This window comes from Streptomyces sp. NPDC048481, assembly GCF_043200075.1.
GTDB lineage: Bacteria > Actinomycetota > Actinomycetes > Streptomycetales > Streptomycetaceae > Streptomyces.
This window is the reverse complement of the sequence record NZ_JBICXC010000002.1, coordinates 512,953-740,567: the sequence shown is the minus strand read 5'-3', so window position 1 is coordinate 740,567 and position 227,615 is coordinate 512,953. Positions and strand designations below refer to the sequence as shown.

The 227,615-nt window shown below is 73.3% G+C and carries 194 protein-coding genes (2 of these 194 only partly in view); 112 read left to right on the top strand and 82 right to left on the bottom strand.

From position 1 onward, the window contains the following. From ACGFSH_RS09420 to ACGFSH_RS09405, 4 genes are all read left to right on the top strand, one after another. Positions 1 to 881: the 3' portion of a LacI family DNA-binding transcriptional regulator gene (locus ACGFSH_RS09420; RefSeq protein ID WP_393346568.1), read on the top strand. 178 nt of this gene lie to the left of the window's left edge; only the last 881 of its 1,059 coding nucleotides appear in the window; its start codon lies off the left edge, out of view; it ends in the stop codon at positions 879 to 881. Positions 882 to 1,301: 420 nt separating this feature from the next. Then, positions 1,302 to 1,658 carry a YciI family protein gene (locus ACGFSH_RS09415; RefSeq protein ID WP_393346566.1) on the top strand — a complete coding sequence of 119 codons (357 nt, stop codon included), beginning with the start codon at positions 1,302 to 1,304 and terminating at the stop codon, positions 1,656 to 1,658. A gap of 44 nt (positions 1,659 to 1,702) precedes the next feature. Continuing rightward, positions 1,703 to 3,046, top strand: coding sequence for an RNA polymerase sigma factor (locus ACGFSH_RS09410; protein ID WP_393346565.1), 1,344 nt, complete (start codon positions 1,703 to 1,705; stop codon positions 3,044 to 3,046). A 259-nt stretch (positions 3,047 to 3,305) separates the two neighbouring features. Next, entirely contained in the window at positions 3,306 to 5,333 is a 2,028-nt protein-coding gene (locus tag ACGFSH_RS09405; protein WP_393346563.1) for a cell wall-binding repeat-containing protein, read from the top strand. Here ACGFSH_RS09405 and ACGFSH_RS09400 read toward each other — a convergent pair. Next, positions 5,311 to 6,510 carry a methyltransferase domain-containing protein gene (locus ACGFSH_RS09400; protein WP_393346561.1) on the bottom strand — a complete coding sequence of 400 codons (1,200 nt, stop codon included), beginning with the start codon at positions 6,508 to 6,510 and terminating at the stop codon, positions 5,311 to 5,313. The genes ACGFSH_RS09405 and ACGFSH_RS09400 overlap by 23 nt on opposite strands. Before the next feature lie 158 nt (positions 6,511 to 6,668). Here ACGFSH_RS09400 and ACGFSH_RS09395 point away from each other — a divergent pair, with 158 nt between their 5' ends. The 4 genes from ACGFSH_RS09395 (at position 6,669) to groL (ending at position 10,746) form a co-directional block, all read left to right on the top strand. Next, positions 6,669 to 7,664 carry a polysaccharide deacetylase family protein gene (locus ACGFSH_RS09395; protein ID WP_393346559.1) on the top strand — a complete coding sequence of 332 codons (996 nt, stop codon included), beginning with the start codon at positions 6,669 to 6,671 and terminating at the stop codon, positions 7,662 to 7,664. Further along, positions 7,661 to 8,458 carry a polysaccharide deacetylase family protein gene (locus ACGFSH_RS09390; protein WP_393346557.1) on the top strand — a complete coding sequence of 266 codons (798 nt, stop codon included), beginning with the start codon at positions 7,661 to 7,663 and terminating at the stop codon, positions 8,456 to 8,458. The genes ACGFSH_RS09395 and ACGFSH_RS09390 overlap by 4 nt, the downstream gene beginning before the upstream one ends. Positions 8,459 to 8,699: 241 nt before the next feature. Next, positions 8,700 to 9,008: a co-chaperone GroES gene (gene groES / locus ACGFSH_RS09385; protein WP_020132158.1), complete on the top strand. Its 309-nt coding sequence runs from the start codon at positions 8,700 to 8,702 to the stop codon at positions 9,006 to 9,008. Positions 9,009 to 9,120: 112 nt separating this feature from the next. Then, positions 9,121 to 10,746, top strand: a complete 1,626-nt coding sequence (gene groL, locus ACGFSH_RS09380) for a chaperonin GroEL (protein ID WP_393346555.1) — start codon at positions 9,121 to 9,123, stop codon at positions 10,744 to 10,746. 402 nt (positions 10,747 to 11,148) lie between these two features. On the opposite strand, the gene ACGFSH_RS09375 is transcribed toward groL, so the two are convergent. The 3 genes from ACGFSH_RS09375 to ACGFSH_RS09365 all read right to left on the bottom strand — a co-directional run bounded on the left by ACGFSH_RS09375 (position 11,149) and on the right by ACGFSH_RS09365 (position 13,483). Further along, on the bottom strand, positions 11,149 to 11,856 hold the full coding sequence (locus ACGFSH_RS09375) for an ester cyclase (protein WP_393346554.1): 708 nt from the start codon (positions 11,854 to 11,856) through the stop codon (positions 11,149 to 11,151). 88 nt (positions 11,857 to 11,944) lie between these two features. Further along, positions 11,945 to 12,718, bottom strand: coding sequence for an SDR family NAD(P)-dependent oxidoreductase (locus ACGFSH_RS09370; protein WP_393346552.1), 774 nt, complete (start codon positions 12,716 to 12,718; stop codon positions 11,945 to 11,947). 96 nt (positions 12,719 to 12,814) lie between these two features. Continuing rightward, positions 12,815 to 13,483: an MOSC domain-containing protein gene (locus tag ACGFSH_RS09365; RefSeq protein WP_393346550.1), complete on the bottom strand. Its 669-nt coding sequence runs from the start codon at positions 13,481 to 13,483 to the stop codon at positions 12,815 to 12,817. An 80-nt stretch (positions 13,484 to 13,563) separates the two neighbouring features. On the opposite strand from ACGFSH_RS09365, the gene ACGFSH_RS09360 reads away from it, so the two are divergent. Beyond that, positions 13,564 to 14,484, top strand: coding sequence for a LysR family transcriptional regulator (locus tag ACGFSH_RS09360; protein WP_393346548.1), 921 nt, complete (start codon positions 13,564 to 13,566; stop codon positions 14,482 to 14,484). A 180-nt stretch (positions 14,485 to 14,664) separates the two neighbouring features. On the opposite strand, the gene ACGFSH_RS09355 is transcribed toward ACGFSH_RS09360, so the two are convergent. Then, a complete protein-coding gene (locus tag ACGFSH_RS09355; protein ID WP_200727482.1) occupies positions 14,665 to 14,994 on the bottom strand; it encodes a WhiB family transcriptional regulator in 330 nt (109 codons plus the stop codon). A gap of 380 nt (positions 14,995 to 15,374) precedes the next feature. Here ACGFSH_RS09355 and ACGFSH_RS09350 point away from each other — a divergent pair, with 380 nt between their 5' ends. From ACGFSH_RS09350 to ACGFSH_RS09335, 4 genes are all read left to right on the top strand, one after another. After that, a complete protein-coding gene (locus ACGFSH_RS09350; RefSeq protein WP_003948568.1) occupies positions 15,375 to 15,986 on the top strand; it encodes a response regulator transcription factor in 612 nt (203 codons plus the stop codon). A 415-nt stretch (positions 15,987 to 16,401) separates the two neighbouring features. Continuing rightward, positions 16,402 to 16,989 carry a sigma-70 family RNA polymerase sigma factor gene (locus ACGFSH_RS09345; protein ID WP_329412790.1) on the top strand — a complete coding sequence of 196 codons (588 nt, stop codon included), beginning with the start codon at positions 16,402 to 16,404 and terminating at the stop codon, positions 16,987 to 16,989. Positions 16,990 to 17,154: 165 nt separating this feature from the next. Next, positions 17,155 to 18,657 (top strand): IMP dehydrogenase, encoded by a 1,503-nt coding sequence (guaB, locus tag ACGFSH_RS09340; protein ID WP_393346546.1) that lies wholly within the window; start codon positions 17,155 to 17,157, stop codon positions 18,655 to 18,657. A 116-nt stretch (positions 18,658 to 18,773) separates the two neighbouring features. Then, the gene (locus ACGFSH_RS09335; protein WP_351351761.1) at positions 18,774 to 19,898 is read left to right on the top strand and encodes a GuaB3 family IMP dehydrogenase-related protein; all 1,125 of its coding nucleotides are present in this window, start codon (positions 18,774 to 18,776) and stop codon (positions 19,896 to 19,898) included. A gap of 161 nt (positions 19,899 to 20,059) precedes the next feature. Here ACGFSH_RS09335 and ACGFSH_RS09330 read toward each other — a convergent pair whose 3' ends face one another. Continuing rightward, positions 20,060 to 21,268, bottom strand: coding sequence for a nucleotide sugar dehydrogenase (locus ACGFSH_RS09330; protein ID WP_393346544.1), 1,209 nt, complete (start codon positions 21,266 to 21,268; stop codon positions 20,060 to 20,062). 417 nt (positions 21,269 to 21,685) lie between these two features. On the opposite strand from ACGFSH_RS09330, the gene ACGFSH_RS09325 reads away from it, so the two are divergent. The 9 genes from ACGFSH_RS09325 (at position 21,686) to ACGFSH_RS09285 (ending at position 39,235) form a co-directional block, all read left to right on the top strand. After that, positions 21,686 to 23,392, top strand: coding sequence for a glycerol-3-phosphate dehydrogenase/oxidase (locus tag ACGFSH_RS09325; RefSeq protein ID WP_393346542.1), 1,707 nt, complete (start codon positions 21,686 to 21,688; stop codon positions 23,390 to 23,392). Between the two features lie 489 nt (positions 23,393 to 23,881). After that, positions 23,882 to 25,999, top strand: a complete 2,118-nt coding sequence (locus ACGFSH_RS09320; protein WP_393346540.1) for a serine/threonine-protein kinase — start codon at positions 23,882 to 23,884, stop codon at positions 25,997 to 25,999. 189 nt (positions 26,000 to 26,188) lie between these two features. Beyond that, positions 26,189 to 28,987, top strand: coding sequence for a protein kinase (locus ACGFSH_RS09315; protein ID WP_393346539.1), 2,799 nt, complete (start codon positions 26,189 to 26,191; stop codon positions 28,985 to 28,987). Positions 28,988 to 29,145: 158 nt separating this feature from the next. After that, entirely contained in the window at positions 29,146 to 30,897 is a 1,752-nt protein-coding gene (locus ACGFSH_RS09310) for a serine/threonine-protein kinase (protein ID WP_393346537.1), read from the top strand. Between the two features lie 75 nt (positions 30,898 to 30,972). Next, the gene (locus ACGFSH_RS09305; protein ID WP_393346535.1) at positions 30,973 to 32,607 is read left to right on the top strand and encodes a protein kinase; all 1,635 of its coding nucleotides are present in this window, start codon (positions 30,973 to 30,975) and stop codon (positions 32,605 to 32,607) included. Positions 32,608 to 32,740: 133 nt separating this feature from the next. Continuing rightward, complete coding sequence (locus ACGFSH_RS09300; protein WP_393346533.1) at positions 32,741 to 34,462, top strand: serine/threonine-protein kinase; 1,722 nt, start codon at positions 32,741 to 32,743, stop codon at positions 34,460 to 34,462. Positions 34,463 to 34,529: 67 nt separating this feature from the next. Further along, positions 34,530 to 35,495 (top strand): serine/threonine-protein kinase, encoded by a 966-nt coding sequence (locus ACGFSH_RS09295; RefSeq protein WP_393346531.1) that lies wholly within the window; start codon positions 34,530 to 34,532, stop codon positions 35,493 to 35,495. Positions 35,496 to 35,742: 247 nt separating this feature from the next. Next, entirely contained in the window at positions 35,743 to 37,368 is a 1,626-nt protein-coding gene (locus ACGFSH_RS09290; RefSeq protein WP_393346529.1) for a succinic semialdehyde dehydrogenase, read from the top strand. Positions 37,369 to 37,450: 82 nt separating this feature from the next. Further along, positions 37,451 to 39,235, top strand: a complete 1,785-nt coding sequence (locus ACGFSH_RS09285; RefSeq protein WP_393346527.1) for a GMC oxidoreductase — start codon at positions 37,451 to 37,453, stop codon at positions 39,233 to 39,235. Between the two features lie 122 nt (positions 39,236 to 39,357). Here ACGFSH_RS09285 and ACGFSH_RS09280 read toward each other — a convergent pair whose 3' ends face one another. Continuing rightward, on the bottom strand, positions 39,358 to 40,401 hold the full coding sequence (locus ACGFSH_RS09280; RefSeq protein ID WP_393346525.1) for an LPXTG cell wall anchor domain-containing protein: 1,044 nt from the start codon (positions 40,399 to 40,401) through the stop codon (positions 39,358 to 39,360). A gap of 732 nt (positions 40,402 to 41,133) precedes the next feature. After that, complete coding sequence (locus ACGFSH_RS09275; protein WP_190150673.1) at positions 41,134 to 41,415, bottom strand: chorismate mutase; 282 nt, start codon at positions 41,413 to 41,415, stop codon at positions 41,134 to 41,136. 348 nt (positions 41,416 to 41,763) lie between these two features. On the opposite strand from ACGFSH_RS09275, the gene guaA reads away from it, so the two are divergent. Beyond that, positions 41,764 to 43,344: a glutamine-hydrolyzing GMP synthase gene (gene guaA, locus ACGFSH_RS09270; protein ID WP_393346523.1), complete on the top strand. Its 1,581-nt coding sequence runs from the start codon at positions 41,764 to 41,766 to the stop codon at positions 43,342 to 43,344. 39 nt (positions 43,345 to 43,383) lie between these two features. On the opposite strand, the gene ACGFSH_RS09265 is transcribed toward guaA, so the two are convergent. Together ACGFSH_RS09265 and ACGFSH_RS09260 are read right to left on the bottom strand one after the other, a co-directional pair. Beyond that, positions 43,384 to 43,881 carry a pyridoxamine 5'-phosphate oxidase family protein gene (locus ACGFSH_RS09265; RefSeq protein ID WP_393346521.1) on the bottom strand — a complete coding sequence of 166 codons (498 nt, stop codon included), beginning with the start codon at positions 43,879 to 43,881 and terminating at the stop codon, positions 43,384 to 43,386. A gap of 82 nt (positions 43,882 to 43,963) precedes the next feature. Then, on the bottom strand, positions 43,964 to 44,647 hold the full coding sequence (locus ACGFSH_RS09260; RefSeq protein ID WP_393346519.1) for a hypothetical protein: 684 nt from the start codon (positions 44,645 to 44,647) through the stop codon (positions 43,964 to 43,966). A 110-nt stretch (positions 44,648 to 44,757) separates the two neighbouring features. Between ACGFSH_RS09260 and ACGFSH_RS09255 the strand changes: the two genes are divergently transcribed. Next, entirely contained in the window at positions 44,758 to 45,552 is a 795-nt protein-coding gene (locus tag ACGFSH_RS09255) for a class II aldolase/adducin family protein (protein WP_393346517.1), read from the top strand. A gap of 106 nt (positions 45,553 to 45,658) precedes the next feature. On the opposite strand, the gene ACGFSH_RS09250 is transcribed toward ACGFSH_RS09255, so the two are convergent. Then, positions 45,659 to 46,819, bottom strand: a complete 1,161-nt coding sequence (locus ACGFSH_RS09250; RefSeq protein WP_393346515.1) for a DUF4429 domain-containing protein — start codon at positions 46,817 to 46,819, stop codon at positions 45,659 to 45,661. 200 nt (positions 46,820 to 47,019) lie between these two features. On the opposite strand from ACGFSH_RS09250, the gene ACGFSH_RS09245 reads away from it, so the two are divergent. Both ACGFSH_RS09245 and ACGFSH_RS09240 read left to right on the top strand, forming a co-directional pair. Beyond that, on the top strand, positions 47,020 to 48,309 hold the full coding sequence (locus tag ACGFSH_RS09245; RefSeq protein WP_393346513.1) for a hypothetical protein: 1,290 nt from the start codon (positions 47,020 to 47,022) through the stop codon (positions 48,307 to 48,309). A 259-nt stretch (positions 48,310 to 48,568) separates the two neighbouring features. After that, the gene (locus tag ACGFSH_RS09240; protein ID WP_393346511.1) at positions 48,569 to 49,105 is read left to right on the top strand and encodes a DoxX family protein; all 537 of its coding nucleotides are present in this window, start codon (positions 48,569 to 48,571) and stop codon (positions 49,103 to 49,105) included. A 409-nt stretch (positions 49,106 to 49,514) separates the two neighbouring features. Here ACGFSH_RS09240 and ACGFSH_RS09235 read toward each other — a convergent pair whose 3' ends face one another. Next, positions 49,515 to 49,760, bottom strand: coding sequence for a hypothetical protein (locus tag ACGFSH_RS09235; RefSeq protein ID WP_393346509.1), 246 nt, complete (start codon positions 49,758 to 49,760; stop codon positions 49,515 to 49,517). Then, on the bottom strand, positions 49,747 to 51,147 hold the full coding sequence (locus ACGFSH_RS09230; protein ID WP_393346978.1) for a PspC domain-containing protein: 1,401 nt from the start codon (positions 51,145 to 51,147) through the stop codon (positions 49,747 to 49,749). Before ACGFSH_RS09230 ends, ACGFSH_RS09235 begins: the two co-directional genes overlap by 14 nt. A 482-nt stretch (positions 51,148 to 51,629) precedes the next feature. On the opposite strand from ACGFSH_RS09230, the gene ACGFSH_RS09225 reads away from it, so the two are divergent. Continuing rightward, positions 51,630 to 52,922 (top strand): PspC domain-containing protein, encoded by a 1,293-nt coding sequence (locus ACGFSH_RS09225; RefSeq protein WP_393346507.1) that lies wholly within the window; start codon positions 51,630 to 51,632, stop codon positions 52,920 to 52,922. Next, positions 52,919 to 53,674: a LuxR C-terminal-related transcriptional regulator gene (locus tag ACGFSH_RS09220; RefSeq protein WP_393346505.1), complete on the top strand. Its 756-nt coding sequence runs from the start codon at positions 52,919 to 52,921 to the stop codon at positions 53,672 to 53,674. The genes ACGFSH_RS09225 and ACGFSH_RS09220 overlap by 4 nt, the downstream gene beginning before the upstream one ends. Positions 53,675 to 53,760: 86 nt before the next feature. On the opposite strand, the gene ACGFSH_RS09215 is transcribed toward ACGFSH_RS09220, so the two are convergent. Further along, complete coding sequence (locus ACGFSH_RS09215) at positions 53,761 to 54,843, bottom strand: NlpC/P60 family protein (protein WP_393346504.1); 1,083 nt, start codon at positions 54,841 to 54,843, stop codon at positions 53,761 to 53,763. Positions 54,844 to 55,370: 527 nt separating this feature from the next. Here ACGFSH_RS09215 and ACGFSH_RS09210 point away from each other — a divergent pair. Further along, a complete protein-coding gene (locus tag ACGFSH_RS09210; RefSeq protein ID WP_393346502.1) occupies positions 55,371 to 55,724 on the top strand; it encodes a hypothetical protein in 354 nt (117 codons plus the stop codon). On the opposite strand, the gene ACGFSH_RS09205 is transcribed toward ACGFSH_RS09210, so the two are convergent. Together ACGFSH_RS09205 and ACGFSH_RS09200 are read right to left on the bottom strand one after the other, a co-directional pair. Further along, entirely contained in the window at positions 55,702 to 56,715 is a 1,014-nt protein-coding gene (locus tag ACGFSH_RS09205; protein ID WP_393346500.1) for a tellurite resistance/C4-dicarboxylate transporter family protein, read from the bottom strand. The genes ACGFSH_RS09210 and ACGFSH_RS09205 overlap by 23 nt on opposite strands. 113 nt (positions 56,716 to 56,828) lie before the next feature. Next, positions 56,829 to 58,124 carry an NlpC/P60 family protein gene (locus ACGFSH_RS09200; RefSeq protein WP_393346498.1) on the bottom strand — a complete coding sequence of 432 codons (1,296 nt, stop codon included), beginning with the start codon at positions 58,122 to 58,124 and terminating at the stop codon, positions 56,829 to 56,831. Positions 58,125 to 58,582: 458 nt separating this feature from the next. Between ACGFSH_RS09200 and pcrA the strand changes: the two genes are divergently transcribed. Further along, the gene (pcrA, locus tag ACGFSH_RS09195; protein ID WP_393346496.1) at positions 58,583 to 61,084 is read left to right on the top strand and encodes a DNA helicase PcrA; all 2,502 of its coding nucleotides are present in this window, start codon (positions 58,583 to 58,585) and stop codon (positions 61,082 to 61,084) included. 167 nt (positions 61,085 to 61,251) lie between these two features. Here pcrA and ACGFSH_RS09190 read toward each other — a convergent pair whose 3' ends face one another. Together ACGFSH_RS09190 and ACGFSH_RS09185 are read right to left on the bottom strand one after the other, a co-directional pair. Continuing rightward, positions 61,252 to 62,766 carry a peptidoglycan DD-metalloendopeptidase family protein gene (locus ACGFSH_RS09190; RefSeq protein ID WP_393346494.1) on the bottom strand — a complete coding sequence of 505 codons (1,515 nt, stop codon included), beginning with the start codon at positions 62,764 to 62,766 and terminating at the stop codon, positions 61,252 to 61,254. 383 nt (positions 62,767 to 63,149) lie between these two features. Then, entirely contained in the window at positions 63,150 to 64,151 is a 1,002-nt protein-coding gene (locus ACGFSH_RS09185) for an esterase/lipase family protein (protein ID WP_393346492.1), read from the bottom strand. 504 nt (positions 64,152 to 64,655) lie between these two features. Here ACGFSH_RS09185 and ACGFSH_RS09180 point away from each other — a divergent pair. Continuing rightward, the gene (locus ACGFSH_RS09180; RefSeq protein WP_393346491.1) at positions 64,656 to 65,072 is read left to right on the top strand and encodes a cobalamin B12-binding domain-containing protein; all 417 of its coding nucleotides are present in this window, start codon (positions 64,656 to 64,658) and stop codon (positions 65,070 to 65,072) included. 72 nt (positions 65,073 to 65,144) lie between these two features. On the opposite strand, the gene ACGFSH_RS09175 is transcribed toward ACGFSH_RS09180, so the two are convergent. After that, complete coding sequence (locus tag ACGFSH_RS09175; RefSeq protein WP_393346489.1) at positions 65,145 to 66,761, bottom strand: DUF5691 domain-containing protein; 1,617 nt, start codon at positions 66,759 to 66,761, stop codon at positions 65,145 to 65,147. A gap of 92 nt (positions 66,762 to 66,853) precedes the next feature. Next, on the bottom strand, positions 66,854 to 68,218 hold the full coding sequence (locus ACGFSH_RS09170; RefSeq protein WP_393346487.1) for an SWIM zinc finger family protein: 1,365 nt from the start codon (positions 68,216 to 68,218) through the stop codon (positions 66,854 to 66,856). A gap of 155 nt (positions 68,219 to 68,373) precedes the next feature. Between ACGFSH_RS09170 and ACGFSH_RS09165 the strand changes: the two genes are divergently transcribed. The 5 genes from ACGFSH_RS09165 (at position 68,374) to sucD (ending at position 77,219) form a co-directional block, all read left to right on the top strand. Then, a complete protein-coding gene (locus ACGFSH_RS09165) occupies positions 68,374 to 69,504 on the top strand; it encodes an AAA family ATPase (RefSeq protein ID WP_393346485.1) in 1,131 nt (376 codons plus the stop codon). A 79-nt stretch (positions 69,505 to 69,583) separates the two neighbouring features. Beyond that, on the top strand, positions 69,584 to 72,133 hold the full coding sequence (locus ACGFSH_RS09160; RefSeq protein ID WP_393346483.1) for a DUF5682 family protein: 2,550 nt from the start codon (positions 69,584 to 69,586) through the stop codon (positions 72,131 to 72,133). Further along, positions 72,130 to 73,302 carry a VWA domain-containing protein gene (locus tag ACGFSH_RS09155; protein WP_393346481.1) on the top strand — a complete coding sequence of 391 codons (1,173 nt, stop codon included), beginning with the start codon at positions 72,130 to 72,132 and terminating at the stop codon, positions 73,300 to 73,302. The genes ACGFSH_RS09160 and ACGFSH_RS09155 overlap by 4 nt, the downstream gene beginning before the upstream one ends. Before the next feature lie 1,829 nt (positions 73,303 to 75,131). Beyond that, positions 75,132 to 76,310, top strand: a complete 1,179-nt coding sequence (gene sucC / locus ACGFSH_RS09150; protein ID WP_393346479.1) for an ADP-forming succinate--CoA ligase subunit beta — start codon at positions 75,132 to 75,134, stop codon at positions 76,308 to 76,310. Positions 76,311 to 76,331: 21 nt separating this feature from the next. Then, positions 76,332 to 77,219 (top strand): succinate--CoA ligase subunit alpha, encoded by an 888-nt coding sequence (gene sucD, locus ACGFSH_RS09145; protein ID WP_393346477.1) that lies wholly within the window; start codon positions 76,332 to 76,334, stop codon positions 77,217 to 77,219. A gap of 83 nt (positions 77,220 to 77,302) precedes the next feature. Here the strand turns inward: sucD and ACGFSH_RS09140 are convergent, their stop codons facing one another. Continuing rightward, a complete protein-coding gene (locus ACGFSH_RS09140; protein ID WP_393346475.1) occupies positions 77,303 to 78,271 on the bottom strand; it encodes an RNA polymerase subunit sigma-70 in 969 nt (322 codons plus the stop codon). 210 nt (positions 78,272 to 78,481) lie between these two features. Between ACGFSH_RS09140 and ACGFSH_RS09135 the strand changes: the two genes are divergently transcribed. Beyond that, entirely contained in the window at positions 78,482 to 80,404 is a 1,923-nt protein-coding gene (locus ACGFSH_RS09135) for a DUF6350 family protein (protein WP_393346473.1), read from the top strand. Between the two features lie 109 nt (positions 80,405 to 80,513). Here the strand turns inward: ACGFSH_RS09135 and ACGFSH_RS09130 are convergent, their stop codons facing one another. Beyond that, positions 80,514 to 81,269, bottom strand: a complete 756-nt coding sequence (locus ACGFSH_RS09130; protein WP_393346471.1) for a hypothetical protein — start codon at positions 81,267 to 81,269, stop codon at positions 80,514 to 80,516. A 311-nt stretch (positions 81,270 to 81,580) separates the two neighbouring features. Between ACGFSH_RS09130 and purN the strand changes: the two genes are divergently transcribed. After that, a complete protein-coding gene (gene purN / locus ACGFSH_RS09125; RefSeq protein WP_329412863.1) occupies positions 81,581 to 82,210 on the top strand; it encodes a phosphoribosylglycinamide formyltransferase in 630 nt (209 codons plus the stop codon). After that, a complete protein-coding gene (gene purH / locus ACGFSH_RS09120; RefSeq protein ID WP_393346469.1) occupies positions 82,207 to 83,787 on the top strand; it encodes a bifunctional phosphoribosylaminoimidazolecarboxamide formyltransferase/IMP cyclohydrolase in 1,581 nt (526 codons plus the stop codon). Before purN ends, purH begins: the two co-directional genes overlap by 4 nt. A gap of 154 nt (positions 83,788 to 83,941) precedes the next feature. Here purH and ACGFSH_RS09115 read toward each other — a convergent pair whose 3' ends face one another. Then, a complete protein-coding gene (locus ACGFSH_RS09115) occupies positions 83,942 to 84,544 on the bottom strand; it encodes a hypothetical protein (protein ID WP_393346467.1) in 603 nt (200 codons plus the stop codon). 280 nt (positions 84,545 to 84,824) lie between these two features. On the opposite strand from ACGFSH_RS09115, the gene ACGFSH_RS09110 reads away from it, so the two are divergent. The 5 genes from ACGFSH_RS09110 (at position 84,825) to ACGFSH_RS09090 (ending at position 89,275) form a co-directional block, all read left to right on the top strand. After that, the gene (locus ACGFSH_RS09110) at positions 84,825 to 85,679 is read left to right on the top strand and encodes a bifunctional methylenetetrahydrofolate dehydrogenase/methenyltetrahydrofolate cyclohydrolase (protein ID WP_393346465.1); all 855 of its coding nucleotides are present in this window, start codon (positions 84,825 to 84,827) and stop codon (positions 85,677 to 85,679) included. Between the two features lie 31 nt (positions 85,680 to 85,710). Then, entirely contained in the window at positions 85,711 to 86,175 is a 465-nt protein-coding gene (locus tag ACGFSH_RS09105; RefSeq protein WP_393346463.1) for a DUF3017 domain-containing protein, read from the top strand. Between the two features lie 229 nt (positions 86,176 to 86,404). Beyond that, positions 86,405 to 86,866 (top strand): helix-turn-helix domain-containing protein, encoded by a 462-nt coding sequence (locus ACGFSH_RS09100; RefSeq protein ID WP_393346461.1) that lies wholly within the window; start codon positions 86,405 to 86,407, stop codon positions 86,864 to 86,866. Between the two features lie 128 nt (positions 86,867 to 86,994). Further along, positions 86,995 to 87,894, top strand: a complete 900-nt coding sequence (locus ACGFSH_RS09095) for a DUF2690 domain-containing protein (RefSeq protein WP_393346459.1) — start codon at positions 86,995 to 86,997, stop codon at positions 87,892 to 87,894. A 391-nt stretch (positions 87,895 to 88,285) separates the two neighbouring features. Further along, entirely contained in the window at positions 88,286 to 89,275 is a 990-nt protein-coding gene (locus tag ACGFSH_RS09090; RefSeq protein ID WP_393346457.1) for a malate dehydrogenase, read from the top strand. Between the two features lie 62 nt (positions 89,276 to 89,337). Here ACGFSH_RS09090 and ACGFSH_RS09085 read toward each other — a convergent pair whose 3' ends face one another. From ACGFSH_RS09085 to ACGFSH_RS09075, 3 genes are read right to left on the bottom strand one after another with little or no spacing between them, the layout of a single operon-like run. Continuing rightward, positions 89,338 to 89,511, bottom strand: a complete 174-nt coding sequence (locus ACGFSH_RS09085) for a DUF397 domain-containing protein (RefSeq protein ID WP_393346455.1) — start codon at positions 89,509 to 89,511, stop codon at positions 89,338 to 89,340. 5 nt (positions 89,512 to 89,516) lie between these two features. Further along, positions 89,517 to 90,359 carry a helix-turn-helix domain-containing protein gene (locus tag ACGFSH_RS09080; RefSeq protein ID WP_393346453.1) on the bottom strand — a complete coding sequence of 281 codons (843 nt, stop codon included), beginning with the start codon at positions 90,357 to 90,359 and terminating at the stop codon, positions 89,517 to 89,519. A gap of 50 nt (positions 90,360 to 90,409) precedes the next feature. Next, positions 90,410 to 91,798 carry an MFS transporter gene (locus tag ACGFSH_RS09075; RefSeq protein WP_393346451.1) on the bottom strand — a complete coding sequence of 463 codons (1,389 nt, stop codon included), beginning with the start codon at positions 91,796 to 91,798 and terminating at the stop codon, positions 90,410 to 90,412. A 92-nt stretch (positions 91,799 to 91,890) separates the two neighbouring features. On the opposite strand from ACGFSH_RS09075, the gene ACGFSH_RS09070 reads away from it, so the two are divergent. From ACGFSH_RS09070 to ACGFSH_RS09045, 6 genes are all read left to right on the top strand, one after another. After that, positions 91,891 to 92,844, top strand: a complete 954-nt coding sequence (locus ACGFSH_RS09070; protein ID WP_393346449.1) for a LysR family transcriptional regulator — start codon at positions 91,891 to 91,893, stop codon at positions 92,842 to 92,844. Positions 92,845 to 93,058: 214 nt separating this feature from the next. Further along, a complete protein-coding gene (locus ACGFSH_RS09065; RefSeq protein ID WP_393346447.1) occupies positions 93,059 to 94,588 on the top strand; it encodes an aldehyde dehydrogenase family protein in 1,530 nt (509 codons plus the stop codon). Positions 94,589 to 94,665: 77 nt separating this feature from the next. Further along, on the top strand, positions 94,666 to 96,195 hold the full coding sequence (locus tag ACGFSH_RS09060) for a GMC family oxidoreductase (protein WP_393346445.1): 1,530 nt from the start codon (positions 94,666 to 94,668) through the stop codon (positions 96,193 to 96,195). Beyond that, complete coding sequence (locus ACGFSH_RS09055; RefSeq protein ID WP_393346443.1) at positions 96,195 to 97,286, top strand: glycine betaine/L-proline ABC transporter ATP-binding protein; 1,092 nt, start codon at positions 96,195 to 96,197, stop codon at positions 97,284 to 97,286. The genes ACGFSH_RS09060 and ACGFSH_RS09055 overlap by 1 nt, the downstream gene beginning before the upstream one ends. A gap of 1 nt (position 97,287) precedes the next feature. Beyond that, a complete protein-coding gene (locus ACGFSH_RS09050) occupies positions 97,288 to 99,246 on the top strand; it encodes an ABC transporter permease (RefSeq protein WP_393346441.1) in 1,959 nt (652 codons plus the stop codon). Between the two features lies 1 nt (position 99,247). Then, positions 99,248 to 100,204, top strand: a complete 957-nt coding sequence (locus tag ACGFSH_RS09045; RefSeq protein ID WP_393346439.1) for an ABC transporter substrate-binding protein — start codon at positions 99,248 to 99,250, stop codon at positions 100,202 to 100,204. A gap of 93 nt (positions 100,205 to 100,297) precedes the next feature. Here ACGFSH_RS09045 and ACGFSH_RS09040 read toward each other — a convergent pair whose 3' ends face one another. Then, positions 100,298 to 100,741, bottom strand: coding sequence for a carboxymuconolactone decarboxylase family protein (locus ACGFSH_RS09040; protein WP_393346437.1), 444 nt, complete (start codon positions 100,739 to 100,741; stop codon positions 100,298 to 100,300). Continuing rightward, on the bottom strand, positions 100,738 to 101,316 hold the full coding sequence (locus tag ACGFSH_RS09035; RefSeq protein ID WP_393346435.1) for a carboxymuconolactone decarboxylase family protein: 579 nt from the start codon (positions 101,314 to 101,316) through the stop codon (positions 100,738 to 100,740). Before ACGFSH_RS09035 ends, ACGFSH_RS09040 begins: the two co-directional genes overlap by 4 nt. A 46-nt stretch (positions 101,317 to 101,362) precedes the next feature. Here ACGFSH_RS09035 and ACGFSH_RS09030 point away from each other — a divergent pair, with 46 nt between their 5' ends. Further along, positions 101,363 to 102,787, top strand: a complete 1,425-nt coding sequence (locus tag ACGFSH_RS09030; protein ID WP_393346433.1) for a PLP-dependent aminotransferase family protein — start codon at positions 101,363 to 101,365, stop codon at positions 102,785 to 102,787. 405 nt (positions 102,788 to 103,192) lie between these two features. Here ACGFSH_RS09030 and ACGFSH_RS09025 read toward each other — a convergent pair whose 3' ends face one another. Further along, positions 103,193 to 104,041, bottom strand: coding sequence for a hypothetical protein (locus ACGFSH_RS09025; protein ID WP_393346976.1), 849 nt, complete (start codon positions 104,039 to 104,041; stop codon positions 103,193 to 103,195). Positions 104,042 to 104,171: 130 nt separating this feature from the next. Between ACGFSH_RS09025 and ACGFSH_RS09020 the strand changes: the two genes are divergently transcribed. The 5 genes from ACGFSH_RS09020 (at position 104,172) to ACGFSH_RS09000 (ending at position 109,379) form a co-directional block, all read left to right on the top strand. Continuing rightward, positions 104,172 to 104,522: a hypothetical protein gene (locus ACGFSH_RS09020; RefSeq protein ID WP_393346431.1), complete on the top strand. Its 351-nt coding sequence runs from the start codon at positions 104,172 to 104,174 to the stop codon at positions 104,520 to 104,522. 41 nt (positions 104,523 to 104,563) lie between these two features. Continuing rightward, complete coding sequence (locus tag ACGFSH_RS09015; RefSeq protein WP_393346429.1) at positions 104,564 to 105,751, top strand: glutathionylspermidine synthase family protein; 1,188 nt, start codon at positions 104,564 to 104,566, stop codon at positions 105,749 to 105,751. 318 nt (positions 105,752 to 106,069) lie between these two features. Continuing rightward, positions 106,070 to 107,524, top strand: coding sequence for a glycine hydroxymethyltransferase (locus tag ACGFSH_RS09010; protein WP_393346427.1), 1,455 nt, complete (start codon positions 106,070 to 106,072; stop codon positions 107,522 to 107,524). A gap of 78 nt (positions 107,525 to 107,602) precedes the next feature. After that, positions 107,603 to 108,616, top strand: a complete 1,014-nt coding sequence (trpS, locus tag ACGFSH_RS09005) for a tryptophan--tRNA ligase (RefSeq protein WP_393346425.1) — start codon at positions 107,603 to 107,605, stop codon at positions 108,614 to 108,616. Positions 108,617 to 108,800: 184 nt separating this feature from the next. Next, positions 108,801 to 109,379 carry a 2'-5' RNA ligase family protein gene (locus ACGFSH_RS09000; RefSeq protein WP_393346423.1) on the top strand — a complete coding sequence of 193 codons (579 nt, stop codon included), beginning with the start codon at positions 108,801 to 108,803 and terminating at the stop codon, positions 109,377 to 109,379. A 13-nt stretch (positions 109,380 to 109,392) separates the two neighbouring features. On the opposite strand, the gene ACGFSH_RS08995 is transcribed toward ACGFSH_RS09000, so the two are convergent. Together ACGFSH_RS08995 and ACGFSH_RS08990 are read right to left on the bottom strand one after the other, a co-directional pair. Further along, positions 109,393 to 110,148, bottom strand: a complete 756-nt coding sequence (locus ACGFSH_RS08995) for a decaprenylphospho-beta-D-erythro-pentofuranosid-2-ulose 2-reductase (protein WP_393346421.1) — start codon at positions 110,146 to 110,148, stop codon at positions 109,393 to 109,395. Next, a complete protein-coding gene (locus ACGFSH_RS08990; protein ID WP_393346419.1) occupies positions 110,145 to 111,518 on the bottom strand; it encodes an FAD-binding protein in 1,374 nt (457 codons plus the stop codon). Before ACGFSH_RS08990 ends, ACGFSH_RS08995 begins: the two co-directional genes overlap by 4 nt. A gap of 169 nt (positions 111,519 to 111,687) precedes the next feature. On the opposite strand from ACGFSH_RS08990, the gene ACGFSH_RS08985 reads away from it, so the two are divergent. From ACGFSH_RS08985 to ACGFSH_RS08975, 3 genes are all read left to right on the top strand, one after another. Further along, positions 111,688 to 112,218, top strand: coding sequence for a phosphatase PAP2 family protein (locus tag ACGFSH_RS08985; protein ID WP_393346417.1), 531 nt, complete (start codon positions 111,688 to 111,690; stop codon positions 112,216 to 112,218). Next, on the top strand, positions 112,211 to 113,161 hold the full coding sequence (locus ACGFSH_RS08980) for a decaprenyl-phosphate phosphoribosyltransferase (protein ID WP_393346415.1): 951 nt from the start codon (positions 112,211 to 112,213) through the stop codon (positions 113,159 to 113,161). The genes ACGFSH_RS08985 and ACGFSH_RS08980 overlap by 8 nt, the downstream gene beginning before the upstream one ends. 98 nt (positions 113,162 to 113,259) lie before the next feature. Continuing rightward, positions 113,260 to 114,177 carry a YihY/virulence factor BrkB family protein gene (locus ACGFSH_RS08975; protein WP_393346413.1) on the top strand — a complete coding sequence of 306 codons (918 nt, stop codon included), beginning with the start codon at positions 113,260 to 113,262 and terminating at the stop codon, positions 114,175 to 114,177. Here the strand turns inward: ACGFSH_RS08975 and ACGFSH_RS08970 are convergent. Then, positions 114,131 to 115,480, bottom strand: coding sequence for a D-alanyl-D-alanine carboxypeptidase (locus ACGFSH_RS08970; protein ID WP_393346411.1), 1,350 nt, complete (start codon positions 115,478 to 115,480; stop codon positions 114,131 to 114,133). The two genes, ACGFSH_RS08975 and ACGFSH_RS08970, sit on opposite strands and share 47 nt — an antisense overlap. Before the next feature lie 91 nt (positions 115,481 to 115,571). Here ACGFSH_RS08970 and ACGFSH_RS08965 point away from each other — a divergent pair, with 91 nt between their 5' ends. The 3 genes from ACGFSH_RS08965 (at position 115,572) to ACGFSH_RS08955 (ending at position 118,818) form a co-directional block, all read left to right on the top strand. Next, complete coding sequence (locus ACGFSH_RS08965; protein ID WP_393346409.1) at positions 115,572 to 115,811, top strand: SCO4848 family membrane protein; 240 nt, start codon at positions 115,572 to 115,574, stop codon at positions 115,809 to 115,811. 2 nt (positions 115,812 to 115,813) lie between these two features. Then, the gene (locus tag ACGFSH_RS08960; protein WP_393346407.1) at positions 115,814 to 117,079 is read left to right on the top strand and encodes a metallophosphoesterase; all 1,266 of its coding nucleotides are present in this window, start codon (positions 115,814 to 115,816) and stop codon (positions 117,077 to 117,079) included. Positions 117,080 to 117,279: 200 nt separating this feature from the next. Then, positions 117,280 to 118,818: an ABC transporter substrate-binding protein gene (locus ACGFSH_RS08955; RefSeq protein WP_393346406.1), complete on the top strand. Its 1,539-nt coding sequence runs from the start codon at positions 117,280 to 117,282 to the stop codon at positions 118,816 to 118,818. Between the two features lie 84 nt (positions 118,819 to 118,902). Here ACGFSH_RS08955 and ACGFSH_RS08950 read toward each other — a convergent pair whose 3' ends face one another. Continuing rightward, positions 118,903 to 120,348: a sensor histidine kinase gene (locus ACGFSH_RS08950; protein ID WP_393346403.1), complete on the bottom strand. Its 1,446-nt coding sequence runs from the start codon at positions 120,346 to 120,348 to the stop codon at positions 118,903 to 118,905. Further along, positions 120,345 to 121,034: a response regulator transcription factor gene (locus ACGFSH_RS08945; protein WP_393346402.1), complete on the bottom strand. Its 690-nt coding sequence runs from the start codon at positions 121,032 to 121,034 to the stop codon at positions 120,345 to 120,347. Before ACGFSH_RS08945 ends, ACGFSH_RS08950 begins: the two co-directional genes overlap by 4 nt. 164 nt (positions 121,035 to 121,198) lie before the next feature. On the opposite strand from ACGFSH_RS08945, the gene ACGFSH_RS08940 reads away from it, so the two are divergent. Then, positions 121,199 to 123,607 carry an MMPL family transporter gene (locus tag ACGFSH_RS08940; protein WP_393346974.1) on the top strand — a complete coding sequence of 803 codons (2,409 nt, stop codon included), beginning with the start codon at positions 121,199 to 121,201 and terminating at the stop codon, positions 123,605 to 123,607. Between the two features lie 19 nt (positions 123,608 to 123,626). Here the strand turns inward: ACGFSH_RS08940 and ACGFSH_RS08935 are convergent, their stop codons facing one another. From ACGFSH_RS08935 to ACGFSH_RS08920, 4 genes are all read right to left on the bottom strand, one after another. After that, positions 123,627 to 124,478, bottom strand: coding sequence for a TetR family transcriptional regulator (locus tag ACGFSH_RS08935; RefSeq protein ID WP_393346400.1), 852 nt, complete (start codon positions 124,476 to 124,478; stop codon positions 123,627 to 123,629). A 10-nt stretch (positions 124,479 to 124,488) separates the two neighbouring features. After that, positions 124,489 to 125,004, bottom strand: coding sequence for a thiol-disulfide oxidoreductase DCC family protein (locus ACGFSH_RS08930; RefSeq protein ID WP_393346972.1), 516 nt, complete (start codon positions 125,002 to 125,004; stop codon positions 124,489 to 124,491). Between the two features lie 5 nt (positions 125,005 to 125,009). Then, positions 125,010 to 125,426, bottom strand: a complete 417-nt coding sequence (locus ACGFSH_RS08925) for a hypothetical protein (protein WP_393346398.1) — start codon at positions 125,424 to 125,426, stop codon at positions 125,010 to 125,012. A 100-nt stretch (positions 125,427 to 125,526) separates the two neighbouring features. Beyond that, positions 125,527 to 125,934, bottom strand: a complete 408-nt coding sequence (locus ACGFSH_RS08920; RefSeq protein WP_393346396.1) for a VOC family protein — start codon at positions 125,932 to 125,934, stop codon at positions 125,527 to 125,529. A 173-nt stretch (positions 125,935 to 126,107) separates the two neighbouring features. Here ACGFSH_RS08920 and ACGFSH_RS08915 point away from each other — a divergent pair, with 173 nt between their 5' ends. Continuing rightward, positions 126,108 to 126,545 (top strand): SMI1/KNR4 family protein, encoded by a 438-nt coding sequence (locus ACGFSH_RS08915; RefSeq protein ID WP_393346394.1) that lies wholly within the window; start codon positions 126,108 to 126,110, stop codon positions 126,543 to 126,545. Between the two features lie 7 nt (positions 126,546 to 126,552). On the opposite strand, the gene ACGFSH_RS08910 is transcribed toward ACGFSH_RS08915, so the two are convergent. The 6 genes from ACGFSH_RS08910 to ACGFSH_RS08885 all read right to left on the bottom strand — a co-directional run bounded on the left by ACGFSH_RS08910 (position 126,553) and on the right by ACGFSH_RS08885 (position 131,586). Beyond that, positions 126,553 to 127,170, bottom strand: coding sequence for a Uma2 family endonuclease (locus ACGFSH_RS08910; protein ID WP_393346392.1), 618 nt, complete (start codon positions 127,168 to 127,170; stop codon positions 126,553 to 126,555). A 168-nt stretch (positions 127,171 to 127,338) separates the two neighbouring features. Further along, positions 127,339 to 128,118 (bottom strand): succinate dehydrogenase iron-sulfur subunit, encoded by a 780-nt coding sequence (locus ACGFSH_RS08905; protein WP_393346390.1) that lies wholly within the window; start codon positions 128,116 to 128,118, stop codon positions 127,339 to 127,341. Continuing rightward, positions 128,118 to 129,872 (bottom strand): succinate dehydrogenase flavoprotein subunit, encoded by a 1,755-nt coding sequence (sdhA, locus tag ACGFSH_RS08900; protein WP_256917348.1) that lies wholly within the window; start codon positions 129,870 to 129,872, stop codon positions 128,118 to 128,120. Before sdhA ends, ACGFSH_RS08905 begins: the two co-directional genes overlap by 1 nt. A 19-nt stretch (positions 129,873 to 129,891) precedes the next feature. Next, positions 129,892 to 130,374, bottom strand: a complete 483-nt coding sequence (locus tag ACGFSH_RS08895) for a succinate dehydrogenase hydrophobic membrane anchor subunit (RefSeq protein WP_256917347.1) — start codon at positions 130,372 to 130,374, stop codon at positions 129,892 to 129,894. Between the two features lie 5 nt (positions 130,375 to 130,379). Beyond that, entirely contained in the window at positions 130,380 to 130,760 is a 381-nt protein-coding gene (sdhC, locus tag ACGFSH_RS08890; RefSeq protein WP_393346387.1) for a succinate dehydrogenase, cytochrome b556 subunit, read from the bottom strand. 271 nt (positions 130,761 to 131,031) lie between these two features. Continuing rightward, the gene (locus ACGFSH_RS08885; RefSeq protein ID WP_393346385.1) at positions 131,032 to 131,586 is read right to left on the bottom strand and encodes a 2-oxo-4-hydroxy-4-carboxy-5-ureidoimidazoline decarboxylase; all 555 of its coding nucleotides are present in this window, start codon (positions 131,584 to 131,586) and stop codon (positions 131,032 to 131,034) included. Positions 131,587 to 131,859: 273 nt separating this feature from the next. Here ACGFSH_RS08885 and ACGFSH_RS08880 point away from each other — a divergent pair, with 273 nt between their 5' ends. The 8 genes from ACGFSH_RS08880 (at position 131,860) to ACGFSH_RS08845 (ending at position 140,953) form a co-directional block, all read left to right on the top strand. Then, on the top strand, positions 131,860 to 133,464 hold the full coding sequence (locus ACGFSH_RS08880) for a glycoside hydrolase family 20 protein (RefSeq protein WP_393346970.1): 1,605 nt from the start codon (positions 131,860 to 131,862) through the stop codon (positions 133,462 to 133,464). A 133-nt stretch (positions 133,465 to 133,597) separates the two neighbouring features. After that, complete coding sequence (locus ACGFSH_RS08875) at positions 133,598 to 134,152, top strand: hypothetical protein (protein WP_393346383.1); 555 nt, start codon at positions 133,598 to 133,600, stop codon at positions 134,150 to 134,152. A gap of 239 nt (positions 134,153 to 134,391) precedes the next feature. After that, the gene (locus ACGFSH_RS08870) at positions 134,392 to 134,841 is read left to right on the top strand and encodes a hypothetical protein (RefSeq protein ID WP_393346968.1); all 450 of its coding nucleotides are present in this window, start codon (positions 134,392 to 134,394) and stop codon (positions 134,839 to 134,841) included. A gap of 155 nt (positions 134,842 to 134,996) precedes the next feature. Next, complete coding sequence (locus tag ACGFSH_RS08865; protein ID WP_393346381.1) at positions 134,997 to 135,650, top strand: RNA polymerase sigma factor; 654 nt, start codon at positions 134,997 to 134,999, stop codon at positions 135,648 to 135,650. A 123-nt stretch (positions 135,651 to 135,773) separates the two neighbouring features. Further along, positions 135,774 to 136,724 carry a hypothetical protein gene (locus ACGFSH_RS08860; RefSeq protein WP_393346379.1) on the top strand — a complete coding sequence of 317 codons (951 nt, stop codon included), beginning with the start codon at positions 135,774 to 135,776 and terminating at the stop codon, positions 136,722 to 136,724. Between the two features lie 383 nt (positions 136,725 to 137,107). Then, complete coding sequence (locus ACGFSH_RS08855) at positions 137,108 to 137,764, top strand: RNA polymerase sigma factor (RefSeq protein ID WP_393346377.1); 657 nt, start codon at positions 137,108 to 137,110, stop codon at positions 137,762 to 137,764. Beyond that, the gene (locus ACGFSH_RS08850; protein WP_393346375.1) at positions 137,764 to 139,023 is read left to right on the top strand and encodes a hypothetical protein; all 1,260 of its coding nucleotides are present in this window, start codon (positions 137,764 to 137,766) and stop codon (positions 139,021 to 139,023) included. Before ACGFSH_RS08855 ends, ACGFSH_RS08850 begins: the two co-directional genes overlap by 1 nt. A 349-nt stretch (positions 139,024 to 139,372) precedes the next feature. After that, positions 139,373 to 140,953 (top strand): methylmalonyl-CoA mutase, encoded by a 1,581-nt coding sequence (locus ACGFSH_RS08845; protein WP_393346373.1) that lies wholly within the window; start codon positions 139,373 to 139,375, stop codon positions 140,951 to 140,953. A 22-nt stretch (positions 140,954 to 140,975) separates the two neighbouring features. Here the strand turns inward: ACGFSH_RS08845 and ACGFSH_RS08840 are convergent, their stop codons facing one another. After that, on the bottom strand, positions 140,976 to 142,415 hold the full coding sequence (locus ACGFSH_RS08840; protein ID WP_393346372.1) for an FAD-dependent monooxygenase: 1,440 nt from the start codon (positions 142,413 to 142,415) through the stop codon (positions 140,976 to 140,978). 71 nt (positions 142,416 to 142,486) lie between these two features. Between ACGFSH_RS08840 and ACGFSH_RS08835 the strand changes: the two genes are divergently transcribed. From ACGFSH_RS08835 to ACGFSH_RS08785, 11 genes are all read left to right on the top strand, one after another. Beyond that, entirely contained in the window at positions 142,487 to 143,179 is a 693-nt protein-coding gene (locus ACGFSH_RS08835) for a TetR/AcrR family transcriptional regulator C-terminal domain-containing protein (protein WP_393346370.1), read from the top strand. 238 nt (positions 143,180 to 143,417) lie between these two features. Further along, a complete protein-coding gene (locus ACGFSH_RS08830; protein ID WP_393346966.1) occupies positions 143,418 to 144,644 on the top strand; it encodes a M20 family metallopeptidase in 1,227 nt (408 codons plus the stop codon). A 1,343-nt stretch (positions 144,645 to 145,987) separates the two neighbouring features. Beyond that, the gene (locus tag ACGFSH_RS08825) at positions 145,988 to 147,019 is read left to right on the top strand and encodes a BMP family protein (RefSeq protein ID WP_393346964.1); all 1,032 of its coding nucleotides are present in this window, start codon (positions 145,988 to 145,990) and stop codon (positions 147,017 to 147,019) included. Between the two features lie 232 nt (positions 147,020 to 147,251). Further along, complete coding sequence (locus tag ACGFSH_RS08820; protein WP_393346368.1) at positions 147,252 to 148,304, top strand: BMP family protein; 1,053 nt, start codon at positions 147,252 to 147,254, stop codon at positions 148,302 to 148,304. A gap of 86 nt (positions 148,305 to 148,390) precedes the next feature. Continuing rightward, positions 148,391 to 150,247 carry an ABC transporter ATP-binding protein gene (locus ACGFSH_RS08815; protein WP_393346366.1) on the top strand — a complete coding sequence of 619 codons (1,857 nt, stop codon included), beginning with the start codon at positions 148,391 to 148,393 and terminating at the stop codon, positions 150,245 to 150,247. After that, positions 150,244 to 151,365, top strand: a complete 1,122-nt coding sequence (locus tag ACGFSH_RS08810) for an ABC transporter permease (RefSeq protein ID WP_393346364.1) — start codon at positions 150,244 to 150,246, stop codon at positions 151,363 to 151,365. Before ACGFSH_RS08815 ends, ACGFSH_RS08810 begins: the two co-directional genes overlap by 4 nt. Continuing rightward, positions 151,365 to 152,624, top strand: coding sequence for an ABC transporter permease (locus ACGFSH_RS08805; RefSeq protein WP_393346362.1), 1,260 nt, complete (start codon positions 151,365 to 151,367; stop codon positions 152,622 to 152,624). Before ACGFSH_RS08810 ends, ACGFSH_RS08805 begins: the two co-directional genes overlap by 1 nt. Then, on the top strand, positions 152,621 to 153,031 hold the full coding sequence (locus ACGFSH_RS08800) for a cytidine deaminase (protein WP_393346360.1): 411 nt from the start codon (positions 152,621 to 152,623) through the stop codon (positions 153,029 to 153,031). The genes ACGFSH_RS08805 and ACGFSH_RS08800 overlap by 4 nt, the downstream gene beginning before the upstream one ends. Positions 153,032 to 153,116: 85 nt before the next feature. Beyond that, on the top strand, positions 153,117 to 154,400 hold the full coding sequence (locus ACGFSH_RS08795; protein WP_393346358.1) for a thymidine phosphorylase: 1,284 nt from the start codon (positions 153,117 to 153,119) through the stop codon (positions 154,398 to 154,400). 132 nt (positions 154,401 to 154,532) lie between these two features. Further along, positions 154,533 to 155,117 carry a Uma2 family endonuclease gene (locus tag ACGFSH_RS08790; RefSeq protein ID WP_393346356.1) on the top strand — a complete coding sequence of 195 codons (585 nt, stop codon included), beginning with the start codon at positions 154,533 to 154,535 and terminating at the stop codon, positions 155,115 to 155,117. A gap of 53 nt (positions 155,118 to 155,170) precedes the next feature. Beyond that, positions 155,171 to 155,524, top strand: coding sequence for an STAS domain-containing protein (locus ACGFSH_RS08785; RefSeq protein ID WP_393346354.1), 354 nt, complete (start codon positions 155,171 to 155,173; stop codon positions 155,522 to 155,524). Here the strand turns inward: ACGFSH_RS08785 and ACGFSH_RS08780 are convergent. Both ACGFSH_RS08780 and ACGFSH_RS08775 read right to left on the bottom strand, forming a co-directional pair. Next, the gene (locus ACGFSH_RS08780) at positions 155,408 to 156,424 is read right to left on the bottom strand and encodes a sigma-70 family RNA polymerase sigma factor (protein WP_393346962.1); all 1,017 of its coding nucleotides are present in this window, start codon (positions 156,422 to 156,424) and stop codon (positions 155,408 to 155,410) included. The two genes, ACGFSH_RS08785 and ACGFSH_RS08780, sit on opposite strands and share 117 nt — an antisense overlap. A 168-nt stretch (positions 156,425 to 156,592) precedes the next feature. Further along, the gene (locus tag ACGFSH_RS08775; protein WP_393346352.1) at positions 156,593 to 157,921 is read right to left on the bottom strand and encodes an MFS transporter; all 1,329 of its coding nucleotides are present in this window, start codon (positions 157,919 to 157,921) and stop codon (positions 156,593 to 156,595) included. Positions 157,922 to 157,984: 63 nt separating this feature from the next. Here ACGFSH_RS08775 and ACGFSH_RS08770 point away from each other — a divergent pair, with 63 nt between their 5' ends. Continuing rightward, a complete protein-coding gene (locus ACGFSH_RS08770; protein ID WP_393346350.1) occupies positions 157,985 to 158,947 on the top strand; it encodes a LysR substrate-binding domain-containing protein in 963 nt (320 codons plus the stop codon). 21 nt (positions 158,948 to 158,968) lie between these two features. Here ACGFSH_RS08770 and ACGFSH_RS08765 read toward each other — a convergent pair whose 3' ends face one another. After that, positions 158,969 to 159,730: an alpha/beta hydrolase gene (locus ACGFSH_RS08765; protein WP_393346348.1), complete on the bottom strand. Its 762-nt coding sequence runs from the start codon at positions 159,728 to 159,730 to the stop codon at positions 158,969 to 158,971. Between the two features lie 113 nt (positions 159,731 to 159,843). On the opposite strand from ACGFSH_RS08765, the gene ACGFSH_RS08760 reads away from it, so the two are divergent. Together ACGFSH_RS08760 and ACGFSH_RS08755 are read left to right on the top strand one after the other, a co-directional pair. Further along, a complete protein-coding gene (locus ACGFSH_RS08760; RefSeq protein ID WP_393346346.1) occupies positions 159,844 to 161,007 on the top strand; it encodes an adenosine deaminase in 1,164 nt (387 codons plus the stop codon). A gap of 139 nt (positions 161,008 to 161,146) precedes the next feature. After that, the gene (locus tag ACGFSH_RS08755; RefSeq protein WP_393346344.1) at positions 161,147 to 161,500 is read left to right on the top strand and encodes an ATP-binding protein; all 354 of its coding nucleotides are present in this window, start codon (positions 161,147 to 161,149) and stop codon (positions 161,498 to 161,500) included. Positions 161,501 to 161,587: 87 nt separating this feature from the next. Here ACGFSH_RS08755 and ACGFSH_RS08750 read toward each other — a convergent pair whose 3' ends face one another. The 5 genes from ACGFSH_RS08750 to afsQ1 form a co-directional block, all read right to left on the bottom strand. Continuing rightward, positions 161,588 to 161,791 carry a PspC domain-containing protein gene (locus ACGFSH_RS08750; RefSeq protein ID WP_109002954.1) on the bottom strand — a complete coding sequence of 68 codons (204 nt, stop codon included), beginning with the start codon at positions 161,789 to 161,791 and terminating at the stop codon, positions 161,588 to 161,590. Between the two features lie 93 nt (positions 161,792 to 161,884). Beyond that, positions 161,885 to 162,436 carry a VanZ family protein gene (locus ACGFSH_RS08745; protein WP_393346342.1) on the bottom strand — a complete coding sequence of 184 codons (552 nt, stop codon included), beginning with the start codon at positions 162,434 to 162,436 and terminating at the stop codon, positions 161,885 to 161,887. A 182-nt stretch (positions 162,437 to 162,618) separates the two neighbouring features. Further along, a complete protein-coding gene (locus ACGFSH_RS08740; protein WP_393346340.1) occupies positions 162,619 to 163,254 on the bottom strand; it encodes a hypothetical protein in 636 nt (211 codons plus the stop codon). Next, positions 163,251 to 164,846, bottom strand: a complete 1,596-nt coding sequence (locus ACGFSH_RS08735; RefSeq protein WP_393346338.1) for an ATP-binding protein — start codon at positions 164,844 to 164,846, stop codon at positions 163,251 to 163,253. Before ACGFSH_RS08735 ends, ACGFSH_RS08740 begins: the two co-directional genes overlap by 4 nt. Next, positions 164,843 to 165,520 (bottom strand): two-component system response regulator AfsQ1, encoded by a 678-nt coding sequence (gene afsQ1, locus ACGFSH_RS08730; protein WP_057584528.1) that lies wholly within the window; start codon positions 165,518 to 165,520, stop codon positions 164,843 to 164,845. Before afsQ1 ends, ACGFSH_RS08735 begins: the two co-directional genes overlap by 4 nt. A gap of 536 nt (positions 165,521 to 166,056) precedes the next feature. Here afsQ1 and ACGFSH_RS08725 point away from each other — a divergent pair. Continuing rightward, positions 166,057 to 166,800, top strand: coding sequence for a SigE family RNA polymerase sigma factor (locus ACGFSH_RS08725; protein WP_393346336.1), 744 nt, complete (start codon positions 166,057 to 166,059; stop codon positions 166,798 to 166,800). A gap of 196 nt (positions 166,801 to 166,996) precedes the next feature. On the opposite strand, the gene ACGFSH_RS08720 is transcribed toward ACGFSH_RS08725, so the two are convergent. Beyond that, positions 166,997 to 167,704: a uridine kinase gene (locus ACGFSH_RS08720; protein ID WP_393346334.1), complete on the bottom strand. Its 708-nt coding sequence runs from the start codon at positions 167,702 to 167,704 to the stop codon at positions 166,997 to 166,999. Positions 167,705 to 167,763: 59 nt separating this feature from the next. On the opposite strand from ACGFSH_RS08720, the gene ACGFSH_RS08715 reads away from it, so the two are divergent. Beyond that, on the top strand, positions 167,764 to 168,168 hold the full coding sequence (locus tag ACGFSH_RS08715; RefSeq protein ID WP_393346332.1) for a hypothetical protein: 405 nt from the start codon (positions 167,764 to 167,766) through the stop codon (positions 168,166 to 168,168). Between the two features lie 127 nt (positions 168,169 to 168,295). On the opposite strand, the gene ACGFSH_RS08710 is transcribed toward ACGFSH_RS08715, so the two are convergent. From ACGFSH_RS08710 to deoC, 3 genes are read right to left on the bottom strand one after another with little or no spacing between them, the layout of a single operon-like run. Then, a complete protein-coding gene (locus ACGFSH_RS08710) occupies positions 168,296 to 169,183 on the bottom strand; it encodes an aldehyde dehydrogenase family protein (protein WP_393346330.1) in 888 nt (295 codons plus the stop codon). Further along, entirely contained in the window at positions 169,176 to 170,624 is a 1,449-nt protein-coding gene (locus tag ACGFSH_RS08705) for an aldehyde dehydrogenase family protein (RefSeq protein WP_393346328.1), read from the bottom strand. Before ACGFSH_RS08705 ends, ACGFSH_RS08710 begins: the two co-directional genes overlap by 8 nt. Positions 170,625 to 170,629: 5 nt before the next feature. Beyond that, positions 170,630 to 171,589, bottom strand: coding sequence for a deoxyribose-phosphate aldolase (gene deoC, locus ACGFSH_RS08700; RefSeq protein WP_393346960.1), 960 nt, complete (start codon positions 171,587 to 171,589; stop codon positions 170,630 to 170,632). Between the two features lie 123 nt (positions 171,590 to 171,712). Between deoC and ACGFSH_RS08695 the strand changes: the two genes are divergently transcribed. Then, on the top strand, positions 171,713 to 172,426 hold the full coding sequence (locus ACGFSH_RS08695; RefSeq protein ID WP_393346326.1) for a PH domain-containing protein: 714 nt from the start codon (positions 171,713 to 171,715) through the stop codon (positions 172,424 to 172,426). A 451-nt stretch (positions 172,427 to 172,877) separates the two neighbouring features. After that, positions 172,878 to 174,617, top strand: coding sequence for a hypothetical protein (locus tag ACGFSH_RS08690; protein WP_393346324.1), 1,740 nt, complete (start codon positions 172,878 to 172,880; stop codon positions 174,615 to 174,617). Positions 174,618 to 174,646: 29 nt separating this feature from the next. On the opposite strand, the gene ACGFSH_RS08685 is transcribed toward ACGFSH_RS08690, so the two are convergent. The 4 genes from ACGFSH_RS08685 to ACGFSH_RS08670 form a co-directional block, all read right to left on the bottom strand. Further along, on the bottom strand, positions 174,647 to 175,447 hold the full coding sequence (locus ACGFSH_RS08685; protein ID WP_393346322.1) for a DUF899 family protein: 801 nt from the start codon (positions 175,445 to 175,447) through the stop codon (positions 174,647 to 174,649). A 343-nt stretch (positions 175,448 to 175,790) separates the two neighbouring features. Next, the gene (locus ACGFSH_RS08680; RefSeq protein ID WP_393346320.1) at positions 175,791 to 177,422 is read right to left on the bottom strand and encodes a phospho-sugar mutase; all 1,632 of its coding nucleotides are present in this window, start codon (positions 177,420 to 177,422) and stop codon (positions 175,791 to 175,793) included. A 332-nt stretch (positions 177,423 to 177,754) separates the two neighbouring features. After that, positions 177,755 to 178,579, bottom strand: a complete 825-nt coding sequence (locus ACGFSH_RS08675) for a purine-nucleoside phosphorylase (protein ID WP_393346318.1) — start codon at positions 178,577 to 178,579, stop codon at positions 177,755 to 177,757. Positions 178,580 to 178,830: 251 nt separating this feature from the next. Further along, a complete protein-coding gene (locus ACGFSH_RS08670; RefSeq protein WP_393346317.1) occupies positions 178,831 to 179,268 on the bottom strand; it encodes a gamma-glutamylcyclotransferase in 438 nt (145 codons plus the stop codon). 96 nt (positions 179,269 to 179,364) lie between these two features. Here ACGFSH_RS08670 and ACGFSH_RS08665 point away from each other — a divergent pair, with 96 nt between their 5' ends. Beyond that, the gene (locus tag ACGFSH_RS08665; protein WP_393346316.1) at positions 179,365 to 180,813 is read left to right on the top strand and encodes an NAD(P)H-quinone dehydrogenase; all 1,449 of its coding nucleotides are present in this window, start codon (positions 179,365 to 179,367) and stop codon (positions 180,811 to 180,813) included. 200 nt (positions 180,814 to 181,013) lie between these two features. Continuing rightward, a complete protein-coding gene (locus ACGFSH_RS08660; protein WP_393346314.1) occupies positions 181,014 to 181,982 on the top strand; it encodes a DeoR/GlpR family DNA-binding transcription regulator in 969 nt (322 codons plus the stop codon). Between the two features lie 474 nt (positions 181,983 to 182,456). Here ACGFSH_RS08660 and ACGFSH_RS08655 read toward each other — a convergent pair whose 3' ends face one another. Then, complete coding sequence (locus ACGFSH_RS08655; protein ID WP_393346312.1) at positions 182,457 to 184,229, bottom strand: acetyl/propionyl/methylcrotonyl-CoA carboxylase subunit alpha; 1,773 nt, start codon at positions 184,227 to 184,229, stop codon at positions 182,457 to 182,459. Between the two features lie 384 nt (positions 184,230 to 184,613). On the opposite strand from ACGFSH_RS08655, the gene ACGFSH_RS08650 reads away from it, so the two are divergent. Next, a complete protein-coding gene (locus ACGFSH_RS08650; protein WP_393346310.1) occupies positions 184,614 to 185,168 on the top strand; it encodes a hypothetical protein in 555 nt (184 codons plus the stop codon). On the opposite strand, the gene ACGFSH_RS08645 is transcribed toward ACGFSH_RS08650, so the two are convergent. From ACGFSH_RS08645 to ACGFSH_RS08630, 4 genes are all read right to left on the bottom strand, one after another. Then, the gene (locus ACGFSH_RS08645) at positions 185,137 to 185,742 is read right to left on the bottom strand and encodes a Maf family protein (protein WP_393346308.1); all 606 of its coding nucleotides are present in this window, start codon (positions 185,740 to 185,742) and stop codon (positions 185,137 to 185,139) included. The two genes, ACGFSH_RS08650 and ACGFSH_RS08645, sit on opposite strands and share 32 nt — an antisense overlap. A gap of 39 nt (positions 185,743 to 185,781) precedes the next feature. Beyond that, on the bottom strand, positions 185,782 to 185,910 hold the full coding sequence (mmpB, locus tag ACGFSH_RS08640; protein WP_329413014.1) for a morphogenic membrane protein MmpB: 129 nt from the start codon (positions 185,908 to 185,910) through the stop codon (positions 185,782 to 185,784). Positions 185,911 to 186,019: 109 nt separating this feature from the next. Further along, entirely contained in the window at positions 186,020 to 186,229 is a 210-nt protein-coding gene (locus ACGFSH_RS08635) for an acyl-CoA carboxylase epsilon subunit (RefSeq protein WP_393346306.1), read from the bottom strand. Between the two features lie 9 nt (positions 186,230 to 186,238). Beyond that, a complete protein-coding gene (locus tag ACGFSH_RS08630) occupies positions 186,239 to 187,861 on the bottom strand; it encodes an acyl-CoA carboxylase subunit beta (protein WP_393346304.1) in 1,623 nt (540 codons plus the stop codon). A gap of 111 nt (positions 187,862 to 187,972) precedes the next feature. On the opposite strand from ACGFSH_RS08630, the gene ACGFSH_RS08625 reads away from it, so the two are divergent. Together ACGFSH_RS08625 and ACGFSH_RS08620 are read left to right on the top strand one after the other, a co-directional pair. Beyond that, complete coding sequence (locus ACGFSH_RS08625; RefSeq protein WP_393346302.1) at positions 187,973 to 188,842, top strand: biotin--[acetyl-CoA-carboxylase] ligase; 870 nt, start codon at positions 187,973 to 187,975, stop codon at positions 188,840 to 188,842. Positions 188,843 to 189,011: 169 nt separating this feature from the next. After that, a complete protein-coding gene (locus ACGFSH_RS08620; protein ID WP_393346300.1) occupies positions 189,012 to 190,163 on the top strand; it encodes an adenylate/guanylate cyclase domain-containing protein in 1,152 nt (383 codons plus the stop codon). A 41-nt stretch (positions 190,164 to 190,204) separates the two neighbouring features. Here the strand turns inward: ACGFSH_RS08620 and ACGFSH_RS08615 are convergent, their stop codons facing one another. Further along, positions 190,205 to 190,987: a hypothetical protein gene (locus ACGFSH_RS08615; protein WP_393346298.1), complete on the bottom strand. Its 783-nt coding sequence runs from the start codon at positions 190,985 to 190,987 to the stop codon at positions 190,205 to 190,207. 166 nt (positions 190,988 to 191,153) lie between these two features. Between ACGFSH_RS08615 and ACGFSH_RS08610 the strand changes: the two genes are divergently transcribed. The 3 genes from ACGFSH_RS08610 to hutH all read left to right on the top strand — a co-directional run bounded on the left by ACGFSH_RS08610 (position 191,154) and on the right by hutH (position 194,927). Beyond that, positions 191,154 to 192,023 carry an enoyl-CoA hydratase/isomerase family protein gene (locus tag ACGFSH_RS08610; protein WP_393346296.1) on the top strand — a complete coding sequence of 290 codons (870 nt, stop codon included), beginning with the start codon at positions 191,154 to 191,156 and terminating at the stop codon, positions 192,021 to 192,023. 102 nt (positions 192,024 to 192,125) lie between these two features. Next, positions 192,126 to 193,274: a diguanylate cyclase domain-containing protein gene (locus tag ACGFSH_RS08605; protein WP_393346958.1), complete on the top strand. Its 1,149-nt coding sequence runs from the start codon at positions 192,126 to 192,128 to the stop codon at positions 193,272 to 193,274. 84 nt (positions 193,275 to 193,358) lie between these two features. Next, a complete protein-coding gene (hutH, locus tag ACGFSH_RS08600; RefSeq protein WP_393346956.1) occupies positions 193,359 to 194,927 on the top strand; it encodes a histidine ammonia-lyase in 1,569 nt (522 codons plus the stop codon). Between the two features lie 70 nt (positions 194,928 to 194,997). Here the strand turns inward: hutH and ACGFSH_RS08595 are convergent, their stop codons facing one another. Further along, entirely contained in the window at positions 194,998 to 195,798 is an 801-nt protein-coding gene (locus ACGFSH_RS08595) for a hypothetical protein (RefSeq protein ID WP_393346294.1), read from the bottom strand. Between the two features lie 42 nt (positions 195,799 to 195,840). Further along, a complete protein-coding gene (locus ACGFSH_RS08590; protein WP_393346292.1) occupies positions 195,841 to 196,230 on the bottom strand; it encodes an LAETG motif-containing sortase-dependent surface protein in 390 nt (129 codons plus the stop codon). A gap of 109 nt (positions 196,231 to 196,339) precedes the next feature. On the opposite strand from ACGFSH_RS08590, the gene ACGFSH_RS08585 reads away from it, so the two are divergent. The 5 genes from ACGFSH_RS08585 to ACGFSH_RS08565 all read left to right on the top strand — a co-directional run bounded on the left by ACGFSH_RS08585 (position 196,340) and on the right by ACGFSH_RS08565 (position 201,471). Continuing rightward, positions 196,340 to 196,708 (top strand): hypothetical protein, encoded by a 369-nt coding sequence (locus tag ACGFSH_RS08585; RefSeq protein WP_393346290.1) that lies wholly within the window; start codon positions 196,340 to 196,342, stop codon positions 196,706 to 196,708. Between the two features lie 220 nt (positions 196,709 to 196,928). After that, positions 196,929 to 198,176: an Ig-like domain-containing protein gene (locus tag ACGFSH_RS08580; protein WP_393346288.1), complete on the top strand. Its 1,248-nt coding sequence runs from the start codon at positions 196,929 to 196,931 to the stop codon at positions 198,174 to 198,176. Positions 198,177 to 198,352: 176 nt separating this feature from the next. Then, positions 198,353 to 199,810 carry an ABC transporter permease gene (locus ACGFSH_RS08575; RefSeq protein ID WP_393346286.1) on the top strand — a complete coding sequence of 486 codons (1,458 nt, stop codon included), beginning with the start codon at positions 198,353 to 198,355 and terminating at the stop codon, positions 199,808 to 199,810. A gap of 44 nt (positions 199,811 to 199,854) precedes the next feature. After that, positions 199,855 to 200,541 (top strand): ABC transporter ATP-binding protein, encoded by a 687-nt coding sequence (locus ACGFSH_RS08570; protein WP_393346284.1) that lies wholly within the window; start codon positions 199,855 to 199,857, stop codon positions 200,539 to 200,541. 129 nt (positions 200,542 to 200,670) lie between these two features. After that, the gene (locus tag ACGFSH_RS08565) at positions 200,671 to 201,471 is read left to right on the top strand and encodes a group II truncated hemoglobin (protein WP_393346282.1); all 801 of its coding nucleotides are present in this window, start codon (positions 200,671 to 200,673) and stop codon (positions 201,469 to 201,471) included. Positions 201,472 to 201,579: 108 nt separating this feature from the next. Here ACGFSH_RS08565 and ACGFSH_RS08560 read toward each other — a convergent pair whose 3' ends face one another. After that, complete coding sequence (locus tag ACGFSH_RS08560) at positions 201,580 to 202,482, bottom strand: helix-turn-helix domain-containing protein (RefSeq protein WP_393346280.1); 903 nt, start codon at positions 202,480 to 202,482, stop codon at positions 201,580 to 201,582. A 176-nt stretch (positions 202,483 to 202,658) separates the two neighbouring features. On the opposite strand from ACGFSH_RS08560, the gene ACGFSH_RS08555 reads away from it, so the two are divergent. Next, positions 202,659 to 203,702 (top strand): NAD(P)-dependent alcohol dehydrogenase, encoded by a 1,044-nt coding sequence (locus ACGFSH_RS08555; protein WP_393346278.1) that lies wholly within the window; start codon positions 202,659 to 202,661, stop codon positions 203,700 to 203,702. Between the two features lie 297 nt (positions 203,703 to 203,999). On the opposite strand, the gene ACGFSH_RS08550 is transcribed toward ACGFSH_RS08555, so the two are convergent. The 4 genes from ACGFSH_RS08550 to ACGFSH_RS08535 all read right to left on the bottom strand — a co-directional run bounded on the left by ACGFSH_RS08550 (position 204,000) and on the right by ACGFSH_RS08535 (position 207,786). Then, the gene (locus ACGFSH_RS08550) at positions 204,000 to 204,773 is read right to left on the bottom strand and encodes a hypothetical protein (protein ID WP_393346276.1); all 774 of its coding nucleotides are present in this window, start codon (positions 204,771 to 204,773) and stop codon (positions 204,000 to 204,002) included. Further along, complete coding sequence (locus ACGFSH_RS08545; RefSeq protein WP_393346274.1) at positions 204,770 to 205,930, bottom strand: serine hydrolase domain-containing protein; 1,161 nt, start codon at positions 205,928 to 205,930, stop codon at positions 204,770 to 204,772. The genes ACGFSH_RS08550 and ACGFSH_RS08545 overlap by 4 nt, the downstream gene beginning before the upstream one ends. An 82-nt stretch (positions 205,931 to 206,012) precedes the next feature. Then, the gene (locus tag ACGFSH_RS08540; protein ID WP_393346272.1) at positions 206,013 to 206,933 is read right to left on the bottom strand and encodes a DUF5829 family protein; all 921 of its coding nucleotides are present in this window, start codon (positions 206,931 to 206,933) and stop codon (positions 206,013 to 206,015) included. Positions 206,934 to 207,117: 184 nt separating this feature from the next. Further along, positions 207,118 to 207,786 carry a hypothetical protein gene (locus ACGFSH_RS08535; protein ID WP_393346270.1) on the bottom strand — a complete coding sequence of 223 codons (669 nt, stop codon included), beginning with the start codon at positions 207,784 to 207,786 and terminating at the stop codon, positions 207,118 to 207,120. Positions 207,787 to 207,902: 116 nt separating this feature from the next. Here ACGFSH_RS08535 and ACGFSH_RS08530 point away from each other — a divergent pair, with 116 nt between their 5' ends. Continuing rightward, on the top strand, positions 207,903 to 208,496 hold the full coding sequence (locus ACGFSH_RS08530) for a DUF4291 domain-containing protein (protein ID WP_393346268.1): 594 nt from the start codon (positions 207,903 to 207,905) through the stop codon (positions 208,494 to 208,496). A gap of 84 nt (positions 208,497 to 208,580) precedes the next feature. Here the strand turns inward: ACGFSH_RS08530 and ACGFSH_RS08525 are convergent, their stop codons facing one another. Further along, a complete protein-coding gene (locus ACGFSH_RS08525) occupies positions 208,581 to 209,699 on the bottom strand; it encodes a hypothetical protein (protein ID WP_393346266.1) in 1,119 nt (372 codons plus the stop codon). A gap of 141 nt (positions 209,700 to 209,840) precedes the next feature. On the opposite strand from ACGFSH_RS08525, the gene ACGFSH_RS08520 reads away from it, so the two are divergent. Then, positions 209,841 to 210,995 (top strand): cystathionine gamma-synthase, encoded by a 1,155-nt coding sequence (locus ACGFSH_RS08520; protein ID WP_393346264.1) that lies wholly within the window; start codon positions 209,841 to 209,843, stop codon positions 210,993 to 210,995. 114 nt (positions 210,996 to 211,109) lie between these two features. Here the strand turns inward: ACGFSH_RS08520 and ACGFSH_RS08515 are convergent, their stop codons facing one another. From ACGFSH_RS08515 to ACGFSH_RS08505, 3 genes are all read right to left on the bottom strand, one after another. Further along, on the bottom strand, positions 211,110 to 211,361 hold the full coding sequence (locus tag ACGFSH_RS08515; RefSeq protein ID WP_393346262.1) for a hypothetical protein: 252 nt from the start codon (positions 211,359 to 211,361) through the stop codon (positions 211,110 to 211,112). Next, the gene (locus ACGFSH_RS08510; RefSeq protein ID WP_393346260.1) at positions 211,358 to 211,936 is read right to left on the bottom strand and encodes a sigma factor-like helix-turn-helix DNA-binding protein; all 579 of its coding nucleotides are present in this window, start codon (positions 211,934 to 211,936) and stop codon (positions 211,358 to 211,360) included. Before ACGFSH_RS08510 ends, ACGFSH_RS08515 begins: the two co-directional genes overlap by 4 nt. A 130-nt stretch (positions 211,937 to 212,066) precedes the next feature. After that, on the bottom strand, positions 212,067 to 212,576 hold the full coding sequence (locus ACGFSH_RS08505; RefSeq protein ID WP_393346954.1) for a MarR family winged helix-turn-helix transcriptional regulator: 510 nt from the start codon (positions 212,574 to 212,576) through the stop codon (positions 212,067 to 212,069). Between the two features lie 163 nt (positions 212,577 to 212,739). On the opposite strand from ACGFSH_RS08505, the gene ilvA reads away from it, so the two are divergent. The 3 genes from ilvA (at position 212,740) to ACGFSH_RS08490 (ending at position 215,974) form a co-directional block, all read left to right on the top strand. Continuing rightward, positions 212,740 to 213,969: a threonine ammonia-lyase gene (gene ilvA / locus ACGFSH_RS08500; RefSeq protein WP_393346258.1), complete on the top strand. Its 1,230-nt coding sequence runs from the start codon at positions 212,740 to 212,742 to the stop codon at positions 213,967 to 213,969. A gap of 206 nt (positions 213,970 to 214,175) precedes the next feature. After that, a complete protein-coding gene (locus ACGFSH_RS08495; RefSeq protein ID WP_393346256.1) occupies positions 214,176 to 215,171 on the top strand; it encodes an ATP-binding cassette domain-containing protein in 996 nt (331 codons plus the stop codon). Next, the gene (locus ACGFSH_RS08490) at positions 215,168 to 215,974 is read left to right on the top strand and encodes an ABC transporter permease (protein ID WP_393346254.1); all 807 of its coding nucleotides are present in this window, start codon (positions 215,168 to 215,170) and stop codon (positions 215,972 to 215,974) included. The genes ACGFSH_RS08495 and ACGFSH_RS08490 overlap by 4 nt, the downstream gene beginning before the upstream one ends. A gap of 132 nt (positions 215,975 to 216,106) precedes the next feature. Here ACGFSH_RS08490 and greA read toward each other — a convergent pair whose 3' ends face one another. Continuing rightward, a complete protein-coding gene (gene greA, locus ACGFSH_RS08485; RefSeq protein ID WP_393346252.1) occupies positions 216,107 to 216,607 on the bottom strand; it encodes a transcription elongation factor GreA in 501 nt (166 codons plus the stop codon). A gap of 199 nt (positions 216,608 to 216,806) precedes the next feature. Beyond that, on the bottom strand, positions 216,807 to 217,208 hold the full coding sequence (locus ACGFSH_RS08480; protein ID WP_393346250.1) for a DUF4307 domain-containing protein: 402 nt from the start codon (positions 217,206 to 217,208) through the stop codon (positions 216,807 to 216,809). Positions 217,209 to 217,312: 104 nt separating this feature from the next. On the opposite strand from ACGFSH_RS08480, the gene mca reads away from it, so the two are divergent. Further along, entirely contained in the window at positions 217,313 to 218,194 is an 882-nt protein-coding gene (gene mca, locus ACGFSH_RS08475) for a mycothiol conjugate amidase Mca (protein WP_393346248.1), read from the top strand. Further along, positions 218,187 to 218,486, top strand: a complete 300-nt coding sequence (locus ACGFSH_RS08470; RefSeq protein WP_393346246.1) for a hypothetical protein — start codon at positions 218,187 to 218,189, stop codon at positions 218,484 to 218,486. Before mca ends, ACGFSH_RS08470 begins: the two co-directional genes overlap by 8 nt. An 89-nt stretch (positions 218,487 to 218,575) precedes the next feature. Here ACGFSH_RS08470 and ACGFSH_RS08465 read toward each other — a convergent pair whose 3' ends face one another. Together ACGFSH_RS08465 and ACGFSH_RS08460 are read right to left on the bottom strand one after the other, a co-directional pair. Next, positions 218,576 to 221,821 (bottom strand): tetratricopeptide repeat protein, encoded by a 3,246-nt coding sequence (locus ACGFSH_RS08465; protein ID WP_393346244.1) that lies wholly within the window; start codon positions 221,819 to 221,821, stop codon positions 218,576 to 218,578. Between the two features lie 91 nt (positions 221,822 to 221,912). Next, positions 221,913 to 222,839, bottom strand: a complete 927-nt coding sequence (locus tag ACGFSH_RS08460) for an ornithine carbamoyltransferase (protein WP_393346242.1) — start codon at positions 222,837 to 222,839, stop codon at positions 221,913 to 221,915. Positions 222,840 to 223,033: 194 nt separating this feature from the next. Here ACGFSH_RS08460 and ACGFSH_RS08455 point away from each other — a divergent pair, with 194 nt between their 5' ends. Continuing rightward, positions 223,034 to 227,615, top strand: the 5' end (the start) of a protein-coding gene (locus tag ACGFSH_RS08455) for a non-ribosomal peptide synthase/polyketide synthase (RefSeq protein WP_393346240.1). It continues 17,723 nt past the right edge of the window; the window shows 4,582 of its 22,305 coding nt (coding positions 1-4,582); its start codon is at positions 223,034 to 223,036; its stop codon lies off the right edge, out of view.

Here is a 227,615-nt window from a genome sequence, read left to right as displayed (position 1 = left end):
ACGGCTACCGGCGCCGCCGGGCCGAGGCGACCCGCTCGCCCCTGATCGACGTGGTCTTCCACGAACTCGAGAGCGCCTGGGCGATGGAGGTCATCCGGGGCGTGGAGAACGTGGCGCGGGACGCCGGGCTGAGCGTGGTGCTGAGCGAGAGCGCTGGACGGCTCACGCCCGGGCGGACCTGGGCCGACCAGGTCGCCGCCCGCCGCCCCTACGGCGTCGTGCTGGTGCTGTCCGGGCTGGACGAGTCCCAGCGGGCGCTGCTGACCAGCCGGTCCATCCCGTTCGTGGTGATGGACCCGGCGGGCGACCCGGGGGCCGACGTGCCGTCCATCGGGGCGACGAACTGGCAGGGCGGTCTCGCCGCCACCCGCCACCTGGTCGAGCTGGGGCACCGGCGGATCGGAGCGATCACCGGACCGTCGCAGATGATGTGCAGCCGGGCCCGCATCGACGGCTACCGGGCCGCCCTGGAGACGGCCGGGCTGCCGGTGGACCAGGCGCTGATCAAGACCGGCGACTTCCATCACGAAACCGGCTACCGCCTCGGCCGCGAGCTCCTCGACCGCCCCGACCGGCCCACCGCCGTCTTCGCGGGCAACGACCTCCAGGCCCTCGGCTTCTACGAGGCCGCGCGTGAGCTGGGGCTGCGCATCCCGGAGGACGTCAGCGTGGTCGGCTTCGACGATCTGCCGGTGGCCCGCTGGGTGGGCCCGCCGCTGACGACCGTGCGCCAGCCCCTGACGGAGATGGCCGAGGCGGCCGCCCGGCTGGTCCTCGAACTGGCCCGGTCGACGTCGCGGGAGGCGCCGGCGGCGACCCGGGTGGAGCTGGCGACCAGCCTGGTGGTGCGCACCAGCACCGGCGCGCCGCCGGCCGGGTAGACCGGGGGCCGGGCGAGGGCGTCGGGGACGCAGGGCCGGGCCCCGGGAGGGCCGGACCGGGGCGGAGTGCGCGCGGAGGAGGGCCGACTGAGGGCCGAGCGTGGGGTGCGGCCGGAACTGCACGTATCGAACGGGTGTGGCGCCCACCCCCACCCTCCTCCGCAGTCAATCGGTTGACCGACCGAAACTTTCGGAAGCACCCGCAGAAGATCCTCTGGTGGACCGCACTCGGCCGGAGCCTGAAAGGGCTGTCGCCCGGGCCCGTGAGCCGGCCCCGAGCGCATCGGGGAAGTCTCGGGGAAGTCGTCGCCGAACCCGTCGGAAAAAGGATCCGGGACGGGTGTCGATCCGGCCCGCTTCCGTTCGACGCAGGGGTGAGAGGCCGGGAAGGACCCGGCCCACCGGACCCGAGGAGTCACCATGCCCCGCTACCTGTCGCTCGTGCGGATCGACGAGAACAGCGCGCCCGCGGAGGGCCCCAGCCCCGAGCTGATGCAGCGCATGGGCGAGCTGATCGAGGAGATCACCAAGGCCGGCGTGATGCTGGAGACCGCCGGGCTGACCCCGACCGAGCAGGGCGTCCGCGTGCGCTACGAGGGAGGCAGGATCTCCGTCACCGACGGACCCTTCACGGAGACCAAGGAGGCCGTCGGCGGCTACGCGATCATGCAGTGCAAGGACCGGGCCGAGGCCGTCGAGTGGACCAAGCGCTTCCTCAAGGTCCACGAGGACTTCTGGACCGTGACCTGCGAGGTGCGGGAGATCGCCGAGGGCTGAGCCTTCCTTGGCCCGGACGCCCGGCGGGTGTTCGATGGGGGGCTGTGGACCCACAGCCCTCCTCGAACCCCCCGCCCGCCCCGGACCGCAGCGCGCCCCAGGGACCTCGGACCGCCCCGCACCACGCCCCCGCCCCCGACCCCCGGGGCGCCATCGAGACCGTGTTCCGTCTGGAGTATCCGCGCGTGGTCGCGGCCGTCGCCCGCGTCGTGCGGGACGTGGGGATCGCCGAGGAGCTGGCCCAGGACGCGCTGGTGGCGGCACTGGAGCAGTGGCCGCGCGACGGTGTGCCGGACAAGCCCGGGGCCTGGCTCACGGCGGCCGCCCGCCACCGCGCCGTCGACCTGGTCCGCCGCCGCGAGAACTACGCCCGCAAGCTCCAGGAGATCGGCCGCGACCTGCCCGCCGCGACCGCCCTGCCCGAGGAGCCCGCGGATCCCGACGACATCGACGACGACCTGCTCAGGCTCGTCTTCACCGCCTGCCACCCGGTGCTGTCCGCAGAGGCCCGCACCGCCCTCACGCTGCGACTGCTCGGCGGCCTGAGCACGCCCGAGATCGCCCGCGCCTTCCTGGTCCCCGAGCCGACCGTGGCCCAGCGCATCGTCCGCGCGAAGAAGACCCTGGCCACCAGGAACGTCGCCTTCGAGGTGCCGTACGGCCCCGACCGCGAGGCCCGGCTCGGCTCGGTCCTGGACGTGATCTACCTGATCTTCAACGAGGGGTACGCGGCCACCGCCGGCGACGACTGGCTGCGCCCGGCGCTGTGCGAGGACGCGCTGCGGCTGGCCCGGCAGCTGGCGGCCCTGATGCCGAAGGAGCCCGAGGTCCACGCGCTGGCCGCGCTCCTGGAGTTCCAGGCGTCCCGCGCCCCCGCACGTACGGCCCCCGACGGCTCGCCCGTCCTGCTGCGGGACCAGGACCGCCGCCGCTGGGACAGGAGGCTCCTCGCCCGGGGCGTCGCCGCCCTGGAACGGGCCGGCGCCGCGCAGTCCGGCCGGGCCCCCGGCCCCTACGCTCTCCAGGCCGCCGTGGCCGCCTGTCACGCGCACGCCCCGGCCTACGAGGACACCGACTGGGCGGCCATCGCCACCCTGTACGGCCTGCTGGCCGCCCGCGCCCCGTCCCCGGTCGTCGAGCTCAACCGTGCCGTGGCCGTGTCGATGGCCGACGGACCGGCGCCCGCACTGGAGATCGTCGACGGCCTCGCCGGCGAGCCGTCCCTGAGCGGGTACCACCTCCTGCCCAGCGTCCGCGGCGACCTGCTGCTGCGTCTGGGCCGCCCGGCGGAGGCCGCGGCCGAGTTCGAGCGCGCGGCGGGGCTGACGGCCAACGAACGCGAGCGGGACCTGCTGCTGACGCGGGCGGCGGACTGCCGGGGCCGGTAGCGGCGGACCGCCCGGGGAAGGGGCAGTGACTTCCCGGGGCGGGAGCGGGGAACGGCCCGGGGCGGGAACGGCGCTTGACCATCCGTTCACTCGTAACTCTGTTCTCTCTCAGGGCAGTTGAGCGCTACTGTGGCGAGGCCGCTGTGAGAGGGCTGTGCGGTCGGCCCCGGACCGGGGGACTTTCCGGGACGCCGGCCCCGCCCGCTCGCGCGCGCTTCTGACGACATGTGACCGGGGGGTCCACAACTTGAGATCGTTCATGCGCCGCCGTGCCGCGGCGCTCGCCACCGCTGCGGTGCTCGCCGCGATGGGGTCGCTGGCCACCGCGCCGGGCGCCGCCGCAGACGACGCCGGGCCGTGGCCCGGAACCGAGGGAGCCGTCCTGACCGACGGCGGCACCCTGACCAATCCGACCACCGGCACGGTGCTCCACGTCCCGAACGTGGGAGCCCACGCCGCCTGGGCGCCGGACGGCAGCCGCATCGTCTCCGCCTGGCGCAGCGTCCGCCCCGACGGCTCCGACAAGCTCGCGCTGCCACCGGCGCAGGGCATGCGCACGACCCCGTCCTACCAGGACCTGACGTTCTGGTGGGGCGGCCGCTACATCGTCTTCTCCAGCGGCGGCCAGCTCGCCTACGGCCTCTCCGACGGCTCGGGGGCGCCCGGCCCGCTGCTGCCGGAGAGCCTGGAGCCGGCCGGCGTCTGCGACACCGACCCGACGGTGAACCCGCAGGGCCAGGTCGCGTTCGAGCGCGGCGCCCAGGGCTGCCGCGACCACGGGGGCGTCTTCGTCTACGACCCGGCGGCCAGGACCGTCCAGCGCGTCCTGACCGACGCCGGACAGCCCGCCTACTCGCCCGACGGCACCCGACTGGCCTTCGTGCGCAAGGTCGACGGCGCGCCGCAGATCTTCACCGCGAACGCCGACGGCACCGACGTCCGGCAGCGCACCAGCGGGCCCCGGCGGTTCGCCAACCCGTCCTGGTCGCCGACCGGCGCCCGCATCGTCTTCGACGCCCACACCTCGACGCAGGCCGACGACGTGCACACCACGGAGTACGTCGACCTGTCCACCGGCGAGCTGACCAGGGTCGGGGACCGGGCGGCGGGCAGCAACCCCAGCTGGCAGCCGCTGCGCAAGAACGGCGTCGGCCGCGTCTGGGGCGCCGACGCCTACTCCACCAACATCGCGTCCTCCCGCTGGACCTGGAACACCGTGGGCCAGAACGTGCCGGGCCTGATGAACGCCAAGTCCGCGGTGCTCGTCAACCGGGACGACCCGGCGTACGCCCTCACCGCGCCCGCCCTGGCCGGCAAGAAGCGGGGGCCGGTGCTGATGACCCCGAAGACCGGGCTGTCCGCGCCCGTCAGGCGGGAGCTGAAGCGGGCGGTGCGGCCAGGTTCGACCGTGTACCTGGTGGGCGGCACCGCCGTCCTCAACGGTCCGGTCGCCACCCAGCTGAAGACGCTCGGCTACGCGGTGAAGCGGCTGTCCGGCGCGGACCGCTACGCGACCTCGGTGGCCGTGGCGAAGGCCATCGCCCCGAGCCCGAAGTACGTGTTCCTGGCCGGCGGTTCCGAGTACCGGGCGGCCCTGTCGGCGGCCTCGGCGGCCGGCGCGGACGGCGCGAACGCCGCCGGCGGCGTCGTGCTCACCAACGGCAAGACCCTCACCGCGCCGGTGAAGGCGTACCTCAACAGCTTGAACCCGGACCGGACCGCGATCATCACGGTGGGTGCGGCGGCCGAGTACGCGCTTCTCCACGGGAGTTATTCGCGGTGGCCGTCGACGTACTCGTACTACCCGATCACGGGCGGCACGGACGCGGCGATCTCGGTGGCCATCGCGAAGTTCTGGTGGGCGGCGCCCGGTCAGACGGCCCTCGCCCACACCGGCGCCTGGCGCGACGGGGTCTCCGCGGCAGCGGCGATGAACGTGTTCGGGCCCCTGCTGTGGACGGCCCGGCCCGCCCTGTCGAGCGAGATCGGAGGCTACCTGCGGCGGGAGGCGGCGAGCGTGGACTTCACGGCGGCCTTCGGCCCGACCGGCGGGGTCACGGGAACGGAGCTGAACACGGTGGGCGCCGCGATCAGCGCGGGCGGCAGGTACTTCGAGTACAGCCCGTACTACGACGGCGTCATCCCGCCGCGCGCGGGGCAGAGCGCCCTCGCGCAGGCGGTCGACGGCGGCCGGGCCGCCGGGGGACCCGCCGCTGCGGCGCCGCGCCCAGGGCCGGCCGGCGCGCGGCCGGACCTGGCGTCGCTCAGGACGCTCCACCGGCAGTAGCGGCCGGCCCGGCGGGGGCGCCGACGAGCATCGTCGGCGCCCCCGCCACGCGGGTCAGGAAGACCGTCGCCGAGTGCGGCCCGCGGTCCTTGGAGAGCACCTTGCGGCGCAGCTCCTCCGGCTCGACCGCCGAGCCCCGCTTCTTCACGGTCAGGATCCCGACCCCGCGCTCCCGCAGCAGAGCCTTCAGCTTCTTGACGTTGAAGGGAAGCCGGTCGGTGATCTCGTAGGCGGTGGCGTACGGGGTGGGGAGCAGGGCGTCGGCGGTGACGTAGGCGATGGTCTCGTCGATCAGCCCGCCGCCGACCTCCCGGGCCACGTCGGCGACCAGATGGGCGCGGACCACCGCGCCGTCGGGCTCGTACAGGTACCTGCCGACCGGCCGCACGCGCGGGTCGGGCAGACCGCCGCCGAGCAGCGTGCGCGGCCCCGGCAGCAGGGTGGCCCGTACGGCTCCGGGCTCGCCGGCGCCGAACCACAGCACCGCCTCCTTCACGTCTCCGCCGTCCGAGATCCACTCGGCCTCGGCCTCGGCCGGGATCGCCTCGTGCGGTACGCCGGGCGCGATCTTCAGGGCGGCGCGGGGCGCGGCGAGGGCGGCTCCGACCGCCCAGGACAGCGGCGGCGAGTAGGCCTCGGGGTCGAAGACGCGTCCGCGTCCGCCCCGGCGCGCGGGGTCGACGAACACGGCGTCACAGCCGCCGGTGTCCACCTCGGTGACGTCCGCCTCGCGCACCTCGATCAGCTCGCCCAGCCCCAGCGCCTCGGCGTTGAACCGCGCCGCCTGGGCGGTGACCGGGTCCCGGTCCACGGCCAGCACCCGGATCCCGGCGCGGGCGAACGCGATCGCGTCGCCGCCGATCCCGCAGCACAGGTCGGCGACGCTGGCCACGCCGAGCGCCCGCATCCGCGCGGCCCGGTAGCCGGCGACGGAGGCCCGCGTCGACTGCTCCACGCCGTTCGCCGTGAAGAACATGCGGTCCGCGTCCTCGGCCCCGAACTTCACGGCCGCCCGCCGGCGCAGCCCGGCCTGGCCGATGGCCGCCGACACCAGGGCGGCGGGGTGCTCGCGGCGCAGCCGGGTGGCGACGGCGAGTTCGTCGGCGGGCGCGATGCCGCGCACCGCGTCGAGGAGGGCCTGGCCTTCGGCGGTGAGCAGCGGAGCGAGGTCGTTCACCCCGCCATTGTCGGCCAAGGGCCCGCCCCGCCGGTCACGGGGTTCAGGCGCCGGGCGGGGCACGGCCGGCGGCCCCTGTGGGCCAGTCGGTGGACGGTGGGCGTCGTGCGGCGGTGTCGGTCCGGGTTCCCGGACGGCGACTGCGAGGATCCGGCGCCATGGGACCTGTCGTACAAGATGATGACAACCGCGGTTGTTCTCAGAGGCCGCGCCGGTGTGGACGTACGGGAGTCCGGCGGGAGCGCGGCCGTACCGGAATCCGGGGCGCGCTCCTCGTCCTCGCGCTGTCCGCTCTGGCGTCCGGCTGCACGGGCGGGGGCGCCGGCGGCGCGATCCGCCCCGCCCCCGGCCAGCAGGCCCGGAAGGCCGCGCCGCCGCAGGCGCCGCCCGCCCGCGCCCTGCACGCGTACGCCGGCCGGCTCCGCGCCGCCCAGCGGGCCAGGGTCGCCGCGGCGCGGCACTGGGGGCTGCGCAAGGTCCCGCTGACGCCCCCGCCGCCGCCCGCCCGCAAGCCGGAGATCACCACCCGCAAGGGCTTCGAGGTCGACGACCACGAGGAGCTCGGCCTGCCGCCGGTCTTCACCTCGATCCCGACCGACGACAAGGTCGTCTTCCTCACCGTCGACGACGGCGCCGAGAAGGACCCGGCGTTCCTGCGCATGATGAACGAGCTGAAGGTCCCGTACACCGCCTTCCTCAGCGACTACCTGATCAAGGACGACTACGGCTACTTCAAGAAGATGCGCGACCTGGGGGTGAGCCTGAACAACCACACCCTCCACCACCTCTACCTGCCCGGCCTCTCCTACGCCCGCCAGAAGCACGAGATCTGCGGCATGCAGGAGGTGATGCGCAGGCAGTACGGCGAGCGCCCCGCGTACCTCAGGCCGCCGTACGGCGACTACAACCGGGACACCCTGCGGGCGGCGAAGTCCTGCGGCGTGCGCTACGCCCCGCTGTGGGACGAGGAGGTCTTCGTCGACCACTGGGAGTACCGCGAGGAGGACCAGGACCTGCACCCCGGCGACATCGTCCTCACCCACTTCCGCGGCCGCGGCGACTGGAAGGGCACGATGCCCGACATGGTCCGCCGCTTCCTGGACAAGGTCACGGCGAAGGGCTACGCGGTGGCCCGGCTGGAGGACTACCTGTGAGGGCGCGCGCGCTGACGGCCGTCGCGCTGATCCTGGCGGCCCTGACCGGCTGCGCCCAGTCCGTCGACCCGATCGAGCGACTGGGCAGAAAGGCCGCCGGCCGGGTGCACGAGCCCGCCCCGGCCCCCTACCGCAGCTGGGGCCTGACGGCTCCGCCGGCCGCCGCGCCGGCCCACCCCGCCCGCGCCCTGCCCGGCAGCCCGGGAACGGCCCTGCCGCCGGTCCTCGACCACGTCCCCACCCCCGACCGGGTCGTCTTCCTGACCTACGACGACGGCGCCGAGCGCGACCCGCGCTTCGTCGACATGGTCCGCGAACTGCGCCTGCCGGTGAGCATGTTCCTCACCGACAGCGTGGTCGGCCCGGGGTACGCGCACTTCGCCCGGCTCCAGTCGGTCGGCGCGAGCATCCAGAACCACACGCTCGACCACCCGGCCCTGCGCGGTCTGCCGTACTCCGGCCAGCGCGCCGAGATCTGCGGCCAGCAGGACAAGCTGCGTGCCCGGTTCGGCCTGCGCCCGCGCCTCCTCCGTCCGCCCTACGGCGCCTACGACGCCACCACCCGGCGCGCCGCCGCCGACTGCGGCATCGCCGCGCTCGTCCTGTGGCGGGCCGCCATGGGCCCCACGGGTCTCTCCTACTCCCACGGCCCCCACCGCCTCGGCCCCGGCGACGTCATCGCCGTCGCCCCGGACGAGTCGCCGGGACCGTCCCTGCGCGACCGCACGACCCGGCTCCTGCGTCAGGTCCAGGAGCAGGACCTGACGGTGGCCCGCCTGGAGGACTACCTCTGAGCGCGCCCCCGTCACCGGCCGGCGACGACCTCACGCCCGACCGAAATCCCGCCGACGCGCCGCCACCATTGGCACTCCGCTTGACCGAGTGCTAATCGCGGTCATAGTCTCGGCTCTGGCACTCACCACTGGAGAGTGCCAACACAGCGACGGGCAGGTCCGGCACCCGCGACGACGGATCCACCTGGTCGCCACCTCAGACAGTTAACCCCGTGAGATCTCCGAAGGGGGAGGTCGGATCGTGACGACCACCAGCTCCAAGGTTGCCATCAAGCCGCTCGAGGACCGCATCGTGGTCCAGCCGCTCGACGCCGAGCAGACCACCGCCTCTGGCCTGGTCATCCCGGACACCGCGAAGGAGAAGCCCCAGGAGGGCGCCGTCCTCGCGGTCGGTCCGGGTCGCTTCGAGAACGGCGAGCGCCTGCCGCTCGACGTCAAGGTCGGCGACGTCGTCCTGTACAGCAAGTACGGCGGCACCGAGGTGAAGTACAACGGCGAGGAGTACCTCGTCCTCTCGGCTCGCGACGTCCTCGCGATCATCGAGAAGTAATTCACCCAGTTTTGCAGTGAACTGCGCCCCTGGCCCCCGCTACTCCATGCAGCCGGGCGCTGGGGGCGCAGTTCGTTTCTCCCACGCTTTCCGAGAGGGCTGAACCGCTCCCATGGCGAAGATCCTGAAGTTCGACGAGGACGCCCGTCGCGCCCTTGAGCGCGGCGTCAACAAGCTTGCCGACACCGTCAAGGTGACGATCGGCCCCAAGGGCCGCAACGTCGTCATCGACAAGAAGTTCGGCGCACCGACCATCACCAACGACGGCGTCACCATCGCCCGTGAGGTGGAGATCGAGGACCCGTACGAGAACCTCGGCGCCCAGCTGGTGAAGGAGGTGGCGACCAAGACCAACGACATCGCGGGCGACGGTACGACCACCGCCACCGTGCTCGCGCAGGCGCTCGTGCGCGAGGGCCTCAGGAACGTCGCCGCCGGCGCATCCCCGGCCGCCCTGAAGAAGGGCATCGACGCCGCCGTCAAGGCGATCTCCGAGGACCTCCTGGCCACCGCCCGGCCGATCGACGAGAAGTCCGACATCGCCGCCGTCGCCGCGCTGTCCGCCCAGGACCAGCAGGTCGGCGAGCTGATCGCCGAGGCCATGGACAAGGTCGGCAAGGACGGCGTCATCACCGTCGAGGAGTCCAACACCTTCGGTCTGGAGCTGGACTTCACCGAGGGCATGGCCTTCGACAAGGGCTACCTGTCGCCGTACTTCGTGACGGACCAGGAGCGCATGGAGGCCGTCCTCGAGGACCCCTACATCCTCATCAACCAGGGCAAGATCTCCTCGATCGCCGACCTGCTGCCGCTGCTGGAAAAGGTCATCCAGACCAACTCCTCCAAGCCGCTGCTGATCATCGCCGAGGACCTGGAGGGCGAGGCGCTCTCCACCCTCGTCGTCAACAAGATCCGCGGCACCTTCAACGCGGTCGCGGTCAAGGCCCCCGGCTTCGGCGACCGTCGCAAGGCGATGCTCCAGGACATGGCCGTCCTCACCGGCGCCACCGTCATCTCCGAAGAGGTCGGCCTCAAGCTCGACCAGGTCGGCATCGACGTGCTCGGCTCCGCGCGCCGCGTCACCGTCACCAAGGACGACACCACCATCGTCGACGGCGGCGGCAACTCCGAGGACGTCGTGGGCCGCATCGCCCAGATCAAGGCGGAGATCGAGAACACCGACTCCGACTGGGACCGCGAGAAGCTCCAGGAGCGCCTCGCGAAGCTGGCCGGCGGCGTGTGCGTGATCAAGGTCGGCGCCGCCACCGAGGTGGAGCTGAAGGAGAAGAAGCACCGCCTGGAGGACGCCATCTCCGCGACCCGCGCCGCGGTCGAGGAGGGCATCGTCTCCGGTGGCGGTTCCGCTCTCGTCCACGCCGCCAAGGTGCTGGAGGGCGGCCTGGGCAAGACCGGCGACGAGGCGACCGGTGTCGCCGTCGTCCGCCGCGCCGTCGTCGAGCCGCTGCGCTGGATCGCCGAGAACGCGGGCCTCGAGGGCTACGTCATCACCGCCAAGGTGGCCGAGCTGGACAAGGGCCAGGGCTTCAACGCCGCCACCGGCGAGTACGGCGACCTCGTCAAGGCCGGCGTCATCGACCCGGTCAAGGTGACCCGCTCCGCCCTGGAGAACGCCGCCTCCATCGCCTCCCTCCTCCTGACGACCGAGACCCTCGTCGTCGAGAAGAAGGAAGAGGAGGAGCCGGCCGCCGGCGGCCACTCCCACGGCCACTCCCACTGACCCAGGTCAGCCCCCGGCACCAACCGAAGCCCGGCCCCCCGTTCGACGGGGCGCCGGGCTTCGGCGTGTGGGGGGCGAGTGGGCCGAGCCCGTCCCTCGCCGTTGTCAGCGCGGGACGACCCATTGCCCCGTGTTGTTCGCGAATCCGCTGTTCATGGTGAACTGAACCTTGGCGGCCTCCGAAGCCGTCGGAATCTCGAAGGTCACGAGGGCCCGCGCAGAAGCCGCCCGACCGGTACGCCGCGGTCTCACCGTCGTCGGCGGCGAGCAGTCAGGAGCCGTCGTCCTTCGGCGTGCGGGATCTGCCGCTGACACGGGGGGTGCTCGTGCCCGAAGAAGTCCCCGTTCCCTTGACGGAACGGGGACTTCCTCCTTCGCGGGCGGTCTCGGCGGACCTGGGTCTCAGGTCTCCAGCGCGTCCAGTGCACCCAGCTGGTCCATCAGGCCGAGCCGGTCGTACTGCCACCAGCCCTCGACGATCTTTCCGTCCTCACGGCAGCGGAAGACCGTCGTCCCGGTCATCGTGACGTCCCTGCCGGTGGCCGGGATCCCCATGAAGTCGCCCTTGTGGCGGCCGCGCCAGGTCCAGCGGTTGCACACCCGGTCGTCCTGGGCGATCTGGTCGTCGAGCACGAAGGCGAAGTCGAAGCCGGTGCGCCACCCTTCGATCTCCCGCCGCATCGCGTCCATCCCCATGGTGTCCTGCGGGTTGGCGGGATCGTGGTCGTGGTACTCCTCGGCGATCAGCCCGTCGAGCGGGGGCAACCCGCCCCGCGTGCCGATCGTCTCGAAGAACAGCCGTGCCGTCCGCGCGTACAGCTGCTCGTCCCGCACGACGTCGAGATCCGTGAACGTCGGCATCTCGTCGCACAGGGCGACCAGCTCCTGGAAGACCTTTCCCGTCTCGGGGAGGTTGGAGTTGCGCATCGCCTCCTCGTACGACGGGAACTCCACGATCTCGATGAAGTGCGACTCGTCGGAACGGTCCTTGGCGACGACCGCGTGCGTCGCGGTCCGCTTCCCCCGGGTCTGTTCGACCCACATGTCCATCAGCCGGTCCATCTCGTCGAACCGGCTGGTCCTGCAGTCGATGAGCTGTACGAACGTCATGACGCCGCCTCCGGCCCCCCTGGGTCCGGTCCCGTCCCGCCCATTTTCCCACCGGAGCGACCACGTCACCCGTCGACCGCCGCGGGCGTCACTGCGGGCCGTACTTGCGGCCCGTCCTCGAGCTGATCCCGCCCAGCAGGGACCGCGGGGCCACCTTCGCCAGACCCATCAGCACCTTGTAGCGCGGGTCAGGGATCGACAGGGACTTCCCGCGCGCGAGGTCGTCCAGCGCCGCCGCGACCAGCTTGTCCGCGTCCAGCCACATCCAGCCCGGGATGTTGTCCGTGCCCATCCCGGCCCGCTCGTGGAACTCCGTGCGCACGAAACCCGGGCACAGCGCCATCAGCCGCACCCCGCTGCCCGCGAGGTCCTTCGCCACGCCCTGCGTGAACTGCACGACCCACGCCTTGGACGCCCCGTACGTCCCGCGCGGCACGAAGGCCGCCACGGACGCCACGTTGACCACCCCGCCGCGCCCGCGCTCGCGCATCGCCGCCGTCGCCGCGGACGTCAGCCGCAGCACGGCCTCGCAGTGCACCTTGAGCATCTTCAGCTCGTCGGCCATGGACACATCGAGGTAGCGCCCCTTGTTGCCGAAGCCGGCGTTGTTGACCAGCAGGTCGACAGGCTTCCTGCGCTCCCCGAGGCGGGCGGCCACCGCCTCGATGCCCTGGTCCGTGGCGAGGTCGGCGGTCAGCACCTCCGCCTCGACGCCGTGCCGGTCGTGCAACTCGGTCGCCTGCTCGCGCAGCCGCTTGGTGTCCCGCGCCACGAGGACGAGATCATGCCCGTCCGCCGCCAGTCTGCGGGCGAACGCGGCGCCGATGCCCGCGGTCGAACCCGTGATGAGAGCCGTTGTCATGGCGCAAGGTTAGTGACCCGCGGGCCCGGCCCCCGCCCTCTGCACGCGGCCTCCCGAAGGTGAAGACCGCGTGTGCGCCCAACCTGTGAGGGCGGCTCAGCCGCCGTGCTCGGCCGCGTACTTCCGCGCCGCGGCCAGCGACTCCGGATGCAGGGCCGCGCCGGCCGCGAGCAGCCGGGGCAGCAACTCCCGGTGCGTGGTGACGGCCTGGAACTGCATCCGGGCCGTCACGTCGTGGTCCGGCAGGTGGACGATCTCCACCGCGTCCCCGGCGCGGATCTCACCCGGCGCGATCACCCGCAGGTATGCCCCCGTCGCCGCCTTGCGCGTGAACCGCTTCACCCATTGCCTCTCGCCCAGGTGGCCCTGGAAGGTGAGGCACGGTATCCGCCCGGCGCTGACCTCCAGCACGACGTCGGAGCCGATCCGCCAGCGCTCGCCGATCCTCGCGCCCGACACGTCGAGCCCGCGCGTGGTGAGGTTCTCGCCGAACGCGCCGTTGCCCAGCGTGCGCCCCAGCTCGCGCTCCCACTCGTCCAGGTCCTCGCGGGCGAAGGCGTACACCGCCTGGTCGTCGCCGCCGTGATGACGCAGCTCGCACACCGCGTCCCCGGCCAGCCCGCTGCCGCCGACCCCCTTCGGCCCGGGCGCCGAGACCCGCACGGGCCCTTCGACCGGCCGCTTGTCGATGCCGGTCAGCCCCTGCGGCTGGCTGGTGTACGCGACGGCCTCGGGGCGGCCCAGATTCACAGACAGAAGCCTCATGACGGCACGGTAGGCGATCCGACGTCAAAGTGTCGACGCAGTATTCGCGCGGTCACCCAAGGGTCCCTTATGCTCGACGGATGATCGAGGCCCGTCATCTCCGTGTGCTGCGCGCCGTGGCCGCCACCGGCTCCTTCTCCGCGGCCGGGCGCGAGCTGGGCTGCACCCAGCCCGCCGTCAGCCAGCAGATGAAGGCCCTGGAGGCGTCCGTGGGCACGCCGCTGCTGGTCCGCAGCGGCCGCGAGACACGGCTCACGCAGGCGGGCGAGGCCCTCGTCCGGCACGCGGTCGGGATCCTGTCCGGACTGACGGCCGCCGAGGAGGAGGTCGCCGCCATCGCGGGACTGCGCGCGGGCCGGGTCAGGCTGGTCTCCTTCCCGAGCGGCAGCTCCACCCTCGTGCCCACCGCCCTCGCCGCGCTGCGCGCCGCCCATCCCGGCACCCGGGTCTCCCTGGAGGAGGCCGAACCGCCGCGCTCGGTCGAGCTGCTCCGGGAGGGCGACTGCGACATCGCCCTCGCGTTCCGTTACGAGCGCGCCACGGGCGACGGCTCCCTGGCCGGCTCCGCCGAGGGCGAGTGGGACGACCTGGTCGTGCGCCCGTTGCTGACGGACCGCCTGGTCGCGCTCGTGCCCGAGCGGCACCGCCTCGCGCGCGTCGCCTCCGTCTCCATCGACGACCTCGCCGACGAGCCGTGGATCGCCGGCTGCCCGCGGTGCCGGGGCCAGTTGGTGCAGGTGTGCGAGCGCGCGGGCTTCACGCCCCGCATCGACTTCGCGACCGACGACTATCCGGCGGTCGTCGGCCTGGTGGGCGCCGGTCTGGGCGTCGCCGTCCTGCCCGGCCTCGCCGTCGAGTCGGTGCGGCCCCGCGGCGCCCGCGCGGTGGCGCTGGAACCGGCGGTGCGGCGGGAGATCGTCGCGCTCACCCTGCCGGACCTTGCCCACGTGCCGGCGGTGACGGCCACGCTGGAGCAGCTGGGGCGCGCGGCCCTGCGCTGACACCCCGCCACGGCTCGCAAGTCACGCCACGCAAGCCACGTCACGCAAGCCACGGCACGTCGTGGCACGGCACGTCGTGGCACGGAAAAAACGGAGGACACGCGCGTGTGCCCTCCGATCACCCGGTTCCGGGTCGCGTGCGGCCGGCTTTCCTCCGGTCGCTTTCGCAGAAACGTTCCTTCATGTGTTCGATGCGGTGTCTCCCGCGCCTGACGACGCCGACACCAGGCGGTTGCGCGCCCGCCCCATGAGCTCTTCGCGCTCGTCCTCGGTCAACCCGCCCCACACCCCGTACGGCTCGCGCACCGCCAGAGCATGCGCCGCGCACTGCGCGCGGACCGGGCACCTCATGCAGACCTCCTTGGCCGAGTTCTCTCGAGCGCTCCGAGCCGCCCCGCGCTCACCCTCCGGATGGAAGAAGAGCGAACTGTCCACTCCGCGGCAGGCAGCCAGGAGCTGCCAGTCCCACAGATCCGCGTTCGGTCCGGGAAGGCGGGAGAAATCTGCCATTGCGTGACCCCTTGTAGCCGTTCTGAGCGGATACGGTGCCCACGACCGTACAACTACGATCTAAGGAGATGAAAATATGACTCATTGCGAATCTAGCCTCAGACACCAGCAAAAGGGAAGAAATAGGGCCGAATGGGGCACTGGTTGTGATGAAAGCTTGAGGGTCCGTGTGGCTGACTCCTCTGTGTCCGGCCCCTCACGTAGAGTGCCGAAGAATGCACGCGGCCCCGTAACTCTTTCGAGTGACCGTCGTTGAGAGTGCGGTGGCGGTTGGAAACACAAAACGCTCGGGCAGGCGTCCGAGACGGTCGACCGCACAGGTGACGATTCGTACCAGCCTGGAGGCACAAGGTGACGCGCATCAGCTGCGGAGGGCGGCCATGACTTCCGTCCTCGTCTGCGACGACTCCCCGCTTGCCCGAGAGGCGCTTCGCCGCGCGGTCGCGACCGTGCCCGGCGTCGAGCGCGTGACGACGGCGGCCAACGGCGAGGAGGTGCTCCGCCGCTGGGGCGCCGACCGCTCGGACCTGATTCTGATGGACGTGCGCATGCCCGGACTGGGCGGCGTCGAGACCGTACGGCGGCTGCTGTCCGCCGACCCCGGGGCGCGCATCATCATGCTGACCGTCGCCGAGGACCTCGACGGCGTCGCCCTCGCGGTCGCCGCCGGCGCCCGGGGCTATCTGCACAAGGACGCCTCGCGGGCGGAGCTGCGCGCGACCGTCACCCAGGCGCTCGCCGACCCGACCTGGCGGCTCGCCCCGCGCCGGCTGCGGTCGGCCGAGATGGGCGCGGCCCCCACGCTCACCGCGCGGGAGATCCAGGTGCTCGAAGGCATGAGCCACGGCCGCTCCAACGCGGAGATCGGCCGTGAGCTGTTCCTCTCCGAGGACACGGTCAAGACGCACGCCCGACGGCTGTTCAAGAAGCTCGGCGCCTCGGACCGGGCGCACGCGGTGGCGCTCGGATTCCGCTGGGGACTCGTCCGCTAGGACGGACCGGGCGCAGGAGCCGTCGGCCGTGCCGTCGCCCGCGGCCCCGGAGTGTTCCGGGGCGGGGCGGGCCTGGGCCGTCCGGCGGATCGCACCGGTTCGGGGTGACATCGGTCATTCATCGAGGAGAGCGGGCTGATGGGCGAACCTCCCTGCTCAGAGGCGGTTCCCGGGCCCGCCGAGAGCTCCCGGCGGCACACGGCGGACGGGAGCGGCACCGGGTCCCGGCGCCCGCCCGCTGCTCGTTTCGCCGCGGATGCCGCATCCTTGAGGTGTGGAGTTCCTCGGGGACGAGTCGGTCGAGCGGAAGGGGAGGGCGCAGGGGATGAGTGCCGGCGCACCTGCTCATAACGCTTCGGTGCACAACGACGGGCACGGTGCCGCGGCCGGTCCGGCCGCAGTGCACCATGGACCGATGCGCGACGACGAGGCGGTCACTGCCGTGGGGACGATCGGAGGCCTCGTCCATCGCGCTGTGGACGGCGACGAGCAGGCCACGCACGACCTGCTGGCCCACGTCCACCCGCTCGCGCTGCGCTACTGCCGCACCCGGTTGTCCCGGCTTCCCGGCGACGCCCGTCACTTCGTGGAGGACCTCGCCCAGGAGGTCTGCGTCGCGGTCCTGCTCGCTCTGCCCCGCTACCGGGACACCGGCAGGCCCTTCGAGGCCTTCGTCTTCGCCATCGCCGCCCACAAGGTCGCGGACCTCCAGCGGGCCGCGATGCGCCATCCGGGCTCGACGGCGGTCCCGTCCGACGAGATGCCCGAACGGCCCGACGACTCGCTCGGCCCCGAGGAGCGCGCCCTCCTCAGCAGCGACGCCGAATGGGCGAAGAAGCTCATGGCCAACCTGCCCGAGAACCAGCGCGAACTGCTCCTGCTGCGCATCGCCGTGGGGCTCACCGCCGAGGAGACCGGCCAGATGTTGGGAATGTCACCCGGAGCGGTCCGCGTGGCCCAGCACCGGGCCCTCAGCAGACTGCGGGCGCTCGCCGAGCAGTGACGCACCCCCGTGGCCGCGCCCGTGAACGCGTCCGCTGAACGGCCCGGCTGCCGCTCCCGTACGAACATACGAAGCCCGCACTCGCACGCGACCGTGGAATTCGGGCGGTGCGCTTCCCGTTAGCATGGACATCCGCACCGATCAAGGCCATTTGGGGAAGGTGTCATGACTGCCAACGTCGACGGAGTGCCCGCCAAATTCGCGACCCTCGGGCTCACCTACGACGACGTGCTGCTGCTGCCGGGCGCATCCGAGGTGCTCCCCAACGCGGTCGACACCTCGTCCCGCATCTCCCGCAACGTCCGGGTCAACATCCCGCTGCTGTCGGCGGCGATGGACAAGGTGACCGAGTCCCGCATGGCCATCGCGATGGCCCGCCAGGGCGGTGTCGGCGTGCTGCACCGCAACCTGTCCATCGAGGACCAGGTCAACCAGGTCGACCTCGTGAAGCGCTCCGAGTCCGGCATGGTCACCGACCCGATCACGGTGCACCCCGACGCGACGCTGGCCGAGGCCGACGCCCTGTGCGCCAAGTTCCGCATCAGCGGCGTGCCGGTCACCGACGGCGGCGGCAAGCTGCTCGGCATCGTCACCAACCGCGACATGGCCTTCGAGACCGACCGTTCGCGCCAGGTGCGCGAGGTCATGACGCCGATGCCGCTGGTCACCGGCAAGGTGGGCATCTCCGGCGTCGAGGCCATGGAGCTGCTGCGCCGCCACAAGATCGAGAAGCTTCCCCTGGTCGACGAGGCGGGCGCCCTCAAGGGCCTCATCACCGTCAAGGACTTCGTCAAGGCCGAGAAGTACCCCCTGGCCGCCAAGGACGCCGAGGGCAGGCTGCTCGTCGGCGCGGCCGTCGGCGCCAGCCCCGAGGCGCTGGAGCGCGCTCAGGCCCTCGCCGAGGCGGGCGTGGACTTCCTGGTCGTCGACACCTCGCACGGCCACAACAGCAACGCCCTCAGCTGGATGTCGAAGATCAAGTCGAGTGTGCGCGTCGACGTGATCGGCGGCAACGTCGCCACCCGTGACGGCGCCCAGGCCCTGATCGACGCGGGCGTGGACGGCATCAAGGTCGGCGTCGGGCCCGGCTCGATCTGCACCACGCGCGTGGTCGCCGGCATCGGCGTCCCGCAGGTCACCGCGATCTACGAGGCCTCCCTCGCGGCCCGTCCGGCGGGCATCCCGCTGATCGGCGACGGCGGCCTTCAGTACTCCGGCGACATCGGCAAGGCGCTCGCCGCCGGCGCCGACACGGTGATGCTGGGCAGCCTCCTCGCGGGCTGCGAGGAGTCGCCGGGCGAGTTGCAGTTCATCAACGGCAAGCAGTTCAAGTCGTACCGCGGCATGGGCTCGCTGGGCGCCATGCAGTCGCGCGGCCAGGCCAGGTCGTACTCCAAGGACCGCTACTTCCAGGCGGAGGTCGCGGCCGACGACAAGCTCGTGCCCGAGGGCATCGAGGGCCAGGTGCCCTACCGCGGCCCGCTCGGCAACGTCCTGCACCAGCTCGTCGGCGGTCTGCGCCAGACCATGGGCTACGTGGGCGCCGCCACCATCCAGGAGATGGAGAGCAAGGGCCGCTTCGTGCGGATCACCTCCGCCGGCCTCAAGGAGAGCCACCCGCACGACATCCAGATGACGGTCGAGGCGCCGAACTACAGCAGCAAGTAGACGCCGCGCGCGTGGGTCACCGCGACGAGGGCGGTCCCGGGGCATCCGGGGCCGCCCTCGTCGTACCCGTCGGCGATACTGGAAGACGCTGAACGCATCAGGGAAAGGCCACAAACGTGACTGAGATCGAGATCGGGCGCGGCAAGCGCGGCCGCCGGGCGTACGCCTTCGACGACATCGCCGTCGTCCCCAGCCGCCGTACGCGGGACCCGAAGGAGGTCTCGATCGCCTGGCAGATCGACGCCTACCGCTTCGAGCTGCCCTTCCTGGCCGCTCCCATGGACTCGGTCGTCTCCCCGGCCACCGCGATCCGCATCGGCGAGCTGGGCGGCCTGGGCGTACTGAACCTCGAAGGCCTGTGGACCCGCCACGAGGACCCGGAGCCGCTGCTCGACGAGATCGTCGGCCTGCCCGTGGAGGCGGCCACCCGGCGCCTCCAGGAGATCTACGCGGCCCCCATCAAGGAGGAGCTGATCGGGCAGCGCATCAAGGAGGTGCGCGACTCGGGCGTGGTCACCGCCGCCGCGCTCTCCCCGCAGCGCACGGCCCAGTTCTCCAAGGCCGTCGTCGACGCGGGCGTGGACATCTTCGTCATCCGCGGCACGACCGTCTCGGCGGAGCACGTGTCCGGCTCGCACGAGCCGCTGAACCTGAAGCAGTTCATCTACGAGCTCGACGTCCCGGTGATCGTCGGCGGCTGCGCCACCTACACCGCGGCCCTGCACCTGATGCGCACGGGCGCGGCGGGCGTCCTCGTCGGCTTCGGCGGCGGCGCGGCGCACACCACGCGCAACGTGCTGGGCATCCAGGTCCCGATGGCGACGGCCGTCGCCGACGTGGCCGCGGCCCGCCGCGACTACATGGACGAGTCCGGCGGCCGGTACGTGCACGTGATCGCGGACGGCGGCGTCGGCTGGTCGGGCGACCTGCCCAAGGCGATCGCCTGCGGCGCCGACTCGGTGATGATGGGCTCCCCGCTGGCCCGCGCGACCGACGCGCCCGGACGCGGCCACCACTGGGGCATGGAGGCCGTCAACGAGGAGCTGCCGCGCGGCAAGAAGGTCGACCTCGGCACGGTCGGCACCATCGAGGAGGTCCTCACGGGCCCCTCGCACACGCCCGACGGCTCGATGAACTTCTTCGGCGCCCTGCGCCGCGCCATGGCCACCACCGGCTACAGCGAGCTGAAGGAGTTCCAGCGCGTGGAGGTCACGGTGGCGGACTCGGTCCACCGCCGCTGACCCCCGGCGATCCGTACGACCGCGGAAGGGGCCGGTTCCTCACCCGAGTGAGGCGCCGGCCCCTTCCGCGTTTCCCGGACCGCGCGGACGGCCGGGGCGTGTGACGCATGGTTCGTGTGACGTGGTTCGTGGGGCGCGCGGAGGCCGTGTACGCCCCTGGTTCACAACCGGTGCGCCGCCCCGGTGGGAGTCGCCCCCCGCGTGTCCAGGAGGAGCTGCGCCTTCACCGACAGGCCCTGGAGGTCGTACGTGCGGTGCTGCTGGAGGAGGATCGTGAGGTCGGCGTCGGCGGCGGCCTCGTAGAGGGAGTCGGCGCGGGGCACGGGGCGGTCCAGGACGCTCCAGGACGGGATGTGCGGGTCGTTGTAGCTGACGGCCGCGCCCAGCTCCATGAGGCGGGTCGCGATCTCGCGGGCCGGGGTGTTCTGCTGGTCGGCGAGGTCGGGTTTGTAGGTGACGCCGAGCAGCAGCACGCGCGCGCCCCGGGCCGATTTGCCGTGCTCGTTGAGGAGGGCGGCGGCCCGCTGGACGACGTAGCGGGGCATGCGGCTGTTGACCTGCTGGGCGAGTTCGACCATGCGCAGCGGGCTGCCGGGCCGGCCGGTGCGGTCCAGGGCGACGGAGTGGCCGCCGACGCCGGGGCCGGGGCGGAAGGCCTCGAAGCCGAAGGGCTTGGTCTCGGCGCAGCGGACGACGTCCCAGAGGTCGACGCCCAGGTCGTGGCAGAGGACGGCCATCTCGTTGACGAGGGCGATGTTGACGTGCCGGAAGTTGGTTTCCAGGAGCTGCACCGTCTCGGCTTCGCGCAGGCCACGCGCGCGTACGACTTTGTCGGTCAGCCTGCTGTAGAAGGCGGCGGCGGACTCGGTGCAGGCGGGGGTGAGCCCGCCGATGACCTTCGGGGTGTTCGCCGGGGTGAAGGCGCGGCTGCCGGGGTCGACCCGGCTGGGGGAGTAGGCGAGGTGGAAGTCGCGCCCCGCGCGCAGTCCGGACGTCTCCTCCAGCAGCGGCCGCAGGAAGTCCCCGGTGGCTCCGGGCTGCACGGGGGACTCCAGGATCACGGTGGTGTGCGGGCGCAGGTGCCCGGCGAGGGTGCGGGCCGCCGCCTCCACCTGGCTGAGGTCGAGTCCGCCGTCCGCGCCGCGTGAGGTGGGCGCGCAGATGACGGCGGTCCGTACCCGTCCCAGCTCGGCCGGGTCGGTGGCGGGCCGGAAACCCCCCGAGAGCATCCGGCGCAGTTCGGCGGGGCTGAGGGAGCCGGCCTCGGGACCGGTGCGGTAGCCGAGGGTGGGGATGCCGGCGGCGACGGCCGCCTGGGCCAGGGGCAGGCCGAGCGGGCCGAGTCCGATGACGGCGAGATCTGCGGGCATGGCGTATGCCGTCCTTCCCAGTAACCGAGGTGGGACAGGTGCGCAAGCCCGGTGGACAGGATGGGCGAGCGCAATGTCAGACTAGGAGTAAATATGACCGTTATGCGGGATTGATCGATTGTGTTGGCGGGCCCGTGTCGGTCGAAGGGCCTGACGGTCCCGACGGTGTCGCCCGGTCGCCGTGCCGTGGCGGCCCCGCCCCGCACGGGACGTCGGGGCCCGTGACCCGCCGGTGCCCTCCCGCGCCGCCGCGGCGGCGGGGCCGACCGGGGCGTCCGGGTCCCGCGAGGTTGTCCACAGGCTGTGGGCTGTGGTGGCTGATGTCGGGCATCAAGGTCAGAATTTGGGCATGAGGGATAGGAACCGGGTCGCGCCCTGACGGGGTGCGGCCGGCGCGACCGACAGCGGGAGGCAGCGGTGAGGACAGCGACACTGGGGCCGGCACAACGAGCAGAGTCACTGGCGGCCATGGCCGAGCGCGAACTGGACGTGCTGGTGGTGGGCAGCGGCGTGGTCGGCGCGGGCACCGCCCTGGACGCGGTGACGCGCGGCCTGTCCACCGGGCTGGTCGAGGCGCGCGACTGGGCGTCGGGCACGTCGAGCAGGTCGAGCAAGCTCATCCACGGCGGTCTGCGCTATCTGGAGATGCTGGACTTCGCCCTGGTGCGCGAGGCGCTCAAGGAACGCGGCCTGCTGCTGGAGCGGCTCGCTCCGCACCTCGTCAAGCCCGTGCCCTTCCTGTATCCGCTCCAGCACAAGGGCTGGGAGCGGCTGTACGCGGGATCGGGCGTCGCGCTCTACGACGCGATGTCCATGGCCCGCGGACACGGCCGGGGCCTGCCGACGCACCGTCACCTGAGCCGCCGCCACGCCCTGCGCGTGGCCCCGGCCTTGAAGAAGGACGCGCTGGTCGGCGCGCTCCAGTACTACGACGCGCAGATGGACGACGCCCGCTTCGTCACCACCTTGGTGCGCACCGCGGTGTCCTACGGGGCCAAGGCGGCCAACCGCGCGCGGGTGACCGGCTTTCTGCGCGAGGGCGAGCGCGTCGTAGGCGCACGGGTGCAGGACGTCGAGGGAGGCGGGGAGTACGAGGTCCGCGCCCGGCAGATCGTCAACGCCACCGGTGTGTGGACCGACGACACCCAGGCGATGGTCGGCGAGCGCGGCCAGTTCCACGTGCGCGCCTCCAAGGGCATCCACCTCGTCGTCCCCCGGGACCGCATCAGCTCCTCCACGGGGCTCATCCTGCGCACCGAGAAGTCCGTGCTGTTCGTGATCCCGTGGGGCAGGCACTGGATCGTCGGCACGACCGACACCGACTGGGACCTCGACAAGGCCCACCCGGCGGCCTCCAGCGCCGATATCGACTACCTCCTCGAGCATGTGAACTCGGTACTCGCGGTGCCGTTGACCAGGGACGACGTCGAAGGCGTGTACGCGGGCCTGCGGCCGCTGCTGGCCGGCGAGTCCGACGCCACCAGCAAGCTCTCCCGCGAGCACACCGTCGCGCACCCGGTGCCCGGGCTGGTCGTCGTGGCGGGCGGCAAGTACACGACGTACCGCGTGATGGCGAAGGACGCCGTCGACGAGGCGGTCCGCGGTCTCGACCAGCGCGTGGCCGACTGCGTCACCGAGGACGTGCCGCTGCTGGGCGCGGAGGGCTACCGGGCGCTGTGGAACGCGCGGGCGCGGATCGCGGCCCGGACTGGTCTGCACGTGGTGCGGGTGGAGCATCTGCTCAACCGGTTCGGGTCGATGGCGGAGGAGGTGCTGCAACTCGTCGTGGAGGACCCGTCGCTGGGCGAGCCGCTCCAGTACGCCGACGACTATCTGCGCGCCGAGATCGTCTACGCCGCCTCGCACGAGGGCGCGCGGCACCTGGACGACGTGCTCACCCGCCGTACGCGCATCTCTATCGAGACGTTCGACCGCGGCGCCCGCAGCGCCCGGGAGGCCGCCGAACTGATGGCGCCGGTCCTCGGCTGGGACAAGGCGCGGATCGAACGCGAGGTCGAGCACTACGAGAAGCGGGTGGAGGCCGAGCGCGAGTCGCAGCGCCAGCCCGACGACCTGACGGCGGACGCGGCCCGGCTGGGAGCCCCGGACATCGTGCCGCTCTGACGGTTTCCCGCCCCGCCCCGTCGGGCCTCTTCCCGGCTCGGCGACGGCCTGTGCGGGCGGTGTCGGGTCTCAATGCCGTTCCGGTCTCGGACCGTCCTCGTGATCCGGGCGACCGCGCCGGGATTCCGCCCCGGGCGTTTCACTCGAACGGGTGTGACGCACCGGGATCTCCGTTCGGATCCGGGGCGTTGTACGGGGTGCGAGGACGGAACTCGGCGGCGGGCAGGGCCGGTTCGGGGCCCGGTGCCGTCATCGCCGTCGGGTCCGCCGGGAGCGGGAGGGCGCCCGGCCGTGCGGCACCGCGGTGCCGGACGGGCCGGATTCTCCTTCCTTGTCGCGCTCTTCGGCCGGAGCGTGGTGCACCTTCTGGCCGGAATGCGTCCCCCGCGGGGTGTGTAGGGGAGGCGATGAGGGGCACCCTGGGCGTCAGGCACTTGTCGGGTGAGGGACAATGGAGGCTCTGTCAGGGCGGGTTGCATGAGGGGACGCATGTCGGAGGCGGAGCGGGCGGGAACACCCCGTCAGGACAAGAGCGCACGTCTCCTCGCCGGGCGGTACCGGCTGGGAGACGTACTCGGCCGCGGCGGCATGGGGACGGTGTGGCGCGCCGAGGACGAGACCCTCGGACGCACGGTCGCCGTCAAGGAGCTGCGGTTCCCGGGGAACATCGACGAGGACGAGAAGCGCCGGCTGATCACCCGGACCCTGCGCGAGGCCAAGGCCATCGCGCGGATCCGCAACAACAGCGCGGTGACCGTCTTCGACGTGGTCGAGGAGGACGACCGGCCGTGGATCGTGATGGAGCTCGTCGAGGGCAAGTCGCTCGCCGAGGTCATCCGCGAGGACGGCGTGCTGAAGCCGAAGCGTGCGGCGGAGGTCGGGCTGGCGATCCTCGACGTGCTGCGCTCGGCGCACCGTGAGGGCATCCTGCACCGGGACGTGAAGCCGTCGAACGTGCTGATCGCCGAGGACGGCCGGGTCGTGCTGACCGACTTCGGCATCGCCCAGGTGGAGGGCGACCCGTCGATCACCTCCACCGGCATGCTCGTCGGAGCGCCCTCGTACATCTCCCCGGAGCGGGCCCGCGGGCACAAGCCCGGCCCGGCGGCCGACCTGTGGTCGCTCGGCGGCCTGCTGTACGCGTCGGTCGAGGGTTCGCCGCCCTACGACAAGGGCTCCGCCATCGCCACGCTCACCGCGGTGATGACCGAGCAGCTGGAGGAGCCGAAGAACGCCGGCCCGCTCAGGGACGTCATCTACGGCCTGCTCACCAAGGATCCCGAGCGCCGGCTCGACGACGCCGGCGCGCGGGCGATGCTCAACGCCGTGCTCCACGCGCCCGAGCCCGGCCACGCCGAGCCGGCCGACGCGACGAAGGTCGTGCCGCTGCCCGCGCAGCCCGACGAGGGCGCGGGCAAGGGGAGTCCGGCGGCCGAGGCGGGCGAGAAGCTGCGCGGCGCGTTCCGGTCCGTGCGCAAGGCCGCCGTCGCCGCCGGGGCGGCCACCTCGGCGGCCGCCTCCCGTGCCAAGCCCGCGGGCGGATCCGGCGCCACCGGTTCCGTGAGCGCGGGCGAGGCGCGCAAGGGCGGTGCGGCGCGCGGATCCGGATCCGTCGCCCCGCCCGCTCCGCCGGCCCCGCCCGCCGTCCCGACCGGGGCGGCCTCGGCGGCGAGGCCGGCGTCGGGATCCGCGGCCTCCTCCGCGTCCGTGCCGGCGGCCCGCTCCGGAAACGGCGCGAGCGCCGTCTCCGCGTCGCGGTCCGGTGCGGGTTCCGCTGTGGGTTCCGGTGCCGGAGCGCAGGGCGGTGGCGCCGGGCGGAGTTCGGGATGGCCCGTCATGACGCCGCCCGACCTGCCGCCGCGCCCCGTGCCCCGGGCGCCCCTGACCGACGTGGTGCCCCGGCGGACCTTGGTGATCATCGCGGCGGTGGTGCTGCTCGCGGTGCTCGGCACCGTGCTGGCGCTCACGCTCGGCGGTGACGACGACAAGGCGAGCGGGCCGAAGAGCGGCGGCGCGACGGTCGCCGGCACAAGCCCGAGCGCCGGCACCAAGGAGGACGAGAGCGGCGGGACGCGCACGGGCGGATCGCCGTCGCACTCCTCCTCCGCGCCCGGCTCCTCCTCCGGTGGCGCCTCGGCGGCCGGCGGCGCCGGATCCGAGGCCACCGCCGGCGAGGACAAGCCGGCGACGACGCACGAGGGCGCCCGCTACTCGATAGAGCTGCCCGAGGGCTGGAAGTTCACGACACAGGCCCAGGCGGGCGACCGCTTCACCGGCCCCGACGGGCAGAAGCTGCTCATCGCCTGGACGACCACGCCCAAGGACGATCCGGTCGCCGACTGGAAGAACCAGGAGCGCTACATGGTGCGCTCGCACTACAAGAAGATCCGCATAGCGCCGGTGGACTACCGCGGCTGGAACACGGCCGACTGGGAGTTCACCTACAGGGACGGCGGCACGGCCTACCGCACCGTCGACCGCGGGTTCGTCGTGAACGACCGGCTCGGCTACGCGCTGATGTACACGGCGAAGGCCGCCGCGTGGGACACGCCTGTGCGCGAGACCACGTGGAAGACGCTCGCCGGCACCTTCACGCCGAAGAAGTGACCGTCGCCGGACGGCGGGGTTCCGGGGTCCTGGTTCGGGGCGAGATCCTGCATCCCCTCTTTGCGGGTTGCCTCCGGCACGTATCGTGAGTGGCTGCGGACCGTACGCATCCGGCTATCCGGCCGGATTCGACCACAACGGGACGCAGCACGAACGGAATTGACCGACCGGGCGGCCGGGGGAGGCAACGTGGACGACTATGCGGGTCGGGTGCTCGTCGACCGCTACCGCCTGCCGCTGCCGCCCTCGGACGAGTACGAACTCACCGAGTCCCGCGCCTTCGACACCTACAGCGGGCAGGAAGTCCTGGTCCGGCAGGTGCCGTTGCCGGAGATCGTCGAGGCCGAGGTGCTCGACGCGGAGGGGCTGCCCGAGGGGTTCACGGCGCGCGAGCGCGGGACACGGCGGCCCGCCGGCCGCGGATCGGGCGCCGGCGCGGGCACCAGGCGTCCCGCCGACCCCGTCGTGCGGCGGGCGATGGAGGCGGCCCAGGCGACGGCGAGCATCCCCGACCATCCCCGGCTCGACCAGGTCTTCGACGTGTTCGCCGAGGGCGGCTCGCTGTGGATAGTGAGTGAACTGGTGGCCGCGCGGCCGCTGTCGGCGCTGCTCGCCGAGAAGCCGCTGACGCCGTACCGGGCCGCCGAGGTCGCCTCCGACGTCCTCATGGCCCTGCGGGTGCTGCACGCCCACGGCTGGGTGCACCGCAACATCACCGCCCGCACGGTCCTCGTCTGCGACGACGGGCGGGTCATGCTGACCGGCCTCGCGGTCGGCGCGGCGGAAGAGGCGCTGTGCGGTTACGACCCGGTGCCGAGCGCGGACCCCTCGCCCGGCGCGCCGGACGAGGGCGGCCGGGGCGGTGCGGTGTCCGGCGGCAACGCCTTCCCCGCGGGAGCCGGCCCGACCGGCGGCCACGGCGGGAGCCTCGGACACGCCGGGAGCCTCGGACACGGCGGGAGCGGCGGTCATGCCGGACCCGCGGTGTCCGCGCCGGGACCGCGGCAAGGCGGTCAGGCCGACCAGAGCGGCCGGGGCGGCCGGAGCGGTCAGGTCGGACAGGTCGGCCAGGGAGGCTTCGCCCCGGGCGGGCCCGGCGGCGGTGGGCCCGGTGCCGGGGCGGTGGATCCCGAGGCCGCGAGGCGGGCCGCGATAGAGGCGCGGGCCACGGGAGCGCGGCCGATACCGGCGACGGGCGAGCCGTCCGCCGGCGGGGCGTCCGGGGCCGTGGCCCGCAGGGCGCCCGCGGAGACCGGCGGTGACGTGCGCGCCGCGCGGGCAGGGGCGATCGCCGCGTACCGGGCCGGGGCGAGGGCCGCGGCGCGGGTGCAGGAAGCCCAGGAGGCGGAGCAGAACGGGAGGGCGGCGCTGCCCGGAGCCCGCACCCCCGCCGACGGGGGTCACGGGGCCGCGGGAGGCCCGCCCGGCCGGATCGCCGACCCCTACGGCGTCCAGGGCCCGCCCGCGCCGCACGCCCCCGCACCGCGCACCCCCTACGCCCCCGGGTTCCCCCAGCAGGGCGGGGCCTCGACGTCGCACGCCTCGCTCACGCCCGTCCCCGGCCCGCAAGTACCGGGCGCGCAGGGCTCGGTGCCCGGTCAGGACGAGGGGCGGGACGGGCCGGAGCCGGGCGAGGAGCGGGCCGGGGTCCGCTGGGACGAGCTCGCGTCCGCGCCGTCCGGGCCGTCCCAGGCGTCCGGCTCCGGCGGCGCCCGGCGCGGGCCCGGCGCCGCGCTCGCGGCCGAGCGGGCGAGGCAGGCGCGGATGGCCGTCGTCGGGCCGGTCACCGAGCGGTGGGCGCCCGAGCAGGCCGTGCCGGTGCACGAGAACTGGCAGCTGGCCGCGCCGATCGGCCCCGCCACCGACCTGTGGGCACTGGGCGCGCTGCTCTTCCGGGCCGTGCAGGGGCACGCCCCCTACCCGGAGGAGTCGACGGCCGAGCTGGTGCAGCTGGTGTGCGCCGAGCCGCCCGCCTTCGCCGAGGAGTGCGGTCCGCTCAGGCCGGTCGTGGAGTCGCTGCTGCGCCAGGACCCCACAGAGCGCCTCGACTTCGAGGAACTGCGGGGCTGGCTGCGATCACTGGTGCGGTCCGCGCCGGAGCCGGAGGCGGGGGCGCATGTCATCGCGGCCCCGCCGGTGGACCCCCGACGCCTGCCGATCGTGCGCCGCAAGGGCGAGCTGGTGCGCCGGCGGCGCGCCGGGCTGCCCGCGACGCACGGAAGGCACAAGCGGGGCCGGGAGACGGAGGGCTCGCCCCGCAGCCTGGGCCGGACGCTGCTGGTGCTGATCCTGCTGGTGCTGGCCGCGGCCGTCGCCTACGCCGTGCTGTTCATGCCGAAGGCGGGCGAGGACGGCGCGGCCGGGGCGAACCCCCGGCGTACGGGGGCCGGCGGCGCCACGTCCGGCCAGGCGCCCGACGCGAGCAGCGCACCCCGCCCCGACCAGACCACCCCGGACGCCTCCGCCCCCGGCGCCTCCTCCTCTTCGTCGGCGGAGGCGACCCAGACGCAGACCGGCGGGTCCGGCGGCGGCGTCGCCGACGGTTTCACCCTGCGCAAGGACGCCGCCGGTTTCCAGATCGCCGTGGCCGACGGCTGGGGCCGCGCGCCGAAGAACGGGCGCGGCCAGATCGTCTACTCGCACGGGAACTTCGAGCTGATCGTCGTTCCGGGACGCGACAGCACGTCGTCCGGCGGCAGTGATCCGATGGTCTACCAGCGGGAGAAGGAGAGCGAGCTCCAGCCCTACCGGGATTCCAGCTGGGCGACCGCCTCCGGGCTGCGCACGACGACCGTCGGCACCCGGACCATGGCCGAGGGCCAGTTCACCTGGACCGGCGCGGGCGGCCGCGAACTGTACGTGCGCAACCTCGCCGTCCTCATCGCCGGGCGGTACCACGTCGTCCAGGTGCGGGGCCCCGAGGCCGAACGGGACGAGGTGTCCCGGCTGTTCGAGCAGGCGTCGGCCACCTACCAGTACACGGGCTGACGGCCGCCCGGACCGCGCCGGGCGCCGCGAGGTTGCCTCGCGGGGCCGGAAGGGACAACCGTCACAGTGCTGTCTCCTTGGCGCCCCCCTGGTTCCGCGCGGGCGGTCCGGTCTTTACGCTGGCCCTGTCAAGAGCATTGCGGGGCAACGTGAATCAGATGCAGGGCCAGCTCCTCGCGGGGCGCTACCGGCTCGCCGACGCCATAGGGAGCGGCGGCATGGGCCGGGTGTGGCGCGCCCACGATGAGCTGCTGCACCGTGCGGTCGCCATCAAGGAGCTGACGGCCGCGCTGTACGTCGCGGAGGGCGACCAGGCGGTCCTGTTGGCGCGGACCAGGGCGGAGGCCCGGGCGGCCGCGCGGATCAACCACTCGGCCGTGGTCACCGTGCACGACGTCCTCGAACACGACGGCCGGCCGTGGATCGTGATGGAGCTGGTCGAGGGCCGCTCGCTGGCCGACGCCGTCAAGGAGGACGGCCGCGTCGAGTCCAGGGAGGCCGCCCGGATCGGCCTGTGGGTGCTGCGCGCCCTGCGCGCCGCGCACTCCGCCGGCGTCCTGCACCGCGACGTCAAGCCGGGCAACGTGCTCCTCTCCGACGACGGCCGGGTCCTCCTCACCGACTTCGGCATCGCCCAGATCGACGGCGACACCACCATCACCCGCACCGGCGAGGTCGTCGGCTCCGTCGACTACCTGGCCCCCGAGCGGGTGCGCGGCCACGACCCCGGCCCGTCCTCCGACCTGTGGGCGCTGGGCGCGACGCTGTACACGGCCGTGGAGGGGCGCTCGCCGTTCCGCCGCACCTCGCCGCTGACCACGCTTCAGGCCGTCGTCGAGGAGGAGGCCGCCGACCCGCAGCAAGCCGGGCCGCTCGGCCCCGTCATCACCGCCCTGCTGCGCAAGGACCCGGCCGCGCGTCCCACCACCGCGGCGGCCGAGCACCTGCTGGCCGAGGCCGCCGAAGGACGGCGTCCCGACGCGGCGCAGGCCTACGTGCCCACGCAGTACGGCGGCCCGGACCGGGCCACGGGAGGCCACCCCGCCGGGCCCCCGGCCGCGGCGCACCCGGCGTCCCACGCCACGCCCCCCACCTCGTACGTGCCGTCGCCTCCCCGGACGCCGACGGCCGCCCACCCGCTGACCCACTCGACCGCCGTGGGCCAGGTCCACCCCGGTCCGGGCCCGTCGGGACCGCACACCCCGCCCGTGCCGTTCGCGCCGTCCGCCGCGGACGGCCGCGCCGCCCGCCGCCGTCGCCGGCTGCGCACGACGGCGCTGGTGGTCGTCGTCGCCGCGCTGGTCGGCGTGGGCACGGCGATCGCGTTGCAGAAGTGGCACCCGGGGCAGGGGCAGACCACCGGCTCCGGGCCGTCGTCGCCTTCGCCGAGCGCGTCGCCCAGCGCCTCGTCCACCGGCGTGTCCGGCGTGTCGGACGCACCCGGCACGTGGGAGGAGATCCACGACCCGCTCGGCTTCGGACTCGCGCTGCCCAAGGGCTGGAAGCGCGAGGTGTACCAGGACGAGGGCGATCTCCAGCAGATCGACTACACGCCCGACGGCGGCGAGCACTTCGTGCGCATCGCCCTCGACAAGTCCCCTGACTTCAACGACCCGTACGCCCACCAGGTCGACCTCGAACAGCAGCTCGGACGGCTCGTCGACTACGAGCGGGTCACCCTGGAGAAGAACCTCTACCGCGACCGCGACGGCTCCGAATGGGAGTACACGTGGACCGCGCTGGCGAAGGACACCCCGTTCCCCGGGCCGCGCCGTGCGATCGAGGAGACGTACGTGGCCCGTGACGGCTCTGAGTACGTCGTCTACATGTCCTCGCCCGCGAAGGACTGGGCCGAGACGGCCAAGCAGTTCAGGTCCGTGTTGCAGAGCTGGCGCGAGCCGGCCTCGTAGCGCCGGCGGGCGGAGCGCGGCAGTTGGCCGGACCGCGCCCCGGAGGCCGGGCCTCCGGTGGGGCATGATGACCCCATGGGGACCGAGGGGGACGGGGACACCGCACGGGTCGTCGCGGGCCGCTACCGGCTCGAGGCGCGGCTCGGGCGTGGCGGCATGGGAATCGTGTGGCGGGCCACGGACGAGCTGCTCGGACGGCGTGTCGCCGTGAAGGAGCTGATCCAGGACGACGCGCTCTCCGCCGACGAGGCGCGCGGCCGCCGCGACCGCACGCTGCGCGAGGCGCGCGCGGTCGCGCAGCTCAGCCATCCGCACATCATCGTCGTGCACGACGTCGTCGAGGACGGCGAACGTCCCTACATCGTCATGGAGTTGATCGTCGGCGACTCGCTCGCCGACCGGATCGCCGCCGAAGGCCCGCTCGCGCCGAAGGAGGCTGCGCGGATCGCCGTCGCCCTGCTCGGCGCCCTGCGGGCCGCGCACGCGGCCGGGGTCCTGCACCGGGACATCAAGCCCGCGAACGTCCTGCTGGAACGCGACAGCGACCGTGTGGTCCTCACCGACTTCGGGATCGCGCAGATCGCCGGCGCCACCACGCTCACCGAGACCGGCTCGTTCGTCGGCTCGCCCGAGTACACCGCGCCCGAGCGGATGTCCGGCTCGCACACGGGCGCGGAGTCCGACCTGTGGTCGCTGGGCGCGCTGCTGTGCACGGCGCTGAGCGGCGAGTCGCCGTTCCGGCGCGACTCGTTGGGCGGCATCCTGCACGCCGTCGTGTTCGCGGAGATCCGCACGCCCCCGCAGGCCGCCCCCCTGCTGCCCGTCGTGCAGGGGCTGCTGGAGCGCGATCCGGAGAGGCGGCTGGGCGCGGCCGAGGCGGAGCGGCTGCTGCGCGCCTTCATGGACACCGGGCGCACCCCGCCGCCCGTGTCGTCCGGCTACACCCCGACCCAGGCGGACCTGCCCCGCTCCGACGCCCCCGCCCGGGAGCGTTCCACGCGCGGCGTGCTGGTGGCCGCGCTGCTGGTGGCCGCGATGGCCGGGGCGGGCGTGTCGGCTGCCGCGCTGCTGGTCAAGGGGGACGGCGACCGGGGGCGCACGCCCACGAGTTCCCCGCCGGGCGCGTCGGCGAGCGCCACGCCGGGGCGGCCGGGCAGCGGCGGCGCGCCGAGTCCGTCGGCGACGCCGAGCGCCACGCCGACGGGGGTCCACGGAACGTCCCGCGCCACGCTGCCGGTCGCCCCCCGCCCGGTGGCCGGCATGCCGTCCGCGCCGTCGGGATACCGCGTGGCCGACGACCCGGCCGGGTTCGCGCTCGCCGTGCCGGCGGACTTCACCCGCGAGCCGCAGGGCGAGCGGGTGTTCTTCATGTCGCCGGGGCAGGTCTTCCGGCTCGGGGTCAAGGTGTCCGACGCGGCCCCGGACGGCCCGCTCGCGGTGATGGAGCGGGCGGCCGCCGAGGGTCCGGACACCAACCCGGGCTACCACGACGGCCTGGTCACCGAGACCTCGCACGGCGGACGGCCCGCCGCCCTCTGGCAGTTCACCTGGGACGGCTTCAGCGCGGCGGAGGGCCCCCGGCACACGTACGACCTGTGCTGGACGGAGGGCGGACGGCAGTACGACGTGTGGGTGTCCGCTCCGGTCGGGAAGGTGCGCGAGGCGCGGGAGTACTTCGACGTCGCGGTCGACACGTTCGTGCCCCGGTAGCTCGTGCCTCGGTGGCTTCGCAGCCCTTGCCTCGGTGCTTCGTGCCTCGGCGGTTCATGCCTCGGTGCTTCGTGACACGGTAGTTGCACGGCACCAGTGGATATCGGCCTGCCTGGCGCGATATGGATGGACCATGAGCCACAACGGGGGCGTCGGCCACGAGTCCGATGAAACGACGAGTTTTGTTCTGCAACCGCCGAACCCGAACCTGAACCCGCCGAACCGGAACCCGCCGAACCTGAACCCGCCGAACCGGAACCCGCCGAACCCGAACCCGCCGAGCCGGCGGGCGGCCGTGCCCGGGCAGGGGCCGTCGGAGCCGGGGCCGGAGAGCGAGCCGGGTGTCGGGCGGCTCGTCGCCGGGCGTTACCGACTGCTGGCGAAGCTCGGGCACGGCGGCATGGGCACGGTGTGGCGCGCCAAGGACGAGACGGTGGACCGCGAGGTCGCCGTCAAGGAGCCCCGCGTACCGGATCATCTTCCGGAACGCGAACGCGCCAACGCGTTCGAGCGGATGCGCCGCGAGGCGCGGGCCGCGGCCCGGCTGGACCATCCGGCCGTGGTCGGCGTGCACGACGTCGCGGTCGTGGACGGGCGGCCGTGGATCGTGATGGAGCTGGTGCGCGGGCGCTCGCTGGGCGACGTCCTCCAGGAGGGCACGCTCAGCGCGCGCGAGGCGGCCCGCGTCGGCCTGGAGGTGCTCGGCGCGCTGGAGGCCGCGCACGCGGCGGGCGTCCTGCACCGGGACGTCAAGCCGGACAACATCCTGCTCGGCGGCCACGACCGGATCGTCCTCACCGACTTCGGCATCGCCCAGATCGAGGGCGACACCCGGCTGACCGACACCGGCGGCATCATCGGCTCGCCCGAGTACCTCGCCCCCGAGCGGGTGCTGGGGCAACGTCCGGGGCCGGCCGCCGACCTGTGGTCCCTGGGCGTGGTCCTGTACGCGGCGACCGAGGGCGTCTCGCCGTTCCGCCGCAGCAACACCCCGGCGACCCTCCAGTCCGTCCTGAACGCGGCGCCCGCGCCGCCCGCCGCCGCGCGGGGTCCGCTGGCCGAGGCCGTCAACGGGCTGCTGGAGAAGGACCCGGCGCGCCGTCCCACGGCCGCCCGGGTGCGGGCCCTGCTGGAGGCCGCCGCACACCCGCCGGCCCCACAGCCCGCCCGGCCCGCCGCCGTCCCGCCGCCCGGCCGGGAGGGGGCGCCCGCCGGGGCGTCCCGTGTCCGCCGCAGGTTCGGGCGCGCGGCGTGGACCGGACTGGCGGCCGCCGTCGTGGCCGTGGCGGCGGCGGTGTACCTGGTGGTCGCCGACCCGTTCGCCGGGCCGCTGCCGGACGGGTGGAAGACCATGCACGACAAGGAGGTCACCGCGACGCTCGCGGTGCCCGACAGCTATGTGCGCGGCGAACCCGCCAAGGACGCGCCCGCCGACGAGCACTGGGTGAGCTGGACCGATCCGAGCGGCGCGATCTCCGTCGTCCTGACGGTCAAGCGCGCGGCGGAGGACAAGGTGCACGCGATCAAGGACTCCGCGGCGGCCCAGATGTACGCCGACAACGGCGACTTCAAGGAGACCGGCGAGTACCGGCTCAACATGCCGAAGGGACCGCGCACCAGCACCGACTCCGAGGTGGCCTTCCACGGCCGCAAGGCCGCCGGGAACACCGTCGTCTACACCACCGACGACAGTCAGCACCCGGTCCCGCGTGAGCTGCGGATCCTGTACTACAAGTCCACCGGCGGCGACATGTACCAACTCGTGGTCGGCTACCCCGGGAAGGGCGACTTCACCTCGCGGGGCCGCGAGGTGGCCCGCACGGCGGTCGCCAACCTGGAGATCGACCGGCCCTGACCGTTTTGCTACCGAACCGCCCGCGAAACGACGGGAGTTGGCCGAAGATCGTGGTAGTCATGGAGGCATGAGCAACGACGGGGACGCCGCGGGCGCCGACGGCCGGACGCTGAACGGCCGTTACCGGCTGCTCGACCGCCTCGGATCCGGCGGTTCGGGCACCGTGTGGCGGGGCCGCGACGAGCTGGCGGAACGCGAGGTCGCCGTCAAGAAGCCCTGGCTGCCGGGCCGGCCCGGGGACGGGCCCTACCGGCGCGCGGCCCACCGTCTCCAGCGGGAGGCCCGCGCCGCCGCCCGCGTCGACCACCCCTGCGCCGTCACCGTCCTCGACGTCGTGGTGGAGGAGGGGACGGACGTCGAGGGCGGGCTCCCCTGGATCGTCATGGAGCTGATCCACGGCGAGTCCCTGCGCGAGACGCTGCGGCGCGGCCCGCTCGACCCCGCCGAGACGGCCCGGATCGGCCTCGCCGTCCTGGGCGCGCTGCGCGCCGCGCACGCCGTCGGCATCGTCCACCGGGACCTCAAGCCGGCCAACGTGCTGCTCGGCCGTCCCCCGCTCGCGAGCCCGTGCGGGCCGGGAGACCCTCTGGGCCGCGTAGTCGTCACCGACTTCGCCATGGCGCACGTCCCGGGCGAGGAGACCTGGACCGCGACCGGCGACGCGGCCGGCCGCCCGGACCGCGTCCCGGACTTCGTCGCCCCCGAGCGGACGTCCGGGCGGGGCGCGGGACCGGCCTCGGACCTGTGGTCCCTCGGCGTCCTGCTCCACACGGCCGTCGAGGGCCGCTCCCCGTTCCCCGGGACGGCCCCGTGGTCCGCGCCCGCCGCGCCCCTCCCCGGAGCACGGCACGAGCCGCCGCCGGAGCCGCCGGAGCCCGAGCGGGCCGGCCCGCTCGCCCCCCTGCTCCGGGCCCTCCTGCACCGCGATCCGCAACACCGGCCGACCCCCGAGGAGACCGCGGCCGCCCTGGAAGCGGCCGGCGCCGCCCGGGCCCGCCGCCCGGCCGCCCCGTGCCCGGCCGAATCCCGGTGACGCCGCCAGGAGCCGTGACCGCGGTCCGCGGACTCCGCGGCGGGACGACTCCCGACAGCAGCGGCCCTCGGATCAGCGGCCTTCGGACTCCGGGGCCGCGAGTGCCGGAAGGGACGGGGTGGGCGGCGGACTCAACGCCCTGATCAGCAGGTTTGTTGCCAGTGAACGCTGGCGCCGTGTGTGCGGCCGGTGAATCCCTATTACCGGCGGGTACCCAAAGTTCTCCGCACGTCATACCCTGCGCCTCATGACGGACTCGCAGGCCGCGGAAAAGGCACCGGCAAAGACCGGCACGAACCCCCTCGCCCCCACCCCCACCGGCGTCCGCACCGCCGCCGACGTGGTGACCCCGGAGCTGGTCGCCCAGCTCACCAAGGGCGTGACCGGCTCGGGCCGCACGGCCAACCACACGCCGTTCACCGGCGAGAAGCTCGCCGACCTGCCCGAGTCCACCCCCGAGGACGTCTTCAAGGCCTACGAGGCGGCCCGCGCCGCGCAGACGGTGTGGGCGAAGACGCCGGTCCGTGAACGCGCCGCCGTCCTGCTCCGCTTCCACGACCTGGTGCTGGAACGCCAGGCCGAGGTGCTCGACCTCATCCAGCTGGAGACGGGCAAGGCGCGCCTGCACGCCCACGAGGAGGTGCAGGCCGTCGCCGTGGCCGCCCGCCACTACGGCCGCAAGGCCCCCGCCTACCTGCGCCCCAAGCGGCACGCAGGCGCCATGCCGACCCTCACCAAGGTCACCGAGCTGCGCCACGCGCGCGGGGTCGTGGGCCAGATCGCCCCCTGGAACTACCCGCTGGAGCTGTCGGTGGGCGACGCGCTCCCGGCGTTCGCCGCGGGCAACGCCGTCGTCATGAAGCCCGACACGGAGACCTGCCTGACCGCCCTGTGGGCCCGCGACCTGCTCGTCGAGGCCGGTCTGCCCGCCGACGTCTTCCAGGTCGTCCTGGGCGAGGGTCCGGTCGTCGGCCCCGAGGTCGTCCGGCACGCCGACTACGTCTCCTTCACCGGCTCCACCCGCACCGGCCGCGAGGTCGCGCAGGGCGCCGCCGCCCGGCTGATCGGCGTCTCCCTCGAACTCGGCGGCAAGAACGCCATGCTCGTGCTGGAGGACGCCGACATCGAGAAGGCGGCGGCCGGCGCCGTTCGCGCCTGCTTCTCCTCCGCCGGGCAGCTGTGCATATCCATCGAGCGGCTGTACGTCCACGAGTCGATCGCGGACGCCTTCGTCGAGCGCTTCGCGGCCCGCACCCGCGCCATGCGCCTGGGTACCGCCCTCGCCTACGGCGCCGACATGGGCTCCCTGGTCGGCGAGCGCCAGCTGGAGACGGTGACCCGGCACGTCGAGGAGGCCGTCGCCAAGGGCGCGAAGGTCGTCGCCGGCGGCGTCGCCCGCCCCGACGTCGGCCCGTACTTCTTCGAACCGACCATCCTCGACGGCGTCACGGAGCCCATGTCCGTCTGCACCGAGGAGACCTTCGGCCCGGTCGTCTCGGTCTACCGCTTCCGCACCGACGACGAGGCGGTCGAGCAGGCCAACTCGACGCCGTACGGCCTGAACGCGTCGGTGTGGACGAAGGACGGCCGCCGCGGCCGGGACGTCGCCTCCCGGGTGCGGGCCGGCACCGTGAACGTCAACGAGGGCTACGCCGCCGCCTACGGAAGCGTCCAGTCCCCGATGGGCGGCATGAAGGACTCCGGGCTCGGCCGCCGCCACGGCTCCGACGGCATCCTCAAGTACACCGAGGCCCAGACGGTGGCCCAGCAGCGCCTGCTGCCGATGGCGCCGGCCCTCGGCATGGACGACGAGAAGTACGCGGCGTTCATGAGCACGAGCCTGAAGGTGATGAAGGCACTCCGGCTGCGCTAGGACCTGCCGTTCCGCCCGGTCCGCCGTCGCGCACCGGGCGGCACACGACCGGAACCCCACCCGTTCCCGACGAGGAGAGCACGTGTCCCAGGACGCCTACGACTACGACGTCATCGTCGTCGGATCCGGCTTCGGCGGTTCCGTGACCGCCCTGCGCCTGACGGAGAAGGGCTACACCGTCGGCGTCCTGGAGGCGGGCCGCCGCTTCACCCGGGAGTCGCTGCCCAAGAACTCCTGGGACCTGAAGAACTACCTCTGGGCGCCCCGGCTCGGCATGTACGGCATCCAGCGCATCCACCTGCTGGGCAACGTCATGGTCCTGGCCGGCGCGGGCGTGGGCGGCGGCTCCCTCAACTACGCCAACACCCTCTACGTCCCGCCGAAGCCCTTCTTCGACGACCCCCAGTGGCGGGACATCACCGACTGGCAGGCCGAGCTGACGCCGTACTACGACCAGGCGCGCCGCATGCTCGGCGTACGGCTCAACCCCACGACGACCCCCTCCGACGTGCATCTGAAGGCGGCCGCGGAGCGCATGGGCGTCGGCGACACCTTCCACATGGCGCCCGTCGGCGTGTTCTTCGGCGACGGCGAGGACGCCGACGGCACGGCGAAGGCGAAGCCGGGGGAGCAGGTCGCCGACCCCTACTTCGGCGGCGCGGGACCGGCCCGCAAGGCCTGCGTCGAGTGCGGCGAGTGCATGACGGGCTGCCGGCACGGAGCCAAGAACACCCTCAACGAGAACTACCTGCACCTCGCCGAGAAGGCGGGCGCGGTCGTCCACCCGCTGACCACGGTCGTGTCCGTGACGGACGACTCGCAGGGCGGCTACGCGATCGCCACTCTCCCCACCGACGCCCGCCGCAAGGGCTCCGCCCGCGGCCGGGTCTTCACAGCGCGCCGGGTCGTCCTCGCGGCCGGCACCTACGGCACCCAGACGCTGCTGCACCGGATGAAGGCGGGCGGCCAACTCCCCTACCTCTCGGACCGGTTGGGACATCTGACCCGCACCAACTCCGAGGCCCTGGTGGGCGCCCAGACCGACGACCGCCGCTACCGCAGGGCGACCGGCGCGCCCAAGGTCGACTTCACGCGCGGCGTCGCCATCACCTCGTCCATCCACCCGGACGAGAACACCCACATCGAGCCGGTGCGCTACGGCCGGGGCTCCAACTCCATGGGCAGCCTGTCGATCCTCCAGGTGCCGTACGCGGAGGGCTCGTCGAGGGTCGCGGGCTGGCTGGCGAACGCCGTGCGCCACCCGCTCCTCGTGCTGCGCTCGCTGTCCAACCGCCGCTGGTCGGAGCGCACCATCATCGGCCTCGTCATGCAGTCGCTGGACAACTCGCTGACCACGTACCTGAAACCGGCGGGCGTCGGCAAGGGCCTGCTGACCGCGCGGCAGGGGCACGGCGCTCCCAACCCCAAGCAGATCAGGGCCGCTTCGCAGGCCGCCTCCGTGATCGCCGCCGACATCAACGGCTTCGCCGGCTCCAACGTGGGCGAGCTGATGGGCACCCCGCTCACCGCGCACTTCCTCGGCGGCTGCCCGATCGGCGACTCCCGCGAGACCGGCGTCATCGACCCCTACCACCGGCTCTACGGCCACCCCGGCATTTCCGTCGTCGACGGCGCCGCGGTCTCGGCGAACCTCGGGGTGAACCCGTCGCTCACCATCACCGCCCAGGCGGAGCGGGCCATGTCGTACTGGCCGAACAAGGGCGAGACGGACCCGCGTCCGGCGCAGGGCGCGGCGTACGAGCGGCTGAAGCCGGTCGAGCCGGTCAGCCCGGCGGTGCCCGCGGAGGCGTTCGGCGCGCTGCGCCTGCCGTTCCTGGGCATGCCGGCGGTCCCGCCCAAGCAGTAGCGCGCGTGCCGGGCCACGCGCCCGGCCGCCGCTCGACCACGGCCCGAACGGTGTCCCGACACGGCGAAGGGACCTGCGCCCCCCTCCGAGCGCAGGTCCCTTCGCTGGTTCGCGGTGGCGCGTTACGCGTGCGCGCCGGCCTTGCGGCGACGGGCGGCGAACACCGCTCCCGCGCCCGCGACGACGGCGACGCCGCCGACCAGCCCGATCATCGGCAGCGCCGAGTCGGAGCCGGTCGAGGCGAGGGTGCCGCTGATCGGCTTCGCGCCGCCCTGGGCCTGGACGCCGTCGGTGGGCTTGTCGCCGTTCGGCTTGGCGTCGCCGGCGCCGTCGGCGTGGCCGCCCGCGGCGATGATCTCGACGTCGTAGAAGTCACCGTTGCCGTAGCAGGTGGAGGCCTCGCCGGCGTAGACGGCCTCGCTCAGCGCGAACGACGAGCCCGCCGGCGCGGACGCCTTGACCTTCACCCGCAGGTCGAGGGAGGCCGAGGAGTTCTTCTCCAGGGAGTCCAGCAGCCCCACGAAGGAGCCGGAGACGATCTTCTCGCCCTGCCCGTCCTCGTACGAGTCCTGGTAGCCGCTGGTCCACTTGCCGTCTTCCTTGACCTGGATGACGGCGAGACCCTCGGAGAGGAGTTTGTCGGTCTCCTCGCCGTACTCCATGAACGCGTCGATGTACACGTTCTTCAGGTCCTTGGCGGAGTCGTTGTCGACGACGAACTCGAAGTCGTGCCAGCCCGAACCGGCCACGATCTTGCTGGGCAGTCCCTTGATCCGGGCGGTGAGCTTCTCGTCCAGCTCGAAGGAGTCGCAGTCCGTGTACGGGTCGAACGGGCCGGTGCTCGCGCTCGCGGACGCGCTCGCGGAGGACGACCCCGAGGCGGACGCGGACGCGGAGGCGGAGCCGCTCGGGCTGCCGCTGGGCGAGCCGGTCGCCTTCGAGTCGTCCGAGCCGGTCGAGGAGGAGGCCGACGTGTCGTCGCTCGGCGTGCCGGAGGCGCTCTCGCCGTCCGACTCCGACGGGCTGGACGAGGTGCTCTGCGACGCGGACGCGCTCGCGGAGGACGTCTGGTCGTCCTCGGCGAAGGCGGCCGGGGCGGACAGCAGGGCCAGCGGGGCGACGACGGCGGTCGCCGCGAGGGCGACCATCGTGCGGCGAAGCTTCATGAAGACCTCGGCGTTCAGGTGGGGAGGCCTTCCGTCATGGGGGTCGGGAGGGGCCTGGTTACGCTGGGTGTGACCGGCGACGGCTGTGAACAGTTGTGCTGATTCACAGGATCTTTATATGGCGCGCGTCACATTTCTGCGCGGCTCCGGCCGGGGGCGCTCGGCCGGCCACGACGAAGGGCCCCGCGGGACGGATCCGCGGGGCCCTTCTCTATCGTCAGCACCGGCGTCAGGGCAGCGCCGGTGCCTGGGAGCGGCGCCGGGGGGTTGCGCCGCTGGTCTGGACCGCTGGCGGGAACAGCGGGGGCCGTGTATGGCGCCGAGGGGGGAGGGCGACGTCGTGAAATCGTCGTCCGAGGAGTGACCTGAGGTCTTTCGGGGGCTTTCTACGCATCGTGCTGGATGAGTGCGGCCCCCGCAACCGTTTGACCCAGCCCTTGTGCATTTTTGCATTTTCCGCCGGCCGGTCCCGGGCGTCCCCGGGACCGGCCGTTCTCTCGGCGACCGGTCTGCTGTCCCCTGCCGTCCGGTCGCCTTCGGAGCGAGGTCCCACGACGCACGGCACGATCCGTGCGTCTCATCGCCCCAGCGAGCCACGCGTGGTTCTTCCGGACCCGCCCCTGGCTGGAGCGGACACCGGTACCAACGACGCCGCCGGCCCGGCGGTCACGCGCCGTACGGGTGAGACGGCGGCCGAACTGACACCCGACGCCCCGCCCGCCCCCTGGCGGGTCACACCCGTCCCCGGCACAGTTCGAGCAGCGTCATCGCGAGGGCGGTGCCGGGGCGGCCCAGCGCGTCCCGGTAGTGGGCGAGGATCTCCAGCTCGCGGGAGAGGTTCACCCGCCGGCCGCCGGAGGTGATCCTCGCCTCCTGGACGACGGCCGAGACGGCCATCCGCTCCTGGATCAGGCCGATGATCCGGTCGTCCAGCGCGTCGATGCGCTCACGGGCGCCGGTGATCACGTCGGCGGCCTCGGAGGTACGGGCGCCGGTCACGTCGATGGCGGTCATGGGGGCTCCTGTAGGGGTTCGGTTCGGGATGCGGTGGGGCCGCCCCGGAGCGACAGGACCCGGGAGAAACGACAGGCGCCCCGGGCCTTGTCGGCCCGGGGCGCCTGGGAAGTCGCTCGTCAGAAGCTCAAGCGACACGACCATGGCAGCCGGCGGGCCGGGTGCCATAGGTAAAGACGAAGGTCGTGTGAGCGAGCATGCGCCCCAGTATGCAGGGGTGCCGGGCGCGGTCCAAGCCCGTTCGCATCCTGAGACGCGGGGGCGGCCGCGGAGCCGGGACGGCGTCTCGTCCGCTCTCGGTAGAATTGGCCAGCACAGAGACCACGCCCGAACCGCCGGAAGGCCCCCGTGTCCACAGCGACTCCCGCTGCCGCCGCCCCCGACACCGTCCTGGTCGTCGACTTCGGCGCGCAGTACGCCCAGCTCATCGCCCGTCGAGTCCGCGAGGCGCGGGTCTACAGCGAGATCGTGCCGAGCACCACGCCCGTCGAGGAGATGCTCGCCAAGAACCCGGCGGCGATCATCCTCTCCGGCGGCCCCTCGTCCGTCTACGAGGAGGGCGCCCCCCGCCTCGACCGCGCGATCTTCGAAGCCGGCGTCCCCGTCTTCGGCATGTGCTACGGCTTCCAGCTGATGGCGCAGAGCCTCGGCGGCACCGTCGACAACACCGGAGCCCGCGAGTACGGCCGCACCGACCTGCACGTCTCCCGCGTCTCCTCCACCCTCTTCGAGGGCACCCCTGCCGAGCAGCCCGTGTGGATGTCCCACGGCGACGCCTGCTCCGCCGCCCCCGAGGGCTTCGTCGTCAGCGCCTCCACGGACGTCGTCCCGGTCGCCGCCTTCGAGAACGACGAGAAGAAGCTGTACGGCGTCCAGTACCACCCGGAGGTCATGCACTCCACGCACGGCCAGCAGGTCCTGGAGCACTTCCTGTACCGGGGCGCGGGCCTGAGCCCCGACTGGACCACCGGCAACGTCATCGAGGAGCAGGTCGAGGCCATCCGCGAGCAGGTCGGCGACAAGCGCGCGATCTGCGGCCTGTCCGGCGGCGTCGACTCCGCGGTCGCCGCGGCCCTCGTCCAGAAGGCCATCGGCTCCCAGCTGACCTGCGTGTACGTCGACCACGGGCTGATGCGCAAGGGCGAGACCGAGCAGGTCGAGAAGGACTTCGTGGCCGCGACCGGCGTCCAGCTCAAGGTGGTCGACGCCGAGGAGCGCTTCCTCACCGCGCTCAAGGGCGTCTCGGACCCCGAGGAGAAGCGCAAGATCATCGGCCGCGAGTTCATCCGCGTCTTCGAGCAGGCCCAGGCGGAGATCATCGCGGACGACGGCCCCGAGGTCGCCTTCCTGGTCCAGGGCACGCTCTACCCGGACGTCGTCGAGTCCGGCGGCGGCACCGGCACGGCGAACATCAAGTCGCACCACAACGTCGGCGGGCTGCCCGAGGACCTCGAGTTCCAGCTGATCGAGCCGCTGCGCAAGCTCTTCAAGGACGAGGTCCGCATGGTCGGCCAGGAGCTCGGCCTGCCGGAGGAGATCGTCCAGCGCCAGCCGTTCCCCGGCCCCGGCCTCGGCATCCGCATCGTCGGCGAGGTCACCAAGGAGCGCCTGGACCTGCTGCGCGACGCCGACGCCATCGCCCGCGAGGAGCTGACGGCGGCCGGTCTCGACCGGGAGATCTGGCAGTGCCCGGTGGTCCTGCTCGCGGACGTCCGCAGCGTCGGCGTCCAGGGCGACGGCCGCACCTACGGCCACCCGATCGTGCTGCGCCCCGTCTCCTCCGAGGACGCCATGACCGCCGACTGGTCGCGGCTGCCGTACGACGTCCTGGCGAAGATCTCCACCCGCATCACCAACGAGGTGCGTGACGTCAACCGCGTCGTCGTCGACGTGACCTCGAAGCCGCCGGGCACCATCGAGTGGGAGTGAGCCGCGCCGGGGCCCCGCGCGTGGGCCCCGTGAGCGGCTTCAGGTCCGCCTGAGGGTGCGCACCGGCGCCCCGGGCCGCCAGACCTGGACGACCAGATACGTGTCGTCCTCGACGTAGGTCCGCACGACCTCCGTCAGCTCGGTGCGGAAGAGGTGGAACGGCTGCGGCGGTTCCACCTCTTTCACGTACCCGGCCCTCGCCTCGCCGTCCGCCACCTCCACCGCCCGCCCCGCGACCCGTACGTCGCCCCCGCCCATCCCGGTGCCCTCGCCCGGATTGGCCTGGAGACAGAAGCGGGGATCCCGGCGCAGGTCGAGGGCCTTCAGCGAGTCCGGCATCATGCCCAGCCACAGCTCACCGGCGAGGAAACGGACCTCGATGCCGGAGGTGCGCGGGGAGCCGTCCTTGCGCACGGTCGCCAGCACGTGATGGGTGAACGCGCCGAAGCGGTCCTCGACGGTCCTCGCGAACCCGGGCTCCGCGCCGGCGAACACGGACCAGTAGCCGGGGGTCTCACTCGATGCACTCGATGTCATACGGCGAGTGTGACCGCGATACCGGACATCTGCTGTCGGTGTTCGCGGCGGGTGCGCACGGAACCGGGCACGGTGGGCGCGGTCAGAATCCCTGCGGGGTGCTGCTGTAGGGATTCGCGTCGGGCGTCGCGTGGGGGGTTCCGTACGGCTGCGGCGTGGGCCGTACGTAGCGCTCCACCCCTGCCCCGTCCCGCACCGGCGTGCAGCCCGCCGCCGTGAGCTGCCGGGCCAGTTTCGCGCGCCGCACCGTGTTGATCCGCAGGGCGCCCAGCATGAACCCCGGCATCAGCACGGCGAGCGGGAGCAACACCGTGTACACGCCGGTCAGCAGGGCCATCAGCAGGAACAACGCCCCCGAGCCCCATCCGAGGAACAGCAGCTGTCTGCGGTTGGCGGCCGCCACGAGGGCGTCGTAGCGGATGAGCGCGGTGATCAGATCGACGTCCGCCTGCGCCTCGGGGACCGGTGTCAGCGAGCCCAGGTACATGCCCGGAACGGGCCGGTCGGGGCCCGGGTCCGGGAAGGCGGCCGTGTTCGCCGCGGCCCGCTGCCGCGCCGCCGGGGCGGGGTCGCGGACCAGGTGCAGGTGGAGGACCCGGTGCTTGCCCACGAGACGCACGTTCTCGTACCGGAAGCCGTAGCACTCGGCGATGTAGGCCAGCGCGCCGAACGTCTGGAACTCCGCGAAGGGGTGGACCAGCTCGATGGCGTCACGCGTCGCGATCTGACGCATGAGGGCGGTGATGTGGCGGGCTGCGATGCTCAAGACGTGCTCCGATGGTGACGGAAATCGTCATCTTTACATAACGGCTCTGCCTTTTTGCACGTGCCGACGGTAACTTCCGCGTGGTCAAGCAACCCAGTGCTGGAGGACCGATGCACGGGCCCACGCCGCCTGCCCCGCTGCCCACCGACCGGCTGCAGTTCGCGATGCCGCCGATGCACGAGTCGGTGGAGGACGAGCGCCGGCACCGGAAGGAACGGCTGGCCGGCGCGGTACGGATCTTCGGACGGCTCGGCTTCGAGGACGGCGTCTCGGGCCACATCACCGCCCGCGACCCCGAACACAGCGACTGCTTCTGGGTCAACCCGTTCGGCATGTCCTTCAAGCACGTCACCGTCAGCGACCTGGTGCTGGCCAACTCCGACGGCCAGGTCGTGGAGGGCCGCTACCACGTCAACCAGGCCGCCTTCACCGTGCACGCCCAGGTGCACGCCGCACGCCCCGACGTCGTCGCCGTCGCCCACTGCCACTCCGTCCACGGCCGCGCCCTCGCCGCGCTCGGCGAGCTGCTCGACCCCCTCACCCAGGAGAGCTGCGCGTTCTACGAGGACCACGCCCTCTACGACGCCTACACCGGCGTGGCCGTCGACGCGGAGGAGGGGCGGCGCATCGCGGCCGCGCTCGGCTCCCGCAAGGCGCTCGTGCTGCGCAACCACGGGCTGCTGACCGTGGGGGACTCCGTCGACGCGGCCGCCTGGTGGTTCGTCTCCATGGAACGCTCCAGCCAGGTCCAGCTGACCGCGCGGGCGGCCGGCCGGCCCGTCCTGATCGACCACCGGGCGGCGGTCGCGACCCGGGAACAGCTCGGCGGCGACCTGGTCGCGTGGATCAACTACCAGCCGCTGTGGCAGGACGTCAGCCGCAGCGAGCCGGACCTGCTGAGCTGACGGCGCGCACGGCCTCCCGGGGGATCGGGTGGCCCTCCGGCGTCGGACGGTCTCCCGGGGTCGGACGGTCTCCCGGGGCGGGCGGCGCGCGGAATCCGGTGGTCTCTCAGAAGCCGCGCAGCACGACGGCCTTCGTCCTGGCGAACTCCTCGTCGGTCAGCACACCGTCGCGGTGCAGCTCGCCCAGCTCACGCAACCGGCGCAGCAGCACGTCATGGTGGTCGGACGGACGGTGGTCGGACGGGCTCTGGTCGGACGGATGGCGGTCGGGCGGTTGGTGGCCGGACGGGGACCGGACGGTGGTGGCCGGAAGCCGCCGCCCCTGGGCCGCCGCCGCACGGGCCGCCCGCCCGGACGCACGCACCGACCCGGCGACGTCGTCGACGCCGTCGCCCACGGGGCGGTCGACGCCTCCGCCAGCGAGACCGTGGAGGCCTTCGCCTGCTGGACCGTGGAGGCCTTCGTCCGTGGGCCCGCCCACCGGTCCGCCCATGGGTTCGCCCGCCCGCCCGTTCACGGAACCGCCCGTGGGGCTGTCCACGGGTTCGGGGTGCGTGCGGGCCGAGGGATGCGGGAGACGCGCGGTGACGGCCGTCGCCACCAGCGCCGTCAGCAGGTCGCGGCTCACGTTGCCCCACAGGTCCAGGGCATAGGGGTCCTTCTCGGCCGGCAGCTTCGCGTACCGCGTCTCGCGGGTCACGAAGCGCAGGAATCCGTCGTCCAGACCGGTGTTGGGCAGCCACTCGACCCGCAGCAGATCGGCGACGTCGAGCACGCGGGGCCCGGTCGCGCGCTTCACCCGGTCCGAGGTGTCCGCCCAGTCGATCCGCACCTGGACGCCGTCGAAGGAGACCGTGCCGTCGGAGGACCGCACCGACACGGGCACCGGCGGACCGGGCAGCAGGTACTCGGCGGTCGGGCCGTCCGCGATCCGGTCCAGCAGCAGCGCGTGCCGGATCTCCTCGGCGAGGTACTCGGCGACGCCCGAGCGGTCCGTGTCCACGGCGAGCCGGTAGGGGTCGGCCGCGTCCGGCAGCCGGCCGCCGGTCGCCTGGAGCAGCGGGTCGGCGCCCTCGCGCAGCCGCATCCGCAGCCGCCCGCGCCTGCGCCGGCTCTCGTAGACGACCCCGGCGACCGCCTCCAGCGGCACCGCGATCTCCCCGTACGTCTGCCGGAACAGCGGCACGGAACGGTGCAGTCCCGGCGTGATCCTGACCGTCGTGCCGTCGAAGGCCCAGGTCCCGTGACGCTGGATGATCTCGGCCATGGGGAAATTCTCGCAGCCGGGTCAACACGGCCTCCCCGTCTTCACCCGCCCTGACCAGACCTGCCGGACACACAGGGTGTGTCGTAGGGCACAATTCGTCGACATCGCAGGGGAGTTGTTCACAGGGTGGCGACCGGGGCCTTCAGCGGGCTCTCCGGGACCGCCATCCGATCGGGTCGCGGGGAAGGCGGGCGTCGGACGTGGCGGTGCAGGAGGCGAGACAGGGAGCGGGCCCCGGCCCGGGGCCGGGCGTGCACGAGGGCGGCTGCGCCTGCGGGGACTGCCCCCACGGCGCACGTGAGGGACACCGGCGCGCGGTCGCCGCGTTCCTGCTGAAACGGGACGGTTTCGCCGCCGGGCAGGGCCTGCCCGCCGTCGTCGCCCACTCCGTCTCGGCGTCCCGCCAGTGGGTCTCCGAGGAGCTGACCCAGTCCGCGGAACACGTCGCCGAACGCGGCCGCGCCGAGGGCGAGGCATGGCTCGGCCGCCTGTGGCTGCGCACCGCGGTCACCGTGTGGGCCGCGGTCGTCACCCTCCTGCTGGTGCAGGCCCTGACCGCCGTCGGCACCGGCTGGACGGCCGCCCGCACCGCCGGACTCCTCGCCGCCCTCGTCGTCGCCGGCGCGCTGACCGCCGCCTCCTGGTTCCACCGGGCGCGCGGCGGGGCCCTCGCACCCGTGATCGGCGAGGACAACCGGCTCTCCACCTCCCGCGCGGTCGCCGCCGCCTGGGTGCTCTTCGTGGCCTACGCCGTACTGGTCCTCGTGGGCAGGCTCGCCGCCGCCTCCGGCCACGCCGAGCGCGACGCGCTGATCGCCGGACTCGACCTCGCCCGCGGCGCCGGCACGGTGACCGTCCTCGCCGTGGTCTGCGGCATCGCCGTACTGGTGCGCCGCGTGGTCGGCCTGCGCGTCCTCGGCCAGCGGCTGCAGAAGGTCCGCGCCCACCGCCCCCGGGCGGCCGACCTGCTCACCGACGACGCCGGCCGCGGAGCCTTCGCCGACATCCAGTACGCCGTGATCGGCGCCGTCGCCCTCGCCTTCGCCGCGGTGCGCCTGGCCCGGCGCCCCGACCAACTGCCCGACCTGCCCTGGGGCCTGGCGGTCGTCGTCCTCGTCTCGGCCGCCACCTACCTGGCCGGCAAGTACGCCGAGGGCGGCCGGCCCGTCATCCTCTCCGTCGTGCGTTCCCGCGAGGCCGGCGACCTCGACGCCCCCATCCGCACCGGCGACGACATCGAGATCCGCGGCGCCGGATTCGTCCCGCCCGGCGCCCAGACCGCCGACCGCCTCGCCCGCATGGTCGTCCGCATCGGCCCCGTCCACGTGCACGTCCCGCTCGTCCCCGTCACGGGCGGCTTCAGCAACCCCGCGGACGACGTACTCACCGTTCCCGTGCCCGCGGACGTGGAGCCCGGACGCGTGGACGTCCAGGTCGTCACCGCGGCCGGGGTGGAGACCAACCGCTACGCCATCGACGTCACCGACTGAGACACCGACCGGACAGCGACCTGGACACCGGCCGAGACACCGACCGGACAGCGACCTGGACACCGGCCGAGACACCGACCTGGACGCCGACCGACCCCGCCCGCCCACGCTCTCCAGGTCTGCCGCCCCTGCCGTTCCCGCACCGGCAGGTGAACCGGCTTATGGCCGAGCCCGTGCACACGTTTGAGTGCACCCCGCATGCCGTACGTATGGTCTGTCGAGGGGACCCACCACTCCGGGCGAGAGGCGGCTGCGGGCGATGACTCACAGTATGCGGACGGACACCTATCCCAGATATCCCGACGGCGGCGGCCGGGGCCTGCGGGACACCGCCGCCCGCTACGCTCTCCTCCCTCTGCGGATCTTCCTCGGCGTGACCTTCATCTACGCCGGCCTCGACAAGCTCACCGATCCCGCCTTCCTCAAGGCGAGCGGCGCCGGCTCGATCGGCGAGACCATGCGTGCCGTCCGGGACTCCTCGGCCGTCCCCGCCATGGTCGATCTGGCCCTGAAGAGCCCCGTCGGCTTCGGTTACGCCATGGCCTTCGGTGAACTCGCCGTCGGCACAGGCGTCCTGCTCGGCGTCCTCACCCGGCTCGCCGCGGTGGGCGGCGCCCTCATATCGCTCAGCCTGTGGCTGACGGTGAGCTGGGCCTCCGATCCGTACTACCTGGGCAACGACCTCCCGTATCTGATGGCCTGGCTGCCCTTCATCCTCGCGGGCGCCCCGGTGCTCTCCCTGGACGCCGCCTGGCGATCCAGACGACGCCAAGGTGGCACGGGGAGCCTGGGCTAATCCCGGACGGATGGGGGCGGGCGCCGGGCAGGACGTCCACGCACTGACGCGGGGCGGATGCGGGGCAGGACGATTCACGCCGATCATCGGATGCCGGATGCCGGATGCCGGATGCCGGATGCCGGATGCCGGTGCCGGGTGCCAGATCCCGGGTGCCGGACGTTCGGCGTCATCCGGCGTCATCCGGCGTCATCCGGCGTCATCCGGCGTCATCCGGCGTCGCCGAAGCCGCAACCTCCGCCTCTGCGCCGGCCGGTCTCCTAGCGGGGCGACAACCGACCACGGGCCGACCGGCTGTCCCCGGTCCCGAGCCGCCCGGGTCTGCGGCCACGGCGAGGTGATCGCTCCCGCCGGGGCCGGTCCGTCCCGGCCGGTCTCGGCAGCGTGGTCGGGCGGCCGGTTCCGTCGGTCACGGCGTGGCGGTCGGGCCCGTTCCGGTCGGGGACGTTCGACCGGACGGGCCCCGACGTCTGCGTACGCCCCGGGCCACCGCGCCCGCCACGCCCGCCAGGCAGAGGCCGGCCATGACGATCGGGATCATCGCGAACCACTGCGCCTGCCACAGACCGCCCGCATCGCCCGCGAAGACGACGCCCCCGAGGACGAACGCCGCGCCGGCGACCAGGCGGCCGGGCCGGAACTCATGACGCAGCACGGGCCACCTCCGCCTGTCCCACTCCGACCTTGAGGTCCAGATCGATGGTCCCCCCGCCCGCCTGTCCCGAGGCGGGCCGCAGGGTGATCTCCTTGTGCTTCCCCGGCTCCACGTCCACGTCCTTCTTGTCGTCGCCGGGCAGCTGGACGTCGCCCAGCCCCACGTCGATCCGCACCTTCACGGTCACGTTCCGCGGCACGACCACCTTCAGCCGGCCCGCGCCCACCTCGGCGGCCGTGCTGACCGTCTGCCCCTCGGCCGGCTCCAGCCGGCTCAGGTCCAGCGTGCCGTCGCCCGTGCCCAGGTCGTAGTGCGTCCGCACCTCCGCCACCGTCGTGGGCCGCCAGGTCGTGTCGGTCCAGTGGTTGTCGATGTTCTTCGGGAGTACCGCCGCTCCGGCCAGCAGACCCGCCGTGACGATGGCCAGGAACACCGACCCCGCGCCCGTGCGACCGAGGAACGAGCTGACCGCGATGCCCGCGCCGAGCACGATGAGCGCGGCCGCCAGGCCCGCTTGCAGGCTGTCGCCGAGCGGATGCGCGTCCCAGGTGTGTCTGGTGACGAGGCCGCCCGCGAGCAGGGCGAGCAGGAACACCCAGCCGCCGATCCAACGCGGGCCTGAGGGCCGAATGTACGGCTCGCGCGGGGCGCGTACGTCCTCGCGGCGGCGGTGGCCGGTGAGTTCGACGGAGACGTCCGCCATGAAGTCGCGGCCGCGGGATTCCGACGGCCCCCACAGGTAGCCGGTGCCGCCGTCGTGGGTGCCGTCCTTGACTATGGGGTCGCGCCACCAGGAGGGGTAGGCGTCGGGCACGGGCGGCGCCTGGGCCTCCGGCGGCGCGTCGGCCGCGGCCTGCGCGGCCAGCGGGTCGGGGTCGGAGGAGTCCCGGTGCCGCGACCAGTACCCGGCGCCCGCGAGGAGCAGGGAGACGACGACGGCGAACGCGAGCACGCTGCCGTTGCTCAGCATCGACAGGAAGACCCCGCAGCCGACCAGCGCGAACAGCACGGCCGCGAGGGCCTGGCCGTCGACCCGGCCGGTCAGGAGCTTGCGCACCTCGTTCTGCCCGTCGTCGGCGTAGGGCACGAACAGCCAGGCGAAGCCGTAGAAGATGAGGCCGAGGCCGCCGGTCGCGGAGAGCACGGCGAGGGTGATGCGGAAGACGACCGGGTCCATGTCGCACTGCCGCCCGAGACCCGCGCACACCCCCGCGATCATCTTGTGCTCGCGGTCCCGCCGGAACCTCGCCGGCAGCCCGGCGCCCGCCGCACCGCCCGTCGGTCCCCGGCCGGCGTCCGCGTCCGCCGTTCCCCGGCCGGCGTCCGCCGGTCCCGGGCCCGTGCCCGCGGAGGCGGCGGCGGCCGTCGCGGCCTCGGCCGCCGTCATGCCGTCCTCCTCGCGGACGCCCGGCTTCCGGTGTCCGGTCCCCTGCTCTCCACGGACTCCCCGCCTCCCGAGCGCCTCCTCGCCCCCGTCCTCCTGCGCCTCGGGCCGTTCCCGGTCATCAGGCTGCGTCCGGTCATCAGGCTGCATCCGGTCGTCGTGCCGAGTCCGGTCGTCGTGCCCCTGCTTCCCGTGCGCGCGAGGCGGGTCACCGGCGGCGCCGGGGGCGCCGGAGGACGGGGCGGCCGCGTCGGGCGCGGCGCCCCCGTCGGGCACGGCGTCCGCGGCGTGCTGGTGATCTGTCATGACTCCATGGTGGCGGGCGGACCGCCCTCGTGGCAGCCGGAACAACCCTGGTCGGACCCTGATATCCGCCCTGATCCGCAGCCGGGGCCGCGCTCGGCGCGGCGGCGCCGCGAAGATCAGGGACGTCTCGGGGGCGAACCCTGATGCCCGGGCCCGCGGCCCGTGTGACCATCGTTGGCATGCCGGAAGCCGCAGCAGCGCCACTCGTCGAACCGCGGCCGCCGCGCAAGCTCTACCGCAGCAGCGACGGTCGCTGGCTGGGTGGTGTGGCGCGGGGGCTCGCCGGGCATCTCGGCCTGCCCGTCGTCTGGGTGCGGCTCGTCTTCGCGGGCCTGTTCATGGCGGACGGCCTCGGCGCCCTGCTCTACGCGGCCTTCTGGTTCTTCGTGCCCCTGGGCGTCGGCGGTGTCGGCGACCAGAAGCCGCCGGCGCTCGTCGCCACGGAGACCGCGCCCGACGGCCGCCGCAGACTCGTGGCCCGCAAGCCCGACAAGGGGCAGATCGTCGCCCTGCTCCTCATGGTCGTGATCGCCACGGTCTTCGTGACCAACGTGAACCTGGGCAGCGGCGCCAAGGCCTACCTCGTGCCCGCCGTCCTCGTCGGCGCCGGCGTCGCCCTCGTCTGGCGTCAGGCGGACAACGCGCGCCGGGCCCGCTGGGTCGAGGTCGGCCGCAGGCGCCGTACGCTCACGCTCCTGCGCGCGGGCGCGGGCGTCCTGCTGGTCACGGCCGGCGTCTCCGGCAGCTTCGTGCTCCAGGGGTCCGCCACCCACCTCGGCTCCGTGCTCCAGGCGGCCCTCGCCGTCATCGTCGGCATCACGCTCCTCGCCGGGCCCTACCTGGTCCGGATGACACAGGACCTCTCCGAGGAGCGCCTGATGCGCATCCGCGCCCAGGAGCGGGCGGAGGTCGCCGCCCACGTCCACGACTCGGTGCTGCACACCCTGACGCTGATCCAGCGCAACGCGGAGAACGCCGGCGAGGTGCGCCGTCTCGCCCGCGCCCAGGAACGCGACCTGCGCACCTGGCTCTACAAACCCGAGGGCACCGGCAAGGACGAGGCCGACGAGCCGGCCACGGTCGCCGACGCGGTGCGCCGCAGCGCCGCCGAGGTGGAGGACAAGCACGGTGTGCCCATCGAGGTGGTGGTGGTCGGGGACTGCCCGATCGACGAACGGGTCGGGGCACAGATGCAGGCCGCGCGCGAGGCGATGGTGAACGCGGCCAAGTACGGTGGCGACGGGGGCGCGGTGCAGGTCTTCGCCGAAGTCGAGGGCAGGACGGTCTTCGTGTCCGTCCGTGACCGCGGCCCCGGCTTCGACCTCGACTCGATACCCGCCGACCGGATGGGCGTCAGAGAATCGATCATCGGCCGCATGGAGCGGCACGGCGGCACGGCGCGGGTGCGGGCGGTCCCGGACGGCGGCACCGAGATCGAGCTGGAGATGGAGAGGGTGGAGAAGACGTCATGAGCGAGCCGACCGACACGAACGACATGAGCGGCGCCGCGGAGGCGGGGGACGCCGGGGAGTCGGCGCAGACCTCCGGGGGCGGGGCGGGCGGGCGCCGGGTGCGGGTGGTCCTCGTCGACGACCACCGTATGTTCCGCACCGGCGTGCAGGCCGAGATCGGCCGGACCGAGGAGACGGGCGTCGAGGTCGTCGGCGAGGCGGCGGACGTCGACCAGGCGGTCACCGTCATCACCGCGACCCGGCCCGAGGTCGTCCTCCTCGACGTCCATCTGCCGGGCGGCGGGGGCGTCGAGGTGCTGCGCCGGTGCGCCCCGCTGATGGCCGACGCCGAGCAGCCCGTGCGCTTCCTGGCGCTGTCGGTGTCGGACGCGGCGGAGGACGTCATCGGGGTCATCCGCGGTGGCGCCCGGGGCTACGTCACCAAGACGATCACGGGGACCGACCTGGTGAACTCGATCTTCCGGGTTCAGGAGGGCGACGCGGTGTTCTCGCCGCGCCTCGCCGGGTTCGTCCTCGACGCCTTCGCCTCCACCGACGCCCCGCCGGTCGACGAGGACCTCGACCGGCTCACCCAGCGCGAGCGCGAGGTGCTGCGGCTCATCGCCCGCGGCTACGCCTACAAGGAGATCGCCAAGCAGCTCTTCATCTCCGTCAAGACGGTCGAGTCGCACGTCTCGGCGGTGCTGCGCAAGCTCCAGCTGTCGAACCGTCACGAACTGACCCGGTGGGCGACGGCGCGACGGCTGGTGTGAGGCACGAGACCGTGTGACGGACGCGGGCAGGCGGGCACGCGGGCTGGTGGGGGCGGCGCTCCGACGGCGCGCTGTCCGCCCGGGCCTCACACGACCCGCGTCGCCCCCGCGAACGGCATCTGGTCGATCGGCGCCACCCGTACCGGGGCCGACGGGTTGGGGGCGTGGATCATCTGGCCGTTGCCGATGTAGAGGCCTACGTGGCTGATCCCGGAGTAGAAGAACACCAGGTCGCCCGGGAGGAGTTCGGAGCGGGAGACGCGCTGTCCCGCGCCGATCTGGGCGTACGTGGTGCGGGGCAGGGAGACCCCGGCGGAGCGGTACGAGGCGAGGACGAGCCCCGAGCAGTCGAACGCGGTCGGTCCGGTCGCGCCCCACACATACGGGCTGCCGAGCTTGGAGTAGGCGTAGGCGACGGCCGCCGCGGCGCGGGGGTTGGGCGCCTCGGCGCCGGCCGAGCCGGGCGGGGGGAGGTCCGAGCGCCCGCCCGTCGAGGCGCGTGAGGCACGTGCGGCGCCGTCGCCCGCGGCGCCGCCCGCCTCGCCGATCCGGTCGCGCTCGGCCGCCGTCAGCCGGGACAGCAGCTTGCGGGCGGCCTCCAGTTTGGCGGTGATGGCCGTCTTCTGGGTGTGCAGCTCGGCGCGGCGGGCCTTGAGCGACGTCAGCTCGACGCGCGCGGCGCCGCGCAACTGCTCGATCTCCCGCAATTGCCGGCGCACCCCGGCCACGGCGGCCGACTGGCGGTCGCCGGCCCGCTCGGCGATGGCGGCCCCGTCGAGGTAGCGGTCGGGGTCGTCGGAGAGCGCCAGTTGCACGGCGGGGTCGAGTCCGCTGCTGCGGTACTGGGCCGCGGCCATCGAACCCAGGGCGTCGCGCGCGGTGTTCAGCTTCGCCTCCTTGCGGGCCGCCTCGTCCCGCATGGCCGCCAGCCGCTGCTCGGCCGCGGTCGCCTTCTCCTGCGCGCCGTTGTACTTCTCGGTGGCCGCCTCGGCCTCCTCGTACAGCTTGGCCACCTTCGCCCTGACCTCGGCGGGTGACAGGTTCGGCTCGGCCTGTCCGGTCCCGTCGAAGGCCGTCGCCGTCGCGACGCCCGCGAGGGCGAGGGTGAACGCGGTGCGGGCCGTATGGCCGCCGAGCGAGCGCTGTCGAGGCTTGCGGTGCGCTGCCACTGGGACTGCACGTCCTTTCGTACGACCGCCCGGGCCGACCGCGGGGCCGTCAGGGAGCGGACGGACGGCCCCGCAGTGGTCGACGGGCCCGGCGGCGTCCGGCACGGGGGAGCGAGGACGCCGCCGGACCTCTCGGCGGTGGTGGCCGACTGCCGCCCCTGGTCCGGGCGGCGGTGGGGAGCCGGTCACCTGGGGGAGGACGCTAGGCCCGAAGGTGTCGGTCGGGTAACGCGATGTACGGAAGTGACGGGAGCAGACTGCCGAGTGACCGTATGTGGCCGACTCTCCGGGGGCCGCACGCCGGGTTCACACGCCGCGCTGACCGAAGCGGTGATTCCGGAGGCGTCACCTGGTGATCAAGTGCTATGGCGCATATATGCACGGCGCGGTCGCGGCATGCGCGCGGCCCCGCGCGGGCGCGGTGTGCGCCGGGCCCGGGGTGCGCGCGGGTGCGCGCCTGGGCCTGCTGCGGCTCCGGGTGCGGGGCGGTGTCGGGGCGGGGACGGGCGCTGATTAGCATCCGCCTCATGGACGTACTCATCCATTTCTTCGTCGGCCTGCACATCATCGGCATCGCCGCGCTCCTCGGCGGCTTCCTCACGCAGATGAAGGCGATGGGCCGGGGCGCCGCCCGCTTCGTCCCGGCGATGCTGCACGGCGCGGCGACGATGCTGGTCACCGGCGTGATCCTGGTGGGGCTCAACCAGGCCGACGACCAGCCCGTCGACAACATCAAGATCGGCGTGAAGCTCGCGCTGCTGATCGTGATCCTCGGCCTGGTCTACGTGAAGCGGGACGACGAGCGGGTGGAGAAGCCCCTCTTCGGCCTGGTCGGGCTGCTGACCGTGGCGAACGTGTTCATCGCGGTGCTCTGGACCTGACCGCCGAGCCGACGCGAACCGCCGCCCCCGCGGCGACGGCCAGCCAGGCCGTCACCGCGATCCACAGCAGCACCTCGCCCGGCCTTTCGAGCCACGGGACGTCCACGGCGTCGGACACGGACAGGGTCGCCGCAGCCGTCATGCCCAGCGGGAACACGGTCGCCCAGCGGCGGACGTCGTAGTGCGGCCGCGGGCGGCGCACCTCGCAGGCCAGCAGGACGGCGTACCAGGCCAGGTCGAGCACGAGGAGGGCGACGGTCACCGTGCGCAGGACGCCCGCGTCGTCGGCGTTCCACAGGTACAGGCCGCCGCCGTCGGCCTTGAGCAGTTCCGTTCCCGCCAGCGCCGAGACGGAGAGCGCGCCGCCGGCCACCCACTGGTCCCCGGCGCCCCCGGTCAGCTGCCGCGGGTCGAACAGGGGCAGCGCGGCGCAGTAGAGCGCGAGACCGAGCCAGAACAGCACGAGCGCGGTGTGCGCGAGCCAGGCCGCCTCCTGTTCCCGGGCGAGGGCCGCGCCGAGCACCGCGAGGCCCTGGGTGGCCACACAGGACAGGAAGACCGAGCCGGGCATGCCGCGTCGCCAGCGCGGTACGGCGGTCGCGAGCAGTACGGGCCACAGGACCGCCGCCAGCGCCAGCAGGGCCTCGGCCGGGGCCGGCCGGCCGAGCGCCGAGACGCGGGCGCCGAGCACGGCGGTCGCGGCCACGGCGGTCGGCGCCCCCGGCGTCCTGGCCTGCGCCAGCCACCGCTCGCGCTCCAGCACCAGCCGGGCGGCGAAGTCCGCCGCGAGCGCCGCCCAGGCGACGGCCGTCATCACCAGGGCGACGCGGGACAGCGTCTCGTGTTTCGTCAGGTGCAGGCCGACGGACACGATCCCGGTGGCCATCACGGCGGCCCCGGCCGCGGGCTGCCGCCGCGCCCACCGCTCGCGCAGCGAGGGGCGGGGGGAGGACGCGGGAGGGGGCGGGGGGAGAGCGCGGGACCCGGTCATGCGGCCGATGCTAGGGAGCCGGTCCCGCCGCGCGGGCGGGGCACGCGCGCGTGGGCCGCGAAAACGAGGAGCGCGCGGGAAGGGCGGCGGGGAGCCGCCGCCCTTTCAGGGGCTCAGGCGGGCCGTACGACGCCGTGGATGCCGGACCCGCCGTCGTAGTAGATCGACTCCTCGCGGACGTAGGAGCCCGGCTTCGGGGCGTGGATCATCATGCCGTTGCCGATGTAGACGCCGACGTGGCTGACGTCGTCGTGGAAGAAGACCAGGTCGCCGGGGCGGGCGTCGGCGAGGGAGACCGTGACGCCGGCCTTCGCCTGGTCGTAGGCGGTGCGCGGGAGGGTGACGCCGGCGGCCTTCCAGACGGCCTGGGTGAGCCCGGAGCAGTCGTAGGAGCCGGGGCCCACGGCGCCCCAGACGTACGGCTTGCCGATCTGCGCGCGGGCGAACGCGAGCGCCTTGCCGGCCTTGGCGCCGTACGACGGGTCGGCGGGGGAGGCGGGAGCCGGGGCAGGGGCGGAGGGGGCGGACGGCGACGGCGAGCCGGCGCCCGTCCCCATGTGCGTGCCCGTCCCCATGTGTGTGGCCGTCACCGTATGCGTGGCCGGCACCGTATGCGGTGCGGTCCCCGTACGGGTGCCCGTGGTCGCTTCCGTGCTCGACGGGACGCCGCCGTCGTCCAGGTGGGCCGTGGTCGGTGCGGCCGCCTGCCACCGTGCCGGTTCGGCGGCCTTGCGGGCCGCCTCCTCCTGGCGCTGCTTCTCGACCGCCGCGAGACGCGCCTTCTCCTGGGCCGTCAGCCGGGACAGCAGCTCGCGCGAGTGGGCGAGCTTCTTCTGCACGGCGGCCTTGGCGGTTCTGAGGCGGCTCTGCGCGTCGTCGAGCGGGGCGCGGCTCTCGGCGGCCTCCCGGCGCTTGCCCATGGTCGCCGACTGCTCGGTGACGTGGTCGTCGACCGTGCTCCGCTGACGGCCGGTCACCCGGTTCATCGGCTGGCTCCGGTCGACGTAGTCCTGCGGGCTGTCCGCGAGCAGGAACGTCGCCATGTCGGGCACGGAGGCGCCGGCGCGGGACTGGGCGGCCGGGTGGGAACCCAGCTCCTCGCGCGCCTCGTTGACCTTCTGGGTGCGCGGGGCGGCGTCGTCGAGGAGGGAGTCGACGCGCCTGCGCTGCTTGGTCGTCTTCTCCTTGGCGGCGTTGTACTTCTCGGTCGCCGACTCCGCCTGGCGGTAGAGGTCGTCGACCTTCTTCTCGACCTCCTCCAGGCTCGGCCTGCCGTCGTCCGGCGCAGCGGCGTTCGCCGACTGGGAGAGCAGGGCCACGGACGTGAGGGCGGCGGTGGCGAGCGCGGGGGTGGGTATGCCTGCCACGCGCGGGCCCGCGGAGCGTGGCTTGCGGTGCTGCGACGCCAAGGGAGGCGACTCCTTCCAGTGCTCCGCTCCACCGGGTCGGCGGCGGCGGGGTCTCGCCCAGGCCGGCCGGGCGCCGGGCGGGTTCGGGCGGTGGAGACCGGAAGGGCTGCCCGACGGCCTGCGTCCCGGCGGGGGAGCCGGACGATGCACCTCTGGACTTCGGCGGGTCCCGGCTCCGGTCGCGCGAGCGGGCGCGCCGGACTGGGCGGAGGCCGCGCGGCCCGGCGTCGTTCGCCGGCGGGGGTCCTGCGGCCTGTCGGCACGGTAGCCAACCGGTGTGGTCCGTGTGAAGGTTGGCGGGCGATATGCCCGATACATTTTCGTGACCTTTCGCGGGGCCGGCCCGCTCCGGCCTCGGCGGTCGACGTACCGTGACGGCGCTCACCCGGAGGGTGAGCCCTGGCGGATTCCGGGGACGGCAGCCGGTTGTCAGTGGCGACCCCTAGACTCGTAGAGCGATGAGCAGCCTCTTTGACGACAGCTTCCTGGCGGACCTCCAGGGCCCCCGCGCCCCCGAGGAGGAGCCCCCGCCGCCGCCCGAGAACGATCACGGACCGGAGTCGGTTCCGGACGATCTGTTCGGCGGGAAGTTCGACCTGCCCCCGGACCGGGACGCCCACTACCGCGACGGCGCCCCGCGCCCGGTGCTGGACGCGGCGGCCCTGCTGGAGGGGCTGAACGACAACCAGCGCGCGGCCGTCACCCACGCCGGCGCCCCGCTGCTCATCGTGGCCGGCGCCGGCTCAGGCAAGACGCGCGTGCTCACCCATCGCATCGCCCACCTCCTCGCCGAGCGTCACGTGCACCCGGGGCAGATCCTCGCGATCACCTTCACGAACAAGGCCGCGGGCGAGATGAAGGAGCGCGTCGAGCAGCTCGTCGGCCCGCGCGCGAACGCGATGTGGGTCATGACGTTCCACAGCGCGTGTGTGCGCATCCTGCGCCGGGAGAGCAAGAAGCTCGGCTTCACGTCGTCGTTCTCGATCTACGACGCCGCCGACTCCAAGCGCCTGATGGCCCTCGTCTGCCGCGACCTGGACCTCGACCCCAAGCGCTACCCGCCCAAGTCCTTCAGCGCCAAGATCAGCAACCTGAAGAACGAGCTGATCGACGAGGAGGACTTCGCGGCCCAGGCCACCGACGGGTTCGAGAAGACCCTGGCCCAGGCCTACGCGATGTACCAGTCGCGGCTGCGCGAGGCGAACGCCCTCGACTTCGACGACCTGATCATGACGACGGTCAACCTGCTTCGCGCCTTCCCCGACGTCGCCGACCACTACCGCCGCCGGTTCCGGCACGTCCTCGTCGACGAGTACCAGGACACCAACCACGCCCAGTACGCCCTGGTGCGCGAGCTGGTCGGCACCTCCGAGCACCCCGTGGACGTCCCGCCGAGCGAGTACGACGTCCCGCCCGCCGAACTGTGCGTCGTCGGTGACGCCGACCAGTCGATCTACGCCTTCCGGGGCGCGACGATCCGCAACATCCTCCAGTTCGAGGAGGACTACCCGAACGCGACGACGATCCTGCTGGAGCAGAACTACCGCTCCACGCAGACGATCCTGTCCGCCGCCAACGCCGTCATCGAACGCAACGAGTCCCGCCGCCCCAAGAACCTGTGGACCAACGCGGGCGCGGGCGCGCGCATCACCGGCTACGTCGCCGACACCGAGCACGACGAGGCGCAGTTCGTCGCCGACGAGATAGACCGTCTGACGGACGCGGGCGACGCCAAGGCGGGCGACGTCGCCGTGTTCTACCGCACCAACGCCCAGTCCCGTGTCTTCGAAGAGATCTTCATCCGCGTCGGCCTGCCCTACAAGGTCGTCGGCGGCGTCCGCTTCTACGAGCGCAAGGAGGTCCGGGACGTCCTGGCCTACCTGCGCGTGCTCGCCAACCCGGAGGACTCGGTGCCGCTGCGCCGGATCCTCAACGTGCCCAAGCGGGGCATCGGCGACCGCGCCGAAGCCATGATCGACGCCCTCTCCCAGCGCGAGAAGATCAGCTTCCCGCAGGCCCTGAAGCGCGTCGACGAGGCGTACGGCATGGCCGCGCGGTCGACGAACGCCGTGAAGCGGTTCAACGCGCTGATGGAGGAACTCCGCACGATCGTCGAGTCGGGCGCCGGTCCGGCGACGGTCCTGGAAGCGGTCCTCGAACGCACCGGCTACCTCGCCGAGTTGCAGGCCTCCACCGACCCGCAGGACGAGACCCGGATCGAGAACCTCCAGGAACTCGCCGCGGTGGCCCTGGAGTTCGAGCAGGAGACCGAGGCGGCGGACGGCGAGACCGCGACGCCGGCCGGGCTGTCCGACTTCCTGGAGCGGGTCGCCCTGGTCGCCGACTCCGACCAGATCCCCGACGAGGACGACGACGGCTCCGGCGTCATCACGCTGATGACCCTGCACACCGCCAAGGGCCTCGAGTTCCCGGTCGTCTTCCTCACCGGCATGGAGGACGGCGTCTTCCCGCACATGCGCGCCCTCGGCCAGACCAAGGAACTGGAGGAGGAACGCCGGCTCGCCTACGTGGGCATCACGCGCGCGCGTGAGCGGCTCTACCTCACCCGGTCGTCGCTGCGCAGCGCCTGGGGGCAGCCCTCGTACAACCCGCCCTCACGGTTCCTGGAGGAGATCCCGCCGACCTACGTGGACTGGAAGCGGACGGGGGCGACCGCGCCGACGGCCTCCGGTCCCGTGTCCGGGGTGGCGGCCTCGCTGTCCTCGTCCCGCTCGCGCTCCTCGGCCGCCGGCGCCTCCGGCTTCGCGACGCGCCGGGCCGCCGCGGAGAAGCCGGTCGTCTCGCTGGCCGTCGGCGACCGGGTCACGCACGACCAGTTCGGCCTCGGCACGGTCGTGGGCGTGAAGGGCACCGGCGCGAACGCGGAGGCCACGGTCGACTTCGGCGACGTCAAGCCCAAGCGGTTGCTGCTGCGGTACGCGCCGGTGGAGAAGCTCTAGGTGTACTGATCACGAGCGTTGCCGTTCGTGGCGGGGCCTGTCGTCGCACGCGCGCAGGGGGCGTGGGCGGCCGCGCGTCCCGCCACGACGTCGAGGGCGCGGTCGGACCGCGAGGGTGGTGCGCCGGACGGGCGCAGGACGCAGGGCGCCGGGTTACGGGCAGACGCTCACGTCGGGCTGAGGCCGTGGCTGCGCAGCCACGGCAGCGGGTCGATGGCGGAGCCGCCGGCCGGGCGGACCTCGAAGTGCAGGTGCGGGCCGGTGGAGTTGCCCGAGTTCCCGGAATACGCGATGGGATCGCCTGCTTTGACGGTCGTCCCGGAGGGCACCCGGTAACTGGAGAGGTGGCAGTACCAGGTCTCCGTGCCGTCCTTCGCGGTGAGGATCAGCATGTTCCCGTAGGCGCTGTTCCACTGCGTGCGGACGGTGCCGTCGGTCGCCGCCATCACGGTGGTGCCGTACGACACCGGGAAGTCGATGCCGGTGTGCTGGGACATCCAGTTGATGCCGGCCTGGCCGAAGTAGGCGCTGAGCCCGTGCTGCGCGACCGGGAGGGCGTACTTGGGGCGCAGCCGCTCCTTGCGGGCCGCTTCGGCGGCGGCCTTCTTCTGCTCGGCCGCCTGCTGCGCCTTGAGGTCGATGCGTTCCTGCGTGCGGCTGGCGCGGTCGGCGAAGTCGTCGGCTCCGGCGCTGAGGGTCTCCAGCTGGCTGTCGAGCCTGTTGTTGGCGGCGGACGGCTTCACCGGCTGCGCGTCCGCGGCCGAGGCCGTGGTGTCCTTGCCGTCGCCGCCGGTCAGTGGCAGCGCGCCGACCGAGGCCGCGGCGATCCCGGCGACGCCCATCACGCACACCGAGGGCACCGCCACCGTCAGCAGCGCGGAGCGTTTGGCGGGCGTGCGGCGGCGCGAGCGGTTCGCGTTGCGGGTGGCGGCACGGCCGAGCGGTGCGGGCGCCGCGTCCTCCTGGTCGTCGAGGAGGGAGGGCGCCTCGTCGGCCGGCTCGTCGGGGGCGACCTGCTCGAAGGTGGCGGTGGCCTGCTGGTCGAACGGAACCTCGGCGGGCTGCTGTTCGTAGACGTCGGCGCCCTGCTCGGCACCGGGGTTCTCACCGGTGCTCCCGCCGCCGTCGGAGTTCCACTGCGTGGCGTCGTACGCGCCCGTGTCGAAGACCTGCGTGCCCCATTCCCATTGCTGGGTCCGGTCGGCCGGGTTCGCGGACTGGTCGGGCTGGAGCCAGGCGTTCGCGTCCCACTGGCCGCTGACGTCCGGCGCGGTCGCCTGCTGCGGCACGGCGGTCAGGTGCTGCTGCTCGCCGGACCAGGCGGTCGCGTCGTACGCGCCGGTGTCGTAGGCGGCGTGGTGCTGGGCGGCGTAACCGTCGTAGTTCAGGGCCTGGTGACCGCCCGTGTCCATGGTCTGGTGGCTGCCCGTGTGCCACTGCGTTCCGTCGTGGGCGCCGGGGGCCGTGCCGTCGCCCGGAAGCTCGCCGAAGAGGGGGTCGGCCGCCGCGGGATGCCCTCCGTGCTGCGTCCCGGCGTCGTAGGCGCCGGTCTCGTAGCCGGAGTACGTGGTGAAGCCGTCGTAGTGGGCTTCCTGGGTGCCGTACGACGCGTAGGGCGCCGAAGCGGCGTCGGAAGCCGGGGCCGGGGTGGTCATGACCCCCGACGGGTGACGGTCGTTCACCAACTTCTCTTTCGCCGACGACAGGGGCTGCCAGAGCAGTGCGGCGACTGTACCCGGCAGTACGCGGGCACGACAATCTTCTGCAGGTTTCACGCCCGAAGGAAAAGGGCATTCGGCCGTGTTTCGGGGGACGAGGGGCGCGAGCTTGGCCCTAGGTTCGAATAGCGTTCGATGGTGGAGTGGTCGCCGAGGGGTGCTGGGCGGGTGCTGGAGGAGTGCTCTGCGGGTGCTTGAGGGGTGACGGGGGCCGCCTGGGGCGGGTGAAACGCTCCTGAGGGCTTCTTCGCCCGGCACATTCTCGGCCCCGGCGGATCTCCGTCGGGGCCGCGTCGGCGCTGCGCAGGAGTGGCGTCGGGATCGCGTCGGGTGCCGGTCGGCGCGGTTCAGGCCACGGTCAGGCCGCCGTTGCGGGGGGCGGTGGCGGCGACGCCGGCGGGGACCGGCGGATGTTCGGTGTCGAGGGCCTGCCGGATGCCGGTCGCGACGGCGGGGTGCACGGGCAGCGCGAGGTGGCCGATGCCGGTGACCCGGACGTTCTGCGCCAGCAGGTCCGGATGGTCGACGCACGCCGACTCCAGCGGGTCCATCAGGTGGTCGAGATCGCTCCAGAAGCTGACGAAGTGGGTGCGGCAGCCCGGTGCGGGGCGGGCCAGTTCCCCGATGAGTTCCGAGCCGGGACGCATCTGGCGCACGATCGGGTGCGCGTTGGCGAGCGGTGCGACCCGGGTTCCCGAGTGCGGAGTGCCCAGGGTGACCAGCGTCCGCACACGGGCGTCTCCCGCCAGCCGCTGCACGTAGTAGCGGGCTATCAGGCCGCCCAGGCTGTGCCCGACCACGTCGACCTGCGGGCTGCCGGTGCGTTCGCAGATCTCCTCTATGTGCCGGCCGAGGAGTTCGGCCGCGGTCCGGATGTCGCACGTCAGGGGCGAGTAGTTCAGCGACTCGACGCGGTGCCTGCCGTGCTGGGCCAGGCTGCGGCGCAGCAGGACGAACACGGAACGGTTGTCGATGAAGCCGTGCAGCAGCACGACCGGGGGCGCGGACGACGCGGGCAGGTGCGTCGGCTCTCCCGCGGACGCCGGTCCGGGCAGTTCGGGACGCATCGTGCAGCGGCGCTCCTGCGCCATCCCGGAGGGGTAGAGGAGCAGGTGCCCGGCGAGGATCGCCAGGTCCAGCGCGGTCGCCTTGAGGAGGGCCACGGAGAAACCGGCCAGTCTGCCCGGCAGACCGGGAAGGCTCGGCAGTCCCGGAAGGCTCGGGAAACCCGGGAAGCCCGGCAGGTGGGGGAGGCTGGGGAAGACGGCGAGGCCGGCAAGGTTCGGCATGTCCGGCAGCAGGCGCTGACACAACGGAAGAATGGGCTGCAAGGCCCGGGTGACCTTCATGGCCGACCTCCTGTCGGCACGCTGAGGACTTCTCTGTCCCCCGTGTGCCCTCGTGGAAGTCGCTGTCGAGGAGGTCGATCGGGCACGCCAGGGCGTAAGTCGGGTGAGGCCCGCGGTGTGGGGGTGCACGGCTCTCATGGCACCCGGTCGCACCGCTCGACGGACGGGATCCCTGCCGGTGCTGGCGACGAGGCTCCCGCTGTCGTGCCTTACCTGTCCTACGTGACCATCGTGCCCGCCGATCCGCCGTACCGCCACGCGGCGCCGTCCGCGGCGCCCGGCGGCACCGCTGTCCCGACGCGGCTCCGGTGCGACCGCTCCCCCGTGGGGTGGGAGAGCGGTGCGCGGTGAACGTGTCCCTCTGTGCGATTTTCCCCCTCGGCCCGCACCGCGAAACTGCCGGTTGGGGGATGCCGGCGATAACGTGCGTTCACGTGCGGGGGCCGTCTGGCCCGCGGCGGGCGGGCGGTGGAGGATGGACGCAGTCGCTTCATGGAGGCAGTGATGGGTGTGGCAGGCGGTCCGATCCGTGTGGTGGTGGCCAAGCCGGGGCTCGACGGCCACGACCGCGGGGCCAAGGTGATCGCGCGGGCGTTGCGCGACGCCGGCATGGAGGTCGTCTACACCGGGCTGCACCAGACGCCCGAGCAGGTGGTCGCCACCGCCATCCAGGAGGACGCGGACGCGATCGGGCTGTCCATCCTCTCCGGGGCGCACAACACCCTGTTCGCCGCGGTGATCGAGTTGCTGAAGGAACGCGACGCGCAGGACATCGTGGTCTTCGGCGGCGGGATCATCCCGGAGGCGGACATCGCGCCGTTGAAGGAGCTGGGCGTCGCGGAGATCTTCACTCCGGGGGCGACCACCGCCTCCGTCGTCGACTGGGTGCGGGCCAACGTCCGCCAGCCCGCGGGAGCCTGACGAGGGCGAGGCGAGGCGGCAGGGGCAAGGCGGGACGGGGGCGGGGCGGGCGGAACGCGCCGGATCCGCGACTCACGTGGGAGCCTCCAGCTCCGCTGTCATCGCCGCTCTCAACCGCAGCGTCCGGCACAGGCGTTGAAAGGCCTCCGCCCAGTAGCCGCCCGCGCCGGGGGAGGCGTCCTCCGGTTCGTCCGGCACGGCCAGCAGGGCGTCCAGGCGGACCGCCTCCGACGGGTCCAGGCAGCGTTCGGCCAGGCCCATGACGCCGCTGAAGCTCCAGGGATAACTGCCCGCGTCCCGGGCGATGTTGAGCGCGTCGACCACGGCCCTGCCCAGCGGCGCGGCCCATGGCACCGAGCAGACGCCCAGCAGCTGGAACGCCTCCGACAGGCCGTGCGCCGCGATGAAACCCGCGACCCACTCGGCCCGTTCCGGCGCCGTCAACGTGCCCAGCAGTTTGGCCCGTTCGGCGAGGGACACCGCACCCGGCCCGCCCGCACCGGGCGCCGACGGCGGTCCGAGCAGCGCCCGCGACCAGTCCGCGTCCCGCTGCCGCACAGCGGCCCGGCACCAGGCCGCGTGCAGTTCGCCCAGCCAGTCGTCGGCCACCGGCATCGCGACGATCTGCTCGGGCGTCCGGCCGCCCAGCCGGGCCGGCCAGCCGGCGAGCGGGGCCGCCTCCACCAGCTGACCGAGCCACCACGACCGTTCGCCCCGGCCGGACGGCGGGTTGGGCGACACCCCGTCGCGTTCCATGGCCGCGTCGCACTCGTGCGGCGCCTCGACCAGGAGTGTGGGCGTGTCACGGGTGTGGTCGACGGCCACGCACGCGCCGGCGCGGACGGCCATCCGGGCGGCCAGCGCCGACTGCGGCAGCGCCGACAGCAGCTCCGCCGCCGTGGCGCGCACGTTGCGGCTGCGGTCGGCCAGCGCCTGTTCCAGGAACGGCTCGTCCCGCGGGCCGAGTCCGGCGCGCAGCGAGTCGAGGAACATCAGCCGGTCCTCGGCGCGCTCCGTCGGCCAGGTGGCCTCCAGCAGTTCGCGCGCCGCGTCGGGGTCGCGGGCGCGGAGGGCCGAGAGGAGTGAGACGCGCTCCGCGAACAGGCCTTCCTGCCAGAGCTGTTCGATCCGCCCGGTCTCCTGCGGGCCGGGCAGCACCGTGCCGCCGCCCGGGCCGGCGCGCAGCGCGAACCGCCAGTCCGGGTTGAGCCGGGCCAGCCACAGCGCGCGCGGACCGGCGAAGCGCAGCGCGGCCGGACGCAGGTCCGTCCGGGCGCGCGCCGCGTCGAGCAGCGCGGGCAGCGACTCGGGGGGCGCGGCGAACCCCCGTTCGTTCACCGCCGACAGCCACTGCGGCAGCAGTTCGACGAGGTCGGGCGCGGTTCCTCTGCGGCTGCCCTGCGCGGTGCCGGGGCGGTCCGCCAGGAGCAGGGCGAGCCTGCGGGCGGCCGCGGGGGGAAGCGGGGGGCGTCGGTCCTCGGGGGCCGGCCGTGGGCGGGGCGCGGCGGGGCCGGGGCGCAGGCCGGCCCGTCGGCGGACGGTCTCCGCGGCGGCGGCGTCCAGCAGGGCCGACGGTGCGCCGTGGCCGGGGGCGGAGCCCGGGGGCGTGCGGCGGTCGGTGCCCAGGAGTGCCGCGGTGACCAGGTCCTCCCAGGGCGGTGGCGGGGGGAGGGACGAGCCGGAGTTCATGAGGCTCCCTTCGGTTGCCGTGTGTGCGGTGCTGCGGTGCTGCGGTGGTGCGCGTCATATTCCGCGTCGTCGGAGGGGACGTGCCGGGCCGTTCAGCACAGGCGCACCGCGTTGCCGGGGCCCGCCGGCCAGGCCGTCAGCGGGGTGAAGCCGCGGTGGCCGCACTCACCGAACACCTTGACGGGGGCGCCGCCCGACAGGGCGACCAGTCGCCACAGACCGGGGCGGGATTGCGCGGTGGTGGTCAGGGGCAGCGCCGTGCCGCCCGTGGCGTCGGCCAGCTGCCAGGAGTCGCCGTCCGGGACGGGTATGACGTCGTCCAGCGTCACCGGAACGGACTCCTGCCACGGGTCGTCGCGCAGGGCCTCGCCGTAACGGGCGGTCGCCTCGGCCGTCGTGCCGCCCGGGGGGCGGACGCCGGTGGGGAGGGGCGGTGCGAACTGCTCGCCGAGTGAGGCGCGCAGGCCGCCCGTCCCCGGGTGGGCGGACAGCTCGGCGTCCAGGACGAGGCCGACGGGCAGGGTCAGTTCGGGGGCGCGGCCCGCGGCGCCGTAGGAGAGGAGGAGCGCCGTGCGGCCCGACGCGGCGCCGTGCAGCCAGATGCGGCGCGTCGTCAGTTTCGGGTCGGCCCTGTCGTACTGGGCGAGGACCAGCCAGTCGTCCCGGACGGGCGGTCCCTGCGGGGACGAGGGCAGCCCGACGCGGGTGCGGACCGTCGCCGCGAGGGCGTCCGGCAACCGCTCGCGGTGCAGCCAGCCCCGGTCGAGGAGGTGGAGCAGGGCGCACTCCTCCAGCAGACGTACCGGCCAGCCCGGCCCGGAGGCCGGGACGGCTCCCAACTCCCTTACACGTGAAGCGAGTCCGGGAGCCTGTGCGTCGACCATGCGGGCGGCCGTCTCCTCCCACAGCCCGTACCCGGCCTGCTCGGCCGTGGCCAGACCGGCGCGCAGCAGGTCGGTCAGGCGTTCCTCCAGATCCGTGGCGCCCGCGGTGATCCGCTCGGCGCGGCGCTCGGCCCGGCGGAGCGCCGCCTCCGGGTCGGCCGGCCCGGACGGGGAACCCGCCCGGGCCGCCTCACGTTCGTCCTGTGTGCGTCTGCGGGCGGCGAGCCACTCCTCGGCCCAGTCCGGAGCCTGCCGCTCGCCGGGTACCGACGCCTCCCCGCCGGACCAGAGCAGCAGCAGCCCGAGGGCGTGCTTGCACGGGAACTTACGGCTGGGACAGCTGCACTTGTAGGCCGGGGCGGGGGCGCCGGATCCGCCCACGACGTCGACGACCGTCCGGTACGGGGTGCTGCCGCTGCCCTTGCACAGCCCCCACACCGCCCCCTCCCGCGAACTGCCCGCGGCGGACCACGGCCCGGCCGCGCCGAGTTTGCTCCCCGCTTTGCGTGACGCGGAGTCAGGCGCCAGTGCCAGCACCTGGTCCACGCTCCAGCGCACCCCCTGCTGAGTCATGTCCTCGACGGTAGGTCCCCCCACTGACAATCGGCCCCGCGCACCTTCGCCGACAGCGGTCGCGAGCACGTTTTCGCAGGTCAGATCGCATTGTCAGTGGCGTGGTGCACGGTGGACACCAGATGGAACCGGCCGAGCTGGAGGGGGCCTCAGCCATGTCTGTGTCCGTAGATCCGACGTCCGTGAAACCGACCGGCACCGAGCCGGCGGAGGCATTGCGCCCGCACGCCGAGGAGGCCTTCGCCGCCGAACTCGCCGCGCTGGCCGCCCAGGACGACCGGCCCCGGCCGGCCCGCTGGAAGATGTCGCCGTGGGCCGTGGCCACCTACCTCCTCGGCGGCGTCCTGCCGGACGGCACGGTCGTCACGCCGAAGTACGTGGGCCCGCGCCGCATCGTCGAGGTGGCGGTCACCACCCTCGCCACCGATCGGGCGCTGCTGTTGCTCGGAGTTCCGGGCACCGCCAAGACCTGGGTCTCCGAACACCTGGCGGCGGCGGTCAGCGGCGATTCGACCCTGCTCGTGCAGGGCACCGCGGGCACGCCGGAGGAGGCGATCCGCTACGGCTGGAACTACGCGCAGCTGCTCGCGCACGGGCCGAGCCGGGACGCGCTGGTGCCCAGCCCCGTCATGCGCGCCATGGCCACGGGCGCAACGGTCCGGGTGGAGGAGCTGACCAGGATCCCGGCCGACGTCCAGGACACGCTGATCACCGTCCTGTCCGAGAAGACGCTGCCGATACCGGAGCTGGGGCAGGAGGTGCAGGCCGTCCGCGGCTTCAACCTCATCGCCACGGCCAACGACCGCGACCGCGGCGTCAACGAGCTGTCCAGCGCGCTGCGCCGGCGCTTCAACACGGTGGTGCTGCCGCTGCCCGAGAGCGTCGAGGCGGAGGTCGACATCGTCGCGCGGCGCGTCGACCAGATCGGCCGCTCCCTGGACCTGCCGCCCGCCCCGGACGGCTTCGAGGAGATCCGCCGGGTGGTGACGGTCTTCCGCGAGCTGCGCGACGGCGTCACCTCCGACGGCCGCACGAAGGTGAAGTCGCCGAGCGGCACGCTGTCCACCGCCGAGGCCATCTCCGTCGTCACCGGCGGCCTGGCGCTCGCCGCCCACTTCGGCGACGGCGTGCTGCGGCCGGCCGACGTCGCGGCGGGCATCCTCGGGGCCGTCGTGCGCGATCCGGCCGCCGACCGGGTCGTCTGGCAGGAGTACCTGGAGGCGGTCGTGCGCGAGCGCGCGGGCTGGACCGACTTCTACCGGGCCTGCCGGGAGGTGAGCGCGTGAACAGCCATGCGGCGACCGGGGCGGGGACCCGTGACGAGGGGAGGACGGCTGTGAACGACGACACGAAGTGGCCGCGCCGGTGAGCGCGCGGGAGACGGCGGATCCGGGCGGCGGCCCGGAGCCGGCCGCCGGGCGGCCGCTGCTGCTCGGGGTGCGGCATCACGGGCCGGGGTCCGCGCGCGCGGTGCGGGCGGCGCTGGCGGCCGCCCGGCCCCGCACCGTGCTGATCGAGGGGCCTCCGGAGGCGGACGCGCTGATCCCGCTGGTCGCGGACGAGGACATGCGGCCGCCGGTCGCCCTCCTCGCCCACGCCGTGGACGAACCCGGCCGGTCGTCGTTCTGGCCGATGGCCGAGTTCTCCCCGGAGTGGGTCGCACTGCGCTGGGCCGTGGAACACGGGGTGCCCGCCCGCTTCATCGACCTCCCGGCCACCCACACGCTGGCGTGGGAGAGGCCCGAGGAGGCCCGGGGGAAGGGGGAATCGGACGGGGCGGACGGGGCGGACGAGCCGGAGGGGGCGGAGAAGGAGAAAGCGGCCGGGGAGCCGGGGGCGGAGGCGTCGGGCGGCGGCGCGGGGGACGGCGGCGGGGGCCGGGGGAGCGGGGGCGTCGACGAGGGCCGTGACGGGCTGCGGCGGGACCCGCTGGGCACGCTCGCCGAGGTCGCCGGGTACGACGATCCCGAGCGCTGGTGGGAGGACGTCGTCGAGCACCGCGCCGCCGGCACGAAGGATCCGTTCGCGCCGTTCACCGCGCTGGAGGAGGCGATGGGGGCCCTGCGCGAGACGTACGACCGCGCCGCGACGGGGCGCGAGGACGAGCGGGACCTCGTGCGGGAGGCGCACATGCGCATCCGACTCCGCATCGCGCAGAAGGAGTTCGGAGCCGACGGAGTGGCCGTGGTGTGCGGGGCGTGGCATGTGCCCGCCCTGCGCCGCAGGACCGCGCTCGCCGGGGACCGGGCGCTCCTCAAGGGGCTGCCCAAGGTCAGGACCGACCTGACCTGGGTGCCCTGGACCCACCGCAGGCTGGCCCGGTCCGGCGGGTACGGCGCGGGTGTCGACGCGCCCGGCTGGTACGCCCATCTCTTCGCGTCGCCGGACCGGCCCATAGAGCGCTGGCTGACGAAGGTGGCGGTGCTGCTGCGCGAGGAGGACCGGATCGTGTCCTCGGCCCACGTCATCGAGGCGGTCCGGCTCGCCGAGACGCTGGCGGTGCTGCGGGGCCGGCCGCTGCCCGGACTGACCGAGACCGCCGACGCCGCGCGAGCGGTGCTGTGCGAGGGCTCCGACGTGCCGCTCGACCTGGTGCGCGACCGGCTGGTCGTCGGGGACGTGCTGGGCGAGGTGCCGGCGGGCGCGCCCGCGGTGCCGTTGCAGCGCGACCTCGACCGGCTGCGGCGTCGGCTCCGGCTCAAACCGGAGGCGGCGGAGCGGGAACTGGCGCTCGACCTGCGCAAGGAGAACGACGCCGAGCGCAGCAGGCTGCTGCACCGGCTGCGGCTGCTGGGCGTCGCGTGGGGCGAACCGGTCGCCTCGCGCGGCAGCACGGGGACGTTCCGCGAGACCTGGCGGCTGCGGTGGGAGCCGGAGCTGGCCGTGCGGGTCGCCGAGGCCGGGGTGTGGGGGACGACCGTGCTCGCCGCGGCGACGGCCAAGGCGGAGACGGACGCCGTCGCCGCGGCCGGGCTCTCCCGGGTGACCGCACTCGCCGAGCGCTGCCTGCTGGCCGCGCTGCCGGACGCCCTGCCGACGGTGATGCGGGTGCTCGCCGACCGGGCCGCCCTCGACACGGACGTCGGCCATCTCGCGCAGGCCCTGCCCGCGCTGGCCCGTTCCCTGCGGTACGGCGACGTGCGCGGCACCGGTACCGACGCGCTGGCGGAGGTGGCGGCCGGCCTCGCGGAACGGATCTTCGTCGGCCTCCCGCCCGCCTGCGTGTCCCTCGACGCGGACGCGGCGGAGGAGATGCGCCGTCATGTGGACGCGGTGCACGGGGCGGTGGGCATGCTGGACGGGCAGGCGGGGCTCGCGGCCCGCTGGCGCGCCGTGCTGCGGGTGCTGTCCCGGCGGAACAGTGTGCCGGGCGTCGTGCGGGGCCGTGCCGTACGGCTCCTCCTCGACGAGGGGGCGCTGGACCCCGGCGAGGCGGCTCGGCTCATGGGGCTCGCGCTGTCCCCGGGGACGCCGCCGGGCGACGCGGCCGCCTGGATCGAGGGGTTCGTCGGCGGCGGTTCCGGGGGCGGACTGCTCCTCGTGCACGACGAACGGCTGCTCGCGCTGGTCGACGGGTGGCTCACGACGGTCCCCGCCGCGTCGTTCACCGACGTGCTGCCCCTGCTGCGGCGGACGTTCTCCGCCTACGAGCCCGGGGTGCGCAGAACGCTGGGCGAACTGGTCCGGCGCGGTCCGGGACAACGGACGGCGCGGCCGGGGGCGCACGCCGGTGCCCCCGGGTTCGCGAACGAACTCGACGAGAGACGGGCGGACGCCGTCCTCCCGGTGATCGGGCTGCTGCTGGGCCTGAACCCGCAGACGGGCGACGGAGAGACGCGCGACGGAGAGGCGGGCGACGGGGAGACGGGCGGCAGAGAGACAGGCGACGGCGCTCTTGCGGGGGTGGGGACATGACGGCGGACGACACGGCCGGGACGGACGCCGGGCAGGAGCGGTTGAGACGCTGGCGGCTGGTGCTCGGCGGCGACGCGGCGGACGGCACCGGACACGCGCTCTCCGGACGCGACGCGGCGATGGACGGAGCGCTCACCGCGCTCTACGGAAAGAAGGAGGGCCCGTCGGCCGGGCGCGACCGCACGGCGGGCCTCGGGGCCTCGGCCCCGTCCGTGGCGCGCTGGCTCGGGGACATCCGCACCTACTTCCCCTCCTCCGTCGTGCAGGTCATGCAGCGTGATGCCATCGAGCGGCTCGGGCTGTCCGCGCTGCTCCTGGAACCGGAGATGCTGGAGGCGGTGGAGGCCGACGTGCATCTCGTCGGGACGCTGCTCTCCCTCAACAAGGCGATGCCGGAGACCACGAGGGAGACGGCGAGGGCCGTCGTCCGCAAGGTCGTCGAGGACCTGGAGAAGCGGCTCGCCACCCGCACCCGGGCCGCCCTCACCGGCGCGCTGGACCGCAGCGCCCGCGTCAGCAGACCGCGGCACCACGACATCGACTGGAACCGCACGATCGCGGCCAACCTCAAGCACTACCTGCCCGAGCACGGGACGGTCGTGCCGGAGCGGCTTGTGGGATACGGGCGGGCGTCGCGGTCCATGAAGAAGGAGGTGATCCTCTGCATCGACCAGTCCGGTTCGATGGCGTCGTCGGTGGTGTACGCCTCGGTGTTCGGGGCGGTGCTCGCCTCGATGCGGTCGATCAGCACGCGGCTCGTCGTCTTCGACACGGCGGTCGCCGACCTCACCGACCGGCTCGACGACCCGGTGGACGTCCTGTTCGGCACCCAGCTGGGCGGCGGCACCGACATCAACCGGGCGCTCGCCTACTGCCAGTCGCAGATCACCCGGCCGACGGAGACGGTGGTGGTGCTCGTCAGCGATCTGTACGAGGGAGGCATACGGGACGAGATGCTCAAGCGGGTCGCGGCGATGAAGGCGTCGGGCGTGCAGTTCGTGGCGCTGCTCGCGCTGTCGGACGAAGGCGCGCCGGCCTACGACCGGGAACACGCGGCCGCCCTCGCGGCGCTCGGCGCACCGGCGTTCGCGTGCACCCCCGATCTGTTCCCGGAGGTGATGGCGGCGGCGTTGGAGAAACGTCCGCTGCCCGTCCCGGACGTGGGGTGAGGCCGCGACGGCGTGGTGAGGTGAGGCGAGCGGCTACTCATCGGTAACGGGGGCTTGCGCAACCTCGGGAGCCCCGTGCGAGGATCGGGGCCACTCTGCCGCCGCACGGGAAGCGTCCTCCCTTGACCTCGCCCACCACCCTGTTCGTCGCCGCCCTGCGCCTCCCGCGCACCGCGGCCGGGCGACGTGCGGTCGGGTGGCCTGCGGTCGGACGGCTTGCGGTCGGGCGGCGGGCGCTGCGGCTCGCGCTGCTGGTCGGCGGGCTGACCGTGCTCGGGTGGTTCTGGGGCGGGCAGGCGCATGCGTCGCAGGGCGGTCCGACACCGGGCGGGCTCGTCGCCGGGGTCTCGGCTCCAGCCTCGACGTCGGCTCCGGCCTCGACGTCGGCCCTGACGCGGGCGCGGGTGTCGCTGTCGGGATCAGTGTTGGTGTCGGTGCCAGCCCCCGTGCGGGTGTCCGTCTCGCTTCCGGTCCGGTTGCCGGCCGTGTCGGCTCCGCCCGTCGTGTCCGCCCCGCCCCGCCCGACGAGCCCTTCCCTTCCGGCGCTGCCGTCTCACCCACGGCTCCCTTCCGTGCCCGGTATCCCCTGGGTTCCGCACGTTCCGGCGCTCCATCCGGCGTCGGTGTCCGCGTCGGCGTCGGTGTCGGCTTCGGCCTCGATGTCGGGCGGGCACGGGCCCGTGGCCGGCGGGGCGGCTCGGGTGCGGACAGGGCCGGCGGGGGCTGACGTTTCGGGCTCCGGGCCCGTGGCTTTCGTGGGCGGTGGCTCCATGCGCGCTGCTCACAGGGTTCCGGCGGCCCGTGACGGGCGTCCGGCCGCCGTCAGGTCCGCGTCGCCCACCGCACGCCAGAGGCCGCCGGGTGGATCGACGGGCGGGCACGCCGGCGGTTCGTCCGGTGATCCGGCCGGTGATCCGGCCGGTGCGTCGGCCGGCGGGTCGGCCTCCGACGCCGGTGGCCCGCGGCACACGGACGCGCATGCCGTCGTCATGTCACCGCACCGGCCGGTGCCGTGGCCCGCGCTCGGCGGTGCGGCGGATCCCGACCCCGTGGCGGCACAGGACCGGTACCGGGACATCCCCCTCTTCCCCGGTTAGACCGTCTTCCCGGCTGTACGCCCTCCCGGTCGGGCGTCGCGGTGTCCGCCCCGTGCGGTGTTCCCCCTCCGGCCGGATCGAGATCGTCTCCCCCTCATGGCCGAGCCGAGCCCTCCCCGTTCTGCCGTCGTCGTCCCGTCGTCCCGTCGTCCTGTCGTCCCGTCGTCCTGTCGTCCCGTCGTCCCGCATCAGGCGTCGCCGATCGACCAGCCGCCGCGCCGGCCCGCCGATCCACCGTCCCGCCAAATCACCGTCCCGCCGAACCACCGAACCAAACCAACGCCCCAACGCCCCACCCATCGACTCCGTGAGGGGGTCGGTGCTCGGACGGCCGAAAGCCTTTCGGTCTGTCCGGCCCAGCCCTCACGGTCGGGGCGGGCCGGTCCCCATTGGGGTGGGGACCGGCCGCCCTGAGCCCTTGAGGGGCAGCTCAGGGGGCCTCACCGGGCCAACCCCAGCCCGGTGAGGCCTCTCGGCGCGGCCCCGCCCGGCCCTCACATCCGGCACGGGGTGCCAGTGATCCCGGCATCATGTGACAGGTATCACCGCTCAGGTGTGACCCTCGATTTAGGGGCCTCCTGCAAGCAGCGATAACCTGCGAGACGGACATGCCGCGCGCTCGGTCACCGTGTGCGCCTCCCTTGTGACAGACACCGGTCGGACGTCACGTTGCCCTCGCGGCACGCCCACGCAGACAACGAACCGCGAGATCACTGATAGGGACGGAAGCGCGTGGACCTGTTCGAGTACCAGGCGAGGGACCTCTTCGCCAAGCACGATGTACCGGTGCTGGCCGGTGAAGTCATCGACACGCCTGAGGCGGCCCGCGCAGCCACCGAGCGTCTCGGTGGCAAGTCCGTCGTCAAGGCCCAGGTGAAGGTCGGCGGCCGTGGCAAGGCCGGCGGCGTCAAGCTCGCCGCCTCCGCCGACGAGGCCGTGGAGCACGCGACCAACATCCTCGGCATGGACATCAAGGGCCACACGGTCCACAAGGTGATGATCGCCGAGACGGCCCCGGAGATCCTGGAGGAGTACTACGTCTCCTTCCTCCTGGACCGTGCCAACCGCACCTTCCTCTCCATCGCGTCCGTCGAGGGCGGCATGGAGATCGAGGAGGTGGCGGAGACCCGCCCCGAGGCCGTCGCCAAGACGCCGATCGACGCCAACGTGGGTGTGACCCCCGAGGTCGCCCGCCAGATCGTCGAGGCCGCGAACTTCCCGGCCGAGGTGGCCGACAAGGTCGCCGACGTCCTGGTCACCCTGTGGAAGACCTTCGTCGAGGAGGACGCCCTTCTCGTCGAGGTCAACCCGCTGGCCAAGGTCGCCTCCGGTGACGTCATCGCCCTCGACGGCAAGGTCTCGCTGGACGAGAACGCCGAGTTCCGCCAGCCGGACCACGAGGCCCTCCAGGACAAGGACTCGGCGAACCCGCTCGAGGCCGCGGCCAAGGAGAAGAACCTCAACTACGTCAAGCTCGACGGCGAGGTCGGCATCATCGGCAACGGCGCGGGTCTCGTCATGAGCACCCTGGACGTCGTCGCGTACGCCGGTGAGGCCCACGGCGGCGTCAAGCCCGCCAACTTCCTCGACATCGGCGGCGGCGCGTCCGCGGCCGTCATGGCGAACGGCCTGGAGATCATCCTGGGCGACCCGGACGTCAAGTCCGTGTTCGTCAACGTCTTCGGCGGCATCACCGCCTGTGACGAGGTCGCCAACGGCATCGTCCAGGCGCTCCAGCTCCTCGCGGACAAGGGCGAGGAAGTCACCAAGCCGCTGGTCGTCCGTCTGGACGGCAACAACGCCGAGCTGGGTCGCAAGATCCTCTCCGACGCCAACCACCCGCTGGTCCAGCGCGTGGACACCATGGACGGCGCGGCCGACAAGGCCGCCGAGCTCGCGGCTGCGAAGTAAGGGAAGAGGGACAGAACAGCCATGGCTATCTTCCTGAACAAGGACAGCAAGGTCATCGTCCAGGGCATGACCGGTGCCACGGGCATGAAGCACACCAAGCTCATGCTGGCGGACGGCACCAACATCGTCGGCGGTGTGAACCCCCGCAAGGCGGGCACCTCCGTCGACATCGACGGCACCGAGATCCCGGTGTTCGGCACGGTCGCCGAGGCGATCGAGAAGACGGGCGCGAACGTGTCCGTCCTCTTCGTGCCGCCGGCCTTCGCGAAGGCCGCCGTCGTCGAGGCGATCGACGCGGAGATCCCGCTGGCCGTCGTCATCACCGAGGGCATCGCCGTCCACGACTCCGCCGCGTTCTACGCGTACGCCGTGTCGCAGGGCAACAAGACCCGGATCATCGGCCCGAACTGCCCCGGTCTCATCACGCCGGGCCAGTCGAACGCCGGCATCATCCCGGGCGACATCACCAAGCCGGGCCGCATCGGCCTGGTGTCGAAGTCCGGCACGCTGACCTACCAGATGATGTACGAGCTGCGCGACATCGGCTTCTCGTCCGCCGTCGGTATCGGTGGCGACCCGGTCATCGGCACGACGCACATCGACGCGCTCGCCGCGTTCGAGGCCGACCCCGACACCGACCTGATCGTCATGATCGGCGAGATCGGCGGCGACGCCGAGGAGCGGGCCGCGGCCTTCATCAAGGACAACGTGAAGAAGCCGGTCGTCGGCTACGTCGCGGGCTTCACCGCGCCCGAGGGCAAGACCATGGGCCACGCCGGCGCCATCGTCTCCGGCTCCTCCGGCACGGCCGCCGCGAAGAAGGAGGCCCTCGAGGCCGCCGGCGTCAAGGTCGGCAAGACGCCGACCGAGACGGCGAAGCTGGCGCGCGAGATCCTCGCCGCGGGCTGAGCCCCGTACAGCCGTACGTCAGTGGGCCCGCCTCCCTCGTGGAGGCGGGCCCACTGACGTCCCGCCCCCGACCGGGCCTGCGCTCATCTCGGTTCGGGGAGCATCCGCTGCGGGCCGTGGCCCGTCGTCGAGCGCAGCTTCGCCCGCAGTTTCAGTTCCGCGCCCGAGAGCGGGCCCGGCACGGACCGCGCAGGCACGCCCCGCACGGTCGCGCCCGGCGGCACCGGAGGTTCGTACCGGGTGGGGGCCGTGCGCAGGGTCAGGGCCGTCGCGCCGATGACCGTGACGGTGAACGCGATCGCCGCGCGCGTCCAGAAGCGGGCCCGCTGCTCGCTGCCCGTGCGCACCGTGGACGCCCTGGCCGCGCGCAGCCGCTGGGCGGACGCCGCCTCCGCGAGCCGCCGGTGCAGCAGGACGGGGTCCGCCAGTTCGGGCAGCCGCGCGGCGATCGCCTCCCGCGCGCGCAACAGCCGGTTCGCCGTCGCAGGTGTGCTCGCCTCGGCCTCGGCGGCCGTCTCGGGCAGGTCGAGGCCGACGCCGTCGTAGAGCAGAAGGGTGCGGCGGCACGGCGCGGGGAGGGACAGGAGGACGTCGAGGAGGGCGCGGTCGCAGGCGTCGGCCGGAGGCGGTTCGGGGTGGCGGTAGCGGGGGCGGAACCGGTGCCAGGGGGAGAGCGCGTACTCGTAGGCCGTGGCCCGCACCCAGCCCGCCGGGTCGCGGTCCACGGCCACCTCGGGCCAGCGCTGCCAGGCGGTCTGGAACGCGCGCTCGACCGATTCCCGCGCGAGTTCGCGACGGCCGCAGAGCAGATAGGCCTGCCGGACGAGGGCGGGGGCGCAGAACGCGTAGAGCGCGTCGAAGGCCTGAGCGGGCGTCAAGGCGGCACGGGCGGGGGGAGGCTCCGGTTCGGCTCCCGCGTGGGCGGACGGGATGGCGTCGGCGTCGGCGGACGTGATGGTGGCGGTGCTCGCGTCCGCGTCGGTGTCCGTGCCGGCGGGTGTGGAAGGAGGCGCGGGGGCGTGCGTGTCGGCGCGCGCAGGTTCCGGGTTCACGCTGGGTGGTTGCGGGCGGTTGCCCAGACGTACCGTCACCGGCGGTCGAGGCGCGGCCTCCTGGGTGTCCGTCACCTGGCCCGCCGTGCCAGCGCTTCCCGCCTGCCGCGTCACGAGATACCCCTTCGCCCGAAAAAGTACATAAACGCATATTGAGCGACACAGCGATGGTTCGCCTGTTACGACGGGAAAGCGCGTGTCGTTGGGAGCATGGCCGTCGTGATGCAGATGACCGCTCGTCGACTGTCGTTGTCGCCCCTGCGCACCCGGATGCGCGACCGGTCTCCCGGACTGGCCGCGGGCCTGCTGGGCGGGGTGCTCGCCGCCGGACTCGGACTCGGTTCGTTCGCCGTGCTCGTGATGGTGCTGTGGATCAGCTCCCCCTATCCCGACAGCGGGCCCGGCGGCGCGCTGCACGTCGCCGCGGCGCTCTGGCTGCTGGCGCACGGCGCGGAACTCGTCCGGGTGGACACCCTCTCCGGCGTTCCGGCCCCGGTCGGCGTCGCACCGCTGCTGCTGCTCGCGCTGCCGGTGTGGCTGGTGCGGCGCGCAGCACGAGACGCCGTGGACGGAGGCGACGGCGAGGACGGCGGCGCGGACGACGATGTCCCGGTGAGCGGCCGCGCGGTGTGGGCCGGCGTGGTGGCCGGCTACCTCGCGGTCGGCGCGGGCATCGCCTGCTACGCGGCGTCCGGCGGCGCCCTGCGGCCCTCATGGGGGTGGACGGCGTTCTGTGTGCCGGCGGTCGCCGTGCCGGCCGCCGCCGCGGGGGTGTGGTCGGCGCTCGGCCGCCCGCGCGAGCCGGTGGACAGTGTGCTGGTCGTGCTGCCCCGAGGCCTGCGACGGCTGTTCCTCGGGGCGGACGGACGCGAGCGGCTCGGCGCGGCCGGGCGGGCCGCCGGAGCCGGTGCGGGGGTGCTCCTCGGGGGCGGGGCCCTGCTGGTGGCGGTGTCCTCGGTGTGGCACCTGGGCTCGGCCCGCGCGGCGTTCCTCCAGGTGACGGAGGGCTGGTCGGGGCGGTTCGCGGTGCTGCTGCTGTGCGTGGCGCTGGTGCCCAACGCGGCGGTGTGGGCCGCCGCGTACGCCCTCGGGCCGGGGTACGCCCTCGGCGTGGGGCACGCGGTGGCCCCCCTGTCCTCCGCGCCCGCTCCCTTTCTGCCGCCGTTCCCGCTGCTGGCGGCGGTGCCGGAGGCGGGGGGCGGCACGCCCTGGAACTGGGCGACGGGGGTGACGCCGCTCGCGGCCGCGGTGACGGTGGGGGTCTTCGTGGCGCGGGCCGCGGGCGCGGGCGGATGGTCGCGGGGGAGGACCGCCGGGGTCGTCGTGCTGGCGGGGACCGGGTGCGGGGTGCTGATGGGCGCGCTGGCGGGGATGGCCGGCGGGCCCCTCGGGGTCGCCGCGCTCGCCCGGTTCGGGCCGGTGTGGTGGCAGGTCGCGGGTGCGGTGGTGCTGTGGATCGTGGGGGTGGGCGTGCCGGTGGCCCTGTGCGTGCGCGGGTGGCGCGGCCGGCGTCGGCGGAGGGCGTCCGCGGGGGAGCCGGGCGGGCAGGGTGTGCCGGCCGGGCGGGGAGCTTGGCGGGACCGGTGGAACTCGGGGAGTCCGGCGGCGTCGGAGGCCGCGGGGCTGTACGACGTCTCGGCGGCAGAGGCGGGCGGTGTCCAGGTGACGGGGGCGCACGGGGAGGTCGTCGAGGCCACTCCGCCCTACGGCGCGGTCGAGAGGGGCGGGCTCGGCACCGCGTTCGCGGACGCCGAGCCGCTTCCGCCCGCCGTCTCCTTCCCGTTCCCGGGGCCGGACGCGTCCGTTGCGGGCCCGCTGCCGTTCACCGGGCCGAACGCGTCCGCCGGGCCGCTGCCGTTCACCGGGCCCGCCGCACCTGCCGCTCCCGTCCCGTACGCCGAGGCCACAGCACCCGTCGAGCCTGTCGAGCCCGCTGGGCCCGTCCCCCCGGCCGCGCCCACCGTCCCCGTCGCGCTCACCGCCCCCGCCGGCTCCGTCGGGTGGGAGACCGCCGCGTCGCAGACCGGCGAGCCGGAGGAGTGGGAGAGGGCCAGGGAGGCCCGGTGGGCCGCGTTGCGGGAGGCGGGGGAGGACGGCGCGGGCGGCGAGGACGGTACGCAGGCGCGGCGATGACTCCGCGGACTCCCGCCCGCCGCACACGCCGTCCCGTCCCGCGGTCGCCCCGCGCCCCACTGCCTTCGCCCCGCTGCCTTCGCGCGACTGCCTTCGCGCGCCCGGCGCGTCAGGCGTTCGCGCCCAGGATGTCTCTGAGCTGCTTGGGGAGGAGGTCGTCGCAGGACTGCTTCGCCTCGTTGGTGAGGGCGTCGCTGGTGCAGGTGTAGTAGTCGTTGTAGACCAGGTGCGCGGTGAAGCTGGCGGCGACCATGGCCAGGGCAAGGGAGGCGGTGACCAGGCCGCTGATGGCGGCGGTGCGCTGGGGGCGGCCGCTCGACTCGGGGGCGGGCGGGGCGTCCGGGTCCGGGGTGCGGGGCTTGGCGCGCAGGGCGCTGATGCCCCAGTTCAGGGCGAGCGCGCCGAGCAGCAGGGCCACGTAGGGCCAGCCGAAGAGGACGAAGAAGAAGGCCCACATGCCGCTCAGGAGGGCGTAGCGCGCGTGGCGCTGGGCCGGGTCCGTCGGGTCCCAGCGCTTGCCGGGATCGCCGCCGGGGCCGCTCGGGCCGCCGTTCTCGGGGTTGCCGCCGGGGCGCTCGCCGAAGCCGCCGGGGGAGCGTCCCGGCTGCCGGTCGCTCCACTGGCCGCCCCATGGGGAGCGCCCTTCGTCGGGCTCGCCGCCCGCCGGGCGGCGGGGCTGCCACGGGCGGTCGGGTGCGCCCTCCGGCGGCGGCGCGAAGGGGTTGTCGTCCTCGGGCGGCTTGTTCTCGTCCGACGGGGCGTCGGCGGGAGAGGCGGGGCGCTCTCGCAGCAGCACGACGCCGCGCTCCCCTCCCTGCGGTGACTGCGGGGGGAGCGTGAGCAGTCGCAGACTGCGGTCCGGCATCAAGTGAGCGTCTTCCCCTAGGTGATTCGGCTGTCTGGCCTGAACGGATGTGGCTGTCACTCCGGGAACGCGCCGCACCGCGCCCGCGTTCCCGATCACGCCCGCATCCCGTTCCCCGCAGACGCTACCTTCCGGCCACGCCCCCGTCCCGCGGGGGCCGTCCCGTGTGCCGGTATCGTTGCTGACGGTCGGCTGCTTCGTAGGCTTCCCCGTATCCGGGGGCGCGATGCATTCGTACGAAAGTACAAGCCCGCGTGAAGTCCGCGTACGCCCACCGCCTTGTACGTGCTTCCCCGAGAAAGGGCCTCACCGTGGCCGCCAAGCCCGTGGCCAAGCGCCTCGTCGTGCTGGTCTCCGGATCCGGTACGAATCTCCAGGCGCTCCTCGACGCCGTCGCCACCGCGGGCGTCGACGCCTACGGCGCGCAGGTCGTGGCCGTCGGAGCCGACCGCGGGGGCGTCGAGGGTCTCGCCCGGGCCGAGCGGGCCGGCATCCCCACCTTCGTCTGCCGGGTCAAGGACTTCGGGAGCCGTGAGGAGTGGGACGCCGCGCTCGCGGAGGCCGTGGCCGCCCACGAGCCGGACCTGGTGGTGTCCGCCGGATTCATGAAGGTCGTGGGGAAGGAGTTCCTCGCGCGGTACGGCGGGCGGTTCGTCAACACCCACCCCGCTCTTCTCCCCAGTTTCCCGGGAGCCCACGGTGTGCGCGACGCGCTCGCGTACGGCGTGAAGGTCACCGGCTGCACCGTCCACTTCGTCGACGACGGCGTCGACACCGGACCGATCATCGCCCAGGGCGTGGTCGAGGTCCGGGACGAGGACGACGAGAGCGCTCTGCACGAGCGCATCAAGGAAGTCGAGCGAAGGCTGCTCGTCGAGGTCGTGGGGCGGCTCGCCCGCAACGGCCATCGCATTGAGGGACGAAAGGTAGTTATCCAGTGACCGCCGAGAGCACTGTCACGGCCCAGAGCGACAAGCGGGGCATCCGTCGCGCGCTCGTCAGCGTCTACGACAAGACCGGTCTGGAGGAGCTCGCGCGCGGGCTGCACGAGGCCGGCGTCGAGCTCGTCTCCACCGGGTCCACCGCCTCCCGCATCGCCGCCGCCGGCGTTCCCGTCACCAAGGTCGAGGAGCTGACCGGCTTCCCCGAGTGCCTGGACGGCCGGGTCAAGACCCTGCACCCCAAGGTCCACGCCGGCATCCTCGCCGACCTGCGCCTGGAGGACCACCGGCGGCAGCTGGACGAGCTGGGCGTGGCGCCGTTCGACCTCGTCGTCGTCAACCTCTACCCGTTCCGCGAGACCGTCGCGTCCGGCGCGAGCCCCGACGAGTGCGTGGAGCAGATCGACATCGGCGGTCCCTCCATGGTCCGCGCCGCCGCCAAGAACCACCCGTCGGTCGCCGTGGTCACCAGCCCGGCGCGGTACGCGGACGTCCTGGCGGCCGTGCAGGGCGGCGGCTTCGACCTCGCCGCGCGCAAGCGGCTGGCCGCCGAGGCGTTCCGGCACACCGCCGAGTACGACATCGCCGTCTCCTCCTGGTTCGCGTCCGCGTACGCGCCCGCCGACGACTCCCCGTTCCCGGGCTTCCTCGCCACCAGCCTGGAGCGCGCGCACACCCTGCGCTACGGCGAGAACCCGCACCAGCCCGCGGCCCTCTACACGGCGGGCACCGGCGGGCTGGCGGCGGCCGAGCAGCTGCACGGCAAGGAGATGTCGTTCAACAACTACACGGACACGGACGCCGCGCGCCGTGCCGCGTACGACCACGACGAGCCCGCCGTCGCGATCATCAAGCACGCCAACCCGTGCGGCATCGCGGTCGGCGCGGACGTCGCCGAGGCGCACCGCAAGGCGCACGCCTGCGACCCGCTGTCCGCGTTCGGGGGTGTGATCGCCGTGAACCGTCCGGTCAGCAAGGAGATGGCCGAGCAGGTCGCGGAGATCTTCACCGAGGTCATCGTCGCGCCCGACTACGAGGACGGCGCGCTGGAGGCCCTCACCAAGAAGAAGAACGTCCGGGTGCTGCGCTGCCCCGACGGCCCCGCCCACCCCGTCGACGTCAAGCCGATCGACGGCGGCGCGCTGCTCCAGGTCGCCGACCGCCTCCAGGCCGAGGGCGACGACCCGGCCAACTGGACGCTGGCGACCGGCGAGGCGCTCTCCCCGGCGGAACTTGCCGACCTCGCGTTCGCCTGGAAGGCGTGCCGGGCCGTGAAGTCCAACGCCATCCTGCTCGCCAAGGACGGCGCGTCGGTCGGCGTCGGCATGGGCCAGGTCAACCGGGTCGACTCGGCGAAGCTGGCCGTCGAGCGGGCCGGCGAGGAGCGGGCGCGCGGCGCGTACGCGGCGTCCGACGCCTTCTTCCCCTTCCCGGACGGTCTGGAGGTCCTCGTCGAGGCCGGCGTCAGGGCCGTGGTGCAGCCCGGCGGCTCGGTCCGCGACGAACTGGTCGTCGAGGCCGCGAAGAAGGCCGGCGTGACGATGTACTTCACGGGGACGCGGCACTTCTTCCACTGATCCCCGCCGGTGACGGCGAAGGCGGGCGGCCCGGTGACGACACCGGACCGCCCGCCTTCGCCGTGCGGGGACCGGGTCGGACCGGCCGGCCGGGCCACGCGCCGGCGGTCACCGGGGGCGCCGGCCGGCGCCGAGGTCGACGAGCCGGCGCGGATCAGTACCTCGGACGGTTGAACCAGGCGCCGCCGCTGATCATCGCGGCGAGGATGATGCCGCCGAAGGCGAGCGAGATGACGCCGCCGAAGGTGCCCGAACCGCCCGCGCCGTTCACGATGTTGGCGAGGGAGCCCAGGATCATCAGTGACGCGTAGACGATCGTGGTGACGCGGATGCCGCCGCCGCCGGACTTGAACTTGACGCCCAGGAAGATCGACAGGCTGCCCAGGAGCAGCATCAGCAGCGCGATCGCGATGATGAGACCGGTGGCCATGCTGCTGTCGTCGCCGGAGCCGAAGGCGTTGGACGCGTCCTGCGCGGCGCCGGCCGCGATGCCGATGACGATGCCGGCCAGGAACTGGAAACCGGCGAGGATGAACAGCAGCACCCGGGCGGTCTTGACCAGGCCGGGCATCTCCTGCGGGACGCCGTAGCCGTACCCCTGCGGGACCGGCGGGGCCTGCGGGTAGCCGTAACCGGGCTGGCCCTGCGGAGCGGTGGGGTAGCCGTAACCGGGCTGCTGGGGCGGGCCCTGCGGCGGGTAGCCGGGCGGCTGGCCCTGCGGCGGGCCGTAGGGGTTGTTCGGGTCGCCGAAACTCATGGCGGTCCTTCCTCCGTGTGCACTCGAGTGCGGGGACGCGGCCTGGCTCGGAGGAAGGTTCTACAGATGCGGTTCGTCCCCCCGGTACTGCCCGCGGCACTGTGCGGTCAATCGTTCTGCAATGGCCGGTTTGTTGTCCAGCCGCATTCGGCGGCATTCCGCAGGCGTTGTGCAAGTGCAACATCATCGATCACGTTCGCGCACGTCAGATGGGCGCCGCGGCCTCGTACGGGTTCACCCGGATTGGAACCGGGGGGCCGTCATCCGGGAGGATGGTGTCATGACCGCCCAGATTCTCGATGGCAAGGCCACCGCAGCCGAGATCAAGTCCGATCTGACCGCCCGTGTGGCGGCGCTGAAGGAGAGGGGCGTCACGCCCGGCCTCGGCACGATCCTCGTCGGCACCGATCCCGGCAGCCAGAAGTACGTCGCCGGGAAGCACCGCGACTGCGCGGAGGTCGGCATCGCCTCCATCCAGCGCGAGCTGCCCGCCACGGCCACCCAGGAGGAGATCGAGGCGGTCGTCCGCGAGCTGAACGACGACCCGTCCTGCACCGGTTACATCGTGCAGCTCCCGCTGCCCAAGGGCATCGACGAGAACCGCGTCCTGGAGCTGATGGACCCGGACAAGGACGCCGACGGCCTGCACCCGATGAACCTCGGCCGGCTGGTCCTGAACGAGCCCGGCCCGCTGCCCTGCACCCCCAACGGCGTGCTGACGCTGCTGCGCCGGCACGGCGTGGAGATCAACGGGGCGGAGGTCGTGGTCGTCGGACGGGGCGTCACCATCGGCCGGTCGATGCCGCTGCTGCTGACCCGCCGCAGCGAGAACGCGACGGTGACCCAGTGCCACACCGGCACCCGGGACCTGTCGGCGCACCTGAGGCAGGCCGACGTCATCGTCGCGGCCGCCGGATCCCCCCACCTCATCCGTGCGCAGGACGTCAAGCCGGGCGCGGCCGTCCTGGACGTCGGCGTCTCCCGCAACGCCGAGGGCAGGATCGTCGGCGACGTCCACCCGGACGTGCGCGAGGTGGCCGGCTGGATCTCCCCCAACCCGGGCGGGGTCGGCCCGATGACCCGCGCCCAGCTGCTCGTCAACGTGGTGGAGGCGGCGGAGCGCAGTGTCGGCTGACGGCGACTCCGCACAGGCCGGGGACAGGAACGTGACGGGCGACGACGCCGACGAGATCGAGGTCCGCGACCCCATCAGCGCGCCGGACGCGGACGGCGTGCCGCGCCGCACCACCCGCCGCTTCCCGAAGTTCACCCGGGACACCGCGCGTCCCGAGGGCGCGGGCCGGGCCGCGCCGGGCGACGCCCTGGCCGCCCGGCAGTGGCCGATCATCGCGGTGCTGGGCGTCGTGGCGCTCGGGCTGCTGCTGACGGCGCTCGACGTGTTCCGGGTCGGCACGATCCTGATCGGCGTGGGGCTGCTCGCCGGCGCGGTCCTGCGCTGGCTGCTGCCCGGCGTCGGGATGCTCGCCGTGCGCTCCCGGTTCACGGACATCGTGACCTACGGCGTGCTCGGCACCGTGATCGTCCTGCTGGCGCTGATGGCCCAGCCCCACCCGCTGCTCCAGATCCCGGTCCTCAAGGACACCCTGCACTTCACCGTCAGCAGCGGCTGACCGCGGGCGCACGTCGGCGGCCCGTCCCCATCCCCCGAGGAGGACGGGCCGCCGACGCGTTCCACGCTCTCCCACCGCGAACGTCCTGTTCAACGCCCCGCCGGACGCTGTGGCACGGAAGTGACCGTTCCGCTACGGCGTGCGCGAACCGCCACAGCCGGCCCGCGCGCGGGAACCGCCCGGCCGCCCGCCGTCGTCCCCCCAACGGACCGAAGGGGAGGTGGGCGGGATGGGCGCCTGGCAGCCGCTGCCGGACGGGCTGCCGTCGGAGGTACGGCACTTCGTGGAGCAGACGCGGCGGCTCAAGGACGGCACGGGGCTCAGCCTGGCCGCGCTCGGCGCGCGCACCGCGTACAGCAAGTCGTCCTGGCAGCGGTATCTCAACGGCGTCCAGCCGCCGCCCCGGCAGGCCGTCGTCGCGCTGTGCAGGGTGGCGGGACTGGCCGGGGCGGAGGCCGAACGGCACGTCGTGCGCTGGGAACTGGCCGTCGAGGCATGGCCGCGGCCGGCGCCGGCGAACCCGGCCGCGGAGTACGAGGAGGATCCGACGCTGCCCTGGTGGGACCGCCCGGAGGAGGAGCCCGCCCCGCCTCCCGCGCCCCGGCCCGCCGGACGGCTCCTGCTCTACGCGGTGCTGATCCTGCTCGCCCTGCTGACGACGGCCGTCGGGGGAGCGGTCGCCTTCGGCTGAGGCGTGCGGGCCCGCCGGTGCGCCCCCGTCGTGGGGCCCGCTTTGACAGTTCGGGCGGGTGTCCCGAATCGTCGCTCCCAGCGGGTCCTGACACGACCCATGGGACTCAGCGCACGAGAGGGTGGCCGATGCCTCGCTGGAAAGCCCTGCCGGACGAACTCGACCCCCAGGTGCGGGAGTTCGTCGAAGTGATGCGACGGGTCGTGGACCGGGCGGGGCTGAGCGTCGCGGCGGTGGCGGACCGCACCGGCTACGGCAGGCCGTCCTGGGAGCGCTATCTGCACGGACGGCTGCTGGCGCCCAAGGGCGCGGTCGTGGCGCTGGCCGAGGTCACCGGCACGCCCGTGGTCCATCTGGTCACCCTGTGGGAACTGGCCGAGCGGGCGTGGAGCGGTGCGGAGAACCGGCACGCGCACGGGGCGGCGGCGACCGCCGGGACGCTGCCCGCCCGCGCTCTGCCCGGCCGGTTCGGGCCGCCGCCGGCGCCCCTCCCGTCCGGTGGCGGGACGCCGGGGCCGGGGGCGCGGACCGGGGGCGCGGGCCGGAGGCGGACGACGCTGCTCCTCGCCGCGGTCGTGGGGGCGGCGGGCGTCGCGGCGGGCGCGTTCTTCCTCACCGGAGGCCGCGACCCGCAGACGCCGGGCGTCGTCGAGTCGCCCTCGCCGTCGGCCGTCACCCCCCGCGTGCTGCCGTCCGGGGTGCGATGCGGCGGATCCGACTGCACCGGCCGGGACGCGGAGACGACGGGGTGCAGCGGCGGCCTCGCGGCGACGGCGACGACCGCGACGGTCGGCGCGACCCGCGTCGAGGTCCGCTACAGCCGCGCCTGCGGGGCGGCGTGGGGCCGGATCACGCCGGCCGGGCCCGGCGACACGGTGACGGTGACCGCCGGTTCCGTGCTGCGCACCGGGCACGTCTCGGGGCCCGGCGCCACGATCGCCTACACGCCCATGGTGGCCGTGAACAGCGCGGACGAAGCCACGGCGTGCGCGGTGCTGGCCTCCGGACAGCAGGGCTGCACGCCCTGACCCGCGGCGGCTGCAAGCCCGGAGAGAAATCGGGCGCACGCAGGCATGGCCTCGCCGTTCGCGGGCACGCGAGACGTACCCCCACGGGATCCCGGCGCGACCCGGTTCCCCCCACGGCGGCCGCTCGGTCTCTCCTCTCCCGGACCGACGGCCGCCGCTCTTCGTGGCGGGGCTCGCAGCGGGGTCCGGCGGGGCGGTGGCTGGAAGAACCGGGTGTCCCGTACGCGGAAGTCCACTCTGTGGGACGGGCCACACGACCCCGGACGCCCGGGACCCCGGATGCGCGATAGCCTGACCGCTGATTGGATCTCTTGATACCAAGAGATCGATCATCTGTACGTCCCACCCGGGGCAGGGACGCCCCACCGACAGCTGTCATACGGAGAACGCCATGACCCGCACTCCCGTGAACGTCACCGTCACCGGCGCGGCCGGCCAGATCGGTTACGCCCTGCTCTTCCGCATCGCCTCCGGCCAGCTGCTCGGCGCGGACGTGCCGGTCAAGCTGCGCCTGCTGGAGATCACCCCGGCGCTCAAGGCCGCCGAGGGCACCGCCATGGAGCTGGACGACTGCGCCTTCCCGCTGCTTCAGGGCATCGACATCACGGACGACCCGAACGTGGCCTTCGACGGCGCGAACGTGGCGCTCCTCGTCGGCGCCCGCCCCCGCACCAAGGGCATGGAGCGCGGCGACCTCCTGGAGGCCAACGGCGGCATCTTCAAGCCGCAGGGCAAGGCCATCAACGACCACGCCGCAGACGACATCAAGGTCCTCGTCGTCGGCAACCCGGCCAACACCAACGCCCTGATCGCCCAGGCCGCCGCCCCGGACGTACCGGCCGAGCGCTTCACCGCGATGACCCGCCTCGACCACAACCGCGCGCTGACCCAGCTCGCGAAGAAGACGGGCTCGACGGTCGCCGACATCAAGCGCCTGACCATCTGGGGCAACCACTCGGCCACCCAGTACCCGGACATCTTCCACGCCACGATCGCCGGCAAGAACGCCGCCGAGGTCGTCAACGACGAGAAGTGGCTGTCCGAGGACTTCATCCCGACCGTCGCCAAGCGCGGCGCGGCCATCATCGAGGCCCGCGGCGCGTCCTCGGCCGCCTCCGCCGCCAACGCGGCCATCGACCACGTGTACACGTGGGTCAACGGCACCGCCGACGGCGACTGGGCCTCCATGGGCATCCCGTCCGACGGCTCCTACGGCGTCCCGGAGGGCCTGATCTCCTCCTTCCCGGTCACCACCAAGGACGGCAAGTACGAGATCGTCCAGGGCCTGGACGTCAACGAGTTCTCCCGCGCCCGCATCGACGCGTCGGTGCAGGAGCTCTCGGAGGAGCGCGAGGCGGTTCGCGCCCTCGGCCTGATCTGAGCCCGAACGCACGCGATCCCCGGACGGTACGACCGTCCGGGGATCGTCGCGTTGAGCGCCGGTCAGCTGCGCTTGAGCGCGCCCACGAAGCGTGTCCACGCGCCGAGTTCGAACACGAGGGCCCCGCGCTCGGGGGCCTTGCTGTCGCGCACGGGGACGAGGGCGGGATTGCCTTCGGCGACTTCGAGGCACTCACCGCCGGTGGTATTGCTGTAGCTGGACTTGCGCCACGTCATTTGACTCAGGTCGACGGCTCGCACGGCACTTCCTCCAACATCTGCGTGATGAACTTCTGTGACTCGGCCGGGGAAAGAGCCAGGTCGCGCACCGAATCGTACGCATGTTGCAGCACCTCGACCGAGCCGATTTCCTCGATCAGCTCGCCTCGCACGTCGTTCTCCGTGTAGGCAACGGTACGGGCGTCGGGGAGACGAAGGAACATCATCGAGGTGTTCATCAGGGGGTGCGGCCCCGCGCTGAACGGCAGGACGTGCAGGGTGATTCCAGGACGCTCGGATACCTCTGCCAGGTGCTCCAGTTGCTCTCGCCGCGAGTGCGGGTCACGGAGCTGTGTGCGCAGAACCGCCTCCGAGAGGATGGCGCGGAACTTCGGCGCCCCTTTGCCGTCCAACAACTTCCGTCGGCCCATGCGCGCTTCGACCTGCTGATCCAGTTCGTCCCCCAACAGCCCGCCGGCGGTGAGCGCTTCGCGTGCGTAGGCCGGAGTCTGGAGCAGTCCCGGCGGCGCGGACACGGCGTAGTGCCACAGGCTCAGCGCCTCCGCCTCCAGGTCCATGTATCGCCGGTACTGCTCACGGAACTGACTGTTGTCCCCCATGGCCACTTCCCACAGTGCCAGTAGCAGTCCCGGTGTCCCGTAGTGCGTGTCGAGGGCCTCGACCACCTCGGGGCTGCCGAGGTTGGCCCCGCTCTCCATCTTGCCGAGGGTCGACGCGTCCCACCCCAGCCGCTCGGAGAGCTCCCGGAGGCTTTCGCCGCGGGCGTTGCGCAGCAGGCGGAGTTCTTCCGCGAAGCGTTTGCGCGGCTGCTGGCTTCGTCCCGTGACGACTCGTCTCGCGGGCATGGCGTCCCCTTCGGGTGGCTCGGCGTGGCGATCCGGACACGAAGAGTAATTCAACTCTCGGTGGGATTGAGGCCGTTGTCGAAGCTTCGCCGACGGGCCGGCGCGCCGAGGCCGGTCACGACCAGGGCCGTCGCGGCCAGCACGGCCACGCCGACCGTGCGCAGGGCCGGGCCCATGCCGGCGGCGAAGCCGGTGTGTCCGGCGAGGACCGTTCCGGCGACAGCGACGCCGAGGGCCGCGCCGACCTCGCGGGCCGAGGTGCCGAGTCCGGAGCCGAGGCCCGCCTGGTGGGGCGGGAGGGAGGTGACGACGCCCAGGGTCAGCGCGGGCATCGACAGGCCGGTCCCGGCGGAGATGACCAGCAGCCAGCCCGCGTACACCGCGTATGGAGTGCCGGAGTCCGCCGTGGACGCGCCGAGCAGGCCGAGGCCGATCAGGGCGAGGCCGGTGCCGATGACGGGGCGGGGGCGGTCCGACCAGCGGGCGGCCAGCTTGGGGACCAGGGCCATGCCGACGATCAGCGGGACGATGGCGACGCCGGCGACGGCGGGTCCGTAGCCCTTGACCTCCTGGAGGTACTGGGAGTTGACGAAGAACAGCGCGAACAGGCCGAAGAAGCCGGTCATGAGGCCGAGGCTCGTGGCTCGCAGGCCGGGGGAGCGGAAGACGCGCGGGTCGAAGAGGGGGGTGGGCGAGCGCAGGGAGCGCAGGGTGAACGCGGCGATCAGGGCGGCTCCCGCGGCGAACGAGCCGAGGACGCGCGGTGAGGTCCAGCCGTGGTCCGGGCCGCCGATGATGCCGAAGAGGACGGCCGCCAGTCCCGCCGTGAGCAGCAGGGTGCCCAGCGGGTCGAGGCCGTCGCGCGGGGTGCGCTCGGTGCGGGGGGTGGCCAGTGCGACGGCGAGGGCCAGCAGCGCGGCCAGCGGGATCATGACGGCGAACAGGGCCCGCCAGGTGAGGAACTGACCGGCCAGGCCGCCGCCCAGGTTGCCCGCGAGGCCGCCGAGGCCCATGGAGAGGGTCCAGGACGCCATCGCTGCGGCCCGGCCGCGCGGTCCGGCGAGGTGGACCAGGATCGACATCGTCGCAGGGGTGATCAGCGCGGCGCCCGCTCCGGAGATGCCGCGTCCCGCGATGAGCACGGCCGGGTCGGGGGCGAAGGCGCTGGTGGCGGCTCCGAGGGCGAAGAGGCCGAGGCCGGCGAGGAGGGCGCCCTTGCGGCCGTAGCGGTCGCCGGCGGCGCCGGCGGGGATGAGCAGGCCCGCGAAGACGATGACGTAGGCGTCGACGGTCCACAGGATCTCGGTGTGCGAGGGATGCAGCGAGGAGGCGCTCAGTTGCGGGATGAGGAGATTGATCGCGGCGACCATGCTCTGCGCGACCAGCACGCAGGCGCACATGGCGAGGAGGGTGGACCGTTTCAGGGCGTGCGAGGGCACGGCTCCTCCCGGGGAGCTCGTCGGAGTGGGATGCCCGTTCACCGTAGGCTCGGCCCCGACCTGCTTTCCAGTGCAACCTTTGCAAGGAGTGAATGCGCGTGACGCAATCACCGGGGACCTCCGCCGGGCCCGCCGGGTCCGCGGGGCTCGATCTGAATCTGCTGGTGGCGCTGGACGTCCTGCTGGAGGAGGAGAGCGTGCGGGGCGCGGCCCGTCGGCTGCACCTGTCCGAGCCGGCGATGAGCCGCACGCTCGGCCGGGTCCGCAGAGCGCTGGGCGATCCGGTCCTGGTGCGGGCGGGCCGGCGGATGGTGCCGACGCCGCGCGCCCTCGCGGTGCGGGCGGAGGTGAGCGCCGTGGTGGAGCGGGCCCGCGCCCTGTTCGCGCCGGCCGAGGGGACCGACGTCAGGACGGTGACCCGTACGCTCACGATCCTCGGCCACGACGCCATCGCGGCGGCCCACGGTCCGGCCCTGTACGCCCGTGCGGCCGCCGAGGCCCCCGGCATCCGCGTCCGGTTCCTGAGCGAGAGCCACGTCGACGCGCCGTTCCTGCGCGAGGGCACCGCCGACCTGGAGGTGGGCGTCATCGACACGGTGGCCCCCGAGGTGCACCGCGAGCAGCTCTGCGAGGACCGGATGATGGGCGTGGCCCGCGCCGGTCACCCGTTGCTGGAGGGCGAGTTGACGCCCGAGCGGTATGCCCGGGAGGCGGACCACCTCATCGTCTCGCGGCGCGGCAGGCTGCACGGGCCGGTGGACGCGGCGCTTGCCGAACGGGGTCTGGAGCGGCGGGTGGTGGGCGCGGTCGGCTCGCTGCCGTCGTCGCTCTTCGTCATCCGCGACACCGATCTGGTGGGTCTCAACACGGCCTGGGGGCTGCCGCTGGCGCGCAGTCTCGGGCTGGCGTCCTTCGAGGTACCGCTGGATCTGCCGCCGCTGCGGCTGGGCATGGCCTGGCATCCCCGGCACGACGCCGACCCCGCGCACGCGTGGCTGCGGGACGCGGTGCGGGACGTGATGGCGGCCGGCGGGAACGCGGAGTGAGCGCCCGAGGTGGGGGCCGTGTGTCCGTATGGTGAGCGAACCGTCACCATCGCACCCGAATTGAAAGCTTTTGTCCGTTCCGGCAGTGACTCAGCGCACTTCAGGTCGGGGATTGCGCATGCAATGCAAGGTTCGGGGCATGCGGACGCGGTCCCCGACAGCGACCCACGGGTGACACAGGGGGACTGAACAGGAACGGAAGGCAACACCGATCATGGCCGACACGACGGAACAGACGGAACAGCGGGAGTGCCGGACGATTCACGCGGGCGGCGAGTGGCTGACCGCCGCCTCCGGAGCCACCCGGGAGATCCTCGACCCAGCGGAGGGCCGCCCCTTCGCGGTGGTCGCCGAGGGCGACGAGAAGGACGCCGACCTGGCGATCGCGGCCGCCCGCGCCGCCTTCGACGAGGGCGACTGGCCGCGCACCCCGGCCGTCGAGCGCGCCGCACTGCTGCGCCGCGTCGCCGACCTCCTCATACGCGACCGCGAACGGCTCGGTTTGCTGGAGAGCCGTGACGCGGGCAAGACCCTCGAAGAGGGCCGGGTGGACATCGACTGCGTCGCCGACGCCTTCCGCTACTTCGCGGGCCTCGTCGCCGCCGAGGCGCCGGGCCGGGTCGTGGACGCGGGCTCGCCCGACGTCCACAGCGTCGTCGTCCACGAGCCCGTCGGCGTGTGCGCGCTGATCACCCCCTGGAACTACCCGCTCCTCCAGGCGAGCTGGAAGATCGCGCCCGCACTCGCCGCGGGCAACACGTTCGTCGTCAAGCCGAGCGAGATCACGCCGCTGACCACGATCGCCCTCATCGGCCTGCTCGCCGAGGCGGGACTGCCCGCCGGCGTCGCCAACATCGTGACCGGTCCCGGGCACACCGTCGGCGCCCGGTTCGCCGAACACCCCGACGTCGACCTGGTGTCCTTCACGGGCGGACTGGTCAGCGGCGTCAAGGTCGCGCAGGCGGCCGCCCCGACCGTCAAGAAGGTCGCCCTCGAACTCGGCGGCAAGAACCCCAACGTGGTCTTCGCCGACGCCTGCGCCACCCCCGAGGGCTTCGACACCGCCGTCGACCAGGCCCTCAACGCGGCCTTCATCCACAGCGGCCAGGTCTGCTCGGCGGGCTCGCGGCTCATCGTCGAGGAGTCCGTCCGCGACCGCTTCGTCGACGAACTCGCCCGCCGCGCCGCGAGGATCCGCCTCGGACGCGGCACCGAGGACGGCGTCGAGTGCGGCCCGCTCGTCTCCGAGCAGCAGCGCGCCAAGACCGAGGAGTACGTGGCCTCCGCGCTCGCCGAGGGCGCCGTGCTGCGCACCGGCGGCCGCCGCCCCGACCCCGCGCCGGAGCGCCCGGAGGGCGGCTACTTCTACGAGCCCACCGTCCTCGACCGCTGCCACCGCGAGATGCGCGTCGTGCGGGAGGAGGTCTTCGGGCCGGTCCTCACCGTCGAGACCTTCCGCACCGAGGACGAGGCCGTGGCCCTCGCCAACGACACCGAGTACGGCCTCGCGGGCGGGGTGTGGACCGCCGACGCCGGCCGCGCCCGCCGGGTCGCCGGCCGGCTGCGCCACGGCACCGTCTGGATCAACGACTTCCACCCCTACCTTCCGCAGGCGGAGTGGGGCGGCTTCGGAAAGAGCGGCGTGGGCCGCGAACTCGGGCCCGCCGGGCTCGCCGAGTACCGCGAGAGCAAGCACGTCTACCAGAACCTCGCGCCGCGGCCCGTCCGCTGGTTCGCCGGCTGACCGCCGCGCCCCTGACACCCCGCTCACCCCGCCCCCCTCGCACCGAACAGACTTCGCACGCCCCTGGAGTACCCCCCATGCCACCAACCTCACCCGTCTACGACTACGTGATAGTCGGCGGCGGAACCGCCGGTTCCGTCATCGCCTCACGGCTCACCGAGAACCCCGACGTCACCGTCGCCGTCATCGAGGGCGGCCCCAGCGACGTCGGCCGCGACGACGTCCTCACCCTGCGCCGCTGGATGGGCCTGCTCGGCGGCGAGCTGGACTACGACTACCCCACCACCGAGCAGCCGCGCGGCAACTCCCACATCCGGCACAGCCGCGCCCGCGTTCTCGGCGGCTGCTCCTCGCACAACACGCTCATCGCGTTCAAGCCGCTGCCGTCCGACTTCGACGAGTGGGAGGCGGCCGGCGCGACCGGCTGGGGCGCGGTCCCCATGGAGGCGTACTACGCGCGACTGCTGAACAACATCGTCCCGGTCGACGAGAAGGACCGCAACGCCATCGCCCGCGACTTCGTCGACGCCGCGCAGCAGGCGACCGGAGTGCCCCGCGTCGAAGGCTTCAACGCCAAGCCGTTCGACGACGGCGTCGGCTTCTTCGACCTCGCCTACCACCCCGAGACCAACAAGCGCTCGTCCGCCTCCGTCGCCTACCTCCACCCGGTGATGGACGAACGGCCCAACCTGACGCTCCTGCTGGAGACCTGGGCGTACCGGCTGGAACTGGACGGCACGCGCGCGCGGGGCGTGCACGTGCGCGCCGCGGACGGCACGGAGAGCGTCGTGCGGGCCCGGCGCGAGGTCGTGCTCTGCGCGGGCGCCGTCGACACGCCCCGCCTGCTGCTGCACTCCGGCATCGGCCCCAAGACCGACCTGGACGCGCTCGGCATACCCGTCGTCCACGACCTGCCCGGCGTCGGCGAGAACCTCCTCGACCACCCCGAGTCGGTGATCGTCTGGGAGACCCACGGGCCGCTCCCGGAGAACTCCGCGATGGACTCCGACGCCGGCCTGTTCGTGCGCCGCGACCCCGGACACGCGGGCCCCGACCTGATGTTCCACTTCTACCAGGTCCCCTTCACCGACAATCCGGAACGGCTCGGCTACGAACGCCCCGAGCACGGCGTGTCGATGACCCCCAACATCCCCAAGCCGAAGTCCCGCGGCCGGCTGTACCTCCAGAGCGCGGACCCGGCCGTCAAGCCCGCCCTCGACTTCCGCTACTTCACCGACGAGGACGACTACGACGCCCGCACCCTCGTCGACGGCATCCGTATCGCGCGCGAGATCGCGAGGACCGAGCCGCTGGCCGGCTGGCTCAAGCGCGAGGTCGCCCCCGGCCCGCACCTCACGGGCGACGAGGAGCTGAGCGAGTACGCGCGCAAGGTCGCGCACACCGTGTACCACCCGGCGGGCACCTGCAAGATGGGCGCCGCCGACGACGAACTGGCAGTAGTGGACCCGCAGTTGCGAATCCGTGGACTGGAAGGCATCCGCATCGCGGACGCCTCCGTGTTCCCGACCATGACAGCCGTGAACCCGATGATCGGAGTGCTGATGGTCGGTGAACGGGCCGTGGACCTGATCGGAGGCGATGCCTGATGAGTACCGACCTGAGCACCGCAGCGAGTACCCCCGCGAGCGTCGAGACGCGCCCGCCGGTCTTCTCGGTGGACGGCCTGTGGAAGGTGTTCGGCCCGAAGGCCGAGACCGTCCCCGCCGATCCCGAGCTGACCGCGCTGCCCCCCGCCGAACTGCGAGAGCGCACCGGCTGCACCGCCGCCGTCCGGGACGTCTCCTTCGACGTGCGCAAGGGCGAGGTCTTCGTCGTCATGGGCCTGTCCGGCTCCGGCAAGTCCACCCTCGTGCGCTGCCTGACCCGGCTCATCGAGCCGACCGCCGGCACCATCGCCATCGAGGGCGAGGACGTGCGCGCCATGGACCGCGCCACGCTGCGCGAACTGCGCCGGCACCGCGCCGCGATGGTCTTCCAGCACTTCGGCCTGCTCCCGCACCGCACCGTCGTCGACAACGTCGCCTACGGTCTGGAGATCCAGGGCGTCGGCAAGTCCGAACGCCGCGAACGCGCCCAGGAGGTCGTCGAGAAGGTCGGCCTCGAAGGCATGGAACACCGCAGGCCCAGCGAGCTGTCCGGCGGCCAGCGCCAGCGCGTCGGACTGGCCCGCGCGCTCGCCGTGGACCCAGAGGTCCTGCTCTTCGACGAACCGTTCAGCGCGCTCGACCCGCTGATCCGGCGCGACATGCAGGAGGAGGTCGTCCGGCTGCACCAGGAGGAGGGCCGCACGATGGTCTTCATCACCCACGACCTCAGCGAGGCCCTCAAGCTCGGCGACCGCATCGCGCTCATGCGCGACGGCGAGGTCGTGCAGCTCGGCACCCCGGAGGAGATCGTCGGCTCGCCCGCCGACGACTACGTCCGCGAGTTCGTCCGGGACGTCCCGCGCGAGCAGGTCATGACGGTCCGCCGGGCCATGCGCCCCGGCGAGTGCGCCGGCCCCGGCCACCCCGGCGCCGTCGCCGCCGACGCGGTCGTCGCCGACGCGATCCAGGTCGTGTCGCGCAGCCATCAGCCCGCGTGCGTCGTGCAGGACGGCCGGTGTCTGGGGGTCGTCGATCACGAACGGCTCCTCGACGTCGTGGCCGGAACGGAGCTCCGCAAGGAGGCGGTCTGACATGGCGACCGTCACCGCAGCCGCCCCCCGGGCCTTTCTTCCGGGCGTCCTCAAACACCGCGCCGCCGCCAAGCTCGCCCTGCTCGCGCTCGTCGCGGCGGTCCTCGTCCCGCTCGCCGACGCCCGCTGGTCCAGCGGCAGTTGGCCCGCCGCCCTCACCGTCGACCTCACCGAGCCGCTGGGCAGGGTCAGCACGTGGATCATCGACAACCGTGACAGCCACCCGCTGTTCCTGTACGGCTTCGGCTACGTCAGCAACGCCGTCGTGCTCTGCGTGCGCGCCGTCTACGTCGTGCTGCTCGCCGCCGGCTGGGCGGGCGTCACCGCCGCCTCCGCGCTGATCGCCTGGCGGGTCGCCGGGGTGCGGCTCGGCCTCGGCACCGCCGCCGCCTTCCTGACCTGCGGACTGCTCGGCATGTGGATCCCGACCATGCAGACGCTCGCCCTGATGGTCGTCGCGGTCCTCGTGTCCGTGGCCGTCGGCGCCCTGCTCGGCCTGGCCTCCGGGCTGTCGGACCGGATGGACCGCGTCCTGCGGCCCGTCCTGGACACCATGCAGGTGCTGCCCGCGTTCGCCTATCTCCTCCCGGTGGTCCTGGTCTTCGGCATCGGCGTGCCCGCCGCCGTCCTCGCCACCGTCGTCTACGCCGCCCCGCCCATGGCCCGCCTCACCTCGCTCGGCCTGCGCGGCGCCGACAAGGAGGTCCTGGAGGCCGTCGAGTCGCTGGGCGCCACCTCCCGCCAGCGCCTGCTGACCGCGCGCATCCCGCTGGCCCGCAGGGAACTCCTGCTCGGCCTCAACCAGACGATCATGATGGCGCTCTCCATGGCGGTCATCGCCTCCGTGATCGGCGCCGGCGGCCTCGGCGACCGCGTCTACCAGGCGCTCGCCTCGGTCGACGTCGGCGCGGCCCTCGCCGCGGGCATCCCCATCGTCCTCCTCGCCGTCGTCCTGGACCGGGTCACCGGCGCGGCCGGCGACGGACAGGGCGACACCGGCCGGAGCACGGGTCCGTCCCGGCGCGCCGGATGGGCCTACGCGCTCGCCGCCACCGTGGCCGTGGCGCTCGCCGCCCGGTTCGCCGGCCGCCTCGACTGGCCCGGCTCCTGGTCCCTGAACATCGCCGAGCCCGTCAACCGGGCCGTGGACTGGATGACCGACCACCTCTACTCCGGGGTCCCCGTGATCGGCGGCACCGCCGACTGGGCCGGACACTTCACCACCTGGGTCCTCGACCCGCTGCGCGACGGCCTCCAGGCCCTGCCGTGGTGGTCGGTGCTGCTGATCGTCGCCGCGCTCGCCTGGGTCATCGGCACCTGGCGGACCGCGCTCACCGCCGTCCTCGCCATGGCCGCGATCGGCGTGCTCGGCGTGTGGAAGCCCTCGCTCGACACGCTCTCGCAGGTCCTCGCCGCGGTCGCCGTCACCCTCGTCCTGGGCTTCGCGACCGGCGTCGCCGCCGCCCGCAGCGACCGCTTCGAACGCCTCCTGCGGCCCGTCCTCGACGTCTTCCAGACGATGCCGCAGTTCGTCTACCTCATCCCGGTCGTCGCGCTGTTCGGCGTCGGCCGCGCGCCCGCCGTGGCCGCCGCGGTCGTCTACGCCCTGCCCGCCGTCGTCCGCATCACCACCCAGGGACTGCGCCAGGTCGACCCGGCCGCCCTGGAATCGGCCCGCTCGCTCGGCGCGAACAGCGGCCAGCAGATCCGCCAGGTGCAGCTCCCGCTGGCCCGCCCCGCCCTGCTGCTCGCCCTCAACCAGGGCGTGGTCCTGGTCCTCGCCGTCGTCATCATCGGCGGCCTCGTCGGCGGCGGCGCCCTCGGCTACGACGTCGTCTTCGGCCTCGCGCAGGGCGACCTCGCCACCGGTCTGGTGGCCGGCGCGGCCATCGTCTGCCTCGGCCTGATGCTCGACCGGGTGACCCAGCCCACCGAACGCCGCGCCAAGAAGGGAGCCTGACATGCGCATCCGTACCACGACGACCGTGGCCGGCGCCTGCGCGCTGCTCCTGCTGACCGGCTGCGGCGCAGCCGACATGACCAAGCAGGCCTCGCCGTTCGCCAACGCGCAGGGAGCCAAGTCCCTCACCCTGTCCGTGCAGTCCTGGGTGGGCGCCCAGGCCAACGTGGCCGTCGCCCAGTACCTCCTGGAACACGAGCTGGGCTACCGCGTCGACACCGTGCAGGTCGACGAGGTGCCCGCCTGGGACGCGCTCAGCCAGGGCCGGGTCGACGCCATCCTGGAGGACTGGGGCCACCCCGACCAGGAACAGCGCTACGTCAAGGACAAGAAGACGATCACCCCCGGCGGCGGCCTCGGCGTCACCGGGCACATCGGCTGGTTCGTGCCCACGTACTTCGCCGAGCAGCACCCGGACGTCACGAACTGGAAGAACCTCGACAAGTACGCGGCACAGCTGCGCACCGCGGAGAGCGGCGGCAAGGGCCAGCTCATGGACGGCTCGCCCTCCTACGTCACCAACGACAAGGCGCTGGTGAAGAACCTGGACCTCGACTTCCAGGTCGTGTTCGCCGGTTCGGAGGCCGCCCAGATCACGCAGATGCGGCAGTTCGCCAAGGAGAAGAAGCCCTTCCTCACCTACTGGTACTCGCCGCAGTGGCTGTTCGAGAAGGTCCCGATGACCGAGGTGAAGCTGCCCGCCTACAAGGAGGGCTGCGACGCCGACCCGGCGAAGGTGGCCTGCGCCTACCCGCACACCCCGCTTCAGAAGTACCTCAACGCCGACTTCGCGAAGAACGGCGGCAAGGCGGCGGCCTTCCTGAAGAAGTTCAAGTGGACCACCGAGGACCAGAACGAGGTGTCCCTGATGATCGCCGACCAGAAGCTCACACCCGAGGACGCGGCGAAGAAGTGGGTGGACGGGCACGCCTCCACCTGGAAGGCGTGGCTGTCCTGAGCCGGAAGGACGCCCTCGGGCCGGCTACGAGCTGATCTCCGGCCGGGCGGCGGCCGCGGTGCCCGACGCGGCCGCGGCCGCCGCCCTTCCCGCTCAGGGCGTGTAACCGCCCGGCGGGATGCGCCGGGCGACCATCACCCGGTTCCAGCCGTTGATGGCGGTGATCAGCGCGAGGAGATGGGCGAGTTCGGCGTCCGCGAAGCGACGGCCGGCCTCCGCGTACACCTCGTCCGGCACGAACCCGTCCGTCAGGACCGTCACGGCCTCGGTCAGCGCCAGCGCGGCCCGCTCCCGCCCGTCGAAGACGTCCCCCGCCTCCTCCCAGGCGCTCAGCATGTCCAGCTGCCGCTCGCTCACGCCCTGTTCACGGGCGATCGCGAGATGCATGTCCAGACAGAACGCACAGTGATTGAGCTGCGAGGCGCGGATCACCACCAGCTCGGCCAGCGCGGCGTCGCCGAGCCCCCGCTTCGCCGCCGCGCTGAGCGCGGACATCGCCCGGCCGACCTCCCGGTCCAGAAGGCTCGTACGGCTCACGCGTGCTGCCCCGGCCGGTAGTGCCCGGGCACCAGCCGGCAGGTCACGCCGAACCGGTTCCACGCGTTGATCACCGTGATCGCGGCGATCAGCTGCGCCAGCTCGGGCTCCTCGAAGTGCCGGGCGGCGTGCTCGTACACCTCGTCGGACACGAAGCCCGTCGTCAGCACGGTCACCGCCTCCGTCAGCGCCAGCGCGGCCAGCTCCCGCTCCGTGTAGAAGTGCTCCGACTCCTCCCACGCGCTGAGCTGGACGATCCGCTCCACGCTCTCGCCCGCCGCGAGCGCGTCCTTGCTGTGCATGTCGACACAGAGCGCGCAGCGGTTGATCTGCGAGGCGCGGATCTTCACCAGCTCCAGCAGCTTCGGGTCGAGGCCCTTACGGGCGGCGGCGTCCAGCCGGACCATCGCCTTGAAGACCTCGGGGGCGTGCGCGGACCAGTCGAGCCGGGGGGTGTGCGCGGGGGCGTAACGGACCGGCGCGTCCGGACTCGGGGTGCCGGCCGCCGGGGCGGCGGGGGCGGTGGCGCCGGTCGTGGTGTTCTCGCTGGTCGTGGCGGGTGTCTCTGTCGTCATGACTCGACCCTACGAGCCGGACGGCCCAGGAGTATGGTCCATTTCCATGGCGAGAACACGGGCCACTCTGGGCGTCGACCTCCATCTGGAACCCGCCGGACCGCACCTGCGGCGGGGACTGACCGACGCCCTGCGCGAGGCCGTCCGCAGCGCCCGGCTCGCGCCCGGCACCCGCCTGCCGTCCTCCCGCTCCCTCGCCGCCGACCTGGGCATCGCGCGCAACACGGTCGCCGACGCCTACGCCGACCTCGTCGCCGAGGGCTGGCTGACCGCCCGCCAGGGCTCGGGCACCCGGGTGGCGGACCGGACGGTCGTCCCACCCGCCGCCGCGACGCCCCCGCGCCCCGAACGGCGCGGGCCCGCCTACGACCTGCGCCCCGGCACCCCCGACCTCGCCTCCTTCCCGCGCACCGAGTGGCTCAGGGCCGCCCGCCGCGCCCTCGCCGCCGCCCCCTCCGAGGCCCTCGGCTACGGCGACCCGCGCGGACGCGTGGAGCTGCGCACCGCGCTCGCCGGCTACCTCGCACGCGCCCGCGGAGTGCGCGCCGACCCCGAACGGGTCGTGGTGTGCGCCGGGTTCGCACACGGCCTGAAGCTGCTCACCGCCGTCCTGCGGGCGCGCGGGGCGCACACCGTCGCCGTCGAGTCCTACGGCCTGGACGAACACTGGAGGCTGCTGAGAGCGGCCGGGCAGACCACGGCCGCGCTGCCCTTCGACGAACGGGGCACGGACACCGGGGGACTGACGGACCAGGGGGCGGTCCTGCTCACCCCCGGCCACCAGTTCCCCATGGGCGTGCCCCTGCACCGCGACCGGCGGTCCGGCGTCGTGGACTGGGCCCGGCGTACTGGCGGGCTGGTCCTGGAGGACGACTACGACGGCGAGTTCCGCTACGACCGCCAGCCCGTCGGCGCCCTCCAGGGCCTCGACCCCGACCACGTGGTGTACCTGGGCACGGCGAGCAAGTCGCTCGCCCCCGGTCTGCGCCTGGGCTGGATGGTGCTGCCCCCGGGCCTGGTCGGCGAGGTGACCGCGGCCAAGGGCGAGACGGACACCTCCGGGGTCCTCGACCAGCTCACCCTGGCCGAGTTCCTGGACTGCGGCGCCTACGACCGTCATGTCCGGGCCGCCCGCACGCGCTACCGCCGCCGCCGTGACGCGCTGGTCGCGGCCCTCGCCGCCCGCGCCCCCGCGATCCGCGTCACCGGTATCGCAGCCGGTCTGCACGCCGTCCTGCGGCTGCCGCCCGGCACCCAGGGGGCGGTGCTGCGGGCCGCCGCCTACCAGGGCCTGGCCCTCGACGCCCTCACCCCCCGCTTCCGCCACGCCGACGCCGCCACCGAGCCCCTCGACGCCCTCGTCGTGGGCTACGGGACGCCGCCGGACCACGCCTGGTCGGGCGCACTGGACGCGTTGTGCGCGGCGCTTCCCTCCGGCGAGAACGGCTCCGGAATCCCCTTCCCGGGATAAGGCTCCCCGCGACCTCCGGCGACTCCCCGGGACTTCCCGCGACTTCGCGACGTCCGGCGCGAATTCCGAGAAGACGAAGACGCCCCCGGCCGGCTCTTCGGCGGCGCGCGCGTGCCCTCCCCGCAGCCCTCGGAGCGGGGACCGCCCGGTCCGCCCGGTCCGCCAGGTGCGGCCGAGGGCCGTGAACGCGGCGGCGGGCCCGGTCGCATCCCGTCCGGCAGCCGGAGCGTCCGGCACTGCACCGACGGGGCGCGGCCGGCAGAACTTCGCGGTCCTCGTCGTCCGCCTCAGGGAACAGCGACGGCAGGCCGTGCGCGCGCAGGGCGAGGGCCGGCCGACGAGCCGACGGGGGCCGCTCCCGCGACGACGGCCGGGGTCAGGCGCGCCCGCCCGCAGGCGCAGGGCTCACTCGGCGGGCGGCGCGGTCTCCGGCGCCTCCCCGAACCGGGCCAGCGCCAGCGCCCCCGCGACGGCCACCGCGAACCCCAGCACGGCCAGCCAGGCCAGCCCCTCCCGGGTGCGGTCGCCCAGCCACACCACCCCGACCAGCGCGGGACCGATCGTCTCCCCGATCACTATCCCGGCGGTGGCCGTCGTCACCGAACCCCGTTGCAGAGCCGTGGTCAGCAGCAGGAACGCGGCCCCGCCGCCCAGCAGCAGCGCGTACAGGGCGGGGTCGGCGAGCAGGGTTGCCGGGGACAGCGAGTCGATCAGCCGCACCGACACCTCCACCACCCCGAAACCGCAGCCGGCGCCGAGGCCCAGCGTCAGCGCCCGCCCCCGCTCGGGCAGCCGCCCGGCGACCAGCCCCAGCAGCAGCACCGCGACGGCCGCAGCGAGCATCGCCCACGGCAGGGCCGCCGGCCCGCTCTCCTCGCCCTCCGCGCCGGAGGCCAGCCCCAGCATCCCGAGCCCCGCGCACACCACCGCCACCGCCGCCCACTCGGTCCGGCTCAGCCGCACGTGCAGCAGCCGCGCGGCGACCACCGCCGTCACCGCGAGGCTCGACGCGAGGGCCGCGCCCACGGCGTAGATCGGCACCGAGCGCAGCGCGACGATCTGGAACACGAAGCCCAGCCCGTCCAGCCCCAGCCCCGCCACGTAACGCCACTGGCGCACGGCCCGCAGCAGCAGCGCCGCGTCCCCCGCCGGGCCGCGCCCGTCACCTCCCTCGGCGGCCGCCGCCCGCGCGGCCACCGCCTGCAACACCGTCGCCGCACCGAAGCAGACCGCCGCGCCGAGGGCGCACACCATTCCGAAGAGCACGAGAGGACTGTAGGCGAGCGGCTCCCCGCCGGGCCGCCCGCATCCGCCTTCCGCCCTGTTGTCTAGGCTGGCGGCCGGAAAACGCCGTAGGGGCGAACCGACACGGGGAGACACGGACATGGCGGAGATACGACGGCGGTTGCGTTCGGGCACGGTGGTGCTGGGGGGCGTGAGCCTGCTGGCCACGGCCCTCACCGCCTGCTCCTCCGACCCGGACAAGCGGTGCGTGGACCGCGACAGTTACACCCGCGCCAAGGGCTACAAGGTCATCGCCGACAAGAACTGCAAGTCCGGCTCGACGTCGCACGCCGTCTGGTACTACGGCGGCAGCAAGAAGGGCTCCTTCGTCGAGGGCGGGTCCCTCTCCAAGCCCGGCAAGGGCTCAGGCGGTTCGAGCGGCGGCGGCTCCGGCGGGGGCGTCGACCGCGGCGGCTTCGGCGGCGGCCACGAGGGCGGCTCGGGCGGCTGAGCGACCGGCAGAACCGAGCGGCTGAAGAGGACAACGTCACCATGCGACGCCACAACGTCGAACCACGCCCCGACTGGCAGCGGACCGTCGAGGAACAGGGGCTCGTCTACCCCCTCACCCGGCACCCCGACGGCGTGCTGCGCCCCTACTGGGACGAGAGCGCCTACTACGAGTTCACCCTGGACGAGGTCGAGGCGCTGGAGGAGACCGTCGAGGAGCTGCACGCCATGTGCCTGGCGGCGGCCGCCCGTCTCGTCGACGCCGACCGCCTCGCCGACCTCGGCATCACCGACCCGCGGGTCGCCGCGGCGGTCGCCGAGGCCTGGCGGCGGCGCGCCGAACTCCCCTCCGTCTACGGCCGGTTCGACCTCCACTACGACGGCGGCGGCCCGGCGAAACTCCTGGAGTACAACGCCGACACCCCCACCTCCCTGGTGGAGGCCGCCTCACCCCAGTGGTTCTGGATGGAGGACCGCTTCCCCGGCGCCGACCAGTGGAACTCCCTGCACGAACGCCTCGTCGCCGCCTGGCGGAGACAGGCCGCCCTGCTGCCGCCGGGCAGCCCGCTCCACTTCGCGCACTCCTCGGCCGACGAACTCGGCGAGGACCTCATGACGGTCGCCTACCTCAAGGAGACCGCCGAGCAGGCCGGTCTCGACACCGACTGGATCTCGATGGAGGAGATCGGCTGGGACCCGCTGTCCGGCCGCTTCGTCGACGGGCAGCTCCGCTTCATCCGCAGCTGCTTCAAGCTGTACCCCTGGGAGTGGCTCACCACCGACCGCTTCGCCGGTCACGTCCTCGCCACCCTCGACAACGGCGGCGGCACCGGCACGACGATGTGGATCGAGCCCGCCTGGAAGATGCTTCTGAGCAACAAGGCGCTGCTGGCCGTCCTGTGGGAGCTGTACCCCGGCCACCCCAACCTGCTGCCCGCCTACCTGGACGGCCCGCGCGAGCTGGCCGCCACCACCGGCTGGGCCGCCAAGCCCCTGCTGGGCCGTGAGGGCGCCGGCGTCACGCTCCACGAGAAGGGCGCGGAGCCCGCCGTACGGGACGACGAGCCCTGCTGTTACCAGGAGCTGGCCCCGCTGCCCGCCTTCGACGGCAACCACGTCGTCCTCGGCGCCTGGGTCGTGGACGGGGAGGCGGCGGGCCTCGGCATCCGCGAGTCCAGCGGCCTCATCACCGACGAGTACGCCCGCTTCGTCCCGCACGTGATCCTCTGACCGGCACCCGGTAGGCTGACGAACGGGTCGTGACTGGCGCGCTGGGCTCGGTCGTCACATTCCCGTCGTCCGCCCGAAGGGCGGGTTCCGCGGCGTCCGGTGCGTGCGATCGCAAGGCGCCGGAGCGCCCGCGTGGCGGAGCCACGTGGGCGATTCGGCAACGCCGCGAGCGTGCGTGCCGGGCGTTGTGGGACAGGCGGGAATGCGACGACCGAGCCCGAGGATGGGACGGACCATCGGGGAGCGGCCCGTGAGCAGTGACAGTGCCGTGCGCCTGGGCCGAACCGAACTCGCCGTACGCCACGTCCGGAGGTCCCGATGCCCGAGAATTCCGCACCCCTGTCCACCGAGTCCACGGCCTTCCGCGCCGCCCTCGACGTGATCCGCGCCGTCGAGCCGCGCGTCGCCGACGCGATCGGCCAGGAGGTCCACGACCAGCGCGAGATGCTCAAGCTGATCGCCTCCGAGAACTACGCCTCCCCGGCGACCCTCCTCGCGATGGGCAACTGGTTCAGCGACAAGTACGCCGAGGGCACCGTCGGCCGCCGCTTCTACGCCGGCTGCCGCAACGTCGACACCGTCGAGTCGCTCGCCGCCGAGCACGCCCGCGAGCTGTTCGGCGCCCGCCACGCCTACGTCCAGCCGCACTCCGGCATCGACGCCAACCTGGTCGCCTTCTGGGCCGTCCTCGCCGACCGCGTCGAGGCCCCCTTCCTGGAGAAGACCGGCGCCCGCCAGGTCAACGACCTCACCGACGCCGACTGGGCCACGCTGCGCCAGGCGTTCGGCAACCAGCGCATGCTCGGCATGTCCCTGGACGCCGGCGGCCACCTCACCCACGGCTTCCGCCCGAACATCTCCGGAAAAATGTTCGATCAGCGCTCCTACGGCACGGACCCGGCGACCGGCCTCATCGACTACGACGCGCTGCGCACGACGGCCCGCGAGTTCAAGCCGATGATCATCGTCGCGGGCTACTCCGCGTACCCCCGCCTGGTGAACTTCCGGATCATGCGGGAGATCGCCGACGAGGTCGGCGCGACCCTCATGGTCGACATGGCGCACTTCGCGGGCCTGGTCGCCGGCAAGGTCCTCACCGGCGACTTCGACCCGGTCCCGCACGCCCAGATCGTCACCACGACCACGCACAAGTCGCTGCGCGGCCCGCGCGGCGGCATGGTCCTGTGCGACGACTCCCTCAAGGACCAGGTCGACCGCGGCTGCCCGATGGTCCTCGGCGGCCCGCTCCCGCACGTCATGGCCGCCAAGGCCGTCGCCCTGGCCGAGGCCCGGCAGCCGTCCTTCCAGGACTACGCGCAGCGCATCGTGGACAACTCCCGCGCGCTGGCCGAGGGCCTGATGCGCCGGGGCGCGACCCTGGTCACCGGCGGCACGGACAACCACCTCAACCTGATCGACGTCGCCTCCGCCTACGGCCTCACCGGCCGCCAGGCCGAGGCCGCGCTGCTCGACTCGGGCATCGTCACCAACCGCAACGCGATCCCGGCCGACCCGAACGGCGCCTGGTACACGTCCGGCATCCGTATCGGCACCCCCGCGCTGACCACCCGTGGTCTCGGGACGGCGGAGATGGACGAGGTGGCGGGCCTGATCGACCGCGTCCTGACCGCGGCCGAGCCGGGCGTCACGAAGTCGGGCGCCCCGTCGAAGGCCTCCCACGTCCTGGACGAGAAGGTCGCCGACGAGATCTCCCGCCGGGCCACCGACCTGGTGGCGGGCTTCCCGCTGTACCCCGAGATCGACCTCGGCTGACGCGCCGTCCCGGGCGGCCCCGCACAGGCCGCCCGGGACGCGTCCCGGCCGCTCCCCGGGCTCTGCGACAATGTGGGCATGGCCTCAGACCGACCTCGCGTGCTCTCCGGAATCCAGCCCACCGCGGGCTCGTTCCACCTCGGCAACTACCTCGGCGCCGTCCGCCAGTGGGTGGCCCTCCAGGAGTCCCACGACGCGTTCTACATGGTCGTCGACCTGCACGCCATCACCGTGCCGCAGGACCCGAAGGAGCTGACCGCGAACACGCGGCTGGCCGCCGCCCAGCTCCTCGCGGCCGGACTCGACCCCGAGCGGTGCACGCTGTTCGTGCAGAGTCACGTCCCCGAGCACGCGCAGCTCGCCTGGGTGATGAACTGCCTCACGGGCTTCGGCGAGGCCAGCCGCATGACGCAGTTCAAGGACAAGTCGGCCCGGCAGGGCGCCGACCGCGCGTCCGTCGGCCTGTTCACGTACCCGATCCTCCAGGTCGCCGACATCCTGCTGTACCAGGCCGAGGAGGTGCCGGTCGGCGAGGACCAGCGCCAGCACATCGAGCTGACCCGCGACCTCGCCGAGCGCTTCAACGGCCGCTACGGCGCCACCTTCACCGTGCCCAAGCCGTACATCCCGAAGGAGACGGGCAAGATCTACGACCTTCAGGACCCGTCGATCAAGATGAGCAAGTCGGCGTCCACGCCGAAGGGCCTCATCAACCTGCTCGACGATCCGAAGGCGACCGCCAAGAAGGTCCGCAGCGCGGTCACGGACACCGACACGGTGATCCGCTACGACGCCGAGAACAAGCCGGGCGTCAGCAACCTGCTCGGCATCTACTCGACCCTCACCGGCACCGCCGTGGCCGAGCTGGAGCGGCAGTACGAGGGCAAGCTGTACGGCGCGCTGAAGACGGACCTCGCCGAGGTCGTCGTCGACTTCGTGACGCCGTTCCGGGACCGCACGCAGCAGTACCTGGACGACCCGGAGACGCTCGACTCGATCCTGGCCAAGGGCGCGGAGAAGGCGCGCGCGGTCGCCGCGGAGACGCTGTCGCGGACGTACGAGAGGGTGGGCTTCCTGCCCGCGAAGCACTGAAGGCGCGCGGAGGCGCGGGGGGCGCACCGTACACGTGTTCCTCCGGGCAGAGCGCTGCACATCACTTCCCCCGCGCCTGCCCAGAGCTCAGCCGTGGCCGTACAGTCGATATCCGTACGCCCGAGTACGAATCCGGCGCCGCCGGCACGACAAACGACATGACGACAGGACGACAGGAGAAGACGTGGGGACCGTAACGATCGGCGTGTCGATCGCGGTCCCGGAGCCTCACGGCAGCCTGCTCCAGGAGCGGCGCTCAGGCTTCGGCGACGCCGCGGCTCACGGCATCCCCACCCACGTCACCCTGCTGCCGCCGACCGAGATCGAGGCGGGCGCGCTGCCCGCCGTCGAGGCGCATCTCAGCACGGTCGCCGCGGCCGCCCGGCCCTTCCCGATGCGGTTGTCCGGCACCGGCACCTTCCGCCCGCTGTCGCCGGTGGTGTACCTGCGGGTGGTCGAGGGCGCCGAGACCTGCGCCCTGCTCCAGCAGCGCATCCGGGACGCCTCGGGGCCCCTGGTCCGCGAGCTTCAGTTCCCCTACCACCCGCACGTCACCGTCGCGCACGGCATCGACGAGGCGGCGATGGACCGGGCGTTCGAGGAGCTCGCCGGGTACGAGGCGGCCTGGCCCTGCACCGGGTTCGCCCTCGCCGAACAGGGCGCCGACGGGGTCTGGCGCAAGCTGCGCGAGTACCCCTTCGGCGGCGCGGTGGTCCCCCCGCAGGCCGCCCGCCTGGACCGCGGCTCCCTGCCGGCCCGCTAGGGACTCCCTCGCGTCAGATCGGCAGTCGGCGGAACAGTCCGCGTGGGGTGTGCCGCAGGGCTGACATGGCCACGCGGAGCAGGCCCGGCACCCACACGGTCTCCGAGCGGCGGCGCAGCCCCAGCTCGACGGCGGTGGCGACCGCCTCCGGCGTCGTCGCCAGCGGCGGCTGCGGCAGTCCGGCGGTCATCTTCGTCCGGACGAATCCGGGGCGCACCACCATGACGTGCACGCCCGTGCCGTGCAGCGCGTCGCCCAGGCCCTGGGCGAAGGCGTCGAGGCCGGCCTTGCTGGAGCCGTAGATGAAGTTCGAGCGGCGGGCCCGCTCGCCGGCGACGGAGGACAGCACGACGAGGGAGCCGTGGCCCTGCGTCTGCAAAGCCCGTGCGGCGATCAGGCCCGCGGACACCGCCCCCGTGTAGTTGGTCCGGGCGACGCGCACCGCGGCCGCGGGTTCGCGCTCGTCGTGGGCCTGGTCGCCGAGGACGCCGAACGCGAGCAGCACCATGTCTACGTCGCCCTCCGCGAACACCTTGCCGAGGACGGTCTCGTGGGCCTCGGGGTCCAGCGCGTCGAACGGGACGGTGTGCACGTCCGCCCCCAGCAGGCGCAGCCGGGCGGCGGCCGACTCCAGGGCGGGCGAGGGGCGGCCCGCCAGCCACACCGTGCGGGTGCGGCGGGCGATGAGCCGGCGCGCGGTGGCCAGGGCGATCTCGGACGTGCCGCCGAGGACGAGAAGGGACTGGGGGAGGCCGAAGGCGTCCTTCATGCTGGCTCCTGGAAGTCGAGTCGGCGGGCGAGGTCGGACATGAACACCCCGCGCGGGTCCAGTTCCGCGCGCAGCGCGCGGAAGTCGTCCAGTCGCGGGTACATGGCGGCGAGCAGGTCCGGCCGCAGCCGGGAGTCCTTGGCGAGGTAGACGCGGCCCCCGGCGGCGGCCACCTCCTCGTCCAGCTCGTCGAGGAAGGCGCCGAGTCCGGGCAGGCCGGCCGGGACGTCCAGGGCGAGGGTCCAGCCCGGCCGGGGGAAGGACAGCCAGCCCGGGTCGGCCTCCCCGAACCGTTTGAGGACGGCCAGGAAGGACGGGCAGCGGCGGGCCGAGACCCGCTGCACGATCCGGCGCAGGGTCTCCTCCCGGCCGTGTCCGACGACGAACTGGTACTGCACGAAGCCGCCGCGGCCGTAGACGCGGTTCCAGTGCGGGACGCCGTCCAGCGGGTGGAAGAAGGCGGAGAGCCGCTGGAGTTCGCCGGTCCGCGCGCGGGGGGCCCGGCGGTACCAGAGTTCGTTGAACAGGGCGACGCCGGTGCGGGTGACGAGGCCGTCGGGGAGGTGGGCGGGCGGGGCCGGGAGCCGGGAGGGGCGGAAGGCGAGCGGCGTCCTGCGCGTCCGGGGCGGCAGCGCGTCGAGGGGGGCGTGGTCGCCGCGGGTCAGCACCGCGCGTCCGGTGGCCGCGCCGCGCGCGAGGAGGTCGATCCAGGCGACGGAGTACCGGTGGCGGTGGTCGCCGTCGGTGAGCCGGGCCATCAGGTCGTCGAGGTCGGCGGCGCGCTCGGTGTCGACGCACATCAGGGAGGTCTCGACGGGCTGGAGCCGGAGCGTGGCCGTGAGGACGATCCCGGTCAGGCCCATGCCGCCGGCGGTCGCGTCGAACAGGGGGGTGCCCGGTCGCACGGTGCGGACCGTGCCGTCGGCGGTGAGCAGCTCGAAGGACGTCACATGGCGGGCGAAGGAGCCCGAGACGTGGTGGTTCTTGCCGTGGATGTCGGCGGCGATCGCCCCGCCCACGGTCACGTAGCGGGTGCCGGGGGTCACCGGCACGAACCAGCCGAGCGGCAGCAGGACCTCCGTCAGCCGGTGCAGGGAGACGCCCGCGTCGCACAGGACGACGCCGGCGTCGGCGTCGACGACATGGATCCGGTCCAGTCCGGTGACGTCGACGACGGTGCCGCCCGCGTTCTGCGCCGCGTCCCCGTAGGCCCGTCCCAGGCCCCTGGGGATGGCGCCCCGGGCTCCGCAGTCCCGGACGGCCGCGACGGCCTCGGAGTAGGTCCGGGGGCGGATCACCCGCGCGACGGTGGGGGCCGTGCGGCCCCATCCCGTGACGGAAACTGTCTCGGAAACGGTCTCGGCAGGCATGGGGGCGACCGTATCGCCCCCATGCGAGCGAATAGTTGTTAAACATCCTGATCATCCCCGAAACGGGTGATTAATGGGATGTCGCTCCATATTGCCGGAGTTCCGGTGGGGTCGGCGTGAACAGTGGGTCCACATGGACAAACTGGATGAAACGGGACGAATCATCACCTTGGGCCGCCCAGACGGCCCGGGCGGCCCGGGCGGCCTCGACCACCGGATCCTCTCCGCGGTGCACGCCCGCGCCGCCCACCCGGGCGTCGCCCGCGCCGCCCGCGCCCTGTCCCGGGCGGGCGAGCACGGCGTCCTGTGGCTCGCGGTGGGCGCCGCCGGGGCCGTCGCCGACTCCCCGCGCCGTGCCGCCTGGCTGCGTGCCACCGCGCTCACGGCCGGCGCGCACCTCGCCGGCATGGGCCTCAAGCGGATCGTCCGCCGCCCGCGCCCCCGGCACGTCGAGCCCCTGGTGCGCACCGCCGGCCGGCACTCGTTCCCCAGCTCGCACGCCGCCTCCGCGGGCGCCGCCGCCGTCGCCTACGGCGCGCTCGGCGCGTACGCCGTCCCGCCGCTGGCCGTCGCCATGTGCCTGTCCCGGCTCGTCGTCGGCGTCCACTACCCCTCCGACGTGGCGGCCGGCGCCGCCCTGGGCGTCCTCACCGCGAGCCTCGGAGCCCGCCGGACGGCGGCGGGAGGGCGACGTGGCTGAGGCCCTGCTGCACCGGCAGCGCACCCACCCCCCGAGGCCGCCCCGGCCGCCGGTGCGCCCCGGCACCCTCCTCGGCGGCCTCCTGCGCACCGCCCGCCCACGGCAGTGGGTCAAGAACGTGCTGGTCGTCGCCGCCCCGGCCGCCGCGGGCCGGCTCGCCGGCCTGCACACCGCCGCCCAACTCGCCCTGGTCTTCTTCCTGTTCACCGCCTGCTCGGCCGCCGTCTACCTGGTCAACGACGCCCGCGACGCCGAGGCCGACCGCGCCCACCCCGCCAAACGCCACCGACCGGTCGCCGCCGGACAGGTCCCCGCGCCCCTCGCGTACGCCGTCGGCGGCGCCCTCGCGGTCCTCGCGCCGCTCGCCGCTGCCCGGCTCACCACCCCCGCCGTCGCCGCGCTCCTGACCGCCTACCTGGTCATGCAACTGGCCTACTGCCTGCGCCTCAAGCACGTCCTGGTCCTCGACCTCGTCGTCGTCACGACCGGCTTCCTGATGCGGGCCACGGCCGGCGGACTCGCCCTCGGCATCCCCCTGTCCCGCTGGTTCCTGATCACCACCGGTTTCGGCGCGCTGTTCATGGTCGCCGCCAAGCGCTACTCCGAGGCCGTGCAGATGGCCGGACGCGCGGGCGCCACCCGCGCGCTGCTCACCGAGTACACCACCGGCTACCTGCGCTTCGTCTGGCAGCTGGCCGCCGGGGTCGCCGTCCTCGGCTACTGCCTGTGGGCCCTGGAGGAGGGCGGCGTGGCCCACACCGGCGTGCTGCCCTGGCGCCAGCTGTCCGTCGTCGCCTTCGTCCTGGCCGTTCTGCGCTACGCGGTCTTCGCCGACCGGGGCGCCGCCGGGGAACCCGAGGACGTCGTCCTCGGCGACCGCGCCCTCGCCCTCATCGCCCTGGCCTGGCTCGCCATGTACGGGCTCGCGGTGGCCGACTGGTAGGCCGCCGCGCCGTCCCGGCGGCGACCGTCCCGCGTCCCGCGCCGCACCCGGCCCGCGGACCTCGGCGTCAGCCGCGCTCAGCAGGGCAGAGTGAGGTCATGGACTGGCTGAAGAAGCTCCCCGGCGTCGGGCCGTGGGTCGCGCGCCTCATGGCCACGCACGCATGGCGCTCGTACGAGCGCCTGGACCGCGTCAAGTGGACGCGGCTGGCCGCCGCCATGACCTTCGTCAGCTTCGTCGCCCTCTTCCCGCTGCTCACCGTGGCCGCGGCCATCGCCGCCGCCACGCTCAGCGACTCCCAGCAGCAGGAACTCCAGGACAAGATCGCCGACCAGGTCCCCGGCATCTCCGACCAGCTCGACGTGCACAGCCTCGTCCAGAACGCCGGCACCGTCGGCTCCATCGCCGGCGCGATCCTGCTGCTCACCGGCATCGGCTGGGTCGGCCAGATGCGGGACTGCCTGCGCGCGGTGTGGGAGTGCCCCGACAAGGACGAGAACCCCGTCCTCGCCAAGGCCAAGGACGCGGGCGTCCTCGTCGGCCTCGGCGGCGCGCTGCTGCTGACCATCGCCATCTCCACCCTCGCCTCGGCCCTGGTCGGCTGGATCACCGACGAGCTGGGCATCGACCAGGCCGGCTGGGGCAGCGTCCTGCTGCGCGTCGTCGCGTTCTCCGTCGCCGTGCTCGCCGACTTCCTGCTGCTGCTGTACGTCCTGACGCTGCTTCCGGGCGTCGAACCGACCCGGCGCCGCCTGGTCGTCGCCGCCCTCATCGGCGCCGTCGGCTTCGAACTGCTGAAGCTGCTGCTCAGCGGCTATATGCAGGGCGTGGCCGCCAAGAGCATGTACGGCGCGTTCGGCGTGCCCATCGCCCTGCTGCTGTGGATCAACTTCACCTCGAAGCTGGTCCTGTACTGCGCGGCCTGGACGGCGACGGGCAGCGCGCCCGACGGCTCCAGCGACGCCGACGTCAGCGACGACGTCGTACCAGGTCCGGCAGCGGCCACCGGCGGTTGACCAGGAACGCGCCGCCCGCGAGCAGTGCCAGCAGACCACCGGTGACCGCCAGCGCGGTCCACATCCCGCCCGAGCCGCCGCCGGACACCGCGCCCGCCACCGGCCTGTGCGACACGTTCCCCGCGCCGCCGGCCTGTCCGCCCTCCACGGCGGACGACGGGTTCGCGCCGGGCTGCGCACTGCCGCGCGCGCCCTGCGGCCGGACCAGCTCTCCCACCGGCGTCACCTTGCCGTCGGCCTGGAAGCCCCAGTCGAGCAGGGCGGCGGCCTCCTTGTAGACCTCGTTGTGGTCCGTCTTCGACGGGTTCATGACCGTCACCAGCAGCACCTTGCCGTTGCGTTCGGCGACCCCGGTGAAGGTGGCGCCCGCGTTGGTGGTGTTGCCGTTCTTCACTCCCGCGATCCCCGGGTACTGCGTGATGTCGTAGTCGCCGCTCAGCAGCCGGTTGGTGTTCTGGATCTCGAACGACCCGCGGGACAGCTTCCCCTTCTTGTTCTTCGTCGTCTCGCCGGGGAACTTGGCCGAGACCGTCGAGCAGTACTCCCGGAAGTCGGCCTTCTGAAGGCCCGAACGCGCGAACAGCGTCAGGTCGTACGCCGAGGACACCTGGCCCGGGGCGTCGTAGCCGTCCGGGGAGACGACGTGCGTGTCCAGGGCCTGGAGTTCACCGGCGTGCTCGTTCATCTCCCCGACGGTCGCCGCCACACCGCCGTTCATCGCCGACAGCACATGCACGGCGTCGTTGCCGGAGCGCAGGAAGACGCCGAGCCACAGGTCGTGGACCGTGTACGTCTCGCCCTCCTTTATCCCGACGAGACTGGACCCCTCTCCCATGCCGGCCAGGTCCTTCGGGTCCACCTTGTGCACGGTGCTCTTGGGGAACCTCGGCAGCACGGTGTCGGCGAACAGCATCTTCATCGTGCTCGCCGGGGGCAGCCGCCAGTGCGCGTTGTGCGAGGCCAGCACGTCGCCCGACTCGGCGTCCGCGACGATCCACGAGCGCGCCGTGAGGTCCTTGGGCAGCACCGGCGCACCGCCCGCGATCGCCACCTGCGTCCCGGCCCGCCCGAGCCTCGTGCCGCCCACGGTCGACATGTTCGCCGGGGGAGCGACCGACGGGCTGCCCGTCGGCGAGGCCGGCGGCGAGCCCTTCGGCGGCGCGGACGGCGCACCGGACGCCGCCGGCGACGGCGACGGCTTGGGCGCGGCGAGCGAGACGGGCGCGGTCAGCGCGAGGGACGCGAGGGTCGCGGAGGTGACCAGCAGGGCACGCCTGACGGTCCGGTTCATGGGTGCGGGCACGACGGAGAAATTACCCGGCGCGCGACGGGAAGTCCCGCCGCCCTCCCCACCCCGGTCACGGATCAGGACACCGGGCGGCGATACTGAACGCATGACGCTCAGCCGCCGCCTCTGCTGGTTCCTGCTCGCCTTCGGGGTGTGGAGCTGGATCATCTGGATCACTTTCGTCAAGAACCTGGTCAAGGACGGCAGCGGACTCGCCTTCGACGACGGCCACCCCACGGCCTACTTCTGGGTGCACCTCACGCTCGCCGTCGTCTCCTTCCTCTTGGGGACGGCCGTCGGAGCCATCGGGTTGCGTGGTCTGCGCGCACTCCACCGGACGGCATAGCGGTGCCGGTCGTCCTCGCGCTGCTCGCCCTCACCCTCCTGGCCGCCGCCAACCGGTACCTGTGGCTGCGGCTGTTCCGCGACACGACCCGCGGCCCCGGCCGCACACGCCGTGCCGGCGCCGTGCTGCTCGCAGGCGGCTGGGCGCTGGCCATCGGCGCCCTGGTCGCCGAACGCGCCGGCGCGCCCTTCCCGCTCCAGCGGATCCTGGCCTGGCCCGGCTTCCTGTGGCTGGCCCTCTCGGTCTACCTGCTGCTCGCCGTGCTCGCGGGCGAGGCCCTGCGGCCGCTGCTGCGCCGCCTCCTGAAGCGGCGCGCCCGGGCCGGCGCGCCGGCCCGGGCGCCCGCGGCCCCCGCCCGGCCCGAACCCCTCCCGGTGGGCAAGCGGCCCGAGGGCGAGGCCGCTCCCGCGACGCCCCTGGCGCCCCCGTCCGCGGCGGCGCCGGATCCCTCCCGGCGGCTGTTCGTCTCCCGCGTGGTGGCCGGGACGGCGGCCGCGGCCGCCGCGGGCACGGTCGGCTACGGCACCTACGGCGTGCTGCGCGGCCCGCGCGTCAAGCGGGTGACCGTGCCGCTGGCCAAGCTGCCGCGCGCCGCCCACGGCTACCGCATCGCCGTCGTCAGCGACATCCACCTGAGCCCGGTGCTCGGGCGGGGCTTCGCGCAGAAGGTCGTCGACACGATCAACGGGACGCAGCCCGACCTGATCGCCGTCGTCGGCGACCTCGTCGACGGCAGCGTCAAGGACCTGGGCCCGGCCGCCGCCCCGCTGGCCGGGCTGCGGGCCCGGCACGGCAGCTACTTCGTGACCGGCAACCACGAGTACTTCTCCGGCGCCGGGCAGTGGGTCGAGGAGGTGCGCCGGCTCGGGCTGGACCCGCTGGAGAACGCCCGCACCGAGCTGCCCTGGTTCGACCTGGCCGGCGTGAACGACATCGCCGGCGAGAGCGAGGGCCAGGGCCCCGACTTCGCCAGGGCCCTCGGCGACCGCGACCCGGCACGCGCGTGCGTGCTCCTCGCCCACCAGCCCGTCCAGATCCACGACGCCGTACGCCACGGCGTCGACCTCCAGCTCTCCGGACACACCCACGGCGGCCAGCTGTGGCCCGGCAGCCTCCTCGCGAAGGCCGCCAACCCCACCGTCGCGGGCCTGGAGCGTTACGGCGATACGCAGTTGTACGTGTCCCGGGGCGCGGGCGCCTGGGGCCCGCCCACGCGCGTGGGCGCCCCTTCCGACATCACCGTCGTCCAACTGGCCGCCACGCGCTGACCGTTGGCCTGAGAACACCCTGTGAAACCCGGCGCAAACACCCCGTCGGTAAGTTCTTTCCCATCTCGCCAGAATTCTCTTCCGCCACCCGAAACTCCTGTGGTTAGGTGAGCCCGCCGCCAAGGGGAGCGGCGCTTTTTTGTGGCTTGGGCCCGTATTGCGGCCTGGGGAGGCAGGACACCACCATGCGATCTGTTCGCATGCGGATTCTCTTGACACTGCTGGTCCTCGCGGTGATCGGAGCGGGCGGCTGGCAGTTGCTGCCGTCGAAGGGGAACGACGAAGCGACCATCACGGTCGGCACCACGGACACCGTCACCTCGCTCGACCCGGCGGGCGCCTACGACGCCGGATCCTGGGCGTTGTTCAGCAACGTCTTCCAGTCGCTGCTGACGTACGAGCCGGGCGGCGTCTCGCCCGTGCCGGACGCGGCCCGCGGCTGTTCCTTCGCGAAGGGCAGCCTGACCACGTACATCTGCGAACTGCGCGACGACCTCACCTTCGGCGACGGCGACGAGGTGACCGCGCAGGACGTGAAGTTCTCCTTCGACCGGGTCAAGAGGATCAACGCGGACGTCGGTCCGGCGTCCCTGTTCTCGACCCTGAAGTCGGTCTCCGCCAAGGGGCTGACCGTCACCTTCCACCTGGGGTCGCCCGACGCCACCTTCCCGTTCAAGGTGGCCACCGGAGCCGGGTCGATCGTCGACCGCACCCGCTACCCGGCCGACGCCCTGCGCACCGGCGACGGCGTCGACGGCACCGGCCCGTACGAGCTGACCGGCTACACCAAGGGCAAGAAGGCCGAACTGACGCCCAACGCGCGCTACAGGGGCGCGGTCGGCACCGGCGCGCCCGTCGAACTGCGGTACTACGCCGACCCGGAGGCCCTGGAGAAGGCCTGGCAGGCCAAGGAGGTCGACGCCGCCACCCGGCAGCTGCCGCCCGCCGCCCTCGCCGCCCTCGACGCCAGCGACCCCGGCCAGCGGGTGACCGAGGCCGACAGCTCCGAGACCCGCAACCTGTACTTCGACACCCGTTCCGGCTCGCCGCTGCACGACACGGACGTCCGCCGGGCGATGGCCTGGCTGATCGACCGCGAGCGGCTCGCGTCGACCGTGTACGACGGGACGGTCGAGCCGCTGTACTCGCTCATCCCGGCCGGCATCACCGGTCACGCCACGTCCTTCTTCGACAGCTACCCGAACCGGAACGCCCAGAAGGCGCGCAGGCTCCTGGAGAAGGCCGGCGTGAGCATCCCGGTGACGTTCACCTACGGCTATGGCCTGGGCAGCGGCGCGGCGGCGGCCGAGGCGGCGGAGCTGAAGCGGCAGCTGGAGGCGAGCGGCCTGTTCAAGGTGAACGTCAAGGGTTACGAGTGGACCGACTTCCAGAAGCGGTGGGCCACCGGCAAGCTCGACGCGTACGCCGTGGGCTGGGTCGCCGACTACCCCGACCCGGACACCTTCACCGCCCCGCTCGTCGGCACCGGCTCCACCATGAACACCGGCTACAGCGACAAGGCCGTCGACCGCTACATCGCCGACAGCCGCCGCTTCGCCGACCGCGGCCTGTCCGCCGACGACTTCCGCCGCCTTCAGCAGGCGGTCGCCGACGACGTGCCGCTCGTCCCGCTGTGGCAGCGCAAGGAGTACGTCGTGACCACCGGCGACGTCGGCGGCGGCCAGTACCTCGCGGACGGCAACGGGGTGTTCCGCCTGTGGAAGCTCGACTGGATCTGACCCGCCCCGGCGGCGAACACCACGGACCGGCCGTGGACCGAGGACGCTCGGGGCCCCGGCCGGCCCCGGGCGGCCCCGCGCCGGTCAGGCGCAGGTGTGGAGCCGGGACGGCAGGGTCACCGTCACCTCGAAGCCCTCGCCCGGCGCCGTGCGCACCGTCACCTCGCCGCCGTGGGCCTCGACCACGCCCTGCACGATCGCCAGCCCGAGCCCGCTGCCGGCGCCGCCGCCGGCCCGGAAGAAGCGGTCGAAGACACGGGCCGCGTCCTCCGGGCCCAGCCCTCGCCCCTTGTCCTCGACGCACACCCGCACCACCCCGTCCGCGCGCCGCACGCCGAGCCGCACCGGCACGTCCGCGGCCGTGTGGGTGCGGACGTTGGCCATCAGATTGCCCAGCACCTGCCGCAGCCCCGACTCGTCGGCCCGCACCAGCACCGACCCGTCCGCCTCCACCGTGACCGGCCGCTGCGGCTGCTGCGCGCGCAGATCCTGCGCCGCGTCCCGCGCGAGCCGGCACACGTCGACGTTGCGCAGCCGCAGCTCCGGCCGCTGGTCCAGCCGGGCCAGGGTGAGCAGTTCGTCGACGAGCCGGCCCATCCGGTCCACCTCGCCGTTCATCCGGTCCCACGCCCGCCTGCGCTCCGCCGGCTCGCGCAGCATCCCCTGGTCGTACAGCTGGAGGTAGCCGCGGATCGCCGACAGCGGGGTGCGCAGCTCGTGCGAGGCGTCGGCGACGAACCGGCGCAGCTGGGCCGCGCTGCGCTCGCGCGTGCGGTACGCCGTCTCCACCTGGTGGAGCATCGAGTTCAGCGCCAGCCGCAGCTGCTCGACCTCCTGGGTGGGGTGGTGACTGGACGGCACCCGCCGGGTCAGGTCGCCCTCGGCGATCGCCGACGACGTCTCCACCATGTCCTCCAGCGGCCGCATCCGCCGGCGCACGCTGAACAGCGTGAGACAGGCGAGCAGGGCCAGCAGCAGGGAGCCCACCGCGAGATCGAGCCGCAGGGCCTTCGCGATGCCCTTGTGCAGGGCGTCCGTCGAGGTGGCCAGCAGGACGTACGAGCCGTCGGACAGCCGGGTCGCCGTCACCCGGTACGCCGCGCCGTGCACGGTCACGTCGCGCGGGTCGGAGTCGCGGGCGAGCGCGCCGGGGTCCGTGACGGTGTCCGCGAGCCCGAGCTGCGCCTCGGTCGGCTTCACGCCGAACAGGGCCACGGCCTCGCCCCGGCGGTCGACGGCGGTGAACACCGAGTCGGGCGCCGGCCGGTCGGCCGCATACTCGGGCACCAGCCGGTCGCGGACGAAGCCCAGCACGCTGAGCGAGTCGATCTGGCGCAGGGTGAGCTGCGAACTCCCCAGCGACGTGCGGGTCTTGGTCAGCTCGGAGTCGATCTGGCCCAGCAGGTAGTGCCGCATGGCCATGAGGCTGACGGCGGTCGCGGCGACGATGCCGAGCGCCAGCAGCCCCACGTTGGCCATCGTCAGCTTGGCCCGCAGCGAGTGGATGCCGTGCCGGTGCGCCCGCCTCATGCCAGCCCGTATCCCACGCCCCGCCGGGTGGTGATCACCGGCGGTCCCAGGGTGTCCAGCTTGCGCCGCAGATAGCTGATGTAGGTCTCGACGACCGTCGACTCCGGCGGTGTGTGCTCGTACTGCCAGACGTGGCGCAGGAGTTGCTCCTTGGGCACGATGCGGCCGCCGTTGCGCACGAGGAAGCGCAGCAGCGCGTACTCGGTGGGCGTCAGCTCGACCGAGCGGCCCGCCCGGTGCACGCTGTACGTCGTCTCGTCCAGCTCCAGGTCGCCGTAGCGCAGCGGCGGCCGCTGGGGGAGGACGTCGGCCGGGCGGGTGCGGCGCAGCACGGCGGTGATCCGCGCGACGACCACGTCGATGTCGAACGGCTTGGTGATGTAGTCGTCGCCGAAGCCGAGCGCGCCGACGATCTCGGCGGGCGCGTCACGCGCGGTGAGGAACACCAGCGCAAGGCCTGGCCTGCGGCCGCGCAGTTCGCGCCCCAGCGCGCGCCCGTCGCCGTCGGGCAGCATCACGTCGAGCAGCGCCACGTCGGGCCGGGTGCGCTCGGCGAGCGCGAGGGCCTCGCGGACGCCGCCCGCGGTCATCACCTCGAAGCGGTGGTAGCGCAGGGCGATGGCGAGGACGTCCGCGATGCTCGGTTCGTCCTCCACGACCAGCACGGTGCCCGCGGCCTTCGTCATGCCCCCAGTATCGGCGCCCCGGCCGGGCCGGGGGACGGTTCGCGCTTTGGAGTTCCTTGAGAGTCACGGCCGTCGCCTGGGCCGGGCCGCCCGGCGCGGCCGATCCTGGTGCCAGGACCCGGGGGACCTGTCGATCTGTGTGAGGAGTGGCGATCGTGGCGGCATTGGCACGCTGGTGCTACCGGCATCGGCTGGTGGTCCTGTTGGTGTGGGTGGGGGCGCTGTCGGGCCTGGGGTTCTCGGCCTCGGCGGCGGGCACGGACTACGCGAACGTCTTCTCCCTGCCCGACACGGACTCCAAGAAGGCGTACGACCTGATGGAGAAGGCGTTCCCCGCGCGCGCGGGCGACACCGACACGGTCGTGTGGAAGGTCGACGAGGGCTCGGTCCGCGACCAGGACGTACGGTCCCGGGTCCAGCCCGCCCTCGACGACATCGCGAGGATGACGGGCGTCGGCGGCGTCACCAGCCCCTATGCGGGGGCGGCCGCGCAGGTGTCGCGGGACGGCCGGATCGCCTACGCCCAGATCACCTTCACCGAGCAGGCGAACGCGGTGCCCAAGGAACTGGTCCAGGACGTCGTCGACACCGCGCAGGGCGTCGAACGCGACGGACTGGAGGTCGAGTTGGGCGGCCAGGCCATCCAGCGGGTGCAGGAGCCGCCCACCGGCCTCGCCGAGATGGTCGGCCTCGCGGCGGCCGCCGTCGTGCTCTTCCTCGCCTTCGGCTCCCTCTTCGCGATGCTGCTGCCGCTGGCCGTCGCGGTCTTCGGCGTCGGCACGGGCCTGTTCTCGACCCAGCTGCTCAGCCACGTCACCGACATCCCCGACCTGGCCCCGCTGCTGTCCTCCCTGATCGGCCTGGGCGTGGGCATCGACTACGCCCTGTTCATCGTCACCCGGCACCGCAAGGGCGTCCTGCGCGGTCTGGACCCCGAGGACGCGGCGGTCACCGCCCTCAACACCTCGGGCCGGGCGGTGCTGTTCGCGGGCGGCACGGTGTGCATCGCGCTCGCCGGGATGCTGGTGACAAACCTGCGCTTCCTGGACGGCGTCGTCATCGGCACGTCCCTGACGGTGGTGCTGAGCGTCCTGGCCGCCACCACGCTGCTGCCCGCGCTGCTGGGCTTCCTCGGCGTGCGCGTGCTCAGCCGCCGGCAGCGCGGACGGCTGACCGCGTCGGGCCCGGAGCCGGAGAAGGCCGGCACTCCCGCGGTCCGCTGGTCGGCGGGGGTGCAGCGCCGCCCCAAGGCGATCGCGGCGATCGCGGTCGTCGTGATGGCCGTGCTCGCCCTTCCCGTGCTCTCGCTGCGTCTCGGCGCGACCGACCAGGGCAACGACGACGGCGCCACCACCACCCGCAAGGCCTACGACCTGCTCGCCGAAGGCTTCGGGCCGGGCTTCAACGGCCCGCTCCAGGTGGTCGTGGACGGCGGCGACGCCACCGCCCTCGTCAAGGGCGTCGAGGGCACTCCCGGCGTCGCCCGGGTGACCGCGCTGCCGCCCGCGCACGGCGTGACCGTGATCCAGGTCGTCCCCACCACCTCGCCCCAGTCGAAGGAGACGGACGCCCTGATAGACCGGCTGCGCGACGACGTCGTCCCGCGGGCCGGGGTGACGGCGCACGTGGGCGGCGTCACGGCGGTCTCCAAGGACTTCGCGACCGTCACCGGCAACCGGCTGCCCCTGTTCATCGCCACCATCATCGGGCTGGGCTTCCTGCTGCTGCTGGTCGCCTTCCGGTCCCTGGTGGTGCCGCTGACGGCCGCGGTGATGAACCTGATCGCGGCCGCTGCCTCCTTCGGCGTCCTCGTCGCGGTCTTCCAGTGGGGCTGGGGACTGGACCTGCTCGGCCTCGGCAAGGAGGGCCCGATCAACGCCTTCCTGCCGGTCATCATGCTGTCCCTGCTGTTCGGCCTGTCGATGGACTACCAGGTCTTCCTGGTCAGCCGGATGCACGAGGAGTGGGTCCACACCCGGGACAACGCCCGGGCGGTCCGGGTGGGGCTGGCGGAGACCAGCCGGGTCATCAACTCGGCCGCCCTGATCATGGTCTGCGTGTTCCTCGCGTTCGTGCTCAGCGGCGACTCCGGCGCGGCGATGGCGGGCGTCGGCCTCGCGGCGGCCGTCGCGCTGGACGCGTTCGTGCTGCGCACGGCCCTCGTCCCGGCCGCGATGCATCTGCTGGGCGACTCCAACTGGTGGCTGCCGCGGTGGCTGGAGCGGCGGCTGCCTCACCTGGCGGTGGAGCCGAAGGAGGACGAGCCGCACGAGGCGCCCGCCGGGACGGACGGCGGTCCCGCCTCCGCCGTGCACGGCTTCGTCCGGGACGCGGCCGGCGAACCTGTCGAGGGGGCGACGATGACGCTCATGACGACGGGCGGCCGCAGCCTGGACCGCGTGACCTCGCTCGCCGACGGCTCCTACATCCTGTCGGTGCCCGGCCCGGGGACCTATCTGCTGGCGACGACGGCCTCCTCGTCGGCCTCGCAGGCCCGGCGGCTGACGGTCGCGGCGCAGCCGCTGGTCTACGACGTGGAACTCACCGAGGACGAACTCGACGCGGTGAACTGAGCGCCGGCGTCGCCGCCGCTCACACTCCGGCGGCCCCGCCGCCCGCGTCGCCGCCGTCCCCGTCCCGCCCGTCGACGTCCCGCCCGTCCCCGCCCGCGGCGGCCCCCTCCTTCGGGGTCGCGCCGGTGGGGGCGGGCGGGACGTTGGTCATGCCGGGCAGGAAGTCCGTGAACAGCTCGTGCACCTCCAGCACGAGCGGCCGCAGGATCCGGAACCGGGCCAGCGCCACGCCCCGCGCGGTCAGCCGCGCCCCCCGCCCGGCCAGCCGGTAGCTGCGCTCGCGCCCTTCGGTGCGGTCGTAGATCCAGTACATGACGAGGCCCATCTGCGAGAGCCACATCAGCTCGGGCAGCACCTCCCGCAGCTCCTCGGGCACCTTGGCCTTCGAGCCCGCGAGGACCTCCCGGTGGACGGCGATGGCCTGCACGCGCGCGGGCTCCGACTCGGCGGAGAACGGACTGAGCGGACTGTCCGGGTCCGCCGCGTTCTTGAAGAACTGGACGGCGAACTCGTGGTGCGGCTTCGCCACGTCCAGCCAGGTCCGCAGCACCCCCGCCAGCCGGGCCTCCAGGCTCGTCTCCCGCGCCAGGATGTCCCGCACCGCCTCCCGGTGCTCCGCGGCCAGCCGGTCGTAGAAGCCCTGGATCAGGTGCTCCTTGCCGGCGAAGTAGTAGTACGCGTTGCCGACCGAGACCCCGGCCTCCTGGGCGATGGCCCGCATCGTCGTCCGGTCGTAGCCGCGCTCCTGGAACAGCCGCATCGCGGTTTCCAGGATCAGCGCGCGCGTCTGCTCGGACTTGGACGCGGGAGCGCCCTCGCGGGAGGGGGTCGGGGAAGCGGCCTCGGCGGGGCCGTCGTTGTCAGCGGGCACGGACGAGAGCCTAGTCAGTGGCGCAGTGGCCGTCGGCACAGGTGGGCGGGTGATAGGTCCAGCCGCCGAACGGGTCGTACGTCCACCCGTCACCGCGCCGGTAGACGCCCCCGCCCCAGCCGGCGCCGCCGCGCTCCTGCCCCCGCCGCCACTTCGCGGCGGACAGCACGGCCGCCCGCGCGACCTTCGCCCCGGCGGGGGTGGACAGCCGGTGGGCCAGCGGGCGGTGCTCGCGCAGCGCCCACAGGGTGACGATCCAGGCGGCGGCCCCCCGGTAGACCTGGCCGGCGTCGCCGACGACGGTGATCTCGTCGAGGGTGGCGCGGTGGTCGAGGCCGGGATGGCGGGCGTACGCCTCGGCGGAGCCCGCCGGCACGAACTCCAGCGGCACGAGTTGCGGCTGGCGGCCCAGCCAGTCGCGCACGAACCGGCACAGCGCGCACTCGGCGTCGTAGAGGACGGTGAGCCGGCGGACCGGGACGCGGCGGGCGTCCCGGTCGTCCCGGCCGGCCGCGGGGGCCGTCACGGTGCTCACGCCCCGGTCGCCGGCGCCTGCGGGGCCGTCCAGCCCTGCGGGCCGACCGGCGGCACCTGCTCGCGCTCCATGACCCCGCGCCGCCGGATCCGGTTCAGCACGTACACGTTGGCCAGGTGCAGCGCCCCGAGCACCAGCAGCACCACGCCCAGCTTCGTCGACAGGGCCTCGAAGACGCCCCGGGTGTTCTCGATGGTGTCGTCGCCGCTCAGGTAGAGGGCGACGAAGCCGAGGTTGACCAGGTAGAAGCCGACCACCAGCAGATGGTTCACGGCGTCGGCGAGCTTCTCGTTGCCCTGGAGCACGTCGGCGAGGAAGACCCGCCCGTTGTGGCTGAGGGTCCTGGCCACCCACACCGTCAGGCCGATGCTGACGATCAGGTAGACGACGTAGGCGATGACCGTGCGGTCCATGTTCCCCACCTTTTCTTGAACGCGTTCAAAACGCTGTCGAGGATGACTGTAGCCCTCCTTTTGAACATGTTCAACCTCGGGGCGGGCGGAGGCGTGACCCCTAACGCCTGCCCAGCTCGGGGCGCTTGGAGTAGTCCGTGAACCCCAGGACGTTCCCCCACGGGTCGGCGATCTCGACCGTCCACCCGGTGGCCCCGGCGAACGGCGCGTCGAGCGGGGGGATGCCGGCCGCGGCCAGCCGCCCGGCCGTCGCCCGCGCGTCCGGCACCTCCAGCCACACGCGGGTGGCCGGCCATGGCGGGGGCCGGTGCGCCAGCGCCTCCTCCCGCCGCAGCAGGACGCCGGGGGTCTCGCCCCCGGCCTTCAGCGAGGCGATGCCGCCCTCGTCGAACCGGAACGCCACCGTGAACCCGGCCCGCTCGTAGAACCCCACGGCGTCGCCGAGGTCCCCGACCGGCAGCAGCACGTGGTCGAACCCGAGCAGCTCGTACGACTGGTCGTCTGACATGCGGTCACATTAGGTACGCGCGCACGGGCATCCGGCAGGACGGGACCGGCGCGGGACCGGCGGGTCACCCGGCCGGAGGACGGGAAGGGCTGGGCAAGGACTGGGAGGGGCCGGGGGAGGCGGGGAATGGGGAAAGGGCTTGTGCGGCGGGCGGAACCGTGAAGGATGGCCGCATGTGGATCGATCTCGTCTCCTCGCTCTCCGCCGGCGTCAAGCTCGGCGGCCCCGCGTGCGAGGAGGAAATGCGGGCGGCCGAGGCCGTGCTGGGGCATCCCCTTCCGGCCGCCCTCAAGGACTTCTGGCGGCTCGCGGACGGCGCGCACGACGAGTACGGGTCCGCGCTCGTCTGCTCGGTCGGCGAAGTGACGGGCCGCAACCTGGAGTTCCGCAGCTCGGCCGACTTCCGCGCCCTCTACATGCCCTTCGACCCGCTGCTGCTCTTCGGCGAGAGCGGCGGCGGCGACCTGTTCGCCTGCGTCGTCAGGCCGCAGCGGCCGGACGTCTTCCTCTGGGACCACGAGAGCGACAGCCGCCGCTGGGTCGCGAACGACCTGGAGGACTACCTGCGCCGCCGCCTCGGCGACGACCCGGAGTGGTACGCGTCGTGGTGAGCCCGGCTCACTCGTTCTTCTTGGGGCGGCCGGCGGCGAGGATCTCGGCGGCGTCCAGAGTGACCTTGGCGCCGATGAGGTCGGGGAGCGTCACGGACTGGCCGGGCGCGTAGAACTGGTGGTTGTCGTAGCCGCCCACGACCGGCTCGGTGAGGACGTGGACGCGCTGGTGCTTGCGGTCGACGACGACGTAGACGGGCACCTTCGCCTGGGCGTACGCGGCGACCTTCGTCCTGAGGTCGTCCTTCCAGTTCCCCGAGGTCACTTCCAGGACCAGGCGGAAGCAGCCGGGGTCGTACGCGTTGTTCTCCACGAAGTGGTCGTCGATGTCGGCGTCGACGATCACCAGGTCGGGAATGGCGTAGTCCTCCGCGCCCGTCGGCAGCCACAGCCCGACGTTCTGGAGGACCTCGGTCTCCGTGCCGTGCAACCCGGCAGCGATGAAGGGAATCATGAGCTGGGTCAGGGCGCGGGCGTGCGGGGCATCCGGTGACGGTGTCACGAGGAGGTGGCCTCCGATGATCTCGACGCGGTAGCCCGGATGACGCTCCATGATCTCGTCGGCGATGGCCGTCAGGGAGAACGGCTCGTCGGCGTAGGGCTGCTCGACGGATGCAGCGGACATCGCGTGCCTCCTCGGGGCCGGTGTCGAGAGCATCATCGTAGGCCGGACGACGCCCCGATGTCCTTCTTGATCACGTTCACCCGATCGTGGCACAGGCACGCCGAAGGCCCCGCTTCCCGGCGGAAACCGGGAAGCGGGGCCCTCGGAACGACGTGCCGGAGGTCGGCGTCAGAAGCGGCGCGTGATCAGCGCCCGCTTCACCTCCTGGATCGCCTTCGTGACCTCGATGCCACGCGGGCAGGCGTCCGTGCAGTTGAACGTCGTACGGCAGCGCCAGACGCCGTCCTTGTCGTTCAGGATCTCCAGCCGCTGCTCGCCCGCCTCGTCACGCGAGTCGAAGATGAAGCGGTGGGCGTTGACGATCGCCGCCGGGCCGAAGTACTGCCCGTCGTTCCAGAACACCGGGCAGGACGACGTGCACGCCGCGCACAGGATGCACTTGGTGGTGTCGTCGAACCGCTCGCGGTCCTCCGCGGTCTGGAAGCGCTCGCGCGTCGGCTCGTTGGTGTCCTTCGTGATCAGGAAGGGCATCACGTCGCGGTACGCCTGGAAGAACGGCTCCATGTCGACGACCAGGTCCTTCAGGACCGTCAGGCCCTTGATGGGCTCGACCGTGATCGGCTTCGCGGGGTTGATGTCCTTGATCAGCGTCTTGCACGCCAGGCGGTTCTTGCCGTTGATCCGCATGGCGTCCGAGCCGCAGATGCCGTGGGCGCAGGAACGGCGGAAGGTGAGGGTGCCGTCGACGTCCCACTTGATCTTGTGGAGGGCGTCGAGGACGCGCTCCTTCGGGTCGATCTCCAGCTGGAAGTCTTCCCACACCGCCTCGGCCGCGACCTCGGGGTTGAAGCGGCGCACGCGGAGGGTGACCGTGATGTACGGGGAGTCGGCGAAGCCGGGCTCGGGGGCGCCGGCCGCGTCCGCCTTGTCGAGGGTCGGGGTTGCCATCAGTACTTACGCTCCATCGGCTGGTAGCGGGTCTGGACGACCGGCTTGTAGTCGAGACGGACGGTCTCGGTGCCGTCGTCGCCCACCTCGCGGTACGCCATGGTGTGGCGCATGAAGTTGACGTCGTCGCGGTTGGGGTAGTCCTCGCGGTAGTGACCGCCGCGGGACTCCTTGCGGGCCAGCGCCGAGACCGCCATGACCTCGGCCAGGTCCAGCAGGTTGCCCAGCTCGACGGCCTCCAGCAGGTCCGTGTTGAACCGCTTGCCCTTGTCCTGGATCGACACGTTCTTGTACCGCTCGCGCAGCTCGGCGATCTTCTCGACCGCCGTCTTGATCGTCTGCTCCGTGCGGAACACCATGACGTTCGCGTCCATGGTCTCCTGGAGCTCGCGGCGCAGGACCGACACGCGCTCGGTGCCCGTGGACGCCCGCAGCCGCTCCACCTGGGCGACGACCAGCTCGGCCGGGTTCTCCGGCAGCTCGACGTAGTCCGCCTTCTGGGAGTACTCGGCGGCGGCGATGCCCGCCCGGCGGCCGAACACGTTGATGTCCAGCAGCGAGTTCGTGCCCAGGCGGTTCGCGCCGTGCACCGACACGCAGGCGACCTCGCCGGCGGCGTACAGGCCCGGCACGACCGTCGTGTTGTCGCTGAGGACCTCGCCCTCGACGTTCGTCGGGATGCCGCCCATGGCGTAGTGCGCGGTGGGCTGGATCGGGATCGGGTCCGTGTAGGGCTCGATGCCGAGGTAGGTGCGCGCGAACTCGGTGATGTCGGGCAGCTTGGCGTCCAGCTGCTCCGGCGGGAGGTGCGTGAGGTCGAGGTAGACGTGGTCGCCCTCGGGGCCGCAGCCGCGGCCTTCGCGGATCTCCGTGTAGATCGAGCGGGAGACGACGTCACGGGACGCGAGGTCCTTCATGACCGGCGCGTACTTCTCCATGAAGCGCTCGCCGTCCTTGTTGCGCAGGATGCCGCCCTCACCGCGGGCGCCCTCCGTCAGCAGGATGCCCATGCGCCAGATGCCGGTCGGGTGGAACTGGAAGAACTCCATGTCCTCCAGCGGCAGCCCGCGCCGGTACACGGCCGCCTGGCCGTCACCGGTCAGGGTGTGCGCGTTCGACGTCACCTTGAAGAACTTGCCGCAGCCGCCGGAGGCGTAGATCACGGCCTTCGCCTGGAAGACGTGGATCTCGCCGGTGGCCAGCTCGTACGCCACCACGCCGGCGGACCTCTTGACGCCGTCGACCTCGGTGATGAGCTGGTCGAGGACGTAGAACTCGTTGTAGAACTCCACGCCCTCCTTCACGCAGTTCTGGTACAGCGTCTGGAGGATCATGTGGCCGGTGCGGTCGGCCGCGTAGCAGGACCGGCGGACCGGGGCCTCGCCGTGGTTGCGGCTGTGACCGCCGAAGCGGCGCTGGTCGATCGTGCCGTCGGGCGTCCGGTTGAACGGCAGGCCCATCTTCTCCAGGTCGAGGACGGAGTCGATGGCCTCCTTCGCCAGGATCTCGGCGGCGTCCTGGTCGACCAGGTAGTCACCGCCCTTGACCGTGTCGAAGGTGTGCCACTCCCAGTTGTCCTCCTCCACGTTGGCGAGCGCGGCGGCCATGCCGCCCTGCGCCGCGCCCGTGTGGGAGCGGGTGGGGTAGAGCTTGGTCAGCACGGCGGTGCGGCTGCGCTTCGTCGACTCGATGGCGGCGCGCATACCGGCGCCGCCGGCGCCGACGATGACGGTGTCGTACTTGTGGATCTTCATGATTCTCGCAACCCCGTGCCTAGCGGATGTTCGGGTCGAAGGTGAAGATCACCAGCGTGCCCAGCAGGATGGTGAACACCGTGGCGGTGTAGAGCAGGCCCTTCAGCCACAGCCGGGTGTTCGCGCGCTCCGCGTAGTCGTTGACGACCGTGCGCAGACCGTTGGCGCCGTGCAGCATCGCGAGCCACAGCATCAGCAGGTCCCAGACCTGCCAGAACGGGGACGCCCAGCGGCCGGCCACGAAGGCGAAGCCGATCTTGGAGACGCCGCCGTCCAGGACGAGCTGGATCAGCAGGTGGCCCAGGACCAGGACGACCAGCACGACGCCGGACAGGCGCATGAACAGCCAGGCGGCCATCTCGAAGTTGCCCCGGGTGGACTTCGGGGTCTTCTTGGTGCGCTTGCGCGGGGCCTCGATGACGGGCGCCGGGTTGTCGACGCCGTAGAAGGCGCCGTCCTCGACGGGGCCGATGCCGGCTGCGGTGGATTCAGTGGTGGCCATCGGTGTCAGCTCCCGAACAGTTCACGAGCGGCGTGCCCGAGAACGGGGTAGACCGCCCCGAGCATCAGCACGAGCCACAGGCCGACGACGCTCCAGAGCATCTGCTTCTGGTAGCGCGGGCCCTTCGACCAGAAGTCGACGGCGATGACGCGCAGACCGTTGAGCGCGTGGAAGAGGATGGCGGCGACGAGGCCGTACTCCAGCAGCGCGACGATCGGGGTCTTGTAGGTGGCTACGACCTTGTCGTAGTCCTCGGGGGAGACACGCACGAGCGCGGTGTCGAGCACGTGGACGAACAGGAAGAAGAAGATGAGGACGCCGGTGACTCGATGAGCCACCCAGGACCACATTCCTTCCCGGCCGCGGTACAGCGTTCCAGCCGGCACGGAAGAACCCTCCGGGAGCGGGGATTGGGGCCTGCCGGCTTCGGTGTCGGACGGGCCCGGCCGGGTACGGTCCACCGGCCCCCAGCATCGTAGCGATGCACCGGCGTCGGGCTTACGCCGGGCCTACCGGTGTGATCAAAGTGGCACGCGTATGGGTGAGCGTCTCCGGCCTCCGGGGAGGGTTATGCGGCCGTCTGACCCGCATTGGGCGGTTGTGGGCCGCGGACGGGCCCGCCCCGGCGGGCCGCGCCCTGCGGCGCGGACGCGCGGATCACGGCCCGGAGGCCCTGAAGCGGCTCGCGAGCCGCGCCTTTCCCAGGCGGCGCAGCTCCTCGGCCGCCACCACCCGCTCGTCCTCGGGATCGTTCGCCAATCGTGACCGGATGCCTTCCAGGACGTGGTCCAGGCGTTCGTCCGGCGGGACGGCCGCCAGGCTGATGACGAAGGCGTGGCCGAAGCGGGCCTCGTAGGCGGCGTGCGCCGCGCCGAGGGCGGTGTGGGCCGCGCCGTACGCGTCGTCCGGCAGGGCGGGCAGGGTCTCCGCGGCCAGTGCCTCCGCCAGATCGGCCGAGGTCAGGTCGTACGCGGCCTCGTCCGACGCGGCCAGGAGGGCGTCCAGGGTCGGATAGGGCCGGTGGGCGGCGACCCGGCGGGCCCAGCCGAGGCTGTGCAGGCAGGCGAGGAGCGTACGGAGCGCCTCGTCGACGGGCGCGTCGTTGAAGCCGCCGAGCAGGGGTGCGCGTGAGGCCCGGGTCTGCGCCGGTATGGCGAGGCAGCCGGAGAGAGGGGAGGGAGGGTGCGCAGGCAGCGTGGATCCTCGCGTCACGTGTGATGTGGCAGGGGATGCAGTGAAGGATGTGTCGCTACGTTATCGAGAGCGGTCAGTACGTGTCCGACGGACGCCTGAATTTCACTCGAACGGGAGAGTTTCAGAACGTGTCGTGGACCCCGTCGCGTGGTCTTCGACGCGCCCGCACGGGACGGGGGTCGTACGGTTGGCGGGGTGAGCAGGCACAGGCATCGGCGGTCGACGCCGAAGACGGAGCCGCGGCGCGGACCCCGGCGCGGGACGCGGGGCGCGGTGGCGCCACGGGCGCTGCTGGCGGGCGGACTGGTCGCCGCGCTCGGCGTCGGACTGGGCGTGTGGGCCTCGTCCGGCGACGACACCGGGACACCGGCCGGGTCGGCCGCCTCCCGGCAGGCGGCCAGGACCTCGGCGGGGGACTCCGCCGCGTCCCCCGCGGCGCCCCCGGCGGCGCCGACGCCCAGCCGCACCTACCCCCTGTCCACCGCGCCCCGGACCATTCCCGCCGTCCGCGCCCACACCCCGGCGCGCGGCCCGGGCTGGCGTCCCGCCGCCACCCACCGGGTCGTGGTGAGCGACGCCGACCTCGCCGACGAGGGCCGGCTGATCGCCGGAGAGCTGGGCATGACGTACGCCGGCCGGAAGAGCGACGTGCGCGCCGGCGACCTGCGGCTGGCGCTCAACGACGACGAGGGCGCGAACCCGGAGTCGTACACCATGACCGTGCGCGGCGGCCGGGTCACCGTCAGCGGGCCCTCCGACGCGGGCGTGTTCTACGGCACCCGCACCCTCAAGCAGGAGGTGCACGGCGGCGGCTCGGCCCCCGAGGGCGTCGTGCGCGACCAGCCCGCCAAACCCCAGCGCGGGTTCACGCTGGACATCGCGCGCAAGTACTTCAGCCCCGACTGGATCGAGGACCGGGTCCGCGAGCTGGGCGACCTCAAGTACAACCAGCTCGGCCTGCACTTCTCCGACGACCAGTCCTTCCGCATCGAGTCCGACAGCCACCCGGAGATCGTCGCCCGCGAGCACCTCACCAAGGCCCAGGTGAAGAGGATCGTCGACCTCGCCGCGAGCCGGCACATCACCGTCGTCCCCGAGATCGACTCGCCGGGGCACCTGGGCGCCGTCCTCGCCGCCCACCCCGAGCTGCAACTGCGCAACGCGAGCGGAGTGGCCACCCGCGGGGCCATCGACATCTCCAAGGGCGCGTCCGCGGACCTCCTGGACGACCTGCTGAACGAGTACGCCGGCGTGTTCCCCGGCGCTTACTGGCACCTCGGCGGCGACGAGTACCAGGCCCTGACGGTGTCCAGCCCGGCCGCCTCCTACCCGCAGCTCGCCGCCGCGGCACGCGCCCGGTACGGCTCCGGCGCGGGCGTCGCCGACCTCACCACGGGCTGGCTCAACGACCGCGCCGACACCGTCCGCGCCCACGACCGGACCATGCGGGTGTGGAACGACGGCTTCTTCCGCGGCACGTCGGTGAAACCGGCCTCCGACCTCGTGGTGGCGTACTGGACCGGCAAGGAGATCGGGGCGCGCCCGCCCGTCGAGTACCTGAACGCGGGCCGCAAGATGCTCAACTACAACGACGAGTACCTCTACTACGTCCTCGGCGAGCCCAACGACTTCGCCTACCCCACCGGGCGGCGCATCTACGAGCAGTGGACCCCGCGCGTGCTGCGCGGCACGACGCCCGTGCCCGCGAAGTACGACGCCCGGATCCTCGGCGGCTCCCTCTCGGTCTGGTGCGACCTCGCCGGCTCCCAGACGCAGGCCCAGGTCGCGGCCGGCATCCGGATGCCGCTGCGGGCGACCTCGCAGAAGCTGTGGGACTCCCGGACGCCCCAGCTGTCCTGGACGCAGTTCACGGCGCTGGCGAACAGGCTGGGCTGAGCCGCCCCGCACCCCTCGACGGTCCTCCTCGCCGTTGGCCGAAACGAGCCGCCTGTGACACTCCTGGCCCGTCGCGCGCAGTAAGGGGAAGTGCGGGCTCCGTAAGGAAGGCGCCCTGGCGAGGGAGGCGTGGATGAGCCTGGTGGAACTGATCGCTCAGGCCGACGAGCGCGGACTGGCGGCCGGCGGGCTGGCTTGTTTGGATCGCTGTCTGCCCCTGTTGGGGGGCGACGACGAGATCCTGCGCCCCCTGTGGGGCAACCTCACGGAGGACGCGGACGCCGCCGAGTGGGGCGAACTGGTGGAACGGGCGCGCGACAAGCTCGGCGCCCCCGCGGCGCAGGACGACGAGGCCGCGCTCCTCGCCCACGGGATGCTGGCGGCGGCCCCGGACGACCGCCGTGCCGCCGGGGTGCGGGCGTGGGCGGACGCCTGTTCCGTCGCCTCGCTCCAAATCCACGGCCTCCTCGACCCCACGCCGGACGACGCCCCCGTCGACTCCCGCCGCGAGGGCCGCACCGAGGGCATGTCGCCCCTGGTCGCCGCCGAACTGCGCCGTCAGGTCACCGTCCTGGAGATCCTCGCGGGCCACGGCGCCGGCGGACTGCGCCACGCGCTGGAGGTGTCCACCGAGGGCCGCCGGGTGCTGCGCGCGGTGGTCTCACGGCGCGCCCGTGGACGCGCCTGAGGCGCGTGAGGCATGGGGTAGGGGAGGCGCGTGAGACGCGGGAGGTTGTGTGGCGTGGCGGGCACGGGAGTCACGTGAGCGCGGTGCGGGGGATGTGGGGCGGTCCTGCACCGGTTCCCGGGAAGACCCCCGATCCGAGTGACACAACGCGCGACGTCCTCGCTCTTCCGAGTGTGACGCGCAGGACGACCGACCACACCGACCGAACCGACGAGACCGGCACGAGCGACAGGACCGGCATGACCGGCGGGGCCGCCCCCTTCGCCCCGCCGGGCGCGCCGGGCCCGTCCGCCCCACCGGGCCCGGCCGACCGGCCTGCCCGGCCCTCCGCGGCCGGCAGGCCGGTGCGATGGGCGGCCGAGGCGGTGGCCGCCGCGCCCGAGGGCGTGCGACCGCACCTCGACCACTCGGCGCAGAGCCTGTGGCGCGTCGACCGGATGATCGAGGAGCTGCGACGTGAGGGCGCGCCCTACGCCTCCGTCGAGGGCGTGCTGCGCGGGCTCGGGGCGTACGCGGGCGAGGTGATCGTCCGGCAGACCGGCGCGCAATGGTGGGCCTCCGGCGGCGACCACTGGGTCCGCACCCCCGACGGCCGCCTCTGGGAGCCCCTCGACGAGGCCCGCCGCTGCCATGCGGGCCACGGCTCCCTGCGCCTGCTGTGCCGGGACGCGATGGGCCCGCGGCGGTAGCGGGCGCGGTGACGCGCGGCGGCGGCGCGTCCGCGGGCTGTGACACTTCCGTGCGGGGCGGCGCTGATGACCGTGGGAGCGCGGCCGCATCCGGGCCCGGTGTCCGGCGGGGGAGCCGCGCGCCCGCACCGCACACCGCACGAACGAGGAACGTCTTGGGCCAGGGAGGGGAACCCCGGCGCGCGCACGCGTACGACGGGGAACTGGGGGCGGCCGTGGCGCGGGCCCAGGCCGGGGACGAGGCCGCGTTCGCCGTGGCGTACCGGATCGTCCAGCCCGGACTGCTCGGTTATCTGCGTGGGATCGTCGGCGAGGAGGCGGAGGACGTGGCGTCCGACGCCTGGCTGGAGATAGCGCGGGACCTGGGGCGGTTCCGCGGCGACGGCGCCGGGTTCCGGGGCTGGACGGCGACCATCGCGCGGCACCGGGCCCTGGACCACCTGCGCCGGCTGCGCGTGCGGCCGCGCTCGGCGGCCCTGGAGCAGGACGCCGTCCTCGACCTGCCCGGACCGCACAGCACGCACGACCTGGCGCTGGAGTCCCTCTCCACCGCCCAGGCCCTGGAGCTGGTGCGCGGGCTGCCCAGGGACCAGGCGGAGGCCGTGCTGCTGCGGGTCGTCATCGGACTGGACGGCCCGGCCGCGGCCCGCGTGCTCGGCAAGCGGCCCGGTGCCGTGCGCACGGCCGCCCACCGGGGGCTGAAGCGGCTCGCCGGACAGCTGGGCGCCGCGGGCGAGGGGGGCGCGCGCGAGCGCGGCGGAGAAGGTGTGACGGATGGTGCGCCCGGGACGCTGGGGGAGTCGACGTGAACGGTGACGCCCCAGGGCCGTATCGATCACCGAGGGATCGACGCACGGCCCACGGACGGGCGGCGCGGCCGGCGGCCGGGCGGGCGGTCGCGACGGACGTTTGGGACAGAGGCGGAAGCGGACATGGGTGAACGGCTGAACGACGGCACGGGCCACGGCCGTCGGCGCGCGCGCCCCGACGACGCCCTCGCCGCCCCGCCGGGGGTGGAGGAGCTGCTCGCCCGTGCCCTGCGCGCGCCGGCCGTCCGCCCGCGCAAGGGCGACGACGGTGACGCGGGCGGCGAGGAGACCGACGGCGTCGAGGTGAGCGTGGGCGAGCGGCGGGCCGTCGCCGCCTTCCGGGCCGCCCGGGACGCCCGGCATGCGCGGGCGGGCCGGGTCCGTCCCCGGCGTCGCGACGACTGGCGGCCGCGGGCCCGGCGGCACACCGCCCGCTCGCTGCGGGTCACGCTCTGCGCCCTGATCGCCGGGATCACGCTCGGCGGGGCCGCGTTCGCCGCGATCGACTCCGGAACGGACGACGACGGCATCGGTGTGGGCGCCGGCGTCGTGAGGGGAGGCGAGGGGCGTCCCCGGCAGTCGGCGGGGGCGGCGGCCGACCCGTCCGGGGCGCTCTCCGCGGTCCCGTCCGCCACGGACGGCGCCGACCGCGACCGTCCGGCGAAGGGCGGGAGCGACGAGGACGCGGCGGCCCGCTGCCGTGCCTACGAGAAGGCCCACGGCCGGGGCGAGCGGCTCGGCCCCGCCGACTGGCGGCGGCTCGTGGCGGCGGCCGGCGGCGAGAAGAACGTCGAGGCGTACTGTGCGGCGCCCGGCCGCCGCGCACCCGCCGCGAAGGGCGGCCCGGCCGGCGAGGCGGGCAGGACGGGCGCCGCCGGCGGGAGCGACCCGGCCGGCACGCCCGGCGGGACCGAGGAGACGGGCGGCGGCACCGGCAGGGCCGGCGGGACCGGCAACTCGGGCGGGGCGGCCGGCGGGACGGGGAAGAGCGGCGGGGCGGCAGCCCGGCCGGACGGGACGGCGCGGCCCGTACCGCGGGCACGGCCGGGCGAGGCGACGACGACGCGCCGGTGAAGGCCGGGACGAAGGCCCCGACGCCGATGCGGCGACGGCGGCCGTGACGGCGAGGGCGAGGGCGCGGGACGCCGGGGGCCGGCGACGGGCGTGAGCGGGGCCGCCAAGGCAACGGCCGAGGCCGCCACCCCCCACAGGAGAGGCCCCGGCCGTCGCGCGGCACGGGCCGCGCGGCGGCCCGTACTCCCTACAGCGCCGGGAGTGCGTTTTCTGTCACACCCCGAGCACGTCCACCGCGTCACGAGTTAGTTGCATGTTCTACGGACATGGACGCGCGGCTGTTTCAGGTCGTAACGTGCCTTTCGCGCCGGACGGCCAAGCGGCAGACCACCGCGAACGACCTGCGGTCAGAAACCGCGCACCATCGACCGAGGAACCACGACGTGGGGGACGACGCGGAGCTGACTGCCGCGGTGCTCGCGGCACAGAACGGGGACGAGAGCGCGTTCCGGACCGTGTACCGCGCTGTGCACCCGCGGCTGCTCGGCTACGTGCGCACGCTGGTCGGGGACCTCGACGCCGAGGACGTGACCTCGGAGGCCTGGTTGCAGGTCGCCCGCGACCTGGACAGGTTCAGCGGCGACGCCGACCGCTTCCGCGGCTGGGCCGCCCGCATCGCCCGCAACCGCGCCCTGGACCACATACGCATGCGCGGCAGACGCCCGGCGACGGTCGCCGACGAGACCGAGCTGACCGGCCGGGCCGCGGCGTCCGACACCGCGGGCGAGGCCATGGAGGCGCTGGCCACCGGCCGCACCCTCGGCCTCATCGCCCGGCTGCCGCAGGACCAGGCCGAGGCGGTCGTCCTGCGCGTGGTGGTCGGACTGGACGCCAAGACGGCCGCCGAGACGCTCGGCAAACGCCCCGGCGCGGTCCGCACCGCGGCGCACCGGGGTCTGAAGAAGCTCGCCGAACTGCTGCGCGACGACGCGGAGTCGACTGGGGCGCTCGACGCGCTGCCGCCTCAGCGGGGTCCCCGCTCACGCGCGGTGTCCGCGGGTGTGACGCATGTGCGTACGCGGACGCAGAAGGACATGTGATGGCCGACAAGCAGGACAGGTGGCTCGACCGGGAAACGGCGGAGCGTCTGCTGCGCGGGGAGTCACCGGACAACGCTGTCGACGGCGCGGCCCGCGAGGAGGCCGAACGGCTCGCCCGGACCCTGGGCGCATTGGCAGCTCTCTCCGATCCGCCGGAGTCCCCGACGGCGTCCGCGCCGCACGGGCGGTCCGCGACGTCCGCCGGGCGACCGCTCGACGACGAGGAACTCCCCGGTGAGGCCGCGGCCCTGGCCGCCTTCCGCAAGGCGCACGCGGACCGCGCCGACCCCGCCTTCCGCCCCGCCGGCCCGGCCACGTCCGGCCCGATCGCGCCGTCCGGCCGCGGCGGACGGTTCCCGCGCGACGAGGTGTTCGCCGACGGCGGCCTGGTGCGCATCGGCGGGCCGCTGCCGCCGGCCGGCCGCACCTCCCGCTGGGGCCGCCCCGCGCGTCTGGGGCTCGCCGCGGCACTGGCCGTCGGCATGGCCGGCGGGGTGGCGGTCGCGAACGGCACGGGCCTGCTGCCGGGCCCGTTCGGCCGCACGGAACCGGGCCGCCCCGTGACCTCCGTGTCCGCCCCGGCGTCCCCGCCCGCGCTCGTTCCGCCGTCCCCGAGCGCCTCGGACACGCCCGGCGGCGGCACGGTCCCGGGGACGCCGGGCGGCGACGGGGCGCCCACGGGCGACGGGACGCCCACCGGCCGGGCGAAGGACGGCGGCGCCTCGGCCGCACCGGGACCGCTCGGCGGGTGGCCGCCCGGCGTCGTCGTGTCCTGCCGTGAACTCGACTCCGGCAAGGCGCCGAACGCCCAGCACCGGCGCGCCCTGGAGCACCGGGCGGGCGGCTCGAAGCGGGTCCCGGCGTACTGCGCGGGGGTCCTGGACGGCGTCGGCGCGAGCGCCCGGGGCGAGGGCCGCGGCAACGGCGACGGGAAGGGCGCCACCGGCCGCAACGGCGCAAAGAGCGGCGCGACCGGCGGGAACGGGGACGGATCGAAGGGCCACGGCGGCTCCGACGGCAAGTCCGGCCGGCGCGACGACGGCGACGAGGACCGCGACGCGGGCCACGGTCAGCACCGGGGCGCCCCCCACCCGGCCCCTCACGCGATCCCCCACGACGGGAAAGGCGCGGACGGCGGAAAGGGCGCGGGCGGCGGGAAGTCCGCGACCGGCGGGACCGGTGGGAACGCGGGCGCCGGGACGATCATGACGGCCGCCGTCATCACGGCCACTGACGGCGGCCGTCGCCACGGCCACTGACGGCGGCCGTCGCCACGGCCACTGACGGCGGCCGTCGCCATGCCCCCTGACCTGCGGTTTTGCGGATCGCCGAAATTTTTCGGTGAGGGGTGTGACGTTTTCCGCCGGTGGAACGCAGTAACAAGTGAGCCGACTGGTCATCGGCCGTTGCACTGAGCCGGGGTTCCCCCCGTACCTTCGGCTCGTGCGCCTGGCGCGGGCGGGACACGTTCCCCCGGTCCCGCCCGCGCCCCTTGAATTCCCAGCCCCGCCCCACCCCTGGCCTTCCGGCATTGTGGGGTCCGTCGCCCGCGGCCATCCTGTGAGGGAGGTCCCGGAGCGGACAGACCCAGCGGGAGGCATCGCGGCCATGGCGCGTGAGTCGGAGTCCGGACTGCCCATCGAACCGGTCTACGGGCCGCAGGACCTGGCCGGCTGGGATCCCGCCGAGAGGCTGGGCGAGCCGGGCTCGCCCCCCTTCACCCGGGGCGTGTACCCCTCGATGTACACCGGCCGCCCCTGGACCATGCGCCAGTACGCGGGCTTCGGCACCGCGGCGGAGTCCAACGCCCGCTACCGGCAGCTGATCGCCCACGGCACCACGGGCCTGTCGGTCGCCTTCGACCTGCCCACCCAGATGGGCCACGACTCCGACGCCCCCCTCGCACACGGCGAGGTCGGCAAGGTGGGCGTGGCGATCGACTCGGTCGAGGACATGCGCGTGCTGTTCGACGGGATCCCGCTGGACCAGGTCTCGACGTCGATGACGATCAACGCGCCCGCGGCGCTGCTCCTGCTGATGTACCAGCTGGTCGGCGAGGAGCAGGGCGTCCCGGCGGCGAGCCTCACCGGCACGGTCCAGAACGACGTCCTCAAGGAGTACATCGCGCGCGGCACCTACATCTTCCCGCCGAAGCCCTCGCTGCGGCTGGTCGCCGACCTCTTCCGCTACTGCCGGGCCGAGATCCCGAAGTGGAACACCATCTCGATCTCCGGCTACCACATGGCGGAGGCGGGAGCCTCGCCCGTGCAGGAGATCGCCTTCACCCTGGCCGACGGCGTCGAGTACGTGCGCACGGCGGTGGCGGCGGGGATGGACGTGGACGACTTCGCGCCCCGCCTCTCCTTCTTCTTCGTCGCCCGCACGACCCTCCTCGAAGAGGTCGCGAAGTTCCGTGCCGCGCGCCGGATCTGGGCCCGCGTGATGAAGGAGGAGTTCGGCGCGCGCGACCCCAGATCGCTGATGCTGCGCTTCCACACGCAGACGGCCGGCGTGCAGCTCACGGCCCAGCAGCCGGAGGTGAACCTGGTGCGGGTCGCCGTCCAGGGGCTGGCCGCGGTCCTCGGCGGCACCCAGTCCCTGCACACCAACTCCTTCGACGAGGCGATCGCGCTGCCCACGGACAAGAGCGCGCGCCTCGCCCTGCGCACCCAGCAGGTGCTGGCCCACGAGACGGACGTGACGGCGACCGTCGACCCCTTCGCCGGTTCCTACGCCGTCGAGCGGATGACCGACGACGTCGAGGAGGCGGCCGTCGCACTCATGCGCAGGGTCGAGGACCTCGGCGGCGCGGTGGCGGCCATCGAGCACGGCTTCCAGAAGGGCGAGATCGAGCACAACGCCTACCGCATCGCCCAGGAGACCGACTCCGGCGAGCGGGTCGTGGTGGGCGTCAACCGCTTCCGGCTCGACGCCGAGGAGCCGTACGAGCCGCTGCGCGTCGACCCGGCCATCGAGGCCCGGCAGGCGGAACGGCTCGCCACGCTGCGGGCCGGGCGCGACACGGCGGCGGTCGACCGGGCCCTGGACGCCCTGAAGAAGGCGGCGCGCGGCGAGGACAACGTCCTGTACCCGATGAAGGACGCGCTGCGGGCCCGGGCGACGGTGGGCGAGGTGAGCGACGCCCTGCGCACGGTCTGGGGCACGTACGTGCCCACCGACGCCTTCTGACCCGGACCGCGCGCTCCCGACGTCAGCCCCGGACGGTCACCGCGGAAAAGGACCGCTCGCCGCCCGCCCCCGGCCCGTCGAGTCCCAGCCGCTCGCGGTAGGCGGCCGCCCCCGCCGCCGACTCGCCCGCCCAGCCGACGTGGCCGTCCGGGCGGACCAGGAAGACCCCGTCGTCCAGCGTGAGCAGGGTCCAGTCCGGGCCCCGGAGCAGGTCGAAGAGGCGGACGCCGTCCACCGTCAGGTCCGGGACGCGGTCGCCGGCGCGCAGCGTGCCCGGGGCCGGCCTGGTCTCCTCGCTCAGCGACGACCGCCGGTAGTGCAGGCCCAGCTGCCGGGTTCCCGCGCCCCGGCGCGCCTCGTCCCGGTGGATCGCCGTCGACAGGCCGAGGACGTGCTCGGCGACCGGCCGCCGCTCCTCCTCGTAGGTGTCGAGCAGAGCCCGCGGCGCCCGCCCGCGCAGCACCGCGCCCAGCTTCCAGCCCAGGTTGTACGCGTCCTGGACGCTGGTGTTCAGGCCCTGGCCGCCGGCCGGGGAGTGGATGTGCGCCGCGTCCCCGGCCAGGAAGACGCGGCCCTCGCGGAAGCGGTCCGCGAGGGCCGCGCGGGGACGGAAATCGGAGGACCAGAGGACCTCGGTGACGTCCCCGGGCGCGAGGTGCGTGCGCTCGGCGATCGCCGCGCGGACGCCGTCCGGGGAGAGGTCGATGTCCGTGCCCTCCGGGAAGCGGGCCGTCACCTGGAATTCCTCCGTGCCGGCCAGCGGGCAGACCGACGCGTAGCCCGCGCCTCCGTCGCCCGGCGGGAAGACGTGCCACAGGTCCCGGTCCAGCGCCGGGATGCGCACGTCCGCCACCAGCAGCGGGTCCGGGTCGACGGTCTCGCCCGTCATGGCGATGCCGAGCGCCCGGCGGACCGCCGAACGGCCTCCGTCGGCGGCGACCGCGTACCGGGCGCGGATCTCCTCGCCGGAGGCGAGACGCGCCGTCACCCCGTCCTCGTCCTGGTCGACGCCCACGACCTCGAGGCCGAAGGCGACCGTGCCGCCGAGTTCCTCCAGCCGCGCCCGCAGGATCTCCTGGTTGCGCCACTGCGGGACCATCCAGGGCACGGTGAAACGGGTGATCTCCTCGCCCTCCCGCACCGGGTCGAAGATGCGGTGCTCCCCGGTCCGCCGGCCGTCCTGCCAGACCGTCCCCGTCGGATACGGGCCCCCGGCGGCGAGGATCGCGTCGAGGACGCCGAGGTCCTCGTAGACCTCCATGGTGCGCGGCTGGAGCCCCTTGCCGCGGGAGCCGGGGGCGAGGGCCGCGCCCCGCTCCACCACCAGCGCGTCCACGCCGCGCCGGGCCAGGTCGATGCCGAGGGCGAGGCCGGTGGGGCCCGCGCCGACGATCAGGACGTCCACGGTCCCGCCCGTCCCGGTCCCGCCCGTTCCCGTCCCGTCGATCCCTGTCTCGTTCATCCCCGTCTCCTTAACGTTGTTAAGTGATGCCGTTCCCCGAGAGTGGCCTTAACGGCGTTAAGCTGTCAAGCGTGAGCACCGAACGACGCACGCCCCTGGACCGCGAGCGGGTCGCCGGCACCGCCCTGCGGCTGCTGAACGAGGTGGGTCTCGACGGCCTGACGCTGCGGGCCATCGCCCGTGAGCTGGACGTCAAGGCGCCCGCCCTGTACTGGCACTTCAAGGACAAGCAGGCCCTGCTCGACGAGATGGCCACCGAGATGTACCGGCGGATGCTCGCCGGAGCCGTCCTCGACCCCGCCGACACCTGGCGGGAGCGGCTGCGCGCGTCCAACCGCGGCCTGCGCGAGGCGCTGCGCCGCTACCGCGACGGCGCGAAGGTCTTCAGCGGCTCACGCTTCACCGCCCTCGTGCACGCCGAGCAGATGGAGGACACCCTGCGCCTGCTCACGGCCGCCGGGTTCACCCTCGCCCAGGCCGTCCGGGCCACCTCGACGAGCTACGCGTACACCCTCGGCTTCGTCACCGAGGAGCAGGGCGTCCAGCCGCTGCCAGGCGAACGGCGCGAGGGATACGACGTCGACGAGCGGGCGCGACGGATGCGGGACTTCCCACTGGCCGCGCGGGCGGGGGCAGAGATCTTCGCCGACTACGACCGGCACTTCGAGGAGGGCCTGGAGATCGTGCTGGCCGGGATCGCCGCGCGGTACGGGATCGGCAGCGACGCCGACGCCCCGCGTGGCGGGGGAGCCGGGGGCGGGTGATGATGCCGGGATCGGTCCCGGAACGTGGACAGCTCCGGCGTGCCTCGAGCCGTCCGTGGTATCCGTGAAAGGAAGGAAGAACTGTGGGAGCCGAACCGGAATCGGCGGAGTTTACCCACCCCTCACAGCAGCCATGCGCCGCGCGGCCGACTTTTCTTCGCCTTACGGGTTGAAGTTTTGTTGATCGTAGGTCGGTCGACCGCTTCGGCGTCCTACCCTTCAGAGGGTGAAGCAACTGATGTCCCGAGAGTCCGAGGCCGATCCTTCAGGCGAAAAAGCCCTCCCCGGCGTACTGCCGGAGGTGCTGCGCGCAGAGCTGGTGGCCTTCCGCCGCGACCTGCACATGCACCCTGAGCTGGGCAACCAGGAATTCCGTACGACGGCCGCGATCAAGGCCCGCCTGGAGAAGGCGGGGCTCGAACCACGCGTGCTCGCGGTCGGGACCGGCCTCATCTGCGACATCGGGAACGTGGCCGCGGCCGGCGTCCCCGTCCTGGCCATGCGCGCCGACATCGACGCGCTGCCCATCCCGGACACCAAGACCGAGTGCGCCTACCGGTCCACCGTGCCCGACCGCGCCCACGCCTGCGGCCACGACGTGCACACCACCGTCGTCCTCGGCGCCGGACTGGTCCTGGCCGAACTGCACAGCCGCGGCCTCCTCCCGCGCCCCGTACGGCTGATCTTCCAGCCCGCCGAGGAGGTGCTCCCCGGCGGCGCCGCCGACGCCATCGAGGACGGCGCGCTGGACGGCGTCGGCCGGATCATCGCCGTGCACTGCGACCCGCGGGTCGACGCGGGCCGGATCGGCCTGCGCGAGGGAGCCATCACCTCGGCCTGCGACCGGCTGGAGATCTCCCTCGACGGGCCCGGCGGCCACACCGCCCGCCCCCACCTCACCACCGACCTGGTCACGGCGGCCGCCCGCGTGGTCACCGACGTGCCCGCACTGGTCGGGCGGCGGGTCGACACCCGCGCCGGCCTCGCGGTCACCTGGGGCCGGATCGAGAGCGGTCACGCGCCCAACGTGATCCCGCAGCACGCCGAACTGTCCGGCACGGTCCGCTGCCTGGACATCGAGGCGTGGCGGCAGGCCCCGGACATCGTCGTCGCGGCCATCGACGAGGTCGCCAACCTGCACCGCGCCAAGTCCGAGATCAACTACGTGCGCGGCGTCCCGCCCGTCGTCAACGACGGCGACGTCACCGATCTGCTGCGCGACGCCATGGTCGCCCGGCGCGGCGAGAGCGGCGTCGAGGGCACCGAGCAGAGCCTCGGCGGCGAGGACTTCTCCTGGTACCTGGAGCGGGTCCCCGGCGCGATGGCCCGCCTCGGCGTCCGGCCCCCCGGCGAGCGCACCGTCCGCGACCTGCACCAGGGCGACTTCGACGCGGACGAGTCGGCGATCACCGCAGGCGTCGAACTCTTCACGGCGGCAGCCCTCCTGGACGCCTCCACCAGATAGCCGACTCGGCGCCCGGCCCGGCATCACAGCGCGCCGGGCCGCGAGACATCAGGTTCCACCGGGCCCGCGCTGCCGGGCGTCGGGCCGTCGGGCATCGAGTCCGCCGGGCTCGGCCCCACCGGGCATCGGGCCCGCGGGACATCAGGCTCGCCCGGCACGACCGGAGGGCGCGGCGCGCGAGGACGCGCGACGCGCAGCTCGCACGGCCGCGCCCGCGCGACGCCCCCGGCCGGGTTCCGGCTGAGGCCCCGGCCCGGAACCCGCGCCGCCCCGACCGGGCACGCGCGTGGCCCCCAGCGAGATCCCGCACGACGTGTCCGGCCGGGACCCGCGTGACGTCCCCGCCGGAGCCCGTGAACCTCTGGCCCGGCACCCGCGTGTCGCATCCGGCCGGGGCCCGCGACCCCGGCCCGTCCCCGCGGGGCCCCCGGCCCGTCCCCGCGCGCCCCCCGGTCGGCATCCGCGCGGCCCGCTGCCGGTCCCTGCCTGACGCCCCCTGCCGGGGCCAGTGACACTCGGGGCCCATCTCGCGTGACGTCCCCGCCCGGAACGCGTGAACCCCCGGCCCGGCACCCGCGCGACCCCCCGGTCGGTATCGGCGCGGCCCGCTGCCGGTCCCCGCCTGCCCCCCCCCCGACCGGGACCCGTGACACTCGGGGCCCATCTCGCGTGACGTCCCCGCCCGCAACCCGTGAACCGCTGGCCCGGCACCCGCGCGTCGCATCCGGCCGGGGCCCGCGACCCCGGCCCGTCCCCGCGCGCCTCCCGGTCGGCATCCGTGCGGCCCGCTGCCGGTCCCCGCCTGACGCCCCCCGACCGGGACCCGTGACACTCCGGGCCGGTCTCGCGTGACGTCCCCGCCCGGAACGCGTGAACCCCGGCCCGGCACCGGCGTGACCCCCCGGCAGGAACCCGCGAACCCCGGCCCCTCCCCGCGCCCCCCCTGACGCCCCCCGCCCGTCACGCCTGACGCCCCCCGGCCGGTCCCCGCCTGACGCCACCTTGTCGGGACCCGCCTGACGCTCCCGCCCAGGGCCCGCGTGATGCTCCCGCCCCCCTCCCGAAACCGCCTCTTCGTCCCGTTGGGTGATGTGGGCGTAACCGGTGGGGCGGGGCCGTGGGCCGGTGGCGGCACGAATCGGTAACGGCCGGGAGGAACCCCGTTCCCCTCGCCTTCTACGCGCGTTACTGTGCGCCGGAATCGCCACCGGGAAGGGCTTGTCGGGGAAGCCTTCGCGAGGGCTCCAGCATGGGGACAGCGGGCCGGTGACGGCGCCGTGGGGATCGAAGGGGTGCTTGCTGTGCGTCTGAATTCTCGGAGGACCGGACTGACCCGGGCCGCGGTGACCGTCGCGGTCGTCGCCCTCGCCGCCGCGGGCTGCGGCAAGTCCAGCAACGACTCCGGCAAGGCCGGTGACACGGAGTCCGGCAAGTACTCCGGCAAGGGCATCGGCCTCGCCTACGACATCGGCGGAAAGGGCGACCAGTCTTTCAACGACGCCGCCTACGCCGGTTTCCAGAAGGCCGAGAAGGAGTTCAAGATCGGCGGCCAGGACATCGAGCCGCAGGACGGCGAGTCCGACGCGGACAAGGTCCAGCGGCTCACCCAGCTGGCCCAGTCCGGCTTCAACCCGGTGATCGGCGTCGGCTTCGTCTACGCTCCCGCCGTCAAGGCCGTCGCCGCCAAGTTCCCGAAGACCACCTTCGGGATCATCGACGACGAGCAGGTGCAGGCCAAGAACGTGGCCGACCTGGTCTTCCACGAGGAGCAGGCCTCCTACCTGGCCGGCGTCGCAGCGGCCAAGGCCTCCAAGAAGGGGCACATCGGCTTCATCGGCGGCGTGGACATCCCGCTGATCCACAAGTTCGAGGCCGGCTACGTCCAGGGCGCCAAGTCGGTCGACCCGAAGATCAAGATCGAGTCGCAGTACCTGACGGAGACCCCCCAGGAGGGCGGCTTCTCCAGCCCCGACAAGGGCAAGGACGCGGCCAGCGGCCAGATCGAGGCCGGCGCCGACGTGCTCTACCACGCGGCCGGGCTGTCCGGGCAGGGCGTGATCTCCGAGGCGGCCGCCAAGAAGGTGTGGGTCGTCGGGGTCGACTCCGACCAGTACAGCCAGAGCTCGCTGGCGGCCTACAAGGACCACATCCTCGGCTCCGCGCTCAAGAACGTCGGCGGCGCGGTCTACGACCTGGTGAAGTCCGTCGTGGACGGCAAGCCGCTGTCCGGCGTGGTGCGCGGCAGCCTCTCCAACGACGGCGTGGGCTTCGCCGACTCCAACCCGAAGTACAAGGCCATGACCGACGTCGTCGCGGCCGTCGACAAGGCCAAGAAGGACATCGTCGACGGCACGGTCACGGTCAACACGAAGTAACGGCCGGAAAACCCCTCGCGCCACCGGCGGCTGCGCCCTTACGAGCGTCTTCGCAGCCCATACGCCCCTTGCTTCCCGCAAGGGGCGTTCTGCTGTCCGTAACCTGGGCTCCATCTGTGGCCACAGCTCGGTAACGGACCGGACAGAAGGGTTTTTCCGTCTGGTCTACGCGCGTTACGCTGCGGCGGAACCAGCGCCTGGTTTGGGCGCTTGCACAAAGGAGTCAAGTTCCATGCGCCGGGTGTCCCGAATCGCGGCTGCGGGTGTTGCCACCGCAGCTCTCGCCGTGACCGTTTCCGCTTGTGGAAGCTCGTCCACGTCGTCGTCCTCGTCCAACAGCAGTGACAAGACCCTGGGCCTCGCCCTCGCGTACGACGTCGGCGGCAAGGGCGACCAGTCCTTCAACGACGCCGCCACGGCGGGCCTGGAGAAGGCCGACAAGGAGTTCGGCTACAAGTCCTCCGCGGTCGAGCCGCAGGACGGCGAGTCCGACGCGGACAAGGTGCAGCGCCTGGAGAGCCTCGCCAAGCAGGGCTACAACCCGGTGATCGGCGTCGGCTTCGCCTACGCGCCGGCCGTCAAGACGGTCGCCGCCAAGTACCCGAAGACCACCTTCGGCATCGTCGACGACGAGCAGATCAAGGCCGACAACGTCGCCGACCTGGTCTTCCACGAGGAGCAGGCCTCCTACCTCGCCGGCGTCGCCGCCGCCAAGGCCACCAAGACCAACACCGTCGGCTTCGTCGGCGGCGTGGACGTCCCCCTGATCCACAAGTTCGAGGCCGGCTTCAAGCAGGGCGTCGAGGACACCAAGAAGGGCGTCAAGGTCAAGTCGCAGTACCTGACCGAGACCGCCGCCGAGGGCGGCTTCTCCAGCCCGGACAAGGGCGAGAGCGCCGCCGAGGGCCAGATCGACGCCGGTGCGGACGTCGTCTACGCCGCCGCGGGTCTGTCCGGCCAGGGCGTCATCAAGGCCGCGAACGCCCACAAGGTCTGGGCCATCGGCGTCGACTCCGACCAGTACAAGCAGGACGCGCTGAAGGCCTACAAGGCGTCGATCCTGACGTCGGCCATGAAGAACGTCGAGGGCGCGGTCTACACGCTGGCCAAGTCCGTGCACGACGGCAAGCCGGCCACCGGCGTCGTCCGCGGCAGCCTCGAGAACGGCGGCGTGAGCGTGTCGAACTCGAACCCGGCCTTCGCGAACAACGCCGACATCCAGGCCGCGATCAAGAAGGCCGAAGAGGGCATCAAGAGCGGCGCCATCACGGTGAAGACCTCCTGACCCCACGGTGCTGACCCGGTCAGAACACTTGGCCGGGGACCCGCTGCAATGACAGCGTTACGGCCACGGAACGGGGCGCGGAGAGAATGTCTCCTCGCGCCCCGTTCGCGCGGCAGAATGCTCGGAACCGGTCGGACCCGATCGAGACGGCCCACGATACGGACGTCAAGATCATTAAAGGCCGATCGGATCCGGGCACTATTCAAAGCAGGGGCGCTACGCGCGTAGAGCGGCCCCTTTCCCAAGGAGAGTGCGCCATCGACGCGTCCAGCAGCCCTCCGCTCACCGCACAGTCGACGATCGCGGTTGAGCTGGCGGGGATCACCAAGCGCTTCCCCGGTGTCGTCGCCAACCACGACATCCACCTCGCCGTCCGCAAGGGCACCGTGCACGCCCTCGTCGGCGAGAACGGCGCCGGCAAGTCGACGCTGATGAAGATCCTCTACGGCATGCAGAAACCGGACGAGGGCACCATCGCGGTCGACGGCGAGCAGGTGACGTTCTCCAGCCCCGCCGACGCCATCGTGCGCGGCATCGGCATGGTCCACCAGCACTTCATGCTGGCCGACAACCTGACCGTCCTGGAGAACGTGGTGCTCGGCAGCGAGAAGCTGTACGGCATCGGCGGCAACGCCCGCAGGAAGATCAAGGAGATCTCCGACCGCTACGGACTCGGCGTACGCCCCGACGCGCTCGTCGAGGACCTCGGTGTCGCCGACCGCCAGCGCGTGGAGATCCTCAAGGTCCTCTTCCGCGGCGCCCGCACCCTCATCCTCGACGAGCCGACCGCCGTCCTCGTGCCGCAGGAGGTCGACGCGCTCTTCGACAACCTGCGCGAGCTCAAGTCCGAGGGCCTGTCCGTCATCTTCATCTCCCACAAGCTGGGCGAGGTCCTCTCCGTCGCCGACGAGATCACCGTCATCCGGCGCGGCACCACCGTCGGCACCGCCGTCCCGGCCGAGACGACCCCGCGTCAGCTCGCCGAGATGATGGTCGGCAGCGAGCTGCCCACCCCGCAGACCGCCGAGTCCACGGTCACCGACAAGCCCGTCGTCCAGGTCGCCGACCTCACCGTCTACGCCACCGGCGGCGCCTCTCTCGGCGCCGACTCCGAGCCGTCCGGCGGAGTCAGCGGCATGATCGCGCCCGAGGTCGCCGTCGGCGGCGAGGTCAAGAAGGTCCTCGACGGCGTCACCTTCACCATCCACGCCGGCGAGGTCATGGGCATCGCCGGCGTCGAGGGCAACGGCCAGACCGAGCTGATCGACGCGCTGATCGGCACCAAGAACGCCGACTCCGGGACCATCGCCTTCCTCGGCGAGGACATCACGCCCTGGCCCACCCGCAAGCGCCGCGAGTCCGGCGTCGGCTACATCCCCGAGGACCGCCACCGCCAGGGCCTGCTGCTGGAGGCCCCCCTCTGGGAGAACCGCATCCTCGGCCACGTCACCGAGGCCCCCAACGCCAAGGGCTTCTGGCTCAACCCCAAGGGAGCCCAGGCCGACACCCGCCGGATCGTCGAGGAGTACGACGTCCGCACCCCCGGCATCGACGTCACCGCCGCCTCGCTCTCCGGCGGCAACCAGCAGAAGCTGATCGTCGGCCGCGAGATGAGCCACAACCCGAAGTTCCTGATCGCCGCGCACCCCACCCGCGGTGTGGACGTCGGCGCGCAGGCCCAGATCTGGGACCGCATCCGCGAGGCCCGCCGCGAGGGCCTGGCCGTGCTGCTGATCTCCGCCGACCTGGACGAGCTGATCGGCCTGTCGGACACCCTGCGCGTGATCTACAACGGCAGGCTGGTCGCGGACGCCGACCCGGCCACCGTCACCCCCGAGGAGCTGGGCTCCGCCATGACCGGCGCCGCGACCGGTCACCTGGAACACGCCGACGACGCGGAAACCACCGAGGCAGCTGCCGGTCCGGAGGACGAGGCCCGATGAAGAAGTTCGACAAGGAGCGAGTGCTCCTCGCGGTGGCCGGCCCGGTCATCGCGATCGTCGCGGCGATCCTGCTGACCTCGGTCGTGCTGATCGCCTCGGGCAAGAGCCCGATCGAGCCCTACACGCTCATGCTGGAGCAGGCCGGCTACTCCGACGTCCAGGTCCTGATCGTCAACCAGGCCTCGATGTACTACATCGCCGCCCTGTCGGTCGCCATCGGCTTCCGGATGAACCTGTTCAACATCGGCGTCGACGGCCAGTACCGCCTCGCCGCCATGATGACCGCGGTGGTCGGCGCGAACATCGCGCTGCCGTCCGCCCTCCAGATCCCGCTGCTGCTCCTGGTCGGCGTGCTCACCGGCGCCTTCTGGGCCGGCATCGCGGGCGTCCTCAAGGTCACCCGCGGCGTCAGCGAGGTCGTCGCGACGATCATGCTGAACGCCATCGCCACCAGCGTCATCGGCTACCTCACCCTCGACAACATCTGGGGCGTGCAGGTCGGCAACAACAACACCACCGGCATCATGAAGGACTCCGGCTGGGTGCCCGGCATCAACCTGGGCGCGGACGTCGGCGAGATCTACGGCCTGGTCTTCCTCGCCATCGCCCTCGGCATCGTCTACTGGATCGTCCTCAACCGCACCCGCTTCGGCTTCGACCTGCGCGCCACCGGCGAGTCCGAGACGGCCGCCGCCGCCTCCGGCGTCGACGCCAAGAAGATGGTCCTCACCGCCATGCTGATCTCCGGCGGCATCGCGGGCCTGTCCGGCCTGCCCCTGCTGCTCGGCGACGCCCACACCTACAGCCTGAGCTTCCCCACGGGCCTCGGCTTCACCGGCATCACCATCGCGCTGCTCGGCCGCAACAACCCGGTCGGCATCGCCTTCGCCGCGCTGCTCATCGCCTTCCTCGACAAGGCCTCTCCCGCCCTCGACTACGCGACCCCGGTCGCGTACGAGAAGGAGATCGCCACGATCATGCAGGGCCTCATCGTCTTCGCGGTCGTCATCTCGTACGAGGCCGTACGCCAGTGGGGCCTGCGCCGCCAGCAGAAGCGCGTCGGCGCCGAGCTGGCCGCGGCCGCCGCCCAGAACACCAAGAAGGAGGTGGCGGCCTGATGTCCACGACCACCGTCGCCAAGCAGCAGGCGAAGAAGCCCGCCAAGGGCCGCCGCATGTCGCTACCGGTCCTCCTGCTGGTCATCGCGGGCGTCCTGGTGCTGACCTCCGTCGTCCGCCTCATCACGGGCGCGGACGGCATCACCTCCACCGGCCAGATGTCCACGGCGCTGCGCCTCGCCGTCCCGATCGGCCTCGCCGGCCTCGGCGGCCTGTGGGCCGAGCGCGCGGGCGTCGTCAACATCGGCCTCGAGGGCATGATGATCCTCGGCACCTGGTTCGGCGCCTGGGCCGGCTACCAGTGGGGCCCGTGGACGGGCGTCGCCTTCGGCATCATCGGCGGCGCGCTCGGCGCCGTCCTGCACGCCATCGCGACCGTCACGTTCAACGTGAACCACATCGTCTCCGGTGTGGCCATCAACATCCTGGCCCTGGGCACCACCCGCTACCTGTCGAAGTTCACCTTCGAAGGCGTCCCGCAGGGCTCCTCCAAGCAGTCCCCGCCGATCGACTCGCTGGGCACCTTCGACATCCCCGGCCTGTCGGGCTGGCTGGACACGCTCAACGAGAAGCACTGGTTCCTGATCTCGGACGTCGCCGGCCTGGTCGGCGGTCTGATCACCGACCTGTCGCCGCTGACGGTCGTCGCCGTCGCCCTCGTCCCCGCCACCTGGTGGGTGCTGTGGCGCACCGCGTTCGGCCTGCGCCTGCGGTCCTGCGGCGAGAACCCGGTGGCCGCCGAGTCCCTCGGCGTCAACGTGTACAAGTACAAGTACATCGCCGTGATCATCTCGGGCGGCTTCGCCGGCCTCGGCGGCGCGTTCCTGTCGATCGTGGCGTCCAACGTGTACCTGGACGGCCAGACGGCCGGCCGCGGCTACATCGGTCTCGCCGCGATGATCTTCGGCAACTGGATGCCGGGCGGCCTCGCCCTCGGCGCGGGCCTGTTCGGCTACACCGACAGCCTCAACCTGCGCGGCGGCACGACCAACGTGCACGCGCTGATCCTGCTGCTCGCGATCCTGCTGGTGTTCGGCGCGGCCTACCTGGCGTGGAAGAAGAAGTACGTCCCCGCCGTCGTCACCGCGCTCGTCTCGGCGCTGATGTTCGTCTGGTACGTCGGTACCGACGAGGTCCCGCGCCAGGTCGTCACGGCCGCGCCCTACGTCGTCACCCTGCTGGTGCTCTCGCTGTCCGCACAGTCCCTGCGCATGCCCAAGGCGGACGGCATGCCGTACCGGAAGGGCCAGGGCAAGTGACCCCCCGCCCCGACGGCCCCGACGTCGACTGGGAGGCGCTGCGCGAGCTGGCCCGCGAGGCCATGACCCACGCGTACGCCCCCTACTCGGGCTACCCGGTCGGGGTCGCCGCCCTGGTCGACGACGGCCGCACGGTCTCCGGCTGCAACGTCGAGAACGCCTCCTACGGGATCGGCCTGTGCGCCGAGTGCGGGCTCGTCTCGGAGCTCCAGCGGACCGGCGGCGGACGGCTGACGCACTTCACCTGCGTCGACGGCCGGGGCGAGATCCTCGTCCCGTGCGGCCGCTGCCGGCAGCTGCTGCACGAGTTCGGCGGCCCCGGCCTGCTCCTGGAGACCCCTGCGGGCATCCTGCCCCTGTCCGAGATGCTGCCCCAGGCCTTCGGCCCGGAGCATCTCACCAAGTGATCCCCGTACGGCCCCTCCGAGTCGCCCCGGCGGCTCGCCACGAGGGGCCGTACGGCTTCTGGAACCCTCGGAAGGAAGCCAAGCCATGGCCATGGACGCCATCTCCGTCATCCGCACCAAGCGGGACCGCGGCGAGCTCAGCGACGCACAGATCGACTGGGTCATCGACGCGTACACCCGCGGGGAGGTCGCCGACGAGCAGATGTCCGCGCTCGCGATGGCCATCCTCCTCAACGGCATGAACCGCCGTGAGATCGCCCGCTGGACCGCGGCGATGATCGCCTCCGGCGAGCGCATGGAGTTCTCCTCCCTGTCCCGCCCCACGGCCGACAAGCACTCCACCGGCGGCGTCGGCGACAAGATCACTCTCCCGCTGGCCCCCCTGGTGGCGGCCTGCGGCGCGGCCGTCCCGCAGCTCTCCGGCCGCGGCCTCGGCCACACCGGCGGCACGCTGGACAAGCTGGAGTCGATCCCCGGCTGGCGCGCGCTGCTCTCCAACGAGGAGATGCTGTCGGTACTGGACGGCACGGGCGCGGTGATCTGCGCGGCGGGCGACGGCCTGGCCCCGGCGGACAAGAAGCTGTACGCCCTGCGCGACGTCACCGGCACCGTGGAGGCGATCCCGCTGATCGCCTCGTCGATCATGTCGAAGAAGATCGCCGAGGGCACGGGCTCGCTGGTCCTGGACGTGAAGGTCGGCACCGGCGCCTTCATGAAGACCATCGAGGACGCCCGTGAGCTGGCCTCCACGATGGTCGGCCTCGGCACCGACCACGGCGTGAGGACCGTCGCGCTGCTGACGGACATGTCCACCCCCCTCGGCCTGACCGCGGGCAACGCCCTGGAGGTCCGCGAGTCGGTCGAGGTCCTGGCCGGCGGCGGCCCCGCGGACGTCGTGGAGCTGACGGTGGCCCTGGCCCGCGAGATGCTCGACGCGGCCGGCGTCAAGGACGCCGACCCGGCGAAGGCCCTGGCCGACGGCTCGGCCATGGACGTGTGGCGCCGCATGATCGCGGCCCAGGGCGGCGACCCGGACGCGCCGCTGCCCACGTCGAGGGAACAGCACGTGATCAAGGCCCCGGCCACGGGTGTCCTCACCCGCCTGGACGCCTACGACATCGGCGTCGCCGCCTGGCGTCTCGGCGCGGGCCGCGCCCGCAAGGAGGACCCGGTGCAGGCGGGCGCGGGCGTCGAGCTGCACGCCAAGCCCGGCGACACGGTCACGGCCGGCCAGCCGCTGCTGACCCTGCACACCGACACCCCGGAGCGCTTCGACTACGCCCTCCAGGCCGTCGAGGGCGCGTACGACGTCGAGGCCCCCGGGACGGCCTTCACCGCGTCCCCGGTCGTGCTGGAGCGCATCGCCTGACCTGGCCTTGTCCGACCCGCGGCCGCAGGGTCGTCGGCGTCACAGCCCCCTTTCGGGTGAACGGGATCGGTGGACCGCCGTCGGTCCCGTTCGGCATGCTGGACTCGGTGACGCACCGACAAGGAGACCGCCATGAGCGCACTCACCGTGGGCCACGACCCCGAGCAGAGCTGGGACGACCTCGTCCGGTTCTGGGAGGAGATGGACTGGCCCGAGGGCAGCAAGGTGGAGATCGTCGAGGGGATCGTCACCGTGTCACCTGCTCCCGCGTACCGCCACAACGTGATCGCTGAACGCATTCAGCGCCGCCTGTACTCGGTCGTCCCCGAGGCCTGGGGGATCTTCCAGACGCTGGCCATCGCCGTGCCGTCCCGCCTCGGCATGCTGATCCCGGATCTGGTCGTGGCCCCGGTCCAGGAGCACACGGAGGCGGACACGCACATCCCGGCCGCACTGGCGGAGCTGGTCGTGGAGGTCACCTCCAGGTCCGACGCCCGGCACGACCGCATCAGCAAGCCCGCCGCCTACGCCTCGGCGGGCATCCCGTTCTACCTCCTCGTCGACCGCTGGGCCCCCGAAGGCGCGAGCGCGACGCTCTACGGGGAACCGAAGGGCGACGTCTACCGCCTGCTGAGCACCGCGAAGTTCGGCGAGGCCCTCAAGCTTCCCGCGCCCTTCGACGTGGTCATCGACACCGCTGAGTTCCCCGCCGAGTAGGCCGGTCCCGTTCGGTGGCGATGAGTTGAGGCGCCGGGCTCGGTCTACCGGTCGTGGAAGAGACGACACCCCCCGTGCTCACCCTGACCGGACCGGTCGCCCGAGAGCAGGCGACCGGGCTGGGCGACGCCGTGTTCGCGCTGCTCGCCGGCGAGGAGAGCGGGGTCGTCGTCTGCGACGTCGCCGGCATCGGACCGCCCGGGCTGGCCGCCGTCGAGCTGCTGGCGCGGCTCCAGCTGGCCGCCCGGCGGGCCGGGGGCCGGATACGGCTGCGGGCCCCCGACCCCGCGCTACGTGCCCTGCTCGACCTCGTCGGACTCCCCGTCGAGGTGGAGGGGGAGACCGAAGAGGGGGAACCAGCGCTGGGTGTCGAGGTAGAAGTGGAACCCGGTGAGGCGGCCCTCTGAGATCTCCAGGACCTGGATCGCCCAGGGGGTGTGGCCGCCCTTCTCCGGGTCCGGCTTGTACTGGGCGAAGCCGGGCAGGCCGTTGACCTGGACCGGCAGCAGCCGCGATCCCTCGCAGGCGGAGCCGAACGTGGTCATGAAGCCGGCGATGTCGTCGTGGCCGGTCAGCCACAGGTCGAACGGCGGCATCGTCATGACGGCGTCCTCGTGCAGCAGGGCCGTCAGCGCCGTCATGTCGTAGCCCTCGAAGGCCGCGACATAGCGTTCGAGGAGCTTCTGCTGCTCCTCGTCCAGCGGGTCCGACACCGCCGCGTCCGCGCCGGAGGCCTTCTGCTCGGCGAGCGTCGCCCGCGCCCGCTGCAACGCGCTGTTGACCGAGGCTACCGAGGTGTCCAGCAGCTCGGCGACCTCGCTCGCCCGCCACGCCAGCACCTCCCGCAGGATCAGCACCGCCCGCTGCTTGGGCGGGAGCTGCTGCAACGCGGCCATGAACGCCAGCCGCACCGACTCCTTGGCGACGGCCGCCTCGGCCGGGTCCTCCACCGTGGGCAGCACGCGCGCGTCGGGCATGGGTTCCAGCCAGGTGTTGTCGGGGCGGGGGGAGAGCGCGGCCCGGGCCAGCGGAGTGGAGTCGGTGAGGTCCATCGGGCGGGCCCGTTTGTTGCCGGCCGTCAGCATGTCCAGGCAGACGTTGGTGGCGATCCGGTACAGCCAGGAGCGCAGACTGGAGCGGCCCTCGAACTTGTCGTAGCTGCGCCAGGCGCGGACCAGGGTGTCCTGCACCGCGTCCTCCGCCTCGAAGGACGAGCCGAGCATGCGGTAGCAGTACCCGGTCAGCTCGGTCCGGTGCTTCTCCAGTGCGACGTCGAGGTCCGTCGTCGTCGCCGTGCCGTTGCCCATCGTCCACCCCTGCCGCTCGGCCGCCGCCCCGGTGGCCGTCCCGTCACGCGTCTTCGCGCCCAGCACTCCGGAAGCTACCGCAGCCCACTGACAATGGCCTGCCGAGTTGATGAAAGCGCAGGTGGGAAGGGGTGTGCGAGCCGCTCCCCAAAGGGGCCGCGCGGAGCGTCAGCCAGCGAGGGCCGGCCCGCCCCGCCGGGCGGCGACCCGCGCCGCACGGGTCCCGAGGGCGGTGATCGCCACGACGCCGAGCACCGCCAGGACGCCGACGCCGACCGTGCCGGACCAGCCGCCCGCGTGGAAGGCGGTCGCGCCCGCCGTGGAGCCGACGCTGGAGCCGACGTAGTAGGAGGACTGGTAGAGGGCGGAGGCCTGCGCCCGGCCGGTGGTCGCCGTCCGGCCGACCGCCGAGGACGCCACCGCGTGCCCCGCGAAGAAGCCCGCCGTGATCAGGACCAGGCCGAGCAGGACCGGCGCGAGCGAGTCCGCCAGGGACAGCAGCAGTCCCGCGGCGGTGGTGCCGCCCGCCAGGTACAGCGCGCCCCGGCGGCCGAGCCGGCCGACCAGGCGGCCCGCGGTCGACGCCGACACCGTGCCCACCAGGTACACCAGGAAGATGGAGCCGACGATGCCCTGAGGCAGGGAGAACGGCGCCTCCGTCAGCCGGTAGCCGATGACGGTGTACACGCCGCCGAAGACGGTCATGAACAGCGCGCCGATCGCGTACAGCCGGCGCAGCAGCGGGTCGGCCAGGTGGCCGCGGACGGTGCGGGCCAGCACGCGGGGGGCCAGGGAGCCCGCCCGGAAGTGCCGCGGCTCCGGCAGCAGCAGCCGGAAGGCGATCGCGCAGACGACCGCCAGCACGCCGATCACGCCGACCGCGATCCGCCAGCCCCACTCCTGCGCGACCCAGCCGGTGACGACCCGGCCGCTCATCCCGCCGACGCTGTTGCCCGCCACGAACAGGCCGATGGCGGTCACCAGGGCCTTGGGCCGGACCTCCTCGGCGAGATAGGCGGTCGCCGAGGCGGGGAGCCCGGCCAGCGCGGCGCCCTGGACCGCGCGCAGCGCGACCAGCGAGCCCAGGGTGGGGGCGAAGGGGACCAGCACGCCGACCGCGACCGCGACCGCCAGCGAGGCCGTCATCACCGTGCGGCGGCCGTAGCGCTCCGACAGGGCGCTCATCGGCAGCACGAACAGGGCCAGTCCGCCGGTCGCCGCCGCAACGGTCCAGCTCGCCCGGCCCGCCGGCACCCCGAAGTCGTCGGAGATCAGCGGCAGCAGCGCCTGCGTGGAGTACAGCAGGGCGAACGTCGCGACCCCGGCGAGGAAGAGGGCGAAGCTCATCCGCCGGTAGCCGGGCCCGCCGGGGGTCATGCGGGAGTCGGCGGGGGCGGGGCGGCAGTCGTCGGCGGACGAGGCGACGACGCGCGAGGCGGTGGGAACGGGCGAGGCGGCGCCCACGATCGTGGACGCCCCGGTACTGGCGGGAGACATACCTCGAAGGTATGTACGCCCCCGCTCATCCGTCCAATGCACGGAATCGTCATAATCGTTCCCATGGCGCATCAGCAGAGGTCAGCGGCTCGGCTGTCACCGTCCGGTGACACAGAAGACACGACGGACATGTCGAGGCTGCTCGCTCCGCGGCTCGCGTACTTCGCCGGGGTCGCCCGCACCGAGCACGTCACCCGGGCCGCCCTGGAGATGAACGTCCCCCAGTCGACGCTCTCGCGGGCCATGGTCCGCCTCGAACAGGACCTGGGCGTCGACCTGTTCGCCCGCCGCGGCCGCACGGTCTCCCTCACCCCGGCGGGACGCACCTTCCTCGTCTCCGTCGAGCGGGCCCTCGCCGAGGTCGAGCGGGCCGCCGAGGAGGTGAGGGCGGACGCCGACCCGGCCACCGGCAAGGTCGCGTTCGGCTTCCTGCACACGATGGGCGCGGAGACCGTCCCGGGCCTGATCCACGCCTTCCGCGCGGACCATCCGCGGGTGCGCTTCAGCCTCGTCCAGAACTACGGCGAGGCGATGCTGGAGCGGCTGCGGGCGGGCGAGCTGGACCTCTGTCTGACCTCCCCGGTCCCGGACGCCCCCGACCTGGTCGCCCGCCGCCTCGACGAGCAGAAACTACGCCTGGTCGTGCCGGCCGACCACCGTCTCGCCGCCCGCCGCAGGGTCCGCCTCGCCGAGGCCGCCGACGAGACCTTCGTGACCCTGGAGCCCGGCTACGGCCTGCGCCGCATCACCGACGACCTGTGCAAGGAGGCCGGGTTCCGCCCCCGGATCGCCTTCGAGGGCGAGGAGGCCGAGACGCTGCGCGGGCTGGTGGCGGCCGGTCTGGGGGTGGCGCTGCTGCCGCCGCCGGCGGTGGCCCGCCCCGGGGTCGTGGAACTGACGGTGACCGCCCCGCGCGCGGCCCGCGAGATCGGCGTCGCCTGGCTGGACGGGCATCCGGACACACCGCCGGTCGCGGCGTTCAAGAAGTTCCTGCTGTCGAGGAGGGGCAACCTGCTGCCGGACTGAACGCGGCGCGCCGCGCGCCGGTCACCGGCGCAGCGACCTGCCGAACCCGGCCGCCAGCGGCATCCGCAGGCCCAGCGGCGGCGGAGCGGCCAGCGCGTCCACCACCGGCCGGGACAGCGGCCGGCCGAACAGGGTGCCCATGACGAAGTCCTGTGCCAGGGACTGGACTTCGCTGCGGTACTGGTGCAACCGGTGGCCGTCGGCGTGGACTTCGAACCGGCACACGTCCCGGTTGGCCTTCTTCGCCCGCTCCGCCAGCCGGAACGACAGCTCCGGGTCGCAGCGCCCGTCGTTCGTGCCGTGCACGATCAGCACCCGGCGTTCCGCCAGTTGTTTCACCGGCTCGGCGGGCGCGTCCACGTCCTCCGCCGGCAGCCACGGCGCGATCGCCAGCACGGAGTCGACGGCCTCGTGGCCGCCCGCGCGCAACGCCGCCCGCCCGCCCATGCCGACGCCGGCCAGGCACACCGGGACGTCCCCGTAGCGCCTGACCACCTCGTCGGCGGCCCGGACGGCGTCGGCCGCCGGGTGCGCCTCGACGCCGTTCCAGCCGCGGTAGCGGTAGTGCACGGTGTGGACGGCCAGGCCCTCCTCGCGCCCGGCCCGCGCCAGCCGGCGTCCGAGTCCGCGGACGGAGGCCGCGGCCCACAGGGGGGACGGTCTGCGGTGGGAGGCCTCCTCGCCGCCCGGGAGCAGCAGCACCGCCGCGCTCACCGCCGTCGGCTCCGGGCCGAGTGCCCGCCCCAGCCGGATCGTCCGAACCGGCGTCACTTCCTGTCCCATGACAGAACAGTGTCAGAAGGGCCGGTGTCCTCCACCCGTCCGTGCGGTCACCGTTGCATATCGGCGCAGTTGTCCAACGCGCCGTCTACGCGCGTAGGAGTTAGAGTGCGCCAATGACGAGCCAGAGCATCCAGTCGGGCACCGCCCCCGGCCCGGACCAGATCCGGCGGGCACCCAAGGTTCTGCTGCACGACCACCTCGACGGCGGGCTGCGCCCCGGCACGGTCGTCGACCTCGCCCGGGACGGCGGGTACTCCCAGCTCCCCGAGACCGACGCGGACAAGCTCGGCGTCTGGTTCCGGGAGGCCGCCGACTCGGGTTCCCTGGAACGGTACTTGGAGACGTTCTCGCACACCGTCGGCGTGATGCAGACCCGCGCGGCGCTCGTGCGGGTCGCCCGCGAGTGCGCCGAGGACCTCGCCGAGGACGGCGTCGTCTACGCCGAGGTGCGCTACGCGCCCGAGCAGCACCTCGACGGCGGGCTGAGTCTCGAAGAGGTCGTCGAGGCCGTCAACGAGGGCTTCCGCGAAGGCGAGCTGACGGCCCGCCGCAACGGACACCGCATCCGGGTCGGCGCACTGCTCACCGCCATGCGGCACGCGGCCCGCTCCCTGGAGATCGCCGAACTCGCCAACCGCTACCGGGACCAGGGCGTCGTCGGCTTCGACATCGCCGGCGCCGAGGCCGGCTTCCCGCCCACCCGGCACCTCGACGCCTTCGAGTACCTCAAGCGCGAGAACAACCACTTCACCATCCACGCCGGCGAGGCGTTCGGGCTGCCGTCCATCTGGCAGGCCCTGCAGTGGTGCGGCGCCGACCGGCTCGGCCACGGGGTGCGGATCATCGACGACATCGAGGTCGCCGCCGACGGCGGGGTGAAGCTCGGCCGGCTCGCCTCCTACGTCCGCGACAAGCGCATCCCGCTGGAGCTGTGCCCCAGCTCCAACCTCCAGACCGGGGCCGCCGCCTCCTACGGCGAGCACCCCATCGGGCTGCTGCGCCGCCTGCACTTCCGGGCCACGGTCAACACCGACAACCGCCTGATGTCCGGCACCAGCATGAGCCGGGAATTCGAGCACCTGGTCGACGCATTCGGCTACACGCTCGACGATCTGCAGTGGTTCTCCGTCAATGCTATGAAGTCAGCATTCATTCCTTTCGATGAACGACTGGCCATGATCAATGACGTGATCAAGCCCGGATACGCCGAGCTGAAGTCCGAATGGCTGTTCCAGCAGACCGCCTCCACCAGCGGTTCCCTTAAATCCGATGGCTGATTCCCGGGTTTTACCCGGTACGGAATGCGGGCGGGTGTTCACCATCCGTCCGCATTTCGATGTTTGCCGCGGACCCCTCTGCGTGTTTACGGTCGAGAACCGCTCAGTTCCCCGTATCCCATTCGAGGACGCATTCATCATGAAGCAGTCTGCTGCCAAGACCCTCGGCGTCGCCGCTCTCGGCGCCGCCTTCGCCGCCGTCGGTGCGGGCGCCGCGAACGCCGCCCCCGCGGTCCCGGACGCCACCCAGGCCCTGGACGGCGTCACCAGGACGCTGCCGGCGGAGAACGTGGCCCAGGCGCTGCCCGGCGCCGGGCAGGCGCTGACGCAGGCCCAGCCGGCGCTGGCCGCGGGCCTGACCGCCGTCCAGCCGGTCGCCGAGAAGGTGCTCTCACAGGGCCCCACGGCGCCCGTCGCCGGACTGCTCGGCGGACTGCCGCTCCAGGGCCTGCCCACGCACGGCCTGCCGGTCAACGGCATCCCGCTGGGCTGAGCGGCTCCGCCCCGCACACACGCGAGCGCCGTCGGGGCGCACCCGGTCGTCCCGGGTGCGCCCCGACGGCGTCTCGGCCCACGGCCGTCACCAGGCGGTGCGGGCCGCCTTGTCCTCCGAGGGGAACAGCACCCACAGGGCTATGTAGAGCAGGAACTGCGGGCCCGGCAGCAGGCAGGAGAGCACGAAGATCACGCGCATCGTGGTCGCGGAGGTGCCGAAGCGCCGGGCCAGCGCGGCGCACACTCCGCCGATCATGCGGCCGTTGGTGGGGCGGGCGAGGCTGGACATCGCGGCTCCTTCGTGAGCGTCCGTCGGAGGCGGCACCTGCGGCTGCCCCGTCTGACATCGACGCTACGGTGACGAAGGGGACGAAGCGTCGCTCTACGGTGCGATGCCGACCCTGGGAATCCTCGGGGTCAGACCCTGAGCCGCGTCCTCCTTGCGCACCGCGGCCGACGGGCCGCGCTCGTCCCTTCGGCGCAGCCGCGCGCGCACCGCGGGCACCACCGCGACATGCGCCAGCGCCACGCCCACGGTGTTCAGGAGCATCGAGTCCACGTCCACGACCTGGCCGGGCACTCCGGTCTGCAGCAGTTCGATGCCCAGCGACAGCAGTGCGCCCGCCGTGACCGTGCGGACCAGGGAGGCGAACGGCGAGACCCGGACCCTGCCGCCCGCCAGCGGCAGCAGGACGCCCAGCGGGGCCAGCAGCCCCAGCCCGGCGCCGATCCGCCGGGCCGCCTCGGGCCAGCCCAGCCGCAGGTCGGCGCGGATCCCGTCGAAGGGATGCAGATTGGCCGGGAGCACCCAGGGGACGTCCAGCGGGCGCAGCGTCACCCAGGCGACGTACACGAGGTGGGCGGCCAGGAGGACGATCCCGGTCGCGCGGATGCGGATGGCGGCGCTGCCGCCGATGGAGCCTTGACGCTGCACGCCCCCCAAGACGCGCCCCCCGGCACGATCGGTTCCGGCCCGTCCCGCACCGTCCGCCCGCACCCCCGGCCCCGCCGCGCACGGGCCGGCGGTGACCTGCGACGACGACGGCCTCGGACCCCCGCATGAGGCGTCCGCCACACCCGCCGCCCCCAGTCGGCCGCTCCGGGCGGCCGGGCGGTTCAGCCCTCGTTGGTGACCGGCGTCGACGGGGGCTCGGCGCTTCCGGGACGGGAGCGGATCTCGTCGGTGCAGGCGTAGCGGCGCACCGGCGCCGGGCCGGGGCCGCCCAGGACCACCGAGCCGTCCCCCTCGGCGGCCGCCGAGTCGGAGAACGTGCACACCAGCTGGGCGAGCGCGTACGACGTGAGATTCCCGGGCGGAGTGCTCAGCCGCAGCGTGTCGTCCGGGTCCCGGGGGCCCGGCCCGCGCACCGTCATCCCGCCGCGCACGTCCGTCGTGTACCCGGCCTCCTTCTCGGCCGCCGACGGCGACTCGGCCAGCTCGTCCAGCAGGCCCTGCGCGACCAGCGCGCGCCGCGCGGAGTCCGCCGCGCCGTCCGGCACCCGCAGGGACCGGTCCACGGCCACCAGCGACGAACCGCACAGCAGGAACACCCGCACCGGCACGCCCGCACGCGCGGACTGCGTCGTGACGTCCGGCTCGGCGAGCGAACAGCGCACCCGGGAGGGCGCGGGCCCGAAGTCCGTCGGCACCTCGGTGGCGCGGATGCCGCAGCCGGCGAGCACGGCGGCCGCCAGGCCGGCCAGCACGGGCACGGCGAACCGCCGTCGTACGGCTGCACGGCTCGTGGTCACGTCACGTCCCCCTTGTCCGGCACGGTCCGCACGTCCCGCCCGCCGCCGTCGCCGTCCTCGACATCGTGTTCCGCGCGCCCGGAGACGCCCCGGGGCAGCCGCAGCGTGAACACCGCGCCGCCCTCCGGGGAGTTGGCGGCCGTGATCTCGCCGCCGTGGATGTGCGCGTTCTCCAGCGCGATGGACAGGCCGAGCCCGCTGCCCTCGGAGCGCGGCCGGGAGGCGCTCGCCTTGTAGAACCGGTCGAAGACGTGCGGCAGCACGTCCTCGGGGATGCCCGGCCCGTGGTCGCGCACCGCGATCACGACCGAGTCGTCCGCCGCCGACACCGACACCCGCACCGGCGAACCGCCGTGCTTGAGGGCGTTGCCGATGAGGTTGGCCAGGATGACGTCCAGACGGCGCGGGTCGAGCTGGGCGTGGATGCCGCGCTCCGCGTCGAGGTCGACGGCGTCCAGCCAGGCCCGCGCGTCGATGCAGGCGGTGATCTGGTCGGCGACGTCGACGTCGTCCAGGACCAGCCGGGCCGTCCCCGCGTCGAAGCGGGTGACCTCCATCAGGTTCTCGACGAGGTTGTTCAGCCGCCGCGTCTCGCTGACCACCAGCCGCACCGCCGGCTCGATCATCGGGTCGATGCTGCCCGACTCCGCGTCCAGCTCCTCCTCCAGCACCTCCGCGACGGTGGTGATGGCGGTGAGCGGCGTGCGCAGCTCGTGCGACATGTCGGCGACGAACCGGCGCGAGGCCTCGTCACGGGCGGCCATGTCGTCGACCCGCTTCTCCAGCGCCTCGGCGGTGCGGTTGAACGTCCGCGACAGATCGGCCAGTTCGTCCGTCCCGGAGACCCGCAGCCGGGTGTCCAGCCGGCCCTCGCCGAGCCGGCGCGCCGCGACGCCCAGCCGGTGCACCGGCTTCAGGACGGTCGTGGCGGCGGCCTGCGCGAGCAGCGCGGCCCCCACCAGCGCCAGGGCGGTGGCGATCCCCAGCGACCACGCCAGCGAGTTGAGGTCCTTGGCCTCCGGCTCCAGCGACTTGCGCATGTACCCGGTCGGCCCGCCGCCGATGACCTTCGTCCCGGCCACCAGGTACGGCGTCCCGTGCACCACGACGCGCTGCCAGTACAGGTGGTACGGGGACTTGTTGCCGTCGCCGGCGTCCTGCTGCCGGTTGACGGCCGTGCGCAGCGAACCGGGCACGTCCTCCAGCGAGAAGCCGTTCAGACCGCCCGAGTTGCCGTAGACGGTCTGGCCGCCGCTGTCCGCGGCCACCAGCAGCACGCTGAAGCGCTGACTGCTGTTGGCCATCTGGCCGGCGGTGTGCTGCAGTTCGTCCTGCGAGGGATGCTCCGGCAGCGAACCGGCCCGGTTCTGCATCTCCTGCTCGAAGTCCCGCAGCACCGCGCCCTGGGTGCGGGTGAGCACGGCCTCGCGGTTGAGCCAGTACGCGATGCCGGACGCGGACACGGCGGCGGTCAGCGCCACCGCGCCGAACACCACGACGAGCCGCAGCCGCAGGCTCGTCAGACGCAGCCGTGACACCTTTCCCCTGCGCGCCGCCGACCAGCCGCGCAGCCCTCCTCGCGCCTGGGTCACTGAGGGGCGTCCAGGCGGTAGCCGACGCCGCGCACGGTACGGATCAGGACGGGGGACGACGGCACGTCCTCCACCTTGGCCCGCAGCCGCTGGACACACGCGTCCACCAGCCGCGAGTCGCCCAGGTAGTCGTGCTCCCACACCAGCCGCAGCAACTGCTGCCGGGACAGCGCCTGTCCGGGCCGCCGGCTCAGCTCCAGCAGCAGCCGCAGCTCGGTCGGGGTGAGCTGGAGGTCCTCGCCGTTCTTCGTCACCGTCATCGCCGCACGGTCGATGACGAGGCTGCCGAAGGTCGCCGCGTCGCTCGACTCGCGCTCGCCGCGGCGCAGCACGGCCCGGATCCGGGCGTCCAGCACCCGGCCCTGGATGGGCTTGACGACGTAGTCGTCGGCGCCGGACTCCAGCCCGACCACCACGTCGATGTCGTCGCTGCGCGCGGTGAGCAGAATGATCGGCAGCTGGTCGGTGCGCCGGATGCGACGGCACACCTCGAAGCCGTCGATGCCGGGCAGCATCACGTCCAGCACGATCAGATCCGGCCGTTGCTCGCGCAGGAGCTTCAGACCGTCCTCACCGCTCGCAGCGGTCGCCACCCGGTGTCCCTGGCGCGTCAGTGAGAGCTCCAGGGCCGTACGGATGGCGTCGTCGTCCTCGATCAGCAACAGGGAAGGCACGGGCTCATTCTGGCCCATGAGGGGGCTGTCGTTCGACCTGTGGGTCAGGGCCCGTCCGGGCGCGGGTGCCGGAGCGGGGTGGTTCCGGCGGCGCGCGCGGATTGCGGCGGGCCGGCGGCGCCCCGCGACCGCCCTCGCCCGACCGGCCCGCCCACCGGGCCCGCACCCCCGGGACCTGCGGTTACGTGCCGCCCGAACGGTTCCCCGGGGCGTGCGGCGCCCCGCGTGCCCGGCCGGACCGCACGGAACGGGCCCCCCGGCCGCCCGGCGCGCAACCCGCCCGGACCGGCCGGGAACACGGGGACGAGGCCGCCGCCGGCGTCGAACACACCCGGCCGCCGTACCGCGCAAGGCTGTGGACGGCCTGTGCCCGCGACGTGACGGACCCCTGTGACAGGTCTGTGACAGTCGGCGGACACGGCGATGAAGTGGCCCGTGCAGTCTTTTCGACACGAGGCCGGGCGACGCCGAACAGCACAGCGGAGCCGGGCCACGCGAGAGACAGAACACCGTAAGTCCACGACGGGGGGCGCGAGATGAACACGCTGCACGGTATGAGCACCAACGCAGTCGCGGTCGTCACGCGTCTGCACGACGTGAACCGGGGTTCCGAGAAGTCCGGCGCGGTGACCGCTCGGGGGTGCGGTCGTGGCGCCGGACGTCAGCACACCGCCTTCATGACGGTGGTCGATGCGGGGGAGCAGGCGGCTCACGGGGGAGCCGCGTACGGGGAGGACACGGGGGAGCGCCGCTCGCTGACCGAGGCGGAGTTCACCGCCTACGTCCAGGAGCGCCGCGCCTCCCTGTACGCCACCGCCTACCACCTCACCGGCGACCGCTTCGAGGCCGAGGACCTGCTCCAGAGCGCCCTGTTCTCGACGTACCGGGCATGGGAGCGGATCAGCGACAAGGCCGCGGTCGGCGGCTACCTCCGCCGGACCATGACCAACCTGCACATCAGCGCGTGGCGCCGCCGCAAGCTGAACGAGTACCCGACCGAGGAGCTGCCGGAGACGGCGGGCGACACGGACGCGATGCGCGGCACCGAGCTGCGCGCGGTCCTGTGGCAGGCGCTGGCGCGGCTGCCCGAACTCCAGCGGACGATGCTGGTCCTGCGCTACTACGAGGGCCGCACTGACCCGGAGATCGCGGAGATCCTCGACATCAGTGTCGGCACGGTGAAGTCCAGCATCTGGCGCTCGCTGCGCCGGCTGCGCGAGGACGAGGTCCTCAGCTTCGGCCGTGACGAGGAGGACGCCTTCGGGGAGCTTGTCGCCTGAGGGTGAACGGGGGAGGCACGGGGGAGCGGTACCGGGGGGACCCGACGGGGGACGTCGAGGGGAGCGGTACCGCGCAAGCACGGGGGAAGCACCACCCCGGGGGGACACGGGGGAGCAAGGGGAAGCACGGGGGAACGAGAGGGAGCGGGACCGGAGGGCCGGGGGGTCCGTCCGGTCCCGCTTCTTCGTGCGTGCTTCAGACAGCCGTGCGCGCCGTCGGGGCGCGGCCGTCCGACGCCGCGGCGGCCAGCCGGGCCAGCGCCTCGTCGCGGTCGCAGGCGTAGGCGCCCAGCGCGGTCTGGCGGGCGACGATGGAGCGTTCGGCGCGCATCAGGCGCCAGCCGCGGCGCAGCAGGAAGGGCACCGACTTGCGGCCCTCCTTCAGATCCCGCAGGAAGCGGCGCCGGAACGTCGTCACCGGGCCGCGGCTCAGGCACAGCGCGTCGGCCAGGACGCCCAGCTCCCGGCAGCGGTTCACGATCTCGGCGGCGAAGATGCCCTCCGCGATGAACGCCGGCGGCCGCCCGATCGCGATCTCCTCCTCGCCCGTGCGGGCGCTGAGCGAGATGTCGTAGACGGGAACGTTCGTGCGGCCCGTGCCGCACAGTTCCACGATCGCGGCGACGGCCGCCTCCGCGTCCCACGACAGCGGGTGGTCCCAGTCGATGTCGGAACTCCCCGCGACGAGCGGCAGCGTCGGGTCGTCCCCCTCCTTGTAGAAGTCGTCGAGCCGCAGCACAGGGAGGCCGCAGCGGGCGGCGAGCAGGGACTTGCCGGAGCCGGAAGGGCCGCAGAGCAGCACGACTCGCGTGGGTATGGGCGGAGGGGAGGTCACGGGACACCAGTGTGAGGCATCCCCCGCCCCGTCAACGACCCCGCGGGTCGGCTTTGATGCGCGCGTCACACCTCAACTACCCTTCGTGTCGACCGGATCACCTTGCGCACCAGAAGGCGGCATCGACGATGGCCCGACACGCATCCCCCCAGACCCCCACCGGCCGGCGCGCCCTCGCCGCCCTCGCGACCGCCGGAGTGGCGCTGGGCGCGGGCGCCGGCACCGCCGCGGCGGCCGGCGGGCCCGTCGTCGACGTGGTGCGCACGAGCCCCACCTCGATCGGCCGGATCGACCCGCAGGCCGGGCTCCAGGGCGCGCTGGGCTCCCTGTCGTACGTCACCGGCACGGTCGCCGGCCTGAAGCCCAACCCGCTGGCGGGGACCGGCGTCGACCCCCTCGACAACGGCGTCGGCACCCAGCTCGCCGACTTCCGGCCGCTGACGTCCCAGATGCTGACCGCCCCGGTGGCGCAGGCCCAGTCGATCGGCTCGATCCCGGTCGTCGGGGACGTCACGAAGGTGCTCGGCGGCTGACCGCGCCGTACGGCACGGTCCACGGCGCACGCACGGAAGCCGCGCCGCCCCCGGACGGAGGGGCGGCGCGGCTTCCGCGTTCACGGGGCGCCCGGAGCATGCCGGGGAGCGCCCGGGAGCGCCCGGACTAGTAGGACGAGCCGGACGCGCCCAGGGAGCCCGTCGGGTGCCAGACCGTCTTCGTCTCCAGGAAGGACGTCAGGCGGTCGGTGCCCGGCGTCACCGACCAGTCGTCCACAGGCTGTGGACGCAGCACGCGCTTGAGGTTGTCGGCCGCCGCGATCTCCAGCTCCTTCGCCAGCGCCTCGTCGGCGCCCGCGAGATCGATCGCGTTGACGTCCTGGTGCGAGGCCAGCGGCGCGGCGATCTCCGCCGTCCGGCCCGACAGCACGTTGACGACGCCGCCGGGGACGTCCGAGGTGGCCAGGACCTCGCCGAGGGAGAGCGCCGGGAGCGGGGCGCGCTCGCTCGCGATCACGACCGCCGTGTTGCCCGTGGCGATCACCGGGGCCAGCACCGACACCAGCCCCAGGAACGACGACTCCTGCGGGGCGAGGACGGCGACGACGCCCGTCGGCTCGGGCGAGGAGAGGTTGAAGTACGGGCCCGCGACCGGGTTCCCGCCGCCCACGACCTGGGCGATCTTGTCGGTCCAGCCCGCGTACCAGACCCAGCGGTCGATCGTCGCAGCCACCTGCTCGGCGGCCTTCGACTTCGACAGGCCCTCGGCGTCGGCCACCTCGTGGACGAACTGGCCCCGGCGGCCCTCCAGCATCTCGGCGACGCGGTAGAGGACCTGGCCCCGGTTGTACGCCGTCGCCCCGGCCCAGCCGCCGAACGCCTTGCGCGCGGCGACGACCGCGTCACGGGCGTCCTTGCGGGAGGACTGCGGCGCGTTGGCCAGCCACTTGCCCTTGGAGTCCGTCACCTCGTACACCCGGCCGCTCTCGGAACGCGGGAACTTCCCGCCGACGTACAGCTTGTAGGTCTTCAGCACGGACAGTCGGTCAGACATCGAGGTACGCCTCCAGGCCGTGGCGGCCGCCCTCGCGGCCGAATCCCGACTCCTTGTAGCCGCCGAACGGCGAGGTGGGGTCGAACTTGTTGAACGTGTTGGACCAGACGACGCCGGCCCGGAGCCTGTTCGCGACGGCGAGGATCCGGGAGCCCTTCTCCGTCCAGATGCCCGCGGACAGCCCGTACGGCGTGTTGTTGGCCTTGGCGACCGCCTCGTCCGGGGTGCGGAAGGTGAGGACCGACAGCACCGGGCCGAAGATCTCGTCCCGGGCGACGGTGTGCGCCTGGGTGACGTTCGTGAACAGCGTCGGCGCGAACCAGTAGCCCGACGTGGGCAGTTCGCACGCCGACGACCAGCGTTCGGCGCCCTCCGCCTCGCCCTGCTCGACGAGGGTGGTGATGCGCGAGAGCTGCTCGGCGGAGTTGATCGCGCCGATGTCGGTGTTCTTGTCGAGCGGGTCGCCCAGGCGCAGCGTCGACAGGCGGCGCTTGAGCGAGTCCAGCAGCTCCTCCTGGATCGACTCCTGGACGAGCAGACGGCTGCCCGCGCAGCACACCTGGCCCTGGTTGAAGAAGATGCCGCTGACGATGCCCTCGACGGCCTGGTCGATCGGGGCGTCGTCGAAGACGATGTTCGCGCCCTTGCCGCCCAGTTCGAGGGTGAGCTTCTTGCGGCTGCCCGCGACCGTGCGCGCGATCTCCTTGCCGACGGCCGTGGAGCCGGTGAACGCCACCTTGTTCACGTCGGGGTGCGCCACGAGAGCCGCGCCCGCGTCGCCGTAGCCGGGAAGGATGTTGACGACGCCCCTGGGCAGGCCCGCCTGGCGGCAGACGTCCGCGAAGAACAGGGCGGACAGCGGGGTCGTCTCGGCGGGCTTCAGGACCACCGTGTTGCCGGTGGCGAGCGCCGGGGCGATCTTCCACGCCAGCATCAGCAGCGGGAAGTTCCACGGGATGACCTGGCCCGCGACGCCCAGCGGCCGCGGGTTCGCGCCGAAGCCCGCGTGGCCGAGCTTGTCGGCCCAGCCCGCGTAGTAGAAGAAGTGCGCGGCGACCAGGGGCAGGTCGGCGTCGCGCGTCTCCCTGATCGGCTTGCCGTTGTCCAGCGTCTCCAGGACGGCCAGCTCGCGCGAGCGCTCCTGGATGATGCGGGCGATGCGGAAGAGGTACTTCGCGCGCTCCGCGCCCGGCAGCGCGGACCACTTCTCGAAGGCCTTGCGGGCGGCCAGCACGGCGCGGTCGACGTCCGCCTCGCCCGCCCGGGCGATCTCGGAGAGGACCTCCTCGGTGGACGGCGAGACGGTCTTGAAGACCTGGCCGTCGGCCGCCTCGGTGAACTCGCCGTCGATGAACAGGCCGTACGAGGGGGCGATGTCGACGACCGAGCGGGACTCGGGCGCCGGGGCGTACTCGAAGGCGGAGGTGAATGCGGATGCCATGGTGATCAGTCCACCGTCACGTAGTCGGGGCCGGAGTAGCGGCCGGTGGCCAGCTTCTGACGCTGCATCAGCAGATCGTTCAGGAGCGAGGAGGCGCCGAAGCGGAACCAGTGGTTGTCGAGCCAGTCCCCGCCCGCGGTCTCGTTGACCAGGACGAGGAACTTGATCGCGTCCTTGCTGGTGCGGATGCCGCCGGCGGGCTTCACGCCGACCTGCACGCCGGTCTGCGCCCGGAAGTCGCGCACGGCCTCCAGCATGAGCAGCGTGTTGGCGGGGGTGGCGTTGACGGCGACCTTGCCGGTGGACGTCTTGATGAAGTCCGCCCCGGCCAGCATGCCGAGCCAGCTCGCCCGCCGGATGTTGTCGTACGTCGACAGCTCGCCCGTCTCGAAGATGACCTTCAGGCGGGCCGCGCCCGAGGCCTCCTTCACGGCCACGATCTCGTCGTACACCTTCATGTACCGGCCGGCGAGGAAGGCCCCGCGGTCGATGACCATGTCGATCTCGTCGGCGCCCGCGGCGACCGCGTCCCGCACGTCGGCCAGCTTCACGTCGAGGGCGGCACGGCCGGCCGGGAACGCGGTGGCGACCGAGGCGACCTTCACGCCGGAACCGGCGACGGCCTCCTTGGCGGCGGCCACCATGTCGGGATAGACGCAGACCGCGGCCGTGCTCGGCGCCGAGCGGTCGGTCGGGTCGGGACGGACCGCCTTCGCGCCGAGCGCCCGGACCTTGCCCGGGGTGTCCGCGCCTTCCAGCGTCGTCAGATCGACCATCGAGATGGCGAGGTCGATGGCGTACGCCTTCGCGGTCGTCTTGATGGAACGGGTGCCGAGCGCGGCGGCGCGCGCCTCCAGGCCGACCGCGTCGACGCCGGGCAGCCCGTGGAGGAAGCGGCGCAGCGTGCTGTCGGACGAGGTGACGTCCGAGAGGGCGCGGGCCGCGCTGGGTGCATTGGTGGGCATGGTCACCAGACGAGCATATCTACGCGCGTAGCGGGTGTACACCCCCGGAAGTCTTTCGGGTGCCCGGGGCGTGCCGGGGCTCCGCGTACGGGCGGGCGGCGGACGTCGGGCAGAATCGGCCCCATGACGAGCCCGGAAGACCAGTCACCAGCGTCGCGGCCCCCAGGGTCCCCGCAGCCCACGGATCCCGAGATCAGGGACCGCGTGTACCGGTCGTCCGCGGGCATCGCGGGCGGCGTGGTGATGCTCGCCCTCGTCGGCTGGCTCGGCATCGACGCGATCGTCGCGGGCGAGGGGCGCACCCCCTGGCTGGCGCTCGCCGCGATGATCCTCCTCGTCCCGCTGATCGTCTCCCTGACCGTGCGGCCCGCCGTGTTCGCGGGACAGGACCGGCTGCGGGTGCGCAACCCGTTCCGGGTGATCGTGCTGCCCTGGGGGCAGATCGCCACGCTGCGGTCCGGCTACTCCAACGAGGTCCTCACCGTGGCCGGGGCGAAGTTCCAGCTGTGGTCCATCCCCGTCTCGCTGCGCGCCCGCAAGCGGGCGACCCGCCGGCAGTCGCGTGCGGCGGCCGCGCAGGACGGCCGCGGCGGCCGCTCCGCCGGACCCGGCGGGCTCGGCGGAGCGCTCGGGCGCGGAGGCGGGGGCGCGTCGGCGGCGGACGCGGCCGCGCGCGCCGGCGGCGACCGGGCCATGGAGGACCTGCGCGAGCTGTGGGAGGCGCGCGAGAAGGACGAGAGCGCGCAGGGCGAGGTGAGCGTCCGCTGGGCCTGGGAGATCCTCGGCCCGGCCGCCGCGGGAGCCGTCGTCCTGGCGATCCTGGTCGCCACGGGCTGAGCTGAGAGGGCGGCAGGGAGGCCGGGCGGTGTCCGGTGGGGGCGGCGTCCGGTGGGGGCCGGTGCCCGGTAGGGACCGTGGGCTGGGCTCGCGGGAGCCGCGGCGAGCGGTGGCCGGTGGGGCGGGGCAGGGGCTGCGGTGGCCGGGTGGCGGAGGCGCGGGCCTGCTTGACTGACTGCTGAGTGTGGGGGGTGCCACCGGGGGCGGGTGCACGAGCCCCGAGGGGGCGGGGGCCGGGGCCGGTGAGGCGGCGGACCGATGGGATCGCGGGGCCGGTGGGGGAGGCGACGGTGGATTCGGGGTCGGACGTTCTCGGGGTGCGGTCTCGACCGGCGGCACACGTACGCCCCCGGTGCCCGTATGTGCGTCCGGCTGCGGGGTTGTGCGGTCGGGCGTCTGTGCGGTTCTGCGGATGTGCGGGGAACGAGTTCGGTCAGGTGGGGAGACGGCGATGAATGCGCGTGCCGGCGATGTGTCACGGCTGCCCGCCAATGCGGTGGGGCCCGGCGGGAGGGTGGCCGCCTGGGACGGTGGGTCGGCGCTGCGGTGGGCACGGGCGCTGCCCCCGCGCTGGGTGCCCGTGCGGACGCCCGACTGGGCCCTCGCGGTGCTGCCGCTGACGGCGGTGGCGGGCGCCGGGCTGCTGGGCGGACCCGGCGGGCTGCCCGCGTGGGGCGCCGCCCTGGTCGCCCTGCACCTGGTGTGGCCGGTGCTGCGGCCCGAGATGGCCGCCCTCACGGCACCCGTCGGCGTCGCCCTCGTGCTGACGGCCGGGGACGGACTTCCGCTGCCCGTGCGGCTCGGCCTCGCGGCCTGGCAGACGGGCGCCTGGGCGGCCGTCGGCCTGCGGCTGGCGGCGCGCCGACGGCAGCGGGCGGCGGCTCTCGCCGCTGCCGGGGGCACGGCCGCCGTGGCTCCGGACGGCATGGGCGGACGTCGGCCGCGCGGGACGTTCCTGCTGTGGACGGGGCTCGGCCTGCTCGCCGCCGGTGGCGTGCTGCGGGCAGTGGCGGACGCCTGGGACGGCCCCGGCGGCCGTTGGACGGTTGCGGCCGCGGGCTGGTGCCTCGCCGGTCTCGGGCTCACCGTGCTGGTCTCCGCGGCCCTGGCCCGCCACCGTGCCGTCGGGCCGCGCCGGGGACCCGTTCCGGTGCTGCGGGTGCTGGCGCGGGTGAACGGCGACCTGGAGACGGAGGTCTTCGCCGCCGACGACCTCGCCGCCCGACGGCCCCTGTTCACGGTCGCCACCGCCGACGGCCGCGGCGCGCCGGACCACCCCGCCGAGGCGCGCGCGGACGAGACGGACGAGGTGAGGGGTGCGGACCGGACCGGTGACGATGAGCCCGCCGAGCCCGCCGAGCCCGATGAGCTTCGTGAACTGCGGGAGCTGGTCGGGGGCGGGCGTGCCGGTCCGCTGCGGGAGGCCGTGCTGTACGGGGCGCCCTTCGACGGCGCCGAGGTCGTGCTGCTGGCCGCCGCGGCGAAGGCCGGCGCCCCGCCCGTGGTGGAGACGTCCCTGGGACCCGTGCGGCCGGTGACGGAGGCCGCTCTGCGGCGGCGGGAGCGGAACGAACGGGTCCGGGCCGTCCGGGAGGGCAGCCGGGAGGAACGTCGGGAGGCCGCGGCCGCCCTCGCGGCCGCCGTCGTCGAGCAGGCCGGTCCGCAGGCGCTCGGGCGGGTGCGCCGATGGCGTGCCGGATGGGCCGACCGGCTCCTCGTCGTGCCGGCGGCGCTGGTCCTCGCGCTCCTCGTGGACGACTCCGTGTGGCGGGGCGTCCTGTCCGGCGTCGCGGCGACCCTGATCGCCGCCCTCGTGCTGCCCCGCCGGCTCGCGTGGCGGATCACGGCCGACCGCGACGGCCTGTGGTTCAACGGACTGCTGGGCGTCCGCCGCCTGGACTGGGAGCACGTCCGGGCCGTCGACTGCGAGGGCGGACGGCTGCGGATACGCGCCTCGCGGGCGTCGTTCGGCGAGTGGCGGGCGCACTCCGTCCACTGGCCGTGGCTGGAGCGCAGGCTGGGCTTGGTGCATCCGTACGAGCGGACGGCCGCCGAGATCACCCTGCTGTGGCGGGACCCGGCGACCCGGCCGGCCACGCAGGCCGACGAGCGGCTGCGCGGGCGGGCGCTGTGGCCGCTGGCGATCGTCGTCGGGGCGCTGGTGGCGGGCGGGTTGCCGGCCCTGCGGTGACGGCCGGTGTGCCGGGGGCGGCGGTCCGGTCAGTGGCAGGGGCTTCGCCGGCCGAGGGTGTCCACGGGGGTCGCGCCGGGCCGGGTCCACTGCGGGACCGGGCGGCCGGTCGGACCCCAGGTGGCGTTGCCGTCCGCGTCCGAGCGCCAGTACCAGCACGGGTGGTCCCCGGCGGGGCGGCCCTCGGGGTTGTCCTCCCAGGCCTCGCGGCGGCCGAAGGGCGTCCTGTCGAGCACGGCGAACGACCCGCTGAACGACTCGATGCCCCGGCCCGTCGTGGAGTAGGTGAGGAAGACGCGGTCGCCGTCGCGCAGGAAGCAGGCGAGCTGCCCCATGGCGCCGCCGATCGGCCCGGCCACGTCGCGCACGGAGTACCAGGGCTGGGTGTAGCCCATGAACGCGACGAACGGGGCCACCTCCTCCCACGGACCGGTGGTCAGGAAGGCGAACGACACTCCGCGGGCGTTGAGGTAGACGGCGTCCCTCAGGTGCCAGGCCACCATCGTGCAGCCCTCGCACTGCCCCTGGTGCGGCGCGCCGTCGTACCACATGTGCTTGTAGACGACGAGCTCGTCGCGGCCCTGGAACAGGTCCAGGAAGGGCACCGGGCCGTCGGGGCCGACGACCTCGGCCGTCCCGTCGACCTCCAGCATCGGCAGCCGGCGGCGGGCCGCGGCGATGGCGTCGCCCTCGCGGGTGTGCGCCTTCTCGCGCACCAGCAGCTCGTCACGGGCCGCCTGCCACGCGGTCGCGTCGACGACGGGCGGGAGGCCGGGCGCGGCGGCGCAACGGTCGGGGGCGGTGGCCGAGTGGTCCGGGGCGGTCGTCATGGCGTCCTCCGTGCGTCTGGTCGCGGGCGCCGTCGGGGAACGCCGGACGACGTCCACACGACGGTCACCGGAACAGACCGGAGAAGCAGCCGGAACTCATCGCGCCGGCAGTGAGCAATGCCAGTCGCGCACCCGCGTGCGCGGCGGGCCCGTGCGGGGGCGGACCCTTGCCGGCGGCGGTGGCTGCGCACGCGGGTGCCCGGCCCGCACCCGGGAGGCGAACCCGCGCACTCCGGGGGCGGGACCCGCACGCCGGCCGGACGCGCCCCACCCACCGGGCCCGCACAAGGCGTCGCCGTGCCACCCGCGGGACGGGTTGCCCCGGTGCCCCGGGGCGCCGGTGTCAGATGCCGGCCGCCGCCGACAGGTCCTGCTTGATCTTGGCGAGGACGGCGTCGGCGCGGGTGCGCGCGGCGGGCAGTTCGTCGTGACCGGCGACCGGGACGACGACCTCCAGGTAGCACTTCAGTTTCGGCTCGGTGCCGCTGGGCCGGACGATGACGCGGGCGCCGTCGAGCGTGTAGCGCAGGCCGTCGGTGGGCGGCAGAGTGTCCGTGCCCCGGGTGAGGTCCTCGGCCCGGGTGACGGCCAGGCCGGCCAGTGCGGCCGGGGGCTGCGCGCGCAGCCGCTCCATCGCGCGGGCGATGACCGTGAGGTCCTCCACCCGCACCGACAGCTGGTCGGTGGCGTGCAGGCCGTGCTCCACGGCGAGGTCGTCGAGGAGGTCCAGGAGGGTGCGCCCCTGTTCCTTGAGTTCGGAGGCGAGTTCCGTGATCAGCAGGGCGGCGGTGATGCCGTCCTTGTCGCGCACGCCCTCGGGGTCCACGCAGTAGCCGAGGGCCTCCTCGTAGCCGTAGCGCAGGCCGTCGACGCGGGCGATCCACTTGAAGCCGGTGAGGGTCTCCTCGTAGGGCAGACCCGCCTTCTCGGCGATGCGGCCGAGCAGGGACGAGGAGACGATCGACTCGGCGAACGTGCCCTGTGCGCCGCGGCGCACGAGGTGGGCGGCGAGCAGGGCGCCGACCTCGTCGCCCCGCAGCATGCGCCAGTCGCCCTCGTACGGGACGGCCACGGCGCAGCGGTCGGCGTCCGGGTCGTTGGCGATGACCAGGTCGGGGGCGTGGGCGCGGGCCGCGGCGAAGGCGAGGTCCATCGCGCCGGGCTCCTCCGGGTTGGGGAAGGCCACGGTCGGGAACTCGGGGTCGGGCTCGGCCTGCTCGGCGACGAGGACCGGCGCCGGGAAGCCCGCGCGGGCGAACGCGGCGAGCAGGACGTCCTTGCCCACGCCGTGCATCGCGGTGTAGACCGTGCGGGCCGTGCGGGGGGAGTCCGGGGCGAGGACGGCGTCGGTGCGGGCCAGGTAGGCGTCGAGGACGGCGTCGTCGAGGATCTCCCAGCCCCCGTCCGGGCGGGGGACCTCGTCCAGGCCGCGGACGGCGTCGATCTCCGCGGCGATCTCGGCGTCGGCGGGCGGCACGATCTGCGAACCGTCGCCCAGGTACACCTTGTAGCCGTTGTCGCGGGGCGGGTTGTGGCTGGCCGTGACCTCCACCCCGGCGACCGCGCCCAGGTGCCTTATGGCGTACGCGAGGACGGGGGTGGGCAGCGGGCGGGGCAGGACCGCCGCGCGCAGTCCGGCGCCCGTCATGACCGCGGCCGTGTCGCGGGCGAAGTCGGCGGACTTGTGGCGGGCGTCGTACCCGATGACGACGAGGCCGCCCTGCCGGCCCTTGCCCTTGAGGTACGCGGCGAGTCCGGCGGCGGCGCGGATGACGACCGAGCGGTTCATCCGCATGGGGCCGGCCCCCAGCTCGCCGCGCAGGCCGGCGGTGCCGAACTGGAGGGTGCCGCTGAAGCGGTCGGCGAGCTCGGCGACGTCGCCGGCCTCGATGAGCCGGGCCAGTTCGGCGCGGGTCTGCGGGTCCGGGTCCTCGGCGAGCCAGGACCGGGCGCGGGAGAGGAGATCGTCGTGCACGGGAGTCAGCCTCCGGTTGCGTGGGGGACGCCGGTTGTCTTCCAGGCCGGGCCGGGGTCGGCCGGCCCTTCTGGAGGGTGCCCCCTCTGGGGGAGTGTGAGGACGGGGCCGGACCGGATCAGGGCCGGCCGGGGTGCGGGGCGGGCGCCCCAGGGGCCAGGGGGCCGAGGGAGGGCCGGGGGTCGAGAGGGCCGGGGGCGGACGCCGACCGGCCCGCGCGACGCCCTGTCGGGCGGCACGCGGGAGAGCCCCGTCCCGTGACGCGCCGCACCGGCCGCCGCGCGGACCCGGAGCGGCTCGCGGGGCGAGTTCCGGGCTCCTGGCGGCGGCGCTCAGATGCGGCCGAGCACCTGCGCCAGCAGCGATCCCATGCGCGTCGCGCTGTCGCGACCCGCCTGAAGGACCTCTTCGTGGTTCAGCGGCTCGCCCGTCATGCCGGCGGCGAGGTTGGTGACGAGGGAGATGCCGAGCACCTCGGCGCCCGCCTCGCGCGCGGCGATGGCCTCCAGCACCGTCGACATGCCCACCAGGTCCGCGCCGATGGTGCGGGCCATGCGGATCTCGGCCGGCGTCTCGTAGTGCGGGCCGGGGAACTGGGCGTAGACGCCCTCCTCCAGCGTGGCGTCGATCTCCTTGCACAGGGCGCGCAGCCGCGGCGAGTACAGATCCGTCAGGTCGACGAAGTTCGCGCCGACGATCGGCGAGGTCGCCGTCAGGTTGAGGTGGTCGCTGATCAGCACCGGCTGACCGGGGCGCATGCCCTCGCGCAGGCCGCCACAGCCGTTGGTCAGCACGATCGTCTTGCAGCCGGCCGCCACCGCGGTGCGCACACCGTGGGCGACGGCGGCGACGCCGCGGCCCTCGTAGTAGTGGGTGCGGCCGAGGAACACCAGCGCCCGCTTCTCGCCGATCCGGTACGAGCGGACCTTGCCGCCGTGGCCCTCGACCGCGGGCGGCGGGAAGCCGGGCAGCTCGGTGACCAGGAACTCTGCGTCGGGGGCGCCCAGGGCGTCGACGGCCGGAGCCCAGCCGGAGCCCATCACGAGGGCGACGTCGTGGGTCTCGGCGCCGGTCAGTTCGCGCAGGCGAACGGCGGCGGCGTCGGCGGCGGCGTGCGGGTCGCCCTGGATGTCGTCCGGGAGAAGAGATGCGTTCACGCGACTGAGGGTAGCCGCTTCCGGCCTACGCGCGTAGATGCCGAACCCGACGGGATGGCGATCGTTGTCTTGTTGTTTCCGACGAGGACCCGCCGCCCGGTGGCGGCCGGTCGTCCGTGATCAGCACGTCCTTGTGAGCCGGTCGCGGGCTGCGGCGGCCTGCACCGTGTAGTGGACGTCGTACGTGCCGGGGTGGCCCGTGCGACCTCCCGTCGGTGCGCAGATGCTCCGAGTCTCGAAGGGGACCCCCGTCAGCAGGGCCGCTTGCGCAGCTCCATCACGTAATCGTGGGGCGCGCCCGCCGATTCCGCCGCGTCGGCGACCTCGCCCAGGTACCGGGCCGACGGCAGTCCGCCCTCGTAGCCGTTCAGGACGTACATCCAGGCGGACTCCTCGCCCTCCAGCGTGTGCACCCGGACCCGGGCCCGCCGGTAGATGCCGAGGCCCACGCCCTCCCAGCGGTCCAGGGACTCCTCGTCCATGGGGGCGATGTCGTACAGCGCGACGAAGACCTGCGCGAGGGGGTCCTCCACGACGGTGGCCAGCGCCCCCTCCCAGCCCAGCTGCTCGCCGCCGAACGTCAGCCGCCAGCCGTTCAGCCAGCCGGTGGCGCGCAGCGGCGAGTGGGGAGCGCGGCGGGTCATCAGCCGCGCGTCGAGGTTGCCGGCGTACGCGGCGTAGAGCGACATGCAAGGAGAGTACGGCAGTGGGCGCGGGCGTCACTCTGGTCACAGTCCCGGCCTCCGCGGCCCCCTGGGCGGTAGCACGGCGGCAGGTACGGGAGAATGGGACACGTGACTCGGATCGTGATCATCGGTGGCGGACCCGGCGGCTATGAGGCGGCCCTGGTGGCCGCGCAGCTCGGCGCGGAGGTGACCGTCGTCGACTGCGACGGTCTGGGCGGAGCGTCGGTGCTGACCGACTGCGTGCCGTCGAAGACCCTGATCGCCACGGCCGAGGTGATGACGACCTTCGACTCCTCGTACGAGGAGCTGGGCATCATCGTGGCCGACGACACCCCGCCGCTGGAGCAGGCCGCCCGGGTCGTCGGCGTGGATCTCGGCAAGGTCAACCGGCGTGTGAAGCGGCTCGCGCTCGCCCAGTCGCACGACATCACCGCCTCCGTCACCCGGGCCGGCGCGCGCGTGCTGCGCGGCCGCGGCCGGCTGGAGGGCATGCAGGCCCTCGACGGCTCCCGCAAGGTCGTCGTCTCGGCCGCCGACGGCACCGAGGAGACCCTCACCGCCGACGCCGTGCTGCTCGCCACCGGCGCCCACCCGCGCGAGCTGCCGGACGCGCAGCCCGACGGCGAGCGCATCCTGAACTGGACCCAGGTCTACGACCTCGCCGAGCTGCCCGAGGAGCTCATCGTGGTCGGCTCGGGCGTCACCGGCGCCGAGTTCGCCGGCGCCTACCAGGCCCTCGGCTCCAAGGTCACCCTCGTCTCGTCCCGCGACCGCGTGCTGCCCGGCGAGGACCCGGACGCCGCCGCCGTCCTGGAGGACGTCTTCCGCCGCCGCGGCATGAACGTCATGGCCCGCTCCCGCGCCGAGTCCGCCAAACGGGTGGGCGACCGGGTCGAGGTCACGCTGTCCGACGGCCGTGTCATCACCGGCTCGCACTGCCTCATGGCCGTCGGCGCCATCCCGAACAGCGAGGGGCTCGGGCTGGAGGAGGCGGGCGTCAAGGTCCGCGAGTCCGGGCACATCTGGACCGACAAGGTCAGCCGCACCACCGCGCCGGGCGTGTACGCGGCCGGCGACGTGACCGGGATCTTCGCCCTCGCCTCCGTCGCCGCCATGCAGGGCCGCATCGCCATGTACCACTTCCTCGGCGACGCGGTGGCCCCGCTCAACCTGAAGACCGTCTCCTCGAACGTCTTCACCGACCCCGAGATCGCCACCGTCGGCTACAGCCAGGCCGACGTGGACGGCGGGAAGATCGACGCCCGGGTCGTGAAGCTGCCGCTGCTGCGCAACCCGCGCGCCAAGATGCAGGGCATCCGCGACGGCTTCGTCAAGATCTTCTGCCGGCCGGGCACCGGGATCGTCGTCGGCGGCGTGGTCGTCGCACCGCGCGCCTCGGAACTCATCCACCCCATCTCGATCGCCGTCGACAACAATCTGACGGTCGAACAGATCGCGAACGCGTTCACCGTGTACCCGTCCCTTTCGGGGTCGATCGCGGAGGTGGCGCGGCAGCTGCACACCCGCAAGACGGCGGGCGAGGTCTGACGGTCCGGCCCGACGGCCCGCCGACTCTCCCCTGGTCACGGGGAGTTGACGGCGGGCCGTCGGCGTGTCGCCGGACAGTGCGGGCGGCATAGTCGCCGGAACTGGGCCTTATACCACTCCCCGTCCCCCTGTGCGAACAACTTCTACTATTCGGCGCAAAGAGCTGAAAGCAGACGGTCGTCCGCGTTACTGTCAGTTTCGTGTTCGCTGCAGAACGTCGTCAATTGATCCTCGAAATGGTGCGAGCGAACGGGGCCGTGTCGCTCCGTGAACTCGCCCGCGTCGTCCAGACCTCCGAAGTGACCGTACGGCGGGACGTGCGCGCACTGGAGGCAGAAGGACTCCTCGACCGCCGGCACGGCGGTGCGGTATTGCCGGGCGGGTTCACGCGAGAATCCGGCTTTCCGCAGAAATCCCATCTCGCGACCGCCGAAAAGACCGCCATCGCGGATCTCGCCGCGGGCTTCGTCGAAGAGGGCGAGGCCATCGTGGTCGGGGCGGGCACCACGACACAGGAGCTGGCCCGCCGGCTCGCCCGGGTGCCCGGACTGACCGTCGTCACCAACTCCCTCCTGGTGGCCCAGGCGTTGGCCCACGCCAACCGGGTCGAGGTCGTGATGACCGGCGGCACCCTGCGCGGTTCCAACTACGCCCTGGTGGGCAGCGGGGCCGAACAGTCCCTCCAGGGGCTCAGGGTCTCCCGCGCCTTCCTCTCCGGGAGCGGGCTGACCGCCGAGCGCGGGCTGTCCACGTCCAACATGCTGTCGGCGTCCGTGGACCGGGCCCTGGTGCAGGCCGCCGCCGAGGTCGTGGTCCTCGCCGACCACACCAAGCTCGGCTCCGACACCATGTTCCAGACGGTGCCGACGGACCTCATCACCCGCCTGGTGACCGACGAGCCGCCCGCGCACGACGACCGCGCCGCCACCGAACTCCAGGCCCTGGCGGACCAGGGGGTGCAGATCGCCGTGGCCGGGGCGTCGGGAGGCCAGGGGGGTGAGGCGGTCCCGGCGCGTCACCAGCAGCAGCGCCGGGACGTACCGCCGCTGCCGGCCCCTCGCCGGGGCCAGGTGCCGGGCGCCCCCGCGGGGCTGCGCGCCGCCTCGATGCTGGGCGAGCAGCCCCCGGGCGGAGAACGGGCCCGGGTCGCGGACCTGCGCCGTCGCTGACCGCCCGCTCGACAAGGTCGCCCGGGCCCCCGCACGGCGGGTCCGGGCAGGCGGGTTCGCGGCCGGAGGTTGACGGCATCGCTCGAACGGGTGGGCCGACACGCTGGGCTGACGCGGGCGCCTGACGCGGCCTGTCTCGGGCGCTTGACGTGGATCCCGTCCGAGGCGGGGCGAGCCGATTCGGCGGTGTGACGGCCTTTCCGGGGCGGGGGCCGGGCGGACGCGGGGAGTGTCCTCGGGCCCGTGTCCGACGGGCCTCGCGCGGCCTCTTGCGCCTCCGGGAGCTGCCCGCTCGCCTCGGAGGACTTCCCCGGAGCAGGTGAGTCCCGGCCCGTGCCACCCCGCACCGGGGACCGGTCGGCCCTCCCCGCGCCCCAAGTCGGCCCGCGCCCCCCGGCTGGGGGCGCGCAGGGGCCGTCGACGCGGCGAGGCGCCCGCGGGATGCGGGCGCCTCGGCACGGTGGAGCGGTCGGGTCAGTCCTTGATCTCGCAGATCGCGGCGCCCGAGGTGACGGACGCGCCGACCTCCGCCGCCAGGCCCTTCACGGTGCCCGAGCGGTGCGCGTTGAGCGGCTGCTCCATCTTCATCGCTTCGAGGACGACGACCAGGTCGCCCTCCTTGACCTCCTGGCCCTCCTCGACGGCCACCTTGACGATGGTGCCCTGCATCGGGGAGGCGAGGGTGTCGCCGGAGGCCACGGGGCCGGACTTCTTGGCCGCGCGGCGCTTGGGCTTGGCGCCCGCCGCGAGACCCGTGCGGGCCAGGGACATGCCCAGCGAGGACGGGAGGGAGACCTCCAGGCGCTTGCCGCCGACCTCGACGACGATCGTCTCGCGGTCCGTCTCGTCCTCGGCGTCGGCGTCGGCCGGAGCGGAGAACGGGGGGATCTCGTTGACGAACTCGGTCTCGATCCACCGGGTGTGGACCGTGAACGGGTCCCGGCTGCCGGTGAGTTCGGGGGCGAACGCCGGGTCCTTGACGACCGCGCGGTGGAACGGGATCGCCGTGGCCATGCCCTCGACCTGGAACTCCTCCAGAGCGCGGGCCGCGCGCTGGAGCGCCTGCTCGCGCGTGGCGCCGGTGACGATCAGCTTGGCGAGGAGCGAGTCCCACGCCGGGCCGATGACCGAGCCGGACTCGACGCCGGCGTCCAGGCGCACGCCCGGACCGGACGGCGCCTCGAAGCGGGTCACCGTGCCCGGAGCGGGCAGGAAGCCGCGGCCCGGGTCCTCGCCGTTGATGCGGAACTCGAAGGAGTGCCCGCGCAGCTCCGGGTCGCCGTAGCCGAGTTCCTCGCCGTCGGCGATGCGGAACATCTCGCGCACCAGGTCGATGCCGGCGACCTCCTCGGTGACCGGGTGCTCGACCTGGAGGCGGGTGTTGACCTCCAGGAAGGAGATCGTCCCGTCGAGGCCGACGAGGAACTCCACGGTGCCCGCGCCGACGTACCCGGCCTCCTTGAGGATGGCCTTGGAGGAGGAGTACAGCTCGGCGACCTGCGCCTCGGACAGGAACGGCGCCGGGGCCTCCTCGACCAGCTTCTGGTGCCGTCGCTGGAGGGAGCAGTCACGGGTGGACACGACGACCACGTTGCCGTGGCTGTCGGCCAGGCACTGCGTCTCCACGTGCCGCGGCTTGTCCAGGTAGCGCTCGACGAAGCACTCGCCCCGTCCGAACGCGGCGACCGCCTCGCGGACGGCCGAGTCGTACAGCTCGGGCACCTCCTCGAGGGTGCGGGCGACCTTCAGACCGCGGCCGCCGCCGCCGAAGGCGGCCTTGATCGCGATCGGCAGGCCGTGCTCCTCGGCGAAGGCGACGACCTCGTCGGCGCCGGAGACCGGGTCGGGCGTGCCGGCGACCAGCGGCGCGCCCGCACGCTGGGCGATGTGCCGGGCGGCGACCTTGTCGCCCAGGTCGCGGATGGCCTGCGGGGGCGGGCCGATCCAGATCAGGCCGGCGTCCAGGACCGCCTGGGCGAACTCGGCGTTCTCCGAGAGAAAGCCGTAGCCCGGGTGGACGGCGTCGGCGCCGGACTCCCGCGCCGCGTTCAGCACCTTCTCGATGTCGAGATAGCTGGTCGCCGGAGTGTCACCGCCCAGGGCGAACGCCTCATCCGCCGCGCGGACATGCAGAGCGTCCCGGTCCGGGTCGGCGTAGACGGCCACGCTCGCGATACCGGCATCCCGGCACGCCCGGGCCACGCGGACTGCGATTTCGCCACGGTTGGCGATGAGCACCTTGCGCACGATTGAGGCTCCCTCCTTGAAACAAGCCGAGTTTAGGGACTGCCGACACGGCTCTACGACCCGTCCCCAAAGGTGAGCTTGCCCACACGGAGCGTGATGTCAGGCTCACTCGACCGCGAAATCCCTTGTAGTACCGCCGTACGCAGCACTCCTGCGGGAAACCCTAGCCCTCCTGTGTGGTCAAGGTCTCTGTGAAGGCGTGCTGCGGCCCACTCTGTTTCTTTGTCGAGTCCCTACGAATGGCCCAATGATTCTTTGCCGCCCGCAGAACCCTTGTCCCGCCGTTTACCCGTTAGTAGCGTTCCGGGTGTCTCGAACGTACTTGAGGTAACAGCTAGCTTGCCCGGCCTCGCTGAGGTCCGGCTCGAAAGTGGGTGGGGACCCGTGGTCCGCAGACCGGTGGCGTGGGTCGTGGCGATCGTGCTGTTCGCCGAGGCGCTGGGCATCGCCGCGCTGAACTGGTTCATGGGCGTGGTGGTGGACCGGCAGGACATGTCCCTGGCCGGCATGGACCCCGACGTCATGTCCACGTCCTCGAAGGTCGGCGGCATCGTCTTCGGCCTCTACTTCGCCCTGTGCGGGGTGGTGGCGCTGCTGGTGGCCCTGCGCGACCGCGCGCCGGCCGGCTTCGGCCGGGTCCTGCTGATCAGCGCGGCCGTCGTGCACGGTCTGCTGGGCGCCTTCGCGTGGGGGCTGCTGGGCGTGCCGCAGTTCGTGTTCATGGTGGTCGTGCTCGCCCTGATCGTGCTGCTGCTGATGACGTACGACGCCCGGCAGCGGCCGGTCGCCGACACGCCCCCGGGCGGCACGGGCGACGGCGGCGGTTCGCCCGCGACGCCCCCGCCCGCCCGCCCCGAGCCGGTGTCGCCCAAGCAGGTCCCGCACGAGCCGGTCGCACCCAAGCCGGTCACGCCTCCGACGGCGCCCACAACTCCGTGATCCCCACGCCCAGTTGCGCCAGCAGCCGGCGCACGAGGGGCAGGCTGATGCCGATGACGTTGCCGTGGTCGCCGTCGATGCCGTCGATGAACGGTGCCGAGCGGCCGTCGAGGGTGAACGCCCCGGCGACGTACAGCGGCTCGCCCGAGGCGACGTAGGCGGCGACCTCCGCGTCGGTCGGCTCGCCGAAGCGCACGACGGTGGAGGCGGTCGCGGAGGCGTAGCGCCCGCTGACGGTGTCGTAGACGCAGTGGCCGGTCTGGAGCGTGCCGGCGCGGCCGCGCATCGCCTTCCAGCGCGCGGTGGCCTCGGCCGCGTCCGCGGGCTTGCCGAGGGCCTCGCCGTCGAGGTCGAGCACCGAGTCGCAGCCGATCACCAGGGCGCCGGCGACGTCGGGCCGGGCGGCGACGACGGACGCCTTGGCCTCGGCGAGGGCCAGTGCCAGCTCGGCCGGGGTGGGCGCGGTGACGGCGTCCTCGTCGACCCCGCTCACGATCACCTCGGGAGCGAGACCGGCCTGACGCAGCAGGTTCAGCCGGGCGGGGGACTGGGAGGCGAGGACGAGTCGGCGCATGCGGTCAGCCTAGGGCCTGTTCCGACGGCGTGGCGCGGGCTAGCGGATGCCCAGCACGATCATCGCCACCACCATGGCCAGGGCGAGGAAGAGGCCGAGTCTCCGCAGGGTCTCCTGCATCTGGCGGAGTTCGTCGGGGGGCTCGTTCTCGGGGTCGGACCACAGCATTCCACCAGCGTGGAACGGGCGGGCCGACGGCGCCTGAGTACCCGTACTCAAGTTGCGGGCCCGCAGTCGTCGCCGGAGGTCCGGTCGCCCGACTGCGGGCCGGCTGCCGTCAGGACGGCCAGTAGGTGCGGGTCCAGGACGCCTGGCCGGGGTGGGGGAGCCGGTGGCCCGCGATCCTCGCCGGGTCGGACCAGGCGTCCCTGGTGGTCTGCGCGCCGGACGGCTCCGCCAGTGCCGCCGCGGCGCGGGCCCGGACCACCGCCAGGGCGGCGGCGAGCTCCTCGGGGGTCGGGTTGCCCCGTACGACCTTGATCGTCACAGCGGCTCCTTAGAGGGGGATGTTGCCGTGCTTCTTCGGGGGCAGGGATTCCCGCTTGGTGCGCAGCTGACGCAGACCGCGCACGATGTGCCGGCGGGTGTCCGACGGCATGATCACCGAGTCGACGTAGCCGCGCTCGGCCGCCACGTACGGGTTGAGGAGGGTGTCCTCGTACTCCTGGATCAGCCGGGCGCGCACCGCCTCCAGGTCCTCCCCGTTCGCCTCCGCCTCCGCGATGGTGCGCCGGTGCAGGATGTTGACCGCGCCCTGCGCGCCCATGACGGCGATCTGGGCGGTCGGCCAGGCCAGGTTGAGGTCGGCGCCCAGGTGCTTGGAGCCCATGACGTCGTACGCGCCGCCGAACGCCTTGCGGGTGATGACGGTGATCAGCGGGACGGTGGCCTCGGCGTAGGCGTAGATCAGCTTGGCGCCGCGGCGGATGATGCCGTCGTGCTCCTGGTCCACGCCGGGCAGGAAGCCGGGCACGTCCACGAACGTGATGACCGGGATGTTGAAGGCGTCGCAGGTGCGCACGAAGCGGGCCGCCTTCTCGGAGGCCGTGATGTCCAGACAGCCCGCGAACTGCATGGGCTGGTTGGCGACGATGCCCACCGGGTGGCCCTCGACCCGGCCGTAGCCGGTGAGGATGTTCGGCGCGAACAGGGCCTGCGTCTCGAAGAACTCGGCGTCGTCCAGGACGTGTTCGATCACCGTGTGCATGTCGTACGGCTGGTTGGCGCTGTCCGGGACGACGGAGTCCAGCTCCAGGTCCTCCTCGGTGACGGACAGGTCCGCCTCCTCGGGGAACACCGGCGCCTCGGAGAGGTTGTTGGACGGCAGGTACGACAGCAGCTGCTTGACGTACTCGACGGCGTCCTTCTCGTCGCCGGCCATGTGATGCGCCACGCCGGACACGGAGTTGTGGGTGCGCGCGCCGCCCAGCTCCTCGAAGCCGACGTCCTCGCCGGTGACCGTCTTGATGACGTCCGGTCCGGTGATGAACATGTGCGACGTCTGGTCGACCATCACCGTGAAGTCGGTGATCGCCGGGGAGTACACCGCGCCGCCCGCGCACGGGCCGACGACCAGGCTGATCTGCGGGATCACCCCGGAGGCGTGGGTGTTGCGGCGGAAGATCTCGCCGTAGGCGCCCAGCGAGGCCACACCCTCCTGGATGCGTGCGCCGCCGGAGTCGTTGATGCCGATGACCGGGCAGCCGGTCTTCAGGGCGAAGTCCATCACCTTGACGATCTTCTGCCCGTAGACCTCGCCCAGCGCCCCGCCGAAGACGGTGAAGTCCTGGGAGAACACGGCGACCGGACGTCCGTCCACCGTGCCGTAGCCGGTGACGACGCCGTCCCCGTACGGGCGGTTGTGCTCCAGGCCGAAGTTGGTGGAGCGGTGCCGGGCGAACTCGTCCAACTCGACGAAGGAGTCCTCGTCGAGCAGGAGGTCGATGCGCTCACGGGCCGTCAACTTGCCCTTGGCGTGCTGCTTCTCGACGGCGCGTTCCGAACCGGCGTGCGTCGCTTCCTGGATGCGGCGCTGGAGATCCGCCAGCTTGCCCGCGGTGGTGTGGATGTCGATCCCTTGGGTCTGTTGGATCTCGTGGCGCTCTTCCGGCTCGGACATCGGGATCGCGGCTCCCTGCCTGCTCAAAAGGGGGGACGGTTACTCATCCGTAGCGTAGTGCTGCCCCTACGGATCGGCAGTGCGGCATTCGACACACCTAGGGTGGCTTGCATGACACCGCGAGATGCAGCAGACGCAGGCGGCGGCGGCCGGTGGTCCGATCTGGACCGTCCGCCCCTCGACGTGACGGCCCTGCGCCGGGGGCTGGTCCGGGAGGGCGGCCTGTGGACGGGCGTGGACGTGGTGCAGCGCACCGGTTCCACCAACTCCGACCTGGTCGCCGCGGCGGCCGCGGGAGAGGCCGGCGAGGGCGCCGTCCTGGTGGCCGAGGAGCAGACCACCGGCCGGGGCCGCCTGGACCGGCGGTGGACGGCGCCCCCGCGCTCGGGCCTGTTCTTCTCCGTGGTGCTCACCCCGAGCGAGGTGCCGGTGGCCCGCTGGGGCTGGCTGCCGCTGCTCACCGGCGTCGCGGTGGCCACGGGCCTGTCCAGGGCGGCCGGCGTGGACACGGCACTCAAGTGGCCCAACGACCTCCTGGTGACCGTCGGGGGAGAGGAACGCAAGGCCGGCGGCATCCTCGCGGAGCGGGCCGGCGAGCGCGCGGTGGTGGTGGGCGTCGGCGTCAACGTCACCCTGCGCGCCGCGGAACTGCCGGTGCCGCAGGCGGGCTCGCTGGCGCTGGCCGGGGCGGTGAGCACCGACCGGGACACGCTGCTGCGGAGCGTCCTGCGGTCGCTGGAGGAGTGGTACGGGCGCTGGCGGCGGGCCGGCGGCGATCCCGCGGAGTGCGGCTTGCAGGAGACGTACGCGGCCGGGTGCGCCACTCTGGGACGAGCGGTACGGGCCGAGTTGCCGGGGGACCGGTCGATCGTCGGCGAGGCGGTCGCGGTCGACGGTGACGGACGTCTGGTGATCGCCACCGAAGAAGGGGTACAGGAGCCCGTGGGAGCGGGCGACATCGTCCATCTGAGGCCGGCGTGAGGCCGGCGTGAGAGCGTCGTGGGACCGGCGGCCGTCGTGGCCGTCACGGTCTCGCGGGCCTGACCGCACCGCGTACCCCGTCGCACCGAACGGAGTGAGCTGGCGCACACCTGCCGTAGAGTTGAGGCCGGTCGATACCTGACCGCGGAAGATCGGAAGGGCAGCAGGCGTGACCGTCGACGACACGGGCTCCGGCGCGGGCGAGGACGGCCGGGGCAACCTGCCGGCCGCCGACCCCGGCGAGCCGGGCGACCCCGGTGAGGACCCGCATCCTCTGGCGCTGCGCCTCGAACAGCTCATCCTCGGCGCCGAGCGGCGCTACACGCCCTTCCAGGCCGCCCGCAGCGCCGGCGTGTCCATGGAACTGGCGTCGCGTTTCTGGCGGGCCATGGGCTTCGCCGACATCGGACAGGCCAGGGCGCTCACCGAGGCCGACGTGCTCGCCCTGCGGCGGCTGGCGGGTCTCGTCGAGGCGGGGCTGCTGAGCGAGGCGATGGCCGTGCAGGTGGCGCGGTCCACCGGGCAGACCACCGCCCGGCTGGCGGAGTGGCAGATCGACTCCTTCCTGGAGGGCCTGACCGAGCCGCCCGAGCCGGGCATGACCCGTACCGAGGTCACCTACCCCATCGTCGAGCTGCTGCTGCCCGAGCTGGAGGAGTTCCTCGTCTACGTGTGGCGGAGGCAGCTCGCCGCCTCGGCCGGCCGGGTCGTGCAGGCCGCGGACGACGAGGAGATGGTCGACCGCCGGCTCGCCGTCTGCTTCGCCGACCTGGTCGGCTTCACGCGGCTGACCCGCCGCATGGAGGAGGAGGAGCTCGGCGAGCTGGTGGAGGCATTCGAGACCACCTCCGCCGACCTGGTGGCCGCCCGCGGCGGCCGGCTGATCAAGACCCTCGGCGACGAGGTGCTGTACGCGGCCGACGACGCGGGCACCGCCGCCGACATCGCGCTGCTGCTCGTCGAGACGATGAGCCACGACGAGACGATGCCCGAGCTGCGCGTCGGCATGGCGTTCGGCACGGTCACCACCCGGATGGGCGATGTCTTCGGCACCACGGTGAACCTGGCGTCCCGGCTGACGTCGATAGCTCCCCGCGACGCCGTCCTGGTCGACAGCGCGTTCGCCGAGGAGCTGATCCGCACCGGTGACGCCCCGGCCTCCGAGGCGGAGGCCGCGGAGGAGGCCGCCGCCGCGGAGAAGGAGGGCGAGGAGCCGCCGAAGTACCGCTTCGCGCTCCAGCCCATGTGGCAGCGCCCGGTGCGCGGTCTGGGCGTCGTCGAGCCCTGGCTGCTCACCCGGCGCGGCGATCCGGAGGACTGACCCGCAAGACGAACGGCCCGCCGCCCCCCCCGCGGGCCTTGCTAGAGCTTCGGCAGGGGGGCGACCAGCGGGTCCACGCACAGGCCGACGACCGGGACGCAGACGCCCGGCCGGCTCGGGGTCCCGGTGTGCGACGGCTGGGGCGCGGGCGGTGTGGCGGCCGGGGCGGGCGCCGGTGTCCGCGAGGGGCGCGGGGCCGTGCTCGCGGTGGGCGCGGGCCGCGGCGCCTCGTCCTCCCGCGGTGTGCCGGCGGCGCGCCCCGTGGCCGCCGGGGCGGGTGCGGCCGGGGTGTAGGTGGCGCCCGGGGTGAGGGCGACGGAGGTCGGTGAGCCGGGGGCGCCCGGTACGAGGCCGCTGTCGCGGGCCGGGCCGGCGCTCGCGCCGCCCATCGCGCTGGGCGCGCTCGGGGAGGGCGCGACGGTGGCGGCCGTGTCGACCGAGCGGCCGGGACCGACGCCGGCCCCGGTGTCCGCCCCGGTGCCGGCTCCCGTGCTCGCCACGGGGTCGGGCTGCGGATCGGCCTCCGCGGCCCCGATCCCGGCGGGACCTCCCGCGTCGGGCGTCAGCCGCACCAGGCTCAGCACCCCCGCCGCCAGCGCGAGGCCGCCGGCGGCGAACAGCACCTTGTGCGGGCGGGGACGGCGATGCCGGCCACGGGGGCGGGGAACCCACGGCCGCTCGGTCCCGTCCTCCGCCGGGGCCGTCGGCCCGGGTGCGGCCAGGTCCCGCGCCGTGAGGTCCTGTGGCATGACGTCCTGCGCCGTGAGGCCCTGCGCCATGAGGTCCTGTGCCGTCGGGTCCGCCCCGGTCCGCGTGCTCGTCATCGCGTTTCCTCCCGGATGCGCTCGCGCCCCCGCCGCGCCGGGGCGGACGCACGTTATGCGCTCCTGTGAGGGGTGCGGGGCGAGTTGGGCGGGATGTCACTCGAACGAGTGGGCGGAGGCCCCGATGAGGACGGGTCCGCCCTTTCGCCGCCGGGCCCCGGCTGCGATGATCGGACCACAGTTGTTAACCATCGTTAACCCGGAGGGTGTCGTGAGCGGTGTCGTGGGCGTCGGGGACGAGGAGCGGTTCGGGGAGTTCGTGGCGGTGCGCCGGCACGGGGACGGCGGTCATGTCGCGGAGCTGGTCCTGGACCGGCCGAAGGCCATGAACGCGGTCTCCACCGACATGGCCCGGTCGATCGCCGGGGCCTGCGCGGCGCTGGGCGGGGACCCGGACGTCCGGGTGGTCGTGCTGACCTCGACGCACGAGCGGGCGTTCTGTGTGGGCGCGGACCTCAAGGAGCGCAACTCCTTCAGCGACGCGGACCTCGTGCGCCAGCGGCCGCACACGCGCGGGGCCTACACCGGCGTCCTGGAGCTGCCCGTTCCCACGGTCGCGGCGGTGCACGGCTTCGCGCTGGGCGGCGGCTTCGAGCTGGCGCTCGCCTGCGACCTGATCGTGGCCGACGGCACGGCCGTGGTGGGACTGCCCGAGGTGTCGGTGGGCGTGATCCCGGGCGGCGGCGGGACGCAGCTGCTGCCGCGCCGGGTGGGGGCGGCGCGGGCGGCCGAGCTGGTCTTCACCGCCCGCCGGGTGGCGGCGGCCGAGGCCCGTGAGCTGGGCCTGGTGGACGTCCTCGTGGAGGACGGGCGGGACCGGGAGGAGGCGCTCGCGCTGGCCGCGCGGATCGGCGCCAACTCGCCGGTGGGACTGCGGGCGGCGAAGCGGGCGCTGCGCCTCGGGCAGGGGCTGGACCTGCGGGCCGGGCTGGAGGTCGAGGACGCGGCGTGGCGGTCGGTGGCGTTCTCGGGGGACCGGGCGGAGGGCGTGGCCGCGTTCAACGAGAAGCGGAAGCCGCAGTGGCCGGGCGAGTGAGTCGGCGGGGACGGTCCACGTCACTCTAAGTGCCCCCTCTGTGTCTCTTTTTCACCCAAATATCCCTAGCCTGGGGTGATGGGCGAGGGCAGGGGTGAGGCGATGGGCGAGGACGCGCGCCTCGTGGCCGTGGTGGCGCTCGCACAGGGCATGGCGGCCGCGCGCACCCCCCGTGAATCGTGGCGGGCGGCGGCGCTCGGCGCGTGCCGCGCGCTGTCCGGGGGCTTCGCCGCCCTGTCGGTGTGGGAGCGCGACCTCGGGCGGCTGCGCGTGCTGGTGAACGTGGGCGCCCGGGCCGCGGGCGAGGACGAGTTCCCGGAGGCCGAGTCCTACCCGGTGCACCGGTTCCCCGAGATCACCGAGTTCCTGCACGAGCGCTGGGCGTCCGGCGGCGAGCCCAACGCCTGGGTCGAGACGGCCGAGGGGCCGGCCGCCGGGCGTCCGGGCTACTGCCACCAGAGGGTCGCCGCCCTGCGCCGCCGGGGCCGCAGCTCCTGTGTGGTCGCGCCGATCGTGCTGCACGGCCGGGCCTGGGGCGAGCTGTACGTGGCCCGCCCGGCCGGCGCCGCCGTCTTCGGCCGCGCGGACGCCGACTTCGCCACCGTGCTGGCCGCCGTCGTGGCCGCCGGGCTCGCGCAGACCGAGCGGCTGGAGGAGGCCCGCCGGCTCGCCTTCACAGACGCCCTGACCGGTCTGGCCAACCGCAGGGCCGTCGACGTGCGGCTGGAGGAGGCGGTCGAGCGCCACCGTGCGGAGGGGGTCGTGGTCAGCCTCGTCGTGTGCGATCTCAACGGGCTGAAGCGGGTCAACGACACCCTGGGGCACGCCGTCGGCGACCGGCTGCTGGAGCGGTTCGGGTCGGTGCTCTCGCTGTGCGGGGCGATGCTGCCGGGCGGGCTGGCCGCACGGCTCGGCGGCGACGAGTTCTGCCTGCTGGCCGTGGGCCCGCCGGCCGACGACGTCGTCAAGGTCGCCGGCGAGCTGTGCCGGCGGGCCGGTGAGCTGGAACTGGGCGAGGGGGTGGCCTGCGGGGTCGCCTCCACCGAGGACCCGATCGGGCCGGTGGGCTCGGCGCGGCGGCTGTTCCGGCTGGCCGACGCCGCGCAGTACCGGGCGAAGGCCGTGCGGGCCGCCCGGCCGGTGGTCGCCGGGCGGGAGGGCCCGGACGATCCCGTGGTGCGGCTGGCCGACGAGCCGCCGCCGGAGCGGGGGCGGGGCGCGGAGCGGCGCAGGTTCCGGGGGCGGCCCTGACGGTGTGACGCAGTCGGTAAGGGGCGAACCAGGTCTCCACTGGTGACATCTTCGTCTTCAATCACTACGCTCCTGAATATGGATATGCACACTGTGGTGGTGGGGACGCACGGGGTCACCGCGTCCGACGTGCTCGCCGTGGCGCGCGGCGGCGCCCGCGTCGAGCTCTCCGGCGAGGCGGTGGCGGCCCTCGCCGCGGCCCGCGAGATCGTGGACGCGCTGGCGGCCAAGCCCGAGCCCGTCTACGGCGTCTCCACCGGGTTCGGCGCCCTCGCCACCCGGCACATCAGCCCGGAACTGCGCGCCCAGCTCCAGCGCAACATCGTCCGCTCGCACGCGGCCGGCATGGGCCCGCGGGTGGAGCGCGAGGTCGTCCGGGCGCTGATGTTCCTGCGGCTGAAGACCGTCTGCTCCGGGCACACCGGCGTGCGGCCCGGGGTCGCGCAGACCATGGCCGACATCCTGAACGCCGGCATCACCCCGGTCGTCCACGAGTACGGCTCCCTCGGCTGCTCCGGCGACCTGGCCCCCCTCTCCCACTGCGCCCTCACGCTCATGGGCGAGGGCGACGCGGAGGGCCCGGACGGCGTCGTCCGGCCCGCCGGCGACCTGCTCGCCGAGCACGGCATCGCCCCCGTCGAACTGCGCGAGAAGGAGGGCCTGGCCCTCCTCAACGGCACCGACGGCATGCTGGGCATGCTGGTCATGGCCCTCGCCGACCTGGACATGCTCTACAAGTCCGCCGACGTCACGGCCGCCCTGTCGCTGGAGGCCCTGCTCGGCACCGACAAGGTCCTCGCCCCCGAGCTGCACGCCATCCGCCCGCATCCGGGCCAGGGAGCCTCGGCCGCCAACATGCTGGCCGTGCTGGCGGGTTCGGAACTCACCGGCCACCACCAGGACGACGCCCCGCGCGTCCAGGACGCCTACTCGGTGCGCTGCGCCCCGCAGGTCGCCGGCGCGGGCCGCGACACCATGGCGCACGCCCGTCTCGTCGCCGAGCGCGAGCTGGCCTCGGCCGTCGACAACCCGGTGGTGCTCCTTGGGGGCACCTCCCAGGCTTTCGGCACTGGGGGAGGAAGGGTGGAGTCCAACGGCAACTTCCACGGGGCGCCGGTCGCCTACGTGCTCGACTTCCTCGCCATCGCCGTCGCCGACCTCGCCTCCATCGCCGAGCGGCGCACCGACCGGCTGCTGGACAAGAACCGCAGCCACGGCCTGCCGCCGTTCCTCGCGGACGACGCCGGCGTCGACTCCGGGCTCATGATCGCCCAGTACACGCAGGCCGCGCTGGTCAGCGAGCTGAAGCGGCTGGCCGTCCCGGCGTCCGCCGACTCGATCCCGTCCTCCGCGATGCAGGAGGACCACGTGTCCATGGGCTGGTCCGCGGCCCGCAAGCTGCGCACCGCCGTCGACAACCTCACCCGCGTGCTCGCCGTCGAGCTGTACGCGGCCACGCGCGGCGTCGAACTGCGCGAGGGGCTGAACCCGGCGCCGGCCACGCGCGCGGTCATCGAGGCCGTGCGGGAGGCGGGCGTCCAGGGTCCCGGCCCGGACCGGTTCCTCGCGCCGGACCTCGCGGCGGCGGACGCGTTCGTGCGCGGCGGAGGCGTCGTCGCCGCGGTGGAGACGATCACCGGCCCGCTGAGGTAGGGCCGCCACGGCACGGGCCCCGCCGCCGCACCGCAACGGCGCGCGGACGGGGCCCGGAGAGCCGCGGGAGTTACTTGATCTTCGCGAGCTGCGCGGTGACGACGGCGGCCGGCACGGTGGCCGACTTGCCGGTGGACGTCAGCGACGCGAAGTCGACCGTGTAGAACGAGGCCACGGTGTTGCCCTTGCGCACCACCTGGGTGTGGAAGGTGGCCGAACCCTCGCCGTCGACGGCGGAGTCGACGCTGAACGCCACGGACTCGTCACCGGCCGCGGGGGCCTTGTCCGGGGCCACCTTGGTGATCTTCTGCTTCTCGCCCTGGGCGGTGACCTCGAAGCCGCCGGAGCAGGCCGCGATGCCGTCGGAGACCGCCTTGAACGCCTTCTGCGCGCCGTCGCCCTCGTACGACGACAGGCCCACGAAGGTCAGGTTGACCTTGAAGGCGTTCTCCAGGTCCGACTCGCTGATGTCGCCGGGGGCCTTGGTCGCGGCGGACGACACGTTGTCCTCGGTCAGCGAGTTGCTCGCGCCGGACTCCGTGTCGCCCGGCGCGAGACCGGACATGGCGTAGGCGAGCGGAGCGCACGCCTCCTTGTCGGTCTTCACGGCGCTCTTGGAGGCCGGCAGCGTGTCGTCACCCGAGCCGACCTTGTACCCCTTGATCTCGCCCTGGGCGAGCAGCAGCTTCTCCAACTCGGCCTTGGGCAGCGCCTTGGCGTCGGACGCGGCCGCGGAGGCGGTGGCGGATGCCGTGGTCCTGGCGTCGCCGGAGTCCCCGTTCCCCTCGTCGGAACAGGCGGTCAGGACGGAGAGCGACAGTGCGCCCATGGCGGCGACGGCGCACAGCCGTGCCCCCGATGATCTCTTCATGAGCGAACTATGAAGAAGTCGTCAAAGATCAGTCAAGTAGATTCAAAAACCCAGGCGTTCCCGGCGAATCGAGTAAAAGACGAAGCCCGCGCCCAGGGCGAGCAGGGCGGTTCCGCCCACGACATAGGGGGTCGTGTCGAAGCTTCCGGTGTCGGCGAGCCGGGTGCCGCCGTCGGTCGCGGTGTCCGCGGCGTCGTCGTCCGCGGTGCGCACGGCCGTGAGGGCCGACGCGTGGCCGGCGCTCGCGCGGGTCGTGTGCAGCCCGCCTGCCGTGGTCGTCGACGCGGCCCGTGCCTGGGTCGTGACCTGCGACGTCGTCTCCGTTCTGACCGGGGCGTCCTGGGACGCGTTGGCGGACGGGACGAACCACAGGGCGCCCAGCAGGGTCCCCGCGGCGGTGGCGGTCAGCAACGGACGGCGAGCGGATGACACGGAATATCGATCCCCTTGTGACGCTGGCGAATTGGCCGTGTGGCCCGATGCTAATGAAAGGCGCGGGTCGTGGGAAAGCCGCGGGAGCCCCGAGCCGTACGCTCCGGCCATGAGCACTGAAGAGTCATCACGTTATGTACGTATTCGAGTGGAGATTCTGCTGGAGGTTCACGACGAGGAGGCCGTGACGGCGGCGGCGCTGCGACGGCTGGCCGAGGACGACGGGGTCCCGGACGCCGAACGCGCCCACGCCGAGGGCGCTGTGACGCAGGACACCGCCGAGGCGCTGGCCTACCTCGTCGACCCGTTCGACCTGGTCGGCGAGGTCGACGGAGTGGAGCTCCAGCAGGCCTCCTGGTCCAGCGAGCGGGTCGCGTACGACCCCGATTCGCCGGAGTGGGACCTCGACGAGGATGATGTCGACGAGGATGGGGACCCGGACGACGAGTCCGACGGCGAAGAGGGCGGCACCGGCTGAGCGTTGCGGGGGAAACCCGTGGCCCCGGACGGCAACCGCCGCCCGGGGTCCCGTCGTCTCAGGGGGCGCACGAGCCGTATCCCGCACCACGCGTGCCGCGAACGTGGCATGCCCCACACCTTCGCGGTAAGGGGAACGGGACGAACCGGCCGTAGCGTTGAAGGTCTTGAAACGGGGACTCTCGGGGTTCAGGCAAGTGGCGACGATGGAGAAGCGTGTGATGACGGACAGTAGGCGACGTCGAGGTCTGACGGTCGCGTCCGCCCTGCTCGGCGGTGTTCTGGTGCTCTCTGCGTGTTCCGGCGGCGACAGCGGCGGCTCGGACGGCGGGGGCGGCTCCTCGCAGGCCAAGGCCGACGAGGCGGCCGCGCAGAAGTCCTCCGAGGCACAGATCAAGATCACACCGGCGGACGGCACGGACAACGCCTCCATCAACAACTCGGCGACCGTCACGGTGAGCAAGGGGACGCTCTCCTCCGTGACGATGACCACCGCCGACGGCAAGGCGGTGGAGGGCGCGCTCTCCGCCGACCGGACCAGCTGGAAGCCGAACCAGCAGCTGGAGCGCTCCACCACCTACAAGGTGGCCGCCGAGGCGAAGGACTCCGGCGGTCTGGTGGCCCACGAGAACGCCTCCTTCACCACCGTCTCCCCGAACAACAGCTTCATAGGCAACTTCACGCCGGAGGACGGTTCCACCGTCGGCGTGGGCATGCCTGTGTCGATCAACTTCAACAAGGCGATCACGAACAAGGCGGCCGTCCAGAAGGGCGTCACCGTCACCTCCACCAGTGGTCAGGAGGTCGTCTGCCACTGGTTCTCCACCCAGCGCATGGACTGCCGTCCGCAGGACTACTGGAAGGAGAACTCCACCGTCACGCTGAAGCTCGCGCTCGACGGTGTGGAGGGTGCCAAGGGCGTCTTCGGCGTCCAGCAGAAGACGGTCACCTTCAAGATCGGCCGCAACCAGGTCTCCTACGTCGACGCGAAGACCAAGCAGATGAAGGTCACGCACAACGGCGCGGTCGTCAAGACCATCCCGATCTCCGCCGGCTCGCCCGACAACAAGACCTACGAAGGCCAGATGGTCATGTCGGAGAAGTTCAAGGAGACGCGCATGAACGGCGCGACCGTGGGCTTCACCGACGACGACGGCAAGGGCGAGTACGACATCAAGGACGTCCCGCACGCCATCCGCCTCACCAACTCCGGCACCTTCGTGCACGGCAACTACTGGGGCGCGAAGTCCGTCTTCGGCTCGGTGAACACCAGCCACGGCTGCGTCGGCCTGTCCGACACCAAGGGTGCCGACGACAAGGGCACGGCCGGCTACTGGTTCTACACCAACTCGATCGTCGGCGACGTCGTTGTGGTCAAGAACACCGGCGACAAGACCGTCGCCCCGGACAACGGCCTCAACGGCTGGAACATGGACTGGGCCCAGTGGAAGGCCGGTTCGGCCGTCTGACGGACCGTCGCCACCCCCGCACACAGCTCTCCGGCGCCGCCCCCCAGGGGCGGCGCCGTCGTTTCCGGGCCCGGCCGCTCCCCGCCCCCACGGCGCCCCTCTCGCGTTCCCGCGTTCTCATCGGCCTCTTATCCCGGCCTTATCCAGTCATCACGCGCCGTACCTAGCTTGCGGCCATGTTCTTCACCTACCTGAGGCGCGAACTGCGCCGCCGCAGAAGAGCGGCCCTCGTCGTCGCCTCCGGTCTGGCGCTCGGCATCGCCCTGGTCGTCGTGGTCTCCTCCGTCTCGTCCGGCATGGCGAGGGCCCAGGACACCGTCCTGGAGTCGCTGTACGGCCTCGGCACCGACATGACCGTCACCAAGGCCGCCTCGCCCACCGCGAACGCCACCGACCGACCGCGCTTCCGCTTCGACGCCCAGGACGACGACTCCGGCACGCGGCAGAGCACCGACCGCGTCATGGTGCAGGGCTTCCAGACCCTGCCGGCGGCGACCGTCACCCAGGTCGGCAGGCAGAGCGGGGTCGCCGGCGCGGCCGGCGGACTGAGCCTGCGGGTCGTCAAGATCGACGGCCAGTTCACCCGCGGCCGGCTCCAGCAGAACGGCGGCGCCACGGGCGGCGGCCAGGACGCCCGCGGCGGCGGCCCGACGGGCGGCGGCGCGCCGCAGGGCGAAGTACAGGGCGGCGGCGCGGACTTCGACGTCGACAGCTACTCCCTCTACGGCACCGACGTCACCGAGCCCCGGCTCGGCCCGCTGACCTCCTCCACGATCACCGCGGGACGCACCTTCAAGTCCACCGAGACCGACGCCGCGGTCGCCGTCGTGGACTCCGCCTACGCCGAGCAGAAGTCGCTCGAGGCCGGCTCCACGCTCACCGTCGACGGCGTCGAGCTCGCGGTGATCGGCATCGCCACGGCCGACAGCGGCGCCGCCGCCGCCGACGTCTACATCCCGCTGACCCGGGCCCAGACCCTCGCCGACGCGAAGAACAAGGTCACCACGATCTACGTCAAGGCGTCCGACTCGAAGAAGATCGACAGCGTCAAGGCGACCGTCCGCAAGAACGTGCCGGGCACGACGGTCACGACCTCCGCCGATCTCGCGGACACCGTCTCCGGCTCCCTCTCCACGGCCTCCTCGCTCGCCGCCACCGTCGGCCGCTGGCTGTCCGTCGCGGTGCTGATCGCCGCCTTCCTCGTCGCCGGCCTGCTCACCTCCTCGGCCGTCTCCCGGCGCGTCCGCGAGTTCGGCACGCTCAAGGCCCTCGGCTGGAGGTCCGGCCGCGTCACCCGCCAGGTGGCCGGCGAGGCCATGGTCAACGGACTGCTCGGCGGCGCCCTCGGCATCGCGCTCGGCCTGGCGGGCGCGTACACCGTGACCGCCGTCAGCCCCACGCTCCAGGCGCGGCTCGGCGGCGGCCAGGACGGCCCCGGCGCGGGCGGCGGCTTGGGCGCCGGCCGCCGGGCGGCCGCCCGGACCCTCGACGTCGCCCTGACCGCGCCGGTGAGCGCCACCACCGTCGCCCTCGCGGTGGTCCTCGCCGTGGCCGGCGGCCTCATCGCGGGCGCCTTCGGCGGCTGGCGGGCGTCGCGGCTGCGCCCGGCGGACGCGCTGCGCCGCGTCGAATAACCCTCCCGCCCCCCACCGAACCCAGACCCAGGAGCGCAGTCCCCATGTACGAACTCAGAGGCGTCACCAAGCGCTACACCCGCGGCAAGGACACCGTCCACGCCCTCGACGGCGTCGACCTGACCGTCCCGGACGGCGACCGCCTCGTCATCCAGGGCCCCACCGGCGGCGGCAAGTCCACCCTGCTCCAGATGATCGGCGCCCTCGACCGGCCCACGGAGGGCGAGATCGTCCTCGACGGCGTCGACCTGGCCAAGCTCTCCGAGGCGAGGCTGACCAAGGTGCGCAGCGAGAACATCGGCTTCGTCTTCCAGTCCTTCAACCTCATCCCCACCCTCACCGCGCAGGAGAACGTCGAGACGGCGCTCGTCCCGCTCGGCGTCAAGACCCGGGAACGGCGCGAGCGGGCCGCCGGGGCGCTGGTCTCCGTCGGGCTCGGCGAACGCCTGCGCCACCTGCCGTCCGAGATGTCCGGCGGCCAGCAGCAGCGCGTCGCGATCGCCCGCGCGCTGGTCAAGCAGCCGAAGGTGCTGCTCGCCGACGAGCCCACCGGCAACCTCGACGAGAGCATGCGCGACGAGATCATGGACGTGCTGCACCGCATGTGGGAGGAGCACGGGCTGACCTTCGTCATGGTCACCCACGACTCCGCGATCGCGAGGAAGGCCCCACGGGTCGCGACCATCCGCAAGGGCAGGATCACGGTCAAGGAGAACGCCACGTCCGCCTGACCGGCCACCGCCGCCCAGGCCTGCCGCGCCCCGGCCGGCCCCCCGTCCGCCCCGCCCGTTCGCTGAGCCCTGAGAGAACGCCCGCCGGAAGAGAAGCCTCCGGCGGGCCGTTCGTGCTTGCGTGGGCCCATGACGGCACCGCAGACGGACCAGACGCCCACCCCGACCACCACCGTCGAGTACATCCGGTACACCATCCCGCAGGACCGCTCGGCCGAGTTCCTGGCCGCGTACAGCCGCGCCGCACGCGAACTCGCGGCCTCCCCGCACTGCGTCGACTACGAACTCGCCCGCTGCGAGGAGGACTTCGGCCACTTCATCCTGCGCATCACCTGGACCTCCACCGAGGACCACCTGAAGGGCTTCCGCACCTCCGACCTGTTCCCCGCCTTCCTCGCCGATATCCGCCCGTACGTCGGCGCCATCGACGAGATGCGCCACTACAAGGCCACCTCCGTGCGCGGCGCCGGCGCCGCGGTGCCCACCCTGTACGAGTGGGCGGGCGGTGCGGACGCCTTCGCCCGGCTGACCGAGGCGTTCTACGCGAAGGTGCTCCGGGACGACCTCCTCGCCCCGGTCTTCGCCGGCCTCGCCCCCGAGCACGCCGAGCACGTCGCCCTCTGGCTCGCCGAGGTCTTCGGCGGCCCGCGGACCTACTCGGCGACCCAGGGCGGCCACAGCCACATGGTCGCCAAGCACGTCGGCCGCGGCATCACCGAGCCCCAGCGCCGCCGCTGGGTCGACCTCGTCCAGGACGCCGCCGACGAGGCCGGCCTGCCCACCGACGCCGAGTTCCGTTCGGCCTTCCTCGCCTACGTCGAGTGGGGCACCCGCCTCGCCGTGCACTTCTCCGGCCCCGACGCCGTACCGCCCGCCGAGCAGCCGGTGCCCCGGTGGGGCTGGGGCGCCGCACCCCCCTACCGCGGCTGAACCGCCCGGCCCGACGGGCGGCCGGGGGAGGAGAACAGCGGAGGAGAATCCCGGCGGAGGGTTCGACCGGGCGGCCCTCCCGGCCCGGCCCCGGGCCGCCGCGCGCTCTCAGGCGGACGGCGTCCGCGACCCCGCCCGGGTGGCGTCGGCGCCCCAGCTCGCCAGCAGCCGCAGCGCCTCCTCCGACGCCGACCCCGGCTCCGCGTGATAGGTCACCAGCACCTGCTCACTGCCGTCCGACAGCCTGAACCCCTCGAAGTTCAGGGAGAGATCGCCCACCAGCGGATGCGTCATGCGCTTCACGCCGTGGCTCTTCTCCTTGACGTCGTGCGTCGCCCACAGCCGCCGGAAGTCCTCGCTCTTCACCGACAACTCGCCCACCAGCGCGGACAGCCGCGGATCGTCCGGATAGCAGCCCGCCTCCATGCGCAGGACGCACACGATGTCGATCGCCTTCTGCTCCCAGTCCACGAACAGGTCGTGGTAGTCCGGGCGCAGGAACGTCAGCCGCGCCCAGTTGCGCTCCGCCGCCGGCAGCTCGCCCCAGTCGCCGAAGAGCGCCGCCGCCATCCGGTTCCACGCGAGGATCTCCGAACGCCGCCCGATCACGTACGCCGGCACCGCGTCCATCGCGTCGAGCAGTTGCTGCAACGCCGGCCGCGCCTGCGGGGGCCGCGCCGTCTGCTTCTTCTTCTGCTTCGGCTTCGCCAGGTGCGTGAGGTGGGCGTGCTCGGCGTCCGTCAGCCGCAGGGCGCGCGCGATGGCGTCCAGCACCTCCGACGAAACGTTGCGCCCGTTGCCCTGCTCCAGACGCGTGTAGTACGCCACCGAGACCCCGGCCAGCTGCGCCAGCTCCTCCCGCCGCAGCCCCGGCACCCTGCGGTGCCGGCCGAAGTCGGGCAGCCCCACGTCCCCCGGCTTGAGCCGGGCCCGCCGGGTGCGAAGGAACTCGCTCAGTTCGGCACGCCGGTCCAGCGAGGCGCCCGAGACGGATTCGGGGAGTTCGTCCATGTCGTCCAGTATTCACGGTCGTACGCACGGCATCCTGACCCCGTCAGTGGTAGGCACAGCGGACGTACGCAAAGGCGTGACCTGGGTGAATGCCGGCAGACGGGGCAGGCTGGCTGCCGTGCCCGGTTCGGAAGGCAGGCCGGACACGAAGCAACCCCCGCTAGGAGACCCCCGGCATGACCACCACCGTCGCCGCGTACGCCGCTCCCGCCGCCAAGGCTCCCCTGGAGCGCACGACCATCGAACGGCGTTCCGTCCGCGAGTTCGACGTCCTGATCGACATCGAGTTCGCCGGCATCTGCCACTCCGACATCCACCAGGCCAGGGAGGGCTGGGGCGAGGCGATCTTCCCGATGGTGCCCGGCCACGAGATCGCGGGCGTCGTCTCCGAGGTCGGCCCGGGCGTCACCAGGTTCGCCGTCGGCGACCGGGTCGGCGTCGGCTGCCTCGTCGACTCCTGCCGCGAGTGCGACAACTGCAAGGCCGGTCAGGAGCAGTACTGCACCGCGGGCAGCGTCGCCACCTACAACGCCGTCGGCAAGGACGGCGAGCCCACCTACGGCGGCTACGCCCAGAAGATCGTCGTCGACGAGAACTTCGTCGTCCGCATCCCCGACGGCCTCGCCCTCGACGTCGCCGCCCCGCTGCTGTGCGCCGGCATCACCACGTACTCCCCGCTCAAGCGGTGGAACGCCGGCCCCGGCAAGAAGGTCGCCGTCCTCGGCATGGGCGGCCTCGGCCACATGGCGGTCAAGATCGCCCACGCGCTCGGCGCCGAGGTGACCGTCCTGTCCCAGTCGCTGCGCAAGAAGGACGACGGCCTGAAGCTGGGCGCCGACCACTACTACGCCACCAGCGACGAGAAGACGTTCCAGGAGCTGAGCGGCTCCTTCGACCTCATCCTCTCGACGGTCTCGGCCCCGCTCGACTTCAACGCCTACCTGTCGCTGCTGAAGGCCGAGGGCGCGCTGGTGAACGTGGGCGCCCCCGAGGAGCCGATCAGCCTCAGCCTCTTCTCGGTCATCGGCGGCGGCAAGACCCTCGCCGGCTCCATGATCGGCGGCATCGCGGAGACCCAGGAGATGCTGGACTTCTGCGCCGCGCACGGCCTGGGCGCCGAGATCGAGCTGATAGGCGCGCACGAGATCAACGACGCCTACGAGCGCGTGGTCGCCAGCGACGTCCGCTACCGGTTCGTGATCGACGCGTCGACGATCTGACGCTCCGCTGGTCCGAGGGATCGGCTTCGCGGGCTCGTGGTCTGCGGGCTCGTCGGCCTGCGGGAGCCGGTGGTCCACCGCGGTCCACCGTTGCCGGGGCGATGGGACCGACGGCGGCAGCAGGGCCGGCGTCCGCTTCCACTCCGGTGGACAGGGCCGCGGGCCGGTCGTCCCGGGCAGGGAACCGACAGGGCTCCCGGAGCACGCCTCCGGGGGCCCTGCGGCGTCCGCCCACGGCGGTCGGGGCGCCGGCGACGACACGCGCGGACGCCGAGGGTGGGGCGGGCCGTGGATGGGTCAGTGGGGGGCGGGGAAGGACTCCCCGTGGCCGTAGGACCGTACGACGACCCCGCCGCCCGGGGCCGGGCGCAGGGAGTGGGCCCGGCCGAGCCCCGCGACCCGCGCGCGCCCGTCCGCGACCTCGACCAGGGTGTTCTCGTCGACGGCCACCGCGTGCGCGAGCCGCCCGCCGGCCACGAGGGCGGCCGTCCGTCCCGACGTCCCCCACTGCGCGGCGTGCACGTCCACCCCGAACGGCACCAGCCCCAGCCCGGCCCGCACCTCGACCTCCTCCAGATCCTCGGCGGCGTCCGCGGGGCACACGGGAACCCCGTCCACCAGCCACCCCCCGACCACCGCGTCCCGCGCCGCGACCACGGCCCCGGCCGAGAACCCGGCGTACGGCAGGCCCAGCGAGGCGAGCCCCCGGCCCGCGTCCCCGGCGAACGCCTCCTGGTAGGCGGGCGTCAGACCGCCGCAGACGAACACCCCGTCCACGGCCTCGGGCAACGCCCCGGCGTCGAACGGCCGCCCGACCGGCAGCAGCAGCGGCACGGGCGCGCACGCCCCCGCCCGGCGCAGCGCGACGTCGTACCGGTCGAACTCCGCGGCCCCGTCGCCCTCGTCGACGAGTACGCACAGGATGCGTGGAACCTCCCCCGCACCGGCGCGCGAACGCCCCGCCGCCGCCCGGAGGAACGGCCCGTGCACGACGTCCGCCACGGACGCGTCCCAGCCGCCGCCGACCAGGAACACGGGCGCTGGGCCCCCACCGCTCGCTCCGCCGCTCATGCGCGCAGTCCCTTCAGTCCGTCGTAGGCGGCCGTCAGCATCTCCATGCCCCGGATGTCCGCCGCGGGTTCACGCATCTGGTTGGTCACGTACGCCACCGTCATACGCGACTCGGGCTCGATCATGACCGTCGAGCCGCCCCAGCCGCCCCACCCGTAGGTGCCGCCGAAGCGGCCGTAGCCGAGGCCCCAGCTGACCGGCATGCCGAGACGGCGGTCCTGGCCGGCGAACTGCTCCGCCCAGGCACGCTCGCACCCGGCGCGGGACAGCAGCCGCACCCCGCCCACCGAGCCGCCGCAGGCGGGGACCGACTGGACCAGGGCGACCGAACGGGCGTTGCCGAAGCCGCTCGCGGCGGGGATCTGCGCCCGCCGCCAGGCCGCGCTGTTGCCGTCCCGCACCCGCAGAGCGGTGGGGACGGGGGAGGCGGACGAGGCGGACGGGGCCGGCGTGCCGGCGGGCGACCCGGCCTCGGAGGGCGGGGCCGAGGTGGCGGCCGCGGCCGCGGTGTAGTCCTCGTCCCGGGAGGGCGGCGGGACCGCCGGGGCCACCCGGGGGTCGTCGCGCTCCGGCAGCCCCATGTGGAAGTCAGCGCCCAGCGGGCCCGCGATCTCGTCGGCGAAGAACTCGCCCGGCATCCGGCCGGTGATCCGCCGGACGACCTCGCCGACCAGGAACCCCTGGGTGAGGGAGTGGTACCCGGCCGCGCTGCCCGGCTCCCACTGCGGCGCCTGCGCGGCCAGCCGCGCCGTGGCCGTCGGCCAGTCGTACAAGTCCGCCACCGGCCAGACCCAGTCGGGCAGCCCCGCGGTGTGCGAGAGCACGTGCCGGACGAGGACGCCCTCCTTGCCCGCCGCGGCGAACTCCGGCCAGTACCGGGCCACCGGCGCGTCCACGTCCAGCTCGCCCCGGTCCGCCAGCACCAGCGCGCACAGCGCCGTCATCGTCTTCGTGACGGACCAGACGTTGACGAGGGTGTCGCGCCGCCAGGGAACCGTGCGCCCGGCGTCGGCGAAGCCGCCCCAGACGTCGACCACCGGCTCGCCGTCCACGAACACGGCCACCGAGCCGCCGGCGTCCCCCTCGTCCAGCGCCACAGCCAGCGCGGCGGGCACCGCGGCGAAAAGATCGTCGTACGACCCCTGAATGTCAGCCATGACGCCATCTAGCCCCCGCGACGCCGCCCCCGGCAACCGAGATTCCCGGGGGGCGGCGACGCGCGGTGTCGCGGAGGGCTCGCTACCGGTCGCCGGCGTCGGCGAACGTCCACACGGCGTGGGCGCCGGGGCCGACGGTCAGCGTCGAGTGGCCGATCCGTTCCACGTGCCGGGTCTTCACGGGCCGGTTGAGCGACATCTCGACCCGTTGCAGGCCCGCCTGAGCACGCGGGACGGCGTCGAGGCGGATCGTGGTGCCGCCGCCCTCCGCGACGACGCCGCCGCCCGGCAGGTCGCGGACGGCGAACCCGCCGGCCCGCAGCAGCGGCACGGTGTCGGCGAGGTCGTCCCCGGTGACCGCGATGCGCACCGACGTCACGTCACGCATCAGGTGGGTGCGGTAGTCGTCGGAGAGGTAGCGCGCCCGCCCGACGTCACCGGGGAACCTCTCCGGTTCGGTGTTGCTGCGGGGATCGGCGAAGTACTCCGGCCGGTACTCCATCGCCCACGCCTGGAAGGCGTCGTACTCGGTGCTGGTGAGGAGGGCGTCGAACCACGGCACGGGCACGCCGTCGCCGAAGTCCTTGGTCTGGAGGAAGTCGACGGGGGTGGCGCCGGCGCTCTTCATGCGCTCGGCGACGGTCGTCAGGTCCCCGTCCCGCTCGGTCGACAGGCCCAAGCCGGCGGAGCCGAGGACGCCGTCAGGTCCGGGGAGGTCACCGACCCCGAACAGCTCCAGATAGGTCTCACGGCCCATCAGATAGCGACCGGTCCAGGTCTGCCCGCCGGCGCCGGTCGTGGTGCGCACCTGGAAGGAGGCGAAGTCCTTCAGGTAGTCGGAGTGCTCGATGGCGTCGGCGGTCTCCCGGTCCAGGACGCCATAGGAGTGGTTGTAGAACAGCAACTGCCGGTCGTGCGAGGACGTCCCGCCCCCGTCGGCCCGCGCGGTGCCCGCCCCGGCCGCCAGGGCTGCGGCGAGAACCACAGTGAATACGACGATCATCTGTAATGTCCGGCGAATCAGCATGCGAGCGATCGTAGGCGGGGCCGGCCGGGACGATGGCGCATTTCGAACCACCTCGAAATGCCGGACACAGGGCGCCGGCACATGCCGGGAGAGACACTCCGGCCTGCCCTGCCCTGCCCTGCGCTGCCCTGCCCTGCCCTGCCCGGCGCGTGGGCGAGGGTCAGGGCGCGAGTGCGGTGCGGGGCCGGGGGCGGCGGGTCCACAGGGACACGTCACTGCTCGTCGCGACGGCGATCGTCTCCCCGGACGGCGAGAAGCCGAAGGCCCGGAGCTCGGAGTACGTGGAGTGGAAGATGTGCCACCACCGCTCGCCGTGCGGCCCGGAGTGGGGGAGCCCGCCGTCGGTCGAGAGCAGCACGCGGTCGTGGGGCCAGGCCGGGCTGACCCTCTCCAGCGTCCAGCCGTCCCCGGTCGTGGTGTGCAGCCCGCCGCCGAAGAGCCCCGCGATGTGCACGCGGCTGCCGGCGATCGGCCCCGGTCCGGGGCAGGTGAGATCGGCGGCCGCGTCGGGCGTGCCGTCCTCGGGGTCGGGGTCGCGGTCCCGGGCGATCTTCTCCCCGGTGACCGCGTCGAGGAGTCCGTGGCCGTCGTGGGAGACGACCATGACCAGGTCCCGGCCGTCGTCGGGATGCGCCGCGAAACCGATGCCGAGCAGTCCGCCGACGGCGATGCCGTGCGTGTGCGCGAAGACCGGCCGCCACGGTCCGGGTGCGGGAACGACCGGAGCCGCGAGCAGCCGCTCGCACAAGTCGCGCTGGTACTCCGTGAGTTCCGGCCCGTGCCCCGCCCGCCCGACCGGAGCCCCGCCGTCTTTCGTCCACCTGTTCACAGACTCATGATCCACGCCGCGGCGCCGACCCGGCAGAGCGGAGGCGTACGCCGGTGACCGACCGGCCGGTCGAAATTCGGGTGCGGCCTGGCCGGGCCGACCCCACGCTGTACGCCATGGAAGAACCGCACCGCAGGATCCGTGCGCTCTGCACGGCGTCCACGATCACCGTCTACCAGGCCTACGCCCCTGATATAGGGCTGCCCGCCGTTCGTGACGGCCGCTTTCCGGCCGCGTGGAAGCCCGGCCGCATGACGTGGATCAAGCCCAGTTTCCTGTGGATGATGTACCGCTCCGGGTGGGGCACGAAGGAGGGCCAGGAGACCGTCCTCGCCGTCGAGATCACTCGTGACGGCTTCGAGTGGGCGCTGCGCCACGCCTGCCTGGCGAGTTACGCCCCCGGCCTGCATCCCGATCGCGACGCCTGGCAGCGAGACCTCAGGCGCGCACCGGCCCGCGTCCAGTGGGACCCCGAGCGCGACCTGCACCTGCGCCCCCTGCCGTACCGCTCGCTGCAACTGGGGCTCTCGGGCGAGGCGTCGGCGCGTTACGCGAACGAGTGGATCGTGTCCGTCAGCGACGTGACCCCGCTCGCCGACGAGATCCACGCGCTCGTCAGGGACGGCGACCCGGCCTCGGCGACCCGGCTCCTCCCGCGGGAGCAGGAGTACCCCGCCGACGACGGACTCCTGGCCCACCTGCGCCCCTGAGCGGAGGCCGGACACAACGGCCGGCCGACGACCTGTCCGCAGACTGCGCCCAGTCATCGGCAGCGGACGAGGCGGCAGCGCGGCTCAGTGGGGCATCGTCGCCGGGCTGCCGCCGTTCGCCTCGTAGCCGGCGACCGCCATCGCGCGGTGGACCGCGAACTCACCGGCCGGGTCCGGGGAGAGCGTCCACGGAAGGGCGCCGACATGGCCGTCCACGTGGACGAGCTGGCTCATCGCCTCCGACCACCGTTCCGAGCGCACGAGGAAGAACAGGAGCAGATGGCGGACGTGCGCCAGCATCGGGTCGTCGGGCCGGGCCGCGTGCACCGCGAACAGCGCGCCGTGCACCGCCTTGGTCACGACCTCGCTCTGGTAGAAGCTGCGCACCAGGTTCACCTCGGGGAGGTGCTCGAAGACCGCGAAGAGCGGCATCGCCGCGAGGAGGGAGCCTCGCGGGGCCCGTGCCGCCGCCGACTCCGCGAAGGCGTACGCCAGCTCGCGCGAGCCGTGCCACTTCTCGCACCAGTAGTGCAGGGCCGCCAGATGCGCCCCCATGTGCGCCGGGTCGCGGTCCAGGATGTTCAGCCAGAGCTGCTCGAATTCCGCCTGCGAGTAGCGCAGACCGCGGGCCACCGACAGCTCGACGATGTACGGGACCGGGTCGTCGGGGGACAGCAGCGCCGCCTGGCCGCACGCGTCCCGCGCCTCCTCCATGATGATCCGGAAGTCGTCGGTGCCCGGCGACGACGTCCGCCAGGCCTGCTGCACCAGGAACTCCGCGTGCACCGCCGCGCCGCCCGCGTCCTTGGGAGCCTCGGTGCGCCACACCCGCAGCCACTGTCCGCCCGGGGCCTCGCTCACCCCGCCCGGCCGCTGCTGCAGCTCCAGCGCCGCCGCGCCCGCGAAGGCCTGCACGCGCTGCCAGCGCAGCTCGCCCCGCGTCTCGGTGCCGGCCAGCAGCTGCTGGGCCGCCCGGTAGTCCTGCGTGTGCTGCACCACGTCCAGGACGTCGAGCAGGTCCTGGTCGGGGCCGGGCATGCGGATGTCCAGCTCCTCGGTCCGCACGAAACCGTACGTCGCCGGGTCCGCCGCGTCCGGGTGGTCGGCCGGGACCAGCCCGACGACACCGCGCCGGCGCCGCACGAGCGCCACGACCACGTAGCCGATCAAGACCAGCGCCACCAGGCCCCACAGAATCTCCATGCCACAAGCGAACCAGACCGCGCCGACAATTGGCCAACCCGCCCCCGCTCCTGTGGAAAACTCCGCCCCGGCCGGGGTCCCGCCCCGCCCGCCGGGCGGCCGGCCCGCGCCGGGGCCGCGAGCGGACTACCCTCGGTGCCCATGAGCGACAGGCACATCAGTCAGCACTTCGAGACCCTCGCGATCCACGCGGGCAACACCGCCGATCCCCTCACCGGCGCGGTCGTCCCCCCGATCTACCAGGTCTCGACCTACAAGCAGGACGGCGTCGGCGGCCTGCGCGGCGGCTACGAGTACAGCCGCAGCGCCAACCCGACCAGGACCGCCCTGGAGGAGAACCTCGCGGCCCTGGAGGGCGGCCGCCGAGGTCTCGCGTTCGCTTCCGGACTGGCGGCCGAGGACTGCCTGTTGCGTACGCTGCTCAGCCCCGGCGACCACGTCGTCATCCCCAACGACGCCTACGGCGGCACCTTCCGCCTCTTCGCGAAGGTCGTCGCCCGGTGGGGCGTCGAGTGGTCGGTCGCCGACACCAGCGACCCGGCCGCCGTGCGCGCCGCGATCACCCCCAAGACCAAGGCCGTGTGGGTGGAGACCCCCTCCAACCCGCTCCTCGGCATCACCGACATCGCCGCCCTCGCCCAGATCGCCCGCGACGCGGGCGCGAAGCTGGTCGTCGACAACACCTTCGCCACGCCGTACCTGCAGCAGCCGCTCGCGCTCGGCGCGGACGTCGTCGTGCACTCCCTGACCAAGTACATGGGCGGCCACTCGGACGTCGTCGGCGGCGCGCTGATCACCGGCGACGCGGCACTGGGCGAGGAACTCGCCTTCCACCAGAACGCGATGGGCGCGGTCGCCGGGCCCTTCGACTCCTGGTTGGTGCTGCGCGGCACCAAGACGCTGTCCGTGCGCATGGACCGCCACAGCGAGAACGCCGGCAAGATCGCCGACATGCTGACCCGGCACGCGCGCGTGACGCACGTGCTGTACCCGGGCCTGCCGGAGCACCCCGGGCACGAGGTCGCGGCCAAGCAGATGCGCGCCTTCGGCGGGATGGTGTCCTTCCGCGTCGCCGGCGGCGAGGAAGCGGCCGTCGAGGTCTGCAACCGGGCCAAGGTGTTCACCCTGGGCGAGTCCCTGGGCGGCGTCGAGTCCCTGATCGAGCACCCGGGGCGCATGACGCACGCGTCCGTGGCCGGTTCGGCCCTGGAGGTCCCCGCCGACCTCGTCCGCCTCTCCGTGGGCATCGAGAACGTCGACGACCTCCTCGAGGACCTCCAGCAGGCCCTCGGCTAGAGCACAGGGGCCGGGTCGGGGCGGCGCGGGGCGGGGCCCGCCCCGCCACCCGGTCGGTGCGGTCGGGCCCCGGGCCCGGTGACCCGGCCCCGGGGCTCGTCACCCGGCCCCGGTTCACCAGTCCCTGAGCGGGGGAGTCGTCTCCGACGGGGGTTCCACCCATGGCTGCGCCACGATCGCCCATACCGCGAACGCCACGGCCGCCGCGCACAGCAGCAGCCACATCAGCCGGCGGGCCGCCCGGCGGCGGCGCACGATGCGGGCCCCCCGGCGCACGACCTCCGGGTGGAGGTCGGCCGGCACGTGCGGGGGCGGGGTCCGTTCCATGATCAGGCGGACGGCGGCCTCCCGTTCGGCGCGGTTCACGAGGCGGCCGCCTTCGCCCGGGGCGTCACCGTCGTCCGCGCGCGGGGCGGGCGCAGCAGGGCCGTGGTGGCCCGGTCGCAGAGCGTGCGGACGCGGTCGACGGGCAGGCCCAGCAGGGCCGCCGCCTGTTCCTCGGCGACGCCCTCGTACAGCCTGAGGACCAGTACGAGGCGTTCCTGAGGAGTGAGGAGCGCGAGCGGGCCGGCGGCTGCGGGGCGGCGGCGCTCCGGCACGACGTACCGGCGCAGCGCCGGGAGGCGGCCGTGGGGCAGGACGCGGTCGAGGGGCAGGGCGTCGTAGAGGCGCCGCACGTACTCGTGCCAGGCGTAGTGGGCGAAGCGGGTCGCCAGCTGCTCGCGGGCGCGGTCGTACGGGTCCTCGCCGCGCAGCCGGTCCCAGCACGCGTACGTGCGTGCGAGGGCGAGGGTCAGGAGGCGGCGCGCGCGGGGGTTGTCGGCGGGGGACTCGGCCGTGAGCAGCGTGGCGGTGTGCAGCAGCCGGCCGCCCGCGCCGGCCACGAACGCCTCGAACTCCCTGGCCCGGTGGATCTCCTGGACCGTACGGCTGTCACGCACACCGAGCCTCCCGCCTGACGGCGTCCCCCTGGGCGGCCATCTGCCCCGGTCTCATATGAGGCCCGGGGCGGGCCGCCGGTCAAGAGTCGCGCGCACCCGCCGGAAAGTCGCCCCCGCGCGGGCCGCGGGCTCAGGAGGCGGGCGTGGAGGAGTCGGCGCCCGGGAGGCCGTGGGCGGACATCCGCGAGGAGAGGGCGGTGTTGAAGCGTGTGAGGAGCGTGCAGAACGTCTCGCGCTCCTCCGGCGCCCAGTCGTCCGTCAGTTCGGCCATCAACTGCCGCCGCGAGGAGCGGACTTCCTCCAGACGGGCCTGTCCGCGCGGGGACAGCTGGAGCACCACGGCCCTGCCGTCCTCGGGGTGGGAGGTCCGCTTGACCAGGCCGGTGTCGACGAGCGGCGCGACCTGCCGGGTGACGGTGGACGAGTCGATGCCCATGCTCGCCGCGAGTGCCTTGACGCCCATGGGGCCTTCGTTGTCGAGGCGGTTGAGCAGCAGGTACGCGGCGCGGTCCATGGAGTTGCGCACCTGCCCGACGCCGCCGAGCCGGGTCTGCTCGGCCCGTCGGGCGAACACCGCGACCTCGTGCTGCAACGTGTCGAGGAGACCGGTGTCACCGACTGTCGTCATGTCCATCGACATTTCAGGTGTTGTGGGCATGGCCGGAGGCTCACTTCATCAAAGGGCTGCTGGAATGGGGGACAGAGTACGCGGCCGGGAGGCGGGTCGTACCGGCGCTGCGCAAACCGATCTCGGAGGTTGGTCACAGCGGTCGTTCCCGCCTGTGAACTGCGATGCTGGAGTCATGAGCTACGGCACGGCTGACTCCTTTCGCCCCGTCACCCTCGACGACGTGCGCGGCGCCCGGAAGATGCTGGCGGGCGTGGCCCGGACGACCGCGGTGGAGGGGAGCCGGCATCTGACCCAGCTGGTGGGGGCGCCGGTCCACTTCAAGTGCGAGAACCTCCAGCGGACGGGGTCGTTCAAGCTGCGCGGGGCGTATGTGCGCATCGCCGGGCTGCTGCCGGAGGAGCGGGCGGCCGGGGTGGTCGCGGCGAGCGCGGGCAACCACGCGCAGGGCGCGGCGCTGGCGTCGTCGCTGCTCGGCGTGCGTTCCACGGTGTTCATGCCGAAGGGCGCGCCGCTGCCGAAGATCAGCGCCACCCGGGAGTACGGCGCCGAGGTGCGCCTGCACGGCCAGGTGGTCGACGAGACGCTGGCCGCGGCGCAGGAGTACGCGGCCGAGACGGGTGCGGTGTTCATCCACCCCTTCGACCACCCCGACGTCATCGCCGGTCAGGGCACGGTCGGGCTGGAGATCCTGGAGCAGTGCCCGCAGGTGCGCACGATCGTCGTCGGGATCGGCGGGGGCGGTCTGGCGGCGGGGATCGCGGTCGCGGTGAAGGCGCTGCGGCCGGACGTGCGGATCGTCGGCGTGCAGGCGGCGGGGGCGGCCGCGTATCCGCCCTCGCTGGCGGCCGGCCGGCCGGTGTCGATCCGCACCCCGGCGACGATGGCCGACGGCATCAAGGTCGGCCGGCCCGGCGACGTGCCGTTCTCGCTCGTCGGCGAACTGGTGGACGAGGTGCGCACGGTCACGGAGGACGAGCTGGCCGCGGCGCTGCTGCTGTGCCTGGAGCGGGCCAAGCTGGTCGTCGAGCCGGCCGGGGCGAGCCCGGTGGCCGCGCTGCTCGGGGCGCCGGACGCCTTCGAGGGCCCGGTGGTGGCGGTGCTCTCCGGAGGCAACGTCGACCCGGTGCTGATGGAGCGCGTCCTGCGGCACGGCATGGCCGCGCAGGGCCGCTACCTGGCCGTACGGGTGCGGCTGACGGACCGGCCGGGCGCCCTCGCCTCGCTCCTGGGGGCGTTGTCAGTGGTCGACGCTAACGTGCTGGACGTCAGCCACCTGCGAACCGACCCCCGGCTCGGGCTGACGGAGGCGGAGGTCGAACTGCACCTGGAGACGAAGGGTCCGGCGCACTGCGCCGAGGTCGGCCGGGCGTTGCACGACGCCGGATACACCGTCGTCGACTGAGGCCGGGCACAGCGTCCGGGGGGGGCGTGTTCACACGCCTCCGAGCCAGGCCAGGACCCCCGCTCACTCGTTCGAGTAAATCCGTTGTGAGACGCGATACATCGCGTTATGGTGTGTCTCGCACTGCCCCGTAATTCCGCCGTCAGGCGGAGCGGAAAGTGCAAACCTAGGCTTTCCGAAGAATCCCCGACGACGTGGAGACTCATATGCCAGGCGCCATCTACGCCGAAGGTCTGGTGAAGACCTTCGGCGACGTAAAGGCTCTGGACGGCGTGGACCTCGACGTGCCGCAGGGCACGGTCCTGGGCCTGCTCGGGCCGAACGGCGCGGGCAAGACCACGGCGGTCCGCTGTCTGACCACCTTGCTGCGCCCCGACCGAGGCCGGGCCGTGGTCGCCGGCTTCGACGTGCTCAAGCATCCCGACGACGTGCGCCGCTCGATCGGCCTGTCCGGCCAGTTCGCGGCGGTCGACGAGTACCTCACCGGCCGCGAGAACCTGCAGATGGTCGGCCGGCTCTACCAGATGAAGGCCGCCGCGGCGAAGGCCCGCGCCGCCGAACTGCTCGACCAGTTCGACCTCGCGGACGCCGCCGACCGCCCCGCCAAGACCTATTCCGGAGGCATGCGCCGCCGCCTCGACCTGGCCGCGGCGCTGGTGGTCTCACCGCCCGTGATGTTCATGGACGAACCGACGACCGGCCTCGACCCGCGCAACCGCCAGCTGCTCTGGGAGGTGATCAAGCGACTGGTCTCCGACGGCACGACCCTGCTGCTGACCACCCAGTACCTCGAAGAGGCCGACCACCTGGCGCACGACATCGCGGTTGTCGACCACGGCCGGGTCATCGCTCGCGGCACCTCCGACGAACTCAAGGCGCGCACGGGCGGCGAGCGCGTGGAGGTCGTGGTCCATGAACGCGACCACATCACCGTGGCCCGCGAGGTGCTCTCCGGCTTCGGCAAGGGCGAGACCACGGTCGAGCAGCACACCCGCAAACTCACCGTGCCGGTGACCGGCGGCGCCAAACTGCTCGCCGAGGTCATCCGCGAGCTCGACGGACGCGGCATCGAGATCGACGACATCGGCCTGCGCCGCCCCACCCTCGACGACGTCTTCCTGTCCCTGACCGGACACGTGGCCGAGGCGAAGGCGGAGGAGAGCACAGCCAAGGGACAGAGCAAGAAGGAGACCGTCGGATGAGTGCCGTGAACGACTCCCTGGTCATCGCCCGCAGGAATCTGATCCGCATGAGCCGGATTCCCGAGATGATCATCTTCGGGCTGATCCAGCCCATCATGTTCGTGGTCCTGTTCACGTACGTCTTCGGCGGCTCGATGAACGTCGGAGGCTCCACCGATCCGGACGTCTACAAGAACTTCCTGATGGCGGGCATCTTCGCGCAGACGGTCACCTTCGCCACCGCCGGAGCCGGCGCGGGCATCGCCGACGACATGCACAAGGGCCTGATCGACCGCTTCCGCTCGCTGCCCATGGCGCGCGGTGCGGTGCTGACCGGCCGCACCATCGCCGACCTCGTCCAGACCGCCCTGACGCTGCTCGTCCTGGCCGTGGTGGCGCTCCTCGTCGGCTGGCGGCCCGGTTCCGCGGACCCCACCAACTTCGCCAAGATCCTGGCCGGCTTCGGGCTGCTGCTGCTCCTCGGCTACGCCTTCACCTGGATCGGCGCGCTCATCGGCCTGTCGGTCCGCACACCCGAGGCGGCCACCTCGGGCGGACTGATCTGGCTCTTCCCGGTCACGTTCATCTCCAACGCGTTCGTGGACTCGTCGCAGATGGCGTCCTGGCTGCGGCCGATCGCCGAGTGGAACCCGTTCAGCGCCACCGTCCAGGCGTGCCGCAAGCTGTTCGGGGATCCGGGGGTCTCGCCGTCCGACGCGTGGCCGATGGCCCACCCCGTGTGGGCCTCGCTGATCTACTCGGTGGTGATCATCGCGATCTTCCGCACGCTGGCGGTGCGCAAGTACCGCTCGGCCACGGCCTGACCGGACGCTCCGGCCGGGCGCGCCCGGCACGGCGAAGCCCCCGGCGGCACGAGGCGCCGGGGGCTCGTCGGAAAGACCCGGAAGACCCGGGAGGGGACGTCCGGGCGGGGGCGTCCGGACGGGGACGCCGGTTCAGCCGTTGTAGGGCTCGGCCTTGAGGATGCGCACGGAGGCCTTCTTGCCGTTCGGCAGCTCGTACTCCGCGTCCTCGCCGACCTTGTGGCCGATCACGCCGGTGCCCAGCGGGGACTGCGGCGAGTAGGTCTCGATGTCGGAGCTGGCGTACTCCCGCGAGGCGAGCAGGAAGGTCATGGTGTCGTCCTCGTCGCCGTCGAAGGCGATCGTCACGACCATGCCGGGCGCCACCGCCCCGTCCGCGGAGGCCGGAGCCTCGCCGACCTTGGCGTTCTCGAGGAGCTGGGTCAGCTGGCGCACACGGAGCTCCTGCTTGCCCTGCTCCTCCTTGGCCGCGTGGTACCCACCGTTCTCGCGCAGGTCCCCCTCCTCGCGCGCGGCGGCGATCTTCTGGGCGATCTCCGTGCGCGCAGGACCAGTAAGGTACTCAAGCTCGACCTTGAGCTTGTTGTACGCCTCCTGGGTCAGCCAGGTGACGGACTCGCTGGTCTGGGTCACAGGTGCTCCTCGTCGGTACTGGGAATACAAAGCATCGCCCTACCAGAAGCATGTTCCTCAGGTGATGGGCGAAACCACGAGCCTAACAATTCAGTGGCCGTAGGGGGAGGACATAAGCCACCGAAATTACGTCGGCGCAGGTCAGCGCGTACGTTTTGCGGAGGATTCCGGCCGTGTGGACGGCGTGAGCGGCCCGGAGTCAGTCCGCATGGCAGCCGAGCAGCTCGGCCGTCGTGCCCTTCGCCGTCGTACGCAGCGTGACCACCTTGTCGATGCGCGAGTCCGCGCCGGAGAAACGGAAGTCCGCCCGTCCCACCTCGGCGCCCTCGGCGGACTGCGAGCGCACCGTGCAGTAGCCGCTCGTGCCGGAGTCCTTGCGGACCTCCAGGTGAACCTCCACCGCGTCGTCCGAGGTCGCCTTGAACGCGATCACCTCGGCGCTGATCTTGCTCTGGCCGACGTAGTGGAAGGCGAAGTAGCCCATCAGGGCCAGGAGCAGCGCGCCCAGGGCGACACCGGCGATCTTGAGCTTGTGGTCGGCGCGCTCGTCCGAGGAACGGCCGTAGCGGCCCTCGGGCGGTCGCGTGCTCGCCGTGCTCATGATCGTCCTCTCGGCGCGGAATTTTTCGTCCCCCGATTCGGTCACTATAGAAGCCTGCGATCGCGCCGGGTCACGCCGGGCGCCGACCTACCGAGGATTGAGTCTTGACTGACCAGCTGCGACTGATGGCCGTCCACGCCCACCCCGACGACGAGTCGAGCAAGGGCGCGGCCACCATGGCGAAGTACGTGTCCGAGGGGGTGGACGTGCTGGTCGTGACCTGCACGGGCGGGGAGCGCGGCTCCATCCTCAACCCCAAGCTGCAGGGCGACACGTACATCGAGGAGCACATCCACGAGGTGCGCAAGAAGGAGATGGACGAGGCCAGGGAGATCCTCGGCGTCCGGCAGGAGTGGCTCGGCTTCGTCGACTCCGGGCTTCCCGAGGGCGACCCGCTGCCGCCGCTGCCCGAGGGCTGCTTCGCCCTGGAGGACGTCGACGACGCGGCCGGAGCGCTGGTGAAGCAGATCCGCTCCTTCCGTCCCCAGGTGATCACCACCTACGACGAGAACGGCGGCTACCCGCACCCCGACCACATCATGACCCACAAGATCTCGATGGTGGCCTTCGAGGGCGCGGACGACACCGACAAGTACCCCGAGGCCGAGTTCGGGCCCGCATACCGGCCGCTGAAGCTGTACTACAACCAGGGCTTCAACCGTCCCCGCACCGAGGCGCTGCACCACGCGCTGATCGAGCGCGGCATGGAGTCGCCCTATGCCGAGTGGCTCCAGCGCTGGGCGGAGTTCGGCCGGCCCGAGCGCACGCTCACCACGCACATCCCGTGCGCCGACTTCTTCGAGATCCGCGACAAGGCGCTGATCGCCCACGCCACGCAGATCGACCCGGACGGCGGCTGGTTCCGCGTTCCGATGGACGTCCAGCGCGAGGTGTGGCCGACGGAGGAGTACGAGCTCGCGAAGTCGCGCGTCGATACCTCCCTCCCCGAGGACGACCTCTTTGCGGGCATCCGCGACAATGCCTGACATGAGCGCAAGCGTGAGCCTGGCAATGACGCACCTCGTCCCCCTCGCCAAGGAGGTCGACGAGAACAAGGTCACCCCCGGCGTCCTCGGCTTCATCGTCTTCGCGGCGATGGCGCTGGCGGTGTGGGGCCTGATGAGGTCCATGAGCAAGCACATGGGCAAGGTCGACTTCAAGGACCCGGCGGACCCGGAGAACGCCTCCGCCGGCACCACGGCGAACGCCTCCGAGGCGGCGGCGCCGGGTGCGAAGTCCGGCGGCAGGACGACGGGCAAGCCCTCGTCGGCAAGCTGACGCCGGTCGAGGGGCCAGGGCGGGCGGCCGGCGACCGGCGGGCACGGGTAAGGCCTCCGCTCGCCGCCCGGACCGCCGCCCGTCGACGGTCACCGCGATTCGGTCTCCCTGGTGGAGGGCTCGGGCGCCGGGGGTGCGGGCAGGGTCACGTCCACGCCCATCACCTCGCGGGCGGGTCTGCCCGGAACCAGACCGAGACGCCAGGCCTGCCAGCCGGACTCCAGGCGCACCCCCCGCTCCAGCAGCAGGCGGTAGGCCTCCAGGCACTCGGTGAGTCCGGTGTCGCGCAGCGGGTGCTCCGCCCGGGTCAGCCGGGCCAGCTCCTCCTGGGCGACCGCGGTGCCGACCTCCACGCCTCCGGGCGACGCGTACGGCAGGAGGGTGCAGCGCAGGAAGCGCGCCCAGTCCTCGCCGCGCCGGTCGCCGTAGGAGGCGAACAGTTCCGTCGCCTCGTCGCACAGGGCCAGCGCGGCCTGCGCCCGCGCGTTGCCCGCGTCGACGATCGCCAGTTCCAGGCAGGTCCAGGCCTCGCCGTGGGCGACCCCGATGCGCTGGAAGTCGGCACGCGCGTCGACCAGGAGCTGCCGGGCGAACCCGGAGTTGCGCAGTGAGCCGGTCTGGGCGGCGCGCTGGTCGCGGGTGACGCGGGCCGAGTGGTGGCGGGCGCAGGCCAGGCCGTAGACGTCCCGCATGCGGGAGAACAGGGAGCGGGAGCGTTCCAGCTCGCGGACGGCGCGGTCCAGGTCGCCCGTCTCCTCCAGGGCGAGGCCCAGGTAGTACACCGTCCAGGCCTCGCCGCGCGCGTCCTCGTTGTCGCGGTGGCGGGCGGCGGCCGCGCGCAGGTCCTCGGCCGCCGGGCCGGGGTCCCCGGCGATCAGCCGGGCCCGGGCCAGCTGGGTGAGGGCCCAGGCCTCGCCGCGGGCGTCGCCGGTGCGGCCGTACAGGTCGAGGGCCCGGCGCAGGTCGCTCCGCGCCCGCTCGACGTCGCCCCGCCGCAGATGCAGCTGCCCCAGCTGGAAGTGCGCCCAGGCCTCGCCGTGCACGGAGCCGCCCTCGCGGTGCAGGACCAGGGAGCGGGTGAGGAGGTCCAGGGCTTCGGCCAGGTGCGCCCGGTCGCGTTCCACCGCCGCCAGCGCGTGCATCGTCCAGGCGCGGTCGGTGGCCAGCTCGGGCGCGGCCTGGAGGCCCATCGCCTCGCGCAGTTTCGCCGCGGCCTCGGTGAGCTGGCCCTGATGGTGCAGGGTGATGCCCAGGGAGCACAGGGCGCGGGCGGCGCCGGCGTCGTGGTGGGCCTGGAGGTAGAGGTCGACGACCGAGCTGAGGGTCGTGCGGGCCTTGTCCAGCTCGCCCAGCTGACGTGCCGCGATGCCGGTGCGCCACTGCACGGAGCGCACCAGCAGGTCCTGGCCGACCGTCTGGGCCAGCTCGCTGATCTCGCCGAGCCGGTACAGGTCGCCGCGCAGCAGGCAGTAGTCGCACAGTGCGCCCAGGAGGCTCATCACCGCGTTCTGGTCGACGCCCTCGGCGTGCCGCAGCGTCGCCGTGATGAAGCTCGACTCGTCGTCGAGCCAGCGCAGCGCCTCGTCGAGGGAGGTGAAGCCGTGCGGGGTGAAGCGGTCCGAGCGGGTCGACATGTTCCCGTCGACGAGGCGCAGCACCGAGTCGGCGAGTTCGGCGTAACTGACGATCAGGCGTTCCTGGGCCGCCGTGCGCTCGCTCTGCGGCTCCTCGTCCTCGAGGCGGGCCTGGGCGAAGGCGCGGACCAGGTCGTGCAGGCGGTAGCGGTCGCCGCGGACGTGGTCGACGAGTCCGGCGTCGGCGAGGGCCGTGAGGTGGCGGGCGGCCTCGGTGCGGTCGGTGGCGAGCAGGGCGGCGGCGGCCGCCGTGCCGAGGGAGGCGCGTCCGGCCAGCGCGAGCCGGCGCAGGAGTCTGCGGGCGGGATCGGGCTGGTCGGTGTAGCGCAGCCACAGGGCCCGTTCGGCCGGGTGCACCGGGCCGTACGCGCCGAGGTCGGCCGCCAGCGCCCGCGGTGAGCGCGGGCCGAGGGAGGAGCCCGCCACGCGCAGCGCCAGCGGCAGTCCGCCGCACAACTGCGTGATCCGGTCGGCGGATTCGGCGTCGTAGGGCCCGGAGAGGTCCTGTGCCGCCGCGGTCAGCAGTTCCTCGGCGCCCGCCGCGTCCAGCGGCCGTACCGCGAGTTCGTGCGCCCAGGGCGACAGTTCGGGGGGCAGCGCGAGCGGGGAGCGGGCGGTGACCAGGACGAGGCTCTCGGAACGCTCGGGGACGAGTGCGCGCACCTGGTCGGGGTCGGAGGCGTCGTCCAGGACGACGGTGACCGGGAGTCCGGTCAGGTGCTGGTGGTACAGCTCACCGAGCCGTTTGACCTGCTGTTCCGCCGAGGACCGCTCGCGGAAGAGGAGCTGCTCGCGGGGTGCGCCGAGGCGGTTGAGCAGGTGCAGCAGGGCGTCGCGGGTGGGCAGTGGCCGTTCCTGCGCGCTGTCGCCGCGCAGGTCGACGACGCACGCGCCGCGGAACTGGTCGCGCAGATCGTGTGCGGCGCGCACGGCGAGCGCGGTGCGGCCGCTGCCCGGGTCGCCGTGCAGCACGACCACGGTGGGCCGGGTCCCGGTGCCGGCGCGCGACGCCTGCACCCACTGCCGGATCTGCGCGAGTTCGGCGCGGCGTCCGGCGAAGGGGCCCGCGGGTTCGGACAGTTGGGCGAACGACTGCTCCAGCACGGTCCGTCCGCGGGCCGCCGCGCTCTTGTCCGTGCCGCGCAGCCGCGGTCCGGGGGTCTTCTTCGGGACGGTGGTCGCGCGCAGCACCCGCTGCTGGTCGAGGAAGGGCCGGATGCCGCGCACCTCCAGTGCCGTGAGCCATTGCAGCCGCAGCTGTTCGGCGCCGCCGGGCTGTCCCGCCTCGCCGGCCCGGTGATGGGCGGCGGGCAGGTGCGAGCCGGCCACCTTGACGACGGTCGCGGCGGCCCCGACGACGCCGACGGTCACCCCGGCGCCCAGGGCGGTGCCCGGTCCGGTGCCGAGCGCGAGGTCGGCGACCGCGGCCGTCACGGCGGCGACGCCCGCCACCAGCAGGGGGGTGCGGCCGCCCTCGCGTGCGTAGCGCCGGCCGAAGCTGACGCGCCGGGCCTCCGTCTCGTCCAGGGCGCGCGCGTAGGCCTCGTACTCCTCGGCGGCGGTCTGCGCCATGTCGTCCAGCGCGCCGCGCGCCCGCGTCATCAGCGTCTGCCGGTCGGCACGACCGCCGGAGCGGCGCACCTCCTCCTCCACGGCCCGCGCCAACAACCGCTCGGCGTCCGCCCTATGACCGTCCCGCATGTACCGTCCCCCTCCGGCGGTCACCGCTTTCCTTGGTCAAGTGTGCTGCGGCCGGCCGCGCGGCGCGAGGGGGCGGGAGCCGCGGGTCAGGTCAGGGGAGGACCCCGAGGCTCCACTCCAGGACGGCCGCGGCACTGTGCATCTTCGCCTCGGCCTGGGTGAAGGCGATCGAGCGCGGTCCGTCCAGCACCGCGGCGGTGACCTCGTCGCCCCGGTGCGCGGGCAGGTCGTGCATGAAGACCGCGTCCGGGCCGGCTTCCATGACGGCGTCGTCGACCCGGAAGGGGACGAACTCCTCACGCCAGTCCGGGGAGTCCTTCGTCGTGCCGGTGGTCTGCCACCGGGTCGTGTAGACGACGTCGACGTCCTTGGGCATGCCGACGGTGTCGTGCTGCTCGGTGACGGTGGAGCCGTGCCGTGCCGCGAGGTCCTTCGCCCGTGCCAGGATCTCCGGATCGACGGCGTAACGCCTCGGGGTCCGCAGGTGCAACTCGGTCCCGGGGTAACGCGGAAGGGCGAGAGCCAGGGCGGCGGCGGTGTTGTTGCCCTCGCCCATGTAGAGCACCCGGCGACCGGACAGGTCGCCGAAGTGCCCGGCCATGGCGGTCAGATCGGTCAGGGCCTGCGTCGGGTGCTCCTGCGCGGCCATGGCGTTCACGACCGCCATCCGGTCCTGGGAGGCCAGTGCGCGCAGTTCCTCGACGCTGCCCACCGTGCGCGCGACCAGGGCGTCCAGCATGCCTCCCAGGACGCGGCCGGTGTCCGCGCTGGTCTCGCCCGTGTTCACCTGGAGATCGTGCGGGCCGTAGGTGATGATGCGCGCGCCGAGCCGGAGGGCCGCGGAGGAGAACGCGGTACGCGTACGCGTCGACGTGGCGCGGAAGTAGATGCCGACGACGGCGCCGCGCAGGGTCTCGTCCGGCCACGCGCCGGAGGCGAACCGGGCCCCTCTGTCCACGATGCGGTACAGGTCGGCATCGGGGATGTCGACCAACGAGATGAGGTGGTTACGGACCATCACGCGACTCCTGTGCTCAGCGGGCTTGGCAATGTAGAGGCGCTGTTTATCAGGGCGGTATCGGCGTCGCCGCCGCCTCGGATGAGCGTGCGATAACAGGCTGAAAGTGCTGCTCCCTACGGTCGGGCACCGTGTCGGACGTGCGTGTGCGCCCCGGCCTTACGAGTTGTCGACGAAGTACAGGAGCCAGCAGCGTGGACCGTCGTGCGACGCGCAATCCGATCGGGTCGAGCCTGGGCGGCGATGTGGCGATGATGTCGCTGCCCGCACTGGTCGAGGCGCAGGTGCGGCGAACTCCCGGGCACCCGGCCGTGGTTCTCGGCTCGACCGTGCTCAGCTACGCCGAACTCGATCGCCGGGCCAACAGGCTGGCCCGGCGGCTCATGGCCGTCGGGACGGGCCCCGAGCACGTCGTGGCGCTGGCCGTGCCGAGGTCGGCCGACGCGGTGGTCGCCATGCTGGCCGTGCTGAAGACGGGGGCGGCCTACCTGCCGGTCGACCCGCGCTACCCCGCCCGGCGGATCGCGTTCATGCTGAGCGACGCCCGTCCGTCGGTCGTGCTGACGACCGGCGCCACCCGTGCCGTGCTGCCCGACTCCGCGGCCCCCGTGGTCCTCCTGGACGACATCGACCTGACGTCGGGCGACGACACCGCCCCCGGCGTCACCGTCCGTCCGGAGAACGCGGCCTACGTCATCTACACGTCCGGTTCCACCGGGGTGCCCAAGGGCGTCGTCGTACCGCACGCGGGCGTCGCCAACCACATGCTGTGGCAGGCCGGCCGGTGGGGCGTCGACGCGTCGGACGTGGTCCTCGCCCGGACCGCCTTCAGTTTCGACGCGTCCGGCTCGGAGATCTGGCTGCCGCTGATCGCCGGCGCGACGGTCTGCATGGCGCCCGACGACGTGGTGGGCCTGCCGCACCTGCTGATCGAGTATGCCGCCGAACACGGCGTCACCGTCGCCCAGTTCGTGCCGTCGCTGCTGGCGGTCGCGCTGCCCGCGATCCGGGACGCCTCCGCTCTCGCGCTGCGTCTGCTCTTCGTCGCGGGAGAGGTGCTGCCGCCGTCCCTGGCGGACGAGGTCGTCACCAAGCTGGACCTGCGACTCGGCCACCACTACGGCCCGACCGAGGCCTCGATCGACGTCACGGCGTTCGAGGTGCGGCCCGGCGAGAGCTACCGGAACGTCCCCATCGGCTCCCCGGTCGCCCACACCCGGGTGCACATCCTCGACGGCGCCCTGCGCCCCGTCGGGCCCGGCGAGACGGGCGAGCTCTACGTGGCGGGCGTCCAGCTCGCCCGCGGCTACCTGGGACGGGCCGGCCTGACCGCCCAGCGGTTCGTCGCCTCCCCCTTCGCCGAGGGCGAGCGCATGTACCGGACCGGGGACCTGGCCAGGTGGAACGCCGAGGGACTCGTCGAGTTCGCGGGCCGGGCCGACGACCAGGTGAAGATCCGGGGCTTCCGGATCGAGCTGGGCGAGATCGAGGCGGCCGTCACGGAACTCGCCGAGGTGTCCGCGGCGGCCGTGACCGTGCACGAGGGCCGTCCGGGACAGCAGCGCCTCGTCGCCCACGTGGTGGGCGCGGTGGACGCCGCCACGGTGCGGGAGCGGCTGGCCGCCCGGCTGCCCGAGCACATGGTGCCGTCGGCGTACGTGCTGCTCGACGAGCTTCCCCTCACACCGAACGGCAAGCTGGACAGGGCCGCGCTGCCCGCGCCGGAACAGACCCTCGCCGTCGGCCGCGCGCCCCGGACGGCCGCCGAGGAGGTCCTCGCCGGACTCTTCGCCGACGTCCTGGGCGTGGAGCGCGTCGGCGCGGACGACGGCTTCTTCGACCTCGGCGGCGATTCGCTCCTCGCGGCCCGGCTGATCAGCCGTATCCGCACCGCGCTCGGCCGCGAGGTGTCGGTGCGTGCCCTCTTCGAGGCGCCCACCGTCGCCGGTCTGGCCTCCCGTCTCGACGAGGCGGGAGCGGCACGGCCGCCGCTGACCCGCACCCGGCGTCCCGACCCCATGCCGCTGTCGCACGCGCAGCGCGGGCTGTGGTTCCTGCACCGGCTCGAAGGCGCGAGCGCCACCTACAACATCCCCCTCGTGCTGCGGCTGACCGGGGAGGTGGACCCCGAGGCGCTCCGCGCCGCCGTCCGCGACGTCTCGCGGCGGCACGAGACCCTGCGGACGGTGTTCCCGGAGACGGACGGCGTCGCCCGCCAGGACGTGCTCGACACGCCCGCCGCGCTCACCGTCGTCAGCACCCCGGACCTCGACGGCGCGGTGCTCGCGGCGGCCCGCCACCCGTTCGAGCTCCGCCACGAGGCGCCGCTGCGGGCCACCCTGTTCTCGCGGCCCGGCACGGACGAACACGCGCTGCTGCTCCTGATGCACCACATAGCGAGCGACGGCTGGTCCGAGCGTCCGCTGATCGAGGACCTGTCCCTGGCCTACACGGCCCGTCGCGCCGGGCGGGAACCGGCCTGGGACGAACTGCCGGTGACCTACGCCGACTTCACTCTCTGGCAGGGCGAGGCGGACGGCGTCGACTTCTGGCGCACCGCGCTCGCCGGGCTGCCGCAGCGCGTCGAGCTGCCCACCGACCGCCCCCGGCCCCCGGCCGCGAGCTTCCGCGGTGACGAGGTGCGCACGCACCTCGACGCCGACCTGCACCGCGCGGCGACCGCGCTCGCCCGTTCCACCGGCCGCACCGTCTTCATGGTGGTGCAGGCCGCCCTCGCGGCGCTCATGACCCGTCTCGGCGCCGGCACCGACATCCCGCTCGGCACCCCGACCGCGGGCCGGCCCGACGAGCAGCTGGACTCGCTCGTGGGCTCCTTCGTCAACACGCTCGTGCTGCGCACCGACACGTCCGGCGACCCGACCTTCCGTGAACTCCTGGACCGGGTGCACGGCGCGGCCGCGGCCGCCTACCCGCACCAGGACGTGCCGTTCGACCGGCTGGTCGAAGCGCTCAACCCGGCCCGGTCCCTCTCGCACCACCCCCTCTTCCAGGTGATGCTCACCTTCGAGAACCTCGGCACGGCCGCGCCGGCCCTGCCCGGTCTCACCGTCGAGGTGGACGAAGCCCCCACCGGCGTCGCCAAGTTCGACCTCGACCTGCGCCTCCAGGAGCGCTTCTCCGACACCGGCGCCCCGGCCGGAGTGGACGTGGTCGCCGAATACTCCACCGACCTGTTCGACGGCTCCTCGGTCCGCACGCTCATCGCCCGGCTCGCCCGGCTGCTGCGTGCCGCCGTGGACGGCCCGCAACGCCGGATCTCCACGATCGACCTGCTCACCGCGGCCGAACGCGCCGTGATCCAGGGTCGTCGCGACCAGGTGGTCGACGAGCACGGCCGGCCGGTGCCCGACGGCGTGGCCGGGCTCCTCGACGGCGTCCCCGCCAGGTACACCCCCGACGGCCGTCTCGAACGCCTGTGCGCGCCGGTCCTCGTCGGGGGAGCACCGCTCGACGTCTCCCGCACCGTCCAGGCCCTGCTCGCCCACCCCGCGCTCGCCGACGCGACGGTGACGGACGGTCTCGTCGCCTACGTGGTGACCGCCCCCGGCCTGTCCGTGCGCTCCGTCGACCTTCGCGACCACCTCGCCCGGGCGCTGCCCGACTACCTCGTGCCGGAGACGTACGTCACCGTCGCCGAGCTGCCGCGCACCGAGGACGGCCGCCTCGACGTCGCCGCACTGCCCTCGCCCGCCGCCGCGCACCGCGAATCGACGGGCTCCGCCGAGGAGGAGCTGCTGGCCGCACTCTTCGCCGAGGTGCTCGGCCTGCCCGAAGTCGGCCCTCACCAGGGCTTCTTCGACCTCGGCGGCGACAGCATCGTCTCCATCAAGCTGGTCAGCCGTGCCCGCAAGGCGGGACTGCGCATCACCCCGCGCGACGTCTTCGAGCACAAGACCGTCGCCCGCATCGCCGCCGCCGCCCGCACGGCTGCTCCCCTGGCCCCCGTCGCCCAGGACATCGCCACGGGCCCGCTGCTGCCCACGCCGGTCATGGCGGACCTGCGCGACCTCGGCGGCCCCGTCGCCGGCTACCACCAGTCGATGCTGCTCGTCGTGCCGGCCGGGCTCGGCGCCGGGCGTCTGACCGCCGCGCTCCAGACCGTCCTCGACCGGCACGACGCCCTGCGGCTGACCCTGGACCAGGACTGGGGACTGGGCATCCCCGCGCCGGGCTCCGTCGCCGCGACCGTCCACCGCGTGGACACCGCCGGCGCCGACGCCGACGCGCTGCGCGAGGCGATCGACGAGCACGGCAGGGCCGCCCAGGCGGAACTCGACCCCTACCGGGGCGACCTGGTGCGCGCGGTGTGGTTCGACGCCGGGGCCGAGGCCGGACGGCTGCTGCTGCTCGTGCACCACCTCGCCGTGGACGGCGTCTCGTGGCAGCCCCTCCTCGGCGACCTCCGGGCCGCCTGGGAGGGCGAGCCCCTCGAACCGGTCGGGACCTCGCTGCGGCGCTGGAGCGCGCTCCTCACCGAGGAGGCCGGCAGGCGCACCGGCGAACTGCCCTTCTGGCGCTCGGTGCTGGAGACGCCCGACCCGCTCCTCGGCGAGCGGCCCCTGGACCCGGCGATCGACGTCCGGGCCGACGCCGGGACCCTGACGCTCACCCTGCCGGCCCACGTCACCGAGGCGCTGCTCACCTCGGTCCCCGCCGCCGTGCACGCCGGCGTTCGCGACGTGCTGGTCACAGGCCTGTCGCTGGCGGTCGCCGCGTGGCGCGGCCGGCGCGGCACCGATGCCGGCGCGCTGCTCC

What these genes read in the sequence shown, in the direction of transcription:
- ACGFSH_RS09415 (WP_393346566.1), top strand. Translation starts at nt 1,302, where the DNA reads ATGCCCCGCTACCTGTCGCTCGTGCGGATCGACGAGAACAGCGCGCCC.
- ACGFSH_RS09405 (WP_393346563.1), top strand. Translation starts at nt 3,306, where the DNA reads ATGCGCCGCCGTGCCGCGGCGCTCGCCACCGCTGCGGTGCTCGCCGCG.
- ACGFSH_RS09395 (WP_393346559.1), top strand. Translation starts at nt 6,669, where the DNA reads ATGGGACCTGTCGTACAAGATGATGACAACCGCGGTTGTTCTCAGAGG.
- groL (WP_393346555.1), top strand. Translation starts at nt 9,121, where the DNA reads ATGGCGAAGATCCTGAAGTTCGACGAGGACGCCCGTCGCGCCCTTGAG.
- ACGFSH_RS09375 (WP_393346554.1), bottom strand. Translation starts at nt 11,856, where the DNA reads ATGACGTTCGTACAGCTCATCGACTGCAGGACCAGCCGGTTCGACGAG.
- ACGFSH_RS09370 (WP_393346552.1), bottom strand. Translation starts at nt 12,718, where the DNA reads ATGACAACGGCTCTCATCACGGGTTCGACCGCGGGCATCGGCGCCGCG.
- ACGFSH_RS09365 (WP_393346550.1), bottom strand. Translation starts at nt 13,483, where the DNA reads ATGAGGCTTCTGTCTGTGAATCTGGGCCGCCCCGAGGCCGTCGCGTAC.
- ACGFSH_RS09360 (WP_393346548.1), top strand. Translation starts at nt 13,564, where the DNA reads ATGATCGAGGCCCGTCATCTCCGTGTGCTGCGCGCCGTGGCCGCCACC.
- ACGFSH_RS09355 (WP_200727482.1), bottom strand. Translation starts at nt 14,994, where the DNA reads ATGGCAGATTTCTCCCGCCTTCCCGGACCGAACGCGGATCTGTGGGAC.
- ACGFSH_RS09350 (WP_003948568.1), top strand. Translation starts at nt 15,375, where the DNA reads ATGACTTCCGTCCTCGTCTGCGACGACTCCCCGCTTGCCCGAGAGGCG.
- ACGFSH_RS09345 (WP_329412790.1), top strand. Translation starts at nt 16,402, where the DNA reads ATGCGCGACGACGAGGCGGTCACTGCCGTGGGGACGATCGGAGGCCTC.
- guaB (WP_393346546.1), top strand. Translation starts at nt 17,155, where the DNA reads ATGACTGCCAACGTCGACGGAGTGCCCGCCAAATTCGCGACCCTCGGG.
- ACGFSH_RS09330 (WP_393346544.1), bottom strand. Translation starts at nt 21,268, where the DNA reads ATGCCCGCAGATCTCGCCGTCATCGGACTCGGCCCGCTCGGCCTGCCC.
- ACGFSH_RS09320 (WP_393346540.1), top strand. Translation starts at nt 23,882, where the DNA reads ATGTCGGAGGCGGAGCGGGCGGGAACACCCCGTCAGGACAAGAGCGCA.
- ACGFSH_RS09310 (WP_393346537.1), top strand. Translation starts at nt 29,146, where the DNA reads ATGCAGGGCCAGCTCCTCGCGGGGCGCTACCGGCTCGCCGACGCCATA.
- ACGFSH_RS09305 (WP_393346535.1), top strand. Translation starts at nt 30,973, where the DNA reads ATGGGGACCGAGGGGGACGGGGACACCGCACGGGTCGTCGCGGGCCGC.
- ACGFSH_RS09300 (WP_393346533.1), top strand. Translation starts at nt 32,741, where the DNA reads ATGAGCCACAACGGGGGCGTCGGCCACGAGTCCGATGAAACGACGAGT.
- ACGFSH_RS09295 (WP_393346531.1), top strand. Translation starts at nt 34,530, where the DNA reads ATGAGCAACGACGGGGACGCCGCGGGCGCCGACGGCCGGACGCTGAAC.
- ACGFSH_RS09290 (WP_393346529.1), top strand. Translation starts at nt 35,743, where the DNA reads ATGACGGACTCGCAGGCCGCGGAAAAGGCACCGGCAAAGACCGGCACG.
- ACGFSH_RS09280 (WP_393346525.1), bottom strand. Translation starts at nt 40,401, where the DNA reads ATGAAGCTTCGCCGCACGATGGTCGCCCTCGCGGCGACCGCCGTCGTC.
- ACGFSH_RS09275 (WP_190150673.1), bottom strand. Translation starts at nt 41,415, where the DNA reads ATGACCGCCATCGACGTGACCGGCGCCCGTACCTCCGAGGCCGCCGAC.
- ACGFSH_RS09265 (WP_393346521.1), bottom strand. Translation starts at nt 43,881, where the DNA reads ATGACATCGAGTGCATCGAGTGAGACCCCCGGCTACTGGTCCGTGTTC.
- ACGFSH_RS09255 (WP_393346517.1), top strand. Translation starts at nt 44,758, where the DNA reads ATGCACGGGCCCACGCCGCCTGCCCCGCTGCCCACCGACCGGCTGCAG.
- ACGFSH_RS09250 (WP_393346515.1), bottom strand. Translation starts at nt 46,819, where the DNA reads ATGGCCGAGATCATCCAGCGTCACGGGACCTGGGCCTTCGACGGCACG.
- ACGFSH_RS09240 (WP_393346511.1), top strand. Translation starts at nt 48,569, where the DNA reads ATGACTCACAGTATGCGGACGGACACCTATCCCAGATATCCCGACGGC.
- ACGFSH_RS09230 (WP_393346978.1), bottom strand. Translation starts at nt 51,147, where the DNA reads ATGACGGCGGCCGAGGCCGCGACGGCCGCCGCCGCCTCCGCGGGCACG.
- ACGFSH_RS09225 (WP_393346507.1), top strand. Translation starts at nt 51,630, where the DNA reads ATGCCGGAAGCCGCAGCAGCGCCACTCGTCGAACCGCGGCCGCCGCGC.
- ACGFSH_RS09220 (WP_393346505.1), top strand. Translation starts at nt 52,919, where the DNA reads ATGAGCGAGCCGACCGACACGAACGACATGAGCGGCGCCGCGGAGGCG.
- ACGFSH_RS09210 (WP_393346502.1), top strand. Translation starts at nt 55,371, where the DNA reads ATGGACGTACTCATCCATTTCTTCGTCGGCCTGCACATCATCGGCATC.
- ACGFSH_RS09205 (WP_393346500.1), bottom strand. Translation starts at nt 56,715, where the DNA reads ATGACCGGGTCCCGCGCTCTCCCCCCGCCCCCTCCCGCGTCCTCCCCC.
- pcrA (WP_393346496.1), top strand. Translation starts at nt 58,583, where the DNA reads ATGAGCAGCCTCTTTGACGACAGCTTCCTGGCGGACCTCCAGGGCCCC.
- ACGFSH_RS09185 (WP_393346492.1), bottom strand. Translation starts at nt 64,151, where the DNA reads ATGAAGGTCACCCGGGCCTTGCAGCCCATTCTTCCGTTGTGTCAGCGC.
- ACGFSH_RS09180 (WP_393346491.1), top strand. Translation starts at nt 64,656, where the DNA reads ATGGGTGTGGCAGGCGGTCCGATCCGTGTGGTGGTGGCCAAGCCGGGG.
- ACGFSH_RS09175 (WP_393346489.1), bottom strand. Translation starts at nt 66,761, where the DNA reads ATGAACTCCGGCTCGTCCCTCCCCCCGCCACCGCCCTGGGAGGACCTG.
- ACGFSH_RS09170 (WP_393346487.1), bottom strand. Translation starts at nt 68,218, where the DNA reads ATGACTCAGCAGGGGGTGCGCTGGAGCGTGGACCAGGTGCTGGCACTG.
- ACGFSH_RS09165 (WP_393346485.1), top strand. Translation starts at nt 68,374, where the DNA reads ATGTCTGTGTCCGTAGATCCGACGTCCGTGAAACCGACCGGCACCGAG.
- ACGFSH_RS09155 (WP_393346481.1), top strand. Translation starts at nt 72,130, where the DNA reads ATGACGGCGGACGACACGGCCGGGACGGACGCCGGGCAGGAGCGGTTG.
- sucD (WP_393346477.1), top strand. Translation starts at nt 76,332, where the DNA reads ATGGCTATCTTCCTGAACAAGGACAGCAAGGTCATCGTCCAGGGCATG.
- ACGFSH_RS09135 (WP_393346473.1), top strand. Translation starts at nt 78,482, where the DNA reads ATGGCCGTCGTGATGCAGATGACCGCTCGTCGACTGTCGTTGTCGCCC.
- ACGFSH_RS09130 (WP_393346471.1), bottom strand. Translation starts at nt 81,269, where the DNA reads ATGCCGGACCGCAGTCTGCGACTGCTCACGCTCCCCCCGCAGTCACCG.
- ACGFSH_RS09115 (WP_393346467.1), bottom strand. Translation starts at nt 84,544, where the DNA reads ATGAGTTTCGGCGACCCGAACAACCCCTACGGCCCGCCGCAGGGCCAG.
- ACGFSH_RS09110 (WP_393346465.1), top strand. Translation starts at nt 84,825, where the DNA reads ATGACCGCCCAGATTCTCGATGGCAAGGCCACCGCAGCCGAGATCAAG.
- ACGFSH_RS09100 (WP_393346461.1), top strand. Translation starts at nt 86,405, where the DNA reads ATGGGCGCCTGGCAGCCGCTGCCGGACGGGCTGCCGTCGGAGGTACGG.
- ACGFSH_RS09095 (WP_393346459.1), top strand. Translation starts at nt 86,995, where the DNA reads ATGCCTCGCTGGAAAGCCCTGCCGGACGAACTCGACCCCCAGGTGCGG.
- ACGFSH_RS09090 (WP_393346457.1), top strand. Translation starts at nt 88,286, where the DNA reads ATGACCCGCACTCCCGTGAACGTCACCGTCACCGGCGCGGCCGGCCAG.
- ACGFSH_RS09085 (WP_393346455.1), bottom strand. Translation starts at nt 89,511, where the DNA reads ATGACGTGGCGCAAGTCCAGCTACAGCAATACCACCGGCGGTGAGTGC.
- ACGFSH_RS09080 (WP_393346453.1), bottom strand. Translation starts at nt 90,359, where the DNA reads ATGCCCGCGAGACGAGTCGTCACGGGACGAAGCCAGCAGCCGCGCAAA.
- ACGFSH_RS09070 (WP_393346449.1), top strand. Translation starts at nt 91,891, where the DNA reads ATGCGCGTGACGCAATCACCGGGGACCTCCGCCGGGCCCGCCGGGTCC.
- ACGFSH_RS09065 (WP_393346447.1), top strand. Translation starts at nt 93,059, where the DNA reads ATGGCCGACACGACGGAACAGACGGAACAGCGGGAGTGCCGGACGATT.
- ACGFSH_RS09060 (WP_393346445.1), top strand. Translation starts at nt 94,666, where the DNA reads ATGCCACCAACCTCACCCGTCTACGACTACGTGATAGTCGGCGGCGGA.
- ACGFSH_RS09055 (WP_393346443.1), top strand. Translation starts at nt 96,195, where the DNA reads ATGAGTACCGACCTGAGCACCGCAGCGAGTACCCCCGCGAGCGTCGAG.
- ACGFSH_RS09050 (WP_393346441.1), top strand. Translation starts at nt 97,288, where the DNA reads ATGGCGACCGTCACCGCAGCCGCCCCCCGGGCCTTTCTTCCGGGCGTC.
- ACGFSH_RS09045 (WP_393346439.1), top strand. Translation starts at nt 99,248, where the DNA reads ATGCGCATCCGTACCACGACGACCGTGGCCGGCGCCTGCGCGCTGCTC.
- ACGFSH_RS09035 (WP_393346435.1), bottom strand. Translation starts at nt 101,316, where the DNA reads ATGACGACAGAGACACCCGCCACGACCAGCGAGAACACCACGACCGGC.
- ACGFSH_RS09030 (WP_393346433.1), top strand. Translation starts at nt 101,363, where the DNA reads ATGGCGAGAACACGGGCCACTCTGGGCGTCGACCTCCATCTGGAACCC.
- ACGFSH_RS09025 (WP_393346976.1), bottom strand. Translation starts at nt 104,041, where the DNA reads ATGGTGTGCGCCCTCGGCGCGGCGGTCTGCTTCGGTGCGGCGACGGTG.
- ACGFSH_RS09020 (WP_393346431.1), top strand. Translation starts at nt 104,172, where the DNA reads ATGGCGGAGATACGACGGCGGTTGCGTTCGGGCACGGTGGTGCTGGGG.
- ACGFSH_RS09015 (WP_393346429.1), top strand. Translation starts at nt 104,564, where the DNA reads ATGCGACGCCACAACGTCGAACCACGCCCCGACTGGCAGCGGACCGTC.
- ACGFSH_RS09010 (WP_393346427.1), top strand. Translation starts at nt 106,070, where the DNA reads ATGCCCGAGAATTCCGCACCCCTGTCCACCGAGTCCACGGCCTTCCGC.
- trpS (WP_393346425.1), top strand. Translation starts at nt 107,603, where the DNA reads ATGGCCTCAGACCGACCTCGCGTGCTCTCCGGAATCCAGCCCACCGCG.
- ACGFSH_RS08995 (WP_393346421.1), bottom strand. Translation starts at nt 110,148, where the DNA reads ATGAAGGACGCCTTCGGCCTCCCCCAGTCCCTTCTCGTCCTCGGCGGC.
- ACGFSH_RS08990 (WP_393346419.1), bottom strand. Translation starts at nt 111,518, where the DNA reads ATGCCTGCCGAGACCGTTTCCGAGACAGTTTCCGTCACGGGATGGGGC.
- ACGFSH_RS08975 (WP_393346413.1), top strand. Translation starts at nt 113,260, where the DNA reads ATGGACTGGCTGAAGAAGCTCCCCGGCGTCGGGCCGTGGGTCGCGCGC.
- ACGFSH_RS08965 (WP_393346409.1), top strand. Translation starts at nt 115,572, where the DNA reads ATGACGCTCAGCCGCCGCCTCTGCTGGTTCCTGCTCGCCTTCGGGGTG.
- ACGFSH_RS08955 (WP_393346406.1), top strand. Translation starts at nt 117,280, where the DNA reads ATGCGGATTCTCTTGACACTGCTGGTCCTCGCGGTGATCGGAGCGGGC.
- ACGFSH_RS08950 (WP_393346403.1), bottom strand. Translation starts at nt 120,348, where the DNA reads ATGAGGCGGGCGCACCGGCACGGCATCCACTCGCTGCGGGCCAAGCTG.
- ACGFSH_RS08945 (WP_393346402.1), bottom strand. Translation starts at nt 121,034, where the DNA reads ATGACGAAGGCCGCGGGCACCGTGCTGGTCGTGGAGGACGAACCGAGC.
- ACGFSH_RS08925 (WP_393346398.1), bottom strand. Translation starts at nt 125,426, where the DNA reads ATGGACCGCACGGTCATCGCCTACGTCGTCTACCTGATCGTCAGCATC.
- ACGFSH_RS08920 (WP_393346396.1), bottom strand. Translation starts at nt 125,934, where the DNA reads ATGTCAGACGACCAGTCGTACGAGCTGCTCGGGTTCGACCACGTGCTG.
- ACGFSH_RS08915 (WP_393346394.1), top strand. Translation starts at nt 126,108, where the DNA reads ATGTGGATCGATCTCGTCTCCTCGCTCTCCGCCGGCGTCAAGCTCGGC.
- ACGFSH_RS08910 (WP_393346392.1), bottom strand. Translation starts at nt 127,170, where the DNA reads ATGTCCGCTGCATCCGTCGAGCAGCCCTACGCCGACGAGCCGTTCTCC.
- ACGFSH_RS08905 (WP_393346390.1), bottom strand. Translation starts at nt 128,118, where the DNA reads ATGGCAACCCCGACCCTCGACAAGGCGGACGCGGCCGGCGCCCCCGAG.
- sdhA (WP_256917348.1), bottom strand. Translation starts at nt 129,872, where the DNA reads ATGAAGATCCACAAGTACGACACCGTCATCGTCGGCGCCGGCGGCGCC.
- ACGFSH_RS08895 (WP_256917347.1), bottom strand. Translation starts at nt 130,374, where the DNA reads ATGGCCACCACTGAATCCACCGCAGCCGGCATCGGCCCCGTCGAGGAC.
- ACGFSH_RS08875 (WP_393346383.1), top strand. Translation starts at nt 133,598, where the DNA reads ATGAGCCTGGTGGAACTGATCGCTCAGGCCGACGAGCGCGGACTGGCG.
- ACGFSH_RS08870 (WP_393346968.1), top strand. Translation starts at nt 134,392, where the DNA reads ATGACCGGCGGGGCCGCCCCCTTCGCCCCGCCGGGCGCGCCGGGCCCG.
- ACGFSH_RS08860 (WP_393346379.1), top strand. Translation starts at nt 135,774, where the DNA reads ATGGGTGAACGGCTGAACGACGGCACGGGCCACGGCCGTCGGCGCGCG.
- ACGFSH_RS08850 (WP_393346375.1), top strand. Translation starts at nt 137,764, where the DNA reads ATGGCCGACAAGCAGGACAGGTGGCTCGACCGGGAAACGGCGGAGCGT.
- ACGFSH_RS08845 (WP_393346373.1), top strand. Translation starts at nt 139,373, where the DNA reads ATGGCGCGTGAGTCGGAGTCCGGACTGCCCATCGAACCGGTCTACGGG.
- ACGFSH_RS08840 (WP_393346372.1), bottom strand. Translation starts at nt 142,415, where the DNA reads ATGAACGAGACAGGGATCGACGGGACGGGAACGGGCGGGACCGGGACG.
- ACGFSH_RS08830 (WP_393346966.1), top strand. Translation starts at nt 143,418, where the DNA reads ATGTCCCGAGAGTCCGAGGCCGATCCTTCAGGCGAAAAAGCCCTCCCC.
- ACGFSH_RS08820 (WP_393346368.1), top strand. Translation starts at nt 147,252, where the DNA reads ATGCGCCGGGTGTCCCGAATCGCGGCTGCGGGTGTTGCCACCGCAGCT.
- ACGFSH_RS08815 (WP_393346366.1), top strand. Translation starts at nt 148,391, where the DNA reads ATGTCTCCTCGCGCCCCGTTCGCGCGGCAGAATGCTCGGAACCGGTCG.
- ACGFSH_RS08810 (WP_393346364.1), top strand. Translation starts at nt 150,244, where the DNA reads ATGAAGAAGTTCGACAAGGAGCGAGTGCTCCTCGCGGTGGCCGGCCCG.
- ACGFSH_RS08805 (WP_393346362.1), top strand. Translation starts at nt 151,365, where the DNA reads ATGTCCACGACCACCGTCGCCAAGCAGCAGGCGAAGAAGCCCGCCAAG.
- ACGFSH_RS08795 (WP_393346358.1), top strand. Translation starts at nt 153,117, where the DNA reads ATGGCCATGGACGCCATCTCCGTCATCCGCACCAAGCGGGACCGCGGC.
- ACGFSH_RS08790 (WP_393346356.1), top strand. Translation starts at nt 154,533, where the DNA reads ATGAGCGCACTCACCGTGGGCCACGACCCCGAGCAGAGCTGGGACGAC.
- ACGFSH_RS08780 (WP_393346962.1), bottom strand. Translation starts at nt 156,424, where the DNA reads ATGGGCAACGGCACGGCGACGACGACGGACCTCGACGTCGCACTGGAG.
- ACGFSH_RS08775 (WP_393346352.1), bottom strand. Translation starts at nt 157,921, where the DNA reads ATGTCTCCCGCCAGTACCGGGGCGTCCACGATCGTGGGCGCCGCCTCG.
- ACGFSH_RS08770 (WP_393346350.1), top strand. Translation starts at nt 157,985, where the DNA reads ATGGCGCATCAGCAGAGGTCAGCGGCTCGGCTGTCACCGTCCGGTGAC.
- ACGFSH_RS08765 (WP_393346348.1), bottom strand. Translation starts at nt 159,730, where the DNA reads ATGGGACAGGAAGTGACGCCGGTTCGGACGATCCGGCTGGGGCGGGCA.
- ACGFSH_RS08760 (WP_393346346.1), top strand. Translation starts at nt 159,844, where the DNA reads ATGACGAGCCAGAGCATCCAGTCGGGCACCGCCCCCGGCCCGGACCAG.
- ACGFSH_RS08755 (WP_393346344.1), top strand. Translation starts at nt 161,147, where the DNA reads ATGAAGCAGTCTGCTGCCAAGACCCTCGGCGTCGCCGCTCTCGGCGCC.
- ACGFSH_RS08750 (WP_109002954.1), bottom strand. Translation starts at nt 161,791, where the DNA reads ATGTCCAGCCTCGCCCGCCCCACCAACGGCCGCATGATCGGCGGAGTG.
- ACGFSH_RS08725 (WP_393346336.1), top strand. Translation starts at nt 166,057, where the DNA reads ATGAACACGCTGCACGGTATGAGCACCAACGCAGTCGCGGTCGTCACG.
- ACGFSH_RS08715 (WP_393346332.1), top strand. Translation starts at nt 167,764, where the DNA reads ATGGCCCGACACGCATCCCCCCAGACCCCCACCGGCCGGCGCGCCCTC.
- ACGFSH_RS08710 (WP_393346330.1), bottom strand. Translation starts at nt 169,183, where the DNA reads ATGTCTGACCGACTGTCCGTGCTGAAGACCTACAAGCTGTACGTCGGC.
- ACGFSH_RS08705 (WP_393346328.1), bottom strand. Translation starts at nt 170,624, where the DNA reads ATGGCATCCGCATTCACCTCCGCCTTCGAGTACGCCCCGGCGCCCGAG.
- deoC (WP_393346960.1), bottom strand. Translation starts at nt 171,589, where the DNA reads ATGCCCACCAATGCACCCAGCGCGGCCCGCGCCCTCTCGGACGTCACC.
- ACGFSH_RS08695 (WP_393346326.1), top strand. Translation starts at nt 171,713, where the DNA reads ATGACGAGCCCGGAAGACCAGTCACCAGCGTCGCGGCCCCCAGGGTCC.
- ACGFSH_RS08690 (WP_393346324.1), top strand. Translation starts at nt 172,878, where the DNA reads ATGAATGCGCGTGCCGGCGATGTGTCACGGCTGCCCGCCAATGCGGTG.
- ACGFSH_RS08685 (WP_393346322.1), bottom strand. Translation starts at nt 175,447, where the DNA reads ATGACGACCGCCCCGGACCACTCGGCCACCGCCCCCGACCGTTGCGCC.
- ACGFSH_RS08670 (WP_393346317.1), bottom strand. Translation starts at nt 179,268, where the DNA reads ATGTCGCTCTACGCCGCGTACGCCGGCAACCTCGACGCGCGGCTGATG.
- ACGFSH_RS08665 (WP_393346316.1), top strand. Translation starts at nt 179,365, where the DNA reads ATGGGACACGTGACTCGGATCGTGATCATCGGTGGCGGACCCGGCGGC.
- ACGFSH_RS08645 (WP_393346308.1), bottom strand. Translation starts at nt 185,742, where the DNA reads ATGCGCCGACTCGTCCTCGCCTCCCAGTCCCCCGCCCGGCTGAACCTG.
- mmpB (WP_329413014.1), bottom strand. Translation starts at nt 185,910, where the DNA reads ATGCTGTGGTCCGACCCCGAGAACGAGCCCCCCGACGAACTCCGCCAG.
- ACGFSH_RS08630 (WP_393346304.1), bottom strand. Translation starts at nt 187,861, where the DNA reads ATGTCCGAGCCGGAAGAGCGCCACGAGATCCAACAGACCCAAGGGATC.
- ACGFSH_RS08625 (WP_393346302.1), top strand. Translation starts at nt 187,973, where the DNA reads ATGACACCGCGAGATGCAGCAGACGCAGGCGGCGGCGGCCGGTGGTCC.
- ACGFSH_RS08615 (WP_393346298.1), bottom strand. Translation starts at nt 190,987, where the DNA reads ATGACGAGCACGCGGACCGGGGCGGACCCGACGGCACAGGACCTCATG.
- ACGFSH_RS08610 (WP_393346296.1), top strand. Translation starts at nt 191,154, where the DNA reads ATGATCGGACCACAGTTGTTAACCATCGTTAACCCGGAGGGTGTCGTG.
- ACGFSH_RS08605 (WP_393346958.1), top strand. Translation starts at nt 192,126, where the DNA reads ATGGGCGAGGACGCGCGCCTCGTGGCCGTGGTGGCGCTCGCACAGGGC.
- hutH (WP_393346956.1), top strand. Translation starts at nt 193,359, where the DNA reads ATGCACACTGTGGTGGTGGGGACGCACGGGGTCACCGCGTCCGACGTG.
- ACGFSH_RS08595 (WP_393346294.1), bottom strand. Translation starts at nt 195,798, where the DNA reads ATGAAGAGATCATCGGGGGCACGGCTGTGCGCCGTCGCCGCCATGGGC.
- ACGFSH_RS08585 (WP_393346290.1), top strand. Translation starts at nt 196,340, where the DNA reads ATGAGCACTGAAGAGTCATCACGTTATGTACGTATTCGAGTGGAGATT.
- ACGFSH_RS08580 (WP_393346288.1), top strand. Translation starts at nt 196,929, where the DNA reads ATGACGGACAGTAGGCGACGTCGAGGTCTGACGGTCGCGTCCGCCCTG.
- ACGFSH_RS08575 (WP_393346286.1), top strand. Translation starts at nt 198,353, where the DNA reads ATGTTCTTCACCTACCTGAGGCGCGAACTGCGCCGCCGCAGAAGAGCG.
- ACGFSH_RS08570 (WP_393346284.1), top strand. Translation starts at nt 199,855, where the DNA reads ATGTACGAACTCAGAGGCGTCACCAAGCGCTACACCCGCGGCAAGGAC.
- ACGFSH_RS08565 (WP_393346282.1), top strand. Translation starts at nt 200,671, where the DNA reads ATGACGGCACCGCAGACGGACCAGACGCCCACCCCGACCACCACCGTC.
- ACGFSH_RS08560 (WP_393346280.1), bottom strand. Translation starts at nt 202,482, where the DNA reads ATGGACGAACTCCCCGAATCCGTCTCGGGCGCCTCGCTGGACCGGCGT.
- ACGFSH_RS08555 (WP_393346278.1), top strand. Translation starts at nt 202,659, where the DNA reads ATGACCACCACCGTCGCCGCGTACGCCGCTCCCGCCGCCAAGGCTCCC.
- ACGFSH_RS08550 (WP_393346276.1), bottom strand. Translation starts at nt 204,773, where the DNA reads ATGAGCGGCGGAGCGAGCGGTGGGGGCCCAGCGCCCGTGTTCCTGGTC.
- ACGFSH_RS08545 (WP_393346274.1), bottom strand. Translation starts at nt 205,930, where the DNA reads ATGGCTGACATTCAGGGGTCGTACGACGATCTTTTCGCCGCGGTGCCC.
- ACGFSH_RS08540 (WP_393346272.1), bottom strand. Translation starts at nt 206,933, where the DNA reads ATGATCGTCGTATTCACTGTGGTTCTCGCCGCAGCCCTGGCGGCCGGG.
- ACGFSH_RS08530 (WP_393346268.1), top strand. Translation starts at nt 207,903, where the DNA reads ATGGAAGAACCGCACCGCAGGATCCGTGCGCTCTGCACGGCGTCCACG.
- ACGFSH_RS08525 (WP_393346266.1), bottom strand. Translation starts at nt 209,699, where the DNA reads ATGGAGATTCTGTGGGGCCTGGTGGCGCTGGTCTTGATCGGCTACGTG.
- ACGFSH_RS08520 (WP_393346264.1), top strand. Translation starts at nt 209,841, where the DNA reads ATGAGCGACAGGCACATCAGTCAGCACTTCGAGACCCTCGCGATCCAC.
- ACGFSH_RS08505 (WP_393346954.1), bottom strand. Translation starts at nt 212,576, where the DNA reads ATGTCGATGGACATGACGACAGTCGGTGACACCGGTCTCCTCGACACG.
- ilvA (WP_393346258.1), top strand. Translation starts at nt 212,740, where the DNA reads ATGAGCTACGGCACGGCTGACTCCTTTCGCCCCGTCACCCTCGACGAC.
- ACGFSH_RS08495 (WP_393346256.1), top strand. Translation starts at nt 214,176, where the DNA reads ATGCCAGGCGCCATCTACGCCGAAGGTCTGGTGAAGACCTTCGGCGAC.
- ACGFSH_RS08490 (WP_393346254.1), top strand. Translation starts at nt 215,168, where the DNA reads ATGAGTGCCGTGAACGACTCCCTGGTCATCGCCCGCAGGAATCTGATC.
- ACGFSH_RS08480 (WP_393346250.1), bottom strand. Translation starts at nt 217,208, where the DNA reads ATGAGCACGGCGAGCACGCGACCGCCCGAGGGCCGCTACGGCCGTTCC.
- ACGFSH_RS08470 (WP_393346246.1), top strand. Translation starts at nt 218,187, where the DNA reads ATGCCTGACATGAGCGCAAGCGTGAGCCTGGCAATGACGCACCTCGTC.
- ACGFSH_RS08465 (WP_393346244.1), bottom strand. Translation starts at nt 221,821, where the DNA reads ATGCGGGACGGTCATAGGGCGGACGCCGAGCGGTTGTTGGCGCGGGCC.
- ACGFSH_RS08460 (WP_393346242.1), bottom strand. Translation starts at nt 222,839, where the DNA reads ATGGTCCGTAACCACCTCATCTCGTTGGTCGACATCCCCGATGCCGAC.